199 protein-coding genes, 3 tRNA genes, 1 other RNA gene, 5 pseudogenes and 1 CRISPR repeat array (2 of these 209 only partly in view) are annotated in these 230,686 nt (G+C 43.6%); of the genes and pseudogenes, 136 read left to right on the top strand and 72 right to left on the bottom strand.

Going from position 1 to position 230,686, the window contains the following annotated elements:
- On the top strand, positions 1 to 672 hold the 3' portion of the coding sequence (gene pgaC, locus OC23_RS00250; RefSeq protein ID WP_038341953.1) for a poly-beta-1,6-N-acetyl-D-glucosamine synthase. 585 nt of this gene lie to the left of the window's left edge; only the last 672 of its 1,257 coding nucleotides appear in the window; the start codon falls outside the window, past its left edge; its stop codon occupies positions 670 to 672.
- A gap of 33 nt (positions 673 to 705) precedes the next feature.
- Positions 706 to 1,122 (top strand): poly-beta-1,6-N-acetyl-D-glucosamine biosynthesis protein PgaD, encoded by a 417-nt coding sequence (gene pgaD, locus OC23_RS00255; protein ID WP_038341955.1) that lies wholly within the window; start codon positions 706 to 708, stop codon positions 1,120 to 1,122.
- A 133-nt stretch (positions 1,123 to 1,255) separates the two neighbouring features.
- Here pgaD and OC23_RS00260 read toward each other — a convergent pair.
- Positions 1,256 to 1,341: transfer RNA gene (locus tag OC23_RS00260), tRNA-Leu, on the bottom strand.
- A 211-nt stretch (positions 1,342 to 1,552) separates the two neighbouring features.
- On the opposite strand from OC23_RS00260, the gene OC23_RS00265 reads away from it, so the two are divergent.
- A complete protein-coding gene (locus OC23_RS00265) occupies positions 1,553 to 3,313 on the top strand; it encodes an alkaline phosphatase D family protein (RefSeq protein WP_038341956.1) in 1,761 nt (586 codons plus the stop codon).
- 125 nt (positions 3,314 to 3,438) lie between these two features.
- Here OC23_RS00265 and OC23_RS00270 read toward each other — a convergent pair.
- Positions 3,439 to 3,524, bottom strand: a tRNA-Leu gene (locus OC23_RS00270).
- Between the two features lie 8 nt (positions 3,525 to 3,532).
- Positions 3,533 to 3,606 (bottom strand) — tRNA-Cys (locus tag OC23_RS00275).
- 152 nt (positions 3,607 to 3,758) lie between these two features.
- On the opposite strand from OC23_RS00275, the gene folD reads away from it, so the two are divergent.
- Positions 3,759 to 4,607, top strand: coding sequence for a bifunctional methylenetetrahydrofolate dehydrogenase/methenyltetrahydrofolate cyclohydrolase FolD (folD, locus tag OC23_RS00280; protein ID WP_038341957.1), 849 nt, complete (start codon positions 3,759 to 3,761; stop codon positions 4,605 to 4,607).
- A gap of 47 nt (positions 4,608 to 4,654) precedes the next feature.
- Positions 4,655 to 5,323 (top strand): class I SAM-dependent methyltransferase, encoded by a 669-nt coding sequence (locus tag OC23_RS00285; RefSeq protein ID WP_038341958.1) that lies wholly within the window; start codon positions 4,655 to 4,657, stop codon positions 5,321 to 5,323.
- A 79-nt stretch (positions 5,324 to 5,402) separates the two neighbouring features.
- Here OC23_RS00285 and OC23_RS00290 read toward each other — a convergent pair whose 3' ends face one another.
- A complete protein-coding gene (locus OC23_RS00290) occupies positions 5,403 to 5,825 on the bottom strand; it encodes a hypothetical protein (RefSeq protein WP_038341959.1) in 423 nt (140 codons plus the stop codon).
- A 260-nt stretch (positions 5,826 to 6,085) separates the two neighbouring features.
- Here OC23_RS00290 and glpK point away from each other — a divergent pair, with 260 nt between their 5' ends.
- From glpK to glpD, 3 genes are all read left to right on the top strand, one after another.
- Positions 6,086 to 7,600, top strand: a complete 1,515-nt coding sequence (glpK, locus tag OC23_RS00295) for a glycerol kinase GlpK (RefSeq protein WP_038341960.1) — start codon at positions 6,086 to 6,088, stop codon at positions 7,598 to 7,600.
- Positions 7,601 to 7,647: 47 nt separating this feature from the next.
- Positions 7,648 to 8,406: a DeoR family transcriptional regulator gene (locus tag OC23_RS00300; protein WP_038341961.1), complete on the top strand. Its 759-nt coding sequence runs from the start codon at positions 7,648 to 7,650 to the stop codon at positions 8,404 to 8,406.
- Positions 8,407 to 8,664: 258 nt separating this feature from the next.
- A complete protein-coding gene (glpD, locus tag OC23_RS00305; RefSeq protein WP_038341962.1) occupies positions 8,665 to 10,185 on the top strand; it encodes a glycerol-3-phosphate dehydrogenase in 1,521 nt (506 codons plus the stop codon).
- Between the two features lie 44 nt (positions 10,186 to 10,229).
- Here glpD and OC23_RS00310 read toward each other — a convergent pair whose 3' ends face one another.
- Together OC23_RS00310 and OC23_RS00315 are read right to left on the bottom strand one after the other, a co-directional pair.
- The gene (locus tag OC23_RS00310; protein ID WP_038341963.1) at positions 10,230 to 12,422 is read right to left on the bottom strand and encodes a TonB-dependent siderophore receptor; all 2,193 of its coding nucleotides are present in this window, start codon (positions 12,420 to 12,422) and stop codon (positions 10,230 to 10,232) included.
- A gap of 196 nt (positions 12,423 to 12,618) precedes the next feature.
- A complete protein-coding gene (locus OC23_RS00315; RefSeq protein ID WP_038341964.1) occupies positions 12,619 to 14,448 on the bottom strand; it encodes a phosphoenolpyruvate carboxykinase (GTP) in 1,830 nt (609 codons plus the stop codon).
- A gap of 398 nt (positions 14,449 to 14,846) precedes the next feature.
- Between OC23_RS00315 and OC23_RS00320 the strand changes: the two genes are divergently transcribed.
- The 4 genes from OC23_RS00320 (at position 14,847) to groL (ending at position 18,695) form a co-directional block, all read left to right on the top strand.
- A complete protein-coding gene (locus OC23_RS00320; RefSeq protein ID WP_038341965.1) occupies positions 14,847 to 15,785 on the top strand; it encodes a diacylglycerol/lipid kinase family protein in 939 nt (312 codons plus the stop codon).
- Entirely contained in the window at positions 15,766 to 16,533 is a 768-nt protein-coding gene (locus OC23_RS00325) for a metallophosphoesterase family protein (RefSeq protein WP_038341966.1), read from the top strand. Before OC23_RS00320 ends, OC23_RS00325 begins: the two co-directional genes overlap by 20 nt.
- A gap of 177 nt (positions 16,534 to 16,710) precedes the next feature.
- Entirely contained in the window at positions 16,711 to 17,001 is a 291-nt protein-coding gene (gene groES / locus OC23_RS00330) for a co-chaperone GroES (protein ID WP_004652030.1), read from the top strand.
- Between the two features lie 59 nt (positions 17,002 to 17,060).
- Entirely contained in the window at positions 17,061 to 18,695 is a 1,635-nt protein-coding gene (gene groL, locus OC23_RS00335; protein WP_038341967.1) for a chaperonin GroEL, read from the top strand.
- A 366-nt stretch (positions 18,696 to 19,061) separates the two neighbouring features.
- On the opposite strand, the gene OC23_RS00340 is transcribed toward groL, so the two are convergent.
- Positions 19,062 to 19,937, bottom strand: a complete 876-nt coding sequence (locus OC23_RS00340) for a LysR family transcriptional regulator (RefSeq protein ID WP_038341968.1) — start codon at positions 19,935 to 19,937, stop codon at positions 19,062 to 19,064.
- 108 nt (positions 19,938 to 20,045) lie between these two features.
- Between OC23_RS00340 and OC23_RS00345 the strand changes: the two genes are divergently transcribed.
- Both OC23_RS00345 and OC23_RS00350 read left to right on the top strand, forming a co-directional pair.
- Complete coding sequence (locus OC23_RS00345; protein ID WP_052209117.1) at positions 20,046 to 20,807, top strand: 2OG-Fe dioxygenase family protein; 762 nt, start codon at positions 20,046 to 20,048, stop codon at positions 20,805 to 20,807.
- A 5-nt stretch (positions 20,808 to 20,812) separates the two neighbouring features.
- The gene (locus OC23_RS00350; RefSeq protein ID WP_038341969.1) at positions 20,813 to 21,421 is read left to right on the top strand and encodes a LysE family translocator; all 609 of its coding nucleotides are present in this window, start codon (positions 20,813 to 20,815) and stop codon (positions 21,419 to 21,421) included.
- 198 nt (positions 21,422 to 21,619) lie between these two features.
- Here the strand turns inward: OC23_RS00350 and OC23_RS00355 are convergent, their stop codons facing one another.
- On the bottom strand, positions 21,620 to 21,994 hold the full coding sequence (locus OC23_RS00355; RefSeq protein ID WP_038341970.1) for a diacylglycerol kinase: 375 nt from the start codon (positions 21,992 to 21,994) through the stop codon (positions 21,620 to 21,622).
- A gap of 192 nt (positions 21,995 to 22,186) precedes the next feature.
- On the opposite strand from OC23_RS00355, the gene OC23_RS00360 reads away from it, so the two are divergent.
- Both OC23_RS00360 and epmA read left to right on the top strand, forming a co-directional pair.
- Positions 22,187 to 23,254, top strand: a complete 1,068-nt coding sequence (locus OC23_RS00360) for a 4-phosphoerythronate dehydrogenase (RefSeq protein WP_038341971.1) — start codon at positions 22,187 to 22,189, stop codon at positions 23,252 to 23,254.
- Complete coding sequence (epmA, locus tag OC23_RS00365) at positions 23,251 to 24,234, top strand: EF-P lysine aminoacylase EpmA (RefSeq protein WP_038341972.1); 984 nt, start codon at positions 23,251 to 23,253, stop codon at positions 24,232 to 24,234. The genes OC23_RS00360 and epmA overlap by 4 nt, the downstream gene beginning before the upstream one ends.
- Before the next feature lie 97 nt (positions 24,235 to 24,331).
- On the opposite strand, the gene OC23_RS19215 is transcribed toward epmA, so the two are convergent.
- The 4 genes from OC23_RS19215 to OC23_RS00385 form a co-directional block, all read right to left on the bottom strand.
- Positions 24,332 to 24,493 (bottom strand): hypothetical protein, encoded by a 162-nt coding sequence (locus OC23_RS19215; protein WP_038341973.1) that lies wholly within the window; start codon positions 24,491 to 24,493, stop codon positions 24,332 to 24,334.
- A 95-nt stretch (positions 24,494 to 24,588) separates the two neighbouring features.
- Positions 24,589 to 25,596 (bottom strand): SUMF1/EgtB/PvdO family nonheme iron enzyme, encoded by a 1,008-nt coding sequence (locus tag OC23_RS00375; protein WP_038341974.1) that lies wholly within the window; start codon positions 25,594 to 25,596, stop codon positions 24,589 to 24,591.
- The gene (locus OC23_RS00380; protein ID WP_038341975.1) at positions 25,593 to 27,275 is read right to left on the bottom strand and encodes an arylsulfatase; all 1,683 of its coding nucleotides are present in this window, start codon (positions 27,273 to 27,275) and stop codon (positions 25,593 to 25,595) included. The genes OC23_RS00375 and OC23_RS00380 overlap by 4 nt, the downstream gene beginning before the upstream one ends.
- A 129-nt stretch (positions 27,276 to 27,404) precedes the next feature.
- Entirely contained in the window at positions 27,405 to 28,022 is a 618-nt protein-coding gene (locus OC23_RS00385) for a rhomboid family intramembrane serine protease (protein WP_038341976.1), read from the bottom strand.
- A 153-nt stretch (positions 28,023 to 28,175) separates the two neighbouring features.
- On the opposite strand from OC23_RS00385, the gene nfuA reads away from it, so the two are divergent.
- Positions 28,176 to 28,814: a Fe-S biogenesis protein NfuA gene (nfuA, locus tag OC23_RS00390; RefSeq protein ID WP_038341977.1), complete on the top strand. Its 639-nt coding sequence runs from the start codon at positions 28,176 to 28,178 to the stop codon at positions 28,812 to 28,814.
- A 24-nt stretch (positions 28,815 to 28,838) separates the two neighbouring features.
- On the opposite strand, the gene OC23_RS00395 is transcribed toward nfuA, so the two are convergent.
- A complete protein-coding gene (locus OC23_RS00395) occupies positions 28,839 to 29,033 on the bottom strand; it encodes a hypothetical protein (protein WP_152607781.1) in 195 nt (64 codons plus the stop codon).
- A 45-nt stretch (positions 29,034 to 29,078) separates the two neighbouring features.
- On the opposite strand from OC23_RS00395, the gene OC23_RS00400 reads away from it, so the two are divergent.
- The 9 genes and pseudogenes from OC23_RS00400 to OC23_RS00445 all read left to right on the top strand — a co-directional run bounded on the left by OC23_RS00400 (position 29,079) and on the right by OC23_RS00445 (position 43,439).
- A complete protein-coding gene (locus OC23_RS00400) occupies positions 29,079 to 30,800 on the top strand; it encodes an amidohydrolase (RefSeq protein ID WP_038341980.1) in 1,722 nt (573 codons plus the stop codon).
- Between the two features lie 145 nt (positions 30,801 to 30,945).
- Positions 30,946 to 32,660: pseudogene (locus tag OC23_RS00405) on the top strand (amidohydrolase).
- Between the two features lie 173 nt (positions 32,661 to 32,833).
- Positions 32,834 to 33,589, top strand: a complete 756-nt coding sequence (locus tag OC23_RS00410; RefSeq protein ID WP_038341983.1) for a TorF family putative porin — start codon at positions 32,834 to 32,836, stop codon at positions 33,587 to 33,589.
- A 413-nt stretch (positions 33,590 to 34,002) separates the two neighbouring features.
- The gene (locus OC23_RS00420; RefSeq protein ID WP_038341988.1) at positions 34,003 to 35,265 is read left to right on the top strand and encodes a Zn-dependent hydrolase; all 1,263 of its coding nucleotides are present in this window, start codon (positions 34,003 to 34,005) and stop codon (positions 35,263 to 35,265) included.
- 72 nt (positions 35,266 to 35,337) lie between these two features.
- A complete protein-coding gene (locus OC23_RS00425; RefSeq protein WP_038341989.1) occupies positions 35,338 to 36,738 on the top strand; it encodes an aminotransferase in 1,401 nt (466 codons plus the stop codon).
- 204 nt (positions 36,739 to 36,942) lie between these two features.
- Entirely contained in the window at positions 36,943 to 38,358 is a 1,416-nt protein-coding gene (locus OC23_RS00430; RefSeq protein ID WP_038341990.1) for an aldehyde dehydrogenase family protein, read from the top strand.
- A 113-nt stretch (positions 38,359 to 38,471) separates the two neighbouring features.
- Positions 38,472 to 39,800, top strand: coding sequence for an APC family permease (locus OC23_RS00435; RefSeq protein WP_038341991.1), 1,329 nt, complete (start codon positions 38,472 to 38,474; stop codon positions 39,798 to 39,800).
- Positions 39,801 to 39,855: 55 nt separating this feature from the next.
- On the top strand, positions 39,856 to 40,941 hold the full coding sequence (aguA, locus tag OC23_RS00440) for an agmatine deiminase (RefSeq protein ID WP_038341993.1): 1,086 nt from the start codon (positions 39,856 to 39,858) through the stop codon (positions 40,939 to 40,941).
- 452 nt (positions 40,942 to 41,393) lie between these two features.
- Positions 41,394 to 43,439, top strand: coding sequence for a TonB-dependent receptor domain-containing protein (locus OC23_RS00445; protein WP_038341995.1), 2,046 nt, complete (start codon positions 41,394 to 41,396; stop codon positions 43,437 to 43,439).
- 26 nt (positions 43,440 to 43,465) lie between these two features.
- Here the strand turns inward: OC23_RS00445 and OC23_RS00450 are convergent, their stop codons facing one another.
- Both OC23_RS00450 and OC23_RS00455 read right to left on the bottom strand, forming a co-directional pair.
- On the bottom strand, positions 43,466 to 44,476 hold the full coding sequence (locus OC23_RS00450) for a hypothetical protein (RefSeq protein ID WP_038341997.1): 1,011 nt from the start codon (positions 44,474 to 44,476) through the stop codon (positions 43,466 to 43,468).
- A gap of 24 nt (positions 44,477 to 44,500) precedes the next feature.
- Complete coding sequence (locus OC23_RS00455) at positions 44,501 to 45,514, bottom strand: alpha/beta fold hydrolase (protein ID WP_038341999.1); 1,014 nt, start codon at positions 45,512 to 45,514, stop codon at positions 44,501 to 44,503.
- Between the two features lie 235 nt (positions 45,515 to 45,749).
- On the opposite strand from OC23_RS00455, the gene OC23_RS00460 reads away from it, so the two are divergent.
- Complete coding sequence (locus tag OC23_RS00460; RefSeq protein WP_038342000.1) at positions 45,750 to 46,364, top strand: carbonic anhydrase; 615 nt, start codon at positions 45,750 to 45,752, stop codon at positions 46,362 to 46,364.
- 102 nt (positions 46,365 to 46,466) lie between these two features.
- Positions 46,467 to 46,905 (top strand): annotated as a pseudogene (gene aac(6')-I, locus OC23_RS00465) (AAC(6')-Ighjkrstuvwx family aminoglycoside N-acetyltransferase).
- Positions 46,906 to 46,932: 27 nt separating this feature from the next.
- On the opposite strand, the gene OC23_RS00470 reads toward aac(6')-I, so the two are convergent.
- Positions 46,933 to 47,562 (bottom strand): arylesterase, encoded by a 630-nt coding sequence (locus OC23_RS00470; protein ID WP_038342001.1) that lies wholly within the window; start codon positions 47,560 to 47,562, stop codon positions 46,933 to 46,935.
- A 36-nt stretch (positions 47,563 to 47,598) separates the two neighbouring features.
- Here OC23_RS00470 and OC23_RS00475 point away from each other — a divergent pair, with 36 nt between their 5' ends.
- Both OC23_RS00475 and OC23_RS00480 read left to right on the top strand, forming a co-directional pair.
- Positions 47,599 to 48,303 (top strand): ABC transporter ATP-binding protein, encoded by a 705-nt coding sequence (locus OC23_RS00475; RefSeq protein ID WP_038342003.1) that lies wholly within the window; start codon positions 47,599 to 47,601, stop codon positions 48,301 to 48,303.
- Complete coding sequence (locus tag OC23_RS00480; protein ID WP_038342004.1) at positions 48,300 to 50,786, top strand: ABC transporter permease; 2,487 nt, start codon at positions 48,300 to 48,302, stop codon at positions 50,784 to 50,786. Before OC23_RS00475 ends, OC23_RS00480 begins: the two co-directional genes overlap by 4 nt.
- Here the strand turns inward: OC23_RS00480 and OC23_RS00485 are convergent.
- Positions 50,783 to 51,589 (bottom strand): rhomboid family intramembrane serine protease, encoded by an 807-nt coding sequence (locus tag OC23_RS00485; protein WP_038342005.1) that lies wholly within the window; start codon positions 51,587 to 51,589, stop codon positions 50,783 to 50,785. The genes OC23_RS00480 and OC23_RS00485 overlap by 4 nt on opposite strands.
- Positions 51,590 to 51,661: 72 nt before the next feature.
- Between OC23_RS00485 and mtgA the strand changes: the two genes are divergently transcribed.
- Together mtgA and ppk1 are read left to right on the top strand one after the other, a co-directional pair.
- Complete coding sequence (gene mtgA / locus OC23_RS00490) at positions 51,662 to 52,336, top strand: monofunctional biosynthetic peptidoglycan transglycosylase (protein WP_038342006.1); 675 nt, start codon at positions 51,662 to 51,664, stop codon at positions 52,334 to 52,336.
- Positions 52,337 to 52,449: 113 nt separating this feature from the next.
- A complete protein-coding gene (ppk1, locus tag OC23_RS00495) occupies positions 52,450 to 54,528 on the top strand; it encodes a polyphosphate kinase 1 (RefSeq protein ID WP_038342007.1) in 2,079 nt (692 codons plus the stop codon).
- 53 nt (positions 54,529 to 54,581) lie between these two features.
- Here the strand turns inward: ppk1 and OC23_RS00500 are convergent, their stop codons facing one another.
- Complete coding sequence (locus OC23_RS00500) at positions 54,582 to 55,625, bottom strand: NAD(P)H-dependent flavin oxidoreductase (protein WP_038342009.1); 1,044 nt, start codon at positions 55,623 to 55,625, stop codon at positions 54,582 to 54,584.
- Positions 55,626 to 55,743: 118 nt separating this feature from the next.
- The gene (locus OC23_RS00505; protein ID WP_038342010.1) at positions 55,744 to 56,445 is read right to left on the bottom strand and encodes a VIT family protein; all 702 of its coding nucleotides are present in this window, start codon (positions 56,443 to 56,445) and stop codon (positions 55,744 to 55,746) included.
- 231 nt (positions 56,446 to 56,676) lie between these two features.
- Between OC23_RS00505 and OC23_RS00510 the strand changes: the two genes are divergently transcribed.
- Positions 56,677 to 57,891 carry a tetratricopeptide repeat protein gene (locus OC23_RS00510; RefSeq protein WP_038342011.1) on the top strand — a complete coding sequence of 405 codons (1,215 nt, stop codon included), beginning with the start codon at positions 56,677 to 56,679 and terminating at the stop codon, positions 57,889 to 57,891.
- 10 nt (positions 57,892 to 57,901) lie between these two features.
- Here the strand turns inward: OC23_RS00510 and OC23_RS00515 are convergent, their stop codons facing one another.
- The 9 genes from OC23_RS00515 to OC23_RS00555 all read right to left on the bottom strand — a co-directional run bounded on the left by OC23_RS00515 (position 57,902) and on the right by OC23_RS00555 (position 68,550).
- On the bottom strand, positions 57,902 to 58,783 hold the full coding sequence (locus OC23_RS00515) for a hypothetical protein (RefSeq protein WP_038342013.1): 882 nt from the start codon (positions 58,781 to 58,783) through the stop codon (positions 57,902 to 57,904).
- Complete coding sequence (locus tag OC23_RS00520; protein ID WP_038342014.1) at positions 58,761 to 60,608, bottom strand: hypothetical protein; 1,848 nt, start codon at positions 60,606 to 60,608, stop codon at positions 58,761 to 58,763. Before OC23_RS00520 ends, OC23_RS00515 begins: the two co-directional genes overlap by 23 nt.
- Positions 60,609 to 61,859, bottom strand: coding sequence for a glycosyltransferase family 2 protein (locus OC23_RS00525; protein ID WP_038342015.1), 1,251 nt, complete (start codon positions 61,857 to 61,859; stop codon positions 60,609 to 60,611). It abuts the gene before it with no gap.
- Positions 61,846 to 62,751 (bottom strand): hypothetical protein, encoded by a 906-nt coding sequence (locus OC23_RS00530; RefSeq protein WP_038342019.1) that lies wholly within the window; start codon positions 62,749 to 62,751, stop codon positions 61,846 to 61,848. Before OC23_RS00530 ends, OC23_RS00525 begins: the two co-directional genes overlap by 14 nt.
- Positions 62,751 to 63,500, bottom strand: coding sequence for a hypothetical protein (locus OC23_RS00535; protein WP_038342021.1), 750 nt, complete (start codon positions 63,498 to 63,500; stop codon positions 62,751 to 62,753). The genes OC23_RS00530 and OC23_RS00535 overlap by 1 nt, the downstream gene beginning before the upstream one ends.
- A gap of 176 nt (positions 63,501 to 63,676) precedes the next feature.
- Positions 63,677 to 65,122: a cryptochrome/photolyase family protein gene (locus OC23_RS00540; protein WP_038342025.1), complete on the bottom strand. Its 1,446-nt coding sequence runs from the start codon at positions 65,120 to 65,122 to the stop codon at positions 63,677 to 63,679.
- 120 nt (positions 65,123 to 65,242) lie between these two features.
- Positions 65,243 to 65,725, bottom strand: coding sequence for an FKBP-type peptidyl-prolyl cis-trans isomerase (locus OC23_RS00545; RefSeq protein WP_038342027.1), 483 nt, complete (start codon positions 65,723 to 65,725; stop codon positions 65,243 to 65,245).
- Positions 65,726 to 65,850: 125 nt separating this feature from the next.
- Positions 65,851 to 67,137: an NAD(P)/FAD-dependent oxidoreductase gene (locus tag OC23_RS00550; protein WP_038342028.1), complete on the bottom strand. Its 1,287-nt coding sequence runs from the start codon at positions 67,135 to 67,137 to the stop codon at positions 65,851 to 65,853.
- Positions 67,138 to 67,230: 93 nt separating this feature from the next.
- Entirely contained in the window at positions 67,231 to 68,550 is a 1,320-nt protein-coding gene (locus OC23_RS00555; RefSeq protein WP_038342030.1) for a D-alanyl-D-alanine carboxypeptidase PBP6B, read from the bottom strand.
- A 170-nt stretch (positions 68,551 to 68,720) separates the two neighbouring features.
- On the opposite strand from OC23_RS00555, the gene OC23_RS00560 reads away from it, so the two are divergent.
- Positions 68,721 to 70,424, top strand: a complete 1,704-nt coding sequence (locus OC23_RS00560; protein WP_038342032.1) for a M61 family metallopeptidase — start codon at positions 68,721 to 68,723, stop codon at positions 70,422 to 70,424.
- Between the two features lie 37 nt (positions 70,425 to 70,461).
- Here OC23_RS00560 and uraH read toward each other — a convergent pair whose 3' ends face one another.
- A complete protein-coding gene (uraH, locus tag OC23_RS00565; RefSeq protein ID WP_038342559.1) occupies positions 70,462 to 70,866 on the bottom strand; it encodes a hydroxyisourate hydrolase in 405 nt (134 codons plus the stop codon).
- A gap of 635 nt (positions 70,867 to 71,501) precedes the next feature.
- On the opposite strand from uraH, the gene OC23_RS00570 reads away from it, so the two are divergent.
- Positions 71,502 to 73,733 carry an NADP-dependent isocitrate dehydrogenase gene (locus OC23_RS00570; protein WP_038342033.1) on the top strand — a complete coding sequence of 744 codons (2,232 nt, stop codon included), beginning with the start codon at positions 71,502 to 71,504 and terminating at the stop codon, positions 73,731 to 73,733.
- Between the two features lie 133 nt (positions 73,734 to 73,866).
- Here OC23_RS00570 and OC23_RS00575 read toward each other — a convergent pair whose 3' ends face one another.
- On the bottom strand, positions 73,867 to 74,670 hold the full coding sequence (locus OC23_RS00575; RefSeq protein ID WP_038342035.1) for an rRNA large subunit pseudouridine synthase E: 804 nt from the start codon (positions 74,668 to 74,670) through the stop codon (positions 73,867 to 73,869).
- Between the two features lie 193 nt (positions 74,671 to 74,863).
- Here OC23_RS00575 and icd point away from each other — a divergent pair, with 193 nt between their 5' ends.
- The 5 genes from icd to OC23_RS00595 all read left to right on the top strand — a co-directional run bounded on the left by icd (position 74,864) and on the right by OC23_RS00595 (position 80,858).
- Positions 74,864 to 76,120, top strand: a complete 1,257-nt coding sequence (gene icd, locus OC23_RS00580) for an NADP-dependent isocitrate dehydrogenase (protein ID WP_038342036.1) — start codon at positions 74,864 to 74,866, stop codon at positions 76,118 to 76,120.
- Between the two features lie 140 nt (positions 76,121 to 76,260).
- Positions 76,261 to 76,887, top strand: coding sequence for a pentapeptide repeat-containing protein (locus tag OC23_RS00585; RefSeq protein ID WP_038342037.1), 627 nt, complete (start codon positions 76,261 to 76,263; stop codon positions 76,885 to 76,887).
- A gap of 41 nt (positions 76,888 to 76,928) precedes the next feature.
- A complete protein-coding gene (locus OC23_RS19560) occupies positions 76,929 to 77,051 on the top strand; it encodes a hypothetical protein (RefSeq protein WP_264673644.1) in 123 nt (40 codons plus the stop codon).
- A gap of 75 nt (positions 77,052 to 77,126) precedes the next feature.
- Positions 77,127 to 77,945, top strand: coding sequence for a PhzF family phenazine biosynthesis protein (locus tag OC23_RS00590; protein ID WP_038342038.1), 819 nt, complete (start codon positions 77,127 to 77,129; stop codon positions 77,943 to 77,945).
- Between the two features lie 144 nt (positions 77,946 to 78,089).
- Complete coding sequence (locus OC23_RS00595; protein ID WP_038342039.1) at positions 78,090 to 80,858, top strand: M16 family metallopeptidase; 2,769 nt, start codon at positions 78,090 to 78,092, stop codon at positions 80,856 to 80,858.
- A 52-nt stretch (positions 80,859 to 80,910) separates the two neighbouring features.
- Here OC23_RS00595 and OC23_RS00600 read toward each other — a convergent pair whose 3' ends face one another.
- Entirely contained in the window at positions 80,911 to 81,294 is a 384-nt protein-coding gene (locus OC23_RS00600) for a DUF3144 domain-containing protein (protein ID WP_038342040.1), read from the bottom strand.
- Between the two features lie 105 nt (positions 81,295 to 81,399).
- Between OC23_RS00600 and OC23_RS00605 the strand changes: the two genes are divergently transcribed.
- Positions 81,400 to 82,032, top strand: coding sequence for a hypothetical protein (locus OC23_RS00605; protein WP_038342041.1), 633 nt, complete (start codon positions 81,400 to 81,402; stop codon positions 82,030 to 82,032).
- A gap of 253 nt (positions 82,033 to 82,285) precedes the next feature.
- On the opposite strand, the gene OC23_RS00610 is transcribed toward OC23_RS00605, so the two are convergent.
- A complete protein-coding gene (locus tag OC23_RS00610) occupies positions 82,286 to 83,734 on the bottom strand; it encodes a CYTH and CHAD domain-containing protein (protein ID WP_038342043.1) in 1,449 nt (482 codons plus the stop codon).
- Between the two features lie 176 nt (positions 83,735 to 83,910).
- Between OC23_RS00610 and OC23_RS00615 the strand changes: the two genes are divergently transcribed.
- From OC23_RS00615 to rapA, 12 genes are all read left to right on the top strand, one after another.
- On the top strand, positions 83,911 to 84,282 hold the full coding sequence (locus OC23_RS00615) for a DUF962 domain-containing protein (RefSeq protein ID WP_038342047.1): 372 nt from the start codon (positions 83,911 to 83,913) through the stop codon (positions 84,280 to 84,282).
- 118 nt (positions 84,283 to 84,400) lie between these two features.
- Positions 84,401 to 85,363, top strand: coding sequence for a type I-F CRISPR-associated endonuclease Cas1f (gene cas1f / locus OC23_RS00620; RefSeq protein ID WP_038342049.1), 963 nt, complete (start codon positions 84,401 to 84,403; stop codon positions 85,361 to 85,363).
- On the top strand, positions 85,360 to 88,878 hold the full coding sequence (gene cas3f / locus OC23_RS00625) for a type I-F CRISPR-associated helicase Cas3f (RefSeq protein WP_227505522.1): 3,519 nt from the start codon (positions 85,360 to 85,362) through the stop codon (positions 88,876 to 88,878). The genes cas1f and cas3f overlap by 4 nt, the downstream gene beginning before the upstream one ends.
- Positions 88,879 to 89,082: 204 nt before the next feature.
- Entirely contained in the window at positions 89,083 to 90,423 is a 1,341-nt protein-coding gene (gene csy1 / locus OC23_RS00630) for a type I-F CRISPR-associated protein Csy1 (RefSeq protein WP_038342050.1), read from the top strand.
- Complete coding sequence (csy2, locus tag OC23_RS00635; RefSeq protein WP_038342051.1) at positions 90,423 to 91,526, top strand: type I-F CRISPR-associated protein Csy2; 1,104 nt, start codon at positions 90,423 to 90,425, stop codon at positions 91,524 to 91,526. Before csy1 ends, csy2 begins: the two co-directional genes overlap by 1 nt.
- Before the next feature lie 2 nt (positions 91,527 to 91,528).
- Positions 91,529 to 92,578, top strand: coding sequence for a type I-F CRISPR-associated protein Csy3 (csy3, locus tag OC23_RS00640; protein ID WP_038342052.1), 1,050 nt, complete (start codon positions 91,529 to 91,531; stop codon positions 92,576 to 92,578).
- Positions 92,578 to 93,189 (top strand): type I-F CRISPR-associated endoribonuclease Cas6/Csy4, encoded by a 612-nt coding sequence (gene cas6f / locus OC23_RS00645; protein WP_038342561.1) that lies wholly within the window; start codon positions 92,578 to 92,580, stop codon positions 93,187 to 93,189. Before csy3 ends, cas6f begins: the two co-directional genes overlap by 1 nt.
- A 132-nt stretch (positions 93,190 to 93,321) precedes the next feature.
- Positions 93,322 to 98,802: direct repeats of the CRISPR family, unit length 28 nt; unit sequence GTTCATGGCGGCATACGCCATTTAGAAA.
- A 14-nt stretch (positions 98,803 to 98,816) separates the two neighbouring features.
- Complete coding sequence (gene thiE / locus OC23_RS00650; protein WP_038342053.1) at positions 98,817 to 99,428, top strand: thiamine phosphate synthase; 612 nt, start codon at positions 98,817 to 98,819, stop codon at positions 99,426 to 99,428.
- Positions 99,429 to 99,511: 83 nt separating this feature from the next.
- Complete coding sequence (gene hemL / locus OC23_RS00655; RefSeq protein ID WP_038342054.1) at positions 99,512 to 100,810, top strand: glutamate-1-semialdehyde 2,1-aminomutase; 1,299 nt, start codon at positions 99,512 to 99,514, stop codon at positions 100,808 to 100,810.
- Between the two features lie 360 nt (positions 100,811 to 101,170).
- Entirely contained in the window at positions 101,171 to 101,587 is a 417-nt protein-coding gene (locus OC23_RS00660) for a GlcG/HbpS family heme-binding protein (protein ID WP_038342055.1), read from the top strand.
- Positions 101,588 to 101,729: 142 nt separating this feature from the next.
- Complete coding sequence (locus OC23_RS00665; protein WP_171194715.1) at positions 101,730 to 102,374, top strand: RluA family pseudouridine synthase; 645 nt, start codon at positions 101,730 to 101,732, stop codon at positions 102,372 to 102,374.
- Positions 102,375 to 102,563: 189 nt separating this feature from the next.
- On the top strand, positions 102,564 to 105,401 hold the full coding sequence (gene rapA, locus OC23_RS00670; RefSeq protein WP_038342057.1) for an RNA polymerase-associated protein RapA: 2,838 nt from the start codon (positions 102,564 to 102,566) through the stop codon (positions 105,399 to 105,401).
- A gap of 57 nt (positions 105,402 to 105,458) precedes the next feature.
- On the opposite strand, the gene dps is transcribed toward rapA, so the two are convergent.
- The 3 genes from dps to fabR form a co-directional block, all read right to left on the bottom strand.
- On the bottom strand, positions 105,459 to 105,956 hold the full coding sequence (gene dps / locus OC23_RS00675) for a DNA starvation/stationary phase protection protein Dps (RefSeq protein WP_038342059.1): 498 nt from the start codon (positions 105,954 to 105,956) through the stop codon (positions 105,459 to 105,461).
- Positions 105,957 to 106,170: 214 nt separating this feature from the next.
- Positions 106,171 to 107,187: an AI-2E family transporter gene (locus tag OC23_RS00680; protein WP_038342061.1), complete on the bottom strand. Its 1,017-nt coding sequence runs from the start codon at positions 107,185 to 107,187 to the stop codon at positions 106,171 to 106,173.
- Positions 107,188 to 107,273: 86 nt separating this feature from the next.
- Complete coding sequence (gene fabR / locus OC23_RS00685; protein WP_038342063.1) at positions 107,274 to 107,969, bottom strand: HTH-type transcriptional repressor FabR; 696 nt, start codon at positions 107,967 to 107,969, stop codon at positions 107,274 to 107,276.
- A 140-nt stretch (positions 107,970 to 108,109) separates the two neighbouring features.
- Between fabR and OC23_RS00690 the strand changes: the two genes are divergently transcribed.
- The 3 genes from OC23_RS00690 to OC23_RS00700 all read left to right on the top strand — a co-directional run bounded on the left by OC23_RS00690 (position 108,110) and on the right by OC23_RS00700 (position 111,023).
- Positions 108,110 to 109,177: a ferredoxin reductase gene (locus OC23_RS00690; protein ID WP_038342065.1), complete on the top strand. Its 1,068-nt coding sequence runs from the start codon at positions 108,110 to 108,112 to the stop codon at positions 109,175 to 109,177.
- Positions 109,178 to 109,191: 14 nt separating this feature from the next.
- Positions 109,192 to 110,286, top strand: coding sequence for a fatty acid desaturase family protein (locus tag OC23_RS00695; RefSeq protein WP_038342066.1), 1,095 nt, complete (start codon positions 109,192 to 109,194; stop codon positions 110,284 to 110,286).
- 275 nt (positions 110,287 to 110,561) lie between these two features.
- The gene (locus tag OC23_RS00700) at positions 110,562 to 111,023 is read left to right on the top strand and encodes a GFA family protein (protein WP_038342067.1); all 462 of its coding nucleotides are present in this window, start codon (positions 110,562 to 110,564) and stop codon (positions 111,021 to 111,023) included.
- Positions 111,024 to 111,073: 50 nt separating this feature from the next.
- Here OC23_RS00700 and OC23_RS00705 read toward each other — a convergent pair whose 3' ends face one another.
- Positions 111,074 to 111,775, bottom strand: a complete 702-nt coding sequence (locus tag OC23_RS00705) for an SIMPL domain-containing protein (protein WP_038342068.1) — start codon at positions 111,773 to 111,775, stop codon at positions 111,074 to 111,076.
- A 467-nt stretch (positions 111,776 to 112,242) separates the two neighbouring features.
- Here OC23_RS00705 and OC23_RS00710 point away from each other — a divergent pair, with 467 nt between their 5' ends.
- From OC23_RS00710 to OC23_RS00720, 3 genes are all read left to right on the top strand, one after another.
- A complete protein-coding gene (locus tag OC23_RS00710; protein WP_038342069.1) occupies positions 112,243 to 113,613 on the top strand; it encodes a diaminobutyrate--2-oxoglutarate transaminase in 1,371 nt (456 codons plus the stop codon).
- 3 nt (positions 113,614 to 113,616) lie between these two features.
- A complete protein-coding gene (locus tag OC23_RS00715; RefSeq protein ID WP_038342071.1) occupies positions 113,617 to 115,149 on the top strand; it encodes a pyridoxal phosphate-dependent decarboxylase family protein in 1,533 nt (510 codons plus the stop codon).
- 298 nt (positions 115,150 to 115,447) lie between these two features.
- Positions 115,448 to 116,878, top strand: coding sequence for an aldehyde dehydrogenase family protein (locus OC23_RS00720; RefSeq protein WP_038342073.1), 1,431 nt, complete (start codon positions 115,448 to 115,450; stop codon positions 116,876 to 116,878).
- A 67-nt stretch (positions 116,879 to 116,945) separates the two neighbouring features.
- Here the strand turns inward: OC23_RS00720 and OC23_RS00725 are convergent, their stop codons facing one another.
- Positions 116,946 to 117,431, bottom strand: coding sequence for an Lrp/AsnC family transcriptional regulator (locus OC23_RS00725; protein ID WP_038342075.1), 486 nt, complete (start codon positions 117,429 to 117,431; stop codon positions 116,946 to 116,948).
- Between the two features lie 135 nt (positions 117,432 to 117,566).
- On the opposite strand from OC23_RS00725, the gene OC23_RS00730 reads away from it, so the two are divergent.
- Both OC23_RS00730 and OC23_RS00735 read left to right on the top strand, forming a co-directional pair.
- Entirely contained in the window at positions 117,567 to 119,288 is a 1,722-nt protein-coding gene (locus tag OC23_RS00730; protein ID WP_038342077.1) for an alpha-keto acid decarboxylase family protein, read from the top strand.
- A 136-nt stretch (positions 119,289 to 119,424) separates the two neighbouring features.
- Positions 119,425 to 120,807 carry an amino acid permease gene (locus tag OC23_RS00735; RefSeq protein WP_038342079.1) on the top strand — a complete coding sequence of 461 codons (1,383 nt, stop codon included), beginning with the start codon at positions 119,425 to 119,427 and terminating at the stop codon, positions 120,805 to 120,807.
- Positions 120,808 to 120,857: 50 nt separating this feature from the next.
- Here the strand turns inward: OC23_RS00735 and OC23_RS00740 are convergent, their stop codons facing one another.
- The gene (locus OC23_RS00740) at positions 120,858 to 121,307 is read right to left on the bottom strand and encodes an SRPBCC family protein (RefSeq protein ID WP_081407273.1); all 450 of its coding nucleotides are present in this window, start codon (positions 121,305 to 121,307) and stop codon (positions 120,858 to 120,860) included.
- Between the two features lie 354 nt (positions 121,308 to 121,661).
- Between OC23_RS00740 and OC23_RS00745 the strand changes: the two genes are divergently transcribed.
- The 6 genes from OC23_RS00745 to blp2 all read left to right on the top strand — a co-directional run bounded on the left by OC23_RS00745 (position 121,662) and on the right by blp2 (position 130,021).
- Entirely contained in the window at positions 121,662 to 122,693 is a 1,032-nt protein-coding gene (locus OC23_RS00745) for a substrate-binding domain-containing protein (RefSeq protein ID WP_038342085.1), read from the top strand.
- A gap of 99 nt (positions 122,694 to 122,792) precedes the next feature.
- Positions 122,793 to 124,172 carry a phosphate ABC transporter permease subunit PstC gene (gene pstC / locus OC23_RS00750; protein WP_038342087.1) on the top strand — a complete coding sequence of 460 codons (1,380 nt, stop codon included), beginning with the start codon at positions 122,793 to 122,795 and terminating at the stop codon, positions 124,170 to 124,172.
- Positions 124,169 to 125,563: a phosphate ABC transporter permease PstA gene (pstA, locus tag OC23_RS00755; protein WP_038342088.1), complete on the top strand. Its 1,395-nt coding sequence runs from the start codon at positions 124,169 to 124,171 to the stop codon at positions 125,561 to 125,563. Before pstC ends, pstA begins: the two co-directional genes overlap by 4 nt.
- A 14-nt stretch (positions 125,564 to 125,577) precedes the next feature.
- Positions 125,578 to 126,492: a phosphate ABC transporter ATP-binding protein PstB gene (gene pstB / locus OC23_RS00760; protein WP_038342090.1), complete on the top strand. Its 915-nt coding sequence runs from the start codon at positions 125,578 to 125,580 to the stop codon at positions 126,490 to 126,492.
- Between the two features lie 145 nt (positions 126,493 to 126,637).
- Entirely contained in the window at positions 126,638 to 127,600 is a 963-nt protein-coding gene (gene sohB, locus OC23_RS00765; protein WP_038342091.1) for a protease SohB, read from the top strand.
- Positions 127,601 to 127,837: 237 nt separating this feature from the next.
- Positions 127,838 to 130,021 carry an Ig-like repeat protein Blp2 gene (gene blp2 / locus OC23_RS00770; RefSeq protein WP_038342092.1) on the top strand — a complete coding sequence of 728 codons (2,184 nt, stop codon included), beginning with the start codon at positions 127,838 to 127,840 and terminating at the stop codon, positions 130,019 to 130,021.
- A 19-nt stretch (positions 130,022 to 130,040) separates the two neighbouring features.
- On the opposite strand, the gene OC23_RS00775 is transcribed toward blp2, so the two are convergent.
- Positions 130,041 to 130,679: a DUF2238 domain-containing protein gene (locus tag OC23_RS00775; protein ID WP_038342094.1), complete on the bottom strand. Its 639-nt coding sequence runs from the start codon at positions 130,677 to 130,679 to the stop codon at positions 130,041 to 130,043.
- Between the two features lie 38 nt (positions 130,680 to 130,717).
- On the bottom strand, positions 130,718 to 131,068 hold the full coding sequence (locus tag OC23_RS00780) for a hypothetical protein (protein WP_038342096.1): 351 nt from the start codon (positions 131,066 to 131,068) through the stop codon (positions 130,718 to 130,720).
- A gap of 301 nt (positions 131,069 to 131,369) precedes the next feature.
- Here OC23_RS00780 and OC23_RS00785 point away from each other — a divergent pair, with 301 nt between their 5' ends.
- Positions 131,370 to 131,753: a hypothetical protein gene (locus OC23_RS00785; protein ID WP_413772393.1), complete on the top strand. Its 384-nt coding sequence runs from the start codon at positions 131,370 to 131,372 to the stop codon at positions 131,751 to 131,753.
- Here the strand turns inward: OC23_RS00785 and rsmD are convergent.
- Complete coding sequence (gene rsmD, locus OC23_RS00790) at positions 131,750 to 132,298, bottom strand: 16S rRNA (guanine(966)-N(2))-methyltransferase RsmD (protein ID WP_038342097.1); 549 nt, start codon at positions 132,296 to 132,298, stop codon at positions 131,750 to 131,752. The genes OC23_RS00785 and rsmD overlap by 4 nt on opposite strands.
- Entirely contained in the window at positions 132,298 to 134,319 is a 2,022-nt protein-coding gene (gene mrdA, locus OC23_RS00795) for a penicillin-binding protein 2 (RefSeq protein ID WP_038342099.1), read from the bottom strand. Before mrdA ends, rsmD begins: the two co-directional genes overlap by 1 nt.
- Before the next feature lie 239 nt (positions 134,320 to 134,558).
- Between mrdA and OC23_RS00800 the strand changes: the two genes are divergently transcribed.
- The 4 genes from OC23_RS00800 (at position 134,559) to OC23_RS00815 (ending at position 137,438) form a co-directional block, all read left to right on the top strand.
- A complete protein-coding gene (locus OC23_RS00800) occupies positions 134,559 to 135,077 on the top strand; it encodes a hypothetical protein (protein ID WP_038342100.1) in 519 nt (172 codons plus the stop codon).
- Positions 135,078 to 135,139: 62 nt separating this feature from the next.
- Positions 135,140 to 136,453: a membrane protein gene (locus OC23_RS00805; protein ID WP_038342102.1), complete on the top strand. Its 1,314-nt coding sequence runs from the start codon at positions 135,140 to 135,142 to the stop codon at positions 136,451 to 136,453.
- A gap of 83 nt (positions 136,454 to 136,536) precedes the next feature.
- Positions 136,537 to 137,190, top strand: a complete 654-nt coding sequence (gene adk, locus OC23_RS00810; protein ID WP_038342104.1) for an adenylate kinase — start codon at positions 136,537 to 136,539, stop codon at positions 137,188 to 137,190.
- 62 nt (positions 137,191 to 137,252) lie between these two features.
- Positions 137,253 to 137,438, top strand: coding sequence for a hypothetical protein (locus tag OC23_RS00815; protein WP_038342106.1), 186 nt, complete (start codon positions 137,253 to 137,255; stop codon positions 137,436 to 137,438).
- On the opposite strand, the gene nth is transcribed toward OC23_RS00815, so the two are convergent.
- Together nth and OC23_RS00825 are read right to left on the bottom strand one after the other, a co-directional pair.
- Entirely contained in the window at positions 137,435 to 138,121 is a 687-nt protein-coding gene (gene nth / locus OC23_RS00820; protein WP_038342107.1) for an endonuclease III, read from the bottom strand. The two genes, OC23_RS00815 and nth, sit on opposite strands and share 4 nt — an antisense overlap.
- Complete coding sequence (locus OC23_RS00825; protein ID WP_038342109.1) at positions 138,122 to 138,919, bottom strand: RnfABCDGE type electron transport complex subunit B; 798 nt, start codon at positions 138,917 to 138,919, stop codon at positions 138,122 to 138,124.
- A gap of 388 nt (positions 138,920 to 139,307) precedes the next feature.
- On the opposite strand from OC23_RS00825, the gene gdhA reads away from it, so the two are divergent.
- Positions 139,308 to 140,654: an NADP-specific glutamate dehydrogenase gene (gdhA, locus tag OC23_RS00830; RefSeq protein WP_038342110.1), complete on the top strand. Its 1,347-nt coding sequence runs from the start codon at positions 139,308 to 139,310 to the stop codon at positions 140,652 to 140,654.
- Between the two features lie 82 nt (positions 140,655 to 140,736).
- On the opposite strand, the gene OC23_RS00835 is transcribed toward gdhA, so the two are convergent.
- From OC23_RS00835 to OC23_RS00855, 5 genes are all read right to left on the bottom strand, one after another.
- Positions 140,737 to 141,843 carry an META and DUF4377 domain-containing protein gene (locus tag OC23_RS00835; protein WP_038342111.1) on the bottom strand — a complete coding sequence of 369 codons (1,107 nt, stop codon included), beginning with the start codon at positions 141,841 to 141,843 and terminating at the stop codon, positions 140,737 to 140,739.
- 189 nt (positions 141,844 to 142,032) lie between these two features.
- Positions 142,033 to 142,806 (bottom strand): DODA-type extradiol aromatic ring-opening family dioxygenase, encoded by a 774-nt coding sequence (locus OC23_RS00840; protein WP_038342112.1) that lies wholly within the window; start codon positions 142,804 to 142,806, stop codon positions 142,033 to 142,035.
- A gap of 101 nt (positions 142,807 to 142,907) precedes the next feature.
- Positions 142,908 to 143,387, bottom strand: coding sequence for a 23S rRNA (pseudouridine(1915)-N(3))-methyltransferase RlmH (gene rlmH / locus OC23_RS00845; protein WP_004770208.1), 480 nt, complete (start codon positions 143,385 to 143,387; stop codon positions 142,908 to 142,910).
- A gap of 317 nt (positions 143,388 to 143,704) precedes the next feature.
- Positions 143,705 to 146,134 carry an endopeptidase La gene (lon, locus tag OC23_RS00850; protein WP_038342115.1) on the bottom strand — a complete coding sequence of 810 codons (2,430 nt, stop codon included), beginning with the start codon at positions 146,132 to 146,134 and terminating at the stop codon, positions 143,705 to 143,707.
- Positions 146,135 to 146,277: 143 nt separating this feature from the next.
- Complete coding sequence (locus tag OC23_RS00855; RefSeq protein ID WP_038342117.1) at positions 146,278 to 146,865, bottom strand: 5-formyltetrahydrofolate cyclo-ligase; 588 nt, start codon at positions 146,863 to 146,865, stop codon at positions 146,278 to 146,280.
- A 481-nt stretch (positions 146,866 to 147,346) separates the two neighbouring features.
- Between OC23_RS00855 and OC23_RS00860 the strand changes: the two genes are divergently transcribed.
- From OC23_RS00860 to OC23_RS00880, 5 genes are all read left to right on the top strand, one after another.
- On the top strand, positions 147,347 to 155,428 hold the full coding sequence (locus OC23_RS00860; RefSeq protein WP_038342118.1) for an ESPR-type extended signal peptide-containing protein: 8,082 nt from the start codon (positions 147,347 to 147,349) through the stop codon (positions 155,426 to 155,428).
- A gap of 57 nt (positions 155,429 to 155,485) precedes the next feature.
- Positions 155,486 to 156,277, top strand: coding sequence for a trimeric autotransporter adhesin/peptidogylcan-associated protein TpgA (gene tpgA, locus OC23_RS00865; RefSeq protein WP_038342119.1), 792 nt, complete (start codon positions 155,486 to 155,488; stop codon positions 156,275 to 156,277).
- A gap of 253 nt (positions 156,278 to 156,530) precedes the next feature.
- The gene (locus tag OC23_RS00870) at positions 156,531 to 156,731 is read left to right on the top strand and encodes a hypothetical protein (RefSeq protein WP_038342120.1); all 201 of its coding nucleotides are present in this window, start codon (positions 156,531 to 156,533) and stop codon (positions 156,729 to 156,731) included.
- Between the two features lie 278 nt (positions 156,732 to 157,009).
- A complete protein-coding gene (locus OC23_RS00875; RefSeq protein ID WP_038342121.1) occupies positions 157,010 to 158,248 on the top strand; it encodes a putative solute-binding protein in 1,239 nt (412 codons plus the stop codon).
- A gap of 88 nt (positions 158,249 to 158,336) precedes the next feature.
- The gene (locus OC23_RS00880; protein ID WP_038342122.1) at positions 158,337 to 159,095 is read left to right on the top strand and encodes an NAD-dependent epimerase/dehydratase family protein; all 759 of its coding nucleotides are present in this window, start codon (positions 158,337 to 158,339) and stop codon (positions 159,093 to 159,095) included.
- A 293-nt stretch (positions 159,096 to 159,388) separates the two neighbouring features.
- Here the strand turns inward: OC23_RS00880 and OC23_RS00885 are convergent, their stop codons facing one another.
- The 8 genes from OC23_RS00885 to OC23_RS18525 all read right to left on the bottom strand — a co-directional run bounded on the left by OC23_RS00885 (position 159,389) and on the right by OC23_RS18525 (position 163,254).
- Complete coding sequence (locus OC23_RS00885; protein WP_038342123.1) at positions 159,389 to 159,637, bottom strand: helix-turn-helix domain-containing protein; 249 nt, start codon at positions 159,635 to 159,637, stop codon at positions 159,389 to 159,391.
- On the bottom strand, positions 159,638 to 159,946 hold the full coding sequence (locus tag OC23_RS00890) for a hypothetical protein (protein ID WP_038342124.1): 309 nt from the start codon (positions 159,944 to 159,946) through the stop codon (positions 159,638 to 159,640).
- Positions 159,943 to 160,317 carry a hypothetical protein gene (locus OC23_RS00895; RefSeq protein WP_038342125.1) on the bottom strand — a complete coding sequence of 125 codons (375 nt, stop codon included), beginning with the start codon at positions 160,315 to 160,317 and terminating at the stop codon, positions 159,943 to 159,945. Before OC23_RS00895 ends, OC23_RS00890 begins: the two co-directional genes overlap by 4 nt.
- Positions 160,314 to 160,592 carry a hypothetical protein gene (locus OC23_RS00900; RefSeq protein WP_227505523.1) on the bottom strand — a complete coding sequence of 93 codons (279 nt, stop codon included), beginning with the start codon at positions 160,590 to 160,592 and terminating at the stop codon, positions 160,314 to 160,316. The genes OC23_RS00895 and OC23_RS00900 overlap by 4 nt, the downstream gene beginning before the upstream one ends.
- A gap of 301 nt (positions 160,593 to 160,893) precedes the next feature.
- Positions 160,894 to 161,589, bottom strand: a complete 696-nt coding sequence (locus tag OC23_RS00910) for an ERF family protein (protein ID WP_038342127.1) — start codon at positions 161,587 to 161,589, stop codon at positions 160,894 to 160,896.
- 12 nt (positions 161,590 to 161,601) lie between these two features.
- Positions 161,602 to 161,964 (bottom strand): hypothetical protein, encoded by a 363-nt coding sequence (locus OC23_RS00915; RefSeq protein WP_038342128.1) that lies wholly within the window; start codon positions 161,962 to 161,964, stop codon positions 161,602 to 161,604.
- A gap of 2 nt (positions 161,965 to 161,966) precedes the next feature.
- Positions 161,967 to 162,419, bottom strand: coding sequence for a hypothetical protein (locus OC23_RS00920; protein WP_038342129.1), 453 nt, complete (start codon positions 162,417 to 162,419; stop codon positions 161,967 to 161,969).
- Positions 162,420 to 162,618: 199 nt separating this feature from the next.
- On the bottom strand, positions 162,619 to 163,254 hold the full coding sequence (locus OC23_RS18525; RefSeq protein ID WP_052209119.1) for a helix-turn-helix domain-containing protein: 636 nt from the start codon (positions 163,252 to 163,254) through the stop codon (positions 162,619 to 162,621).
- A 137-nt stretch (positions 163,255 to 163,391) separates the two neighbouring features.
- On the opposite strand from OC23_RS18525, the gene OC23_RS00930 reads away from it, so the two are divergent.
- The 44 genes and pseudogenes from OC23_RS00930 (at position 163,392) to OC23_RS01145 (ending at position 204,687) form a co-directional block, all read left to right on the top strand.
- Positions 163,392 to 163,628, top strand: coding sequence for a YdaS family helix-turn-helix protein (locus OC23_RS00930; protein ID WP_038342130.1), 237 nt, complete (start codon positions 163,392 to 163,394; stop codon positions 163,626 to 163,628).
- Between the two features lie 55 nt (positions 163,629 to 163,683).
- Positions 163,684 to 164,016 carry a hypothetical protein gene (locus OC23_RS00935; RefSeq protein WP_152607782.1) on the top strand — a complete coding sequence of 111 codons (333 nt, stop codon included), beginning with the start codon at positions 163,684 to 163,686 and terminating at the stop codon, positions 164,014 to 164,016.
- A 5-nt stretch (positions 164,017 to 164,021) separates the two neighbouring features.
- A complete protein-coding gene (locus tag OC23_RS00940) occupies positions 164,022 to 165,815 on the top strand; it encodes a DNA cytosine methyltransferase (RefSeq protein WP_038342131.1) in 1,794 nt (597 codons plus the stop codon).
- Positions 165,812 to 166,705: a helix-turn-helix domain-containing protein gene (locus OC23_RS00945; protein WP_038342132.1), complete on the top strand. Its 894-nt coding sequence runs from the start codon at positions 165,812 to 165,814 to the stop codon at positions 166,703 to 166,705. The genes OC23_RS00940 and OC23_RS00945 overlap by 4 nt, the downstream gene beginning before the upstream one ends.
- A 55-nt stretch (positions 166,706 to 166,760) precedes the next feature.
- Complete coding sequence (locus tag OC23_RS00950; protein ID WP_038342133.1) at positions 166,761 to 167,096, top strand: hypothetical protein; 336 nt, start codon at positions 166,761 to 166,763, stop codon at positions 167,094 to 167,096.
- On the top strand, positions 167,093 to 167,272 hold the full coding sequence (locus tag OC23_RS00955) for a hypothetical protein (protein ID WP_038342134.1): 180 nt from the start codon (positions 167,093 to 167,095) through the stop codon (positions 167,270 to 167,272). Before OC23_RS00950 ends, OC23_RS00955 begins: the two co-directional genes overlap by 4 nt.
- Positions 167,269 to 167,517 (top strand): hypothetical protein, encoded by a 249-nt coding sequence (locus tag OC23_RS00960; RefSeq protein WP_038342135.1) that lies wholly within the window; start codon positions 167,269 to 167,271, stop codon positions 167,515 to 167,517. The genes OC23_RS00955 and OC23_RS00960 overlap by 4 nt, the downstream gene beginning before the upstream one ends.
- A complete protein-coding gene (locus tag OC23_RS00965; protein WP_038342137.1) occupies positions 167,514 to 167,930 on the top strand; it encodes a DUF1064 domain-containing protein in 417 nt (138 codons plus the stop codon). The genes OC23_RS00960 and OC23_RS00965 overlap by 4 nt, the downstream gene beginning before the upstream one ends.
- A gap of 11 nt (positions 167,931 to 167,941) precedes the next feature.
- Positions 167,942 to 168,490: a hypothetical protein gene (locus OC23_RS00970; protein ID WP_038342138.1), complete on the top strand. Its 549-nt coding sequence runs from the start codon at positions 167,942 to 167,944 to the stop codon at positions 168,488 to 168,490.
- Positions 168,491 to 168,583: 93 nt separating this feature from the next.
- Positions 168,584 to 169,273 (top strand): hypothetical protein, encoded by a 690-nt coding sequence (locus tag OC23_RS00975; RefSeq protein WP_227505524.1) that lies wholly within the window; start codon positions 168,584 to 168,586, stop codon positions 169,271 to 169,273.
- Between the two features lie 257 nt (positions 169,274 to 169,530).
- On the top strand, positions 169,531 to 169,848 hold the full coding sequence (locus OC23_RS00980; RefSeq protein ID WP_038342140.1) for a hypothetical protein: 318 nt from the start codon (positions 169,531 to 169,533) through the stop codon (positions 169,846 to 169,848).
- An 83-nt stretch (positions 169,849 to 169,931) separates the two neighbouring features.
- Positions 169,932 to 170,126 carry a hypothetical protein gene (locus OC23_RS18960; protein WP_152607783.1) on the top strand — a complete coding sequence of 65 codons (195 nt, stop codon included), beginning with the start codon at positions 169,932 to 169,934 and terminating at the stop codon, positions 170,124 to 170,126.
- Positions 170,127 to 170,141: 15 nt separating this feature from the next.
- Complete coding sequence (locus OC23_RS00985) at positions 170,142 to 170,402, top strand: hypothetical protein (RefSeq protein WP_038342142.1); 261 nt, start codon at positions 170,142 to 170,144, stop codon at positions 170,400 to 170,402.
- A gap of 1,154 nt (positions 170,403 to 171,556) precedes the next feature.
- Positions 171,557 to 171,823 carry a hypothetical protein gene (locus OC23_RS00990; RefSeq protein ID WP_152607784.1) on the top strand — a complete coding sequence of 89 codons (267 nt, stop codon included), beginning with the start codon at positions 171,557 to 171,559 and terminating at the stop codon, positions 171,821 to 171,823.
- 269 nt (positions 171,824 to 172,092) lie between these two features.
- Positions 172,093 to 172,317 (top strand): hypothetical protein, encoded by a 225-nt coding sequence (locus tag OC23_RS00995; RefSeq protein WP_038342146.1) that lies wholly within the window; start codon positions 172,093 to 172,095, stop codon positions 172,315 to 172,317.
- Positions 172,292 to 172,927, top strand: a complete 636-nt coding sequence (locus OC23_RS01000; protein WP_038342148.1) for a putative metallopeptidase — start codon at positions 172,292 to 172,294, stop codon at positions 172,925 to 172,927. Before OC23_RS00995 ends, OC23_RS01000 begins: the two co-directional genes overlap by 26 nt.
- Before the next feature lie 46 nt (positions 172,928 to 172,973).
- Complete coding sequence (locus OC23_RS01005) at positions 172,974 to 173,450, top strand: DUF2280 domain-containing protein (RefSeq protein WP_038342149.1); 477 nt, start codon at positions 172,974 to 172,976, stop codon at positions 173,448 to 173,450.
- Positions 173,440 to 174,867: a phage terminase large subunit gene (gene terL, locus OC23_RS01010; RefSeq protein WP_038342150.1), complete on the top strand. Its 1,428-nt coding sequence runs from the start codon at positions 173,440 to 173,442 to the stop codon at positions 174,865 to 174,867. The genes OC23_RS01005 and terL overlap by 11 nt, the downstream gene beginning before the upstream one ends.
- Positions 174,864 to 176,312 carry a DUF4055 domain-containing protein gene (locus OC23_RS01015; RefSeq protein WP_038342151.1) on the top strand — a complete coding sequence of 483 codons (1,449 nt, stop codon included), beginning with the start codon at positions 174,864 to 174,866 and terminating at the stop codon, positions 176,310 to 176,312. Before terL ends, OC23_RS01015 begins: the two co-directional genes overlap by 4 nt.
- Positions 176,313 to 177,407, top strand: a complete 1,095-nt coding sequence (locus tag OC23_RS01020; protein WP_038342153.1) for a minor capsid protein — start codon at positions 176,313 to 176,315, stop codon at positions 177,405 to 177,407. It begins immediately after the preceding gene.
- A gap of 74 nt (positions 177,408 to 177,481) precedes the next feature.
- Positions 177,482 to 178,255, top strand: coding sequence for a DUF6651 domain-containing protein (locus OC23_RS01025; protein ID WP_038342154.1), 774 nt, complete (start codon positions 177,482 to 177,484; stop codon positions 178,253 to 178,255).
- Positions 178,256 to 178,299: 44 nt separating this feature from the next.
- Positions 178,300 to 179,253 (top strand): major capsid protein, encoded by a 954-nt coding sequence (locus OC23_RS01030; protein ID WP_038342155.1) that lies wholly within the window; start codon positions 178,300 to 178,302, stop codon positions 179,251 to 179,253.
- Between the two features lie 57 nt (positions 179,254 to 179,310).
- Positions 179,311 to 179,907 carry a hypothetical protein gene (locus tag OC23_RS18530; RefSeq protein WP_052209120.1) on the top strand — a complete coding sequence of 199 codons (597 nt, stop codon included), beginning with the start codon at positions 179,311 to 179,313 and terminating at the stop codon, positions 179,905 to 179,907.
- A 4-nt stretch (positions 179,908 to 179,911) separates the two neighbouring features.
- Positions 179,912 to 180,301 (top strand): hypothetical protein, encoded by a 390-nt coding sequence (locus OC23_RS01045; RefSeq protein ID WP_038342156.1) that lies wholly within the window; start codon positions 179,912 to 179,914, stop codon positions 180,299 to 180,301.
- A 1-nt stretch (position 180,302) separates the two neighbouring features.
- A complete protein-coding gene (locus tag OC23_RS01050) occupies positions 180,303 to 180,671 on the top strand; it encodes a hypothetical protein (RefSeq protein ID WP_038342158.1) in 369 nt (122 codons plus the stop codon).
- A gap of 226 nt (positions 180,672 to 180,897) precedes the next feature.
- A complete protein-coding gene (locus OC23_RS01055; protein ID WP_038342160.1) occupies positions 180,898 to 181,434 on the top strand; it encodes a hypothetical protein in 537 nt (178 codons plus the stop codon).
- Between the two features lie 64 nt (positions 181,435 to 181,498).
- Positions 181,499 to 181,882 carry a hypothetical protein gene (locus OC23_RS01060; RefSeq protein ID WP_038342162.1) on the top strand — a complete coding sequence of 128 codons (384 nt, stop codon included), beginning with the start codon at positions 181,499 to 181,501 and terminating at the stop codon, positions 181,880 to 181,882.
- A 1-nt stretch (position 181,883) separates the two neighbouring features.
- On the top strand, positions 181,884 to 182,279 hold the full coding sequence (locus tag OC23_RS01065) for a phage tail terminator-like protein (protein ID WP_038342164.1): 396 nt from the start codon (positions 181,884 to 181,886) through the stop codon (positions 182,277 to 182,279).
- A 1-nt stretch (position 182,280) separates the two neighbouring features.
- Positions 182,281 to 182,502, top strand: a complete 222-nt coding sequence (locus tag OC23_RS01070) for a hypothetical protein (protein WP_038342165.1) — start codon at positions 182,281 to 182,283, stop codon at positions 182,500 to 182,502.
- A gap of 109 nt (positions 182,503 to 182,611) precedes the next feature.
- On the top strand, positions 182,612 to 183,550 hold the full coding sequence (locus OC23_RS01075; RefSeq protein ID WP_038342166.1) for a phage tail tube protein: 939 nt from the start codon (positions 182,612 to 182,614) through the stop codon (positions 183,548 to 183,550).
- A 54-nt stretch (positions 183,551 to 183,604) separates the two neighbouring features.
- Positions 183,605 to 184,138: a hypothetical protein gene (locus OC23_RS01080; protein ID WP_038342168.1), complete on the top strand. Its 534-nt coding sequence runs from the start codon at positions 183,605 to 183,607 to the stop codon at positions 184,136 to 184,138.
- 113 nt (positions 184,139 to 184,251) lie between these two features.
- A complete protein-coding gene (locus OC23_RS19220; RefSeq protein ID WP_171194716.1) occupies positions 184,252 to 184,395 on the top strand; it encodes a hypothetical protein in 144 nt (47 codons plus the stop codon).
- Between the two features lie 89 nt (positions 184,396 to 184,484).
- A complete protein-coding gene (locus OC23_RS01090) occupies positions 184,485 to 188,729 on the top strand; it encodes a tape measure protein (RefSeq protein ID WP_052209121.1) in 4,245 nt (1,414 codons plus the stop codon).
- 92 nt (positions 188,730 to 188,821) lie between these two features.
- Positions 188,822 to 189,448 carry a hypothetical protein gene (locus tag OC23_RS01095; protein WP_052209122.1) on the top strand — a complete coding sequence of 209 codons (627 nt, stop codon included), beginning with the start codon at positions 188,822 to 188,824 and terminating at the stop codon, positions 189,446 to 189,448.
- A gap of 526 nt (positions 189,449 to 189,974) precedes the next feature.
- A pseudogene (locus tag OC23_RS01100) lies at positions 189,975 to 191,687 on the top strand (alpha-keto acid decarboxylase family protein); the annotation flags it as partial.
- A gap of 184 nt (positions 191,688 to 191,871) precedes the next feature.
- Positions 191,872 to 192,216 carry a phage tail protein gene (locus tag OC23_RS01105; protein ID WP_038342172.1) on the top strand — a complete coding sequence of 115 codons (345 nt, stop codon included), beginning with the start codon at positions 191,872 to 191,874 and terminating at the stop codon, positions 192,214 to 192,216.
- 48 nt (positions 192,217 to 192,264) lie between these two features.
- Positions 192,265 to 192,984, top strand: coding sequence for a phage minor tail protein L (locus OC23_RS01110; RefSeq protein WP_038342174.1), 720 nt, complete (start codon positions 192,265 to 192,267; stop codon positions 192,982 to 192,984).
- A 5-nt stretch (positions 192,985 to 192,989) separates the two neighbouring features.
- Positions 192,990 to 193,736, top strand: coding sequence for a C40 family peptidase (locus OC23_RS01115; protein WP_038342176.1), 747 nt, complete (start codon positions 192,990 to 192,992; stop codon positions 193,734 to 193,736).
- 57 nt (positions 193,737 to 193,793) lie between these two features.
- Positions 193,794 to 193,994: a hypothetical protein gene (locus OC23_RS01120; RefSeq protein WP_038342178.1), complete on the top strand. Its 201-nt coding sequence runs from the start codon at positions 193,794 to 193,796 to the stop codon at positions 193,992 to 193,994.
- Between the two features lie 10 nt (positions 193,995 to 194,004).
- On the top strand, positions 194,005 to 194,658 hold the full coding sequence (locus OC23_RS01125; RefSeq protein ID WP_038342180.1) for a tail assembly protein: 654 nt from the start codon (positions 194,005 to 194,007) through the stop codon (positions 194,656 to 194,658).
- A 61-nt stretch (positions 194,659 to 194,719) separates the two neighbouring features.
- Complete coding sequence (locus OC23_RS19335) at positions 194,720 to 203,137, top strand: host specificity protein J (RefSeq protein ID WP_052209123.1); 8,418 nt, start codon at positions 194,720 to 194,722, stop codon at positions 203,135 to 203,137.
- On the top strand, positions 203,134 to 203,679 hold the full coding sequence (locus OC23_RS01135) for a DUF4376 domain-containing protein (protein ID WP_038342182.1): 546 nt from the start codon (positions 203,134 to 203,136) through the stop codon (positions 203,677 to 203,679). Before OC23_RS19335 ends, OC23_RS01135 begins: the two co-directional genes overlap by 4 nt.
- Before the next feature lie 81 nt (positions 203,680 to 203,760).
- Positions 203,761 to 204,057: a phage holin family protein gene (locus OC23_RS01140; protein WP_038342183.1), complete on the top strand. Its 297-nt coding sequence runs from the start codon at positions 203,761 to 203,763 to the stop codon at positions 204,055 to 204,057.
- A 63-nt stretch (positions 204,058 to 204,120) separates the two neighbouring features.
- Positions 204,121 to 204,687, top strand: coding sequence for a lysozyme (locus OC23_RS01145; protein WP_038342573.1), 567 nt, complete (start codon positions 204,121 to 204,123; stop codon positions 204,685 to 204,687).
- Between the two features lie 135 nt (positions 204,688 to 204,822).
- Here OC23_RS01145 and OC23_RS19230 read toward each other — a convergent pair whose 3' ends face one another.
- The 5 genes and pseudogenes from OC23_RS19230 to OC23_RS01160 all read right to left on the bottom strand — a co-directional run bounded on the left by OC23_RS19230 (position 204,823) and on the right by OC23_RS01160 (position 207,683).
- On the bottom strand, positions 204,823 to 204,960 hold the full coding sequence (locus tag OC23_RS19230) for a hypothetical protein (protein ID WP_171194717.1): 138 nt from the start codon (positions 204,958 to 204,960) through the stop codon (positions 204,823 to 204,825).
- 341 nt (positions 204,961 to 205,301) lie between these two features.
- Positions 205,302 to 205,553, bottom strand: coding sequence for a PAAR domain-containing protein (locus OC23_RS18615; protein WP_081407276.1), 252 nt, complete (start codon positions 205,551 to 205,553; stop codon positions 205,302 to 205,304).
- A gap of 452 nt (positions 205,554 to 206,005) precedes the next feature.
- Positions 206,006 to 206,223: pseudogene (locus tag OC23_RS01155) on the bottom strand (hypothetical protein).
- A gap of 6 nt (positions 206,224 to 206,229) precedes the next feature.
- Positions 206,230 to 206,295 carry a DUF4113 domain-containing protein gene (locus OC23_RS18965; RefSeq protein WP_227505526.1) on the bottom strand — a complete coding sequence of 22 codons (66 nt, stop codon included), beginning with the start codon at positions 206,293 to 206,295 and terminating at the stop codon, positions 206,230 to 206,232.
- 758 nt (positions 206,296 to 207,053) lie between these two features.
- Positions 207,054 to 207,683, bottom strand: a pseudogene (locus tag OC23_RS01160) (SOS response-associated peptidase).
- Positions 207,684 to 207,904: 221 nt separating this feature from the next.
- On the opposite strand from OC23_RS01160, the gene OC23_RS01165 reads away from it, so the two are divergent.
- Positions 207,905 to 208,237 (top strand): hypothetical protein, encoded by a 333-nt coding sequence (locus OC23_RS01165; protein WP_038342187.1) that lies wholly within the window; start codon positions 207,905 to 207,907, stop codon positions 208,235 to 208,237.
- 61 nt (positions 208,238 to 208,298) lie between these two features.
- Here OC23_RS01165 and OC23_RS01170 read toward each other — a convergent pair whose 3' ends face one another.
- The 4 genes from OC23_RS01170 to OC23_RS01180 all read right to left on the bottom strand — a co-directional run bounded on the left by OC23_RS01170 (position 208,299) and on the right by OC23_RS01180 (position 210,921).
- Positions 208,299 to 209,657 carry a tyrosine-type recombinase/integrase gene (locus tag OC23_RS01170; protein WP_038342188.1) on the bottom strand — a complete coding sequence of 453 codons (1,359 nt, stop codon included), beginning with the start codon at positions 209,655 to 209,657 and terminating at the stop codon, positions 208,299 to 208,301.
- A gap of 147 nt (positions 209,658 to 209,804) precedes the next feature.
- A non-coding RNA gene (gene ssrS / locus OC23_RS18620) (6S RNA) lies at positions 209,805 to 209,986 on the bottom strand.
- A gap of 90 nt (positions 209,987 to 210,076) precedes the next feature.
- Positions 210,077 to 210,364 carry a cell division protein ZapA gene (locus OC23_RS01175; RefSeq protein ID WP_038342189.1) on the bottom strand — a complete coding sequence of 96 codons (288 nt, stop codon included), beginning with the start codon at positions 210,362 to 210,364 and terminating at the stop codon, positions 210,077 to 210,079.
- Between the two features lie 2 nt (positions 210,365 to 210,366).
- Positions 210,367 to 210,921 (bottom strand): hypothetical protein, encoded by a 555-nt coding sequence (locus OC23_RS01180; protein WP_038342190.1) that lies wholly within the window; start codon positions 210,919 to 210,921, stop codon positions 210,367 to 210,369.
- Between the two features lie 66 nt (positions 210,922 to 210,987).
- Between OC23_RS01180 and OC23_RS01185 the strand changes: the two genes are divergently transcribed.
- The 5 genes from OC23_RS01185 to OC23_RS01205 all read left to right on the top strand — a co-directional run bounded on the left by OC23_RS01185 (position 210,988) and on the right by OC23_RS01205 (position 216,550).
- Positions 210,988 to 211,623 carry a UPF0149 family protein gene (locus OC23_RS01185; protein WP_038342191.1) on the top strand — a complete coding sequence of 212 codons (636 nt, stop codon included), beginning with the start codon at positions 210,988 to 210,990 and terminating at the stop codon, positions 211,621 to 211,623.
- An 83-nt stretch (positions 211,624 to 211,706) separates the two neighbouring features.
- Positions 211,707 to 213,020 carry an aminopeptidase P N-terminal domain-containing protein gene (locus OC23_RS01190; protein WP_038342192.1) on the top strand — a complete coding sequence of 438 codons (1,314 nt, stop codon included), beginning with the start codon at positions 211,707 to 211,709 and terminating at the stop codon, positions 213,018 to 213,020.
- 632 nt (positions 213,021 to 213,652) lie between these two features.
- Entirely contained in the window at positions 213,653 to 214,864 is a 1,212-nt protein-coding gene (gene ubiH / locus OC23_RS01195; RefSeq protein ID WP_038342193.1) for a 2-octaprenyl-6-methoxyphenyl hydroxylase, read from the top strand.
- Positions 214,861 to 216,093 carry an FAD-dependent monooxygenase gene (locus tag OC23_RS01200; RefSeq protein ID WP_038342194.1) on the top strand — a complete coding sequence of 411 codons (1,233 nt, stop codon included), beginning with the start codon at positions 214,861 to 214,863 and terminating at the stop codon, positions 216,091 to 216,093. Before ubiH ends, OC23_RS01200 begins: the two co-directional genes overlap by 4 nt.
- 208 nt (positions 216,094 to 216,301) lie before the next feature.
- The gene (locus OC23_RS01205) at positions 216,302 to 216,550 is read left to right on the top strand and encodes a hypothetical protein (RefSeq protein WP_038342195.1); all 249 of its coding nucleotides are present in this window, start codon (positions 216,302 to 216,304) and stop codon (positions 216,548 to 216,550) included.
- Positions 216,551 to 216,574: 24 nt separating this feature from the next.
- Here the strand turns inward: OC23_RS01205 and OC23_RS01210 are convergent, their stop codons facing one another.
- Positions 216,575 to 217,024 carry a MerR family transcriptional regulator gene (locus tag OC23_RS01210; RefSeq protein ID WP_038342196.1) on the bottom strand — a complete coding sequence of 150 codons (450 nt, stop codon included), beginning with the start codon at positions 217,022 to 217,024 and terminating at the stop codon, positions 216,575 to 216,577.
- 61 nt (positions 217,025 to 217,085) lie between these two features.
- Here OC23_RS01210 and OC23_RS01215 point away from each other — a divergent pair, with 61 nt between their 5' ends.
- The gene (locus OC23_RS01215; RefSeq protein WP_038342197.1) at positions 217,086 to 217,727 is read left to right on the top strand and encodes a cation transporter; all 642 of its coding nucleotides are present in this window, start codon (positions 217,086 to 217,088) and stop codon (positions 217,725 to 217,727) included.
- 229 nt (positions 217,728 to 217,956) lie between these two features.
- Here the strand turns inward: OC23_RS01215 and rsmI are convergent, their stop codons facing one another.
- Positions 217,957 to 218,802, bottom strand: a complete 846-nt coding sequence (gene rsmI / locus OC23_RS01220) for a 16S rRNA (cytidine(1402)-2'-O)-methyltransferase (protein WP_038342198.1) — start codon at positions 218,800 to 218,802, stop codon at positions 217,957 to 217,959.
- Between the two features lie 16 nt (positions 218,803 to 218,818).
- On the opposite strand from rsmI, the gene OC23_RS01225 reads away from it, so the two are divergent.
- The 4 genes from OC23_RS01225 (at position 218,819) to OC23_RS01240 (ending at position 221,825) form a co-directional block, all read left to right on the top strand.
- Positions 218,819 to 219,751 (top strand): penicillin-binding protein activator, encoded by a 933-nt coding sequence (locus OC23_RS01225; protein ID WP_038342199.1) that lies wholly within the window; start codon positions 218,819 to 218,821, stop codon positions 219,749 to 219,751.
- 9 nt (positions 219,752 to 219,760) lie between these two features.
- On the top strand, positions 219,761 to 220,168 hold the full coding sequence (locus tag OC23_RS01230) for a YraN family protein (RefSeq protein ID WP_038342200.1): 408 nt from the start codon (positions 219,761 to 219,763) through the stop codon (positions 220,166 to 220,168).
- A gap of 67 nt (positions 220,169 to 220,235) precedes the next feature.
- The gene (locus OC23_RS01235; protein ID WP_038342201.1) at positions 220,236 to 220,949 is read left to right on the top strand and encodes a BON domain-containing protein; all 714 of its coding nucleotides are present in this window, start codon (positions 220,236 to 220,238) and stop codon (positions 220,947 to 220,949) included.
- Between the two features lie 3 nt (positions 220,950 to 220,952).
- Complete coding sequence (locus tag OC23_RS01240) at positions 220,953 to 221,825, top strand: alpha/beta hydrolase (protein WP_038342202.1); 873 nt, start codon at positions 220,953 to 220,955, stop codon at positions 221,823 to 221,825.
- Positions 221,826 to 221,895: 70 nt separating this feature from the next.
- Here the strand turns inward: OC23_RS01240 and OC23_RS01245 are convergent, their stop codons facing one another.
- Complete coding sequence (locus OC23_RS01245) at positions 221,896 to 222,144, bottom strand: helix-turn-helix domain-containing protein (protein WP_038342203.1); 249 nt, start codon at positions 222,142 to 222,144, stop codon at positions 221,896 to 221,898.
- 206 nt (positions 222,145 to 222,350) lie between these two features.
- Here OC23_RS01245 and OC23_RS01250 point away from each other — a divergent pair, with 206 nt between their 5' ends.
- A complete protein-coding gene (locus OC23_RS01250) occupies positions 222,351 to 222,893 on the top strand; it encodes a hypothetical protein (protein WP_052209124.1) in 543 nt (180 codons plus the stop codon).
- Positions 222,894 to 222,900: 7 nt separating this feature from the next.
- On the opposite strand, the gene nudC is transcribed toward OC23_RS01250, so the two are convergent.
- The 3 genes from nudC to dnaQ all read right to left on the bottom strand — a co-directional run bounded on the left by nudC (position 222,901) and on the right by dnaQ (position 226,776).
- Positions 222,901 to 223,653 carry an NAD(+) diphosphatase gene (nudC, locus tag OC23_RS01255; RefSeq protein WP_038342204.1) on the bottom strand — a complete coding sequence of 251 codons (753 nt, stop codon included), beginning with the start codon at positions 223,651 to 223,653 and terminating at the stop codon, positions 222,901 to 222,903.
- A complete protein-coding gene (locus tag OC23_RS01260; RefSeq protein WP_038342205.1) occupies positions 223,653 to 225,299 on the bottom strand; it encodes a hypothetical protein in 1,647 nt (548 codons plus the stop codon). The genes nudC and OC23_RS01260 overlap by 1 nt, the downstream gene beginning before the upstream one ends.
- 127 nt (positions 225,300 to 225,426) lie before the next feature.
- The gene (gene dnaQ / locus OC23_RS01265) at positions 225,427 to 226,776 is read right to left on the bottom strand and encodes a DNA polymerase III subunit epsilon (RefSeq protein WP_038342576.1); all 1,350 of its coding nucleotides are present in this window, start codon (positions 226,774 to 226,776) and stop codon (positions 225,427 to 225,429) included.
- Positions 226,777 to 227,108: 332 nt separating this feature from the next.
- Here dnaQ and OC23_RS01270 point away from each other — a divergent pair, with 332 nt between their 5' ends.
- Positions 227,109 to 230,363, top strand: coding sequence for a LysM peptidoglycan-binding domain-containing protein (locus tag OC23_RS01270; RefSeq protein ID WP_038342206.1), 3,255 nt, complete (start codon positions 227,109 to 227,111; stop codon positions 230,361 to 230,363).
- Between the two features lie 6 nt (positions 230,364 to 230,369).
- Positions 230,370 to 230,686, top strand: the 5' portion of a protein-coding gene (locus OC23_RS01275; protein WP_038342207.1) for an extracellular solute-binding protein. Its footprint extends 1,525 nt past the window's final position; only the first 317 of its 1,842 coding nucleotides appear in the window; it begins with the start codon at positions 230,370 to 230,372; its stop codon lies off the right edge, out of view.

Consider the following 230,686-nt stretch of genomic DNA (forward strand, 5'->3'; position numbering starts at 1 on the left):
AAGCGTGCACAACGTACCTTTGGCCGCTTGTTTACCGTATCGGGTGTGATTACCGCATTTCGTAAAAGTGCAGTGCATCAGGTCGATTACTGGTCTCCCAATATGCTGACTGAAGATATTGACATTACCTGGAAGTTACAGCGTGCAGGCTGGGATGTACGCTTTGAACCGAATGCGCTGGTCTGGATCTTGATGCCTGAAACCCTGACCGGGTTATGGAAACAGCGTTTGCGCTGGGCTATGGGCGGTGCTCAGGTGCTGCTCAAAAATATCGATGTTTTCCTCAAGCCTAAGCTGAATTTTTTATGGCCCTTGATGTTTGAGTTGTGTCTGACACTGGTCTGGTCATATCTGATGCTGATTATGGCACTGGTCTGGTTGTTGCATTTTGTGTTTGCAATTCCGGCTCTGGCGATGGTGAGTTCGCCATTTTTACCGTATGGCAGTGGAATTTTATTGGGCGCCACCTGTTTAATTCAGTTTGCTTTAAGCAAATGGATGGATAGTCGTTATGAACCCAATCTCGGTAAAAATTATTATTGGATGATTTGGTACCCATTTGTGTTTTGGTTAATCACGATAACTGCTACAATCGTCGCCTTTCCAAAGGTCCTGTTGCGTAATGATGAGAAGCGTGCCCGTTGGATTAGCCCTGATCGTGGAATTCGTTGAATCGCAAAGATTCATTTTGCTGAGTAAAAAGCAATGAAAGCAGACAGTTTGATTATTGATGTACGTCGCCAGCTCCCATGGCATAAACGTTATTTTTCAACCACCACCACTGCCATGATGTGGGCAGTCTGGTTATTGTTGTGGCGCCCGTTTATTTTGATATGGGTTCTGGTTGAACTGCAAAAGACCCATATTGCCCAGCGCCTGATGTCAGCATTTAGCGATGGCATCGAGCATGGGGTAACGGCACTGTTTATGTGTGCAATTGCCTTGTTGCTTTGGGGATTGTTACCGGCCAAGCGTGTACATCAAAAGCATGTGGTAGAAAAGACACTTCCTGATTATGCCCGTTATTTTGAACTGCCTGAACAGCAAATTCAGGCCGGGCGTCAGCAGAAGATCAGTATTATCCATCATGATGAACAGGGTAAAATTATCCGGGTGGAATAATTGATCTTTGTTTCTATTCAATGCCTGAGCGTTTGCCTCAGGCATTTTTATTTTTGGTCTTCTTAAATTTCAGGCATAAAAAAACCAGCTTGCGCTGGATTTTTATTTGCACCAGATTTCATTTGCTGAAAAATGGTGCCCGAGGCCAGACTCGAACTGGCACGCTTTGTGGGCGGGGGATTTTAAATCCCCTGTGTCTACCGATTTCACCACTCGGGCATGTGCGCAATAATAGAGGACACTTTCAGGCTTGGCAAGAGTAAAACTCATTATTTGCTTTCTTTTCAAGCGATTCGCGGCCTTGGCTGATAAAAAGCAAACGCGACCGATTTATTTTCATGATTATTTCACCAAACTGAGATCAAAGCTTCATCTTGGTGAATTACTTTACTGATGTATTTGGCATGATAAAAGTAAAGGAAAATGTCACATGACAGTAAAAATTTCACGGCGAGAACTTATTCAAAAAAGTCTGTTCGGTTTCGGGGCCTTGTCGTTATCTGTGGGGTTTACGGGGTGTAATGACAGCTCCGATAAAGAGACAGCCACCTTGCAGGTGAGTTTTGAACATGGGGTGGCCAGTGGTGATCCGTTACAGGATCGCGTGATCTTGTGGACACGCTTGACGCCGAGTGATCGCAGTGCACGGTTACAGGTGGGGTGGGAAATCGCTTCAGATCAGCAGTTCAGGCAGGTTATTAAAAGAGATCAGGTCACTACCTCGGCAGCACAGGACTTTACCGTCAAGGTCGATGTCACCGGTTTAAAACCGGATCAGTCCTATTTCTACCGTTTTCGCTTCGGGGATAAATTTTCACCTGTCGGACAGACCAAAACCTTGCCGGTACAGGCTTCAAAGCTAAGCTTTGCAGTGTGCTCATGTTCCAACTATCCGGCGGGCTATTTTTATGTGTACCGCGAAATGGCTAGACAAAATGTCGATGTGGTGATTCATCTGGGGGACTATATATATGAATATGGTGCAGATGGTTATGCCACCGAAGAGGCTCGTCAGTTGGGGCGTACCTTAGCTGCAGATAATGATAAGGAAATTATCAGGCTGGAAGATTATCGCAAGCGTTATGCGCTGTATCGTAAAGACCCGGATTTGCAGGCAGTGCATCAACGTCATCCATTTATTGTGATCTGGGATGACCATGAACTGGCGAATGATGCCTGGCGGGAAGGGGCGGAAAACCATCAGCCCGATGAAGGGTCCTTTCTGGAGCGTAAGCTGGCGGCCTTGCAGGCTTATTTTGAATGGATGCCGATCCGTCCGGTGGATCAGCAACATACCAGAATTTACCGTCAGTTTGACTTCGGCGGGCTGGTGAATTTGATGATGCTGGATACCCGTATCATAGCGCGGGATGAACAACTGGATTATGCCAGTTATATGACTGCTACAGGGCTGGATATGGCCAGGTTTCAGGCAGATTTAACCAATCCGGCACGTACTTTGATGGGCTATAGCCAACGTGACTGGTTGCTCGGAAAATTGCAGCAATCAACAGCGACCTGGAATGTGTTAGGTCAGCAAATTCTGATGACCAAGATGCTGGTCCCTGCTGAACTGCTACTTGCTCTAGCTGAAATTACAGCAGGGAATCCGAGTACAGATACTTTAAATAAGATGAATGCACAAATTACAGAATTGGTAACTTTAAAGATTCGTCTGCAAAAAGGTGATCCAACTTTAACGGCACAAGAAAAAGCACGGGTGCTGACAGTTGCACCCTATAATCTGGATGCATGGGACGGTTATTTTGCCGAGCGTGAAATGGTGTATGCTGCTCTGGCACAACTGAATAAAAAAGTCGTGGTGCTGGCAGGCGATACCCATAATGCCTGGTCTTCTCACTTATATAGTCAGGATGGAACATTTGTCGGGGTAGAGCTGGCGACCAGTTCAGTGTCCTCACCGGGGCTGGAAAAATATCTCAATATTCCTTTGGCGCAGCTGCAGCAGTTTGAATTTGCCTTTAACACCCTGATTGATGAATTGAATTATTGCAATTTGAATCAGCGGGGATATTTGCTGGTTCAATTTGATGCAGCGCAGGTTCAGTCACAGTGGATTTACGTCGATTCGATCAAGAAACCGCAATATGCTATTGATCAAGGTCGTGGCTATCAGTTGACGCTGGATAAAAACTTAATGCCTGTGCAAACAGGACAACAAGTGGCTTGAAATTAGAAAGGCAGGGAAGGCCGGGTCATCTAGCCTGGCTTTTTTTATTGTGTTCCGGATTTCAGGCATAAAAAAACCAGCTTGCGCTGGATTTTTATTTGCACCAGATTTCATTTGCTGAAAAATGGTGCCCGAGGCCAGACTCGAACTGGCACGCTTTGTGGGCGGGGGATTTTAAATCCCCTGTGTCTACCGATTTCACCACTCGGGCTTTACCAATGGAGGCGGAGGTCGGAATCGAACCGGCGTACACGGAGTTGCAGTCCGCTGCATGACCACTCTGCCACCCCGCCATCTCTTGGTGATGCACATATTAGCAATCTTTTAAAAAAAAACAATAGTGTTTATTGCGAATATGCACATAAAAACAACATCTAAAAGAATATTGCTCAAATTATCATGTATTATTTACCCAATTCATTCATACCCACTTTGGAGATGTGCTGTGGCATTGGTTTTAGACGGTCGTGCATTGGCAAAACAAATTGAAACGGATTTGTTGGTACGTGTAGAAGCATTAAAGGCAAAATCGGGACGTACCCCAATCTTGGCAACCATCCTGGTTGGTGATGATGGTGCATCTGCAACTTACGTGCGTATGAAGGGGAATGCCTGCCGCCGTGTCGGGATGGATTCGCTTAAGGTTGAGCTTCCTAAAGAAACCACAACTGAACAGCTTTTGGCTGAAATTGAAAAATTAAATGCCAATCCGGATGTGCATGGTATCTTGTTGCAACATCCTGTGCCTGAACAAATTGATGAAAGAGCATGTTTTGATGCGATTTCGTTGGCAAAAGATGTGGACGGTGTAACCTGTTTAGGTTTTGGTCGTATGGCGATGGGCGAAGAGGCTTATGGGTCAGCGACTCCAGCGGGGATCATGACCATTTTGCAAGAAAACAAGATTGAAATCGCCGGTAAACATGCGGTTGTGGTGGGGCGTTCAGCAATTTTGGGCAAACCGATGGCGATGATGCTTTTGCAAGCCAATGCCACCGTGACCATTTGTCATTCTCGTACCCAGAACCTTCCTGAGCTAGTCAAACAGGCCGATATTATTGTGGGCGCCGTGGGTAAAGCTGAACTGATCCAGAAAGACTGGATCAAACCAGGTGCCGTTGTGGTTGATGCCGGTTTCCATCCACGTGATGGCGGTGGTGTCGGTGATATCCAGCTGGCGGGTATTGAAGAGATTGCTTCAGCTTATACCCCAGTGCCAGGCGGTGTCGGCCCGATGACGATTACCACCTTGATTCGTCAAACTGTAGAAGCCGCTGAAAAAGCATTAGGATAAGCCTTGATAACCCCTCAGCAAGAGGGGTTTTTTAGAACTAAACGAATATGAGCTGTACATTTCAATTTGCCAAGGCACCAGAGCAATTGCTAAAAGCATTGCATGAGGTCATTCCAGACACGGACTTGCTGGCACAGCAACTTCCTGATACCCCGATTTCACTGTGGCTGATTCCTCCGGTTTTCCCGACAGACCGACTGGATGATGAAGTGATCCGCAGGATCTGGAACGAAACACCGTACTGGATTTTTTGCTGGGCATCGGGACTGGCCATGGCACAATGGTTATTGGCAGAACCGCATCACGTCAAAGATAAGGTGGTGCTGGATTTTGGTGCCGGTTCGGGTGTGGTGGCGATTGCGGCCAAAATGGCTGGTGCAAAACGGGTAATTTGCTGTGATATTGATCAGGTCAGTCTGGCGGCATGCCGTGAAAATGCCTTGTTGAATGAGGTAGAGCTGGAGTATCTGGATGATTTATATCAATCCGGGCCTGTCGATGTCTTGCTGGCGGCAGATGTCCTTTATGATCAGTGCAATCGTTTCTTTCTTGATGAATTTTTGAAATTTGCACCCGAAGTGTGGGTAGCCGATAGCCGGGTCAAGAATTTTAGTCATCCGCAATACCTGAAAATTGATGAACGCAGTGCCACCACCTGGCCTGATCTGGATGAAGCCAAAGAGTTCCGGAATGTAAGCTTTTACCGCACTAAATAAAACAAAAACAGGGTAAGCTCAGGCAATAAAAAAGGAGGGATGCCGTGTCGCATACCTCCTTTTTTTATCATTAAGCCGGTTAAGAGCAGGTATAGCGCACAACCTTTAAGGTGGTTGGGCGTGTTTCCAGTGCCTGGCGGGTTGCATAACCTTCGCTATTATTTAAGTCTGGCGAGTTTGATAGGCCAAAAGTTGTACGACTGTTGCCGAGTTTGATGCCGTACTGTTCTTGCTGGGTCGGGTTCATGATTTCATTAATACTGAGTATGGAAATCTTGTAGGTTTTTTCAGCACCCAACACCTGTTTGCAGGCGTGTTGTAGCTTTTTCTCATCAATATCACGGTTGCTGTGTGCTGCAAGTGTGTAGGCGATCGTAGCCGAAGTTGTTGTTTTGTTTTCAATTTGATAGCCAGTGACACCATTGTACTGATGTGGGCTGCTTTGACAGGCTGCAATAAGAAGTGTACTGCTTACAAGCAAGAAGAAATTCGTTTTTTTCATATCAATGGTCCTGTTATTTCTGGTTTTAGTATCGCATAAAAACAGTTTTTTATTGTGAGGAATCTTTAAAACAAAGGCTATTCATCGTTTTTATGTTCAAATTTAAAGAAAGAATTTTCGTTTTTGAACAATTTTGCATATAATCTGCCAAATTTTTTATTTAATACAGAAGTCATTGCTTTTTTGCAGTATTGGAGCCCGTTTTTTAACGGGCATTTAATTTATTGCACTATACATAAGCAAGTCTGGATAGGTATGTCATGATCTCTACAGATAGTCAAAAAAAATACGTGGTTGCATTTGACCAAGGTACAACGAGTTCACGTGCAATCGTATTGGATCACGATGCAAATGTCATCAGTATTGCTCAGCGTGAATTTACGCAAATTTACCCGCAACCGGGCTGGGTTGAGCATGATCCTATGGAAATCTGGGCGACACAAAGCGCAGTGTGGGTGGAAGCTTTAGCACAGGCGAGTATCTCGAGTGATCAGATTGCAGCGATCGGGATCACCAACCAGCGTGAAACGACGGTGATCTGGGACAAGCAAACCGGTAAGCCTATCTATAATGCAATTGTATGGCAAAGTCGCCAAAGCAATGAGATTTGTAATCAGCTTCGTCAGGATGGCTGGCAAGACTATGTGCGTAAAGTGACCGGTCTGGTGGTTGACCCTTATTTTTCGGCGACCAAAATCAAGTGGATTCTTGACCGTGTTGAAGGCAGCCGTGAACGTGCAAAGCGTGGCGAGTTGCTGTTTGGTACCATTGATACCTGGTTATTGTGGAAGCTGACCAATGGTCAGGCCCATGTCACTGACTATACCAATGCATCACGCACCATGTTATTCAATATTGAAACCCTGGAATGGGATGACAAGCTGCTTGAGGCTTTAGATATTCCAAGAGCCATGTTGCCAGAAGTGCGTAGCTCTTCAGAAGTCTATGGACATACCCATACCATCAGTGGTCAGGAAATCGGCATCCCGATTGCTGGGATTGCGGGTGACCAGCAGGCTGCGCTGTTTGGTCAAATGTGTGTAGAAGCGGGGCAGGCAAAAAATACCTACGGTACGGGCTGTTTCTTGCTCATGAATACCGGTAAACGCATTGTACAGTCAGATCATGGCTTGTTGACCACAATTGCATGTGGTCCGCGTGGTGAAGTGAACTATGCACTCGAAGGTGCCGTATTTAACGGTGGTTCATGTGTACAGTGGTTACGTGATGAGTTAAAAGCCATTAATGACTCACATGATTCTGAGTATTATGCAACCAAAGTCAAAGACAGCAATGGCGTCTACGTGGTGCCTGCATTTACTGGCCTGGGCGCACCGTATTGGGATCCGACTGCACGTGGTGCAATCATGGGCATTACCCGTGGTGTGAGCATTGAACATATTATTCGCGCTACGCTTGAGTCAATTGCTTACCAGACACGTGATGTACTGGATGCCATGCAGCAAGATTCGGGTGAAAAGTTAAAAACCTTGCGTGTTGATGGCGGTGTAACAGCCAATAACTTCCTGATGCAGTTCCAGGCCGACATTATGGGCACTTCGGTAGAGCGTCCGGCCATGAAAGAAACCACCGGTATGGGGGCAGCCTTCCTTGCAGGTCTGGCAGTCGGTTTCTGGTCAGACCTGAACGAATTGAAGAGCAGAATGACCATCGAAAACACCTTTACACCAGAGTGTGGTCAGGATGTGACTGAAAAACTGTACAAAGGTTGGCTAAAAGCGGTCGGACGTACTCGTGATTGGGCGGAAGATTAAGTTAAAATAGCCCGATTAGGTTACACAACAACACAGGATGGATGAGCATGAGCTTGATACTGCGCCAACAAAAAACCCTCGAATTGGTAAGAGAGCGTGGCTATATCAGTATTGAAGAGCTTGCTCAGCATTTTGATGTGACCCCGCAAACCATCCGCCGCGATATCAATCAGTTGGCGGATGAGGGCCTGCTACGCCGTTACCACGGTGGCGCAGCGCACGATTCAAGTGTGGAAAATACCGAATACACCATGCGTGTCGGGCATATGCTGGAAGAAAAACGTAAGATTGCCGCGGCAGTTGCTGCGGCTGTTCCGGACCATGCTTCTTTATTTATCAATATTGGAACGACCACAGAGGCGATTGCGCATGCATTGTTGCATCATACCGGCTTGCGGATCATTACCAATAACCTGAATGTTGCAAAAATCCTGAGCACCAAAGAAGACTTTGAGGTCCTGATTGCCAGTGGCCGTGTACGTCCGGATGGTGGGGTAATCGGACAGGCCACTGCAGATTTCTTTAAGCAATTCAAAGCAGACTATGCACTGGTTGGGATCAGCGGAATTGAGGAAGACGGCACCTTGCTGGATTTTGACTTTCAGGAAGTCTGCGTATCACAGGAAATTGTGTCCAGTGCCCGTCAGGTTTTTCTGGCCGCAGATAGCAGTAAGTTTGGCCGTAATGCCATGATTCGTCTGGGTTCCCTCAAACAGGTCGACTGCATTTTTACCGATCAGCAACCGAATGAAGAGTTTATGAAAACCATTCGGGAGCTGGATGTCGGCTTGATTGTTGCAAAATAAATCTTCATTTTCGAAAAATTGTTACTTTTTTTGAGCCAGATCTTTTTGGCTCAGCATTCTCAACTTAAAAAACTACTGCTGTTATTCGCTTAAGCATTTTAATCATTTTCATGTTGGCGCCTGCCATTTTTTCATTTTTGACCATTTATCTAAAAATGTCTATAAATTGGCATTTTTTAGGCTGTTCTTTATTGTTTATTTTCATTTAACGTGTTTAAATGTTCGTAATTGAACAATAATGAACATTTGCGGTGATTTATGCAAACTTCTCCTCAGTCCAATGACAAAATTTATGATCTTGCCGTGATTGGTGGTGGTATCAACGGTGTTGGTATCGCAGCTGATGCATCAGGTCGTGGTTTGTCTGTGTTCTTGTGTGAAAAAGATGATCTGGCAAGCCATACATCTTCTGCAAGCAGTAAGCTGATTCATGGCGGCTTGCGCTATCTTGAACATAAAGAGTTTCGCCTGGTACGTGAAGCATTGGCCGAGCGTGAAGTACTGCTGGCAAAAGCGCCGCATATTATCCGTCCAATGCGCTTTATCATGCCGCACCGTCCGCATTTGCGTCCGGCATGGCTCATCCGTACCGGTTTGTTCTTTTATGACCATCTTGGTAAACGTGAAAAATTATTGGGTTCAAACAATGTCTACTTTAAGGAAGACAGTCCGTTAAATGCGGCCATTACCCGTGGTTTCGAGTATTCCGACTGTGCCGTGGACGACTCGCGTCTGGTGGTACTGAACGCCATGCATGCCCGTGAAAAAGGTGCCGACATCGTGACACGTACCCGCTGTTTATCGGCCCAACGTGAAGGTCAGTACTGGGTGGTTGATCTGGAAAATGAACAAGGTCAGTTCCAGATTAAAGCCAAGGCTTTAGTGAATGCTGCTGGCCCTTGGGTAGCGCAATTTATCAAGCAGGATTTACAGCTTAAATCACCATACGGTATCCGTCTGATTCAGGGTAGCCATATTATCGTGCCGAAGCTGTATGAAGGCGATAAGGCATTTATCATGCAAAATGATGACCGCCGTATTGTGTTTGCCATTCCGTATCTGGATCAGTACACCATGATCGGAACCACTGACCGTGAGTACCAAGGTGATCCGGCACAAGTGAAGATTACACAGCAAGAGATTGACTACCTGATTGAAGTGAGCAATGCACACTTTAAAAACCAGTTGACTCAAGCCGATATCGTGTCGACTTTTGCGGGCGTACGTCCATTATGTGATGATGAATCGGATAATCCATCGGCCATTACCCGTGACTATACTTTAGCTCTATCAAAAGAATCGGCCGAGCAGGCACCATTACTTTCAGTGTTTGGCGGCAAACTGACCACTTACCGCAAGCTGGCAGAGTCTGCCATGCAGCAGTTAAAACCATTCTTCCCAGACATGAAAGGAAGCTGGACAGCAACTGAGGCGTTGCCGGGCGGGGAAAATATGGAGTCGGCAGAGCAGCTGGCAAAAGAAATTCGCGCACAGATGACCGATGCTTCTGAAACTTTGGCAAAACGTTGGGCATCTGCGTACGGTTCACGCATCTGGAACATTGTTGGTGATGCTACTTCGGTTGAGCAGCTTGGCCAGCATTTTGGTCAGGGTCTATATGCCAATGAGGTTGATTACTTGTGTGCCGTGGAATGGGCGACTAGCAGTCAGGATATCTTGTGGAGACGAACCAAACTGGGTTTGAACTTTGCTGAACACGAGATTGAAAGCCTGACTGCATACTTGGCACATAAACCGAAGAAAACGGTTGCCGCTTAAGCCTTGACATAAAAAAAGCCCCCAGATTTAGGGGGGCTTTTTTATTAGTATTTAAATTTTAGTGCAACAGTATAATTGGCCGGTTCGCCGTAGAATGCCTGACCATCAGTAAAGCTGTTTAAATATTTTTTATCGGTAACATTGTCAGCATTGGCCTGAATGCTAAAGTTAGGGCTGACTTCATAACTTGCCATCAAGTTCAGCAAGGCATAATCCCCCTGTTTCAGGTAAGTCGAATACGTCGGGTCAAAGCGGCTAATCTTGCTTTGCCATTTGACGCCGGCCCCGACTTTCAGTTTTGGTAACTGGGAAGGAGAGTAGGTGGTTAACAGGTTAAAGCTTTGGGTTGGGTTATAGGTTCTGGCTGCCCCTCCATTTTTCAGGTCTTGCAGGCTAAACTGGGTGTAACCGAGCGCGATATTGACCTGGTCGGTGAGTTGACCGGCCAAGCCCACTTCGATACCTTGTGAGCGTAAGTCACTGATTTTAGAAGTACGGTTGAGCGGGTGGCTGTCAGTTGGCCGAAGTGGATAGTTATTTTCCTCAGTTCTGAACACGGCCAGTGTGCCAGTCAGCTTATTGTCTAACCAGGCGCTTTTTACCCCGATTTCGTAGCTCTTACCTTCGATTGGTTCTGCGACTTTACCGGTAGTTTCATCCACTGAGGTTTGTGGGCGGAAAATCGAGGTATAGCTCATATAACCTGTATATTCAGGGCTAAAGTTATAGGTGATACCTGCATAAGGTGAAACTTTGCTTTCATCATAATTCATCGGTGAGCTATAGCTTGAGCCTTCACTTTTGGCCTGTACATAGTTTGCACCGAGGGTCAATTTCAGGTCTTCATTTAAATGCAGACGGGTTGCTGCATAGACGGACTGATTCCGCTGGGTGTAGTCGGCTGCCTCTGTTAGCGCACTCCATGTGACATTATTGGGTGTCCAGCTTGCCCAGCCGGTTGTACATTGGGTCGGATAGAGATTGGGTGCTGTACCACGGGTACATGTCCCGATATTGCGATCGAGGATTGTGCCTGATTTCTGCTTATCTTTTTGTTCGCTTTGAGAATATGTGTAACCTACAATGGCTTCATGTTCACGTCCTAAAAGATCGAATTTGCCCTGCAGGTTAAAATCGGCAGTTTGCAATTTATTATGTTCGGTTCCGCCCCAGGCTGTAAGATCGACATCGGAACCATCAGCCTTTGGATAACCGGAGTAGTAAAGTAACTGGCTTTGACGGTCTTTTTCATTATAGTTATAGCTGAGATTGGCAGACCATGTATCCAGAAACTTCTGTTTTAACTCAATAAAGGCATTGCGGGAGGTATTGTCCCAATGGGTCCAGTCCGGATTCGGATTATAAGAGCGGTCATAACCGATCTGCTTGCCGGTAGAGTCCATCAGCGGCAAAGCCCCCCAGTTGTTGGCATTGGGTTTGTTCTTTTCCTGACTGGCACCTACTGTAAGTAGGGTAGTGTCGCTAAGATCGGCCTCTACAACCCCGGCAATCCCGTTTTTTTCAGATCTATAGCGATCCAGATACGAGTTGCCGCTTTGTTCAAAACCGGCAAGGCGACCACGAATATTGCCACTTGGTGTCAGGCTGCCAGATACATCCGCTTCGTAGCGTTGGGTATCCCAAGAGCCATAACTCAGTCCTGCATTGGCCTGTAACTCCTTGGTCGGGCGTTTGCGGATATAGTTAATGGTTGCGCTCGGGTCGCCAAAGGCATTGGTCAGTGCATCGGCACCTTTGATTACTTCAATGCGGTCATAAAAAAAGCTGTCCGGATTGGTGTCATTATAATTCCAGGCACTGGCAGGGAAGCCGACGCCATCCACCAGAATATTGGAAATTTCAAAGCCGCGCGCCATATACACAGAGCGTTCGGTTTCTCCCGAATTTACAGTCACTCCCGGAGTATTTTTTAAAATATCCCGGGAACTGGTAAGAGCAAAATCATCTATCTGCTGGCGTGTCACAACATTGATGGTCTGCGGAATTTCCTTGGCTTCAATATTCAGCTTGGTTGCACTTGAGCTGTTTTTGATGGTGTAGGCTCTGGTTTTTTCACTGCTGTCATCATCTTGGGTGGCTTGTACTTTAATGGCTGGTAGCTGTTGCGAGGCATCATCCAGTGCATAACTATAGGAGCTGATGCTGGCCAGCGTAGCGATAGCTAAAAAAAGTGGGGTACGTTTAAATTGAGGGGAGGAGCTCATACCTACAACCATGTAAATGAGAAATATTATTATTACAATTATTGTTAATATTCGTTAGTTTTGCAATTTGTTTTAACTTGCGTTTAATGGGAATAGTTAAGGCTAAGAGCAGGATTAATAGAAAATTTCGACAAGCCACAAAAAAAGGCCACCGAAGTGACCTTTTTGTTCTCTTTAAACCTTCTTTATGAAAGAAGGGGCTAGAGCATTACGCAGATTTAACTGCCGCCAACAATTCATTTTGACGGTCTTTAAGCGCTTGAGGTAAGCGGTCACCAAGCTTGGTAAATAACTCAGTGTGGCTTTCAAGTTCCTTGATCCATTGATCTTTATCTTGCGCTGTAACCGTGTCGAATTGCTCTTTCGAGAAATCAATACCGGTCCAGTTCAACTGTTCATAAGTTGGAACATAACCGATAGGTGTTTCAGTCGCTTCAGCGCGGCCTTCACAACGATCAATGATCCACTCCAGAACACGCATGTTTTGACCGAAGCCAGGCCATACGAAGTTGCCTTCAGCATCACGGCGGAACCAGTTAACGTTGAAGATTTTTGGTAATTTATTACCAGCAGCTTCAGCTTTCGCACCGACTTTTTTGCCCATTTCTAACCAGTGACCGAAGTAATCAGCCATGTTGTAGCCAGCAAATGGAAGCATTGCGAAAGGATCGCGACGCACGATACCTTGTTGGCCAACGGCAGCAGCAGTGGTTTCAGAACCCATGGTTGCCGCTTTATAAACGCCATCCACCCAGTCAAATGCTTCAGACACCAAAGGCACGGTATCTGCACGACGACCACCAAAGATGAAGGCAGAGATTGGTACGCCTGCCGGGTTTTCCCAGTCAGCATCAATTGAAGGACATTGTCCTGCTGAAACCGTGAAGCGGGCATTTGGATGCGCTGCTTTTTCACCTTCAACATGAGGCTGGCCTTTCCAGTTGGTCAGGTTGGCCGGAACTTCTTTAGAAAGACCTTCCCACCATACTTCGCCATTGTCTGTTACGGCAACGTTGGTATAGATGACATCTTTATGCAATGTTGCCATGCAGTTCGGGTTGGTTTTGGTGTTGGTACCTGGTGCCACGCCGAAGAAACCGGCTTCAGGGTTGATCGCATATAAGCGGCCATCTTCACCCGGCTTGATCCAGGCAATATCGTCACCTACGGTTTCAATCTTCCAGCCTTCATAGCCTGCTGGTGGAATCAGCATGGCAAAGTTGGTTTTACCACACGCAGAAGGGAAGGCCGCTGCGATGTAGTGTTTTTCACCTTGTGGATTGGTCACGCCTAAGATCAGCATGTGTTCAGCTAACCAGCCCTGTTCGCGGCCCATTGCTGAAGCAATACGTAATGCCAGACATTTTTTGCCAAGTAGTGCATTACCGCCGTAACCAGAACCATACGACCAGATTTCACGGGTTTCCGGATAGTGAACAATATATTTTTCGTTATTGCATGGCCATGCAACGTCTTTTTGACCTTCTTTAAGCGGTGCAGCAACTGTGTGTACACATGGGATAAACTCGCCATCTGTGCCTAACACGTCATACACTGCCTTGCCCATACGTGCCATTTTTGTCATGCTGACTGCAACGTAAGGTGAATCTGTTAATTCGATACCGATATGCGCAATGTGGCTGCCTAAAGGACCCATCGAGAAGGGAACCACATACATGGTACGGCCTTCCATTGCACCGTCAAATAATCCATTGAGTTTTGCACGCATTTCTGCAGGAGCAACCCAGTTATTGGTTGCGCCAGCGTCTTCTTGATTTTGCGAGCAGATATAAGTGCGGTCTTCAACACGAGCAACGTCAGAAGGGTCAGAATTTGCAAGATAAGAACCAGGATGTTTTTCTTGGTTAAGTTTTTGCATGGTGCCGTTCGCGATCATCAAGTCCATGAGACGTTGATATTCTTCTTCGCTTCCGTCACACCATTCGATCTTTGCTGGTTTGGTTAATTTTGCAATTTCTTCCACCCATGCAATCAGCTTAGGGTGACGAACGAATTCTGGTGCGTTCACTTGGGTCATGGTGATGCCTTTTTAAAGTGTGTACTACGTACAAGTTCTATCTACTGGATGGCAGTGAGACAGATGAAGTAAAAAAAGTGGCTGTATTAAAGCATAAAAACAGACAAAATATAAGACTAAAGAATAGGGTGATCACTTTGATGGAGATATCTTGCATGGTTTTATCTTATTGATTTTTATTTTGTTTTACATTTTATATTTTATTATTTTGTATTTTTATATATGTTATTTTTGTTTTAAATTTTATTTAAAAACAACAACTTGATTTATTTTTTGATTTTTTGAGAATTATTATTGATTCTATGAATGATGACCATCCAAAATTTACATAAACCCGCTTTTATTTGTTGATTTTGTAAACAAAAATAGGCAAATAATCTTTGTTAAGGTTGAGATTTATGGCCTCAAATGTAAAGCCTTTGTCTATTATTTATAATCAAAAATCAGGTTTTCATGCGGCACAACAAGATGAAGAATATGAGCGGCTGATGACCTTCTGGACCCAATATGGATTTGAAATTCAGGTTTTTGAGCTGAGCTCCCAAGCCAGTTTTGATGAAATGATGCGGCAGGTCTTGGCCCGACATCAGCAAAGCGGCTTACGTGGGGTTGTGGTTGCCGCAGGAGGAGACGGAACCCTGAATGCCGTTGCAAAAAAACTGATGCATACCGATATCCCGATGGGCATTATTCCTCTGGGGACATTTAATTATGTTGCACGGGTCCTGAATATTCCGCTTGACGTATTTCAGGCTGCCGAAGTCATTGCAACAGGTGCCATACAAAAAATACATATTGCCACAATCAATGACCAGATTTACCTCAATAATGCCAGTTTGGGACTGTATCCTTTATTTATCCAGAAGCGGGAACGGTATAACCGGCGTTTGGGACGGCTGCCTCTAAATGCCTATACGTCCGGGCTGGATGTACTATTGCGCGAGCATAAATCATTAAAACTTGCAATTACGGTGGATGGGCACAAGTATCCTGTGGCGACGCCCTTGATTTTCTTTGGCAATAACCAGTTGCAACTGAGTGATATGAAATTGCGAATTGCCGAGTGTGCTGCCAGCGGCAAACTGGCCGGGGTGGTGGTGGCTAAAAGTGACCGGCTCAGTTTGCTGAAAATGTTGTGGAAGCTGATACAGGGCAAAATTGATCAGGCTTCTGATGTCTATTCATTTTGTGCCGAACAGATACAGGTCGACTGTAAAAAGCCCAAATTAACGGTTGCACTGGATGGAGAGCTGGTAGAGATGCAGACACCCTTAAAATTCTCGGTTGAAAAATCGGCATTAAAAGTGATGGTTCCACATGCTGCTCCATCTGTCTGACCTGCATTTTGGAACAGAGCGTGAAGCTTGCATGCGGGCAATCCAGCAATTTTGCCAGCAACAACGCCCTGAAGCGGTGGTAGTCAGTGGTGATCTGACCCAGCGTGCACGTTTGAAGCAGTTTTATGCCTGCCGTCAATTTCTGGATACACTGTCAATTCCTTATCTGGTTGTACCGGGCAATCACGATATTCCGCTCTATCATGTCTGGAACCGTTTTTTTTCGCCCTTTGTCCGTTATCAGGCCTTTTTCGGGCGCATGGAAAGCACCTTGGAGACTGAACATTTTTATCTGGTGGGAGTAAACAGTATCCGGCGGCGCTACCATACGCGGGGACATGTTTCTCTGGAACAGATTCATGAGACCTATGAGCGCCTGCATCAGGCACCGGCAGATAAAATCAAAATGGTGGTGTTCCATCAACCTTTTTATACCTTTCCCAATGAGCATGGCGATAAGGATTGCCCGGTACTGGGGAAAATCGCTTTGGAACAGTGGGGGAAAACCGGACTATTCGGTTTATTGCATGGCCATCTGCATAAGGTCGCGGTGCATGATCTCAACCAGGTTTTTCAGCTGGGTTTTCCTCATCCGATCCTGGACATTCATGCCGGAACAGCCACCTCCAGTCGGTTACGCTTTGGATTAAGCAACAGTTTTAATGTGATTTCGGATCAGGGGCAGGTTGAGCATTACTGGTTCGATGAGTCGCTTCAGTTATTTGTGAAAGCGCAAAAAGTTGTTTAATTCAGCACAATTGCATACTTGTGTACAAAAAAGCATCTATAAATAGAATTTTTTTTCATTTTCCCCTTGAAGCCTTTTTTTTCATCCCCAAAAAAGTGGCATATCAAAATTTTATATGTGTTGCCAAGAACTGGTGACACACATTAATCAATAAGACTAAGTCTGATGGAGTTAAATATGAGCAACATTCGTCCATTACATGATCGTGTTGTGATTCGTCGCGTAGAAGAAGAAACCAAAACGGCTGGTGGCATCTTGCTTCCAGGTTCTGCTGCTGAAAAACCATCTCAGGGTGAAGTCATCGCAGTAGGTAATGGTCAGATCACTGACAATGGTGTTCGCGCTTTGGACGTTAAGGTTGGTGACAAAGTATTGTTCGGTACTTATGCAGGTACAACAGTCAAAGTGAGTGGTGAAGAACTCTTGATTATGAAAGAGTCAGATATCTTAGCTGTGCTTGAAGGCTAATCGACACATAACTCAAATTTATTATCAGATTCAGTAATTAAAAAGATTCGGAGTTTAACATGTCAGCTAAAGACGTAAAATTTGGTGATTCAGCTCGCTCAAAAATGATTGCAGGTGTAAACGTACTTGCAGATGCGGTAAAAGTGACATTGGGCCCTAAAGGCCGTAACGTTGTTATCGACCGTTCTTTCGGTGCGCCACACATCACTAAAGATGGTGTGACTGTTGCAAAAGAAATTTCTTTAAAAGACAAGTTTGAAAACATGGGTGCTCAACTTGTTCGTGAAGTTTCTTCTAAAACTAACGACATCGCGGGTGACGGTACCACAACTGCAACTGTACTTGCTCAAGCAATTTTAAATGAAGGGATCAAATCAGTAACTGCTGGTATGAACCCGATGGATTTAAAACGTGGTATCGACATTGCAGTGAAAACTGTAGTTGAAAATATCCGTACCAATGCAAAACCTGCAGATGACTTCAAGGCAATTGAACAAGTGGGTTCAATCTCTGCGAACTCTGATACCACTGTAGGTAAGCTGATCGCGCAAGCGATGGAAAAAGTGGGTAAAGAAGGTGTAATCACTGTAGAAGAAGGCTCTGGCTTCGAAGACGCGTTAGACGTTGTAGAAGGTATGCAGTTTGACCGTGGTTATATCTCTCCATACTTCGCCAACAAGCAAGACACCTTAACGGCTGAACTTGAAAATCCGTACATCCTGCTTGTTGACAAGAAAATCAGCAATATCCGTGAATTGATTACAGTATTGGAAGCGGTTGCAAAAACTGGTAAGCCTCTGCTTATCATCGCTGAAGATGTTGAAGGTGAAGCGCTTGCAACACTGGTTGTGAACAACATGCGCGGTATTATCAAAGTATGTGCGGTGAAAGCACCTGGTTTTGGTGACCGTCGTAAAGCAATGCTGCAAGACATCGCGATCCTGACTGGCGCGACTGTGATTTCTGAAGAAGTTGGTATGTCTTTAGAGCAAGCTTCTCTGCAAGATTTAGGTACTGCACACAAAATCACAGTATCTAAAGAAAACACTGTAATCGTTGATGGTGCTGGTAATGCTGAGCAAATCGCTGAGCGTGTTCAACAGATCCGTGCACAAATCGAAGAATCTACTTCTGAATACGATAAAGAAAAACTTCAAGAACGCGTTGCCAAATTGGCAGGCGGTGTTGCAGTCATCAAAATCGGTGCAGCAACTGAAGTTGAAATGAAAGAGAAGAAAGATCGTGTTGACGATGCACTTCATGCAACGCGTGCAGCAGTTGAAGAAGGTGTTGTTGCAGGAGGTGGTGTTGCATTGGTTCGTGCAGTTAATGCATTAGATGGCCTAAAAGGTGCCAATGACGACCAGACTGCCGGTATCAATATTTTACGCCGTGCAATCGAAGCGCCACTTCGTCAAATTGTTGCCAACGCAGGTGATGAGCCTTCAGTTGTGATCAATGCAGTTAAAGGCGGTGAAGGTAACTTCGGTTATAACGCTGCAACTGGCGAATATGGCGATATGCTGGAAATGGGTATCCTTGACCCGGCTAAAGTAACGCGTTCTGCACTTGAACACGCAGCTTCTGTTGCCGGTTTAATGTTGACGACTGAAGCAATGATCACGGATATTCCAGAAGACAAACCAGCTGCTCCAGATATGGGCGGTATGGGTGGTATGGGCGGCATGATGTAAGTTGCTCATATATAGTTTAAATTGTTGTAAATCAAGATGATTTAAACTAAGAGTTTTTAACTTGCTCACGATGTTACTCGCATTTGAGTTGGTTATAAAAAGGTCGCAAATTTTATTTGCGACCTTTTTTAATTTTAGAGTTCCTTATATCTATTCAAAAGAAGAAGGGGACGAGATACGTTTTAGTGATCATTTTAAAACGTTTTCGTGAAGATCAGCAGAAGAGCCAATCCATTGAATAATTGATTATAAGGACTAGAACAAATCGGTTTAAAAATAATAGTTATGCTTATGTTTAGCAGGAAAAATTAAATCTTTATACTCAACCAGATAGTTGGGTAGGCGTTAAAATTATGTCATTCAATCCTATATTTCATTCATAAGTTTGATTTGACTCTCATGCATTTCTTGTCTTAGCCAGTTTAAAAAGATGGTCTTTCTTGGGTCTGTTTCAAAAGCGGTATGTGATAATAAATAATAAGAAGTTCCGTCTTGTACCGGAGGTGATACTTTTTTTAATAAATTGCACTCTAATTCCTTCTCAATCATATAAATTGAAATAATGGTATCACCTAAGCCAGCTAAACAAGCTTCAAGACACAGATAAAAGTGTTCCAGTTCAGTTTTTGTATAGTTACTTAAAAACTCTTTTAGCCCAAAGATTTTATTCATATTTTTAAAAAAATTGGGTCTTGATGTAGAAATGAGTAGTTCTGTATTGGGAGGCGCCTTTGTTTTTTGTGTAATTACGATATATTCATCTGCAATTTTTTCACTAAAGATATGATCACCCCAATTAAAATCATTTCGCCGTATTGCAACATCAATTTTATTTGTCTCAAAGTCAACAATACCTCCTCCTGTCAGTAAAACGATATCAAAATCATGACCTAATTCTTTGAACCTGGATAATCTAGGAATTAACCATTTCATTGAAATTGTAGGTTCACAAGATAGGATCAACTGTTTTTTCTCATGATTTGTTAATTTAATCAAACATTCATCAAGTTGGCTGAAAAGGCGTTGACAATGATTAAATAAAATTTCTCCTTCCGGTGTAACGACTAAAGTTTTATTTTTTCTCACAAATAAAACAATATTTAAAGAATCCTCAAGGTTATAGATTTGTTTGCTTACTGCACTTTGGGTAACAAATAATTTTTTTGCTGCTTGAGTAACGCTTCCATACTTGGCAACGAAGTAAAAAAACTTCAAAGAATTCAGAGATATTCGTTCAATCATTCCATAAACTCATATGAGATCAGTCATTTTTCTCAATTTTTATTTTTTAATTTTTATACAAAAATAAAAACACTCTAAATCAAGATTCAAATTAAAGCTATGGAAAATATGATTAAAATTGATATATGTTCAGCTAAATTTATAGAGAACTATAGATATTCAACAGAAATTATTAACCAGGGCTATACATTTATTGATTCAAATACATTCCAAAAAATACAGGAAGAATATAATTTTTTCAACGTATGTGAGCAAGATGCAGCCGAATTTATTGCGAGTTGGAATGATCTTGAGATGGATCAATACATGTCAGACAAAAGAAAGTACAGAACAAGGAAGCATGCAACTTTTGTAATTCATAATCCTGATAGAATTATTCTAAAAAATAATTATATTCCGCATTTTCAAACTGTTGATTACAATCCTCTAAATGAAGGTATTGCTCGCTATTTCACGGAAATAGATAAAAAAACGATAGAAAACCCTATTTTTAAAAATTTACTTCAATTTGCATATTTCACTTTCTCAGAAATCAAGTCAGAAAACTGGTTTATAGAGGTTCATCAATTTCGGATCAAAGCACAGCCCAATGATTTTGGTAAGCCCACGCCCGAAGGAATTCATCGTGACGGTGTAGATTTTGTACTCATGGCCCTCATTAATAGGCAAAATATCCAAGGGGGTATGACTCGAATTTATAACTTGAATAAAATTTTAAAAACTGAATTTATGCTACAAAACTTTTTAGATATTGCTTTAGTTGATGATCATCAAGTTTACCATAGTGTTACTGAAACCAGGGTAGATGATATCGAGAGATATCAAGTTGGCCTGAGAGATGTTTTAGTCATCACGTTTAAAAAGGTATAGTTGAAATGGGGGAGTTCATTGCTGTCATTATAATTACTGTTTTAGCTGTTGTTAGCCCAGGAGCTGATTTTGCTGTTGTAACCAGAAATAGTTATTTATATGGAAGAAGCGTAGGGATTATTACTGCACTAGGAATATCAACTGGTGTTCTGATTCATGTCGCCTATACCATACTGGCTTTAGCTTTCGTTATGAAATATACACCCCAACTTCTTAATATAATTAAGTATATTGGTGCAGGCTATCTGATCTATATCGGTTATAAGACATTCACTCAAAAACCTATACTTGATACTGGATCTTTGTCCGTAATCAATTCTTTTCAGGCTTTAAAATACGGGTTTTTTACCAATGCATTAAATCCAAAAACTACATTATTTGTCGTAAGTACATATACCCAGATTATTAGTATATCTACCCCTAAAATCATACTTTTGGGGTATGGTATTTTTATGTCTTTTACTCATTTTTTTTGGTTTTCTCTTATTTCCATACTTTTTTCATCAATGCTCTTACGGCAAAAAATGTTAGCTAGACAAGTGCAAATGAATAAAATAATTGGTTTTATTTTATGTATGCTGGGAATTACACTTCTTTTTGCTAAATTCCAGTGAAATCATAAATATCAATAAAAATAGCCTTTATGGATAGGGAAGGTTGAAGCGAACATGTTTTAATTCAATCAAATAACTTGCAAGATATTTGTATTTTTAGCAGATCGGCTCGTTAATTGACACGATGTAATTACATCAATGTCTGAATAATAATCCCTGTCTATGCAGGGATTTTTTTATGTACCAAATATTGAATGTTTATTTAAATAAAATAATCACCCAGGTAAAAAAGATCATCGCTAAAGAAACAAATTGCGCAGCGCTACCCATATCTTTGGCATTTTTAGACAGCTCATGTTTTTCCAGCGAAATACGGTCAACCACGGCTTCAATGGCAGAATTAAACAGTTCCACAATAATCGCCAGTAGACACACCGCGACCATTAAGGCTTGTTCCAGCGCCGAAACGTGTACAAAAAAGCTGAGAGGAATCAGGACGACATTGAGCAAGATCACTTGTCTAAACGCAGCTTCATGACTAAACGCTGCTTTAAATCCGGCCAGTGAATAGCCCGTTGCATTTAAAATCCGTTTGAGACCATTTTTGCCTTTATAGGGAGAGTAGGGGGTCATTGCGTTTTGGAGAGATTGAGGAAAGTTTTAGTATAAATCCAAACATGTTGCAGTAAATTGGCAATATGTCGCATGCGTGTACAAATACAGACAGTTTTTTGCCATCTTATGTTGTCTCGTTTGCATTTATGAATTGTCAATTTACCTGCAGCTAAGGATAATAAGACTTGATCTATTCAGGAAAAGTGCTGCATGAAAATTATCGCAGATGAAAATTTGGCATTTACCGATTATTTCTTTGCGGAGTTTGCAGAAATACAGCATCGGGCTGGGCGTACCATGACACATCAGGATGTGCAGGAGGCAGATGCACTATTGGTTCGTTCGGTGACCAAAGTGAATCATGCATTGATTGATCAGAGCAAAATTAAATTTGTCGGCAGTGCCACGATTGGAACCGATCATCTTGATATTCAGGCTTTACAACAACACAACATTGCCTGGAGTAATGCGCCGGGCTGTAATGCACAAGCGGTTGCGGAATATGTGATTACGGCTTTACTGCATTTAAATGCCGGTTTATTAGAAAAAAATAAGGACTTCACTTTAGCGATTGTTGGTCTGGGCAATGTGGGCAGCCGTCTTGCTGTGATGGCGCAGCTATTGGGCTGGAAGGTGATTGGTTATGATCCGTATGTGCAACTTGCCGGGATTGAAAATGTTTGCTTTGAGGCGTTGTTAAAACATGCCGATGCCATTTCAATTCATGTGCCTTTAACGGTGTCTGGTGAGCATCCAACCAGGCATTTATTTGATGCGGCTGCATTTGCGGCAATGAAACCATCCGCTATCTTAATCAATAGTGCCCGTGGAGCTGTGGTTGAGCAAGCTGCATTGATGGCAGACATTGCAACGACTCAACGTCAGGTCGTGCTGGATGTATTTGAGTTTGAACCAGAAATTCCAGTACAGTTACTGGATCTGCTGGCATTGGCGACCCCGCATATTGCCGGTTATAGTCTGGAAGGTAAGGCCCGAGGCACACAGATGATTTATGAGGCGTTTTGCCAGACTTTTAGCTATGAAGCAAATAAGCGTTTTGAGAGCCAATTGCCAAAGGTACCGCAATATTTTGAACAGCAAGACGTAAAAGCGGCACTGAAGCAGCATCTGATGCAGATTTATGATATTGCTGCCGATGACCGGCAACTGCGTGCCTGTGTCCGGGATGGTAAGGTGGAACAGGCCGCATTTGATCTGCTTCGAAAAAATTATCCGTTACGCCGCGAATGGGCTGCGCATGGTGGACCAAAAGCATGAGCCAGACAATGAACAAATACCAACCCACTTGCTCAATTGAAGCATTAAAAGCACGTGCAGCGATGTACCAGAAAATTCGCCAGTTTTTTGCGGAACGTCAGGTACTTGAAGTGGAAACACCGGTCCTGTCACAGGCCGGAGTAACCGATGTACATCTGGCTTCAGTACAGGTGCAGCGCCATATTCATGGCAAATTAAATACCCAGTATTTACAGACCTCGCCTGAGTTTCCAATGAAACGCCTACTGGCCAGTGGTAGTGGCCCGATTTATCAAATCTGTAAAGTGTTTCGTGACGATGAACATGGGCGCAAGCACAACAGTGAATTTACCATGCTGGAATGGTATCGTCCGGGTCTGGATTTAAAGGCACTGATGTATGAAACGGCCGATCTGTTAGAAACCTGTTTGGCACATCGTTTTGGCGAAATTCGTCCAATCGTGCTCAGTTATAAGCATGCCTTTCAGGAGCGTCTGGCGATTAATCCGTTGCAGGCAACCTTAAAACAACTCAAGGATACCGCCAGTCGTGTTGGTCTGAATCTTGACCTGGGCGATGATCGTCTGGGATATATGGACCTGCTATTCTCACACGTTGTGGAGCCAAGTCTCGGTTTTGACGCTCCTGTGTTCTTGACCGATTTCCCGCCAGAAATGGCATCACTGGCCAAGGTAAGACCGGATGAAGACGGAGAACTGGTTGCAGCACGTTTTGAGGTCTATATTGAAGGTTTAGAGCTGGCCAATGCCTATGATGAATTGCTGGATGCAGCGGTGCTGGCTGCCCGTTTTGAGGCAGATAATGCAGCGCGTGCCCAGCAAGGTTTGGCCGTGATGCCAACCGATCAATATTTGCTGGCCGCTTTGCCGAATATGCCGGAATGTTCGGGAATTGCCTTGGGGATTGACCGTTTACTGATGGTGGTCATGAATCAGGTCAGGATTGATCAGGTGATTGCTTTCCCGGCCGAGATCGCATGATGAAGCACAGGGCAATCTGCATGGCTAGACCAGTATGCCTCAGTTAACCCAAAACGAAACCAGCCTAAACCCGGTACGGGGCTAGGCTGGTGTTCATTTAACAGCGGCCTTTCTTGGCCTGTCCTGGCGGACAAAAGTCACCATGACCATCATGATAACCTTCAGGGTCGATAACCACACTGCCATGTGGTGTATGTACTGCACAGGCCGACAGACTGAATGTAAAGAGCATACAAAGATAAACTGATATTTTTTTCATGGTTCCGTCCGGTATTTTTATTGCTTTCCTTATGACTTTAAATCGATCAGCAATTTTTTACCAGATCGGGAATAATCTTTTTTTAAATGTGTTTTCTATCTCAGTTGGGTGCGCAATACCGTCCTAAAACCGACATGGGTTGCAGCCAGGTCAAATTCCTGAGGGTAACGACTGCTATTGCGATAACGTGCACAGAAATTAGAGGCGCATAAAAAAGATCCTCCTTTGAGTACGTACTGGGTGGCAATGCTATTGTGCTGGCGCAGGTCGGCATAATTTCCCATGTGCTGATCATGGGCACCGTGATAGACCGAAGCGGTCCATTCCCAGACATTACCGATCATGTCATAGAGTTGAAAGGCGTTGGCCGTATAACAGCCGACGGGTGCAACACCTTCAAAATGATCTTCTACGGTATTATTCAGGGGAAAATCACCTTGCCAGTAATTGGCTTGCGGATGTTGATGGGCATCCTGTGGTGCTTGGTGTAAAGGTGTATCTGTTTTTGAACCGGCCTTGGCTGCGTATTCCCATTCCAGCTCGGTGGGCAAATCACGGCCTAACCAGACGGCATAGTGTTCTGCATCGTTTTTGGTGACATAGCGTACAGGTTCAGAGGGCAGAGCGGCTTGACCTTTAGGGCCATTCGGGGTCTTCCAGGTATAGTTAGCTTTCAGTTGCCACCATTGATTCGGGTGATTCAGATCAGGAGAAAACACCGCCGCCTGCTTCTGCTTTTCTGCATCGGTAACGTAGCCAGTCGCTTTGACAAAACGGGCAAACTGGGCAACTGTGACCTCGGTTTGATCTATCCAGAAACCTTCGACTTGACGCTCTCTGGCGCCAAAATTGAGTTCATCCGGATAGGCCTGATTAGAACCCAGTGGAAAGGAGCCTTTAGGAATCCAGACCATTCCCGCTGTTTGTTGATCCGGCCATGCATCTGGTAAGCCAGAATACTGCCGGCATTGTGATAAAGTGCCCAACCGTACCGCTACAGGCGCCGTTTGTTGCTGGGAAAGATCTGCGTCAGGCTTGGTTTTATCGCAGCCTGTGACCAGCGACAGGCTGCAGATTAAGATTAAAAATGGTGACCATCTCATTGAGGAAAGTATTCCTTGACACCATTTTGCCGGGTATATTGGTGATATACTTCTACCAGTTCTTGCAGCTTCGCCGGATTACTCTGGGCAAGGTTGCGGGTTTCGCCCCGATCATGTTTCAGGTTATACAGTTCCCAATTGCCTGTACCCAGTTCAGCCGTGCCTTGTAAGGCGATTTTCCAGTCGCCTTGACGTGCATATTTACTGCCATGCAATTCATCGGCAAAACTAAAGTTGGCCGGACGAATCGCCTGGGCTTTGTTTTCAAGTAGCGGTTTCCATGAATAGCCGCTCGGGGTATTCACCTGACGACCTTTATATTGGCCCTGTGGCACAGCAATATTGGCATAATCTAAAACCGTCGGGAAAACATCCAGCACCGAGGCAAATCCATGATGCGTGCTTTGTGCCTGGGTTTGATAAGGGAGTTTTACAATGGCAGGGGCAGTGGTCGCACCTTCACCTGCCGTATCTTTCCACAAATGAAATGGCGCAGCACTCACTTCTGCCCAGCGTGGTCCGACATAATGATATGAACTTGATGTACCCACATTGGCGACGCTGTTGTCAAAGCCTGATTCGGCGCCATAGTTGAAACGGACAAAACCTTCGGCACCATTATCTGAAACAAAGAAAATGAGGGTATTGTCATATAAATTATTGCGTTTGAGATATTGAATCAGTCGGCCAATATTGGCATCCAGATTTTCCACCATACCCGCGTAGATTTCCATTCTACGTGCTTCCAGTGCTTTTTGTTCAGCCGAAAGCTCGTTCCATCTACCATATTTTTGTGGGGCATTTTGCGTGGCAACCGGTTCTGCGGCAATAAAGTTGGCCGGAATCAGGCCGAGCTGTTTCTGGCGGGCAATACGTGCATCGCGAATCACATCATAGCCGACGTCATAAACACCACGATAACGGTCACGATATTCAGCAGGGGCTTGTAAAGGCCAATGTGGTGCAGTATAAGCCGCATAGGCAAAGAAGGGTTTACCTGAGTTTTTACCTGACTCCAGATAACTGATCAATTTGTCTGTGAAATAGTTGGTCGAGAAAAAATCATCTGGTAAGGATGAAATCGGTACTTCTTTGCCATCTTCGGTATAGGTGGCATTACGCTTGTAGGCAGCCGGTGCCTGTTTAAAATGCAAATCCAGTCCTTGCAGCAAGGTAAAGGAATGGTCAAAACCTTTGGCATGGGCATTGCTTTCAGGGGTTAAGCCCAGATGCCATTTTCCGCTGATATAGGTTCGATAACCATTGTCTTTGAGAACTTCGGCAATCGAAAGTGAACGTTCATTCAGATAGCCTTCATAACCGGGCTGGCCAGCTAAGTGTTTAGGTGTCAGCTCGGCCATCGCGCCAATACCCGCCAGATGGTGGTCAGTCCCCGAAATCAGTTGTGAGCGGGTAGGAGAGCAGGTCGGTGCAGTATGATAATCCGTTAAAATACGGCCCTCCTTGGTCAGGGCATCAATATTGGGGGTGTGAATTTCCCCACCAAAAGCGCCTAAGTCTGAATAGCCCAAATCATCCGCCATGATAAATAAAATATTAGGCTGTTTCCGGGTTTCAGCTACAGTCCCGGATTGTTTGGAATCTTCATTATTGCAAGCTGAAATCGAAAGGCTAAACAAAGCAATCGACAAGGTAGTGAGAAGGCTGTTACGAGGCATGCGATTCGACTTCATCTGTTAAAATCATGAAGCCGAGTTTAGAGAGATGATTTTTATGATAAAAATAATTAAAATTTGATTATTAATCTAAAAAAAAGAAAAGCCCCGCAAATGGGGCAAATATTGCATTTAAAAAGGCAGCTTGGTCAACTGGTTAAGAAAATGCGGAATGACGCGAGGTTCCAGAATAATGGTCATCACGACACCATAGGCAGCTCCCCACAGGTGGGCACTATGGTTGATATTGCTGTTACCGCGTTTGCCGGACCAGATACTATAGGCTACATATAAAATCGCAAAAATAATTGCAGGCACAGGGATAAAGAAAACAAAAATCAGGTTCCAGGGCTGGAACAGGATATAGGCAAATAACACTGCGGAAACAGCGCCGGAAGCCCCCAGACTGGCCCAGCGCGCATCATGACGATGTTTCAGGTAACTTGGCAAGATCGCAACAATTAGACCACCCAGATAAAATAGGACAAAGCCCATGTCATAGAAAAACTGGCGGTAAAAACTTTCAATGATATTGCCAAAGAAAAATAGCGTAATCATATTAAACAATAAATGCGTTCCATCGGCATGGATAAAACCATGAGTAATAAACCGGTCATATTGTCCACGCTGCATGGCTGGCGGCCAGAAAATCAGACGGTTCATCACAGCCTGATTGGAGAACGCCAATAAGGAAATTGCTACAGTAATAATAATCAGGGTCACAGTGTGACCAAAGGGTAGATGTAACATAAATAGTTTAAATTGATCAGTGTCTAGGCAATAATGCCATTAAAAACTTAATAAACAATGATCTTGCATAGAATTCCTACAAAAATGGTTGATTTTTTTTAATTACCCTCCATCTTCGGTTAATATAACGACATCAGCTTGAGGATTATTGTTATGTCGACTGAGAACACCAACACTGCTGTCGCAGAAGAAATTCCAAACCTTTTGATTACCCCCTCTGCACAAGAGTATTTAAGTGATTTATTAGCAAAGCAGAATACTCCAGGGATTGGCGTTCGTGTGTTTGTAGAAAATCCGGGTACTCCACGTGCTGAATGTTGTATGGCTTATAGTGCCCCTGAAGAAGTGGTACCAACCGACTATAAGCAGGACTATCCAGATTTTCCTGCCTATATCGATGCGCCATCTATTCCGTATCTGGTCGATGCGGTAATTGACTACAATAAAGACCGTTTTGGTGGTCAATTGACTTTCCGTGCACCAAACTCGAAAGTACCGCGTGTCGGTCCGGATGCCTCAATTGAAGAGCGCATTACTTATGTATTACAGTCTGAAATTAACCCTGGCTTGGCAAGCCATGGAGGAAACTGTAGTCTGGTTGAAGTCCAGAACGATCCGGAACACGGCATGACTGCCGTATTAAAATTCGGTGGTGGTTGCCAAGGGTGTTCTGCGATTGATGTCACCTTAAAACAAGGCGTGGAAACCACTTTAAGACAGCATGTACCAGAACTGCAACGTGTCGTAGACCAGACAGACCATACCCAGGCCGAAGGCGCATATTTTAAATAAGCTTGTGTCTGAGTGTCTGCATGATCAAAAGCCCTTTCGAGGGCTTTTTTTATTTGTACAGGCTGACTTGAGTTGCTTTGAATACAGCCAGATACGTTCTGGCTGGACTTCATCCAGTCTGGTCATGCTGCATAAATCCAGCGCAAACAAGGCCGGTTTAAGAATGGTTCCTGCTTGGGCTACCGGATTGGTTCTAGGTTTTACCAAAAAAGCAGACAAAATAAAAACCAAACACAAGCATTCCAGATCAGGATGAACAAGTAAATGAACAGCAAACTATGGATAGGACTTAGTCTGGGCATCATGAGCTTGGCAAGTTATGCACAACATCCGCAAGCCGATGTCATTGTCATTCATGCAGATGTGCGGACCTCTAATCCTGCGAAGCCCAAAGCACAAGCATTTGCCATAAAAGCAGGGAAATTTCTGGCCGTGGGAGATAACCAGTTCATTCAACAGATGGCAACACCGCAAACACAGATCATTAACGCGCAAGGACATACGGTCATTCCTGGCCTGACCGACGCACATACACATTTTGGAAGTGGAATGGAAATTGCCCAGGGTGTTGATCTGTATGGTATTGATGACCGGGCTGAATGGTTGAAACGGATTGCAGAACGTGACCGGCAGTTACCTAAAGGGCAATGGATGACGGGAGGGCGCTGGGATATCAGTTTGCTGTCAGAGCAAAGCATGCCGACACGGCAGCAGCTGGATGCCGTTGTGCCAGACCGGCCGGTGGTCTTGCTGGATATAGACTACCATACGGCATGGCTCAATACTAAAGCGATGCAGTTGCTGGGGATTGATCGTAACACAGTGGCTCCTGAGGGAGGCGAAATCGTTAAAGACCAGTACACAGGGGAGCCAACGGGATTATTTAAAGAAACTGCGGCAACACAACTGGTACGTAAAAATCCTGTTTATTTAAAAGCGGTGGTTGCTGGAACCGATGCACTGCCGGTGCTGAAAAAACTGGTTGCACATTTTAACCGGTTGGGTGTGACCTCGGTGCATGATATGTGGAGAAGTGACTGGTCGGTTTATCCTGCCATGTTACAGCAAAGCCAGCCTTTACCTATGCGGGTCTGGTTTGGCTATATGGCAGATACATCGGCAGAAAAAACCACAACAGCGCAATTTGCCGAGTATGCAGCCCAACGGGATAGGCTCAATGAGCAATTTAAACAAAAAGAACAGCAATGGTTGCAAGGTCCCCAGTTCCGTTTTGGTTATCTCAAATACTTTGTTGATGGTACTTTACTGAACTATACCGCAGCATTGAATGGGCACTATGCCGATCGCCATGATTTTAATGGTGAGCCGGTCAGTTCGCAGACCAAATTAAACGATTTGGTCAGTAAGGCGAATGCGGTGGGTTTTCCAGTTGCGATGCATGCGATTGGAGATAAAAGTGTCGACATGGCCCTAAATGCGATTGAAAGCAGTCCCCGCCATCATAAGTTTGCCAATCGCATTGAACATATTGAAGTGATGAGTGAGACTGCGATGCCTCGTTTTGCCCAGTTAGGTGTGGTGGCCTCGATGCAGCCTGACCATGCCATTTCCGGTAATTACCAAGAGTCGCGTCTGGGCGAGGCACGCATGCCATATAGCTATGCCTGGCAGTCTTTATTAAGTAGCGGGGCGGCTCTGGTACTGGGCAGTGACTGGCCGACGGCACCAGAAAACCCGATGTTACAGCTCAGCGATGCCATATTCCGCGAACACAATGGAAAAACCCGGTATAGCGATAATGCCTTGAGCCTTGATGAAGCTTTATATGCCTATACACAGGCACCTGCCAATATTGCAGGCTGGGGAAATGAAACAGGCAGTATCAGTGTAGGGAAATGGGCAGATTTTGTAATTTTGCAAGGAACTCTAAAGCCTCCACTGCCAAAAAACCTGAAAGACTGGCAGGTGGCTGAAACCTGGTTTGCTGGCCGCCAGGTTTATGCTGTGTCAAACCGAACAGAATGAAGCCAGCTGAATGGTTACTTTTATCGGTTGCCAAGCTGGTAAATGGTTCCTGCAGGTTGAGCCAAATTGGTTCTCGTTTTTCTTTGAAATGTAAAGAAAATAAAGATGCATAAAAAATAAGCATGGATAAGGAAATAAAGGATTTATGAAAAAGAAACTATTACTCGGTCTTGCAGTCGGGATTATCAGCCTTGCAGGTCATGCACAAATTCCACAGGTTGATGTCATTGTAATAAATGCCGATGTCCGGACATCCAATCCTGCAAAGCCTAAGGCTCAGGCATTTGCAGTACAAAATGGAAAGTTTCTGGCTGTGGGAGATAACCAGTTCATCCAGAAAATGGCAACCAAGCAGACACAGATCATTGATGCAAAAGGCAAGACGGTTCTGCCAGGATTAACCGATGCACATACCCATCTGCTGGGAGGTCTTGAATTATGGGAAGGGGTAGACCTTTTCGGTATCACGGACCGTCAGGAATGGTTTAAATTAATTGCCAAAAGAGATCAGGAATTACCTAAAGGGGCCTGGCTGGTAGGTGGTCGCTGGGACCTTACCAGCCTCAAAGATAAACGCATGCCAACACGTCAGGAACTGGATGCGATTGTGCCTGACCGCCCTGTGGTATTACAGGACATTGATTACCACACCGTCTGGGTCAATACCAAGGCAATGCAGTTGCTGGGCATTGACAAGCATACCAAATCCCCGGAAGGCGGTGAAATTGTAAAAGATCCAGAGACTGGCGAACCTACCGGAATTTTTAAAGAGACAGCGGGAACACAACTGATATTGGGTAGTCCGAAATACAGTAGCGCATTACTTTCTGGAAAGGCGGCTTTACCGACAGTTGAGCGTATCATTGCCCATTTTAATAGCTTGGGGATTACCTCAGTCCATGATATGTGGACCGAGCTGGCAACCGTATATCCGGCCTTGCTGGATTCAAAACAACAATTGCCGATGCGGATACGTTTTGGCTTGATGACAGGAGAAGATCATACCTCACCAGCCCAATTTAAAATCTATGCTCAACAAAGAGATGAGCTGAACCAGCGTTTTATGCAAAAAGAACGCGAATGGCAGCAGGGGCCGCAATTCCGTTTTGGCTATATCAAGTATATTATTGATGGAACCTTGATGAATTATACTGCCGCACTGAATGAACCTTATGCGGATCGTCATCATTTTAATATTGAACCGATGACTTCACAGGAAAATCTGAATAACTCAGTAAAAATGCCAATGATGCCGGTTTCCCTGTCGCAGTTCATGCGATTGGTGACAAGAGTGTCGACATGGCGCTGAATGCCATTGAAAAGAGTCCTAAACATCAACAATTTGTCAACCGGATTGAACATATTGAGGTTTTATCCAAAGATGATATTCCACGTTTTGCCCAGTTAGGTGTTGTTGCTTCGATGCAGCCTGATCACGCCATTTCCGGTAATTATCAGGAGTCACGTCTGGGCGAGGCACGCATGCTGTATAGCTATGCTTGGCAGTCTTTGCTCAGCAGTGGTGCCACAATGGTATTGGGAAGTGATTGGCCAACTGCACCGGAAAATCCAATGTTGCAGTTAAGTGATGTTGTTTTTCGCGAGTATCAGGGCAAAACCCGTTATAGCAATAATGCCTTGAGTCTGGATGAAGCACTATATGCCTATACTCAGGCACCCGCCAATATTGCAGGTTGGGGAGACCAGCTTGGAAGTATCAGCGTTGGAAAATGGGCTGATTTCGTTGTTTTGCAAGACACCTTGAAAACACCTCTGAATAAAGATATCAAGAACTGGAAAGTAGATGAAACCTGGTTTGCTGGCCGGCAGGTGTATAATAGAAAGACAACTGAAAAATAAAACAAGCGGATTAAAAAAAGAAAGCCTTCAGGCTTTCTTTTTTTTACCGAAAAAATGTTTTTAGGATAGGTAAATAAATGGCTCTTTCATTTTTTTAAAATTGGTTCTAGGTTTTAATTATGTATAAAAGATAATAAAAATTCAGAATAATCAGATATTAATGGAATAAAGGAATGACAAAGAATAAATGGATTATCAGCATTATCGCATTCATGCTTATCTCCTCTGTACATGCAGAATCATCTGCTCAAGAGGAGACCCAAGATAACTTTCTGGTCAGTGGTTCGCTTGCTTTTTTAACAGAGTATTACTGGCGAGGTACCACTCAAACGAAAGGGAAGCCTGCGGTTCAGGGTACATTAAGACTTGATCACGATTCAGGATTTTATGCGCAATTATTTGCTTCAAATATACAGCTGGATATCGGGAGCAGTTTGGAGCTAGATTATTATATTGGTTATAACTACGCAATAAATAAAGATTTAAAACTGAATTTACAATATCTGGATGTGAACTATCCGGGTGAAGACAAAACGCTTCCGCAGGTGGATTTTGAAGAGTATTCAGTGGCTTTACTCGCTTCAAACTTGCTCAAAGCCGAGGATGAGCTGAATCTGTCTTTTTACTATTCACCGGACTATACCCTGGAAACAGGAAAGACGTTACGTTATGAGGTGGGATATCGCTATCCTGTTGCTGACCAATGGCATGTTTACACTCAGGTCGCCTATAACCAGTTCGCCAGCAAGGCTGCCTATGCATTACTTTGGGGAACGGAAAAAAAACGGGATTTTTATGATTATAAACTCGGTGTAGATTATAACTATCATGATTATATATTTGATCTGTATTATGCCAATGCCAATGTTAATCAGGATTTGCCAAGTGCCGATCAAACGGTTGTTTTTAGTCTGACTAAACTGTTTTAATTTAAATAGTGTTAATTAATAAATGGATTTTGAATAATCGATATATGATTTGTATGGACTGATGTTTATACAAGAAACTGAATATAAACAGTTGAAAATTTATTTTAAAAATAATTTCGCTCCTGATATTGTTTTATATATAAAACTTTTTGACTGTTTTATGTTCGTAAAAGGAATTAAGCCGGATTTTCCAAAAAAAAATCAAAAAACAAGATCATTTTTTTATCAAATAACCAAGTGGTGGTTTATGGTTATTTGACTGAAAAATAAAAGGAAATATGTGTTTTTGAGTCCCGTTTAAATTGGTACCTGTTTTATTGGAAGAATTGGTACTCGTTTTTAATTGGATAATTTATCAAAGTATAGTGGATGAAATGATGTTTAAAATATATTGATAAATGGATGTTAAAACAATGAGAGTGAATGCAGAACGTTTGTGGCAGATGCTCATGGATATGGCAAAAATCGGTGCGACAGAAAACGGTGGAAATACACGTTTGGCACTCACAGATGAAGATATTGCTGGGCGTGCTCTGCTACTGGAGTGGGCAGAAAAAATTAATCTTTCAGTTCACTATGATGAAGTCGGTAATTTGATCTTACGCCGTTCAGGTCAAAATGAAGCTGCTTTACCGATAGTGATGGGAAGCCATCTGGATACTCAGCCCAAAGGTGGCCGTTTTGATGGTATTTACGGTGTACTGGCTGGCATGGAAGTCTTGCAACGCCTGGACGAAGAAAAAATAACCACGACACATCCGCTTGAACTTGTGGTCTGGATGAATGAAGAGGGTGCACGTTTTACTCCTGCCATGATGGGGTCGGCTGCTTTTGCTGGTGTCATCCCTAAACAGCAAATTTATGACAGTACTGATAAGCAGGGTATTTCGGTTTTTTCAGAGCTGGTGCGTACAGGACAACTGGGTAACCATCCACTGGCTCGTCCATTTCAGGCTTATTATGAAGTTCACATTGAGCAGGGACCTGTACTGGAAAAGAATGAAATTTCAATTGGTGTGGTGACTGGCGGACAGGCCATTCTCTGGTTAGATGTCGAGACCAGAGGGCGGGCTGCACATGCGGGGACTACGCCAATGCAGATGCGTAAAGATACCATGGTGGGTACGGCAGCAATGATCGTGGCGTTAGAGCAGGCCATTTTGCAGCAATTCCCTGAAGGACTGGTAACCTTTGGAGAAATGCAGGTAGCCAATTCTTCACGTAATACCATTCCTGGCAAAATCCAGTGGACGATTGATTTACGTCATCCGGAAGATGCTTCTTTAAAAGCTATGGAAAATGCAACCTATAAACTTTTGCAGACGCTCGCAGCACAAAGAAATCTGGAAGTGAGTATTTCACAACACTGGTTAAGTCCTGCGACCTATTTCGATACCGCCTGTATCGCAACGGTGCAAGATGCAGTAAACCGTTTGGGATACAGTAATCAGACCATTGTTAGCGGTGCCGGGCATGATGCAATCAATATTGCCAAACATTGTCCAACGACCATGATTTTCATCCCGTGTATTGATGGATTGAGTCACAACGAAGCAGAAGATATTTATGCCAAGGATGCGGCTCAAGGGGCAGATGTACTGCTTAATGCGATTCTGGATTATGACGCAAAATACGCAGCCCCGGCTGATCAAAAATATGTAGAAACAGTTGAATAATTAATCATTTAATGATGTGAAAAATGCATGCTTCAGGAATGGGGTAATGCAACAAGTATGGACGGATAAGTAATGAACTCTAAATTACCAGTAGAAACTGATATTCAAGATATCTGGCAAAAAGACAAGGACCATGTGATTCATCCATGGACAGATTTTTCGACTTTTAAAGACGAAGGTTCTTTAATTATGTCGAAAGGTGAAAATGTCTATGTATATGATGCACAGGGCAATAAATATCTAGATGGTATTGGTGGCCTGTGGTGCGTCAATGTCGGTTATGGACGTAAAGAGATTGCTGATGCTGTAGCAGAACAGATTATGCAGTTGCCTTACTATTCTCCTTTTGGCCATCAGACCACAGCACCAGCAGCCAAGTTGGCCGCTAAACTTGCTGAGCTGGCACCGGGTAATCTGAATCATGTGTTTTATGGCTGTGGTGGTTCAGTGGCGAACGATACGGCAGTACGTTTAATCCACCACTATTTCTATCAGATTGGCAAACCATCGAAAAAGAAACTGATTGCCCGTAAAGATGCTTATCACGGCAGTACCTATATCAGTATGACCTTGACCGGTATTGAAGCTGATCATGTTGGTTTCGAGATTCATAATGAACTGGTTCACCATGTGTCATGTCCAAATCCATATCGCAAGCCAGCATCGCAGTCGATGGAAGATTTCTGTAATGAAAAGGTGCAGGAACTGGAAGATACCATTCTGAAACTTGGTCCGGATAATGTCGCAGCTTTCTTTGCCGAGCCAATTATGGGGGCTGGTGGCGTGATTGTTCCGCCAGAAGGTTATCATGCCAAGACCTTGGCCGTATGTAAGAAATACAATGTACTGTATGTGTCTGATGAGGTGGTTACCGCATTTGGTCGCCTGGGTCATATGTTTGCTTCTGAAGAAGTGTTTGGTATTGTTCCTGACATTATTACCTGTGCAAAAGGTCTCTCTTCAGGTTACTTGCCTTTGGGTGCGACCATCATTTCTGATGAAATTTATGATGCTATCAGTAAGCCACATCATGAAGGCGGTTTGCTCACCCATGGCTTTACCTACTCAGGTCATCCGGTGAGTTGTGTTGCTGCACTTAAAAATATTGAAATTCTGGAAAAGGAAAATATCTGCGCGCATGTTCAAGACATGGGCAGTTATTTTGAGCAGCAGTTAAAGACACTGGCAGATCTGGAAATTGTTGGTGAAGTTCGCGGCAAGAAATTCATGATGTGTATTGAAAACTTGCGTAATAAAGAGACTAAAGAACTCTTTGACCGTTCGGTTGGTGTTGGAAAACGTATTGCGAACCATTGTCAAAAATTGGGCTTAATTGTGCGTCCGGTTGGTCATATGAATGTCCTGTCACCACCACTTATCTTGACTCGTGAGCAAATTGACTTTGCCGTGAAAACCTTACGTCATGCAATTCAGAACACCATTCAGGAACTGAAAGCTGAAGGTCATTTATAAGCCGTATATCTTTGTTGTCCCATGAAACATCAACTTATCCTCCGGGATGAGTTGATTCTCGTGAGTTACCGTAACTTGCGAAAGAGCACTAGATGAGCGCGATGAAATAAATGAGTGATAAAGCTGATATTGGCGAAACAAAAAAGGTTGCATCATAGAACCAAAAATTTATATCAGCTTTATAACGTGTATGAGAGCAAGCAGATGAAGAATTATATCAATGGTCAATGGAAAGAGACGACAGGAACTTCCCAGATTACGGTCATTAATCCTGGCAGTGAAGAGGAGTTAATCCGTTACACTGCAGCTTCCCCACAAGATGTAGATGCCGCCGTGTCTGCAGCAAGACAAGCTCTGGAGAGCTGGAGTCTGACTACTTCTGAACAGCGGGCAAACTGGTTAAATAAAATCGCGGATGCAATTGAAGCCGCCAAAACCAGGTTAACTGAACTTTCTCATCACAATAATGGCAAGTCTTCTGAACAAGCCCTGGTAGATGTTGATAACAGTATCAAGTGCTATCGTTATTATGCCAACTTGGTTAAAAATTTTGCTTTTAGTCAGGTCACTCAATGTGAAGATGGAACTGAACTGACGCATCAACAAAACCCGGTGGGAGTGGTGGCTTTAATTACGCCATGGAATTTTCCATTAATTACCAGTGCCTGGAAAATTGCACCGGCCCTTGCAGCAGGGTGTACTCTTGTTTTTAAACCTTCTGAATTGGTGCCATTACCAGAATATGAATTTACGCGTCTGCTCGACCAGATCCGGTTTCCACAAGGTGTATTTAACCTGATATTAGGCGATGCGGAAGCAGCGCAGCATCTGGTCAAACATGAAGATGTAAATAAAGTGTCCTTTACCGGTAGTACTGAGGTGGGGATACATGTAATGCAGGCGGCAGCCTGTTCAGTCAAGCGTGTCACATTAGAATTGGGGGGTAAATCTCCGATTATCATTCTGGAAGATGCTGATCTGGATGAGGCCGTGGACAAGGCACTCGGCGGCATGTTCTATAACAGTGGCCAAATGTGTTCGGCAACTTCACGTTTATTGGTACATCAGTCGATTGCCGAAGGTTTTTATCAAAAATTTAAAGTAGCCGTGGAGTCGATCACTTTAGGTTCGGATCTGAAAGGACCATTTAGTATGGGACCGATGACGACACAGAAGCAATTTCATAAAGTTCATGAATATTTGAACATTGCACAAGATGAACAGCTGAAATCATTGATTGATCTGGATCAAATTCACTTACCTGAAAAAGGCTTTTTCATTAAACCGCATGTGTTTGTGGATGTTTCCCCTGAAAGCCGGTTATGGAAAGAAGAAATTTTTGGACCTGTAATTTGTTGCCGTAGCTTTGAGGATGAAGATGAGGCCGTTCGCTTAGCCAATGATTCGGAGTTTGGATTGGCTGCAACCATTATCACCGGATCTTTACAACACGGTAAAAAAATTGCCAAGCGACTCCGCTCCGGGCATATCTGGATCAACTCTCATCAAATGATTCAGCCTGGTTCCTTATGGGGTGGTTTCAAAAAAAGTGGTATCGGACGTGAACTCGGGCAGTCCGGTATGCAAAGTTATTTGGAAGAAAACGTCATCACTATTTAATTTTTTCTAACAGTTTATTGAATCGGGAAAGGGACTTCTCTTTTCAATATAACGCCGGACAGGTGAGTAAGAAGCACTGAGCAAGTGTTTGCATTGATGCAGGAGAAATATGCATGGAACGCGAAAAGAATCGTAAAGGGCTTTCACTATGGCAAGTGGTCGTCATTGGTGTAGCTTATATGGCTCCCGCAACAGTATTTGATACCTTTGGGATTATTTCCAGAGTAACCGAGGGACGAGTCCCGCTGGCCTATATATTGGCCTTGTTTGCAATGCTATTGACTGCTTTTAGCTATGCACGCTTTAGCAAACTGTCTCCTAAATCCGGGTCAGCCTATACCTACACGACAGAAACCTGTGGCAAGACAGCAGGCTTTTTTGTCGGTTGGTGTTCCTTGATCGACTACCTGTTGATTCCACTGGTAAATGTTTTATTGGCTGCATTTTACCTGAATGCACTTATGCCTGATCTTTCCTATACCGCCTGGGTTATCATCATGGTGGGCATCATTACCCTGATTAATATCTTCCGGATCAATATTCTGGCGAACTTTAGTTTTATCTTTATTGCTGCCACGATTTTAATGATGTTGATCTTTATTTTTCTGGTGGTCACGGATATTGGTCATTCACAAGGCTATCAAGGCTTGATGACCGTCAAACCATTGTTCAATGGCAACCCTGAATATTTGACCTTATTAACTGGAGTTTCACTCGTCTGTTTCTCCTATCTGGGTTTTGATGCGGTATCGACATTGGCTCATGAAAGCCGTAATCCAACCAAGACCATTCCACGTGCCATCATGTTAACGACATTATTGGGTGGCCTGATTTTTATTACAGTGTCCTGGTTCGTACAGTTGTCGTTTCCAACACTGGAACAATTTAAAAATCCGGATGAAGCCTTACCTGAAATTGCACTGTTTGTTGGTGGTGTCTTTTTTCAGGCCGCATTACTCACTGTACAAATTATGAATGCATTTGCTTCGGGTTTGGCCTCTCATGCCAGTGCTTCGCGCTTACTTTACATTATGGGACGGGATGGCGTTTTCAGCCAGAAAATCTTTGGCTATGTCAATCATAGACTAGGTACGCCTTTGTATTCGATTCTGTTTGTTGGTTTGATTTCGTTACTGGCCATTATGGTCGATCTGGCAACAGTCGTAAGTCTGGTCAGTTTTGGTGCCCTGATTGCTTTTACAATGGTGAATTTCTCTGTGTTCATGAAATTCTTTGTCATCGCTAAACAGCGATCAGGCTTAAAGAACATTTTTTTCAATTTATTACTGCCTCTGGCGTCAGTGTTGTGTTTATTAGGCTTGTGGATCCATCTAGAGAAATCTGCTCTGGAGTTTGGAGGTGTCTGGTTGTTGGCTGGCATACTGCTGTTACTTTATAAGCGTATCCGCAAGCAACCCCTCTCATTTGGCGCAACTACCTGATCTTTTTAATAAATTGTTTCATTAAATAAAATTTGAAAATACGGAGATAGAGACTATGCAACACAATGCGACTACCCCAAATCAGCAAGGTTTTAGCATGCCAGGTGAATGGGCGGCTCAGGAAGCGGTCTGGATGATTTGGCCGTATCGTACAGATAACTGGCGTGGCAATGGTGCACCTGCACAGCAGGCTTTTGCTCAGGTGGCAGCTGCAATTTCACAGACAACACCAGTATTCATGGCGGTTCCTCAAGCTCAAATGGAAAAAGCACGCCAGATTATGCCAGCACAGGTCACGTTGGTTGAAATGGAAAGTGATGATGCATGGACACGTGATACCGGACCTAGCATTGTAAAAAATGCACAGGGTCAAAGAAAAGGAATTAACTGGGTATTTAATGCCTGGGGTGGGGAAAATGGCGGACTATATTTCCCTTGGGATCAGGACCAGTTGATTGCAGGCAAGATTGCGGCGCAACATGGGATTGAAACCTACTCGACACCACTGGTTCTGGAAGGTGGAGCAATTCATGTAGATGGGGAAGGAACATTATTGACCACTGCGGAGTGTTTGCTGAATCCGAACCGGAATCCGGACCTGACTCAATCCCAGATTGAAAACATTCTGAAAGAATGTCTGGGAGTAACCACTTTTATCTGGTTGCCGGAAGGGGTATTTAATGATGAAACTGATGGACATGTCGATAATATGTGCTGTTTCGTACGTCCAGGTGAAGTGGCATTGCATTGGACAGATGATGTAAATGATCCGCAATATGCTCGTTCTTATGCAGCCTTAAAGGTTCTGGAAAATACGAAAGATGCTCAAGGCCGTCAATTGAAAGTGTGGAAATTGCCATCTCCAGGCCCCCTGTATGCCAGTGGTAATGAAACGGTCGATATTGAAAAAGGAAATGCTATTGAGCGTTTTGAAGGTAACCGTCTGGCTGGTTCTTATGTGAATTACCTGATTAGTAACCAGCAGATTATTTTTCCGTTACTAGATGAACGTACTGATGGGCAGGCGAAAGCATTGTTCCAGCAGATGTATCCGGACTATCTCATTACTGGTGTCCCAGCCCGAGAAATCTTACTCGGGGGCGGCAATATTCATTGTATTACCCAGCAAATTCCGGCATAGGCAGGCGTATTGCAAGCAGGTTGAAAAAGAAAGATCCGATAAGGGTATTTTTCAGCCTGCTCAATTAAACAATCAAAGTTGAAATCTAAAATTACTGGAAAAGTGGTTTAATTTAAAATATAAAAAAATGGATATGAAATGCTTAACCAATAAGAAAAAAATATGCACTTATTTAGGATGAACCACGAGCTGTTTGAGCTATAAAACCTCTGGTCAGATCATGAATGTTTTTATAAAAAATAAATAATAGAAAACAATAGATTAAAAAATATTTTTATAAGATCGATAGGATCAATAAGATATGAATTTTACTTCTCTTGATCAAAGAGCAACAAGAAAAATGGATATATAAATAATAATAATTATCATTTGTATTGAGTTTTATTTATTTTTTGTTAGAATTCCCATAATTTTTAAGCAATTTTTAAGATATCTCTGAACCGGGTGGAAATATGTCCAACAAAATAGCGCGTCGTTCACTTCTTACAATTTCCGTGCTGGGCGGTATGATGGCGGTTGCCCACGCAGCAGAAATGGAAGCAAATAAAGAGGCTGTACAACTAGAAAAAATTGTTGTGACGGCGAGTAGCCAAGCTGTTGACGTAAAAGATGCGCCAGCAAGTATTAGTGTGATTTCCCGTGAAGATATTGAAAAACAGCCAGTAGCCAGTCTTGGTGATTTATTGAGTAAAGTACCTGGAGTTACAGGGGGGATTAGTCCAAATGGTGATGGATCAAAAATTAAATTACGTGGTTTACCAGAGAATTACACACTTATCTTAATTGATGGGAAACGTATCGGATCGTCACGCGATACTAACTATCGTCCAGATTCAGGTCGTCAGGATCTAAACTGGATTACGCCTGAAATGATTGAACGAATTGAAGTAGTACGTGGCCCTATGTCATCCCTCTATGGTTCTGATGCAATGGGTGGAGTCATTAATATTATTACTAGAAAAATTCCAAATAAATGGGGGGGCAGCCTAACTCGCAATTATACAGTTCCGACGACTTCAGGAGATCTAGGTCATACGGATCAGATGGGAATTATGGTAACGGGACCATTAACAGAAAACTTGGCTTTACGTTTAACAGCAGGCCGGACAGAGCGAGAAGCAGATCAGAATATTAAAGCCGGTCAGGGAACATCAGGCTATATTGATGAAAATTATAATGCCTTAGTTAATTACCAAATTAATGATAAACATCAGGTCGCCGTTGAAGCGGGAATCTCTACCCAAAAAAATAAGGCAGGATATGGAGAGGTTGTTGGCCGTGGTGGAGTGATTAGTGAAGGGGAGGTTGCTTGGGGGCCTGATAATTTAGAACACCATACTTATAGCATCTCACATGATGGTGATTGGAGCTTTGGTAAATCAAAATTGTCTGCCTATTATAATAATTACGATAGCAGTAATAAAAGTGGAATTGCCAAATCGAATGAAACCATTATCGAGGGCAATTTAAATATTCCATTTAATGTCTTGTTTGAACAGGCGTTGACTGTTGGTGGACAATGGAAGAAAAATGAACTTACAAATACACAAACAATAGGGACATTACCTGACGGAAGCTGGGATGGACAGAAATATTCTGATCCAACGGTTAATAATAAAACCTGGGCAATTTTTCTAGAAGATAATATCAGTCTATTAGATAATTTAAAATTGACGGTTGGTAATCGATTAGATCACGATGATAAATATGGTTCACATCATAGTCCAAGAGCTTATCTGGTTTATCATCCTTTAAATGATTTTACTATTAAAGGTGGGGTAGCAAAAGGGTTCAGAGCGCCATCATTAAAAGAAACAACGCCTGGCGCAGCAACATTTTCACGTGGGAATGGTTGTAGCTCTTTGATTCCACTTGGATATGTATCTGGTGGTTGTTATATGGCTGGTAATCCGAATTTAAAGCCAGAAGAAAGTACGAATTATGAAATTAGTTTGAATTATAATGGTTTCAACTCTGATCTTGGCGTGACTTATTTCCATACGGATTTCAAGGATAAGATTGATTATGCTCCATTGGGAGAGATCAATGGACGTTGGTATACCCGTAATGAAAATATTGGTAAAGCACGTACTCGTGGCTTGGAAGTTGTCGCAAATTTCCCGATTACAGACACTGTAAACTGGAATAATAATATGACGTACTTTTTTGAAGCAAAGAACTTGGATACGGGTAAAGAGTTAATTATTACACCTAAAATTACAGTAAACTCAGCATTAAATTGGAAACCTATGGATGCTCTGGCATTAGAGTTCAACGCTAGACATTTAGGAAAACAATATTTTGGTGAGAATGTAACAACCAGTAGTCTGCAAAAACCACATACCATTTTCGGGATTTCGGCAAATTATGATTACAATGATAACCTGACCTTTAGAACTGGTATTAATAACTTATTTGATAAGAATTTATCAAATGGGAGTGATTCATATTTAGTTGAACGCCAAAGAGCATTTATTGGCGTGACTTTAAAATATTAATTCACTGAATAGGCCGGAAAGATAGCTTACAAATCTTTCTGGCCTAGAATATTTTGTGTTTGCTCAGAATAATAAAACTTTTCTAAATAAACTCGTGCACGTTCCCGTAAATAGCCTTTAGCGATGACCTGTTGTAACACGGGAGTCAATAAGTCACTAAGTTGCTCTTCAATTAATGCCTCATCAATATTCAGGTCACGTAATAAAAGATCAAAAGTTCGTTCCTGATTACGTGCGTACCAGGCATAGATGCCATCATGTACCTGTTGTTTCAGATACGGCGTCTGACGAATGTGTTCCCAGATTTCGTGTCCCATCGCAACTGTGTGGGGAAGGTCTTGTACTTCAATATAATTCCGCAATACCGATAAGGGCATGACTTTAATTTTATGCCAGAGATTGGCCTGAAAATGATAGAGCTTGTCATCATTAAAGTGCTGATTGAGCACTCTCTCACTCATCTGGCTGATCTTTAAAATATTTTTTTGCAAATAATGGGAAATGGTCTGATTCAGGTTAGAATCGGTCACGGTTTCCAAGACCGATTTACCCATTTTCATAAAATGCCCGACCCCTGGAACGCGTTTCGACATGACTGAATTATCCAGATAATCCTGAATCGAGTGCTGGATTAACTGGCTAATCAGCGCCGAGAAAGCGGGATTATTCACTACCGTTTTAATTAAGCGCTGGCGATGACCACTTTTACTGGCCACATACTGGGCAATCGAATCTACTGTCAGCACAGGAATGACATCTTCAATCGTGGTCTGGTCATTAATCGGGTGAATCAGGGCAAAACGGATATGTTCTGCAATCTGCTCAACCAGAAAGGCACTTGCCGGTGTGGCAAGAATCTGTTTTTCAATCAGGTTAAAGATTTGCTCGAATGACCAGAGCTGTTGTAATGGCTGTAAGCGTAACCAATGATAGAACTGCTTAAACTCAAGTTGAACGGTGGCTGGCTGTGCAAATTCACGTTCTAGAAAATCAAGTTGTGCGTCGATCAGTTGTTCTATCATTGGATGTTTAGGCATAAAATCTCAAATTATTTATTCAATTTACGGTGTTGGGGCTGAGGCTGGTTTTTGTGCCTGAATCTTGCTCAGGAACGGTAGATATTGCTGAACCACCAGTTGATCTGCTTCCAGAATCGGCATATGACCGACATTGTCCAGAATAACCGGAGTCTGGGCATTTTTCAGTAATGCTTTTAGCTCAGGAACCACCTCAACATTGACGATCTTATCTTGCTTGCCCCATAAAATCAGGGTCGGTGCATCAATCGATCTGGCCAGCAAGGCAAATGAATCCGGGGTATAGAGCTTGTTCAAGGCAATCACTTGATCGACCATTTTCTGGGTTTGTTCAACCTGACCAATCATCATTTTTTCTTGTGCCTGAGCAATTTCCTTCGGAATGAAAGGCGGAGTAAACATGGCTTGTTGCATCAGGAAATTGAAATCTCCTTTCTTGCTCACAATCATGTTTTTCACCTGATTTGGATCTTTTAAATAAGGTGTGGTTGCGGCCTTATACACACCTGCGGCATCAATCAGGAAAAGACTCCTGGTTTCAAACGGATATTGACCTGCATAAAGCATGGCAATTGAACCGCCCAGTGAATGACCGGCAATATGAGCTGGTCCGGTCAGATTGGCGGCTTCCACAAAACGGCGTAATTTTTCAGTGACATTCGGCACCGAGTAGTCAAAATCTTTTGGAACCTGGGTTTCACCACTGGCAGGTAAATCCGGGATGATCACGTGATAGTTTGCCGTGAGGGCACGTGCAACACGGTTCCAGTTGTCCCGGCTGCCTGCCAGTCCGTGAATCAGGATAATGATGGGTTTGCCAGCTTGCCCACCTTCACTATATGACCAGCTAATATCACCTACTTTTAAGGTTTTGCTTTGTAAACCGGCCCAGGCTCGTTCCTGCTGCAACAGGTTTTGAAAGCTCATTTCTATTTCGGCGGCCTGCGTGCTGCTTATGGCCAGAGGACTTAAGCTACATACGAGTAAGGCAGTGCCTAGAGCCAGCCGGAAAGGCTTGGCAAGTCGGGTATTGATCATCTTTGTTCAATCCTTGATCTATTTGTAAACCAATTGATTATTGAGGAAGAGACGACGCGAGTCATTTGCATAATCTACAGATGTATGGAAATTCTTGCCAATGAAATCAGCAATTTTCCGCTATTTTCCGGTTTAAAAGATTAGCAAGTATGCGCTTGCTTTCTATTTTTGTCAGTGACTTTCAAACAGGCGCACATTAAACTGTTGGCTAGCTCAATTACACATGGATATACACATGCTCACCGCACAAGAAGCATTAGAACGTTTAAAAGCAGGTAATGCCCGTTTTGTTAAGGGAGAGGCAGTTCAACAAAAATTGTTATCTCACCAGGAACGTGCCGAGATGGCAAGTGATCAAAATCCTTTTGCAATTGTTTTAGGCTGTTCTGATTCACGTGTGCCTGCTGAAATGGTTTTTGATCAGGGATTAGGGGATCTGTTCGTGATTCGTGTCGCAGGCAATATTGTAGCACCGTCACAGGTCGGCAGTGTTGAATTCGCTGCAGAACGTTATGATTGTGCTGTGGTGGTGGTTCTGGGCCATAGCCATTGTGGCGCGATTCAGGCAACCATTGATACCCTGACCAATCCGGACCAGCCACCTTCATCCAATTTGATGTCGATTGTCAACCGGGTGCGTCCTTCGGTTGAAATCCTGATGCAAACCGAACTGAAAAATGACTTGAAGAAACTGTCTGCCCATGCGGTCCGTTCCAATGTATTTGCTTCTGTAAATCAGCTGCGTCACGGTTCGGCTGTGCTGGAAAGCCTGATTGAAAAAGGCAAAATGATTGTGGTTGGTGCAGAGTATTCTCTCGAAACCGGTGAAGTTACTTTTTTTGATTTCTAAGAGTCAGGGCGAGTTTTAACTCGCCTTCATTTCGCTGATGAAAGTATAAATCTTTTTTTTATTGAATTAGAAAAATAAGCAAAGTAAAAGGGCAGCATAGAGATGAACATCATGCCTGTCACCGGGTCACATTTGGCCGACTGGCTGCAATTAAGAATATTACTCTGGCCAGATCATGAAGATGCGCATTTACTGCAAATGCGGCAGCTACTCGAACAACCACATACGTTGCAATTATTAAGCTATAACGATCAGCAGCAAGCAATTGCGATGCTGGGCGTCGATTCGATATGAATATGTGAATGGCACGCAAAAGTCACCTGTGGCTTTTCTGGAAGGTATTTATGTGTTGCCTGAATACCGACGTACAGGTGTTGCTAGCGCTTTGGTACAGCAGGTAGAACCCTGGGCAAAGCAGTTTGCATGTACTGAATTTGCTTCGGATGCTACGCTGGACAATATGATCAGTCATGCCATGCATCGCGCGCTGGGCTTTCAGGAAACCGAGCGTGTGGTTTATTTTAAGAAAAACATCAGTTGAAATCGTCAATTTTTTTAAAGGTGCGGTTTATAACGCACCTTTGATATAAGGATAAGCCAGATTCAGCATCAGGGGTTGTGCTTTCGCATTCGGATGGATCTGGTCGTTCTGGATCAGGTGCTTCTGTCCGGCGACACCCTCGAGAAAGAACGGTAATAATTTCACTTTATATTGCTGGCTGACCAGCTTGTAATTGTTTTCAAAGGCCTTGCTATAGGAGGTGCCATAATTCGGCGGTATTTTCATCCCAAACAGTAAAACATGGGCTTTCTGTTGCTGACTCAGCTGCACCAGCTGGACAAGATTTTTTTGAATCATTTGCGGAGGCTGGCCGCGCAAGCCATCATTGCCACCCAGTTCAATCACCACCACTTCCGGTTTATAGGTCTGCAATAGTTTTGGCAGTCTGGCCAGTGCACCGCTGGTGGTTTCGCCGCTAACACTTGCATTGACCACCTTGTGCTGTTTCGGATACTGTTGGTCTAAACGTTGTTGTAATAAGTGAACCCAACCTTGTTTTGCATCTATGCCATAACCTGCGCTGAGGCTATCACCTAAAATTAAAATCGTCTTTGCTGAAACCAGTGCCGGAACAAGACAGACACTGATCACTGCAAGCGTTTTAGATACTGGCAAGATAACTTTAGCTATTTGCATTGCATTTCAAATTTGTCCTGAAGGATACGTGACATCATGCCACAACCGATTATTTCTGCCCATAAAGTTACACAAACGATTCAAATTAACCAGCAAAGCTTAACCATTTTAAAAGAGATCGATTTGGAGATTTACCCGGGTGAACAGATTGCCATTACCGGTCGCTCAGGTTCAGGAAAATCAACCTTGTTGGACATTCTGGCAACACTGGATCGTCCCGGTGCGGGAGAGTTATGGGTGTGTGGACAGGCGGTGCATAGTTTGTCTGAAGAACAGCGCGCACAGGTTCGTCTGGGCAATATCGGCTTTGTATTTCAGTCTTTTCAGCTCTTGCCGCAGCTCAGTGCACTGGAAAATGTCATGTTGCCATTGCGTTTACAGCCAGACTTCAATTACAGGCAGGCTGAGCAGAAAGCGCTGGCATGGTTGGAGCGGGTCGGGCTGGTGCGTCAGGCACAGCAAACACCGAAAGTGCTGTCGGGTGGAGAGCAGCAACGTGTGGCAATTGCCAGAGCCCTGATTACCGAGCCGAAAATTATTTTTGCCGATGAACCGACCGGTAATCTGGACGGGCAAACAGCCAAAGAAATTGAACAGCTGTTATTTGAGCTGAATCAGGAACTGGGAACTACTCTGGTGCTGGTCACACATGATCAAGGTTTGGCTGCATTATGCCAACGCCATGTCAAACTGGTAGATGGCCAGATTCAGGACATCGTCAAGCTTGGGGAACGCTTATGAGTTCAGTACTCAAGCCATTATTACAGCAAAGTTTCCGCACGGGTGGACTGTATTTATTAATTATTGCACTTTCTCTGGCAATCAGTGCAACCACCGCTCTCAAGTTTAGTAATACGCAAGTGCAAAATGCGGTGTCATTGCAGGCCGCCGAAATGCTGGCTGCAGATCTGGTACTGTATGATAAAGACCCGATACCGGCAGAATGGTTGCAACAAGCACAAAAATTGCAGTTGCGACAGGCGCCTGTAACTGTATTTAGTTCGATGGCGCATACAGCGGAGCAGTTTGTGATGGTCAATGTCAAAGCTGTTGATGAACATTTTCCATTACGGGGCAAGCTCGAGATTCAGCCCAGGTCACCAGCTCTTCAAGCCGGGCAGGTCTGGCTGAGCCCCCGTGCAGCAGATTTGTTGCATGTACAGGTGGGGGATCAGGTGGCAATTGCAGATGCCCGGTTTAAAGTGAGCGGGATCATCGAACACGATGCGAATCAGGAGCTTGGCTTTTCCGGATTTTCACCGACAGTCATGATTCATCGCGCAGATATCGCCAGAACCCATGCGGTACAAGTCGGGAGCCGGATTGAGTACCGGTTACTGATTGCAGGGCCCCCGCAACAGCTGAGAGCTTTTAAAAAGATTTTCAAACAGCAAAAACTTCACGAACAGGGACAGGATCAGCCCGATGACCAGCAATTGGGAGAGGGGGAACAGACTTCGCTGAAGCTGCGTGATGCCAGTCAATCCAATACGCGGCTCATGAAACCGATTGAAAATCTGGATACCTTTTTACAGCTGGCAAATCTATTAACCATTTTGCTGTGTGGTATAGCCATTGCATTGACCAGTCAACGTTATGTGCAACAGAATCAGGATCATATTGCCCTGATGCGCTGTCTGGGGGCGAGCAAGAGACAGATTTTACTGGCTTATCTGGCCTTGCTGGGCATTGTCAGTGTCTTGTCGATTGTGCTGGGCAGCCTGATCGGCATTGTTTTAGGCTACGGTCTGTTGCAGTTGATGTTACAGCTGATTCCCCAATTACAACTGGGCTTTGCACTGGCTGACTTGCTGTTTGCCTTACCTGTTGCCATCTTTACCAGTGTAATGGTGCTGATCGGTTTTATCCTGCCTAGTATCTGGGAGTTGCTCAGTACCCCGCCAATTCGAGTGATCCGTCAGCAGGAACGTTCACGTCAGTCGTATGTCGCCATGTTTGCAGTCGGGATTGCCAGTCTGGTGGTGTTTAGTCTGGTGCTGAGTGACAATTTACAGTTAAGTCTATGGGTTCTGGCTGCCATCCTGATGCTGTGTGCAATACTTTTTGCCGTCATCTGGTTGCTGTTAAAAGCGCTTAAACAGCTCAAGCATCCGATCTCTGCCTATGTGCGTATTCCGCATCAGACTGCGTTACAGATCACTGCTTTGGCTTTGGGGCTGAGCCTGATTACGGTCTTGAGTGTCTTGAGAACAGACTTGCTGGAACGTTGGCAGCAACAGTTGCCTGAAGGGACACCGAACCAGTTTGTTTATGGTTTACCGCCATTTGATATGCCACAGTTGCAACAGCAGCTTGAGCAAAACCGATGGCAGGGCACGCCGCTTTATCCGAATATCCGGGGCCGTCTGCTGAGCAAAAATGGTCAGCCTTTTACCGCAGAACTGGTCAGGCAAAATAATGCGTTGCGCCGCGAGCTGAATCTGACTCAGGCTGCGGTCTATCCGAAAGATAATGTGATTACGCAGGGCAATCCACATTTTACCCAGGCCGGACAGGTATCGGTAGAAGCCAAACTGGCCGCCGAACTTGACATCAAGATTGGAGACCAACTCAGTTTTAGTTTACCGGAAGGGCCATTACAGGCGACGGTCATCAATCTGCGTCGTGTTGAATGGGAAAGTTTTAGTCCGAATTTTTTCTTTATTTTTTCACCGGGAAGCATGGATGAAAATGCAGGCAGTTATTTAGGCAGTTTCTATGTGCCAGCAGCCGAGCAGCCGAAAATGGTGGCATTGATCCAGCAATTTTCCAACACGGTGTTTATTGATGTCGGGCGTATTCTGGAAGAGGTAAAACGTCTGGTCAGTGTGCTGGTACAGATCGTCACGGTTCTGGCCCTGCTGGTCGGTTTAGCGGGGGTACTGGTACTGATTGCCTGTTTAAATGTACTGATGGATGAGCGCCGTAAAGAGGTGGCCTTGCTTCGTTCTTTTGGTATCGCCAAGCATAAATTAAAACGGATGCTCAGTCTGGAGGTCGGTTTTATCGGTCTGTTGGCGGGTGTGGTGGCCTGTCTGTTTGCAGAGGTGATCAGTGCCATTGCCAGTTACAAGATGCAAATGACCATCCAGTGGCATGCGGAAATCTGGCTGGTTTTACCTTTGGCCATGCTGCTGGTATGTACGTTGATCGGGCGCTATCGCTTGAGTTACTTATGCGATATTCCGCCCTTGCAAAGTTTAAGGGAAATGAACCAGTCTTAGAACGTAAGCTGGTTCTGGCGCAGGATTTCATTCCAGAGCGGTTGAAGGCCTGTGCTGAGTTGGGTGCAATAAAAATAGAATGCACCGAGCAGCAAGGCACCAGCCATCAGTGCAATGACTTGAGCCAGTGCCGTTCTTGGGGTTTTCTGGCTGAAATACCATGCTGCTGCCAGTAATGCTCCCATGATCATGCCACCAATATGTGCAGCGTTATTAATGCCGGACACGGTAAAACCGAATATCAAGTTGATACCCATGATCATGAGTAATGATTTTTTATCCAGCCAGAAGCGTTGCTGTGGCAAAGGTGGAAATAGTGAAATCACTGTGAGTGCTGCACCGAGACCCATCACGGCACCGGAAGCGCCTGCACTGATATGTGGGAGTAATTTCGGGTCAAAATGTTGTAACAGGGCATAGCCATCCCGGATGCTCAGATAGCTGGACAAGACGCTACCCATGAGTCCCGCCAGAAAATACAGGGCCATATAGTAGCTGCGACCAAACAGTTGCTCTGCCACACTGCCAAAGATATACAGTGCCCACATATTTAACATTAAATGGATCAGGCCAAAGTGAAAAAACATACTGGTAAATAAACGTTCAGCCTGTCCAGAAAAGGTCAGCGGAGTAAAATCTGCGCCCCAGGCGATTGCATCAACAGGGGCAGGGTCGGTAATATTCACCCCTGAAACAATCTGCCAGCCAAATAATCCGACATTGACTGCGATTAATAACGCAGTAAACCACCATGTTTGTATGTGCAATTTTTGGTTGATTTGTGGTGGAGTCGTTTCAGTCATGGGTTTAGGCTAGTGATTGATATAAAAAATAGCTTAGCATGAATTTATTGCATGATGGAGTGATGCACTTTAATGAAAGCCTTTTTAGCGCGCGCAGTAATGTTGATTATTGGCGTCATTCTATTGATCCAGCTCTGGATTTTTAGCAGTCTGGTCTGGTGGCGAACCCATCCGGTCAACACCACCATGTTTATGCGTTGGGATTACTATAGTGACTTTCAACCGATCAAGCAGGAATGGCGTGACTATGACAATATCAGTGATAACTTCAAACGCGCAATTTTAGCGGGGGAAGATGCAAAATTTGTCCAGCATCATGGTTTTGACTGGGCCGGAATCCAGTTTGCGCTGGAACGCAATAGCAAGAAAGGTGAACTGGTAGCGGGTGGCTCAACGGTTTCCCAGCAGCTGGCAAAAAACCTGTTTCTTTATAATAAGCGGTCCTTTATTCGTAAAGGGCAAGAAGCGGTGGCAACCTGGATGATGGAGCGGATGTGGTCTAAGCGACGCATTCTGGAAGTGTATATGAACTCGGTTGAGTTTGGGCAGAACATCTATGGGGTTGAAGCCGCAGCCCAGTTTTATTATGGTAAAAGCTCTAAAAGCTTAACCCGGGAACAGGCCGCATTTCTGGCTGCACTGTTGCCTAACCCCAAATATTATCAGGACAATCGCAATGACCGTAAGTTGCAATACCGCAAGCGGGTGATCCTAAAATATATGAACGGTATACAACTTCCGCAATAACGTATCAAATTTTAAAAAAAGCCCGATATTTTTGGGCTTTTTTACCAAATTGACATAATTTTGCAGCATACTTAAACCCTTACTTGATGAATGATAAAGCAACAAGGTTGGGTATGAATACTGCAGTGACGACAACAACGCCAATAGAATACAGTTACAACGATCGTTATATTAATCGGGAGCTTTCAATTCTCGATTTCCATCTTCGTGTGCTGGAACAGGCTGTCGATCCACTCCATCCGCTATTAGAACGGATGAATTTCCTGCTGATTTTTTCACGTAATCTGGACGAGTTCTTTGAAATTCGTGTTGCGGGAATGATGGAACAGCTGACTTTGGGCAATGAAAGCCGCACCCCGGATGGCTTGACACCAAAGCAGGTACTGGAACAGATTTCAAAAACCACCCATGCTGCGATTGAACGCCAGTACCGCATATTAAATGAAGAAATCTTGCCAAAACTGCGTAAAGAAGATATTTGCTTCCTGCGTCGTGGTGAATTAACACCGGCACAATCGGCTTGGATCAAAAAATATTTCCATGAGCAAGTGGCACCGGTGCTGACACCCATCAGCCTGGACCCGGCCCATCCGTTCCCGCGACTGGTCAATAAAAGTCTGAACTTTATTGTCACGCTGGAAGGGAAGGATGCTTTTGGTCGTCAAATTGATCTGGCTGTTGTACCTGCGCCACGTTCATTACCGCGTGTAGTCCGTTTGCCTGATGAATTGACCGATGGTAAAGAACATCACGTCATGCTTTCGGCGATTATTCATGAACATATTTCTGATCTGTTCCCGGGCATGACCGCAACTGGCTGCTATCAGTTCCGTGTCACCCGTAATGCCGATCTGGCGTTAAACGAAGACGTTGAAGATTTGGCGAAAGCATTGAAAGGCGAGTTGAGCTCGCGCCGTTTTGGCCGTGCAGTACGGCTGGAAGTGACCCATAACTGTCCAAAACACATTTATGAATATCTGCTTGATGAATTTGACCTGAACGAAGAACAGCTTTATCGCGTTGATGGCCCTGTCAATCTGGCACGTTTGCTGTCCAACTTTAAGCGTCCACATTTACGTTATGACTCGCATACGCCTGTGATTCCAAAAGCCTTTAAAAAGTCGGAAAGTATTTTTGCGGCCATGCAAAAGCAGGACATTTTATTGCATCATCCGTTTGAATCGTTTGCACCTGTAATTCAACTATTACGTGAAGCGGCACGTGATCCGCAAGTGCTGGCAATCAAGCAGACCCTGTACCGGAGTGGGGCCGATTCGGAAATCGTGCAGGTGCTGGCCGAAGCAGCCCGTAACGGGAAGGAAGTCACCGCGGTCATTGAACTACGTGCGCGTTTTGATGAAGAATCCAATATCGAAGTGGCCAATGTATTGCAAGAAGCGGGTGCCGTGGTGGTATATGGCATCGTGGGCTATAAAACCCATGCCAAAATGATTCTGGTGGTACGTCGTGAAAATAATAAGCTGGTGCGTTATGTGCATCTGGGCACAGGAAATTACCACGCCACCAATGCCCGTATTTATACCGACTATGGCCTGATGACCACAGACAAAGACCTGTGTGAAGACGTGCACCGTATTTTTCAGGAATTGACCGGCATGGGCAAAATGGCCAAGCCGAAGAAGTTACTGCACGCGCCGTTTACCTTGCATGCGCAGCTGATTAATTATATTGATGATGAAATTGCCAATGCCAAAGAAGGCAAGCCTGCACAGATCATTATCAAGGTCAATGCCTTAACCGAAGTTCAACTGATTAATAAGCTTTATGAAGCTTCACAGGCCGGTGTACAGATCGACCTGATTATCCGTTCGATTTGCTGTTTGCGTCCGGGTTTGCCGAACCTGTCGGAAAATATCCGCGTGCGTTCAATTGTGGGACGTTTTCTGGAACATACCCGGGTTTATTATTTCAGTAACAATGGTAATCCGCGGATTTATTGCTCTAGTGCAGACTGGATGGACCGAAACCTGTTTAACCGGGTTGAAGCCTGTTTCCCGATTGAAGAACCGGCCTTGAAAAAGCGGATTTATCAACAGGGTTTACTAAACTATCTCAAAGATAACCAGCAAGCCTGGCTACTACAAGGAGATGGGGTGTGGGAGCGTGCACGCCCGGCCGAAGGTGAGGCGCCGCATAATGCACAGCAAACCTTACTGGAAGCAATCAAATAAACAGAACCAGTAAAAAAGCCGGCCCTCAGCAGCCGGCTTTTTTATGGGACAATTTATTGGGTTTTTATTTCCAGGACCAGCTGATTGACTAAATCTGCTGCTTCCAGTTCCCTGATCTGCCCCACATTGCTGCCTGCCCAAAAAGCACCATAGCTAAAGTCTTGCTGGGTGCTGGCGATGCTCATCAGCTGTTTGGCCAGATCATAGGTGTAGGGATATGCCGGAACCTCAGGGCGATCCGGAGCGTCGATCTGCATATGCCAGCTGCCAATTAAACCTCGTGCCGGGCGGCCGGAAAGGCTGGCACTGATCTGGGTAATACTTTGGCTAAATAATGCCTTGCGGTAGGCAGCATTGGCGCTAGAACTTCTACACTGCACAAAGGCCGTACCTAGCTGTACGGCTGCTGCGCCACGCTCCAGCATTGCCCGGGCCTGTTCGCCATTCATGATCCCGCCAGCGGCGACCACTGGACGGTTGCAGTGTCTGGTGATGAGCTGAACCAGATCAGCTGTCTTGATCGCAGCATCGAATGTCTGGTTGAATATGCCGCGATGCCCACCGGCCTCGATTCCTTGCGCAATAATAATATCAATCCCTGCTGCTTCAATGGCTTGAGCCTCAAGCAGGTTGGTTGCAGAAACCAGCGTGATAATGCCTGCCTGTTTTAAAGCTTGGATCTGGTGAGGATGTGGAATACCAAAATGAAAACTCACTGCTTTGGGGCGGGTTTCCAGCACTACATTCAGAAAGTCATCATTGTCCAGAAAACTTGGATAAATACAGTTCAGTCGGGTTGGGGCTTCAGCACCAAACCTGTCAAAATGCGGGCGGAGATAATCAATCCATTGCCGTGCAGTTTCAGGGTTCAGCGGTTCGGATTGATGACAAAAGAAGTTGACCTGAAACGGTTGATCGGTCAACTCTTGCGTCTTCAAGATTTGTGCTTTGGCTGTTTCAGGGGTATTGGCCCCTAAACCTAAAGAGCCGAATGCGCCCTGATTCGAGACTTGTGCGGCAAGTTCGGGTGTGGAAACGCCTGCCATCGGCGCCAGTAAAATCGGGTGTTTTATTTGTAATAATTCTAAAATCGACATGATTAATGACTCATTGTGTTTTGAATCACCTTAACGTAAAAACAAAAAGGCTTGCAAATAATAATCGCTATTTAATAATTGAATATAGGCACTATTTTTAGTATCTGGGCATGCGAGTTTAGGTCGGGGTGACATGAAACAGCGAGCCGACCCAGCTGGAAAAGGCCATAGCCAGAATTCCCCATAAGCTAATTCGCAAGCTACCCTTGAGCATTGGTGTACGGGCAAAGTAACTGGACAATGCCCCCAATAAGGCCAGTGAAAGGATACCGGTCATTAAAACGGCCGGTTTAAGCCAGGTATCTGGACTGAGCAGGATGGCCAACATTGGTAAGGCGGCGCCACAAGAAAATGAGGCGGCAGAAGAAAGGGCCGCCTGAACCGGATTGGCTGCGGTATTTTCATGGATGCCAATTTCATCCCGTGCATGCGCGCCCAGCGCATCATGAGCGGTCAGCTGGGTGGCCACTTCACGGGCCAGTTCAGGATTTAATCCCCGTGAAACATAGATTTGCGTCAGTTCTCTGAGTTCGGCATGCGGATTGTTTTCCAGTTCGTGTGCTTCAAAGCGCAGGTCTGATTTTTCAATATCTTCCTGAGACTTGACCGAGATATATTCACCTGCAGCCATGGAGGTTGCGCCGGCAATCAGGCCAGCAATACAGGTAATCAATAAGGTGTGTGAACTGGCACCGCTAGCAGCCATCCCCATAATCAGGCTGGTCACCGAAATAATGCCATCATTGGCACCTAACACTGCTGCTCGTAGCCAGCCTGAGCGTTGGATCACATGAGGTTCTGCATGTTGTGAAAAAGACATTTTCTTGCTCGCTTGGAATCATTGAAACCGTTCAGGGCTGTTGTTATAGGCGTTTAATGATCTGTAAAATTCTATTGTTGATTCATAAACTTAATCTATTATAAATTAACTTATTTTAACGATAGCATAACGATGATTTAGTTATAATATGTGAACAAATTAACATTTTAAATGCTGGTTAAGCCTTCTCGCGATAGATCCTATGGTGAGTATTTTTAGTTGAGATTTGCGATGAAAAATTCCAAAAATAAGCTGCTGAGTCAAACACTATTACTTTTAGGCTTGATTTTGCCAGTACAGCAGGGAATGAGTGCCGAACCCGATTTCGTCAAGGAAGGTGATGCTGCCTATAAACCCGGTAATCCGATTTATGACCGTTGGGACAAGTTTTATAAAATTGAACAAAGCCAGCCGCAAGAAGCTGAAAAAATCCTGATTGAACTGGGACAACTCACGCCACAAGATATTAAAGTCTGGAAAAGCCTGACCTATCTGCAAATCCGTTTAAACAAGCAAAATGAGGCCATCCAGAGTGTGCGTAAGGCCGAGCAGCTGGCACCGCAGGATGAGCAGCTGAAACTCCAGGAAGCCTACTTGCTCAACCAGCAAAAAAGAAATAAGGAAGCTTTGGTAATCTTTAAGGATTTATCGGCTTCCTCTGATCCGGAAATGGCAAGCAAGGCGCAGCAAGCAGTCCGGAATCTGAGCGCTTCAGCCGTACCATCCACGTTTAAAGATGTCTACTTTGCGCCTTCTTATGAGTCGCGTTATGACGATTTTATTTTTCCATTGAAAATGCGATATGGTAAAAATCTGGATAATGGTCGGGCGCAGGTGTATGGCTTTGTCAACCTGAACCGGGACACCAAGTCCAAAGGCGGGGTGCGTCCTGAAATTATCGACGAAAATGCAGTAACCGTGGGTGTGGGTGCCAATTACCAGCCATGGCAATCGATTCCTGTGCGTGCCTATTTAGAGGTGGGCGGGAGTTATGACCTGATTGATCGTAACCGGGATAAATTCCGTGAAAGCGTGGTTGGTGGGGTTACCGGTTATCAGGAATGGTATGCCAACCCGGCCGCTGAACAACGTAGCATCTGGAATGATTACTTTACTGACCTGTATGGGAATGTGGCGAGCTATTCACGGGAAGACTATAACGTGATTGCCGATTTAAGATTGCGCTCTGGCTTTAATCTCTACCGCGGTGAGACGGGAACGGTACAAGCCTATGGCAAGTTACATGCCTTAGCCGATTCGGAAGGGGAAAATTATAATAACCTGTTTGAATATGGTGCAGGGGTTGCATGGCAGCCATTTAACTATGTGCCGGTAAAGTTGCGTGTTGAACGTTTGTACGGGCATTATTTTAAAGATGCGTTGGCCGATGGAACCGATCGCTATAACAATACACGTACCGAACTGGTATTTTACAAGAGTTTCTGAGCGGCTTTATTCAGGAGCCATAGTTGAGCTTATACCATAATGCCACCGCATAGACCGTAATACGGTTCATATAATGCGGGCCGTCAAAAATATAGATTTTCTGTCCTTCATAGGCTTTGAGCTGGGCAATGATTTCCCATGGATAAGCCGGACGGAACTGGCCGCCTTTCACTGGACGGAAGGCTTCCAGTACAATGACTACCTTATCTTTGCCGAACTCTGCCTGCAGGTTATTCAAAATAGCCTTTGCCTGCGCGGGCGAACGGGTTCCAACCCCAACCCCATCCTGAAAAAACACATGGGTATGGGCAGGCAACCAGCTTTTCAGCCACACGTCCAGATGTTCAGGCGACTGTTCTGCACTGTAGATACTGACCCAGACCGGTTTGGGCAAAGTGTCTAGCGCATGTGCCAGAACTCCCACGCCTAGCCAGCTCGGGTCTGCCTCAACCGGAAAATAATAACCTTTTAGCGGAATCGAGCTGGTGTTCTCAATGATTTTTCTGGAACTTTCTGCCAGTTTAAACACATTGGAGCGAGCCATCCTTTCATCGTATTCGCCGGCCAGCCCCAGAATGATATTTTGCGACCACGGCTTCTGGTTGAGCCGGGTCAGGCTGAGGGTTTTGTCCCACTTTTCAAATCCCATGTCCTGATCAAACCAGGCTTTGGACTGCACCACAGACCATTGTGGTACAAAGGTGGATACGCCAAGTAAATCCCAGTTGCCCGAGGGTGGGGTGGTGGCCAGATCCGGTTGCCAGAATATACCTTCAATCTGGGGGGGCTGCACCTCCGGATCGAAGAAGTGCATGCATCCCCCTAAACTGAATAAGGCTGATAATGTAAGAACTTTGAGAAGTATAGAGTTAATCTGCCTTATTTTTAGCATTCGGTCGTTTACGCCAGTACCAGAGCAAAATTGCAAGAATCATGATAGCAGAGATTATCATGACCAAGATAAAGAATGATGATTGCTGAACCAGCGGTGCCTTTTGGTTGCCTACAATAATTTTTTGTAAAATAAAGACTTGTCCGCTTTCTGAGACCAATATTTTACTGGCATTATTGGGAATGTCGGTCTGGATTTTATCCCATAGTCTGGCAAAATTCTGCGCCCCTTCAATCGAGTCGCTAATCACGTCAAAGCGCTGATCGTGAAAACTCACCAGAAAACCGCGTGCAGTGGCTGGTGCATAAAGAATATCTTTGTACATCAGTACTTGTTGCTTATAGATATTCGGGTTGACTTGCACATTCAACAGTTCGGGGCTGGCCGGATCAAACTTGACCAGATTCAAGGGAACCGGATCGTTGGTCAGCAGCATTTTTTTGGCCACCTGACTGATGGTCATGGCCATTTCCAGACTGCCAGCGTTGCCATCAATCGCAATGGTTGGATGGGTCGCAAAACTCATGGAAAGTGACGCAACACCATTTTTGAGTTTATGCGGCAGTTTGACCGTCGATTTTTGGGTATCAATCCACAGTGAGCCTTTGGCTGTTGGCAAGCATTGCGAATTGACAATAACGGAATTTTCCAGCTTCATGCTGAAGTTGGTGTTATTGGAAATGGTTTTGGCAAAATAGTTGAATTGCCGGTTGACCGGATCAGATTCCAGTCCCGCCGTTTTTAAGCTGCCGGCCAGACCGCCATCAATCCATGTCGTAATGTTTGAGCCTTCCAGCAAACCGCTCTGAACGCGTAACGCAATTTGGCCCTGCAAAATATCGGTCGGCTGCCATACGGCCGGAAAGTTCAGGAACAGGTTCTTTTCTGCCTGATTTAAGCGGAAATCACTAATTCCCAAATCGGCAAGGGTCTTGATCTGCTTGATTTTGGCCCAGGCCGGAGCCGCCAGCTTATTGGGAAGGTAGGTGGACGAGGTATCGAGCTGCTGTAAATAATCCGGATTTAACAAGCCGTTAATGGCCGAGGCCAGCTTTTCAGGCTGGTCATATTGAATGCGTAATGTCGGTATCTCGTTATCCGCACTGATCTGAACCAGTGTACCATTTGGTAATGGTGTAGCCGATTTCTCAATTTCAATAAAAAAGTTGGCCGCTTTTTGTGCCGGTGCACTTTGTTCATACCACTGGATCGGTGTGACTGATCCCCAGGCACTGATTAAACGGCCAAGCATGGATGCTTCATTGATATTGGCCGGATTATATTTTAATACCCCGACAAAAGGTGTGGGCCGCACGACTTGCGGGTTAAACAAGGCATCAGGCAAATCTTTTAGGCGATAAATGGGCCGATGGCGCATGTAATCAATTTTTGAATTGCTGAGATAGGTCACCTGATCGACGTCTTCACTACAGAAGGTGGTACGTTCTGCTGCAGGTGAGGTTGTCGGCGAGTACTGTTGCAAGATAAAGTCGAGGCGGTGAAAGCCGCTCTTGGTTGCCGGTATATTGAAGCTCAGTGTTCCATCACCATTCAAGGTGGTGTTATAAATCAGCTTGTCATCATATTTCACTAACAAGGTGGTGAAATGTTCCGTTGAATACTCACTGCTAAACTGGATATTCTGCCATTCCGAACCTTTACCGACATAAAAGAAATGCGGTTCAATCGTGTATTTGTTAGAGGTGTTGATATTGTCAAATGTCCAGGTATTCAAGGTATCTGCAAAGCTGGATACGGGCAAGGAGATAGCAGCACTTGCGACCAGTATTTTAAAAACCTGAAGATGTAATGGATTCTTTTTCATTTATTTTTTCTCCTTGCTGCGCTCAGTTTTGTACCATTGTAGTGAATTTCCCTGTATCTTATTTTTCAGCATGTCATAGGCCGCTTTAAACACGATAAATAGAAATACCTGTGAATAGGTGACATAAGATAAAACCGAGAAGAAATAAAGTTGGGGTTTTGCTCTTTCCAGAGATAAGGTAAACCACATTTGCGCGACGTATAGACAGAACGATAAGCCCCAGAGCAGGGTAAACGGGCCAGGGACGGTAATCCCGGCAATCCCGAGCAAGCCGAGGGTTAAGGTAATGTGACTCCAGATCAGCGCCGGCACAAACAGGACATAACACATGATGTTGTTAAAAATTTCGATGCCGATTGGAAACGGCTTCCTTAATGCAATCGGTAAATATTTACTGGTGACATAAAAGTTGCCTTGAGTCCAGCGCGAGCGTTGCTTGACAAAGACACTCAAGGACGGCGGGTCTTGCTGCCAGCCGACGGCATAAGGCACCCATTTGATCCGTCTTTGACCTAAAAAAATCCGGAAACTCATTTCGGTATCGTCAACCAGTGATTTTTCGTCAAAGCCGCCCAAGGTCTCCAGTGCATCCCGCCAGATCACATAATTGGTTCCCATCAGGGTGGAAAGTTCAAAACGCTGCCAGCGCCCACCTTGGAAAATCCATTGAAAGAAAATGAATTCGATGGCAATAAACCGGGTCAGGATACTGTCACGCCAGTTACGTGTGCGCACCTTGCCGTTTACGGCGACCAGTTTTTTATCTGCCAGTAAGGTCTGTGCCAGTAAACGTACACAGTCCGGCTCCGGGGTACTGTCGGCATCATAGACTACAATTAGTTCACCTTTGGCATGCGGAAGGCCATTATTCAGGGTGCGTGATTTGCCTTTACCTCCCATGCCTTTCGGCACATTGACGATCTTGATACAGGGATAAATTGCCGCCATACGTTCGGCAATTTCCAGCGTATTGTCCTTGGAGCCATCGTTGATGAGTAACACTTCATAGGCATGTGCCGGATAATCCTGCTGGGCAATGGCATGCAAGGTATCCTCAATCACCACGCCTTCGTTGTAGGCCGGAATCAAGACACTTAATACAGGCCAGTGTTCGGGCACTGGCAGGTTTTCCAGTTCTTTGGCGGCATTCTTGGAATATTTCCAGGCCTGAAAACTGAGCCAGGCCCAAAAGGCTTGTGGAATCCAGATACCTAAAAAGCCAAACAGAAAAAGAATATCAATTGCGGGCATTTATTCTTCTCCTGCGGATAATGGAAATCACCAGAATGAGCAGCAAGCCACCGCCGAGCAGTAATGAAATCCAGGAGATCGAGCTTCCAAAGGTACTGAGCAAGCTTGGATAATGTGCAGAATAAATATAATCGAGTGGAATCACGACGGTACTCAACGCAATCAGTAGATAGCCAAATAGGTTGGTTTCAACGCCTTCAGTGGTACTGGTATAACGAATACGGTTGATTTCCCAGGAAATTCCCAGATGCGGATATTCAATATTATTGACGGGCATATCTGCAGGAGGATTAATCACCACCTGATAACCGGATGTCTGGGAAGCATCGGTAATGGCCTGATAGAAAAAATGTTGATGGTGTTGAATCTTGCGTGCCGGAATCGGTAATTCATTGATACTGTCGGTCTGGATAATATAGCTGCCTGCCGGTTGCGAGATCAGGTTTTCGTCCCAGCCATTTTCAATCAGTGCAGCAAGCGGTCTTAATCCGATCGCGGTAGAAAAAGTGGCCTTGGCGGCAAAATATTTGGAATGTTGCATTTCATAATAGGCAATCGGGATGGCGCCTTCATTGACCGCTTTTTTGATCTTGTAATATCGAATGGCGCTAAAATATTCGTTGGGCAAGATAATTCCCGGTTTTACTCCTGTTTCAATCAGGCGTTTAAAGCTTGCAGATTCTACCTGATCTGCAGTGAATACCGGCCACCAGGTCGCCGGTTGGGGAAATAGCTCGGTTATACTCTGGAATGATTTGGCCGGTGTGGTGGTGTGCTGTACCGCATGCTCAATCGAGCAGTGATAATACTGCTGGTAAAATTGTTGCAGGGTGGCATCGGGAAAGGTTGCACTGGTCACCAGTAAGCCACAAATATTCAGTAATACGGACATTAAGGCACCTCTTTGTTTTGAGGGCCTAGATATTCGGTATGCTGTTCAATCTGTAGCTTTAAGACACTGAGCTCCTGAAGCTGCCGGATAAACAAAGGGTAGGTCTGGTTTTCCTCAAGCTCCGGTTCGTGGATGACGATACTTTTAATCTGGCTGAGCTCTTCATTAATAAAATGGTAAATGACGCTGTCTCTTTCGGTCGAGAGAATGGCCATAATCTTGTTCTGGGTTTCTTTCCAGATATCTTCCCCCAGCATTTCCCGGATCAGCACGGTATTGCTGATATGGGTGCTAATGATCTTGTAATGATCTTTATGGGTGAGCTGGAGTAGCTTTTTTAGCTCTTCCTGAAAGTGGTTCAAGGCAGTCAGGGGTAAAATATCATGTTGATAATTACGGTCATAGCTCTGGATGGCACGGAAGGTTTTCAGGGCATTCTGGATATTGTGCCGGATCGCACTTAAAAAAATCGGGGTAATCGGCAACACAAACAGGAGCAGTAACTGGCGCTCTACATAGGTCTGGTTGGCCAGATCAAGTAGAAAGTAAACTGCCACGCCAATAAAGGTCAGCAGCCCCAGGATGATGGCCATGCCCACATTTAGAAATGACCCTGCAATGAGCAGGATCAACAGGAAAACCCAACTGCCCCGATAACTTGCCGGTAACCATTCATATGCAACAATGCCCATGAAAACGTGAGCTGAGATAATCCATAAGACGAGTGCTGAAGCTGGATTTTTCTGCATGATATTTTAGTTGTAATAGATGTATTTTGTGATAAACATAACACTATTTTAAAGTTGTTACGATCATTTTTCTGTTAGGGATTGTGTAAAATAATCTTATAAACAGTAACATACAGCATGGTCTATCCAGCAAGCAGTGAAAACACCTTGTATTTAAAATAAATTTTATGGCTGTGCTAGGCATGCAGACAACGCTTGAATACCTCGATGGCATGTGCCCGGCTGGCCTTTAAATCGACCATTGCTGCCGGATAATCCACAGCCTGGATATTATTGTTGGCATAAGGTTCATGAATCATTTTATCGTCAAGATGGGCCAGCTCGGGTAGCCATTTACGCAGATATTTACCGTGCGGATCAAATTTTTGTGACTGGCTGACCGGATTAAAGATACGAAAATAAGGCACTGCATCGGTACCGGTCGAAGCACACCATTGCCATCCACCATTATTTGCGGCAAGGTCTCCATCAATCAGGTGCTGCATAAACCATTGTTCACCCTTGCGCCAGTCAATCAGCAGATTCTTGCTTAAAAACATGGCACAGATCATCCGTACCCGGTTATGCATCCAGCCAGTGGCCAGCATTTGGCGCATGCCGGCATCAACGATCGGAATGCCAGTTCGGCCTTGCTGCCACTTTGCTAAAGCGACCGGATCATCACGCCACGGGATGGCCTGAGTTGACGGCTTAAAGGGAAGATGCCGGGAAACATGGGGGAAATCAAACAGGATATGCTGGTAAAACTCACGCCATAGCAGTTCGTCGAGCCAGCTTTGTTGTCCATCAGACTGGATTTCAAAATGGCCCTGTTGTGATCTGAACAGGGCCTGTACACATTGACGAATAGAAATGATACCAATATTTAAATAAGCCGAAAGCTGGCTGGTGCCCGCGCGCGCAGGAAAATCGCGGGCAAGCTGATAGTGGTCGAGCTGTTCCTTAACAAAGTGGTCCAGCTGTTGCAAGGCATAGGCTTCGCCAACCTGCCATTCGTGATTATGGGAGTGTGGGATGTGTTTTCGATAGTCAAGTTGTAGTGTCTTGATATCGGTTGATGGGATCAGTTTTAAATCGGTTATTGCTTGTTGGGGAGCTGGTGTTGGATAACATTGTGGTAGAGCCGGCTGTAAACGTTGATAACAGGTCTTTTTAAAGGCGCCAAAGACCTGATAAGGCAGATTGGACTGGTTGCGGATCGAGCCAACAGGAAACAAGGTACGATCATGAAAAAGCACCAGTTCCTTGTGTTGCTGATTTAAAAGTTTCTGTACAGCCTGATCGCGTTTTAATTCATTTACACCCAGTTCAATATTGGCATATACATGTTGAATTGGCAGTTGTTGGATGAGCGTTGCGAAATACTCAGGTACATCTTTCCAAAGCGGAATCGTGTGAACCAGCAGTGGTATATTCAGACGTGCAAGTTCTTCTTTTAAGCTTTGTAGTTGTCTGAGATAGAAATCGATTTTAATCGGGGCATCATGGTGTAATTGCCACTGTCGAGGCGACAAGATCACAAGCGCGATAGTAGGGCCGGCCTGAGTCGCATGCCAGAGCGCAGCATGATCCTGGACTCTTAGGTCCTGACGGAACCAGATCAGTTGATAAGCAGTTGACATAATTTTGTTTTTTTAAAGAAATTGCTATGACCATAAGCGATTTTTTTATTTTATAAAAGTCGTGGCAATAAAAAAGCAAAGCCGAAGCTTTGCTTTTTTTGCATTCATTCAAAAAATGAATTAGTGGTGGTGACCACCTGCACCGTGAACGTGACCGTGGTCAAGTTCTTCTTGAGAAGCATCACGGATTTCAACGATTTCAACTTCAAAAGTAAGATCCTGACCTGCAAGCGGGAAGTTTGCGTCAACAATTACATTGTCGCCTTCAACTGCTTTTACAGTAACGATTTGTACGCCGTCATCAGTTTGCGCTTGGAATTGCATACCAGGCTGGATGTTGTCCACACCTTGGAACATTTGAGCAGGAACTTCCTGAACAAGGTCTGGATTGTATTCGCCATAGCCTTCAGCAGCTGGAACGTTTACAGTGAATTTCTCACCTACAGTTTTACCTGTAAGCGCATTTTCTAAACCAGGAATGATGTTGCCCGCGCCGTGCAAATATGCAAGTGGTTCACCTTGAGATTGATCAAGTGTTTCACCCTCAGCGTTTGTTAAAGTGTAGTGGAATGAAACCACGTGGTTATTTGCAATAGCAGTCATGTTTTAAATCCATGTCATCGATAGTTTTAACTGTATATCATAAAGTGAAAAACAGGTTTTGTTGACTGTTTTCCACTTTTTGAAACGATTTAGTTAAATATTGAGACAAAATAACAAATTTCAACTCAATACAGTTTAATTTTTGGACGGACACGTCTGGTCAGGAAATCTTTCATGGTCAGCATGCCGGCCTGGGTATAGCCATGTATATTGGCCTGATGGAGGCGGTATAGGGAAACATACATGGTTTTGGCAATAAAACCTTGCACGCTGACATCGCCCAGCAATTCTCCTACCGCCTGATTGCGGCTGAGTGAAACCAGTGAACCCTTGTCATTAAAGCTAAACATCGGTTGTGGTGAGCCGGACAAACGTGCTGCCATTGCATCTACCAGAAAGGTGGCCTGCTGACTGGCGACCTGGGCGCGTGGTGCCAGTGGGGACTGACGTGCGTCAAGCTGACAGTTGGCACAATCACCAAAGGCAAAGACATTCGGGTCGGAATAGGTCTGCAAGGTGGCGTAGACCATGAGGCGGTTAATCTTGTCCCGCTTGAACTCATGCAGTGATTCCAGCACTTTCGGGGCTTTTACCCCGGCAGCCCAGACGGTAATATCGGAATGCAGGATACTGCCATCACTAAAATAGACATTGCCTTCATCTACTTTCTGAACTTTGTGCCCGGTTAGGATATCGATCCCCATTTTGCGTAACAGCTTGGCACTATGGGCTGCGGTTTTTTCATTGAGGGCCGGCAAGATCCGGTCAGAGGCTTCAATCAGGGTAATCTTGACCTGCTTGGGATTAATTTTCTTTAATCCGTAGCGATAAAAGTTCTTGGTGGTTTCAATCAACTCGGCTGCCAGTTCAACACCGGTTGCGCCTGCACCAACGATGCCAATATTCAGGGCACGTTCATTTGACTGGTTCTGTGCCTCAATATAGAGGTGAAATAAATCCTGCTGGAAAATATCGGCCTGTTGGCGGCTGTCCAGAAAGTGACAGTGTTCGCGTACGCCTTCGGTCCCAAAGTCATTGGACACAGACCCGACGGCAAGGATCAGGGTGTCATAACCGAGTGTCTGGACTTGTAGGCTATGTTCTTTGGAAAGTTGAGGGGGAGACAGGATGATTTGTTTTTGATCTTTTTTGACATCGAGCAGTGTACCGAGCACAAACTCGAAATGATGTTTTTCTGCATGTGCAAAATAATTGGTCTGTTCTTCGTGCGGATTCAGCGAGCCGGCTGCAATTTCGTGAAGGAGGGGTTTCCATATATGGGTGAGGTTCTGGTCGACCAGGGTAATTCTGGCTTTCTGCCGTTTGCCAAAACGCTCACCTAGTTGTGTCGCAAGTTCCAAACCACCTGCGCCACCGCCCACAATCACGATATGATGTAAGGTTTTGCTCATGATTAACCTGATTATTTTTGTGAAAGGATGGGGGGATTATGCCATCCTTTTTGGATAATGTATGGTCAATCTTGAGAAAATTACTCGGTTTTTTTATCCTTGATTTAATGGATAAAGTTTGGCCGTTTTGGTGTCGCTCGTTGAAAAGAATGAAAACAGGTTGGAAAACCACAGCATAATCTTCTGGAACAGATTCGCTTCCTCAATCTGTACATCATTTTCAATCTGCAGGCTACGGATCAACTGGTTGTTTTGATAAATCGAAACAGTTGCCAGATTCATGGCCTGCGTCAAAGGTGCAGTCAAATGCTGTTCATTCAATTCAATATTGATACGGGTATTGGTGGTCTGTAGCGGTTCAACCGTGGTCATTTGCTGGTTGGCATCCATCAAATGAATCCGTTGGGTGGTCAGGTCAAAATTATTTAAATCGATAGGTGCCGTCTGACCATATAAAGAGGTGGTCACGATGGTTGGCTGCTGGGTTTCAACCTTGAACATCTTCAATGTGGACTTGATCACAGGTAATTCTGCAATCAGCTTCTGTTTTGGAATCACTTCCTCATCCCGGGTGTAGGCATAAGCCAGGTTCATCAGCTTATGTGCAACTTCTGCACGCTTGACCGCACTCGGGGTACCCAGAACAACAACAATCAGGCGACGCTTATCGACATGCGGATTAAATGTCGGACGTTCTGCGGTTAGGGCCAGATTGTAACCTGCTGCCTTGGTATAACCGGTTTTGAGTCCATCTGCGGTCGGGTCCATTTTCAAGGCAAGGTTGGTGGCATGATGAAAATGCTGGTTGTAGCTAAAGCTTGGCATTTTTGAATAATACAGATATTCAGGGGTTTGCTTCACAATCGCCTTGGCCAGCAGGCTCAGGTCAGCCGCTGTTGAATAGTGATCGGCCATGGTGATACCTGCCGGATTGCTAAAATGCGTATCCTTCATGCCTAAGGCCTGTGCTTCCTGATTCATGCGGGCTACGAATTGTGGCACGCTGCCCGAAATTTTTTCAGCAAGGGTCACGGCTGCATCATTGGCAGACATCACGATCAGACCTGCCAGAAGCTGGTCTACAGAAATCTGCTCACCCGCTTTTAAGTACATTTGTGATTCATCCCACATGATGGTACTAACCACTGGGGTCGCCGTTAATATTTCTTCTTTACGCAGTTTACCTGCCTCAATATCTTTTAAGGCGATGTATGCCACCATCATTTTGGTCAGTGAGGCAGGAGCACGTTGTACATGACTGTTATGCTCGGCAATGATCTGTCCAGACTGGGCATCAATAATTGACCATGCTTCAGCCTCAACCGTTTCAGGTGCAATGTTGAGTAAGTTTGCATGTGCCAGATTGGTGCAGATGAGACTGAATAACGTAAAGAGAGAGAGGAAAAATTTCACGTGAATACCTTGTACTGCCGATCCAGTGGCCTTGAATGTGAGAGGAGAATGCTATGACTTTTTTGTTGAAGAATCCAGCAACTTTTGCCGACAATTACGACATCTGCGCATGACTTTGTAAAAAAATGCTAAGCTGTGTGAAACTGTTCCTATTTTCATGATTAGAAATTATGTTGCACTATCAAATTGAGTTCGACGATTATCGCCAGCACCTGATTCATGTCACCTTACGTTTTCTTGCCAATCCTAATCAGGAGCTGTGGTTACCGACCTGGATTCCGGGAAGCTACCTGATCAGGGAGTTTTCCAAGCATATTGAATCGGTAAAAGCTTCTGATGAAGCTGGGCGTTTACTGAATATTAAAAAAACCGAGAAAAATCGCTGGCGTTTGTTCAATACCGATCATGAACTGATTACGGTTGAATATGACGTGTATGCCTATGATCTATCGGTGCGTGGCGCCTATGTCGATCAGAGCCGTTTATACGTTAACCCGGCCTGTGTCTGTTTGGGCCTGCAAGATCAGGAACAGGCAGCTTGTGAAGTTGAAGTTTTCCTGCCGGATGAACTAAAACATTTCCAGCTTGCGACCGGTTTAACAAGCAAGAGTCTGGTCAAAGGGCGTTTTACCTTAAAAGCAGACAATTATGATCAATTGATCGATAGCCCATTTGAACTGGCAGAGCAGAGCCGTTTCAGCTTTGAGGCGAACGGGATTCCACATGAGTTTGTGATTTCCGGCAAACACACAACCAATCTGGCCCGTTTAGAGGCAGATATTCAAAAGATCTGTCAAACCGAAATCAATATGTTCGGTTCGGCACCCTTCCAGAATTATACTTTTATGACCATGGCAACCGGTAATGGTTATGGTGGTCTGGAACATTGTAATAGCACCAGTTTAATTACGCCACGCGACGATTTGCCGAAAGCGGATGAAGCCGAAGAACCATCAAAGGATTATCAACGCTTCTTGGGGCTATGTAGCCATGAGTATTTCCATTCTTGGCTGGTTAAATTTATTCGTCCGGAAAACTTTGCCCATTACGATTTGCACAAAGAAGGTTATACCAGCCTATTATGGATATTTGAGGGTTTTACCTCTTATTATGATGACCTGATCTTATTACGTAGTGGTGTAATTTCACAGCAGTCTTATCTGGAGTTGCTCAAAGCCCAGATTGATCGTTATTTGCAGAATCCGGGGCGCTTTATTCAATCGGTGTCAGAGTCGAGTTTTGATGCGTGGATCAAATTCTACCGTCAGGATGAAAATTCCAATAATGCAGGCACCAGCTATTATAACAAGGGCTGTCTGGTGGCACTTTGTCTGGATCTGGGCTTGCGTTTACGTGGTTCAAATCTGGATGCGCTAATGCGCCGCTTGTATGCAAATACCCAAAACGGAATTCAGGTCAATGAACGCAGCATTTTTGAGTTATGCCATGAGCTGACGGGTGATAACTGGATTGAGCAGATTAATCACCTGATCAATACCACCGATGAATTACCACTGGATCAGTTGTTCCCGGAGTTTGGCCTGAGTTATACGCTTAAACATGACAAGGCCTTGGCCTTTGGCCTGAAAGTAACCGACAAGCCAGAAGGCGTAGTGGTACAACAGGTACGACGTGACAGTGCTGCTGCTCGGGCTGGCCTGTCTGCCAATGATGTGATCCTTGCCATTGATGGGGTTAAGGCCTCTGAAAAGCTTCTGGCCAAGTATGCCAAGCAGCAAGGGTGTTTTAGCGTACATGCGTTCCGTCGTGATGAGCTTTTACAGCTTGAACTGCAGGCAGGTGAAAATGCGTTGACCACGGTTGAATTAAAGGTTGAAGACCAGCAAAAACTTGATCGCTGGCTGCAAGGCTAAGACTCGTTAAAAAGGACGCTTATCGCGTCCTTTTTTATTAGCTGCCACGATAAGTCGAATACCCGTAAGGGTTGAGCAGTAATGGAATGTGATAGTGCGGTAAGGTTGCATCAACTTCAAAAATAACCGGAATTTCAGGGAAGAAACTGTTTTGTTTTTGGGCCTTATACCAGTCTCCGGTTTTAAAGGTCACTTTATAAATTCCGGGCTTTAGCGGTTGTTGCGTCGGGTAAAGCGCAGTAATACGTCCATTCTGGTCTGTCTTGGCCTGATTGATTTCCACCCATTGATTCTTTTGCTGGGTTGCCAAGACCACAGTGACATCAGCAGCCGGAAGGCCATTTTGCTGGTTGAGCACATGTACACTCAACGGATTGGGCGTTGCTGCGAACAGGCTGCTCGAAGCTGATAGTGCGGCGATTGTGAATAGGTTTTTATACATGGCCATATTTTACCTTTTTTGAGGAATGTCAATGTTATTGTAAAGATTGCAGTCTGCTGCGATGAAGGCAGTGTCTTGAATAAAAGCGTAAAAAAGCCTGTCTGGACAGTGCCTTAAAGGACTGGAAACGACATCGTGTCTATTTGAACGCTTTTATCCAATGTTTAAGTGCCGGCATCTATGAATGCCTATGCTGGCTAGGGACTGATGATTGTTCATCCAATCATGCCATTCCCTCCAGGCTGTGTCGAGCTTGAAAAACGGATGATTGGTGTGCAGTCAGGTTGTCATTACCACTAAAGCATTAACCTGACTTTCATGAACTTCTGTCAAAATAGGGCGGGTTTGCGGAGAACAGGCTATTTGTTTGCTAAATGATCAGTTTGTCAGGCATTTTCAGGCCGATAAAGCTTTTATAGTTGAAAAGGCGACATTTGACCCAAAATATATGAACTCGCAGTATCTATTATATAAAATTGTAGTATTTTTTAGCGAAATGTCGTTATCACGGGATAGGGCGTTGACTAGTATGCTATGAAGACTGATACTCTCAAGTTTGTTTTAAGCAAATCGGTTCTAGGAACTGGGCCACAAGCACAGTTTTCCATAACTCAATCCAACACAAGGGGCTATATATGGCTGGTGGAAAGTCAAAAATCATTTATACACTGACTGATGAGGCGCCGTTACTGGCGACCTATTCATTGCTACCGATCATTGAGACCTTTACCAAGCCTGCTGGCATCGAGATTGTGAAAAGTGATATCTCAGTTGCGGCACGTGTACTTGCAGAATTTTCAGATTACCTTAAAGAAGATCAGAAGGTAAACAACAACCTTGCGGAGTTAGGTCGTCTTACGCAAGACCCGGATACCAACATCATTAAACTTCCAAACATCAGTGCTTCTGTGGCTCAGTTGACTGCATGTATCAAAGAGCTCCAGTCGAAGGGCTATGCGATTCCTGACTATCCGGAAAATCCGTCAACTGAAGAAGAAAAAGAGCTCAAGGCGCGTTATGGCAAATGCCTGGGTTCAGCGGTTAACCCGGTATTACGTGAAGGTAACTCGGACCGCCGTGCACCTGCTGCCGTGAAAAACTACGCGAGAAAACACCCGCACTCTATGAGCGAGTGGAAACAATGGTCACAAACTCACGTTTCTCACATGGATGAAGGCGACTTCTACCATGGTGAAAAATCAATGACTTTAGACCGTGCGCGTAACGTGAAAATGGAATTGATTACCAAATCTGGTGAAACGATTGTGCTTAAGCCAAAAGTTGAGCTACAGGAAGGTGAAATCATCGATTCAATGTTCATGAGCAAGAAAGCGCTATGCGATTTCTATGAGAAAGAACTTGAAGATTGTCGTGAAGCGGGCATCCTGTTCTCGTTACACGTTAAAGCAACCATGATGAAAGTATCACACCCGATCGTGTTCGGTCACTGTGTGAAAATCTACTACAAAGATGCGTTTGAAAAACACGGCAAGTTATTTGACGAGTTAGGCATTAACGTAAATAACGGTATGGCGGGTCTTTATGAGAAGATCGAAACCTTACCGACTTCACTTCGTGAAGAAATCATTGAAGATCTACACGCTTGTCAGGAACACCGTCCTGCTCTTGCGATGGTAGATTCTGCGAAAGGCATTACTAACTTCCATTCACCAAATGACGTGATCGTAGATGCATCTATGCCTGCAATGATCCGTGGTGGCGGTAAAATGTGGGGTGCTGATGGCAAGCCTTACGACTGTAAAGCAGTGATGCCTGAATCAACTTTCGCACGTATTTATCAGGAAATGATCAATTTCTGTAAGTGGAATGGTAATTTCGACCCACGTACCATGGGAACTGTGCCGAACGTTGGTCTGATGGCGCAAAAAGCCGAAGAATACGGTTCACACGACAAGACTTTTGAAATTTCTGAAGCGGGCATTGCCAACATTACTGATCTGGACACTGGCGAAGTGTTGATGAGCCAGAATGTAGAAGAAGGCGATATTTGGCGTATGTGTCAGGTAAAAGACGCGCCGATTCGTGACTGGGTGAAACTTGCTGTAACACGTGCACGTAACTCTGGCATGCCAGCCATCTTCTGGTTAGACCCGTACCGTCCACACGAAAATGAACTGATCAAGAAAGTTGAAAAATACCTGAAAGATCATGACACTACAGGTCTTGATATCCAGATCATGTCACAAGTGCGTGCAATGCGTTATACGCTTGAGCGTGTAGCACGTGGTCTCGATACCATTTCTGTGACGGGTAACATTTTACGTGACTACCTGACTGACTTGTTCCCGATCATGGAATTGGGTACTTCTGCAAAAATGCTGTCAATCGTGCCGTTAATGGCGGGTGGCGGCATGTACGAAACAGGTGCGGGCGGTTCAGCGCCTAAACATGTTCAGCAGCTGGTTGAAGAAAACCACTTACGTTGGGATTCTTTGGGCGAGTTCCTTGCGTTGGCTGTTTCTTTGGAAGAGCTGGGTATTAAAGAAGACAATAACCGCGCGAAACTGCTTGCCAAGACACTGGATCAGGCAACAGGTAAACTGCTTGATAATGACAAGTCTCCATCACGTCGTACTGGTGAGCTGGATAACCGTGGTAGCCATTACTACCTGGCATTGTACTGGGCTCAAGCATTGGCAGCTCAGGACGAAGATGCCGAGTTAAAAGCGAAGTTTGCTCCATTGGCGAAAGCACTTGCTGAAAATGAAGAGAAGATCGTTGCCGAGCTTGCACAGGTACAAGGTCAAGCTGCCGATATCGGCGGTTACTATGCCGTTGACCCTGCAAAAGTAAATGCGGTGATGCGTCCAAGTGCAACACTCAATGCAGCGCTTGAAACTGTATAAGTTTAACGATTACTGACAGTTTTGTTGGTGGTATAAAAAAGCCGATGCGAAAGCATCGGCTTTTTTATTGATTTAATGTCTTGGTATCCGGTACAAAAAAGCCCACTTTCGTGGGCTTTAAAACATTTAAATTCTAACGACCATTACGGCTACGACCGCGTGGCGCCTTGGTATTTGGACGGGTTGTCCCATTGGTCTTGCGACGTGGTCTTTCGTTTTCATCCATTTGCCAGATACGTTTGGTACCTGACTTTTTCTTGTTCGGATCTTTTTTATCTGCTTCTTTCTTTTTGTGGTGCATTGGCTTGCCACCAGTCCCACCCGGTTTTTTCACATAAGAGCGAGAACGATACGGTTTGTCTTCAGGAAGATCTTTAAAGTCCGGATAAAGCAATGGTTCGATTTCCGTTTGCTCGCCCGGTTGTAAGCCAAGCCGAACCAGATCAATGGCACCAATTTTGGTACGGATCAAACGTAGCGTCGGAAAGCCAACTGCAGCAGTCATACGACGCACCTGACGGTTACGCCCTTCACAAATTTGCAGTTCAATCCAGCTGGTTGGAATATTGGCACGATAACGTACAGGTGGATCACGCTCCCAGAGCCACTCAGGAGCATCAACCTTGACTGCTTTTGCCGGTAAGGTCATCCCGTCTGCCAGTTCCACACCCTTACGTAATTGTTCCAGGGCTTCTTCGGTCACCTCACCATCTACCTGGGCAAGATAGGTTTTAAACTTTTTATTGGCCGGATTGGTAATATACTGATTCAGACCGCCATGATCGGTCAGGAACATCAGTCCTTCTGAGTCAAGGTCAAGCCGGCCTGCAAGACGTAAATCCGGATCGTGAATAAAGTGGGAGAGGGTCAGATGGGCTTCATCTTCACGGAACTGTGACAAGACGTCAAAAGGTTTGTTAAATACGACTATTTTCATATAAGTATACTGCTTTGGCTATGGGCGGCATCATAACAATAAAGGTTTTTATTTAATGGGAAAATGGTGTTATTTCCCGTATAAATCTCAAAAAAACCTGTTTTGGACTAAACTGTTTCATGTAATAAAAAACGAAAGCATGCCATAGAAGGCGTCGACATTATCGCTAAATACATGAGGGAGAACCTGCAAAATGGGTTATCAGAAGATCGTGGTGCCTGCAGACGGAGACAAAATCACAGTAAATGCAGACCTGTCACTGAATGTTCCAAATCGTCCGATCATTCCTTTTATTGAAGGTGACGGTATTGGTGTGGATATTACACCAGCAATGAAAGCAGTAGTAGATGCCGCTGTGCTAAAAGCTTACGGTGGCAAACGTTCGATCGAATGGATGGAAGTCTACTGCGGCGAAAAAGCAGATAAAATTTACGGCACCTATATGCCAGAAGAAACTTTTGATGCCTTACGCGAGTTTATTATATCAATAAAAGGGCCGTTAACCACACCTGTTGGGGGTGGAATTCGTTCATTAAACGTGGCATTACGTCAGGAACTCGACTTATATGTCTGTGTGCGCCCGGTACGCTGGTTTGAAGGAGTGCCTTCACCTGTACAGCATCCGGAACTGACCGATATGGTGATTTTTCGTGAAAACTCGGAAGATATCTATGCGGGAATTGAATGGCCGGCAGATTCTCCGGAAGCTAAAAAAGTAATTAAATTCCTGCAAGAGGAAATGGGGGTCACCAAAATCCGTTTTCCCAAGGAATGCGGGATCGGGATCAAACCTGTGTCGAAAGAGGGTTCCCAGCGTCTGGTGCGTAAGGCAATCCAGTTCGCAATTGATCATGACAAGCCTTCAGTGACACTGGTGCACAAAGGCAATATCATGAAATATACCGAAGGTGCGTTTAAAGAGTGGGGCTATGAACTGGCGATGGAGCGTTTTGGTGGGCAGTTGCTGGATGGCGGGCCTTGGGTAAAAATCAAGAATCCGAAAACAGGTAAGGATATCATCATTAAAGATGTCATTGCCGATGCCTTTTTGCAGCAAATCTTGATGCGTCCTGCAGATTACTCGGTGATCGCGACCCTGAACTTAAATGGTGACTATATTTCTGATGCACTTGCCGCCGAAGTCGGGGGGATTGGCATTGCACCGGGTGCCAATATTGGTGGTGCGATTGCCATGTATGAAGCAACGCATGGTACTGCGCCAAAGTATGCCGGACAGGATAAAGTCAATCCGGGCTCAATCATTCTTTCTGCGGAGATGATGTTACGTGATATGGGCTGGACCGAGGCGGCCGATCTTATTATAAAAGGAGTCTCTGGCGCGATTTCGGCAAAAATGGTGACTTATGATTTTGAGCGTTTAATGCCAAATGCGACGCTGCTACGCTGTTCTGAATTTGGGCAGGCCATTATTGAACATATGCAAGATTGATCATTTGTTTTTTATAAAAAGAGCAGATTTTTTTCTGCTCTTTTTATTTAGGGAAGAGGCCAGGTTATAATGAAAAAATCATGTACAAAACTAAAGACATGGCATATTTTGAAAAATTCTAAAATAAAAAATTGAAGCTCATGGCCGAACGAAAATATGGTGAAGCTGCACCTGAAACAACCTCTACCATGACAGGTCTGGATTGGTATGCACAGCAGCTGCATGATCAAAAATATGAAAAGACCTTGTTTGTTGATCTGGATTTATCAGAAGCACGGTGCATAGGTATTGTTTTTAATGAATGTACCTTTCGTCGTGCACGCTTCAATGCTTCGGTTCAGCAACACAGTGCCTTTATCAATTGTACTTTTCATTTTTGCAATTTCTTCGATAGCAAATTTAGCGGTTGCAAGATGGTCGGCAGCATGTTTAGCAATTGCCAGTTCCATCATATGCAGGTTGAGGACAGTGACTGGGCTTTTGTCGGGTTGCCAGGTGCTGATCTTGAAAAAGCCTCATTTTTAAGAACCCGGCTAAGGGAAGCTGATTTGACCGGGGCGCGTTGTCATGGAAGTTCAATCCGGGACTGTGATCTATCGGGTGCATGGCTGCACCGTGCAGATTTCAGCGAATGTGATCTAAGGGGAAGTGACCTGAGCGCATTAGACCCGAGAGAAACACAAATCAGGCATGCCATTATTCATCTGGATCAAACGCTTATGATTGCCGAAAATCTTGGGTTTGAGGTCAGGGTGGAGCGTGACTAAGTGAACTGTCCTGATCAAAATATGGAGAGAGGTGAGTTATTGTGCAGGTTTATAGCCACAGCCCGGACAATAAAGACCGGTATGATGCTGATGTGGCACGTGCCTGTAGTTTTATTTTTAGTCATTTGATGTGCTGTTACGACACCGGAGATGGTGTACTGTAAATTTAGCAAAATCTGTATCTGGTATTTATCGGGCAAATGTTCAAAATAACGGAAAAATAGAACGAGTGCCGAATCATGAAAATGTACCAAGTGGATGCTTTTACCCAGGAATTATTTAAAGGCAATCCAGCAGCAGTTATCGTGGTTGATCAGTGGTTAGATGATCATTTGATGCAGAATATTGCCATGGAAAACAATCTTTCTGAAACAGCCTTTGTCAAGCCGCTCGATCAGGACAATTATGAGATTCGCTGGTTTTCTCCAACGGATGAAGTTGCATTTTGTGGACATGCAACCTTAGCCAGTGCTTTTGTACTGTTTAAGGATTTTACGCAAGCAACCACCATTCAGTTTCATGTACGTGATCTGGGGATTTTTATTGTGAGCCAAGAGACAGATGGCAAGATTAAAATGAATTTCCCGATTCGTCGGGCAGAACTGGTGACGGAATATCCCCAAGAACTACGTGAAGGACTGACCAAGCCATTTAAAGCGGTTTATCGCAATGTACAGGCCTATATTGTTGAATATGAAACGGTACAGGATGTGCTGGATGAGCAGCCTGATCTGGAAAAGCTCAAGCAACTCGGAAATATTCGTACCGCAATTACGGCTTCACAACCGGATGTTGCCATTACCGCGCGCGGAGAAGGCAAGTTTGATTGTGTATCACGCTATTTTGCGCCGGCAATCGGGATTAATGAAGATCCGGTCACCGGTTCAATTCATACTGCAATTGTGCCGCTTTGGGCCGATAAGCTGAATCAGTCACGTCTGGTTGCTTTTCAGGCTTCACAACGTGGCGGGATTCTGGACTGTGTAATTGAATCGGAGCAACGTATTGAAATTTCAGGCTATGCAAAATTATATATGCAAGCTGAACTGATGATCTGATTTTTAGCTTAAATTGTGCAAAAACAAAGATAAAAGCTGTTTAAATAAACAGCTTTTTTCAAAAGATAACTATTAAAAATGCGAATCATTCTCTACCATAGCTTGTCTGTATGATTTAAATCACCATAAATACTTGGATAAATTATGTTAATGCGCTTTAAGCAGCTTACTCTCTCTCTTTGTCTGATCGGGTTGAGTGCGACGTCTTGGTCACAGACTGTGCTCGTAAAAAGTGAAAAAAATATCGAAGAATATAAATTAGATAACGGTTTCAGGGTTATTCTTGCGCCAAATGCCAAAGAAAATAAGGTCTATGTCAATACAGTTTACTTTACAGGTTCACTGAATGACCCGAAGGGCAAAGGCGGGTTGGCCCATTTGCTGGAGCATCTGGCGTTTAAAGGCACCCAGAATGTCAAAGGGGAAGAATTCCAGCGCCGTCTGGATCAGTTCACCTTGATGACCAATGCCAGCACAGATTACTACTCGACCAAATATTTAAATATTGTCCGCCCTGAAAAAAACGCACTCAACGAAATCCTGTATCTTGAATCTGAGCGGATGGATAAACTGGTACTACAAGAAAAATTTGTGCCTTCCGAGATTGAAATTGTCAAACGGGAACGGGAAATCCGGATGGATCAGCCCTTTGCTGTGCTGATGGACCAGATGTGGAAAGCTGCCTATGGCAACCAGTATTTAGGCCGTTTGCCGATTGGCGATTTACCTGAATTAAAATCCATTCAGCTGAATGAGTTGAACCAGTTTTACCGAACCTGGTACGCACCGAATAATGCGGTCATGGTAATTTCGGGCAAATTTGATAAAAATGAAGTATTGAATAAGGTTGACCAGTATTTTAGCCCGATTCCGGCACGTGCCGTACCCGCACAGGTACAGGTGCCGGTACTGGACTCGAGCAAGATTGAACCCCGTCAATTCACGGTAAGAAAGGGCAGTGATCTAGCTAAATTCCATATCTATATGAATGGTAAAGATACCCGGTTGCAGCCTGCTTTAGCGCTGGCGCCAGCACTTTATACCATGCAGCCAAGCGGTAGCCTGTACAAGAGCATGGTCGAGACGGGCATTAGTACAGCAGTGCAATCGACGACATGGCTAGATCAGGATTTTAATCTGGTGTTTATGGGCGCCGTTTATGCACCGAATCATGATGCCAAAAAAGTCAGTGATGCGCTCACGGCGGGTGTTGAAAATAAACATGAGTTTACTGAGGCAGAGTTACAGCGGATTAAAAATATCACGCAGAATGATGCCGATACCATCATGAACGATGCAGTGGCCCTGGGTTCGCGCCTGAGCGATTATGCTGTTTCATCTCAAGGTCGGTGGGATCAGTATTTCAAGGATTTACAGGCAGTTAAAGACTTGAAGTTAAAAGATGTCAATACAACCCTTAAAGCATTTCTGGTGTCGTCACATCGTATTTCAGGCGATATCTTGCCAACACCTGAAGACCAGAAGAAGGCAATGACCTTAAAGGCTGAACAGAAGCCTAAAACGCTCGATCAAAGCCAGGAGCAGGCTGAACCGTTAAAGGATGCCAGTGTCTATAAACAGGAAGTGACCCAGTTTATGGCACAGTCTGCCCAGCAGCTGCAAAAAACCGAACAGAAAATCCAGCGCGGCCAACTAAAAAATGGCATTCGCTATGCCTTGTTCCCGACCGCAACCCGCGATGATAAAACCTATGCCACCATTAGTCTGGACTTTGGTGATGAAAAATCCTTGTTTGGTAAAGGGGTCACTCTGGATTTAACCAGTTACCTGATGTTGCGTGGTTCTGATCAGCATAGCCTGCAAGAAATTACCGATAAAGCGATTGCGGCCAGCGGCGGGGCATCGGTGAGCTCAAATGGCAATGGTTTTACCATTGTGGTACAGGCGAAAAAAGACAAGTTTGAAGACTTTTTCAATTTTATTATTGATGTGCTGAAGCAGCCAAAATTCTCGCAAACAGAATTTGATCTGGCTAAAAATCAAAGTTTATCGGTACTGGATCGTCCTTATACCGAGCCTGCTGTTGTGGCTTCGATGACCTTGTCCAAAATTCTGGAAATCTATCAACCTGGTGACCTGCGTTACCATTTTGATCCTGATTTTGCGAAAAAGCAGATCAGTGATGTGACCCAGGCCCAAGTGAAGCAATTCTATGATCAGTTCTTTGTGACTGATCATGCCCAGATTGCGGTGACGGGTGATTTTGATGCCAAGAAAATGCAAAAGACCTTACAAAAGGCATTTGGTTCCTGGAAAGCAAAACAGCCGTACACCAAAGTAACAGGTCAATATACGGTGTATAAAGCGCAGAAAGTGCATGCCTTATCTGAACAGCGTGAATTTGGCAGTTACCAAAGCGTGTTAGCACTGCCTGTTGGTTCTTATCATCCAGATGCGCCAGCTTTAATTATCCTGAGCCATATTCTGGGTAACTCGCAGCTTTCATCGCGTCTGGCACAAGAGTTACGTGAGAAAAATGCCCTGGTCTATGGTTTTGGTAGCGGTCTAGACCTGGACCCGGATATTAATGACGGTACATTAAGCATTACGGCCAACTATACTTCCGGCCGTTCGGCGCAAGTATCGCAGTCGGTGCATAAAGTCCTGAATGAGCTGTTAAGCAAAGGTGTGACCGAGCAGGAAGTTGAAGCGGCCAAAGCAGACATCATGAAAAAACGTGTCACGGCTTTAGAAGATGAACGTAACATTCATGGCATGTTGACCGGTCAGTTAGAGCGTAACAAAAACTTGCTGGACCGGGCTGAACGTGATCAGGAAATTGCCAGACTGACTAAAGAAGATATTAATGCGGCCATCAAGAAATACATCAAACTTGACCAGTTTGTTGAAGTGATGGCGGATCAGTATGGTCAGCCCCAAGACCTGAAATAAGCAAGCAAAAACAAAGCCACCGATCAGGTGGCTTTGTTTTAATCATGAGCGATTAATGATCATGTTTATGCGCATGAAAATCTTCATTCTTGCGGAAACGTAAGTAGTTTTCAAACTGCTCGCAATACTCATCAAAATTATCTTCCAGCATCATCTGGAACTGTTGTAACAGATAAGACATGACCTGTTCTTTGGCATCACGCATTTCATTGCCATCTTTAAAGTTATTGGCAGCAACCCAGGTGTTAAAACGGGCTGTTGCAAATAGCATGGCTGCGCTGACCTGACCCCGTAATTCTTCCGGTTTTGCCGGCTGGCCTTTAGGCGGACGGCAAAACTCATTGGCGAGTTTGATAAACTCGTCGGCACGCTCAAAAAATACTGCATTTAAGGCTTCTTCTTCCGTCACATCAGTAGCGTTAATTTTTTGAGACATGTGATTTTCCAGCGACAAATTAAGACACACTATTATAGACAAAGCCTTGTCGAAACTAAACCTTTGCCTTAACCTAAAATAGCCTAAGCAATCAGAATAACCATTATGCAAGATGCAATCGCGATTCAGAGTCTAAAAACAGATATTGCCTTACTGCGCCAGCATATTTATCCGCCACAGTATTTAGAGCGTGTGGAAGGCCTGCCAATTTATTATGGTTTAAAGGATGAGGTCGATGAATATTACCGGCAATGGCAGCCTTTGATTGAGAGGGCTCAGCAACTGTGTCAGCCCTTTATGGAAGATGATGTCATGGATGCGATTCATTTGCCCAGTCACCTGAACCTGCCATTATTTTTCTTTCACGTAGACCGGATCCGGATCAATAAAACCCGTGCCAAAGAATCGAAAACCTTTCGCGGTGTCGCAGCCTTACTGGAAAAGTGTGGACAGTTTGAGACCGATCAGATTTTTGCCATGCAGGAATGGCTAGGAAGTGATGATACTGCTGCTTTGGTGGCGCATCGTGAATTTGTTGATTTACGGACTTATGTATTTCAGCACGGGCAGAGTGACTATACCCGCACCCGTTTTTATATGAATGGCGTGATTTTGAGTGTAGAGCCGCATTTTAAACTGGTCGATGCGCGCGATAAGCCGCGTAAGCAGCGTAATGATAGTTATCGTGATCCGATTGCGGATAATGGTACATGGAAGATTTTTGGAAAGTATCGGTAAATGATTTAAGTGAGTATCTTACTCAGGAATATGAGTGTCGGGAGCGTCATCTACAACCTGCGTGGTATTAAAAAAGTGAATGATTTTGGTGAGTTGATAAAATGAGATGTGTGAAAGCAGAGAACAGGTTTTGTAGATGACATATGGTTTTGCCTACTTTTCCCGAAAGAAAAGTAGGTCACCGAAGGTATATCCTGAAATTGAATGAGAACTCGGCATGACTCCGCTATGAAGTTAACTTAGGAAATAAAACTTATTTCCAAAAAATATCTTTAGTCGATAAAGCCCGTAGTTTCTTTGCCGCTTTCTTTGCAACATGCGGTTGTTGAGCCTTAACCCAGCCTAAAGCAAATAAAAACTGAGGATGCTCATTAGCCTGTTGTTCAAAGAACTGTTCAGCCACAAACAGGTCATTATAGAAGCCTAAATATTCCTGAATCGGCTGTAATTTATTTAAAAATTGCTGAACCTGTTTGTCTGGATAAATCCCAGCAATAAAGTCGATGCAATAACGCAATTGTTTAACGCGCTTACGGGTACGGTGTTGCTGTTCTACCGGAAGTGTAGAGAATCGAGACGCATCTTTTAGAATTTTTTGGTACAGCTTGGTTAAGCTTTTAGCAGCTTGTTTAGAAAGTTTGGATTTTGATTGTTGATCACTATAGCTAAAGCTGAATAAGGATAGAAACAGCTGGGTGGTGTTGCTGTCACTTAATAATCCAGCAATATTGGTGTCGATATTTTCAGGGAAGGGAAACTCAAAATCACAGACGTGTTTGACTAAGGGAATGACGGAGTCCTGAATGGCATCCTGATCACGTGATTGTCCCAAAGCTCTAAAAATATCTGCCAATTGGCTTTCCCAGCTCGGATCAATCTGTGCCGACCAGTTGGAAAAATGTTTTAAAGCCGAGCGCAGGCGACGTAAGCCGACACGGGCTTGGTGAATATGATCTGCTTCGGCGACGCCATCCGCAATCGCCGCCGCATTGGGCAGAATATGATTGAGGGTATTTTCAATCACCTGTTTGATCGCCTGTTCAGCGCTGACATCTTTATTTAAATTCAGTGATTTCGCTTTGGTGGCAGGAGAGACGACTTTGCCTTGAGCCAGTAAATTGCCGCGTTCAGCTTTACTGCGGACATCCAGCCAGAGCTGGTATTGATCGACCCAGGTTTTGGCAAACTGGATCAGGTCTGCTGTTGAACCCTGTTTTAATTCAAACTCGACTTCGCAGATTTTGGCATGATCGGTTGGGGTTCGGATTTCCCCATCATCCAGACAGACTTCAATATGCGAACCTTCAAACTGAAATACATGAAATGTCCGTTGCACATCGGTCTGAAACTGTAATTGTAGTTCGGCTGGCGTTTCGCCTAAAATCTCACGTAGTACTGTTTGAACGGTCTGGTTATGTTGATAGAGGGACAGATCAAGTTCAGGTTCTTGAGCACATTTGCCTAAATAAATATCTTCTTCAATCCGTTGTAAATGATTCTTACTGGCTGCTTTAAAGGTTTGTACCCAGTGTTCGCCTTCTTGGCGTAAGCGAATAGCCACATAATTTTTTGCCAGTAAACGCTCTGCGGTATCGTAATATTTTGCCTGCAAGCGAATTTTCTGTGCTTTTTGCTTGCTTAAAGTCTGTAAAACACTTTTTTTCTTGGCTTCAGGAAGTTGAAATTTCAGCTCTATTTCCATGATGTAATGACTCCTGACCAGCAAGGATGATAACGATAAAAATAGTATAAACATTTGATCTGAAAAATTATTGTAAAGTTGTTTTAAGCCGGTCGGGCAAAAGATGCAATGACTTTATTTTGTACAGAAAATACATTAACGTGTGGAGAGTTTCGCACGATGAGGATAATCCAGAAATGAATGCGCCAGCCAATATTACTCAGCCCGTGGAATTTTCATTACCCATTAAAAACTATAATGAATTTTACCGCTTTTATTTAACTGAACATCGCAATATTGCCAGCCGCCGTCTGCATGCGGCAGGCAGCTCGATTGGTTTGTATTTCTTTAGCAAAGCCATTCGTAAGCGTCAGGTCAAATATGCGTTATATGGTTTGGTTTCGGGATATGCCTGTGCCTGGGTCGGGCATTTTATGTTTGAGAAAAATAAACCTGCGAGCTTTAAACAGCCAGTTTATAGCTTTATTTCGGATTGGCGGATGCTGTCGGATATAGCACGTGGCCGTCTGAGTCTGATCGATCGTCAGTTTGATAAAATTGAGTCTTAAATCAAGTTTTATCTAAAGAATTATAAAGCGACATTAAGTGTCGCCAAGCTGCTTCGGCAGCTTTTTTATTATTTTAAGCTTTATATAATATGTGTAAAAAATGAGGGAAAACATAAGCGTGGAACAACTAAACCCATCTGATTTAAAAGCAATCTTACATTCTAAACGTGCCAATCTTTATTATTTAGAGCATTGTCGTGTCATGCAAAAAGATGGGCGAGTGTTATATCTCACCGAAGCAAAAAATGAAAATCAATACTGGAATATTCCAATAGCCAACACGACGGTAATATTACTGGGTACAGGGACTTCCATTACACAGGCTGCGATGCGTATGTTATGTAGTGCTGGGGTGTTGGTGGGGTTTTGTGGAGGTGGGGGAACGCCGCTATTTGCAGGGAGTGAAGTGGAGTGGCTCATGCCGCAGAGTGAATACCGGCCAACAGAATACATGCAAAGCTGGATGAGCTTTTGGTTTGACGAATCTAAACGTCTAGAGGTTGCAAAGCAATTTCAGTTTGCTCGTATCGAGTTTATTCGCAAAGTTTGGGCAAAAGATAAAGAGCTTAAAGATGAGGGATTTTATCTGGATGATCTGGATATTCAACACGCCTTAAATGGTTTTGAAAAGAAAATTCCAAAGATGACGAAGGTTGGAGATTTGCTGCTTGCAGAGGCCCAGACGACCAAACAACTTTATAAAATTGCGGCGACCCGTTGCAAACTCGGTTTTGAACGTAATCCTGAACAAGGTGATCTTGCGAATGATTTTTTGAATCATGGTAATTATCTGGCTTATGGTCTGAGTGCGACAACGCTTTGGGTCTTAGGTATTAGCCATAGTTTTGCAGTCATGCATGGAAAGACCAGACGCGGGGCACTGGTCTTTGATGTTGCAGATTTAATTAAGGATGCTGTGGTTTTACCGTGGGCATTTATTTGTGCCAAAGAAGGTGCGAATGAGCAGGATTTCCGTCAACAGCTATTGCAGAAGTTCACTGAATATAAGTGCCTGGACTTTATGTTTGAACAGGTGAAATTGCAGGCTTGTAGAAGCTTTCCGAGTGTGGAGAGTGAATGATGATTGTTACTTTTATTTCCCAATGTGAAAAGAAAGCAATTCCTCGTACACGGCGTGTGCTGGATGCCTTTGCAGATCGGATTGGTGATAACACCTGGCAAACGGTGATCACCGAAGAGGGGCTGTTAGCAGTAAAAAAGCTACTGAGAAAAACCGTTACGAAGAATACGGCGGTGAGTTGCCATTGGATTCGGGGTCGCCGTAGAACTGAACTTTTATGGATTGTAGGAAATCGGAACAAGTTTAATGAACAGGGGATTGTGCCTGTGAATAGGACTGCCAAGCCTATCAAGTTAGACCATAATGATACCAGTTGGCACACAGCCCCATTGATTACTGTATTAAGTCGGATTGCTGCTTTATTCCATGACTTTGGAAAAATAAATCCTTTTTTTGCCAAGAAAATAGCCAACGCAAAATACAATAAAAAGCCGATTGCTGATCCATTTCGGCATGAATGGATTTCTTTAAGATTATTTGAAGCCTTTGTAAAATCATGTGGTCATCAAGATGAGTTCTGGATTGAAAAACTAATCAAGATCTCGCCTCAAAATGATGATTATAGATGGCTCGAAAATATGATTAAGGACCATCCTGACCAAGCACAGCATCCATCACCATTTCGAGAAATACCAGAAATTGCCAAACTGGTTGCCTGGTTAATCGTTTCACATCATCGTTTGCCTGTCCCGGATAATGTGTTGAGCAAAGATAAAAGTAAAGATGATCAGTATGCTGTAACAAAGTTTGCCACAGTCTTAGATGACCTGAATTTTAAATGGTGTTATCCACGTGAGTATGTGGGTAAAGATAAAAATCAGGAAAAAGAGATTCAGCAATGCTGGAACATAAAAGCAGCGCATGTTCCTTTTAATAGCCAAATATGGTGTAAGGAAATGAATAGCTGTGCAGCAAAGCTTATGCAACTTTATAAAGCCTATCCAGCGACCAGTTTGTCCGATCCTTATCTCAGCCATGTTTCCCGTTTGGTATTGATGTTATCTGATCACTATTATTCAAGTTGCGAGGCGACACCCAAATGGCATGATCCGAAATATTCCTGTTATGCCAATACAGATAAATTTGGTGAATTAAAACAACCTTTAGATGATCATCTGGTTGGCGTAAGCCAATCTGCTCGCAAGCTTATGGGGGCATTGACGCGTTTAGATGAGTTATTTAATCGTCTACCGAAACAACGATCTTTGGAAGGAAAAAATAGCAATTCTTATTATAAATGGCAGGATAAATCCTATCAGGAAGCTTGCAGCATTCAGAAAAATTATCCAGATCATGGATTCTTTGGTGTGAATCTAGCATCAACTGGGCGGGGGAAAACCTTAGCTAATACTAGAATCATGTATGGGTTGGCTGATCCTGAAAAGGGTACGCGGTTTAATATTGCGTTGGGCTTGAGAACTTTGACTTTACAAACAGGCAAGGCGCTGCGACAAAAATTAAATCTGGATGATACCGATTTAGCCATTATGGTTGGTGGTGGAGCGGTTAAGGAAATATTTGAACAATATAGTCAAGCTGGTTCGGAACAACTCATTCAGGATATCGAAAATCCTGACCCAACTAAAAACCCTGCCTTAGCCAAAATGATGGGATCAGAATCTTTAACAGGTTTATTTGAACCTGATGTAGAAGTTGATTTTGAAGACTTTGAGCCAGATTTTGACGGAATTTTGCCATCAGATCATTTGTTAACAAAATGGCTAAAAGGTAATCATCAAGTCAAGAAAATGCTGATGAGTCCAATCTTATGTTGCACGATTGACTATTTAATTCCTGCAACTGAAAGTACCCGCGGTGGACGGCAAATTGCCCCGATGTTACGCTTGATGTCATCCGATTTAGTCTTTGATGAACCTGATGATTTTTCACCCGATGATTATTATGCACTCGCCCGGCTGGTGTATTGGGCCGGTTTATTGGGGAGTCGGGTGTTGTTGTCTTCTGCAACATTAACACCCGCTGAAATTAATGGTTTATATCTGGCCTATAGTTCTGGGCGCAAGTTTTATAATCTTCATCGTACTCAAGCCAACCAGCCGATTATTGCAGCATGGTTTGATGAAAATGAGAAAAGTATTACCCATCAAGTTATTCCATGTGATGGTACGGTCAAAAACGCAGAAGCCAATCCCGTATTTGAAAAAGCCCATCATCAATTTACCAAGAAACGGGCGACTTATTTAAATGAACAGGCAGCTTCAACACAAAGACGTACCTTGGAATGGGTCGGTTTACCTAGACAAATCCCTGCAACTGAAACGTGGCAAAATGTATTTACCCAACATATTCTAAGCACGAGTTTAAAAGCTCATCAGTTAAATGCCATTACTGATCCAGCAACAGGTAAACAATATAGTGTGGGATTGGTCCGTTTTGCCAATATTGATCCCCTGGCAAATATTGCCCAACTGTTATTAAAACAAAAAATTGATGCAGACACTCGTATTCATTTGTGTGTATATCATTCCCGTTTTCCGTTACTGATTCGAGCCAATATTGAGAAATATCTGGATGAAATTTTAGATCGAAATAATAGTAAGCAACCCCATGATCATCATTTGGTACAGAACTGGTTGCAAAAATATCCTGAACAAAAACAGTTGATTTTGGTCTTGGCTTCGCCTGTCTGTGAAGTAGGGAGAGACCATGATTATGACTGGATGATCATTGAACCCTCTTCGATGCGTTCAATTATTCAGGCTTCGGGTCGAGCAAGACGGCATCGTATAGAACCATACTTCCATCCGAATGTCTTTATTATGGAAACCAATATCCGACATTTTAGGTATCCTCAACAAATCTGTTTTTCTCGTCCTGGTTTTGAAGCAACCGGATTTGAGTTTCAAGGGAAAGGTGTAAGGAGGCATTTTTTACGGGGAATAGATGATACAAAAAATGCAGGACTGATGGATCTTAAGCATTTTAAACAACTCGACTCAATTGCCCGATTGACCCAGCCGCCGGCAAATTACCTCAAACAATTCTATGAAAGATCAGGCTATCCACGTTTAGCTGATTTGGAACATGACCGCATGCATCATATTTTATTAGGTCATGGCATTTGTCCTGATATGCGTCCTATTGATGTATCCCCAATCAAATTTCCAGCCTATAGTTTTTGGAATACGCCTATTCATTACACTGGCATTTTACAAACACTCAGCCGGTTTCGGCAGTCACAGGCTGAATTTTTTACTGCGTTGAGGGCAGAAGAGGAAGAGCAGCCTTTAAAGCTTTATCAATATAATGAAAAAACAGGGAATTGGTTACTGGTTGAAAGTTTGGTTAGACGAATTGAATTGGCAAATAATCCTCAAATTCATTGTTGGCCAAATCAGAAGCCTGAAATCGCTTTAGAAAAATATTTAGATGCGACCACAGTTGAGCGAAGCTGGTCTGAAAATTGTTCCCGCTATTTAAGCCTAAACTTACCCATACTGGCAGAGCAAAAGAAATGGCTTTATCACGATTGGTTAGGATTTATAAGGAAGTAAACCTTATAAATCCTAAAACCTAAGCTACCTGTGCGGCAGTGAACTATAAATAACGTTCAAATATTTCTAAGCTACTTATATAAGTAGATGTGAATTTTAAACCGAGTCATATTGCATAAGCAAAGTTAACAAGGTAAGTTAAATAAGATAGATACAATTTTTTAAAATTACGATTAAATAGGATTAAAATGAAGTGGAGGATATATGACAATTGAAGCAGAAGAAATTGAAGATGCTTCACCACCAACCATTCGAGCCTTGATTGAGCAATATATTCAGGGACGTTTAAATGAAAAGTTGGAGAAGCTCAAAGAAGATGACTTTACTGAACGTGAAAAGCTGCTGGAAAAATATCAACCTGAAACATGGTTAGAAGAGGCCAGTTTAAGGATCAGCCAAATTCGCTTGGCAACGCATACGCCTAAACAGCATCACCCCAGTTCTAAAGCATCGGCCATGTTTTATGCAGAGCAGAACAAGACTCATGATTTTGTTGGATCACAAGGTTTGCAACTTGAAGCTGATGTAATTGGTAATGCTGCCGTCTTGGATGTATTTAAGTTATTACGGCAAAAGTTTAAGGGCATTTCATTACTTGATCGTTTATTAAAAGCCGATCAGGATTTTATCGCCGCACTTTCAAAACATGCTGAACAGGCACAAATCCGCTATCAACGATTTTTGGCATTTAGTGAAATTCCATCGGAGTTAAATGCAGGGCGCTTATCCAAACAGGTTTATTTTCCTGTCGATCAAGATAAGTATCATATCTTGGTAATTTTATACCCCAGTGCATTGGTACATCGGGTGTATCAGCAAATCTCACAGGATCGTTTTGGTGAGTCAAGCAAGGTGTTACGTGAAGCTCGCTTTAAGGAGCTGCATTATCCGCAGGAAAGCCGAGAGTACCCTAGTTTACTGGTTCATAATTATGGCGGATCAAAACCCCAGAATATTTCACAACTCAATAGCGACCGGCGTGGTTCGATGTGGTTATTGCCATCGTTACCACCTGTTTGGCAAGGACTGTTGGTTGAATTACCAAAATCTGGTTCAGTGTTTACAGGTTATTTAAGTAACCGTCAGGATGTAAAACCGATTTTAAAGTCTATCATTCATATGTATCGACATGAATATGATCGAAATAATGTTGCATTTCGTGATAAGCGAGATGAATTGGTCAATCAGCTTGTAGATTGTGTGATTGATATGAGCCTTGAACTTCAACAAAGTGCAACTTCAGGTTGGACACTTGATTCGCAGCGTAAATTTAATCGTGCTGAAAGTTTCTGGTTAGATCGTGGTTATCGTGAGGAGCTTTTTGATAAGGAAGATTTGGACACTTTGACAGAAGAAGAACAGGAATGGTTAAAGGGTTATCGTTGTCGGGATTGGCGTACAGAAGTGGGCAACAACTTTGGCGATTGGTTAAACAAAGTGTTAACCGTTAGAGGCAAATTAGCTGATCTGGATGATCATGAGGCTCGGGTATGGTCAATTGCTTTACGGGATAAGTTGCAATTACTCAAAGAGGAGTTTGCTTAATGCGTTATGCCTATCCTAAAGCTTTATACATTGTTCGTTTACAAGTTGAAAATGCTTCTATTATCAATAGCCATCTAACATGGGGCTTTCCCGCACCGAGTGCCTTTACAGGGTTTGCTCATGCTTTGCAGCGAAAATTGAATGAACAAGAACAGTATCACACTCTGGAGTGTTGTGGAGTTGGTATCGTATGTCACCAGTTTATCCCTCAAGTGACTAAAAGTAGCGATTACCGTTATTCGCCGTACCAACTCAATCTCGCTCGTCATCCTTTGGAATCAGATGGATCAACGCCTGCAATGGTGGAAGAAGGAAAAGGGCATTTTGAAGTCAGTTTGATCATTGGCTTAAGTGGCAATGATTTAGATCAACATTTATCTGCCAATGATGAAGATTTAAATGAGCAAACCCAATACTTGATTCAAAGACTTAACCAATCAATTTATGGAATGCGTTTGGCTGGCGGGGCAATTTTTCCTCATCGACGGGTAAAGCCTAAATTGGTGAATTGGTCATTGTCTGAGGCTATTAATAAAACCAAAAAGTTGCGTCATATGTTATTGCCAGGTTTTGTATTGCTGCATCGACATGAAGTATTACTTGCCCATCAAAAATGGTTAAGCCAACAACACGCCTATTTAGAGACGCAAGGACATCAACCTGATGTTCTGGATACTTTGCTGGATATCAGCCGCCTCAATCTTTCCAGTACGGAACAGCCGCAACTTGGTGTTGATGGAGAGCGTAAAGGTATTTGGCAGGTACGGCCTCGTCCTGAGCATTTAAAAGGCTGGTTAGTACCAATCCCAATTGGTTATGCGGCATTAACAGAACTGCAAGACAAAGGCTCCATTACCGGATTAAGGGATAATCAGTATCCAGCAACTTTTGTTGAAACTTTATTGAGTTTGGGGCAGTGGCAAAGTCCGCATCGGATTGAGGATTTAACCTATACCTTGTGGACATATAACAACGTGCCTAAAGACGGTGTTTATGAACTCATTCAACCTTTTGCGCCAAAACTTAACATCCAATTATTGTCAGATGATTTAGAGGAACAATCATTTGATGACTATACAAATTATGAAAATGAGGAATATTAATCATGGCTAAAACTCCATCTAATAATAAAATTAAAACTGCATCAGTATTATCGTTTAACCGTCATTTAGATCCATCAGATGGGCGCATGACCGTAGTTAACTGGAATGAAATTGAAAATGGTGCAGGTACTACGGTTATCCAGATCCAGGAAAAATCAGTACGAGGTACAATCTCAAACCGTCCTAAAAATACCAAAGAAATTGATCCTGTCTATATTAATGCCGCAGTTGAAAAAGCCAATTTACAAACCGTTGATATTGCTGCATTGCCACAAGGTAAAGATACCGTTGCCGTTACATTTACCTTACGTGTTTTACCGAATGTTGGACAACCATCGGCCTGTAATGATGAGAGTTTTGCTGAACGACTTAATGCAGTTGTTTCAGGGTATAAAGCGGAATCACAGTTTAAGGAACTGGCTAAACGTTATGCAGTAAATCTGGCAAATGGACGCTTCTTATGGCGAAACCGTATTGGTGCGGAAAATGTCATTGTGTCGGTTGAACGTATTGTGGATGGTAAAGCAAGTGCAAAATTGAGTTTTGATGCTCTGGCTAACCGTTTATATGAGGTTAAAGTCGATTCAGAACAGGAACAATCGTTAGCACAACTTGCTACATGGATTCAGGCAGGGTTGACGGGTAATGAACATGTATTATTAAGAGTTACTGGTTTTGCTCGTTTAGGAGAAGGGCAAGAGGTTTATCCTTCTCAAGAATTAATTCTTGATGCAGGGAATACAAAAGGTAAAAAAAGTAAAACCCTATATGCAATTAACAACAAGGAAGCAGGGATTCACTCACAAAAAATTGGCAATGCCCTACGTACTATCGATACATGGTACCCAGATGCAACCAAACCGATTGCTGTTGAACCATATGGTTCAGTGACTTCTGAAGGTAAAGCATATCGTCAGCCTAAAGAAGGACAAGATTTTTATAGTCTGTTTGATGGTTGGGTAAATACAGGCAGAGTTCCTGAAATTGAACAGCAGCATTATGTGATGTCTGTGCTGGTACGTGGTGGCGTCTTTGGTGAGAGTGATAAATGATGCAATATTATATTGAGCTTACCCTTTTGCCTGATGAAGATACTTCTGCGTATTTTCTTTGGTCAAAAGTCTATACTCAGCTCCATATTGCTTTTGTTGAACATATTGATGAAAAAGAAAAGATACCCTTTGGTGTATCTTTTCCTCAATACGGTATTAACCGGCAAAAGAATATTGGGTTTTTGGGTAAGAAAATTCGTATCTTTGCAAATACAGAAGCCGAGTTACATCAACTTAATCTGGGGAAATGGCTGGAACGATTAGTGGATTATGTCCATGTTACTCAACCGCGAGATGTCCCTCATGCTAAGGTCACTGGATTTGCCAATTATTTTCGAGTGAATCCGAAGATGAATTTGGAGGAACGTATTGCTCATCAAGCGCAGCGTCGCAATATTTCTTTGAATCAAGCGAGGCAGCATTTTAAGGAATATATTGATCACCCCATCGTTGAGCCTTATGTAAGTTTAAAAAGTCTGAGTGCCAAGCGAGAGGAAAATATAGATCGGCCATATCGTTTATATATTGGTAAATCTGTTGCCGATGAGGCAAAAGAGGGAACATTTGGAACTTATGGGTTAAGCCGCTTCTCAACCATACCAGAGTTTTGACCCAATATTTTTTCTATTCTTTAACAGTTTAATAAAATCAATAAGTTACAATAAGTGGTTTTTTGATTGGGTAAAATGCCATAATTTATATTAACTACTTGTTGTAACTTATATTTTTACTATAATTTTATAGTTCATGGCGGCATACGCCATTTAGAAAAGTAGGTTCGCCCGTCGTAGGGTCTTTTTCTTGTTCATGGCGGCATACGCCATTTAGAAAGATGTTCTCCGGCTGTATTAAGTACAATGGTAGTTCATGGCGGCATACGCCATTTAGAAAATAGCAATCAACAGAGCCGTTAGAATTGTTTGGTTCATGGCGGCATACGCCATTTAGAAAAGATCAGGAAGCCGACCAACACAACAATTAAAGTTCATGGCGGCATACGCCATTTAGAAATTAAATTCAATTAGATCAACAAGAATCTGTTTGTTCATGGCGGCATACGCCATTTAGAAAGGTTTATGATTTAACTAGGGATTAACAGAAAAGTTCATGGCGGCATACGCCATTTAGAAAAGCATACCAAGACATCATGCGTGAGCTTGGTAGTTCATGGCGGCATACGCCATTTAGAAAGTTAAAATGCTTTACTAGCTTGCCTGTTTGATGTTCATGGCGGCATACGCCATTTAGAAAGATACATGCAGATGCCCATAACATATAACCTGGTTCATGGCGGCATACGCCATTTAGAAATGTTTCTTTCTTAATCTTTGCAAAGAAAGTCAGTTCATGGCGGCATACGCCATTTAGAAATGATGTTGCAAAAAGTATTATTGCTGAGCAGAGTTCATGGCGGCATACGCCATTTAGAAAGTAGTCGTGCTGGAATTTCCGAATCAGGTAATGTTCATGGCGGCATACGCCATTTAGAAAAATACTCAGTGACTGCCCATATCCCACCACAAGTTCATGGCGGCATACGCCATTTAGAAAAACCAAAAAAATCTTTAATTGATTGCCAAAAGGTTCATGGCGGCATACGCCATTTAGAAAACTGTTTTATCGGGGGGAATGAAAAAGGAAGCGTTCATGGCGGCATACGCCATTTAGAAATCATCATAAAAAATCACTGAACCATCCGGACAGTTCATGGCGGCATACGCCATTTAGAAAACTCTGTGATGACTGAGCCTGGGCAAAATAATGTTCATGGCGGCATACGCCATTTAGAAAAGCCTGGAACATTAATCGGATTAGATGTAACCGTTCATGGCGGCATACGCCATTTAGAAAGAACTGACACATAACGATTTAAAACCTTCTCTGTTCATGGCGGCATACGCCATTTAGAAAATTCGGTTTAAGCACCCGGAAGCACTCAGCGAGTTCATGGCGGCATACGCCATTTAGAAATTGGCATCATAGCTGCAACAGATGGTCATAGAGTTCATGGCGGCATACGCCATTTAGAAATCGTTAATTTCCTTGGCAACAGTAGTTTTATCGTTCATGGCGGCATACGCCATTTAGAAATAATCATGTCTAACGTTCCAATTAAGACGATTGTTCATGGCGGCATACGCCATTTAGAAATGATGTCAAATCAGGCTAATGCTGAGCATCTATGTTCATGGCGGCATACGCCATTTAGAAATCATAAAGATGACACTCTCTGCCAGTATCCTCGTTCATGGCGGCATACGCCATTTAGAAAAGTACGCTTTGCATCATGGCTATTAATCAGGTGTTCATGGCGGCATACGCCATTTAGAAAATTCTGTCTCTGAATAACAATGACATGCTCACGTTCATGGCGGCATACGCCATTTAGAAAAAAAAGGCCAGCAAAGAGAACAGCAAAAAGTAGTTCATGGCGGCATACGCCATTTAGAAATAATGTAAAAATCATTTGGCAACGCCCCACACGTTCATGGCGGCATACGCCATTTAGAAAACTGTTAGAAGCTGCGCCTTGATAGCCACTGTGTTCATGGCGGCATACGCCATTTAGAAATCTTGGTTTTCCAGGGTTGAAAATCAATAAGAGTTCATGGCGGCATACGCCATTTAGAAAATAATCACCACTGTTAGAAGCTGCGCCATAATGTTCATGGCGGCATACGCCATTTAGAAATAGCTAAAGCTGTTGAGGTTTCACGCCTCAGCGTTCATGGCGGCATACGCCATTTAGAAAACTACATTGTGTCCGGCCTTCCGCGCAGCGCCGTTCATGGCGGCATACGCCATTTAGAAATTTCACCGGGCGCGCGTGAGTTCTTACAAGTAGTTCATGGCGGCATACGCCATTTAGAAAAACATGAGTTAATGATGATGCAATTAGAGTTTGTTCATGGCGGCATACGCCATTTAGAAAAAAGCATGGATGTGTACTCAACGGGGCCAATCGTTCATGGCGGCATACGCCATTTAGAAATTAAAGACCTCATATGCATCGTTAGCGGTAGTGTTCATGGCGGCATACGCCATTTAGAAACGATCAACATCACTTAAACGGGTACGCACTAAGTTCATGGCGGCATACGCCATTTAGAAACATCTGCCGTAGTGCGCTTTACGGCGATCATCGTTCATGGCGGCATACGCCATTTAGAAATTGCCAACGTAGGTGAGCCATTTTTTGAAATGGTTCATGGCGGCATACGCCATTTAGAAAGAATAAGGAAATTGCCAAGTTTGCCTTAGGTTGTTCATGGCGGCATACGCCATTTAGAAAACACGAAAGCCGATGAAATTCCGAATAAGGAAGTTCATGGCGGCATACGCCATTTAGAAAGTCTGATTACACTGATATGGCTGTTAAGTTCTTGTTCATGGCGGCATACGCCATTTAGAAAAGGACAAATATATTCACGAAAAACTCGGAGACGTTCATGGCGGCATACGCCATTTAGAAAGCCGGGATCGCGCCTCGTTGGCACATACGATAGTTCATGGCGGCATACGCCATTTAGAAACACAGCACGTGTGATCTATAACAATGAATCAAGTTCATGGCGGCATACGCCATTTAGAAATATTGCCTGACGAACATTAGATTGTAATTCCTGTTCATGGCGGCATACGCCATTTAGAAATTGATGAGCCTTGATGGATTTTGAATTATGGCGTTCATGGCGGCATACGCCATTTAGAAAATATTTTGACTTGTGGTGTTTTTTGATTAAACGTTCATGGCGGCATACGCCATTTAGAAAAAAAGAAAGTGATGCACTTTCTTTACGTCAGTGTTCATGGCGGCATACGCCATTTAGAAAAGAAGAAATAGACCCTGCTCTGCAAGCTCTATGTTCATGGCGGCATACGCCATTTAGAAAACTGACGCTACCAATGGGTAAAACCTTGCACTGTTCATGGCGGCATACGCCATTTAGAAAAAACTGAGCAAGGATGATTATGACGGTGCGTTGTTCATGGCGGCATACGCCATTTAGAAATGCCAGTTCCAAGTCGCTTTGAAAGATTCCCAGTTCATGGCGGCATACGCCATTTAGAAATTACTGTAAATACAAACTCTTAACCTCATTAAGTTCATGGCGGCATACGCCATTTAGAAATGATGGACAACGTAAGCCATTCGGGTTGTAGCGTTCATGGCGGCATACGCCATTTAGAAATAGCAACGGTCAGTGAGGCTTCAAAATCTAGTAGTTCATGGCGGCATACGCCATTTAGAAATATATCAATGGTATTAACCTAAAGAAATACATGTTCATGGCGGCATACGCCATTTAGAAAAGACATCAACAGGCCGCAGATATGGTACTACTGTTCATGGCGGCATACGCCATTTAGAAAGGATAAATCCCGGTATTTTTGGAATTGTTTTGGTTCATGGCGGCATACGCCATTTAGAAAAATGTGTTGCGCCACGGCCTGCCTGATATGGAGTTCATGGCGGCATACGCCATTTAGAAAGTTCGACTGGAGAGATTTGCCCAATGGCTGTGGTTCATGGCGGCATACGCCATTTAGAAAAGACCGAAGCAACCCGTTATTATCCTCGCACCGTTCATGGCGGCATACGCCATTTAGAAAAGTTCAACACAATGCCCACCGGGCAAAATTTGGTTCATGGCGGCATACGCCATTTAGAAATCATCCAGTTAATCAAATCTGCCTTGATAAATGTTCATGGCGGCATACGCCATTTAGAAAAAACATAAGCGGTGCAACAATAACGCCAAACAGTTCATGGCGGCATACGCCATTTAGAAAATAATTAAGTTGGATGCGACTGATTTTCCACGGTTCATGGCGGCATACGCCATTTAGAAATGATGGACAACGTAAGCCATTCGGGTTGTAGCGTTCATGGCGGCATACGCCATTTAGAAAGATAAGAGTATCACTGGCAATGAAACGATTTAGTTCATGGCGGCATACGCCATTTAGAAAGTTGTTGTCCGGCATGCTCTGGGCACACGTATGTTCATGGCGGCATACGCCATTTAGAAATACGCGAGGAACGCGCTCAAGTCCTGTCTGATGTTCATGGCGGCATACGCCATTTAGAAACATTGCTTGAGCGCTGTTTTGGTCTTGCTTATGTTCATGGCGGCATACGCCATTTAGAAAACGCAGCCTTTAAGCTTTTCTGATGCATGGTCGTTCATGGCGGCATACGCCATTTAGAAAAATTAGATATAACACCGGCGAGTATAGCTATGGTTCATGGCGGCATACGCCATTTAGAAATGAGGGTGAACTCTATAACGAAGACCATGATCGTTCATGGCGGCATACGCCATTTAGAAAATTTAGAACCGAAGCCGGGCTATCAGCTGTTTGTTCATGGCGGCATACGCCATTTAGAAAATTACCTTTTTGTGAATATTTCATAGTTAAATGTTCATGGCGGCATACGCCATTTAGAAAAGACATTTCAGTCTGAGCCTGCGCGACTAAATGTTCATGGCGGCATACGCCATTTAGAAAATCAGAACCGGTAAAACGCTTTTTGTTCTCAAGTTCATGGCGGCATACGCCATTTAGAAAGTTATCAATAAGTTTGTATTGACAGTAACCTGGTTCATGGCGGCATACGCCATTTAGAAATTTATGTAGTTCGAGAGCAGTAAGGAGAATCTGTTCATGGCGGCATACGCCATTTAGAAAGCACAGGCAAGACGCTCTATACAATGAAACTCGTTCATGGCGGCATACGCCATTTAGAAATGAGTAATCATGATACAAAACAGAATGAAAGCGTTCATGGCGGCATACGCCATTTAGAAATCTAGATAATCAAACTGTGGATTGGGTAGGACGTTCATGGCGGCATACGCCATTTAGAAACTGCATTGTTTTTTTTAAACATAACTTTCAAAGTTCATGGCGGCATACGCCATTTAGAAAGAAATTTCAGTAACATCTTCATTCTTTAAGTCGTTCATGGTGGCATACGCCATTTAGAAAGTCCCCACATGCGCGCTCAGGATGATGCACGGGTTCATGGCGGCAGACGCCATTTAGAAAGCTCAGTTATTTAAACCTTATATAAAATCTGGGTTCATGACGGTGTACGCTATTTAGAAATTACCTTAATATTACTGAGATTAGTTCATGACGGCATACGCCATTTAGAAATACGAGTGATTTAAGAGTGGAAAATAAAGCGATTGATGATGGCATACGTCATTTAGAAATTAACAATACCCCCATGCGCGGTCTTTACCTCATTACCAATGATGATCCAATCCAGCTGTTACTTGAAAAACTAGATGTCGCATTAGCAACTGGAAAAGTTGCGATTTTGCAATACCGCCGTAAAAAGGTAGCAAAGGCAGAGCAGCCAGTCGAAGTGGAGCAGATCAAGCAACTCTGTGAAAAGCATCAGGTGCCATTTGTGATTAATGATGATCTGGCCTTGGCAGAACAGTTTGGTTTAGGGGTTCATCTGGGACAGTCCGATGGTGAAATAAGTGATGCCGCGGCACGTTTACCACAAGGTGTCATTATTGGGCGGACTTGCCTCAACTCACTGGAGCTTGCTGAAAAGGCAATTGCCGATGGGGCGACTTATATCGCCTTTGGTGCAGTTTATGCCACCTCAACCAAACCTGAAGCGGGTAATGTCGGCATTGAAGTCATCAAGCAGGCTAAACAAAAATTTTCGGTGCCAATTTGTGCGATCGGGGGGCTGACCGTGGAAAATTCTCAAGTGGTGATTGAGGCGGGAGCAAGCCTTTGTGCAGTAATTAGTGATATATTAGGACGATCAACAGCCGAAATTCCTGCTCGTGTAAATGCATGGGCAACGTTATTTGACTAATTATAGGCATCCGTTTGTACGGGGCTTTCATTGTTTCTCGGAACGATCAGGTTCCTTGTTCTCGATTCCAGGTTGAGTGTTTTATGAGTTTATCTCCAAAGCAAGAACAGTTATTTAAACAGGCAAATAAACATATCCCGGGTGGCGTCAACTCACCTGTACGTGCATTTAATGGTGTTGGCGGTACACCGGTCTTTATCGAAAAGGCAAAAGGCGCATATCTGTGGGATGTTGATGGCAAGCGTTATGTGGACTATGTCGGTTCATGGGGCCCAATGATTTTGGGGCATGCACATCCTGATATTATTCAGGCGGTACAGACTGCGGCTGAAGATGGTTTAAGCTTTGGTGCACCAACCGTGCATGAAACCACTTTGGCCGATACCATTTGCGAGATCATGCCATCCATTGAGCTGGTGCGTATGACCAGTTCAGGTACAGAAGCGACCATGACGGCGATACGTCTGGCACGTGGTTATACCGGTCGTGACAAGATTGTAAAATTTGAAGGCTGTTATCATGGCCATTCAGATTCGTTATTGGTCAAGGCGGGTTCCGGTTTGCTTACGCTCGGAGAGGGGGAACCTACCTCAAAAGGCGTACCTGTTGATTTTGCCAAGCATACCTTGACGCTGCCATATAACAATATTGAAGCCTTAAAAGAATGCTTTAGCAAGTTTGGTCATGAGATTGCCGGCGTCATTATTGAGCCTGTGGCAGGCAATATGAATCTGGTAACCCCAATCGACGGTTTCTTGCAAGCCATTCGTGATGTCTGTGATGAATACAAATCGGTGTTTATCATTGATGAAGTGATGACCGGTTTCCGTGTTGCGTTGGGCGGTGCACAATCGGTATATAACGTTAAACCTGACCTGACGACGTTGGGTAAAATCATCGGTGCCGGTTTGCCGGTCGGTGCTTTTGGGGGGAAACGTGAAATCATGGAGTGCATTGCACCTTTAGGTGGGGTGTATCAGGCCGGTACACTATCAGGCAATCCGCTGGCCATGCGTGCCGGTATTGCGATGTTCAAGCATCTTCGTGAACCGGGTTTTTATGACAAGCTTGCGGCACAGTTAGCCAAATTGCTTGCCGGTTTACAGGCCGCAGCAGATGAAGCCGGTATCCCGTTTAAGACCCAGCAAGTGGGTGGCATGTTTGGTTTGTATTTCACCGATCAGGATGACATTACCAGCTTTGATTCAATGCTGGCCTGTGATGTTGAAGCATTCAAGAAATTCTTCCATGGCATGTTAAAGCGTGGCGTTTATCTTGCGCCGTCTGCATTTGAAGCCGGATTTATTTCATCAATGCATTCAGATCAGGATATTGCCGATACCATTCAGGCTGCAAAAGAAACCTTTGCAGAAATGAAATAATCCTGTAATGCGTCATTAAGCCCGATTCGTTCGGGCTTTTTTTTTAATGGATATGTCTTTAATTTTAGCTCAATAGGAAGCTTAACCAATTATAAGAACTAAGCTCTGATCTTAATACAACTGTAGCGGATTGCTCACTATGTGCATGCTAAATCTTGGCCACGAACAGCAAAGGTAAACAATCTTTACTGTACCGCCAGTTAAAATAATGCTTGAATAATAAACTATATTTGCGTTGGTCTGAGGCTACAGCAAAAGCATCAGCAGTTTGGCTGGTGCAGGCTGTGGCGACAGGAAACGCTTTTATCAATCATAATTTGAACAAGCTTTTAATAAGAAACTCATGGGAATGAAGTAACAATGAAAACCAAACATTATTTAACTGCGGCGGATGTAGAAACTCTGGTTAATGCAGCAGCACAATATGCCACAGCACATGATTTTAATGTCAGCATTGCTGTTGTAGATGACAGTGGTACTTTGTTAATGATGAAGCGCATGGATGGAGCATCAGTATTGTCGACACAGATTTGCCAAGAAAAAGCCTATTCTGCTGCGGTCAGCCGCAGAGCAACCAAGGCATCTGAAGATATGATCCGTGACGGCAAAATCGGCTTTTTAACCATCAATGCGGCAAAAGGCATGCTGGAGGGGGGAGAACCGATTGTCTATCAAGAACAGGTTGTGGGAGCAGTTGGTATTTCGGGGGTACAATCTTTCCAGGACGCAGAAATTGCCCGTCATGCAATCCAGTACTTTCTAGAGCAATCGACCTAAACCAAAACTTATATTCGATTCTGGATGAAATATGGCAATAAACACGAAAAAAATGAGTAAAAATACGTGTCATGCATTGTAATTCAGCGCCAAGCTTTTTATGATTGCCCGCTTGTTTTCATCCAGTCGTTGGAAGGCTACCTTGAGTGATTTTCTAAGTGAACATTTGATTCATCGTGATGAAGATTTTATGGTCATCCATAAACCGGCAGGCTTGCTCACCGTACCGGGGAAGACACCCGATTTACAAGATTGCCTGATCAATCGATTATTAGAACTAGAACCCAAAACCTTACTGATTCACCGGCTGGATCGTGATACTTCCGGTATTTTGGTCTTTGGCTTATCCAGAGCTGGCCAGAGCAATATTTCACGCCAGTTTCAGGACCGTCAAACCTCAAAAATCTATCAGGCTCTGGTGGCAGGCCATTTAGAGGGCCAGGGCACCGTCGATATTCCGGTGATTTATGACCCAAGCCGCCCGCCATTACATATTGTTGATGCCTCTCACCACAAGCCTGCGTTAACCGAATGGCAGGCAATCGAACATCTGGAAATTCAGGGACAGGCTGTCACCCGGGTGAAACTGATTCCGGTTACAGGTCGTTCACATCAGCTTCGTGTGCATATGCAATATTTAGGTCATCCGATTCTGGGCGATACCTTATATGCCACACCGGAACAGCAACAGCTTTATACGCGCCTGTGCTTACACGCAACGCAGTTAAGCTTTGCCCATCCTGAAACAGGTGCAGCGCTGACATTTGACTGTGCTGTGCCATTTTAGGGACAAAACTTTTTTATGAAACACGATGTGATGCACGCTATTTGATCGTGCTTTATGTCAGAATATTAGAGGCTTATTCATACTTCAATTGATGAGGTCTGAATAATACCCACGACTGAAAACTACATAAAATGCCTTAACTTTTATTTGTATCAGGGCATAAAATATGTAGGCTAACTTGAGATAAAGGTGGAAAAATTGCAGCAGTTTGCTATTGGTCAACGTTGGTTATCAGATACTGAAACTGAGCTCGGTTTAGGAGTTCTGATTGATGTAGATGAACGTTCTATCAGCATTTTATTCCCTAAAAGTGATGAAACGCGTGTCTATGCACGCAACAATGCGCCTTTATCTCGTATCATCTTCAATGTAAATGATGAAGTGCAGGATCAGGAAGGGATCAAGTGGACGGTCGAGTCGGTTGAGGACCGTCATGGTGTGCTTCGTTATGATGTAGTGCGCACATTAGATAATGGTGAACAAGAACGCAAGTCACTGAACGAGACCCGTATCGGGGCGCAAATCCAGTTATCCAAACCGCTAGAACGTCTGCTTGCCAGTCAGGTCGATTATAAAGAGTGGTATGACCTGCGTATTGAAGCGATGCTGTTGCAGGCACAAATGCAGACCAGTCCTTTGCGTGGCTTTCTCGGTGCGCGTGTTGGCCTGATTCCGCACCAGCTTTATATTGCACATGAAGTTGGCAAGCGTTTTGCCCCGCGTGTTTTACTGGCCGATGAAGTTGGCTTGGGTAAAACCATTGAAGCAGGCCTGATCATTCACCAGCAACTGAAAACAGGCCGTTCCGAGCGTATCCTGATTTTGGTGCCTGATTCACTGCAATATCAGTGGATGATTGAAATGCGTCGCCGTTTCAATTTGCAATTCTCCCTGTTTGATTTAACCCGTACAGCGTCGATCAAGGAACATGATCCAGACCTGAATCCGTTCCTGACTGAACAATGCATTATTGCCAGCGTTGACCTGATGGTTGACCATGATGACTTGCGCGAGCAGGCAATCGAAGCCGGCTTTGATTTGCTGGTGGTCGATGAAGCACACCACTTGATGTGGAGTGAGGAAGAGGGCGGGAATGATCGCTATGATCTGGTTGAAGAACTGGCTGAACAGACTGCGGGCGTTTTACTGCTCACGGCAACGCCTGAACAGCTCGGTGTAGAAAGCCATTTTGCCCGTCTTCGCCTGCTTGATCCGCAACGTTTTAGCAGTCTTGACCGCTTCCTTGATGAAGAAGAACAATATCAGCACACTGCAAAAATCGCAGAAGTACTGATGTCGGATGAAGCGTTAACCGAAGAGCATCTGGTGGCACTGGAAGGCTTGCTGGGTCACCGGATTGATGACCAGCCAGAACAGCGTATGCGAGCCATTCATGAGTTGCTGGACCGTCATGGTACAGGCCGAATCCTGTTCCGTAATACCCGTGAAGCGATTCAGGGCTTCCCGGGACGTGACTGCCAGCCGGCACCTTTGCCAGCACCAGAAAGCTGGTCAATGGATGGCAAGATGCGTGAACAGATGTGGCCGGAAGAAGGTCAGCTTGATGGCGCATGGATGGAAAGCGATCCGCGTGTGCCTTGGTTGATGGAAGTGCTGCGTAAAGAGTTAAAGCACAAAAAAGTGTTGTTGATTGCGCGTAGCGGGCCTGTGGTTGAAGCACTGGAAAATGTATTGCGCTTACATGCCGGTATCCGTACTGCAATGTTCCATGAGGGCATGAGCCTGTTAGAGCGTGATCAGGCGGCAGCTTACTTCGCCGAAGACAGTTATGGTGCACAAATTTTGCTGTGTTCCGAGATTGGTTCGGAAGGACGTAATTTCCAGTTTGCCAGTGACCTGATTTTGTTTGATTTGCCGGCAAACCCGGATGTACTGGAACAGCGTATTGGTCGTCTGGACCGTATTGGCCAGGAAAACCGCATCCAGATTCATGTGCCATATCTGGTGGGGACGGCACAGGAACGTATGTTCCGCTGGTACAACGAAGCATTGAATATTTTCAGCAATATTTCGCCAACCGCACAAACGCTACAAGAGAATTTTATTGTTGAGCTGAAAGATTGCTTACTTGCAGATCAGGGCCAGACTTTTGAAGACCTGCTTGAAGAAGTCAATGTCCAGCGTCAGGCACTGGAAGCCGAGTTACAGGCAGGTCGTGACCGTTTGCTCGAGTATAACTCTTGCCGTCCTGTGGTTGCCCAAGGCATTGTACAGGCGCTTGAAGATTATGATGACAACACCACTTTACCCATGTTTGTGAAGCGTTTTATGTCATCAACCAATATCGATTTTGATGAGCAAAGCAACGGTACCGTGATCATCAAGCCGACCGATCAGATGCAGGTGCAAGGTCTGACCTTGGATGAAGAAGGCATGACGGCGACGTTCTATCGTGATCAGGCTCAGATCCGTGAAGATGCACAATACTTGACGCTGGAACATCCATTTATTGAAAGTGTGATGGAAATGATCCGCACCCAGTCATTTGGTAGTACCAATGTGGCTTTGTTGAAATCGAATGCCTTGAAACAGGGTTCGGTATTACTTGAAGTGTGGTTCAAGGTTGATGTGGTGGCACCAAAAGCCTTGAACTTGCCATCAAGTTTACCGAAACAATTAATTCGCGTATTACTCAGTGAAAATGGACAGGACCTGTCTGCCAAGATCGACCCTAGCATTTTACGTCCATACCTGCATCATCTAGATGGCAATAGTTGCCGTCAGGTCGTAAAGGCGCGCCGTGAAGTGATCGAGACCCGTTATGCGCAAGCTTTAGAGATTGCGAAGGGATCATTGCCAGAGTTGATGCAACAGGCCAAAGAACATTATAGTGCGAAGTGGCAATATGAAATTGACCGTTTAAGCTACCTCAAGCAATTTAATCCAAGTATTCGTCAAGATGAAATCGAGCGTTTACAGAAATTCCAGAAAGAAGGTTTAGGCCTGTTAGATGGTCTGTCTGTGACGCCGGAAGCGATTCAGGTACTGGTTGTAGTGAAGCCGTAATTAACATAGAAACCAAAAAAGAGGACCCAAGTCCTCTTTTTTATGCGGGGTATTTGCTTATTTTTGCTCAATATTGGCTTCCAGGAACCATAAATATTGATCCAGATCTTCTAGGGCAGCGTGAATAATATCCTCAGAGATCGGGTCCTGAATCTCATCAATGGTATCACGCAAATGGTTGGCGACCACGCCATAACGGTCTGCCAGCTCTTTTAAGTGATCCTGCACCGCATGGATAGCAACCGGATAAGCTTTCAGGTGTGAACTTTCAGCGACGGACTGGGTTGTCCCCAGGGCTGTTCCACCAATCTGTACTGCACGCTCCGCCACATTGTCCAGATGAGTGATCAGTGAAGTACGGAACATATCCAGCATTTCATGGACTGCAATGAAGTTACTGCCGCGCATGTTCCAGTGCGCCTGTTTGGTCAATAAGGAAAGATCGATCAGGTTGGCAAGAATCTGGTTTAATATTTTTACTGTAGATTCTTTGATGGCATCATCTAGATTATTACGTGTATAAACTTTTAAAGCTTTCGCTGCTGAAGAACTCATAGTTACCTCATTCAATTATAATGTGATGAAATAGAGTGAATAAAAACTGTTACTTCATCTCTAGCTTACGCCTTGAACTGGCACCTGAGTGTTTTCGTTTTCTAACCTTTTGTAAGTTTACTTATCACTATTTTTCTTTTTATAACAACAGTTTTAAGCCTGATGAAATAAAGTCTTTTCCTGTTAAGCAAGGTCTTTAGAATGTAACTCCTGCCTAGATCAGCCCGGCATCCTTACATTCGAGCTTGATATAGGCATAAAAAACAGGTGCAATAATCAAGCCGCTTAAGCCAAAAACAGCTTCAAAAATCAGCATGGCCAGCAAGACTTCCCAGGCACTGGCATTAATTTTTGTACCAATGATCTTGGCATTTACGAAATATTCCAGTTTATGAATAATCACCAGATAGGCCAGAGCAATGGCGGCAACTGACAGGGAAATGGTCAAGCCCGACATGATAATCAGGGTATTGGAAATCAGATTGCCAATAATCGGTAGCAGGCCAAAAATAAAAGTCAGGATGGTCAGGGTTTTGGCAAACGGTAAATGGATATCGAACAGCGGTAAAACAATGAACACGAAAATCATGAACAAGACGGTATTGATCAGGGAAATTTTCACCTGTGCAAAGACCACATTTTTAAACGAGATCGAAAGCTTCTGAATACGATGCAACACGGCGGCCTTAAAAGCCGGTTGTGGTGCATGCTGCTTAAAGTTCTGGATAGAGACCAGAATACCCACAATTAGCCCGATCACCATGGTGGCCAGATTATGCAATATATCTGTCCCTGTATTTTTGACAATCGAGATATTGTTTTTGATAAACGACAAAATCTGGTTCTTGATATCGGCCACGCTATGCGGCAGGTAACCCGGCAGATAATGGCTCATCTCAGCCTGAAACTTGATCAGGGTCTGATCAATCTTAATATTGAACGAGTTTAGGCCTGTGCCTTTAAGGTCATAAATCACAAAACTGATCAGGCTGGTAATAAAAAATCCAATCAGAACTGTGGCAAGAATACCGAGAATAATACTGATAAAAATGCGGGCACGTTGTCCATCAATATGTTTTTCAACAATCGTACTCAAGCTGTTGATAATCTCAAAGACCAGAAAACCTGCAAAAAAACTGGGTAGCAAGTGCAGGGGAATAACCATCATTAAAAACACAAACATCAGGATAAAACTGGCGATGATGCTTTGACGGTCATTAAGAAGGTTCATGGTCTGTATGCCTGATGAAAAGTTGTTGTTATAGGACTAGACAATATATGAGTTTCAACATATCTATCGTAGGGGGTGACAAAGAATTAATCAATTTCCGTTTCATTCAGATGACGGGCGCCTTCCAAAATCATGCGGATCATGACCATGGTCTGTTCAGCAACTTCGGTACGTTGTTCTGCGGGCAGGTCAAGCACCTTGGCACCCATATTAAATACCAGCTGGGTAATGGCCTTGGCAGCCAGATCGGCATGACTGATTTTACTGTTATTCAGACGTTCCAGACGGATCAGGTCTTCTTGCAGCTCTTGCTGGAAAAAATTGAGCTGACGGTCAACTGCTGCTTTGTAGGAGGTCGAACCGGTATAACCTTCGCGTAATAACAGGCTCAGGTTACCTTCATCGGTATTCAGTTGCTGGATAAATACCTCAACCGAACTACGGATAATGCTTTGCTGTTTGGAGGCCTGTAAACGTGCTTCACGAATAATGCGGCGGAGGACCAGACCGGACTGGTCAATCAGGGCAATGGCCAGTTCATCAATATCTTTAAAATGACGATAGAAACTATTGGGCGCAATGCCGGCTTCACGCGCAATTTCACGCAAGCTGAGCGAGGCGATACTTTTTTGCGGGCCAATCAGGTTGAGCGTGGCCTGAAACAGCTCCTCTTTGGTAATGGTTGCTTTCCTACCCACCGAACGTACAGGAGATTTCATGGGAATGACATCTTGTTCAGTAACGGTGTCATGGCCGAGCGGTAAAAAAGAAGAATGAACCATTGTTTTCAATATATAAGTAAGCTACTCGGGATTATAGCGATTGTCGCTGCAGTTGTGAAATGTAAATTCTTATACGAGTGTATATACAAATATATATACATATGTATAATAATTAGCAAACAACCAGAGTAAAACTGCTCATGCAAGCAATTGAAAAGAGAAATTCTCTATTTAATTCGTTGGCTCAAAGTGTAATGAACAGCCATGATGCCAATTTTTGGTTACAGAAAATCAATCCATTGTGGTCGGTCAATCAGCCGCTTGCCAGAATCGTAAAAAAACAGAATGTGGCAAAAGATACGGTGAGTCTTATTTTGCAATGTAACCGTCACGTTGTACGTGGTGTCGCAGGGCAGCATCATCCGGTAACAGTCGAGATCGCCGGGCGTCACTATGAACGTACCTATAGCCTGATGCAGGTCGATACCGATCACCTGTGTTTAACTGTGAAGAAGGTTGCACAGGGACTGGTGAGTTCATGGCTGGTCGAGCATAGCCAGACTGGCGATATTTTACGGCTGGGACAACCTTATGGCGAGATGCAACAGACGATCTCAACATCGAATCTGGCCCTGCTTGCTGCGGGGAGTGGTATCACTCCGATGCTGAGCCTGATTGAAGCGCTATGTCAGTCAAAGCAACTAGATACTACATCGGTCAAGTTGATGTACTGGGTCAAAACCCAGGCCGATGCAGCCTATGCCGAATACCTTAAGGAAGTCGCGGACAACTTTAGCAATTTTAGTTATCAGATTTTTTATACCCGGGAACAGGACCCGCGTTTAAACCAGAGCCATGCTGATCAGTTTGCTGCATTAGCTGACACCACCGTGTATGCCTGCGGGCCCTCAGGCTTTGCCACATTGGCAGAAAGCCTGTTTAAACAGGCTGCGGTATTGCATACAGAAGCATTCAGTTTGAGCCAGTTTGCTGAAGATCACACTGAGACCGGTTTTGTTAATGTGACCTTGACGCACTCCAATAAGACGCTTGTAATTCCAAAAGGCCAGTCGATTCTGGCAAGTTTGGAGCAGCAAGGGATTAAGCCGAATCATGGTTGCCGGATGGGTATCTGTAATAAATGTGCCTGCAACAAGGCGCAAGGGGCGACCAAAAATCTATTGAATGGTGCGGCCAATCATGAACCGGCCCAGCTATTAAAAATCTGTGTCAATTCAGCCCAGTCTGATCTTGTGATTGATCTATAAGCGAGTAACTGATTATGAACATGCCTGTTAAAATTGAATTTTTTAAAAATCCAAAAAATCGTGACTTAACTGCTGCAGAATTAGATGCGTTTGCCCGCGAACTGGACCAGATCAAGCAGGAAGTACTGGATGATTTGGGCGAGAAAGATGCGAAATATATCCGCCGAATCTATTCGACCATCCGTTATAGCAGCATGGCTGGACGTGCCTGCCTGTTTCTGGGCTGGTTTCCTCCGGCATGGTTATTAGGTACAGGCTTGCTGGGTTTTGCCAAAATCATGGAAAACATGGAACTGGGCCACAACGTCATGCATGGCCAGTATGACTGGATGAATGATCCTAAATTCAATGGCCAGAACTATGAATGGGACACGGTAGGCACTTCAGATAACTGGCGCCAGACCCATAACTACAAACATCATACCTATACCAATGTAAAAGGTATGGATGATGATGTGGGCTACGGTGTCTTCCGTTTGTTCCCGGAACAGCGCTGGTCAAAATTTACTTTGATTCAGCCGATCTACATCGTGCCATTTAGCCTGCTCTTCCAGTGGGGCGTCGCGATCCAGAATCTGGAGCTGGGCAAGGTCTTCTACAAGCGCAAAAGCATAGCGCAGTTCAAACGTGAATGGCAGCCTGCACAAAAGAAAATCCTGAAGCAGATGTTTAAGGATTACGTGTTCTTTCCGCTGATTGCCGGCCCGGCGGCGATTCCTGTATTTACTGGTAATCTGGTGGCAAACGGGATTCGTAATGTCTGGACCTTCAGTATTATTTTCTGTGGCCACTTTACCAAAGATGTTGAAGTGTTTCCGAAGGCGGTATTGGAAAATGAAAGTCGCGGCCACTGGTATATGCGCCAGATCCGCGGTTCATCGAACCTGACCGGTTCAGAAGCCTTCCATATTTTAACCGGACATTTGAGCCACCAGATCGAGCATCATTTATTCCCGGATATTCCGGCACGCCGTTACCGTCAGGTTGCACCAAAAGTACAGGCTGTCTGTGAAAAATATGGATTGCATTATAACAATGCCAGCTTTGTGAAGCAGTTTGGTGAAGTGATCGGGCGTATATTTAAATATGCATTGCCTTTTAAAAAATAAGTGATTCAATTAAACAAAAGCCCTGAACCGATGTCAGGGCTTTTTTTACTTGTGCCGATCATTATCACGTTGTCTTTTTCAACGTTTTTGATTTCAGTTCTATCCAAAGTATTCATATGACAAAATTTCCAGATATGGATGGGTTAAAGGCATTAAAAAATCTGTTGTCAGTGGATTGCGGGTTTAGATGGATGAATCGTTTTAAAATGTTTGGAAATTCTTACAAGATTGAGTAAAAGATTGACTGGGTCGAACGTTCGGCAGGTTAAAAATAAATGACATCATTCAATGCAAATAAAAGATTTACAGGCAGTTGTTTATGTGGCGCAGTGAGTTTTCAGTTTGCTGTGACCCACATCAAAATGATCTACCGCTGTTATTGTAGTCTGTGCCGTAAGCAAAGCGGGGCAGCATCTAATGCGGCTACCTTTGTCCAGACGCAATCCTTTCAATGGCAGCAGGGTGAACAATGGATTCAGACTTATATCAAGGAGACCGGCTTTACCAGTTGCTTTTGCAAACAGTGTGGTTCTCCTGTCCCGAATGCCTTAGGCAGTAAGCCAGAGATTATGTGGATTCCTTTAGGATTGGTGCTGGAACAGTTCATACCTGAACTTGAGTTAAATTTTTGTATGAATTCTCAAGCGAGTTGGGCAAAAGCACATGAAACCCTTCAAGTATTTGATGAGCTCCCCGAGTTGATTGAACTGGAAAAGTATTTTGATATGAATAAGTAAAAGCAGAAGTTATTTAACTTCTGCTTTTATTGATACGCTTATAAAGTAAGTTATTTAAACTGGATCGAACCATTGGCACTGACGGTAATCTTGGATTCGCCTGCTGCCATGTCCTGTGCAGGGGCTGCTTCAGCTACGGCAAATTTTGCCATGCCGCCACGCATCATGGGTTGCGGGAAATAGTTGCTGGTATTCAGGTTCAGGCTGACCAGATTATATTGAGCCTTATTCCACGCCTGGGTAATGGCTTGGGCACGTTGCTGGAAGTTTTTCGATGCTTCAATCATTAGCTCATTTTCAACTTTTTTACGCTGTTCATCGGATACGGTAAAGTTGATTGACTGGGTCTGGAAGCTTTGCTGTAACTCGCTAATCAGCTGGCTTGCGGCCTTGAAGTCTTTACTTTCAAGCTGGATCTCGGCACGGGCACGCCATTCTTTGAGCTTGTTACTGTCATTGTCATAAACCGGATAGGTGCTCTGGGTACCGGTTTCAACCTTGACCTGACTGTATTTACGCGCGATGGCCTGCGCCTGATTCATGAGCTGGTTGATCTGGCTGGAAAGTTCCGCCGGTTGCTTGTTGCTTTTTTCAATATAGAGCACGGCACGCATTTCATCATTTGCAACCTGACGTGATGCATCTGCCTGGATATTTACAACGTTATAATTCAAGTTTTCTGTCTCATGGGCAAAAAGTTTCGGGCTGAGGGCTGCCCCGATCATCAAGGTGGCAAGTGCTAAAGTACGCATAGGATTTTCCTTGGAATTGGGTATTGAAGATTTATTTTTGAACGCTTTTGATATTAAAAACAACTCGTGTTGAACTTCGGCATATTTTGTGGTGACTTTGTAAGGGAATGAGGCTGTTTTGCAACAGAAGAATAAAATAAAAAATATTAAAAATGAATAGATTATAGGGATTGATTTGACCATTCATCTAAAAACGCTTGGAGCATTTAAAAAAGCTTACTTTCTTTCGCTTGTCACATAGTATGATCATAATTCATCATAGTTATTGGAATGATACATTTTTTCAATAAGATTAGATGCGTGTCAGGCATAAAAAGTGTTTATTTTCTTGCAAAATTAGGTATCATCTCGCTCCTAGTTGAAAGATATAAAATTTGTGTCTCACTAGATTCTAAAAAGCACCGAGTCAAACGACCGCAAGTCACCAGACTTATTTCTTTCACCCATATCAGAGATGGTAATTCGATATGAGCGTTACTTCCGTAAATCCTGCCGCTAATGCAACCAACGAATATTATCTGACTCGCCAAAGTCAGATGGAATCAAATGTTCGTAGTTATCCACGTAAATTACCGTTAGCGATAGCGAAAGCACAAGGCTGCTGGGTTACTGATGTTGAAGGTACACAGTACCTTGATTGTTTAGCTGGGGCAGGAACATTGGCTCTGGGCCATAATCATCCTGCGGTGATCCAAAGTATTCAAGACACATTGGCAAGCGGTTTGCCATTACATACTTTAGATTTAACGACTCCTTTAAAAGATGCGTTTACTGAAGCGCTGCTGGCTTATTTGCCAGGCGGTAAAGAAGAGTATTGCTTACAGTTCTGTGGCCCGACAGGTGCAGATGGTACAGAAGCAGCAATCAAACTTGCAAAAACATATACTGGCCGTAGTTCAGTCATTAGTTTCTCTGGTGGCTACCATGGCATGACGCACGGCGCGCTTTCAATGACAGGTAACCTGAACGCAAAAAATGCGGTCAATGGTTTAATGCCAGGCGTACAGTTCATGCCATACCCGCATGAATATCGTTGCCCACTTGGTTTAGGTGGTGAAGCGGGTGTTGATGCCCTGACTTACTACTTTGAAAACTTCATTGAAGATGTTGAGAGCGGTGTAACCAAACCTGCAGCAGTCATCCTTGAAGCGATTCAGGGTGAAGGCGGTGTGGTAACTGCACCGGTCAAATGGCTGAAAAAAATCCGTGAAGTGACTGAAAAGCACAACATCGTTTTAATTCTGGACGAAGTCCAGGCTGGTTTTGCACGTTCAGGCAAAATGTTTGCTTTTGAACATGCAGGTATCGAGCCTGATGTTGTGGTCATGTCAAAAGCGGTTGGTGGTAGCTTGCCATTGGCAGTGTTAGGCATTAAGCGCAAGTTTGATGCATGGCAGCCAGGTACCCACTCAGGTACTTTCCGTGGTAACCAGCTGGCGATGGGTACCGGTCTGGCATCACTGCAAGTGATCAAAGAACAGAACCTGGCTCAAAATGCACAAGAGCGTGGTGACTTCCTGCAAGCCGAGTTGAAAAAACTGATGCAGGAATTCCCGTGTATCGGTAATGTGCGTGGCCGTGGCCTGATGATCGGTATCGAGATCATTGACGAGCGCAAGCCTGCTGACCGTATGGGCTCTCATCCTGCTGATGCCCAGTTGGCCGCAGCGATTCAGGCTGCATGTTTCAACAATAAATTATTGCTTGAAAAAGGTGGTCGTAACGGTACAGTCATTCGTTTACTTTGCCCGTTAATTATCAACCAGGACGAATGTGTTGAAGTGATTGCACGCTTCAAGAAAGCAGTTGCTGAAGCATTAAAAGCGGTACGAGGCTAATTCATGGTTGATTTTGCAGAACATCGTAAAGCGTTACTCTGCAATGATGCTCAATCCATTGCTGACTATGAGTCAGCAATGGGCGAGGCGGTCAAAGCCGTTTCAGCATGGTTGCAAAATGACAAAATGTACACCGGTGGCAGCATTAAAGATTTGCGCGCAGCAATTTCTTTTAATCCATCGAAACAGGGGCTAGGCGTACAGCAGTCTTTACAGCGTATGGTTGAGCTTTTCCTCAACAAAAGCCTGAAAGTCCATCATCCGCATTCACTGGCACATTTACACTGTCCAACCATGGTGATGAGCCAGATCGCAGAAGTGCTGATCAATGCGACCAACCAGTCAATGGATTCATGGGATCAAAGCCCGGCAGGTTCATTGATGGAAGTCCAGCTGATTGACTGGTTACGCCAGAAAGTCGGCTATGGTGCAGGTCAGGCAGGGGTGTTCACTTCTGGTGGTACGCAATCCAACCTGATGGGTGTATTGCTGGCACGTGACTGGTGTATCTCGAAAAACTGGAAAGACGAACATGGCAAGCCATGGTCGGTTCAGCGTGACGGTATTCCGGCAGATGCCATGAAAAACGTCAAAGTCATCTGTTCTGAAAATGCGCACTTCTCTGTGCAGAAGAACATGGCAATGATGGGTATGGGCTTCCAGTCAGTTGTGACTGTACCTGTAAACGAAAATGCCCAAATGGATGTCGATGCACTGGAAAAAACCATGGCGCATCTTCAGTCTGAAGGCAAAATCGTTGCGTGTGTGGTTGCAACTGCAGGGACTACAGATGCCGGTGCGATTGATCCACTCAAGAAAATCCGTGAGATTACCACCAAGTATGGTTCGTGGATGCATATTGATGCCGCCTGGGGTGGTGCACTGATTCTTTCAAATGACCATCGTGCCATGCTCGACGGGATTGAATTGTCAGACTCCATCACGCTTGATTTCCATAAGCATTATTTCCAAAGCATTAGCTGTGGCGCATTCTTGTTAAAAGATGAAGCCAACTATCGCTTTATGCATTATGAAGCAGAATATCTGAACTCTGCTTATGATGAAGAGCACGGTGTACCAAACCTGGTATCTAAATCATTGCAAACAACCCGTCGTTTTGATGCGTTGAAATTGTGGATGACGGTTGAGGCATTGGGTGAAGAACTATATGGTTCAATGATTGATCATGGCGTCAAACTTACCCGTGAAGTTGCTGACTATATCAAGGCAACAGCAGGTCTGGAGTTGCTGGTTGAACCACAATTCGCTTCAGTGCTGTTCCGGGTGGTACCGGAAGGATATCCTGCCGAATTTATCGATAGCCTGAACCAGAACGTTGCAGATGAACTGTTTGCACGTGGTGAAGCGAATATCGGTGTAACCAAAGTGGGCAATGTTCAATCCTTGAAAATGACCACCTTGAGTCCGGTTGCAACGCTTGAAAACGTACAGAACCTGCTTGCACTGGTGCTTGCAGAGGCTGACCGCATTAAGGATGCAATTGCTGCGGGAACTTATGTTCCAGCGATTGACTAATTGCTTGTCCAATGCATAAAAAAGGCACCCTAGGTGCCTTTTTTATGTTCTGCGTTTTTCTTTTATGCATTTCGTGTGTTGCTTTTGCAACATTTATGCACAATCTGTGCATTTTGAATCTAAATCAGAAATAATTACGCATAAAGTACAGTCACTAAATTTTCTATTGTATTTATGGATTCTCCAATTTTCTGTCCCGCGTCTCATTGCATCTTTACCATTTGAAGCTTCTGGTTTCAAGAAATGAGCAAGGTCAAAAATGGGAAACTGTAATAACAAGACAGTGAAGGAACAAGATATGCAACACATAAACATGCTGAATGAATTTAAATTAATTATTAACGGTCAATCTTGCCTCGGTGAAGCAGGTGAACTTGATATTATTAACCCGGCCACAGCAACGCTTGCTGCACGTTGTGCCAAAGCCTCGATTGCACAGGTCGATCAGGCGGTGACAGCAGCCAAGGCAGCGTTTAAGGGATGGCAGCGCTGTTCTCATGAAGAACGTAAAAGCATACTTCACAAGATTGCTGACGGCATTGAGAAACATGCTGAAACCTTGGCAGAGCTGATTGTACTGGAACAGGGCAAGCCTTTGGCTCTGGCACAAATGGAGGTGCAGGGAGCAATTGGCTGGACCCGCTATACTGCTGGTCTGGATCTGCCGGTTGAAATTATTGAAGACAGTGAGCAAAAGCGGATTGAGCGTCATTATCAGCCACTGGGAGTGGTGGCTTCAATTACGCCATGGAACTGGCCGCTGATGATTGCAGTGTGGCACATCATGCCGGCCTTGCGTGCAGGCAATGTAGTAATTAATAAACCTTCCGAATTTACACCTCTGGCCACATTAAAACTGTGTGAAATCATTCAGCAGGAAGTTCCGGCCGGGGTGATCTCGATTGTGGTGGGAGATGGTGAGGTGGGCGAGGCTTTATCATCGCATCCGGATGTACAAAAGGTAGTGTTCACAGGTTCCACCAGAACCGGGCAACATATTATGTCCGGTGCAGTGAAGACCTTGAAGCATTTGACTTTGGAACTGGGCGGAAATGATGCCGGCATCGTGCTACCGGATGCCGATCTGGATCAGATTGCCAATCGTATTTTTGATATGGCTTTTTTAAATGGTGGACAAACCTGCGCCGCTTTAAAACGTTTGTATGTCCATGAAAGCCAATATGATGCTTTAGCGCAAAAGCTTGCTGATATTGCCAACGCACAGGTGGTGGGGGATGGCATGGCCGCAGAGACCACGTTCGGGCCGGTACAGAACAAGCTGCAATACGATAAGGTCAAGGCCCTGATTGCCGATGCTATTGCCCAGGGAGCGAAGGCATTATCCGGTAACCAGATGCTGCCTGAGCAGGGATATTTTATTGCGCCTACCATTTTAACCGGACTGGATGATGCTTGCCGGGTGGTACAGGAAGAACAGTTTGGCCCGGTTTTACCTATTCTTAAATACCAGAGTATCGATGATGCCATTGCACGTGCCAATGCCAGCGAGTTTGGCCTGGGTGGTTCGATCTGGTCACAGGATTTAAAAGCCGCACAATTCTATGCCGCACAATTGCAATGTGGCACAGTCTGGATTAATACCCATGCAGAAGTGGTGCCGCATGCGGCATTTGGTGGCTGGAAAATGTCGGGGATCGGTGCCGAATTTGGTCTGGAAGGATTACTGGAAAATACCATTGGCCAGACGCTGCATATTAACAAGAATTAAAGATTGGGACTTATCGGGGCGGATTTTAAATCCGCCTTTTTATTGTCGGTCTGGGCGGGGATCTGGCCTAGCTTGCCGGATGAAAGCCGTGGCTTTTCGCCTTACTCAGGAAATGATTCTGTTCCTTGATTTTTTTCAGAACAATGTAAGATTTTATATGACCAATGAAATGATACGAAAGCAAACGTTCGGTCACAAACTGCGACAGCTGCTCGAGATTTTCAGCGACCACCTTCAGGATGAAGTCAGCATCGCCACTGATTGAGAAGGCATCCTGAATATGGTCTTCAGCCTCAATCAATTCCTGAAAGGCCTGTTGAGATTTGGCTTCATGTATACGCAAGTTGATATGGATCATCGCCGTAACTTCCAGTCCCAGCGCCTGTTGATGAATTCGTGCAGCATAGCCCAGAATGACACCTTTTTGCTCGAGCAGTTGCCTTCGTCTGGAACATTGTGAAGCCGATAAGCCAATCAGGTCACCGATTTCCTGATTGGTGAGCCGTCCATTCTTTTGTAATGCCTGAATGATTTGCCAGTCGAACTTATCCATTGCATAAAATCCTTTTATGATACACAAATATTGTATTTTTATTAAAATCCGTTTTCATTATGCACGAAATCCGGAACGGAGATGAAATATTATTTTTGTATGGAATAAAAAATCGACTTGAAAGGATGTAGTGCAATGTTTATCGAAATTGGTGACTTTTTAAATCTTCGCCTGAAACAGATGGGTATCCAGCATCTTTTTGGCGTACCCGGTGATTTTAACCTGTCTTATCTGGAGCAGGTTGAAGCTGATGCCCAGCTTGAATTTGTTGGCAACTGTAATGAGCTAAATGCCGCTTATGCAGCCGATGGTTATGCCCGGATGAACGGTTTTGCCGCCCTGACCACCACCTATGGGGTTGGAGACCTGAGTGCCATCAACGGGATTGCCGGTGCCTATGCAGAAAATGTACCTGTGGTTCATATTTCCGGTATTCCGCCATTGCATGTGGTGCAGAAAGGGACACTGGTTCATCACACACTGATTGATGGTAACTACGACAATATCATGAACTGCATGAAAGAGTTTACCGTCGCACAAACCCGTTTAACACCAGCCAATGCAGCCTTTGAAATTGACCGTGTATTACGTCAGTGTTTCCTGGAACGCCGTCCGGTTCATCTCCAGCTGCCTTCAGACATTACCCACGTTAAAATTGAGGTTACGGAACAGGCACTGGATTTGTCCTATCCGGCGGTTGAACCCGAGCTTTTAAACAGTGCAGTTCAACGGTTATGTGAAGTGCTTGCCCTGGCTAAAAAACCGGCCCTGTTAATTGACAATGAAGCATCCGTGTTTGGGGTCACCTCACTCTTGCATGATTTATCCCGAAAATGCTCGATTCCCTTTGCCAGCATGCTGACTGCAAAAAATATCATGGATGAAGCTTCTGCACATTATGTTGGAACTTATGTCGGGGCAGCGAGCCAGCCACATGTGCGGCATACTATTGAACAATCGGATTGCCTGATCGGGGTGGGAGTACGTTTTAGTGATGTGGGAACAGGGGTGTTTACCCATCAGATTGCAACTGAAAACTATGTTGAACTGAAACCTTACGGGCTGACGATTTTTGGGCAGGACTATCCGGGTATCGAGATCGGGCAGCTTTTGGTTGAACTGAACAAGAAAATTGCGGCCCGTAAAGTGGCCAAGCCTGTTTTGGAAAAGCCGCAGGCTCCGGTGCTGGATGTTGCTGAACAGCAGCCACTCAGTCAGGACATACTCTGGAATGCCATCAGTCATTTTCTGCAAGAAGATGATGTGATTATTGGTGAAGTGGGCACCTCGAACTCGGCCCTGTGCGGCTTAACCTTGCCAGCTACAGCAAAATATATTGCCCAGCCACTGTGGGGCTCAATCGGTTATACCTTGCCTGCCTTACTGGGCAGTTTACTGGCTGCACCTGAGCGCCGTCAGATTTTGTTTATTGGAGATGGTTCGTTCCAGTTAACGGTACAGGAACTTTCAACCATTCTTCGTCATGACCTCAAGCCGATTATCTTCTTACTGAATAATGGCGGTTATACCATCGAACGTTTGATCATGGGTGAAAATGCGGCATATAACGATATCCAGAACTGGCGCTATGCCGAAATCCCGGCAATTTTTAATAGTAATAATCAATATAGAGGCTGTGTGGTTGAAACCGCAGGCCAGCTTAAACAGGTGCTAGACAACCTGACCCAGCCTGATGGCCTGACTTTTATAGAGCTAAAGCTTCCGGCCATGGATGCGCCATTAAGCCTGAAAAAATTTGCTTCGGTGATTGCCCGTTTTGATTATGGTGATCGGGGCTATGAAATCCTGAAGCAACGTTCTCGGGCCGTGACCTATAAAAAAGCCATTTCCTTCTAGTTTGCAGGAAAGCGGACAATCTTCAAATTTATAAAGTAATAAGAGAGCGCTTTGAAGCTGGAGTCCGCTAAGGGGCTTCAGATGGAGCGCTGCATAAAGGTGTACAGGATGTGACACAAACATTGGAGATAAAGTAATGGATGAAAACAAGACACATACATTAAAACAGGGCTTGTCCAACCGGCATATACAGCTGATTGCGCTCGGTGGTGCAATTGGCACCGGGCTTTTTCTGGGCCTTTCCCAAACCATCAAGCTGGCAGGGCCTTCGATTTTATTGGGCTATGCCATTGCAGGCATGATTGCTTTTCTGATCATGCGACATTTGGGCGAGATGGTGGTAGAAGAGCCGGTAAGTGGTTCGTTTAGTTATTTTGCCAACAAGTACTGGGGGCGAATGGCGGGTTTTATGTCGGGCTGGAATTACTGGGTACTGTATGTATTGGTCAGTATGGCAGAACTAAGTGCAATCGGAACCTTTATCCAGTTCTGGTGGCCACAGATTCCGACATGGCTGACGGCTCTGGTGTTCTTTCTCCTGATCAACGGGATTAATCTGGTCAATGTCAGGTTTTTCGGTGAGTCGGAGTTCCTGTTTTCCTGTATCAAGATCATTGCAATTTTAAGCATGATTGGATTTGGCGCCTATTTATTGCTGTCCGGTTCTGCTGGCCCACAGGCCGGCATTGCCAATTTATGGCAGCATGGTGGCTTTTTCCCGCATGGAACCCATGGCTTTATCATGGCACTGGCAGTCATTATGTTTGCATTTGGCGGACTAGAACTGATCGGGATCGCTGCCGCTGAAACCCGCAACCCGGAAACCACCATACCTAAAGCCATCAACCAGATCGTCTACCGTATCTTGATTTTCTATATCGGTGCCATTGGCATCCTGCTTTGTCTTTATCCGTGGAATATGGTGGCAGAAGGGGGAAGTCCCTTTGTTCTGATTTTCCAGTCATTAAACAGTAATGGTGTGGCCAATGTCCTGAACTTCGTGGTGTTGATTGCTGCAGTGTCTGTTTACAACAGCTGTATTTATTGTAATAGCCGGATGTTACATGGTCTGGCAGAGCAGGGGAATGCACCGGCAATATTGAAAAAGGTCAATGCACGGGGGATTCCGGTACCTGCGGCAATTGTCTCGGCGTCCATCACGGCAGTCTGTGTGGTGGTGAATTATTTGATTCCGGGTGAGGCTTTCCAGTTGTTCATGATGCTGGTTGTGGCTGCACTGGTCATTAACTGGTTAATGATTTCGGTGACCCATCTCAAATTTAGCAAGGCCATGCTGCGCAAGCATCACCAGACCAGATTTAAAAGTATTCTGAGCCCATGGAGTAATTACCTGACCATCAGTTTTGTCTGCTTTATCCTGATCATTATGGCCATGACCCCGGATATGCGTCTGGCAGTCATTTTAGGGCCGGTCTGGCTGGCCATTCTGGCTGGCATGTATTTCTTCAAGTATCGTAAGAAAATGCTGGCCTTGCCCGAAGCACAGTCCAATCTTTAAAAAACAAAAGGCACAGCAAGGTGCCTTTTTTATCGGGTGTGAAAGCTACTTTAAAAAGGCGGATACTTGTCGTGAACCAGATTGAGTTGTATTCCATGCTCGAGATAAGCCTTGAGACTGTCCAGCACCGTTGTAAAACCGCCAGTACTGTCTATGACAAAGGCCAGCAATTCATCTCCCTGTAAGGGAATATTATAATTCTGGATCTTGAGATAGGTCTGGGTATCATTGAGCGCTTCAAAGATAAAATCGACCGTGGTAGAGGGTTCTCCCCACTGAATCCGGATCAGCTGATCAGGAATGATACTGGTGACGCTGACTTTGGCTGAAACCTGGTATTTATCCCAGCTCCAGATCACGGTTGCATCCTGCTGTAGCTTTCCTGTAGATGAACTGAACCAGAATCTGGTGGTTATTTCAGGGTCAATAAAGGCATTAAAAACCTGCCTGACTGGCTGGCGGATCATCATTTGTGTTTCAATTATGACAGGATGTGGCACGATGACAGCCCTCTTTTTTATGTTGTCTGTCATAAAAACTATATGGATTCTCTTTCAGGCCCAAGATCATTTTTGTTAAGCACCATTATTGTTGGCTTGATTAACTTTATTAAATCAAAGGTTTATTCTTTTTAAATGGCTGCTGATGACTTGTTTATGACAGGAATGCAAATTGAGATAGCCGGGAGCCGCCATCGTTTGCCAAACCGTGACCATAAAAAAATGACCATCATAAAAGCGTCATAAAGTTGTCACTTAATTGTCATATTATCTGCTCAAAATGCAGTTAACCAAAGTACAACACTTAACTTGAAAAGAGTTGTCAACCAAATTGCATCAATGAGAGAAAACAGAATGCGCTTAAATCCACGTCACATCGCAATTGCATTAGCTGTATCTGGGGTAGCTGTAGCAACGACTGCAAATGCAGCTCGTGATACGATTCAAATAGCCGGTTCATCTACTGTATTACCATTTGCAAGTATTGTTGCTGAAGAATTTGGCAATACTTTTCCTCAATTTAAAGCCCCGGTTGTTGGTTCAGGCGGTACGGGCGGCGGTTTGAAACAATTCTGTCAGGGTGTTGGCGATAACACGATTGATATCGCAAATGCTTCGCGTCAGATTAAAGCACCGGAACTGGAATCATGTAAAAAAGCCGGTGTTAATCAGGTACAGGAAATCAAAGTCGGTTATGACGGTATTGTATTTGCCTCAAATGTAAAAAAAGCGGCATATAAACTCAAGCCGGTTCATGTTTTCATGGCCTTGTCTGCCCAATTACCTTCCAATGGTAAACTGGTTGCAAACCCGTATACCACCTGGAACCAGATTGATAAAACCTTACCGAATGAACCGATTACTCTGGTGATTCCGGCGTCTAACCACGGTACACGTGAAGTGTTCCAGGAAAAAATGGTCGATGCAGGTTGTGAAGCATTTGATTACTACAAGGCTTTAAGCAAAGATGACCAGAAGAAAGCCTGTTCAACTTTCCGTAAGGATGGCCGCGTGATTGAAATTGCGGGTGACTATACGGAAACCTTAGCGCGCCTGAAAACTTCTCCAAATGCAGTGGGTGTATTCGGTCTGGGCTTCTATGATTCAAACCGTGACAAACTGCGTGTAGCAACAGTTAATGGTGTAACGCCGTCAGAGAAAACCGTACTGGATGGCAGCTACCTGGTTTCTCGTCCATTGTACTTCTATGTAAAAGGCGAACACTTAAAATCAATCAAAGGTTTACCACAATATACCGAGTTCTTCCTGAACAAGAAAATTTCAGGTAAAGGTTCTAAGTTAGAAAAAGCGGGCCTGATTCCTTTAAGTGATAAAGAACGTGCAAAAATCCTGGCTGACTTTAAAGCGGGTAAAGCGGTTAAGTAATATTGTTAAAACGAAGGCTGGTGAGACTCGGGTTCATCAGCCTTTTTGTCTAGCTAAGTTTTTTCAAATCATGAAAATTGGGAAAACAGTGGAGATTACATGAATCTGCTACTTATCGGTGTGTTATTGGCCCTGGTGGCAATTGCATATCAAATCGGGCTGAGCAAGAGCCGTAACCTAGCAGGTAAGGGAAATAACTCGGCAACACTACATTCACGTCCAGGTTACTATGGGGCACTGGTAGCACTGTGGTGTGGTGTTCCTGCTTTTTTAATTTTGATTATTTGGAATCTGGTTGAACCAAGCGTTTTACAACATATTATCTTTAATAATATTCCTGCCTCGGTCAGCGCCAGCCTGGATGCTGCCGGACGTGATGTATTGACTAGCCGTGTACAGGCAATTGCTTCCGGTTTTGGTGTGACCGACCAGCCAGCGGCTTATGAAATTGCAGCAGCACAACAACTTTCAAAATTCCAGACCATCGGTTCTTTTGCCAAACTCGCTGTAGTGATCAGTGCAGGTCTGGCAGGTCTGGTCTGGGCAAAGCGTCATGTCAGCCAGCAATTCCGTGCACGTAACCAGGTTGAAAAAGCCATTAATGTAGGACTGATCCTATGTTCTGGTGTTGCGATTCTGACAACCATCGGTATTGTCCTGTCGATGTTGAGAGAGGCATTGCACTTTTTCCAGTTTGTCAGTCCTGTTGATTTCTTTTTCGGAACCGAGTGGAACCCGGGCTTTAGCACCTCGGGCAATGCCGAAGGCAGCTATGGCATCTTGCCGCTGATCTGGGGCACCTTGATGGTCAGTGGTATTGCACTGATTGTTGCTGTACCGATCGGTTTATTGATTGCCATTTATCTGGCGGAGTACGCCTCTCCACGTTTACGTTCCTGGGCAAAGCCGGCCATTGAAGTATTGGCTGGTATCCCGACCATTGTTTACGGGGTATTTGCCCTGATGATCATTGGCCCTTTCTTCAAAATGGTCGGTGAGAGCGTCGGAATTGATATCAATGCAACCAGCGCCTTAACTGCCGGTTTCGTGATGGGGATCATGATTATCCCGTTCGTTTCATCTTTATCTGACGACATTATTACCCAGGTGCCACGTTCATTACGTGATGGTTCTCTGGGCCTCGGCGCAACCAAATCGGAAACCATCCGTCAGGTCGTATTACCTGCTGCCTTGCCGGGGATTACCGGTGCATTCTTGCTGGCTGTATCGCGTGCGGTGGGTGAAACCATGATTGTGGTTCTTGCCGCAGGGAACAGTCCGCTATTACATGCCAATCCATTTGAAGCGGTTTCTACGGTTACGGTCACGATCGTGAAGCAGTTAACTGGCGATACCGATTTTGCCAGCCCGCAGGCGCTGGTGGCATTTGCCCTGGGCTTAACACTCTTTGTGATTACTTTGGGTCTAAACATTATTGCACTGTACATCGTGCGTAAATATCGCGAGCAATACGAATGAGTTCAACACATACCTCTCCTCTGGATCAGAACGTATTGGATCCACAAGTAGCTGCTGAACAACGTGAACAGCGCAAGAGAAAAATCCAGAGTTCCTTGGCAAAACGCCATCGTAAAGAAAAAACCTTCCGTTTTGCCGGTTTCTCTGCTGTGGTGATCGGTCTGGCTTTTGTTGCCTTGCTATTTGGCAGTATCCTGATCAAAGGTCTTCCTGCGTTCTGGCAAAGCAGCATCACCGTTCCGGTATATTTTGATCCGGCAATTATCAATGTGGGTGCAAAACCGAAACCTGCGGCGGGGGAAACCCCTGCACACTTTGAAGAGCGTATGGTTGCCTGGCAAACCGAGATGGGCATGGTGGACTGGGATGCCCTGATCGTTAATGGCATTATTTCCAAAGACAAGACACTTGAACAACAGCGCGATTATTTGAGTGGTTTATACACCAGTTCTGAAGCCTATCGTCTACGTGACATGGTACTCAAGAACCCGGCACTGATTGGTAGCCAACAGGAGATTAAATTTCTGGCCGATGCCAATGTGGATGTCTGGTTGGCGGGCAATATTGACCGTTCATTGCCGGATGATCAACAGCAGCTTGAGCCGGAAGTACGCCAGCTTGCAGATAAGCTAAAAGCGGAAGGGATTATTGCCAGCACGTTCAATAGCAACCTGTTTGTCAGCCCGGACTCGCGTAGTTCACCTGCCACCAGTGGTCTGGCCGGCGCATTCATGGGTTCATTATTCATGATGCTGATCGTGATTGTTATCTCGATTCCTATTGGGGTGGCCAGTGCCATTTATCTTGAAGAATTCGCACCGAAAAACATGATGACCGACATTATTGAAGTCAATATCAACAACCTTGCTGCTGTGCCTTCGATCGTGTTCGGTTTACTGGGTGCCGCCATTTTTATTGGCTGGATGCAACTACCGTTATCTGCGCCTTTAGTCGGTGGTCTGGTGCTGAGCCTGATGACTTTGCCGACCGTTATTATTACTACACGGGCATCGTTAAAAGCTGTTCCGCCTTCGATCCGCCAGGCTGCTTTAGGTCTGGGCGCTTCCAAAGTTCAAACCGTTTTTCACCATGTCCTGCCTTTGGCTTTGCCGGGGATCATGACAGGCTCGATCATCGGGGTAGCACATGCACTGGGGGAAACCGCACCATTGCTGTTAATCGGGATGAGTGCCTTCGTGGCAAGCGTACCGGCCACACCGCTCGATCAGGCCACCGCATTACCTGTACAAGTATATTTGTGGCAGGGCAATGAATTACGCAACTTCTTTGAAGGGCGTACCGCAGCAGCAATTATTGTATTGCTTGCATTAATGATCAGCCTAAACAGCCTTGCCATCTGGCTCCGTAAGAAATTTGAAGTGCGTTGGTAATTGAGGAGAGTACAATGAATACACTTGATATTATGAACGCCGTAGAAAAGGACAAATCAGTGAATCCACAGCAAACAGAATTTACCTCATCTGAAGCACAGGTTAAGCAATCAAATACTGCATTTGTCTCTCAGTTTGAAACGGCAGCTGCACATAAAAAACCGCAGGACAGCGAGGTAAAAATCAGTACCCGGGACGTTCACGTCTATTATGGTGAAACAGAAGCAATTAAGGGAATTGATCTGGATATTTACCAGAATGAAGTGATTGCCTTCATTGGCCCGTCAGGTTGCGGTAAATCGACATTCTTGCGGACATTAAACCGTATGAATGACACGATTGACAGCTGCCGCGTAACCGGCAAGGTGACTCTGGACCAGCAGGATATCTATGATCCGAACCTGGATGTGGTGTTGCTGCGTGCTCAGGTCGGGATGGTTTTCCAGAAACCGAACCCGTTCCCGAAATCAATTTTTGACAATGTCGCCTATGGCCCGAAACTTCATGGTCTGGCGCGTGATAAATACGATCTGGAAGAAATCGTTGAAAACAGTTTGCGTAAAGCCGGTTTGTGGGATGAAGTCAAAGATCGTTTGAGCCAGCCGGGAACGGGCTTGTCAGGTGGTCAGCAACAACGTTTATGTATTGCCCGTACCATTGCCGTAAGTCCGGAAGTGATCTTGATGGATGAGCCATGCTCAGCGCTTGACCCGATTGCTACAGCAAAAATTGAAGAACTGATCTCCGAGCTTTCAGAGCAATATACCATTGCCATTGTTACGCACTCGATGCAACAGGCGGCGCGTGTTTCGGACCGTACTGCCTATTTCCATCTGGGGGATCTGATTGAAGTGAACTCGACTGAAAAAGTGTTTACCCAGCCAGATCATCAGTTGACTGAAGCTTATATTACGGGGCGTTTCGGTTAACAAAAAACAGATCGGACAAAGAGCCTGCGGGCTCTTTTGTTTTATATAAATGAAAATAAATCTATTTTTCAAATTCACTATTGAATTTTTATTCAGCAGGCCACATCTTAGATAGATAAAGCCGAAATTATAGAGCACTTACTGTATGTTATTCCATTTACCTAAATTTCCTGCTGAAATCCGTATTAGTCATTTAAATGCGCGTGTAAATGAACAAAGAAAAAAAATTGCGCAAACCACAGCATCTCGTCTGGAATTACTGCAACTGGTTCAACAACTGGCCAAAGAAGCAAAGCTTCGCAGAAAGAGCGATCAGAAAGTTTATGTGCTCGATTTTAAAGGTGACGTACAGGCATCGGCTGTAGATACAATCCGTGAAGAAATTACCCTGATTCTGGCGACTGCCAAAGCAGGGCGTGACCGCGTTGTGGTTCGTCTTGAAAGTCCGGGTGGCATGGTGCATGGCTATGGTCTGGCAGCAGCGCAACTGGTTCGTTTACGTGATGCCGGTTTCCATGTCACGATTTGTGTGGACAAAGTCGCGGCCAGTGGCGGATATATGATGGCATGTATTGCCAACGAAATTATCTCGGCTCCTTTTGCTGTTGTGGGTTCAATTGGTGTGGTTGCTCAGGTGCCTAACTTTAATCGCTTGCTGAAACAGCACAATGTCGATTTTGAACTGTATACCGCTGGTGAGTACAAGCGTACCGTTACCATGTTTGGTGAAAACACACCGGAAGGTAAGGCGAAGTTTGAAGAAGAACTCCAGCAAACCCATGCTTTGTTTAAGCACTTTGTTGAAAAATACCGCCCACAACTGGATATTGCAAAAGTTGCAACCGGCGAGCACTGGTATGGTGAAGATGCCCGTGAACTCAATCTGGTTGATACCCTGCAAACTTCAGATGAATATCTGCTGAGCTTATTGCCTAAGCATGATGTGTATGTGATTAATACCCGCAAGCGTCCGACTTTGGGGGAAAAGATCGGTTTACAGGCAGCCCAAGTGGCTGATAGCCTGATTCCGGCGGTGATGGGCAAAATTACCGATGCACTTGCTCAGGCAAACAGCAGCCTTGTACAAATGCGTGATCCAAAACTGTGATTGCGTTGCAGTCAGAAAAACCAGCCAAGCGGCTGGTTTTTTTATGTTTTGACCATGAAGGCAACAGACCAGATCATCTGGATTTTGAACGCATGGTCAACTTAAATTAAGCCAAACAAAATGAATGTGAAAGATTGTTGTTCTGCTCATGTTTTGTTATTTTAGGTGCAGATGAATTACTTAACTATTCATTAATCGACAAATAGATAAAAATATAATTGATAAGTGAGCATAAAAATGACAAGAGTTGTCGTTTCTTCGAAGAAAAATTCGAATATTTTACAGGACGGACAAATGAAAGCTGTCATTTTAGACCAGCCTTCAATTGTACAGATCGGTGTAAATCAGGACGATATTAAGTCAATAACGAAACAGGGTAATGATCTTGTCATTACACTTAAAAATGGTGAAAAAATTATTATCAGTGACTTCTATACAGATGCAAACGTCACTGAACACACGCTGGCTTTTCCTAAAGAAGATGGTAGCTATAGTATTGCCCAGTTTGATGATTCAGGACAGTTTGTCCGTTATGTCCCTGATACCCAGCTGACCCAGTTTGCCTATACACAGGCACCTTCGACGGTTACGGCTTCAGAGGGTGCCGAGGATCTGGGGATTACCAAGTCTCAGCTGCTTAAAGCCGGGCTGGTTGCGCTGGCCGCTGAAGGCGTCTATCTTCTGGCTGTCAAAGATGATGATGATGACAAAAACAAGAATAATAAAAAACCTGTCGATCTAACTCCTCCAGAAACCCCGACTGCTACTTTGGCAGCCGATACCCAGACCATTACCGGAAAAGCAGAAGCAAAAGCCAAAATCGAGATCAAGAATGTCGATGGAAAAGTGATTGCAACTGGTCAGGCAGATGCAGAAGGCAATTATACGATTAAGCTGGATCAGCCTTTGGTCAATGGCAGTAAGGTCGGCGTGACTGCAATTGACAGTGCCGGGAATGCTTCAAAAATGGCGGTGGTAACGGGGAATAAAGATACCATTGCGCCGGATACGCCCACCGCCCAACTCAATGCTGACGGTAGTATTGTAACCGGTAAGGCTGAGGCAAATGCCAAAGTCTCGATTTATGATGCGGAAGGTAAATTACTGGGTAGTGTGACTGCCAATAAAGAAGGTCTCTATTCAATTAAGGTTTCTCCTCCTTTAACCAGTGAACAGGGCGGAACTGTTGTAGCTGAAGATGCAGCGGGAAATAAATCATCACCATCAAAAGTTTTTGCTGGCAAGGACACCGTCGCTCCAGACCAGCCTAAAGTTGAAGTCAATAAAGAAGGAACCTTGATTCAGGGGCGTGCTGAGGCCAACAGCAAGGTTCAGGTCAAAGATGCTGATGGCAAGGTGATTGGCAGTGGCACCACGGATGCTCAAGGCAAGTTTGAGATCACGCTGAGTCCTGCCTTAGCTGCTGATAAAAAGGGCACGGTGGTCTTGGAGGATGCGGCTGGCAATGTCTCGAAACCACTGGAGATCACTGCCGGTAAAGATAGCATTGCACCAGACAAAGCTGCTGCCCAGATCAATGCAGCGGGGGATACCGTGACCGGTACTGCAGAAGCCAACAGTAAAATTGAAATTAAAAGTGCCGATGGTAAAACGGTCTATGGTTCAGGTACTGCCGGAGCGGACGGGAAGTTTAGCATTACTTTAACACCTGCTTTGACAGATAAAAACATCGGTAAGGTCTATGTGGTCGATGCAGCTGGTAACCGTTCAGAAGCAAGCGATGTCATGGGAACAAAAGATACCATTGCGCCGGGTAAGCCTGTCTTGCAAACCGTGACGGATGATATTGGCCCGGTCAAAGGCACTGTTAAAGCCGGTAGCGATACCGATGATGCGCGTCCAAAACTGGAAGGGCTGGGAGAAGCTAAAGCAGTATTGACCATTTATGATAATGGTCAGCCTGTCGGGACTGTAACGGTGGGGGATAATGGAAAATGGAGTTTTGATTTTACTCATGACCTCAGTCTGGGGGCACATAAAATTACGCTAACCCAGACAGATGCCGCCGGCAATATCAGTGAAATGAGTGACGGGTTCAGCTTTAATGTTATTGCACCGGCAACGACAGCCTCCTTGTTCAGTGAAGGTGCTGAGGCTATGACCCAGGCTGCTTTGGTTGACGCGATTGATCTGGAAGCGTTACAGGCCAAACCGGCAACAGTTGCCCCTTTCTCTGCAGCAGAAAAGCCCGATTTAAATGAATTGCTATCGGCAACCGACCAGCCTGTCAACCCGGTAGATGAGGTGTTGCAGCAGATAGTTTCCAGCCAAACGCTTTCTGATCCGGCAAATCCACAGACGAGTCCAGTTAGCCATCCGGTGGAAAATTTTGACTATTCCCCAGGCATAACACCTGACCCGCTGGATCAACTGCAAGTATTACAGCATTCGATCATTTAGATGGCAGTTCAAAAAACGCTTATCTTTGGATAAGCGTTTTTTGTTTATAAAGCTGAATCATGCCTGTTACCATCGCGCCAATGGTGGCAAGAAGCATATCTTTATGTGCATCCCACACATCTCCTTGCTGACCATTATAATTTTCTGCATCTTCTGGCGACAGGCCAATTGAAAGTCCCCATTCCAGTAACTCATACAAGACGCTGGATGCCATCACCAACTGGATAACCAAAAGAAAAAGTGAAAACGGTTTTGCCGATGGAAACCAGACCTGAAAACAACGGTAAAAAAACGGGTAGAGCAGCAGACCATAAGCAAAATGCACCAGCCGATCATACATATTGCGAGACCAGCCCATACTCTGGTCCAAATCGAAATTAAAAAAATAGATGATCCATTGATTATAAGGCACATAAGAATATAAATAGTGTGCCCCAATCATGTGGATCAATAGAAACACCAGATATAAACAGAAACTGTAATAATCAAGGCCTATTTTCTTAAAGGCCAGCAGCAGGGCAATCAGCATCAGGACGGTACCTGTCTGGTGTAACAGGTATGAGCCAAATTCAAGTGGATGAATGCTTGCGATGGCCATGAACAGCAAGGTCATGGCAAGTACAAGATAATGTTTTAAGGTAAGTTGTTTTTCTATCATGCTATCTCCTAAACCGATCAGGAAAAGCGTTTTCGTCCTTATTCTGTAGAAGTGACAGTAACAGGCCCTTTTGTTGTTGATACCCCACCTAATGCCTGACACGCTTGTTTATATAATTGATACTTTTGTTGTACAACTTCATCCAGGGGAATGTCAAAGAGATCTTCACCATTTTTATATTGTTCAATATAAGCCGCCGCTTTTTCTTTATTGGCCGCGAGAGACTGTTGATAGAAGTTGGAAATTGATGAGCTAGCCAGTTCACTGGACTCAATATTATGACACTGAAAATTTTGTAAGACTTTCTCGGCGCGTTTAACCTCGCTTGATTTTCCAAAGATGCAACCGGTTAGGCTCAAGGTGGCAATGAGCAAGTACAAAAGCTTCATGATAGAGCACATAAAATTTTAAAGACGGTATTATTCTATAAAAATTTAATTTTATGAATGAAATATTCATGTCTGACAGAATAAAAATTAACTCATCTCTCTTGCGGGTAAAAAGAAGCAGCGGATTGATATCACAAAATTGGCCATGGCATTTGAGTAGAGTTAATGCTTCTGGGGTTGCATGACGGCCAGAATATGATTAATTAAGGATTTAATTGGTTGATATGAAATAACTTTTTACGTTATCCTTCATCATCATGGTTGTGAGTAAGTGATGATGAAGCAGCTTAGACGTATTTTTATGGTCTGTATGCTGGCTTGTCTGTGTTGCTGGTCACATGCCGGACAATACGATTTTTTTGAACCGCTTCATGATGATCGGGAAGAACTGTTTGATCTGGCTTATCCGCAGATGAAAACAGATTACTCGGTTTTGCAGAACCTGTTTTTTCGCAATGAGCGCTGGCGTATCTATAACCATACGGCTTATCAGACCAATCAGTTCAATCATAAGATGTTAACGGGCGATACCTCCAGCCTGACGCTGGATGATTTTTCGATTTCAGTCGGCTATGGCATCGCCTATCAGCTAAATTTCCGAAACAGGATTGGCTATGAATACCTGTCCAGTTTTCCTTTTGACCGGGGACAAATGATCCGGTTTTTCTGGCTGAGTATCTTTTAAGATATTTTTTGAAATAAGCCTGCTCTGACCAGTCCTGCTTTGGTTTGCTTCAGCTGCTGCCAGCTCTGTGGAAGTTTGAGCTGGGACAGGTCGCGGTCTGCTTCAACATAAATATAGGCATTTGGCTTAATCAGCGGATCGGCCTGTTCAGCCAGCTCTTGCCACAAGTCCAGACTATATGGGGGGTCGAGAAAGACCACATCAAAGCTGTCTGTTAGTTTGTTTAAGGCCTGTTGGGCGGTTATGTTCAGTAACTGGCAGTTTTCAGCTTTTAGCAGTTGAATATTGTCTTTTAGAAAACGTGCCTGCGCCGGGTTCGGCTCGATCATGATGACATGAGCAGCACCACGTGAAAGAGCCTCAAAGCCCAGCGCACCAGAACCACTACATAAGTCCAGAACCTGTGCATTCTGGATATCCCACATCAACCAGTTAAACAAGGTTTCACGCACACGGTCAGGGGTCGGCCGTAAACCGTCAATACTGGCAAAGGGGAGCGTACGCCGTTTCCATTCGCCACCAATAATACGTAGCTGATTTTTCATTATTCAGTCACTCCATCATCTGCCGGTTGAGCTGCTGGCGTTGTAGGCGCAGGGGAAGTGGCGACCGGGCTTGAAGCCGGTGCTGCATTTTGTGCTGCTGCCGAGTTGGCCATCGAGAGTTCACCCGGTTTGATCCCGGCAGTCATCAGGCCGCCACTGACCTGATGATTGGCTGGGCGTATTGGATTCTTTTTACGGGTCACCAGCCAGTAATCAAAAACCGGTCGTGCAATTTGGGCTGCCGAACCGCCATGACGACCATTTTCCCACACCACGGCAATCGCGATTTCCGGGTTATCTGCCGGCGCAAAGCCGATAAACAGACCATGGTCCCACTGTCGCGATGACAGGGCTGCTTCATTATAACGCTTACCTTGAGCAATACTCTTGACCTGTGCCGTACCGGTTTTACCAGCAATCGAATATTGCAAACCGCCCTTGATGCCGCGACCGGTACCGGACTGGATCACGTCAACCATGGCATCATGCATATTGATCCAGTCCTGTTCTGTGCCGTTAAACTGGATTTTGCCATCTGGTGCATTATGTACGGTAAATTTTTTGGCGCCCTTGCTTTCCCTTAAAACATGAGGTGTTACATGAGAACCTTTATTTGCTGTAATGGCCGTGGCCATGGCAAGCTGTAAGGGCGTTGCGGTAAAGGCACCTTGCCCGATACTGACTGAAATGGTTTCACCTTTGAGCCACTTGGTTTTACGGGTACGCATTTTCCATTCAGGGCTTGGATACAGGCCTGAACTTTCACTTGGCAAATCGACACCGGTTTTTTCACCAAAGCCAAACTGACGCATCCAGTCATTCATTTTCTCAATGCCCATACGGTAAGACAGGACATAAAAATAGGTATCGCATGACACAATCTGGGCTTTGTGCATATTGACTGAACCATGCCCGCTTTTCTTATGGTCACGGAAGCGGTGGCTGTCACCGGGCAGGGAAAAATATCCCGGGTCAGAAATGGCTGTGCCCCAATCGACCAGACCATAATGGATACCGCCTAAACCAAACATGGGCTTAATGGTTGAACCTGGCGGATAGGCACCTTGCACGGCACGGTTATAGAGAGGCTGGTCGAGGTTGTCACGCAGTCCGCTATAGTCTTTTGAGCTAATCCCGGTAACGAACAGGTTCGGATTGAAACTTGGGCTGGAAACCAGTGCCAGTATTTCACCGGTACGTGGGTCCATGGCAACAATTGCCCCGCGACGATCGGCCAGTTGTTGGGCCGCGATGGTCTGTAGGCCATAATCAAGAGACAAATACAGGTCATTGCCGCGGGCCGGGTTCTGGCGGCCGAGGTTACGCAGGACATTGCCGTGTGCGTCGGCCTCAACCGACTCATAGCCTGGCGTACCGTGTAACAGGTCTTCATAACTTTTTTCCACCCCGATTTTACCAATCAGGTTGGTACCGGCATACAGATCCTTATCAATGGATTTAAGTTCTTTATCATTAATGCGTCCGACATAACCGATTACATGGGCAAACAGCTCACCATGCGGATAGTAGCGGGTCATTTGCGTTTCGATCTTAACCCCGGGAAAGGCATACTTGACTTCACTGAACTTGGCGATATCGGCTTCGGTCAAATTAAGCTTGATGGCCAGCCGCTCGGTCTTGCGTGCGGTTTTGACGCGGCTTTTAAAGCGGTCGACATCGTCCTGGCTCAGGTTCAGGATCGGTATCAAACGCTGAATGGTATCATCAATATCGCTAACATCGGCACGGCTCAGGGTTGCCGTAAAAACAGGATAGTTGTCTGCAAGCAGTACCCCGTTACGGTCATAGATATAACCGCGTGCAGGTGCTAGCGGTTGCAAGCGAATCCGGTTCTTATCTGAGGCCGTTGTAAAATCATCGTAATGAACAATCTGTAAATATGCATAACGACAGATCAGTAAAAGTAGGAAGAAACCGACCAGAAAAATGGCAAAGAAGATTCGACCCTTATAAATGCGCTTCTCTTGTTGCATGTTTTTTAAAGGAAAGTGCTGTTTCATAGGGTGCCGACTTGGTTGCAGGGTGGAGAGAAGATAAAGACGCGATATTTTAGCGTAAGTTGCAGGATCATACTGTAGAATTTTCAACAATTCATGCAAATGAAGACGCGACAGTTTTTGACTTTGCAGACATGAAAATTGTACGGTCTTGTATATTAGAAGCAAAATAATTCTGTTAAAGTCACAAACTATTCGAAATAGGATTTTCCAATACAGACATAGGGAAAATGGAGAAAATAATGAGAAAAATTTGCCTTTTATTATCGGTTTTAACACTTGCAGGCTTAACTCATGCGGATGAAAATCCGTTCAGGCCCGAACCTAAATTAAAAGACGCAAACCTTTCGACATGGAATGTAGGGGCAGGTTTTACCAAAAAATTATTACATGCCAATCTGGAATGGGTAAATCCCTACGGAATTGCCTATGCAAAAGCAGGTGCATTTTTAAATGATGACAATGAAGTTGGTGGACAGGTCGGCTTTCGCTATCCTTATTACCTGACGGGTACCGACAAAAATGGTTATTATGTCGGGGTTTATGCAGGGCATGTAGACAGTAGAAACTATGGCGGCAAGCAGAAAGCAAACCTTGGGGTAGGTGCCGATCTGGCTTATGTCTGGTTGAACAGTGAACGGATTAGTACATTCAGTGTTGGTGCAGGGATACGTGAAAAATTAGAAGATGGGGACGGCAACACTGTCAAGAAAGCACAACCTGTGCTGCAGTTTTCTTACACCTTAAGTTTTGGTTTATAAGAGGAGAAGCAAGATTTATCCGGTTATAGACCATCATGTATCAATAATTCTGAGAGTCATGCATGTTTGATTACGTCAATGAATTGTGGCAGGTTTTCTTAAATCGACCAGACCATCTGGCAGTCTTGAGTATCATTCCGGTGACTGCCTTTGTAACATGGGCGCACGTGTGGATGGCACTGAAAATGGTGTTTTACCCGATTAATTTCTGGGGATTCCATTTAGGACCACTACCTGTGGGTTGGCAAGGGATCGTGCCACGTAAAGCCGGACGTATTTCAGGCATTATTACCGATAATACCTTATCCAAGTTGGGTTCCTTGCGCGAGTTTTTAGAAGCCATGGACCCCGAAGATATGGCCATGATTATTGGTGAGCAGGTGGGGTTTGAGCTTGAGCACCTGATTGATGAAGTCATGATTGACCGCAATGCCGTACTTTGGGAAAACCTGCCTTATTCGATTAAACGCCGGATCTATGCACAGGCACATAAACAGCTACCCAATACGCTTAAGGAACTTGTGACCGAGCTGACCATGAATGTCGAGTCACTGGTCGATATGCGTGAAATGGTGGTGAGCCAGATGGAAGGCGACCGCCGTCTAATGGTGCGCATGTTCCTTAAAGTCGGCCAGAAAGAGATCAACTTTATCTGGCATATCAGTGCCTTGATCGGTATGTTCTTCGGTATTTTCCAGATGATTGTCTGGTTCGTGGTACCGTGGCACTGGACAGTACCGTTCTGGGCTGCAATCTGGGGCTTTTTAACCAACTGGATTGCGATCTGGATGGTCTTTAATCCGATTGAACCGCACTATATCCGTTATCCGCAGATTTTCCGTTTGACCAAAGACCGTAAATTCCCGTGGATTGTACCTGTCTTGAAGATTGGAACCTACAATGTCCAGGGGGCATTTATGAAGCGTCAGGAAGAAGTGTCGGATGTGTTTGCCAGTGTGGTGACAGAGGATCTGATTACCTTGAAGTCGATTATGACGGAGATGATGTATGGTAGCCGTAAAGACAAAACACGCCGTATTGTCAAGCGCCATATCAATGAAATCATGGAAACCCCATTGGTACGGACATCATTGCAGCTTTCATTGGGCCCAAGAGAGTATGCTAGACTCAAGACTGACTTGATTGATCGCTCAATTGAAATTACCATGGGACCTGTATGTGACCCAGCTTTGAATGCAAGTCGCGCGCAGAAAATCTTTCAAATGTTTAGAGACCGCATCCGTGAACTGACACCGAAAGAGTTCCAGAACTTATTGCGTCCTGCATTCCAAGAAGATGAGTGGATTTTGATTGTACTGGGTGGGGTAACTGGTTTCTTTGCCGGTTTAATTCACTTATTTGTTGCTTTCTTATAATTAATTTGATGTTGGTTGAGTGATAAGTCTGTATGATATTGCTCAATTTAAGATTTATTGTTTTTAAATGAGGATGTTCTTTTATGCGCATTATTTTACTCGGACCACCTGGGGCAGGCAAAGGTACTCAAGCTCAGTTGATCTGTAAGCGCTACAATATCCCACAAATTTCAACCGGTGATATGCTCCGTGCTGCAATTCGTGAAGGTACTGAACTTGGCTTAAAAGCAAAAAGCGTGATGGAGTCAGGCGGTTTGGTTTCTGATGAACTGATCATTGGTCTGGTGAAAGAACGTATTGCTCAGCCTGACTGTGAAAATGGTTGTATCTTTGATGGCTTCCCACGCACGATTCCACAGGCTGAAGCATTAGAGTCAGCTGGTATCACCATTGATCATGTGATCGAAATCGATGTACCGGATGAAGAGATTGTGCAACGTCTTTCTGGCCGCCGTCAGCATCCGGCTTCTGGTCGTGTTTATCACACCGTATACAATCCACCAAAAGTGGAAGGTAAAGATGACGAAACAGGCGAAGACCTTGTGCAACGTCCAGATGACCAGGAAGAAACCATTCGTAAGCGTCTTGCATCTTACCATAGCGAAACAGAGCAGCTGGTAGGCTTCTATCAAGGCCGTGCTGCTTCAGGCGAAAATGCACCGACTTATGACAAGCTGGATGGTTTACGTGCAATCGAAAACGTTCAAGCCGATTTATTTGCAATTTTAGATAAATAATCTGGATTGCAGAAGATAAAAGAGCTCTGAATATAGGGCTCTTTTTATTTTGGAGACCCACCATGCTACTAAAAGTGTTTCTGATTTTAGTTGTAATTTGCAGCCTGATTTTGCTGTTGTTTTTATTGTACCAAAGTCAGAAAATGTTGCGGCATGTGCAAAAGCAGCAAGCTCTGGAAAACAAGCTGAATGGTAAAGCCCGCCGGCTACATCCCAAGCTTCAGCAGCATAAAAAACCTCAGGATTAACTGAGGTTTTTGACTGCAATGGCTTTATGGGCGCCAAATTCAAAGCGATCTGGCCAGTTACAGACATCGGCAACCACACATTCACCACACTTCGGTTTCCGCGCGATACAACAATAACGACCGTGCAGAATCAGCCAGTGATGTGCATCAATAATAAATTCTTTTGGAATCACTTTAATCAGGCGATCTTCAACCTCCAGCACATTTTTACCCACTGCCAGACCGGTACGATTACCTACACGGAAAATATGGGTGTCCACAGCCATGGTGGGCTGGCCAAAAGCCGTATTCAGTACCACATTCGCCGTTTTACGGCCTACACCGGGTAAGGCTTCCAGTTCTTTACGGGTTTGTGGTATCTGGCCCTGGTATTGCTCTACCAGGATACGACAGGTTTTAATCACATTCTCGGCTTTGGAGTTATATAAACCAATGGTCTTGATATATTCTTTTAACCCCTCTACACCCAGATCCAGAATCGCCTGAGCGGTATTGGCAACCGGATAAAGCTTATCGGTGGCCTTGTTCACGCTGACATCGGTTGCCTGAGCAGACAGCAGTACAGCAATCAGCAATTCAAAGGGTGAAGAATAGTTCAGTTCAGTCTGTGGGTGAGGTCTTTGTTCACGCAAACGCTCGAAAAATGTCTGAATCTGCTTTTTGGTCATATTTTTTACGGGCATTTAACTGTCCTGCAAATCATTTAAACGTTGTTGTAAGTCTTGGAGTTGTGCCTGCTTTTGCTGATCCGGACGTACACTTAGCTGTTTTTCCAGTTTCTTGATCTGTGTGCGTATTTTGGCAAGTTCAATGGTGGTTTTAGCATCCATTGCAGGTGTTTCTTTGGGAGTGTCCACACGCGTAATGACCGGAACATTGTTGAGGGCTTGTGAAAACTGCGCAAAAAACTCTACATCGATCTCTGCACGTACCACCGGCCCTTTACGACTGAGACGGCGCTTTTCTTCACGTTGAATGTGGGCATAGTAGCGATGTCTTAAATCATCCTGTTCAAGCTTGCGTTGTGCTGTAGTCGGCAAGGCTTTGTGATCTGCCACCAGATCGATACAGTCTACCGGACATGGCGGGATACAGAGTTCACAGCCAGTACACAGGTCGGTCAAGATACTGTGCATCAGTTTGCCACTGCCGATGATCGCATCTACTGGACAGGCACTGATACACTTGGTACAGCCTATACATTCATCTTCACGGATGACGGCTTTCATGCGTTGTGGCCGTCCGTCCTGCTGGATTTCCCAGACGCTTGGCTCGGCAGGAAGAGAAGGGCGTTGTAACAATTCAGCCAGTGCATCGGCAACAGGTTGTCCACCCGGAACACATTTATTTGCCTCTTCACCTTCTGCAATGGATTTGGCATAAGGTAAACATCCATCACGATGACCACATAAACCGCATTGTGTTTGTGGCAATAACTGATCTATTTGGACGATAAGAGAATGTTGCGCAGATGGTGACATGGAAGCGGATGAAGCAAAAAAACAGGGAGCTTAGTATAGCAAAAAATGCTCTGGCACGGCGTGATCAGGGGCTAAAATTATGCCGGTAGGGTTAAGTTTTAATGCATAAAAATAGTGCGGCTGTCGAATTTTTTTAGTGCGAACTGATCAGGATCAGGTAGCAGATAGAGCGCAGTGCTAACCCGTAATGCAGCATTTCTAATAGATTTTTTCTGATATTTATTTTGAAAATAACGAACATTTATTGAGTTAAGTTTTTGATTTTATACATTTAAAAAACTGTCCTGAAAAATAATAGTGTGATGCAATAGTAATCTGTATTAAATATATGCGATATTCTATTTTGGTGCATTTTTCGCACCAATATAAATCATGGACTTGGGGGTGAATGTTGAAGTACAGCAGCTTAAATGACTTTCTGGATTATGTTAAAGCGAGAGATCCTGATCAACCTGAATTTTTACAAGCTGTCGAAGAAGTCATGACCAGTTTGTGGCCATTCATTGAGAAAAATCCGAAATATGCTCAATATGGTCTGCTCGAGCGTCTGGTCGAACCTGAGCGTGCCATCCAGTTCCGTGTATCGTGGATGGATGATCAGGGGCAAACGCATGTAAACCGTGCTTTCCGTGTTCAGTACAACTCGGCCATTGGTCCTTATAAAGGTGGCATGCGTTTTCACCCTTCCGTTAATCTGTCCATCTTGAAGTTTTTAGGCTTTGAACAAACCTTTAAAAATGCCTTGACGACACTACCGATGGGAGGCGGAAAAGGCGGTTCTGATTTTGACCCGAAAGGTAAATCAGACGCCGAAATTATGCGCTTTTGTCAGGCATTAATGCTGGAACTGTATCGTCATCTTGGTTCCAATACCGATATTCCGGCAGGTGATATTGGTGTCGGTGGCCGGGAAGTCGGCTATATGACCGGCATGATGAAAAAACTGAGCAATGATACTTCTTGTGTATTTACCGGTAAGGGAATTTCATTTGGCGGTTCATTGGCCCGTCCCGAAGCAACGGGATATGGAACGGTCTATTTTGCCGAGGAAATGCTGAAAACCCGTGGTGAAAGCTTTGCAGGCAAAACCGTGTCGATTTCAGGTTCTGGCAATGTGGCACAATACGCCGCAGAAAAAGCCATGTTCCTTGGTGCAAAAGTGGTGACCTTGTCCGATTCAAACGGAACGGTCTATTTAAAAAATGGGTTCAGCAAAGCCTTGCTTGATGAAGTCATGCAACTGAAAAATGAAAAACGGGGCCGTATTTCCGAGTTTGCTTCCAAACATGGTTTTGAATATTTTGAAGGGCAAACTCCGTGGCATATCGCGGTTGATATTGCCTTACCATGTGCGACACAAAATGAATTAACAGCTGAAGACGCTGCAACCTTACTGGCAAACGGTGTGATCTGTGTAGCGGAAGGGGCAAATATGCCTTCAACCCTGGAGGCTGTTGAAAAGTTTGTTGAAGCCAAGATTTTATATGCCCCGGGTAAGGCCTCCAATGCCGGTGGAGTTGCGACATCAGGCCTTGAGATGTCCCAAAATGCGAATCGTCTTGGCTGGTCTTTCGAGCAGGTTGACGAGCGTTTGCATGCCATTATGAAAGAGATTCACCGTAACTGTGTTAAATACGGTACTCAGGAAGATGGTACGGTCAATTATGTCGATGGTGCCAATATTGCCGGTTTTGTCAAAGTTGCAGATGCAATTCTGGCGCAAGGGATTTATTAAAACGCTTGCTTTAATTGAGCGGGACAACCCATAAAAAAAATCCGATGTCTTAACATCGGATTTTTTTATTTACAGATATAAATTATGGTTTTTTAACCATCTCTTGTTCAACAACCATATCTAATACGTCTGCAATGCTTGATTGATCGGCAGCAGGGTTTGGAACATCAAAACGTTTTACACGTACAATTACACGTTGTTGAGGATTGTGTTCAAAGCCTTCAATTTGACCGTAGTATAATGACCAGTTTTTGTCCGCGTATGTTTTTACACCTTTGTCATCATATTTGACTTCACGAACCTGCATGCAAGTCTGTGGTGCAACACCCGTGCAAGATTTGGTTTCTGGTGAAATTTCAAGGAAAACCGTTTTACCTTCAGACTGGTATTTTACTTCAGGTGTCATTTTGCCAACGAAAGTGTATTTTTGGCCTTTTGCATCTGCAATGGTTAAAGTTGGCTGTTCTGGGCTGCTTGCATTGACTTCAAACGCAATCTGGCGTTTTTGCAGCAACTCGCCGGCAAACTGTTCCTGTTTCATCAATGCCGGGTCACAAGCCATCATGGTTGAAGCCAGTTCGCCTGTAACAATCGCACCATTTTCGACTTTCCATGAGGTATTTTGACGGTTACAGCCGGTATCTACTGATAGACGGTCATTTGCCAGGAAGCTTAATACGATCGGGCGTTTGGTATCGGCCGGTTGATATGACCAGCTATAGTTTGTCAATACGTTGTTATTTGTCACTTTAGCCCCTGTAAATACATGTTTCTGACCTTTGCCATCAGTTACTGTCAAGATTGCCTGACCATTTACTGTGCTGATTTCAAATGGAACTTTTTTCTCGCTGAAAATATCCATAGAGAGCTGTTCTTGCTGCATTAAATCATCAGCACAAGCCATCATGGTCGATACCAGTGGTGAAGTTACAATGCTATTGCCAGCAATTTTCCAGGTACCACCCTGAGTGTTACAACCGGTTTGGATTGAAAGTTTCTGGTCTGCGTTAAAATTTAACACCAGCGGTTTAGATGCTTTTGAACCCTGATAAGTCCAGTTATATTCAGCCAGGTTTTTTGCTGCAGTTGTATTGATTTGTGAAATTACGTTGTCAGTCACATTTTGAACAGTTTGACAAGCCATTAAAGAGAGGGGAAGTAAAGCAAGAGCTAAATATTTAATTTTCATACTCAAAACAACGGGAAATAAATAACAGTGATAAGCTTAAAGTATTCTTAAAAAAAGAACATGTGGTCCGTTTAGGCATTAAGTTCATTAAATGTTTCTATTTGTAAAATTTAAAAAATAGAATGGATTTATAGGCTTGCTAATATTATATGCAAGCCTATTTTGTTTTTATGTGATTTGGTTGGTTATTTAGTCAAAACGGTAAATATCCATGCCGAGAGAGCCCATGGAGAAACTGCTATGGACGATATTGAAACGGTGTCCGGTACCCATTGCAAAGAAAAGTGGCGCAAAATGCTCAAGAGAAGGGTGATTTCTTTGAACATAAGGTAAGGAAGGCCAGTCCAGCACGGCCTCATAATCCTGATGGGTGAGTTTATTAACCACCGCATTACGGAAGGTACTGGCCCAGACCGGCACATCGGCATCTGCTTGCCAGGAAAGTTCAGCCAGGTTATGGGTGATACTGCCTGAGCCAATCAATAAAATCTGTTGCTCTCGTAAAGGTGAAAGTACTTGGCCTATCCGGTAAATTTCATCGGCGTTCATTTGCATGGGCAAAGAAATCTCGATAACCGGAATATCTGCATCCGGATACATATGTAATAGCGGCATCCAGACACCATGATCACGTGGTCGGGTACTGTTGGCATGAGCAGCCAAACCTGATTCGGCCAAACGCTGCAAAATTTCTTCTGCCAGTTGCGGGGCACCTGCAGCCGGATAACGAATCTCGTAGAGTGCCGGTGGAAAGCCACGGAAGTCATGCCAGGTCTGTGGGCGGGTCGAGGTACTGACTTCAAGTGCCTGGCTTTCCCAATGTGCAGACATCACCACGATAGCCTGTGGGCGGGGCAGGTTGCTACTCAGGCGATGCAGTGCAGGCCCAACCTGTTCAGGATCAAGTGCAAGCATAGGTGAACCATGTGAAATAAATAGTCCGGGTAAGGTCTGGAAATTCATATGTATGCACCTGATGAAAACGACAGGGTTATGGTGACAAAAAAGATTGGGTAATGACAGCCCTTAAAGCTCAACATATTGTTGCAAAATCAGAACAGCTTTTAAGCCCGATGATAAGGATGGTTATGATTAATGCTCATGGCCCTGTACAATTGCTCGATCAGCAGGATACGGACCATGGGGTGAGGCATGGTCAGTTTGGACAATGACCAGTGCCATGCTGCTGCCTTGCGTACAGCTTCCGAATGTCCATCTGGTCCGCCAATGGCGAGCGCAATATCATTTCCTTCCAGCATCCATTGCTTCATGGTATCGGCGAGTTTTTCCGTACTGAGTTCACGTCCACCCACTTCTAAAGCAATCAGGGTTTCATTGGGCTTGAGCGCATTTAAAATACTTTCACCTTCAATCTGGCAATATTTTAAAATATCCGCTTCAGAGTCATTTTTCCCCCGTTTTGCCATAGGCAGTTCAATCACTTGCGTTTGTACGAAGGGCTGAATACGTTTGAAGTAGTCTTCAAATCCGGTCAGTACCCAGGCCGGCATTTTTTGACCAATGGTCAGGATGCGAATTTTCATAACAACGGTTTATTTGGCAAATTAGGCTTATTATAAGGGTTACACATAACTGTAGGGGCAGATATATGATTTATCTTGTCATAAAAAATACAAAAAACTGATTTATATTGGCCATAAAAAACGCAGCTCAAAATGCGTATGAGCTGCGATCAAAGAGCCATCTGTCTGGAGTTCAGATGACACTAAAATGAGTTCATTGAGCCAAGTTGATCTTTGTTTTTTCGACTCTATTTCATTATGCAAGATACTGGTTATTTTTCAACCATAATGTGTAACAAAAAAAGAGAGCCGAAGCTCTCTTTTTTATTAATCGCGATTTAGTGACGGGCAGCTTTTGCTTCTTCCACCGGTTTTACAATCGGTGTTTTAGGTAAAGGCTTTGGTGTATCCGTTAACGCCAAAGGCAAGATTTCATCAATGCTTTTCACTGCCTTGATTTCTAACCCTTCTTTTACGTTTTCTGGAATCTCTGCCAAGTCGCGAACGTTATCTTGCGGAATAAAGACCAGCTTGATTCCACCGCGGTGTGCTGCAAGAAGTTTTTCTTTCAGACCACCAATACGCATTGCACGACCACCGAGACTGGTTTCACCGGTCATGGCGATATCCGGACGAATCGGAATCCCTGTAAATGCCGATACAAGGGCAGTGGTAAGCGCCAAACCGGCAGATGGGCCATCTTTTGGCGTTGCACCTTCTGGTAAGTGGACATGCACATCAGTTTCTTCAAAACGTGATGCTTCAATGCCCAACTCATCCGCACGGGTACGTACCACGGTCATGGCTGCGGTAATCGACTCTTTCATAACATCACCGAGTGAACCGGTTGTAATGAATTTACCTTTACCTTTGACAGCAGCAACTTCGATGGTCAGCAATTCACCACCAACAGAGGTCCAGGCCAGACCGTTGACACGACCTACCTGTGCTTCATCTTCTGCGATACCAAAGTCAAACTTGTGTGGACCCAAGTATTCAGGAAGATTGGCAGAAGTCACGTCAATCTGTAAGTTTTTAGACTTCTTGCTGACCGCTTCTTTGACCACTTTACGGGCAATTTTAGAAACTTCACGCTCTAAATTACGGACACCTGCCTCACGGGTATAACGTTGTACGATGTCACGGATTGCCTCTTCGTGAACTGTCAGTTCCTTGGCACGTAGACCATTGTTCTTGATTGCTTTCGGAACAAGGTAACGTTCGGCAATATTCACTTTTTCGTCTTCGGTATATCCCGGTAGGCGAATCACCTCCATACGGTCCAGCAAGGCTTCAGGAATATTCATGCTGTTTGCAGTACAGATGAACATCACTTCTGAAAGGTCAAGATCAAGGTCAAGATAATGATCGTTGAACTTGCTGTTTTGCGATGGATCAAGGACTTCCAGCAAGGCTGATGCCGGGTCGCCACGGTAGTCTTGAGCCATCTTGTCAATTTCGTCGAGTAAGAACAACGGATTCTTCACGCCAACCTTGGTTAAAGACTGCACGATCTTGCCTGGCATCGCACCGATATAGGTACGACGGTGACCACGAATTTCAGCTTCATCACGTACACCACCAAGTGCCATACGGACAAATTCACGACCAGTTGCCTTGGCTACCGACTCACCTAACGAGGTTTTACCTACACCCGGAGGTCCTACTAAACACAGGATCGGACCGCGGAGCTTTTTCACCCGAGACTGGACAGCCAGATACTCTACAATGCGATCTTTGACATCATCCAGACCGTAATGATCTGCATCAAGGATATCCTGGGCTTTATTCAGGTTAATGCTGACTTTGCTGGCTTTGTTCCATGGTGTATCCAGAATTACTTCCAGATAGTTGCGGACCACAGCAGCTTCACTTGAAGCAGGTTGCATTGCCTTGAGCTTGCGGAACTCGGCCTCTGCTTTTTTGCGTACATGTTCCGGTAAATCGGCTTCAGCCAGACGCTTTTCAATTTCAGCCACGTCATCTTCGGCGCCGCCGTTCATATCGGAAAGCTCACGTTGAATGACTTTCATTTTTTCATTTAGAAAGTATTCACGCTGGTTTTTTTCCATCTGACGTTTGACGCTGTCATGCAGGGTTTGCTCAATTTGCTGTTCGGCAGACTGATTCATCAAATAATTCATCAACTCTTGCAAATGAGCTTCAAACTCGTCGTGTTCCAGAAACTTCTGTTTCACTTCAATATTTAAAGGCACACGGGTCGCCACGAAGAACATCAGCTGTAATAAGTCTTCGATTTTATTTGCGGCTGCAACGAGTTCACGTGCATTACGCAATTTTGCTTCAGCATACTGAGCAAACAGGGTGCGCAATTCATTTAAGCGGGTTTCTTGGGTCTCTTGATCCAGAGATAAGGTCATCGGGCTTAAATGATGTTCAGCCGTTAAGTATTCCTCTCCATCAATAATGCGTTCTAGCTTGGAACGATATAGACCTTCAATCAGTACCTTGATGCAGTTTTCATCATTTTCATGATTGACGACTTGTACGATTTTGGCCACGGTTCCATATTGATAGAGATTGTCATGATCAATTTCTTCTGTAAGCGAATCTTTTTGCGCAACTACAAATACTAAATTGTCACTGTTACGAGCCACATCCACTGCATTGATCGATTTTTCACGACCCACAAATAGCGCAATTTGCATGTGCGGATAGACCACAACATCACGCAACGCTAATAGTGGTAATACACTTGGAACCTGTGGCTCTAAGCTTGTTTCATTATTCAAAATATATTCAGACATGGGCACTCCTAATGAGTGACAACGGTGTTGCCATGTTTTTTATAGTGATGTGCATTTTAAAAATTACAAGGGTTTTTACTTATAAAATATAAAAAAAAGACTAAATTACTCAAGTTTTATGACTTTAATAAGAAAATAAGGAGCTAACGTTTGAAATAATAACGTTTTTTAGGCGTAATCAATTCATCTAATGGCTGATCCCATTTTTGTCTGTCTAAACGGGTTTCTATATATTGAAAGTTGTGCGCCAGGCCGAGCCGGTAAGGATACTGTTGAGCAGTGGACAGGGTCCGGTCATAAAAACCGCCGCCCATACCAATACGGGTCCCCAGATAATCACATGCCAGCAAGGGCATGATCAGCAAATCCAGTCGGGAAACTGGCTGGCCACGACTTGCCATAGGCTCTTTCATGCCTAAAGGATGATGCGAAAAGCGGCGATTGAAATACTGTTTGGCATACACCCTGACCCAGACCAGCCGTTGATTCATATTACAAATCATTGGCAAATACACCTTTTTGTTTTGTTGAAAGCACAGTTCCAGCATCTTTTGTGTATGAATTTCTCCAAAAGCATGCAAATAAAGGCCAATTTTGGTTGCAGTTTTAAAACGCACCGAGGTTCTGAGCTGAATTAAAACCTGTTGTTCAGCTTTTCTGTGTTCATGGCAAGACAATTGCCTTCTCTTTTGGCGAAGCTGTTTTCGGATTGATTTTAAATCTTGGCCCATAGGCTTGAAAAAGTGGTTTTGGTAAGCGGCATCATACTCGATTTATTCCATAATATCTAAGCTCTAGTTTCCTGATTTATTAAGTTAAATTTTATATTTTTTGTATGATTTTTTATTTTGGCTAATCAATTTATATTTAGTATTAATTTCAATAATTAATGGAATTTTATGGGATTGATTATTTTTTTATATTGATTTATTGAGTTTTTACTCTACCGCTTCATAATTTTAATAAAAGTTAACACAAATCATACATAAAAATATATTTTGTTGTTTTTCTAATTATATCAATGCTTTGAATTGTTTTATTTTTTAGTGATTTTGAGAATTGCGTCTCATATTTAACAAAAAATGTTCACTGTATCTTTACCAATTTACTCGGGTTTATTAGCATCCGCGTCTCTTTTTTAGCGCTGACACTAAAAATGCTCATTTGCATTTTTAGACCATCCATAACTGTAGTAAACGTCTGAGAATTTTTATGAACAAAGTATATAAAGTGGTTTGGAATGCATCTATCGGAGCATGGGTCGCAACTTCTGAACTGGCAAAAAGTAGAACCAAGACTAAATCTAAAATTTCAAATCTAACCGCTGCAGTATTGGTTGGTGCAATTAGTTTTTCTCCTGCAGCATTTGCGGCACAAGGTATTGAAAATGGAAAAGGGCCGGGAACAGGTATTTCATCTGCTCAATGTGTAGAAACTCAAGCAAGTGCTGGTAATCGTTCTGATATTGCAATTGGTTGTGGTTCTAAAACAACCGCTTTAGGGCGTGGTTCATTAATTGCAGACCGTAATAATCCATATAACAACACTACGGGTGCATTCGCTGATGGGGGCAATAAAGAGGGTGGATCAATTGCCTTTGGTACAGGAGCAAATGTTGAGAAAGGCTTGGGTACTGCAATTGGTTCTTATGCATCAGTAAAAGAAATTGCAGGTGTTGCCATTGGTACAGGAGCACTGTCTGCCGGTAATACTGCACTTGCGATTGGTCGTCAGTCAGCAGCAATTGGAGATTTCTCTCAGGCTATTGGTAACGTGGCTGCTGCGACAGGGAAAGGTTCATTAGCGATTGGTCACTCTGCAACAGCAGAAGGTTACCGTTCAATTGCAATTGGTTCACCTGATATTGAAAATGCCGGTTCTGTCGCAGGTCAGGCAGGTGCTTCATATCAGCCAAACATGGCGACCAAGGCAACTGGTAAAGATTCGATTGCCTTTGGTGGTGGTGCGGTTGCGACCCAGGAAAACTCTTTGGCAATTGGTGCATTTTCATCTTCTACAGGTAAAAAATCAGTTGCGATTGGTACCGGTGCCAAGGCAAATAAAGACGATGCAGTTGTTATCGGTGACCAGGCAGAAGCTTCTTTTGATGGTGGTGTCGCTGTTGGTAAAGGTGCGCGTTCAGAAGCAGAAAACAGTATTGCACTAGGAAAAGATTCAAAAGCAACTCAGGCGACAGGTGAAAGTTTCCTGACCAAGCAAGCTGCTCCAACAGGCGTTTTGTCTATTGGTGATGTGGGTGCTGAACGTCGTATCCAGAATGTTGCAGATGGTGCTGCTGACTCTGATGCTGCTACTGTTCGTCAGTTAAAAGCGGCACGTACCCATTATGTCAGCGTAAATGATAATGGTGTACAAGGCGGTAACTATGAGAATGATGGCGCAAAAGGTCTTAATTCGATTGCTGTTGGTGTAAACGCAAGTTCAACCGGACGTGAAGCGATGGCAATGGGAAGTGGTGCCCAGGCTGTAGGTTCAGGTTCTGTTGCGATGGGTGCAAGTGCCAATACGGTTGGTCGTGGTGATGTAGCGATTGGTCGTGGCTCATCGACCAAAGGTGCAGAAGGGGTAAATAGTAACCAGTCTATTGCAATCGGTGACCAGACTAAGGCGATTGGTGACCAGTCTGTGGCAATTGGTGCAGATGTTATTGCACGCGGTAACTCATCCGTTGCCATTGGTGGTGATGATGTTGATAAAATTGCACGAGATACTGAGTTAAGTCAAAAATATACTGACATTACAGGTGGTGTATTAAAAGCGGGTAGTTATCCAACCACTGAGGCGAATCATGGTTCAACAGCAGTTGGTACTCAGGCTTTAGGTACAGGTGCATTTTCGTCTGCATTTGGTATGACCTCTAAAGCAACAGGTGATGCATCAGCTGCATTTGGTGTGATGTCAAATGCATCAGGTAAAGGTGCTGCTGCATTTGGTGCGGTAGCTCAGGCAACGGGTGATGGCGCATCAGCAATGGGGATTAACTCGTTTGCTTCCGGCACAAACTCGACAGCAATCGGTTCAGGTAATAAACCTGGTGAAGGTGCGACAGCAACAGGTAATGGCGCTGCTGCCATTGGTAGCAATGCCAAAGCGACGGGTGACAGTGCTGCTGCAGTTGGTAAAGGTGCAGAAGCAAGTAATGAAAATGCTGCTGCCATCGGTGGTGGTGCTAAAGCAACTGGTAAAAATGCTGCTGCGATTGGTGCCGGTGCCATTGCTGACCAGGAAAATGCAGTTGCGGTAGGCCAGGGTGCGCAATCTATGGTTGCTGGTGGTGTAGCTCTGGGCGCACGTAGCCGGGTAGAAGCAGAAAACAGTGTGGCATTAGGACAAGATGCAGTTGCTACAGAAGCAACAGGTAATTCTTTCCTGACCAATCGTGATGCATCTATGTCAAATGGTGTCGTTTCTGTTGGTTCTGCTGGAAAAGAGCGCCGTATTACCAATGTTGAAGACGGTTCTGCCGATTCAGATGCCGTGACTGTGCGTCAGCTTAAGCATGTTGACGGTCGTGTGAATGAGAATGCACAAAACATTACCAATCTGGATCAGAAAATTGATAACACCAAAAATGATTTGGGCAATCAAATTGCAGATACCAATAAAAATCTGAATGATGCCAAAACAGATTTAGGTAACCAGATCAACAATACCAAGACCGAGCTAAACAGCAAGATTGACAACACCAAGACCGAGCTGGAAAACAAGGGCTTGAACTTTGCCGGTAATGCCGGTGCAGACGTTCATCGTAAGCTGGGTGACAAGTTAAACATCGTGGGTGGTGCTGATGCTGCAACAGCAGAAGACAAGACCAGCGGTGAAAATGTCATTACCCGTACGACTGCAGATGGCATCAAGATTGAATTGTTGAAAGATGCGAAGTTCGACAGCATTACCACTGGCGACAGCGTATTGAACAACAATGGTTTGACCATCAAAGATGGCCCAAGCATCACCAAAGATGGCATCAATGCAGGTAATAAAGTCATTACTAATGTTGCTGATGGTGTAAACGGTAAAGATGCGGTCAATGTTGACCAGTTAACCAAAACCAAAGATGGTCTGGATAGCAAGATTACCGATACCAACAACAAGCTGGACGACGCTAAAAAAGACTTGGGTAACCAGATCACGGATACTAATAACAAGTTAAATGATACTAAAGATCAGTTAACCAATCAGATTACTGATACCAAGACTGAGCTAAACAGCAAGATTGACAACACCAAGACCGAGCTGGAAAACAAGGGCTTGAACTTTGCCGGTAATGCCGGTGCAGACGTTCACCGTAAGCTGGGTGACAAGTTAAACATCGTGGGTGGTGCTGATGCTGCAACAGCAGAAGACAAGACCAGCGGTGAAAATGTTATTACCCGTACGACTGCAGATGGCATCAAGATCGAATTGTTGAAAGATGCGAAGTTCGACAGCATTACTACTGGCGACAGCGTATTGAACAACAATGGCCTGACCATTAAAGATGGCCCAAGCATCACCAAAGATGGCATCAATGCGGGTAATAAAGTCATTACTAACGTTGCTGATGGCGTAAACGGTAAAGATGCGGTCAATGTTGACCAGTTAACCAAAACCAAAGATGGTCTGGATAGCAAGATTACCGATACCAACAACAAGCTGGACGATGCTAAAAAAGACTTGGGTAACCGTATCACGGATACCAATAACAAGTTAAATGATACTAAAGATCAGTTAACCAATCAGATTACTGATACCAAGACTGAGCTAAACAGCAAGATTGACAACACCAAGACCGAGCTGGAAAACAAGGGCTTGAATTTTGCTGGTAATGCCGGTGCAGACGTTCATCGTAAGCTGGGTGACAAGTTAAACATCGTGGGTGGTGCTGATGCTGCAACAGCAGAAGACAAGACCAGCGGTGAGAACGTAATCACACGTACCACTGAAGATGGCATCAAGATTGAATTATTGAAAGATGCGAAGTTCGACAGCATTACCACTGGCGACAGCGTATTAAACAACAATGGCCTGACCATCAAAGATGGCCCAAGCATCACTAAAGATGGCATCAATGCAGGTAATAAAGTCATTAGCAATGTTGCTGACGGTTCAATTGCTCAAGGTTCTAAAGATGCGGTGAATGGTGGTCAGATCAAGCATATTTCTGACAGCATCAAGAACAGCATCGGCGGTAACACCACGGTAAATCCGGACGGTAGCATTACCACCAATAACATTGGCGGTACAGGCAAGAACAACATCAATGATGCAATCAGCAATGTAAAAGACGCTGCAACCAAAGCGAAAACTACAGTGACTGAAGGCGACAACATTGTTGTCAAGGAAACCATCAATAAAGATGGCAGTACTAACTACGAAGTTGCGACCAAGAAAGACCTGACTTTAGACAGCGTCACTACTGGCGACAGCGTATTGAACAACAATGGCTTAACCATTAAAGATGGCCCAAGCATCACCAAAGATGGCATCAATGCAGGTAACAAGGTCATTAGCAATGTTGCTGACGGTTCAATTGCTCAAGGTTCTAAAGATGCGGTGAATGGTGGTCAGATCAAGCATATTTCTGACAGCATCAAGAACAGCATCGGCGGTAACACCACGGTGAATCTGGACGGTAGCATTACCACCAACAACATTGGCGGTACAGGTAAAAACAACATCAATGATGCAATCAGCAATGTAAAAGACGCTGCAACCAAAGCGAAGACTACAGTGACTGAAGGCGATAACATTGTTGTCAAGGAAACCATCAATAAAGATGGCAGTACTAACTACGAAGTTGCGACCAAGAAAGACCTGACTTTAGACAGCGTCACCACGGGCGACAGCGTATTGAACAACAATGGCTTAACCATTAAAGATGGTCCAAGCATCACTAAAGACGGCATCAATGCAGGTAATAAAGTCATTAGCAATGTTGCTGACGGTTCAATTGCCAAGGGTTCTAAAGATGCGGTAAATGGTGGTCAGATCAAGAATATCTCTGACAGCATCAAGAACAGCATTGGTGGTAACACCACGGTGAATCCGGACGGTAGCATCACCACCAATAATATTGGCGGTACAGGCAAGAACAACATCAATGATGCGATCAAGTCAGTTGATGACAAGGTAACCAATGGTGTAAATGACCTGACCAACAAAGGTCTGAACTTTGCTGGTAATGCCGGTAAAGATGTACACCGTAAGCTGGGTGACAAGTTAAACATCGTGGGTGGTGCTGATGCTGCAACAGCAGAAGACAAGACCAGCGGTGAAAATGTCATTACCCGTACGACTGCAGATGGCATCAAGATCGAATTGTTGAAAGATGCGAAGTTCGACAGTATTACTACTGGCGACAGCGTATTGAACAACAATGGCTTAACCATCAAAGATGGCCCAAGCATCACCAAAGATGGCATCAATGCAGGTAATAAAGTCATTAGCAATGTTGCAGATGGTTCAATTGCCCAAGGTTCTAAAGATGCGGTGAATGGTGGTCAGATCAAGCATATTTCTGACAGCATCAAGAACAGCATCGGCGGTAACACCACGGTGAATCCGGACGGTAGCATCACCACCAACAACATTGGCGGTACAGGCAAAAACAACATCAATGATGCAATCAGCAATGTAAAAGACGCTGCAACCAAAGCGAAGACTACAGTGACTGAAGGCGACAACATTGTTGTGAAGGAAACCACCAATAAAGATGGCAGTACTAACTACGAAGTTGCGACCAAGAAAGACCTGATTTTAGACAGCGTCACGACTGGCGACAGCGTATTGAACAACAATGGCTTAACCATTAAAGATGGCCCAAGCATCACTAAAGACGGCATCAATGCAGGTAATAAAGTCATTAGCAATGTTGCTGACGGTTCAATTGCCAAGGGTTCTAAAGATGCGGTGAATGGTGGTCAGATCAAGAATATCTCTGACAGCATCAAGAACAGCATCGGCGGTAACACCACGGTGAATCCGGACGGTAGCATCACCACCAACAACATTGGCGGTACAGGCAAGAACAACATCAATGATGCGATCAAGTCAGTTGATGACAAGGTGACCAATGGTGTGAATGACCTGACTAACAAAGGTCTAAACTTTGCTGGTAATGCCGGTAAAGATGTACACCGTAAGCTGGGTGACAAGTTAAACATCGTGGGTGGTGCTGATGCTGCAACAGCAGAAGACAAGACCAGCGGTGAAAATGTTATTACCCGTACCACTGAAGATGGCATCAAGATCGAATTGTTGAAAGATGCGAAGTTCGACAGCATTACCACTGGCGACAGCGTATTGAACAACAATGGTCTAACCATCAAAGATGGCCCAAGCATCACTAAAGACGGCATCAATGCAGGTAATAAAGTCATTAGCAATGTTGCTGATGGTTCAATTGCTCAAGGTTCTAAAGATGCGGTAAATGGTGGTCAGATCAAGCATATTTCTAACAGCATCAAGAACAGCATTGGTGGTAACACCACGGTAAATCCGGACGGTAGCATCACCACCAACAACATTGGCGGTACAGGCAAGAACAACATCAATGATGCAATCAGCAATGTAAAAGACGCTGCAACCAAAGCGAAAACTACAGTGACTGAAGGCGACAACATTGTTGTGAAGGAAACCACCAATAAAGATGGCAGTACTAACTACGAAGTATCGACCAAGAAAGACCTGACTTTAGACAGCGTCACGACTGGCGACAGCGTATTGAACAACAATGGCCTGACCATTAAAGATGGCCCAAGCATCACTAAAGACGGCATCAATGCAGGTAATAAAGTCATTACCAATGTTGCTGACGGTTCAATTGCCAAGGGTTCTAAAGATGCGGTAAATGGTGGTCAGATCAAGCATATTTCTGACAGCGTCAAGAACAGCATTGGTGGCAACACCACGGTGAATCCGGACGGTAGCATTACCACCAACAATATTGGCGGTACAGGCAAGAACAACATCAATGATGCGATCAAGTCAGTTGATGACAAGGTGACCAATGGTGTGAATGACCTGACCAACAAAGGTCTGAATTTTGCTGGTAATGCCGGTAAAGATGTACACCGTAAGCTGGGTGACAAGTTAAACATCGTGGGTGGTGCTGATGCTGCAACAGCAGAAGACAAGACCAGCGGTGAAAATGTCATTACCCGTACCACTGAAGATGGCATCAAGATTGAATTGTTGAAAGATGCGAAGTTCGACAGCATTACCACGGGCAATACAGTATTGAACAACAATGGCTTGGTCATTAAAGGTGGCCCAAGTATCACCATTAACGGTATTGATGCAGGTGGTAAGAAAATTACCAATGTTGCTGATGGTGTTGATGCGAAAGATGCTGTGAATAAAGGTCAGCTCGACAAGCAAATCAATGATGTTAAAGATAAAATCGGTAAAGAGATCGGTGATTTATCTGACAATGCTGTGAAGTACGACAAAGACAAAGATGGCAATGTTGATAAAAACTCAGTGACTTTGGGTGGTGGCGATAAAGGTACCAACCTGAAAAATGTTGCTGATGGTAAGGTTGAACAAGGTTCTAAAGATGCGGTGAATGGCGGTCAATTGTGGGATGTCAAACAGAATGTTGACAAAAACACCAATGATATCCAGAACATCCAGAACAATATCAACAACATCAACAATGGTAAGTCTGGTCTTGTTCAGCAGCAGGATCCGAAGGGCGAAATTACTGTAGGTAAAGATACTGGCGGTAAGAGTGTCAATATGGCAGGTAAAGATGGCGACCGTGTTATTCAAGGTGTAGCTGATGGAACCATTGCCAAAGGTTCTAAAGATGCGGTGAATGGTGGTCAGATCCATAATATCTCTGACAGCATCAAGAACAGCATCGGTGGTAACACTACGGTAAATCCGGATGGAACCATCAAAACCAAGAACGTTGGTGGCACAGGTAAAGACACGATTCATGACGCGATCGGGGCGCTGAACCAGTCAAATCAGGAATTGGGTAACCGTATTACCAACCTCGGTGACCAGTTACAACAAGCGTTCTATGACACGAACCAACGTATTGACAGTGTTGAGAAAAAAGCCAATGCAGGTATTGCTGCTGCAATGGCACTTGAAGCAGCTCCATTTGTTGCTGGTAAATACACTTATGCTGCCGGTGCTGCTTACCATGGCGGTGAAAATGCGGTCGGTGTCACTTTGCGTAAAACATCTGATAATGGCCGTTGGTCAATTACCGGTGGTGTTGCTGCAGCATCTCAAGGTGATCCAAGCGTACGTATTGGTATCAGTGGCGTAATTAACTAAGAAACTGGCGGGGAGAGCAAACGCTCTCCTTACTTGGACTATAAAGAGAGTAATGAAATGAAAAAAACGATTCAATGCTTGGCAGTAGCCGCTCTTGCCGGTTTCTCGGTAGCGACTTATGCAGAGGAAGAGACAACGCCAGTACAGCAGGAAGAAATCAAGTTTCCAGCTGTTGAAAAAAGTTATTTGAAACAGGTAAAGCGTTATGAATATAACGATGTTGCCCGTTTGGATACAGGTTTGACCAAAGACCAGATCCGTCATTTATTGGGTAATCCTCAATTTAGCGAAGGCGTATTCTTGGTAAAAACCTGGAACTATGTTTTAGATATTCGCCAGCCGAATAGCCAAGAGTATTTGCGTTGCCAACTCCGCATCGATTTTGACAAAAAATACCTGTCAGAAAGATTGTCATGGAAAGGTGAAGCGTGTGAAGGCTTAATGGCTTGGGGTGCAAATAACCAGGTTCCTGCCGATGCAGCCCTCGCTACTGCACGTTCTGGCAGCGTATTTTTTGCTTTCGACCGTTTTAATGCCAATGCAATTGAACAAGGTCCGGCCTCAGTTGCAGCGATTGCACAACGCATCAAACAAACAGGTTCAACAGGTCCAATTCTGGTGGCTGGTTTTGCTGATCCATTGGGTAAATTTGCGTATAACCACCAGTTATCAGCACAACGTGCCAATACAGTCGCGAAGTTGCTGGTAAATGAAGGTATTGATGCTAACCGTATTCAAATTCAGGCAAATAGCCAGACTGACCTATATCAGCAATGTGCAGGTAACAAAGCCAATACACAACTGGTGGGCTGCTTGGCGCCAAATAGACGTGTTAACGTAAGCTGGTAATTCTGCTTAGGGTAAAATGGCTGCTTTTAAAGCGGCCATTTTTTTATTTCTGCATGACAGCAAGTTGCTCAACTACACCAAAACTTTCAATCAGCACTCATAACTATTGTGTCAATACCTGCAAAAAATATCATTTTTTGTGAACTGTTAGACAAAATATGCAGTTATGCTGGATGAATGATCTAATATGCACGGCTGTGAAATAGCGGTCTGGGTAAATATTTCACAGGGTATGGCGTTGTAGGGGAAAACGATGTTTGAATCAAAAAAACTGATTGTTCTAGAGCAAATGCTTGTCTTAAAAAAAGAAGGTGAAATTGATCTGGTCTATAAAAATGACACCTTGCTCAAGGTTAAAATGATTTCAAACCAGCATCTCATTGTAGAAGATGATGAGCAGACCAGTTTTCTGTTAAAACGCCAGGATGAAAATGTGGTCTGGTCATTTATTTAATTTAAACGTACTGAATATGCTACAGGTGGGCTAAACAGCAGCTGATTTAACGTATTTCAGCTAAATCTGCTGTTTTATAAAACTATCCGATAAACGCGCCATTCCTGTTCCAGGGTCACAGCCTTGCATTGCCAATGCATCTGCGAGTACCTGAATTTAATCACCTGTTTTGGTTGGCTTAATTGACATTTGCTAGCCAAATACAGTCAATTCTATTTTTATCTTTTCTCCTTAACTTGAATAAAACTGTTGGGAAATAGCTAAAAATGGATTGGCTTATGCAAAATAATAAATTGATCAGATTCACAAAGTCTTTTTTGATTCATTGTACTTTGGCGAGTTCAATTGTGCTGATGAATACCGCTTATGCAGCACCTGAAGGCAAACTGGACTTGACACTTTCGACCCATTCGCAGAATAAGATCAAACAGTTGCTCAATGATCCCAAAACCTGGCAGCAGATTCCCAAGCAAGTCACTTTATGTGTGTTTTCCCCCAATGGCGAGCATAGTGAAGCGTTTGAGCAGGCCACCAGTTATATTACCGAAATCCCGCGAATGGTTCGTGTTGCAAAACAGTTCGGCGTCAATATGAATGTGACCCGGCCTTCGCATTTACAATTTAAACTGGATTTTGATTATCCCAAATTAAAAAAACAGGCCTCAACGTTAGTCAATCTCAAGGTCTATACCAATGAAGCAGTTTTGACTGAAGATTTTCGTAGCAAGCGCTGTGATGGAGCCGGAATCAGTAACCTTCGTGCCAAACAGTTTAATAAATTTGTGGGGAGCATTGATGCCATCGGTGCATTACAGACCTATAAGCAGCTCAGTTCCGTGATACAGGTTTTGGCCAATCCGAAATTTGATGAAAAGATGGTCAATAAAGACTATGAAGTGGTGGGAATCGTACCATTAGGTGCCGCCTATATCATGGTAACCGATCGTAATATTAATACTTTGGCAAAAGCTGCAGGTAAAAAGGTCGCGGTATTCCAGTTTGATGAAACGCAAAAGAAACTGGTACAGAATGTCGGTGCACAACCGGTTTCTGTCGATCTGGTGACGGTGGGCGGAAAGTTTAATAATAAAGAAGTCGATATCATGGCCGGGCCAGCGATTTTATTTGAGCCATTGGAATTACAAAAAGGCATGACCGATAAATCAGGTAAAGCCGTTGGCGGTATTATTAAATTTCCTGTGATACAGGTAACAGGAACCCTGATTATGCAGCGGAATAAGTTTCCAGCAGGGATGGGATCGATTGCGCGTGAAGTGATTTCCAAACAGTTAAATCCGGCCTTTGAATTTGTCGATAAAATCGAAGCCAAGATACCAGACAAGTTCTGGTTAAAGCTGAATGAAAGTGATAAGCCTGGCTATGTACGCTTGATGCGTGAAGCCCGGATTCAAATGACCAAAGAAGGCTTTTACGATAAGGATATGATGAAGCTGTTGAAGCAGGTGCGTTGTTCACAAGAGCCAAGCAATTATGAATGTGCTTTGAAGGATGAATAATTAAACCTGATTGAGAAAACCAGAGTCTAGAATAGTGTCGAAAATATCGGCACTATTTTATTATTCCTTTGACTAAGAAACTTTTTAAATGAAAAATCATCATCCAGATAGACCTGTTGTCTTTATTGCTGGAGCAACAGGTGCCATTGGCTATAAGCTTTGCCTGATTCTCCGGCAAAAAGGTTTTACGGTATATGGTATGACCCGTTCTATAGATAAGGCCAGGTTTTTACAGGCTATCGGTGTGCATTCCTTAATTGCGGATATTTTCGATGCGGAAAGGATTAAAGAAATAATAAGTGAAGTTGCGCCAGATGTGGTGATTCATCAACTCACCGATTTACCTTATGGTTTACAGCCAGATTTAATGCAACAAGCCCGCATTAGAAATGCAAAAATCAGAAAGGAGGGAACTTACAATCTTGTTCAGGCTCTTACAAATACGTCCTGTAAGCTAATAGTGCAAAGCATCGCGTTTGCTTATCTGCCTGACCAGCCTTGCTACAATGAACAAACAGCATTGGATTTAAATTCAGTAAACCCTATCTTGAAACTGAATGCTGAAGGGATAAATGAGCTAGAAAAGCAGGTACAAAATAGCGGACTGAATCACGTGATTCTACGCTATGGAAAATTATATGGAGAGGCGACAGGCTGTGTGGCTGCAGAGTCTTGCAAAATCCATGTCGATGCGGCCGCACACGCTGCTTATCTGGCTATTGAAAAGGGAAATGGTATTTATCAGATTGTGGAAGATGAACAGCAATATATGAATATAAAAGCAAAGACAGAATTGGGATTTGAGCCGGATTATCGTTTTTATATGGGCCAAGTGTTGAATATTTAAAATAATGCTCCAGAGGTGCCGCTGCATGGTCGTTACCCTGAACCCGATGAGTTCTCGGGAAAAGTATCAATTTCAGCAATACGAAACGATATCAAAGCATATTAAACAGCATAGAAAAGTAATTTAAGTTTTTGTATTTTATTAAGAATGCCTGAAACAATATTAAAGCGCACAACATAATACGATAATATACTTTATTTGCCTACTATGTGCCTATTTCTCTAAATTTTGCCTATTTTTATTGGTTTTTAGCCTACTGTTTGCCTACTAAATTTTTTCAATAAAAAAGGCGGTTAAACCGCCATTTGTGATGTTGATTGGATGCGCTGACTTTCTATGTAAGCTAACACATCTGATTTTTTATACATTATTTTTCTATAATGTACTTTTGAAAATGGGATACCCCCACCTACACAGCGTTTTTTCTGCAACCATGATAGGGAGACACCAAGTACAGCTGCGATTGATTCGGGTGAAAATGAGGCATCATTATCAGCTGTATTAAATCTCTCAATTTCGGCTTGAATTTCATCATTATTCATTCAGTTATCCTCCGCATCCGCTTTTGCTTCAACAAACTTTTCAACTAACTCTGCATAGAAATATTCGGCTTGTGATAAGTTGTCACCAATGTCTTTTTGGCAAAGTAGCCATAATGTAATTTCTTTGATGGGGCTTTTAGGGATCAGGATATAATCCTCTGGCATCGCCTGGACTTTGGCTGCCTTCCAGCCGCACCAACGATCATTATGAATGTGGCTTGCCGGCACTCCATCCCACCACGTTACATGCTCTCCATATTCTGACTCATGCCAGTTTGAGAAAACCTCTCTTTCTTTTTCAATGTTCATACAACCCCCGTCAAAAATGTCTGATCCCGCATATGAGGCGGCAGGCGAGCAAACCCTTGCTGGGTGAGGTCCTCAATAAATTTCTTACCGCCTTTTAAATATAGTTCAGTAAACATTTTGAACCGATTTATACAATGTTCGTTCATCTCGTAAAAGTCTGCGCGTACGCTCCAGGAACCTTTAATTTTCCCGGTATATTTTCCTTTTTTAAAAGAAACGCCATCTTTTGCCGGGCTAATAGAGTATCCGCCATTTTGCATAAAAACCGAAAATGGAAAGACAAGGGGATCTGGAATGCGCTTCACGGGCTGAGGAACTTCAGGCTTGATCTTGCAATAATTAATCGCTGCATCTTCAATAATTACGTTCATGATTGAATACCCGTGTACTTAATAAACTTCTCTTTGCGTGCCTGATCTTGATTTTTAAGCAATTTAACAGAAATTGAATTGATCATTAAATTTGACTGCTTAACCACGATTTGTGCTTCGTACCCGTTGGGCGCTTCGACACGCCCCTTAACTTTGCCCAGACCACGTACCGTGGTTGCTTCATACGACCAGATATAAGTTTTTATAGTGGGCTTCTGGTGATCCATCTGGCTGTGTTGGTTAGGAATGTCAGAGACTTGAAACAAGCAAGACATAAAATTTACCTCATATCCTTTCGTACAGCCCTGAATGAAAGGCTGTGAATGCAATCTGCACAATTCGTTCGCTTTGATTTTTGATGTTTAAAGTTTTAAGCCGGCAATGCTGTGTTCAACTTTTCAAAAGCCTGTTTCCGGGCAGCCTTTTGATTGGTTAACAAGGAGACTGAGACATCCTTGATCAACTCATTGCCTAACATTACCTGGCGTTTTGCCTGGAGAGCTGTCGTAGCTTCTACACGTCCTCGTAAGCTGCCTTTGCCGTGAAGCTTGGCCACATACTTAAAGATGTAGGTTTTTACGCACTCCAACCCTCCATGTCCTTTTTTGCTTTGCAGGCCTTCACAATCTGAGGTTCGTAGCGGGTGCCTTTAAACTGCTTGTAGATCACGCCCAGATCGGCTTCCTTATCTGCATGATGAATTGCATTTAAGGCCTGCTGAAATTCCTGAGTCAATTGCTGTGCAGCATTGGCCGGAGCCATCTGGTTTTGCTGCTGGGACTGCTGTTGCTGTGCCGGTGGCTGGTTCTGGCTACGCTGCTGATTTTGAACAAGAGCATTCTGCTGGTTATTTTGCGCCGGTGCATTGGTCTGTTGATGGAAAGCATCCGTATCGGCATCCTGAGTGTCATCAATCAGGAATAGGCCATTCAATGCGTATTTACGCGCATAAGAGCTGGATGCACCAAAAGTCTGGGCCACATCCATTCCTTTTTTATCGAGTTCTACACCGGCATGTGCGGTAGTCACAGTTTGTTTACCCTGATCATCGGTAAAGACAGCTTTAGCCGTGACCACAACAACCGGCCCGATCTGTTGCACTTCATCAGTCACCACAAGGGTAGCGCCGTATTTCTGTAAGAGTGGTTTTACCCCTTCCAAGATATCTTCCAGACTACGGTAATGAAATTTACCAAATTTGTTGAATTTGCTCTTTGGTGCTTTAAGTTCGGTTTGAATAACGCGTAACGCATCAATATTTGTATTTGACATAGCTTCGCTCCCTTATCGACCGTTCTTATAAGCAATACGCTGATTTGCGCTATAACGTGATATTTGGCTGTTACGGGCCGAGCGCTCTAATGTACGCTGGTAATTAACGATTCGTTTGAATGCGGGCTTAAACCAATCTCTGGAAAGCTCCTCGGTTGTTACCGGGCGAAAGTCCGAATGCGGATTATCTTGAACACGGACTGAATACCAGTTAAATGGCAGTTCTTGAGCGCCGCCCGCGAAATCATTATCAAAATCGGGGGTGAAATTAAGGCTTAGTTTTGCTGAGTAAATCTTGCTGCCCAGACGAACCAAATAAGATCCGTCATGTTTGCCCATGTATGCGCTGAAAGAATTATTTGCTGATTTGCTCATGATCACACCTCAGCCATATGGTTTGCATATACGTGTGCGGTAATGATTGAAATCATATTTCTATGATCATCAAAAGTTGTGTTATCGCGTACTTCTTTGCCGTGGCGATCTATAACACGAATCTCTTTTAATTCTTTGATATCGATTGCTGTGGTGTCACCACCCAGCACACCGTTGTAATCTGGTACACGGTCAAAATCAAAAGTGACATATACACGTTGGCCATTCAGATTGATGATGGCATTACCCGCATCAGTTGAAGTGATTTTTACGTCGATAAGTGCATAAGCAGACTGAGAATTGCCATAAAGCTCAGCAGGGGGATTTAATAGATACTCATTATCTAAAATCGATAGTGCAGTTACACTTACTGCCAAAGTTGAAATGGCTACAATTGAGCCTAATGCTTTTTTGAAGTTAAAGACCGGGTTGTCTAAAGCTGGATTCTGTTCCATAATTGCCTCGTTGTTTGTAAGAAGCCCCGTCGATCCGCCAAGATTCCGGGGCTTTTTTTATGCTATATTTCAAGCTACAACTATAAGTTACAACTAAAGGTTACAAAAATCAAGGCTCAATTTTAAAATATTACAACTTTAAGTTGTAGGTGTTCAAAAAAAAAGAACGCATAAAGCGTTCTTAAAAGTTGTAACTGAATTAAACTGACATATATAACCCTTTAACCACACCGATAAAATTCTCAGCCGTTACCTCATACTCACTTTTAGGCAAGTTTTTATTTGTAGAGATAGCAATCTTTTTATCCCCATCTATAACTAACTTACGAATAATGCATTTATCGTTAACATTAAGGACTATTAAAGAGTCATGTTTAACATCATTAAGTTCAATGTCTCTTTTTACATAGGCAATTGTGTTGTCTAATAAATTCATCCAGTCACCGTCTTCAATTACTGCACAGACAATATCTCCATCCAAGTTATCTTGAATTAAGGCGATATTATCTAACACTAAATTCCTATTTCTAATCTCATCAATAGTGAGACCAATGTGACGCCATTCTACAAGTAAACCATACTTTAATGCAGACGGGTCTGTATGGGTGACGTCAATTTGTGTCGCACTATCGCCAACTAAAAGATAGGTTTTTGAAGTATTTAGCACTTTCGCTAAAGCTTCGAGGGTTGCTCCTCTCGCGTTACCGCCTTTTTCGATTTTCTGGATAGTTTGGGGCTGTTTACCAATTCTGCGTGCTAATTCTGATTGACTAATCTCCATCTTGTTACGTAGTAAAGCAACTCGATCCCCTAATTTATTTTGTTCGTTTGACATTTTAATTGCCTGTACGCTGAAATTTGTAATTTCCTTATTATTACAACTTTTGGTTTCAACTGCACTGCAAATTTAAGTTGAAAAAAAATAGATATGGTTGTAACTTATAGTTGTAGTTTAAATTGTAGGTTACAGATATGAGTCAATTAAAACCTTGTGAAGCAGCTGCCCTTGCAATAGATGCAGCGGGCGGGGCTTCTTTAGTCTCAAGAAAAATTACTGCTAATAACCCTGAAAAGCCTCTTACCCCTCAGGCGGTACAGAAATGGAAAAAATTTAGATGCCCAGCAGAGAGGGTACTTGACCTTGAATCACTTCAGAAGCTTATTTCTCGATTTCAACTTCGACCAGACTTGTATAAAAAAAAGCCTTAGTTGCTGGAACAACTAAAGCTTTTATTTCATTCATTAATCAGCGAGATCATTGAACATGTCAAATATATCAAATCATTACGGCTCAAACAATCGTGATTTTGTTGCTTCGAGAGAAGCAGCAATTGTTCGTTTTAAAGCTTACATCTCATCAATGCATACCCCCGGTCTAAATGCTTTAGGCCGATTGATTCTAGTCCGTGAAAATAATTTAAGAAAAGTCAACGGTGATGTTAAGAATGCTGCTGTCATGAATAGTGAATTAATTGAAGCATTGGTATCTGATCACCGAATGTCTATTCAAGCAGCTGGTGAGTTGATTGCGAGCTTAAATCGATCTGGAAAAATTTTCTGTTTTGGAAGATTTATTAAATTCCCGGAAGAGGTTTAAGCAAGATGTCAAGTTTTGTAGATTGCTCAACTCGGTTTAAAACGCAATATGCGCTGAATTTCAAACAGAAAATTATTGTTGACTTCTTTGCAGGCGGTGGTGGAGCGTCAACCGGATTAGAGATGGGATTAAATCGCAGTGTCTTTGCAGCTGTAAACCACAATCCGAAAGCCCTATCAATGCATGAAGCAAATCACCCTCATGCTAAACATTACATCAATGATGTATTTGCTGTTGATCCAGTGGAAATCTGTGCTGGTTATCCGGTTGGCTGGTTTCATGCAAGCCCAGACTGTACACATCACTCACAAGCTGCAGGTGGTCAACCACGGAAGAAGGAGATCCGAGATCTTTCCTGGGTTGTTCTTAAAGTGGCCGGTAAAGTTCGCCCGGATGTGATCAGTCTTGAAAACGTAAAGCAAATCTTAAATTGGTGCCCACTGGTCGCAAAGAAGGACAAGGCAACCGGTCGAGTTATCACGCTCGATAGAATTGAAGTGAATGGTAAGAAACAGTACCGCGTTGCAGAGCCTGGTGAACGTGTGCCTAGACACAATCAGTTCTTGGTACCAAATTTAAAGAAAAAGGGAAAATCTTGGCGCCATTTTGTTAGAAGTTTGGAAAATCTTGGCTATGTAGTTGAATGGAAAGTTATATGTGCCGCTGATTATGGTGCACCGACAACACGCGAACGTTTGTTTGTAGTTGCTCGTTGTGATGGTAATCCAATTATCTGGCCAGAACCGACCCATGTAAAAAAATCCAAAGTTACCAAGGCCACAAAGAAAAATCCGACATGGCGTGCCGCTGCAGAGGTAATTGATTTTTCTGATTTAGGAAAGTCTATTTTTGATCGCCCAAAACCATTGGCAGATGCGACATTGAAACGAATAGCCCGTGGTCTAAAAAAGTTTGTTATTGATTCTGATAATCCATTTTTGGTGAATTCTGCAGCGTCATATATTGGTCGAGATTTCCGTACAAGCTTTGGCCATGACATTAGAGAGCCATTGGCTACAACTACGGCGGGCTACGGTGGTCATAGTTCGTTGGTAAGCCCTATTTTAGCGCCGTATTTAACCGAGTTTGCAAATGCTTCACAGCAAAGGAATTGGTCAGTAGATCAGCCTCTAACAACGATCTGCGCACAAGTGAAGGGCGGTCATCATGCTGTAGTTTCTCCATATTTAATTCATGCCGGACATGGTGAAGGTACTCCAGAGAACCCACGTTGGAGCGCTGGCTGTGATGATATCCTTAATCCGCTTGGAACAATTACAGCCTCAGGTTCAAGTCGAAATCTTGTTTCAGCTTATATGATGCAGGCGAACGGTGGTTTTAATACAACTGATGGCCGTGATCTATTGGACCCACTTTCAACAATTACCAATACTGGTAGTCAACAACAACTTATCACTGCTCAACTAAGTCAGGAAAACCTTGAGGGAGCATTAAAAGTAGCAGCCTTTTTTGTCAATTTTTATGGCAATGGAGATGCCCGGGATATTGCTGCACCACTGGACACTATTACCACAAAAGACCGGCTTGCACTGGTGACGGTCTGGATTAAGGGAGAACCATGGGTAATTGTCGATATTTGCATTCGCATGTTAAAGCCGCGTGAGCTTTATAGAGGGCAAGGTTTCCCAGATTCTTACATCATTGAATATGGGCATGATGGAAAGTTATTGACCAAAACAGATCAAGTCCACATGTGCGGTAACAGCGTTTCACCATATCCAATGGCCGCAATTGCTCGTGCTAATAACCCATTTATTTACGAAGGGGCGGCTGCATGAGTATTGACGCAACTATTTGGGCATGGAAGGCAAATGTGGATTCTTCAATGCAGAGATTGGTTCTATTGGCATTAGCTGACCGAGCAGGAGAAGACCATACATGTTTTCCAAGCCAAAAACGTATGGCTAAAGATACGCATGCAAATGTTAAAACAATAGGCAAAGTACTTGATGAGTTAGAGGGAAAATCTCTTATTAAGTGGACAGGTAAAATTAAAGGAAATGGGGTAAAGGTTTATCAACTTATTGGAGTAATGGGAAGGGAAGATGAAGCGTTAACCTCACCCAAAAACGGTGGGGCTACTCCACCCAAAAACGGTATAGGTACCAAAAACGGTATAGGTACTTCACCCAAAATTGGGGGGGCGACCTCCCCCAATTTTGGGGTACAGAACCTATCAAGGAATCTCCCAATAGAATCTATAAATAAAAACCATTGGCTTTGTTCAAAAAAATTGAGTTTGGAAATTGCTCAAGCAAATCCTGAGATTGATACGAATGAAATCATCTCATCAACTTGGTTCAACCGTGAGCTAAGAGCGTTTGAATTGTTCAATGCTGAAAAGAGCATGTGTGATGAACTCATGATTTATCACTTTGCAAACTGGTTACTTGAAGCAAAAGTAAAACAGGATCGTCTGAAAAACTCATCTCAAACGTTCCAGAAGCAACCGGCTAAATCCAAGGGGACGTTGACAGACAAACAAATTCGATTCTTTGCAAGCAAGTTATCCAGGTTACCGGAGTTCGCTAAATATTCCGTAGGTAACGAAAGTTATGAGCAATTAGCCAAGCGATTAGAGCCAATGCTTAAAGAACCTGAGAATCTTAAAGAGTGGGCTGAATACCTGATAAACATTAGTAATGAACACGGGAGTAGCGCTGCATGAGCCGTAGAGCCCCAAGAGAGCAGCGTCCAGTGGCAAATCTTGACGGAGAAGGGCGATGAAAATTATTTACAAAGGTGACGCGCTTCAATTGATAAAAGATCATGGCCTAACTGAACAGTTGGTAAGTACCCCAGGGGGGCACTCGGTGGCATTACTTTACCCAGACGAAACAGGCCCAAAAGGGATGGGAATAGGATTTTTTAAATTCTGCCTTGATTCCAGATTAATGCTCCAACTAATTGATTCAAAGTGGGAGAAGGTGCCTTTTACTAATGCCTATGACATCGCTGCATACATAGAAAAGAAAATCGGAAAAGATTTAGTGATACCAGCTTATACAGAGGATTTGAAGGCTCTCTTAATGTTAGAGAATGAGGAGCAAAGCCAATGAACGCAAATCGCAAAAGTGCAAAGAACTGCGGTGCAACTCACATAGATGAAGATGATGATTACTGGATCATAACACCTGCCAATTGCTTCATTTGGAACAGTAGTAGAGAAACTTGGGACGACTATGCCAATTTCGACGAAGTTGATATGAGTAAGTTGCAGGAGATTAGCCAATGAATACAAACCATATTTCTGAAAAATTCGATTTAGAAAAAGGTGATTATTTCGTTCTAAATGAGCGCTTCTGGATAGACAAATTATTTCAAGTATTTTCGATTCAAAAGAATAGTGCCGGTGCAATTTTGTATGAAGTACACGGCGGTTTTCGTTGGCCAGAATATTGCGTTCGCCCAGCCGAACCGGACGAGATTGAATTTGGCCATAGAAAGAAAGATTTTAAAAAGGGCGGTGTTTTTAAATGACCTCAATGTCACTTCATGAATACCGGCAGCGCTATCCTGGTCGACTCAAAGAAAAAGCGAGTTCAAACAAGTTCAATGCCCAGAAAATTGAATTAGATGGAATGACGTTCGACTCCAAAAAAGAGTTGAAGTGGTATATCGAGCTTAAAGCCCGGCAGCAGCGTGGAGAGATTGCGGATCTGAAGCATCACACGAAGTTTGAGCTGGCGCCGAAGGTCAAGATTGCCGGGGAGAAAAGAGCGAAACCGGCGCTAAGATATTTTGCGGATTTTACTTATTTTGAAATAACACCAGATAAAGCTGATTACGTGGTTGAGGATGTGAAATCGTTGGCCACCAGAAAGCTGGTCAGTTACCGCAATAAGAAACACTTAATGAAAACCGTTTTTGATATTGATGTTAAGGAAGTATGAGGTAGTTATATATGGGCTCTATCACAACACAATTCCCTATTTTTGAGTGGTTCAAGCAAGATTTAACCGTTAAATCTCCTTCTTATGATGCCGCTAATGTCCGGGGCACTAGTCTGGAAAAGCCCATTGATGTGCAAGACAGGTTGGGTGTTGTCGGTGTGATGGATTCATTGTTTTCAAAATCCTTGGCCAGTTTGATTATTTTTGATGGTAACTCGGAAGCGGATTACATTTGTGTGAGGGAACATCTGGCCAATCTTTTTGTAGAAGGGGCCCTCAAAGACAAGAAGAAGGAGCCGCAAAAAATTGCGATGTACCATCTAGCCTGGTTGGTTTCACGTATGGTTTTAGATTTTGCGATAGATCCAGAGTTAGAGAAAAACTTTACAGAGCGGGGCCGATTATATTATGCCGGTATCAGTTCAAATCAAATTGGTTCAGATGCTTATCGAGTCACATGGAAAAAGTATGAAAAGTTAATTGAACGCACTTTAATAAATGAGGTCGCTGAAATTTCGAAGATTATGAGTCGGTATAAAAAGAGCACACTTAGAGCGTAAATATTGGGTCAGAGAGAAGTTGTTGACTGAGCAACCGTAGTTGCATTTGAGCAACTGCAGTCTTAATAGTAAGATCCTTAACCTTAAGAATTTATGATGGGGCTTATTTTGAAAAAAATAATCGTTTTATCTTGTTTTATAGGTTTGATTGGCTGTACTTCATCAAAATCGACTTATGTTGCAATTCCTAAAGTTATTAGTAAGCCTCCTATTGGTGAAACAGCGAAAGCGCATATCGGAGATAAATTACTTACACAAGCTATTTATGTAGATCGAGAAGCCTTATATGTTCGTTCACCTTTCAAATTTTTTAATGGTTACACGTTAACGAAGGGTTATTATTTAAAAACTGGGAAAGACAGAAGAGGGCAATACTTCCAAGTTGAAAATATTATTCCAAATGGTGGGCAGGTACAAAAGGATGAATTTTCTGAACCTTTCACTTCAGTCATGCTCGATAAGCATAATAGACTATGTGTTGAATCCGGTCTTAACGTAAAAGCATGTTCATCTGAGCATGATGCAATCATCGAAACAATAAGTATGGCAATAGACAATAAGCTTGAACAAGCTTTAATTTATAGTGGAAAAGTTGGAAATAAGATCAATATCAGCTATAGAAAAACTTTAGACAATATGGCAAGAATCGCATTTGAAAGGGGTATTGAATACGATCTAAGTCAGTCTCAAAGAATTGGATATGGGGGAGCATTATTAGAGGTTATCGATGCAACCACTCCAGAAATCACTTACAGAGTGATCCAAAACTTCAATGAAGAATAGCAGTCGAAAGGCTGCTTTTTTTATATCTTACATGCGACTAACAGGAATTTTTATTCTTTTTTTAGCATTATTTATAAATCTTATGCCTATATAAATTAAGTTGATAATGTGTGCAACAAAAGTTACTTAAAGGCACAAAGACTTATAAAGTATCAACACAATTTTTAAGTTTGTTAAGGATGTAAGAGTGTTAGATTATAAAAATACAATATATGTGTATGTGTATTGGTTTTTAATTTTTTGCACGGAAATTTTTTATGAATAAAATGCATGTAACTCTTGCAGTGATCGTTAGCCTAATTATTGGCGGTTTGATTGGTTCTTTTGGGTATTCTAAAACAGCTGCAAAATATGACGCAATTTCAACTGCTTGTGTGATTGCAAATGAGGCAGTAGATAAAGAATTGTTAACTGTTGAACAAGTTAGAGAATTAGGAGCATTGGCTGGTACTAAGATGAAGAAAGATATGTCATCTGTTGCATCAAGATTCGCAGTATCGCCGGATATCCTAAAAGATGCATCTAAAGAATCGAACTGCAGTCAATTTTTAGTCGGTTTTAATAGCGTCAAATAATTGAATTAGCTATTGTGGAAGCCCTATTAAGTTACTTATTAATAGGGCTTTTTATTAATTTTAATATTATGGATGGCTGAATTATGAAGTTACTACCTCTAGTTTTCTTTTTTTGTTTTTCCCTAGGCTGTGCTGCAGTGGAGGGCTCAACAAAAGAGCGCACCACAAATGAATGTTTACGTTTTAGAAGTATGCTTCCACTAGCTGATGAATTAGAACCTTCTATAACATATGAACAACAGGCTGCTTGTATAAAGTCTAAAACTAAACAAAAATAATTCTGGAGCCCCTCTGTGTTTAATAATTTTAATGCTGAACAAGCACGTAAGAATGTTGAAAGCAACCAATATACTTATGAAAGAATGTTAAGAGAGATTCTTACCAACACTGAATCAGCCTCAAGGATGAGATTCCGAATGAGTTCATCAAGTTATGAGGATACAGCCGAGAATCAAGAGATTCTTTCTCAAGTCGTAAAAGAATTAAAGAACAGAGGGTTTGGGGTAGTGTTAAACCAAGTTGGTGAGCGAATATTTGTAGAAGTTAGCTTTTGAGTTAGCTTTAAAAAATTAAATATCTTAAAGTAAAATCTCTTTTTAGGAGATTTTTTTATTGCCTCTGTAGGCCGGAGATAGCTTATTATGATTTTAAAGAAATTTAGATTATATTTAAAAAAAATAACCAAAATTACGTGAAGCCTCATATATTATTAAGTAAGATACACACATGTATAAATATTAGTATTTTAGAAATAAAACATTTACGAAGACACCACTAAAAAGCCCGACTTTTGATAGTTTTTTTTGTTTTTGTTACTTAATTGTCATTGTTGTCCTGAATCTGTAATTAATTAGGTTAAAATGTTATCTTATAAAAAATTAAACTTTAAGGTAAATTTAGATGACAATTACTGATAAAAAATATTATTTTATGTTTACGGCAATTTATAAAGATCGGTCCCAAGGTGATTTAATAAAAACTTATTCTGAACATTAGCCTATTCTTTTAAAAATATTACAAAAAAAATTCTTGAGGATATTGAAAAGCAAACACTCGAAGAACTTAAGTTAAGTAATTCGAATTATGACATATATGACTATAACATAGTGTCATTAGGATATATTGGCGAAATGACTCCAGCTGAATTTAACCTATAAAATTTAAAATTAAGATGCTATTTATTTAGTTAAGCTTCAATAGGCCCAAGGTATTTAAGCATGCTTGTTTTGCCCGGGACTTTGTGTGGTATGTGTTGTAATTTTCAAGCACAGAGTTGAGCACGTTGCATGAGTTTGATAACTTCAAACCATTGTTCAGCTCATCACTCTCAGACGATCAGCAATAGGTTTAATTGTTTTTTATGCGCTAAAAATAAGTTGAACCTAAGGCCCACCATTCATTTATGGCGGGCCTTTTAATTTTTACAAGTTCCATATATTGTACTTATTGCTTTATTATCTTTGTAGAATAAAAGTTAAAAACAAATAATACCTAAGTTAATAGTGATGTGCTTTGTTAAATGAAATTCTGTAAGTTTAAAACGAGTTATAAACGTATCTTAAAATTCTATAAATATTTTCGAAAAACCCGGCTGAATTTAAGCTTTTCTAAAGGTAGGCTTTTTACTATTGCAGAAGAGGTTAAGATAGATAAGTGTGTATACGTACTATCAATTTGTTTTTTATTATTTTTTAATTTTTAGGTTCTAATGATGGCAGGTATTTTTGATAGCAAACAAGCTCAAGCTAATTTAATTAAAGAGATGTCAGATGCTCAAGCAATGTATGAAGAAATACTTAAGGAGATTGAGTTTAAATCAAAAAGAGGGGTAAATCCGGTCTATTTGAACTTTTTACGGAAATCTATAACACAAAAAAATATTACTGAGATAGCCGCTAAACTGAATAAGTTGGGCTTTAATGTGAAGATAAGCGAATCCTCATCTATAAGCTTAGCTGTAAAAGTTAGTTTTTAAAGACAAAGAATTAGTTTTCAAAATTCTGAAATTTAGGGTATAGTTTTATTAGTATGGTCATACTATAGATTGATTACATACGGGAACAAAGGCTCATCAATTTGATGGGCTTTTTTTATGCCCAAAAGAAAACCCCGGGTGATGTTTCAAGTAGGTAAAAAACGGGTGGTGAGTTGATCATCATGAATTATTGAGTTGGACAATTTTTCATTTAGGTGCAAAACCTCGCTAAATATTGGCGGGGTTTTTCTTTTTGAATAGGTGAGTTAGTGCAAGAGCGAAAAGAAAACTTCTGGGATCTGGATAAACAGATCATTGAAGCAAAACAACAAGTGGACCACTGGGGAACAGTGATCACACAAGGCAAAACAGATGAAGAAATTGCTCACATTGATGAGCAATTTTTTTTGGCCAATAAAAACTTAAAAGAGCTGAAACAACGCCGTGCAGATCTAGCGAGTAAATGGAATGCAAAAACGCCCTTATCCACCTGAGAACATTTTAGGGCTTGAGCCTGAATTTGATGGTTATGAGTTTGAACCGGCCCCGGAAGTGAAAAAGTGGATCTGGGAAACATTCATTGAGCCGGAAGGTGCACTCTATAACGAAGATCATGATCATATTAGTGCGTTTGAAGGCTCATTTTTCGAGGTTCTTTGGGCCTCTGGTGGATTCGTTAAAGGCGAAAGCTTGGTGTTGGGCCAATGTGAAAAAGTAATGTTTCGGGCCGGTGGCTGGCAAAAGGCCAGACAAGAGCTGCAAATGCGTAACTGGTTTGGCCATGTCCCTGAATATCTCATAACGCTGGATGCCCAGCATTGTGCTGATTGCACAGACGCGGAGTTTTGCGCTCTGGTTGAGCATGAACTTTATCACATCGGCGTTAAGTGTGATGAAGATGGAAATATGCTGGTAAGCCGTCAAACTGGTGAACCAAAGCATTATTTACGTGGGCATGATGTTGAAGAGTTTCACGGAATTGTTCAGCGGTACGGTGCGAATGAAGCGGTACAAAAAATGGTTGAGTTGGCAAAAGAGGGGCCAACTATTTCAAAAGTATCAATTGCCCAGGCATGTGGTACTTGTCGACTAAAACTGGCTTAAATTTTTTTGCCCGTTTACGTTGACGTACGTTGACGGATTTAAATTTATGGCAGCACTAAAAAAAGAGGTAAAACTTTATATTGTACGGTCACTTGCGATGCATAACACCCCCCAAGAAACGGTTGAGCTTGTCAACGCAATTTTTTCTCAGAAAATCACAAGACAGCAATGTGAGCGTTATGACCCAACGAAGCGTGCAGGACAAGATTTGAGCCAAGAATTTAAGGACGAGTTTTTTGCTACAAGAAAAGAGTTTCTGGAGAAGCCTCAAAATATTCCAATTGCGAATCAGACAGTACGCCTAAGCATTTATCAGAAGCTATTAGAGAAAAATTTAAGAAATACTGTCAATTCACTCAAGATACTTGAGCAGATTGCGAAGGAGCTAGGTGGGGCATATACGAACCGTAAAGAGGTTACAGGTGCAAATGGTGGCCCTGTAGAAACGGTTCAAACTGCGGTACAGGCAATTAGTACCGAGGAATACTTGAAAGCACGTCAAGAGGTGCTGGATGAGTACTGATGCCTCACGGGAGCAAGCGATCCAGATCGAGGCGCGGGAAGATCTATATTTCTTCACCCGCTATATGTTCAAAGAGCGCCGTGGATATAAGTGGAAGCATAACTGGCACCATCGTGAAATATGTGATGCTTTGATGAAAGTCTACAACGGTGAAATAAAGCGGTTGATTATTAACGTCCCGCCTCGTTACTCCAAGACTGAAATCGCTGTGATTAATTTTATGGCGTGGTGCTTTGGCAAAAAGCCGGATTGTGAGTTTATTCACATCAGTTATTCAGCAATGCTTGCGGCCAACAATGCATTTCAGACCCGTAACTTGGTTCAGGAGAAAGCATATTTAAAAGTCTTTCCAGATCTAAAACTACGTGAAGATAGTAAAGCGAAGGACTTCTGGCGTACAGCTGACGGCGGTGTTTGCTATGCAACTGGTACCGGGGGAACGATCACCGGTTTTGGTGCAGGGAAGATGCGTGAAGGCTTTGGTGGGTGCATCATCATCGATGACCCGCATAAAGCCGATGAGGCCAAATCAAAGACTATCCGTGAGGGGGTAATTGACTGGTTCCAGAATACACTGGAGTCGCGTACCAACTCACCTGATACACCGATTATCGTCATTATGCAGCGTTTGCATGAAGAGGATCTGGCCGGGTGGCTTTCGGGTAAGCGTGAGAATGGTGAACCAGCAGAAGGTGGCAACGGTGAAGTATGGGACCTTGTATGTTTTCCTGCTATTCAGGATGACGGTTCAGCTTTATGGCCGGCCAAGCACAATATTAAAAAGCTCAGGCTCATGGAGAAGGCAGCGCCGTATGTTTTCTCTGGTCAATACTTACAAAGACCTTCACCTCCTGCCGGAGGTTTTTTTAAGCCTGACAATATAGAAATTGTCGATGCGTTACCTGCGAGCATTATCAAACAGGTTAGGGCTTGGGACTTCGGCGCTACTGAGGGAGAGGGTGACTTTACCGCCGGTGTTAAATCTGCCTTAGGCGCAGACGGATATACATACATTGTTGACGTTACAAAAGGCCAACTTGGGCCAGACAACGTAAATAAACGCCTGAAGCAGACAACCCAGCTTGACGGCAAAGGTGTAACGGTTCGCATCCCGCAAGATCCGGGACAAGCCGGTAAGGCTCAAGCACAGTCTTTTATCAAGCTGTTGGCCGGGTACAACGTATTAGCCCAGACAGTATCGGGTGACAAGCTCACCCGGGCACAGCCTTTTGCTGCTCAAGTGAATAGCGGGAACGTGCGAATGCTTAAAGGAGATTGGAACAAGGAATTTATTGAAGAGCTGCGTAACTTTCCGAATGGTGCACATGATGACCAGGTTGATGCCGGCTCGGATTCTTTTAATGAATTACACGGAGGCTTTCAAGCCTTCTTTACAGATATGGGATTTGCTCAATGAGTGATGTAACTTTTAAACATGCTGAATATGTTAAAAACGAATTGCTATGGCAAACTGCTGATGATGTATGCGATGGCGAAGATGCGGTAAAAGCCAAGAAAACAAAATATTTACCAATGCCGAATGCTCACGATAAAAGTACAAAAAACAAGCTTGCGTATGATGCGTACTTAACGAGAGCAGTTTTCTATGGCGCAACTGCAGTTACTTTAAATAGCCTTGTCGGGGCTTCTTTCTCTACTGATCCGAGCTTCAAGTTTCCTGATGAGCTTTCATATCTGGAGCGTAATGCAAACGGCGCTGGAATGAGTGCTTATCAACTTTCGCAAACTGGTATTCGTCTTTTATTGAAGAATTATCGCTGTGCTTTATACGTTGATTTCCCGGATCTGCCAGAAACTAAAAACAAATCTGAATATGACAAGTTAAACGCATATTCAATGATTCACTTGTTGAAAGCAGTTGATGTTGTGAACTGGGACACCGTGATGGTGAACAACCAAAAAAAATTAAACTTGGTTGTAATCCGCGAAATGGTTTCAAAAAGGGGGGAAGATGGTTTCAGTACTGAACAAACAGAACAATACCGGGTTTTGCGTCTGGAGCCGATAGATTCTGGGCAGTTTGTGTACTCTGTCCAAGTTTACACCAAAGGTGATCAAGGCACATGGGTGGGTGGTACTACCAAATACCCAAGAGATTTTAACGGTGAGCTCTGGTCATATATCCCGTTCACATTTGTGGGGGCAATTGATAACTCAACGGATATTCATAATCCGCCGTTGCTAGAACTTGCAAAAATTAATTTGGCGCATTACAGGGACAGTGCAGACTTCCAAGAATCGGTGTTTTATATGGGGCAGCCACAATATTATGCCAGTGGTGTTGATTGGGCTTGGTTTGAGGAGGCAAAGAAGCACGGAGTATATATCGGTGCACGGGTGATGCTGCCGCTACCGGGTGAAGGAAAACTCGGGATAGTCCAAGTCCAGCCAAATACTTTAGCCCGGGAAGGCATGAAGGATAAATGGGGATATATGAAAGAGCTGGGTGCACGTATGGTCGAGAAAGGATCAGCGGCTAAAACAGCAACAGAAGCAAATAACGATGATGCTATTCAGCATTCAGTGCTCTCCTTATGCGTTTCAAACATGAATGAAGCGATATCGATGGCATTACGTTGGGCAGCGAAATACATGGTAGCTGATGTCGATAGACTGACTAAAAACGAGCTTTTATATGAAATTAGTCAGGAGTTCTCTAAACAAGGATATCTTGCAGAGCTGTCACGTCAGTTATATGAAGCGGCAATGCAGGGCAAGAGCTCATTTAAGACATGGTGGGAATATAATCAGACAGGCACGTTCTCCAAGCAAACTTATGAACAAGAGTTGTTGAATATTGAGGCTGAGAATGAAGGCACTTTAAATCAAAGTGAGGTGTAAATGGCCAGAGAGTTAATTGACGCTTTAACCCAGCATCAGGCTTATCTTTATCGCACCTCATCTCATGTAGTAAATGAGCTATTTCGACTGCTCAATGATGAAACTGAAGCCCTACTAAATAGGCTTAGGGATTTGCTGGAAGAACTGAGCGAATCAGAGCGGGTCGCATTAACAGGTGGGAAATATACTACCCAGAACTTGAAGGAAATCTGGGAAGCCCTACAAGAATGGTCATCCACGCTTGGGACAATTCTTCCAGCAGCGTTTTCTACTTCTGCAGCAGCGCTGGCCGGTTACGAAGCAACCTATATCGCTAAAGTGATTGGCAGTGAAATTAAAAAGGTGCGAGGTGAAAAGATCTTTGCCAAGGCTAAAAAGGTTCCGCTTACGGGCGGGGCTTTGGTAGATCAGGTTTTTGATCGGATTGTGGAGAATGCCAGGCTCAAGGTTGAGTATGCGATCCGGGATGGAATCAACACGGGCAAAACAAATCAGCAAATAGTCCAGCGCATTCGTGGTACCAAAGCCAGACAATATGAAGATGGGTTTCTGAGTGGGACTAAATCAGACATAGACCGCACTGTAAGGACGGTCAGAAGCCATATTGCGAACCAAGCATATCTTCATACTTATCAAGAGCTGGGCTATGAATATGTAAAGCTGGTGGCCACGCTGGATGGCAGAACCTCAAAGCTTTGTGCTTCTTTGGATGGCGTTGTCTGGAAAATTGATGATCCAGCGAAACGTGTCCCTCCCTTACACCCGCACTGCAGGTCAATTCTTGTCGCGGTTAACAAGGACGGTAAACTCATCGGATCAAGGCCATTTGTGGCTGACGATAGGAAGGTAAAGGACATACCCAAAGATGAGCGTGACGGCGTTATAGGGCAGGTTAATGCAAACACAAAATTCAAATCGTGGTTTGCAGAGCAGAGTGCTGATTTTCAGCGTGAATGGCTTGGCCCTAAAAGATTCAAGCTTTACAAAAAGGGGGATTATCCAATTGAAAAATTCCTAGATCCGGAAGGGCGAATGTACACACTTAAAGAGTTGGAGAGGCTTGATAAGCAAACATTCAAAGAACTCGGACTATAAAAGTCTGGAAAAGTTAAAACGGCACCTACAGGTGCTTTTTTTATATCTGTTATATCTGAAAGAAGGTGATTTTAATGAAACTTAAAACAGTAGAGAAAGACGGCAAACAATACGCTGAATTAGATGCAAATGGCCTACCTGTTTATATTCATAGTGATGGCAAAGAAGTGGGTTTTGACGCGGCCAGCGCCGTGCAAAAGATCGCAACTTTGGGTACAGAAGCAAATAACAACCGCATTGATAAAGAAAAGGCTGAAAACGCACTTAGATCTTTTGAAGGCATCACAGATCCAGCAGCTGCAAAAAAAGCTTTAGAAACAGTACGAAATCTTGATGATAAAAAACTTATTGATGCTGGTGAAGTTGAGCAAATCAAAGCAGAAGCTATCCGTGCGGTAGAAGAAAAGTACGCTCCATTGGTTCAAGAACGTGATGGCTTACAAAAGCAATTACATGATGAGCTTATCGGTGGCGGTTTCGTCCGTTCGGAATACATCAAAAAGAATTTGTCCGTGCCAGCAGATATGGTTCAGGCAACGTTCGGCCAGAACTTCAAAATCGAAAATGGTGAAGTTGTGGCGTATGACCAGGCTGGCCAGAAATTATATTCACGAACTCGACCAGGTGAGCCTGCAAATGTTGATGAGGCATTGGAATTACTGGTCGGTGGTTACGCGCATAAGGATCTCATCCTGAAAGGTGGCCAAGGTACCGGCGGCGGATTCCAAGGTGGTGGCAATAGCGGCGGTGCGCCTGCAGGCATGAAGCGTAGCAGCATGTCGATGTCACAAAAAGCTGATTACATCAAAGAATATGGCAACGAAGCCTTCTTAAAACTCCCTCAATAAATTTCTTTCTAATTTATTCCTTTAATTCTTTCGGAGACAGTTAAATGACTATTAATTCAGACATGATCATCTATAACCAATTGGCTCAAACTGCATATTTAGAGCGTCTACAAGATAATTTAAACGTGTTTAACCAAGCTTCACAGGGTGCAATTCTATATCGTAATGAAATCGTTGAAGGTGATTTTAGTAAAGAGGCTTTCTACCGCATTGGTGGAAGTATTGAGCACCGTGATGTTAATTCACGCGCAAAAGTCAAACATGAGAAAATCGGTGCCGGTGAAGCCGTAGGTGTAAAAATTCCGTATAAATATGGCCCTTATACTTCAACTGAAGAAGCATTCAAACGCCGTGCACGTTCAATTGATGAATTTGCAATGCTTGTTGGCTATGACTTGGCTGATGCTTTAGTCGCCGGCCGATTGAAATACAGTTTGACATCATTGCAAGCAGCTATCTCAAGCAACCCTTCAATGGTTGCATCAGGTAGTATTGTTAAAGATGGCCGTAAAGCTTTAACAAAAGGTATGCGTACCTTCGGTGATAAATTTGGCCGTATTTCGTTATGGGTAATGAACTCACAAACTTACTTTGACATTGTTGATGAAGCCCTTACAAAACAGATTTATGGTGAGTCTGAAATTGTAGTTTATGGCGGATTACCAGGAACAATGGGTAAGCCTGTTTTAGTAACGGATATGGTTGAAGATGATCAAGCTTTTGGTCTACAACACGGCGCAGTGACTGTTACTGAGTCACAAGTTCCGGGCTTTCGCGCATACAATATTGATGATGAAGAAAACCTTGCAGTCGGTATCCGAGCTGAAGGTACTTTCAACTTAGATCTTCTAGGTTATAGCTGGGATACAACCAAAGGTGAAAACCCAGACTTATCATTACTTGCCTCAGCTGCAAACTGGAAAAAACACGCGACCAGCAACAAAATGACAGCTGGTACTTTATTAGATTTGTCTGGTAATCCACTTACCAAAGAATAACTTTTTATTACCACAAAGGGGACCTTATGGTCCTCTTTTTATTTGTGAGCGCAAAATATGAAACTTATCTATGCACGAAATATTAAGGGCATTCATGAAGTCGGTACATTCGCGAACCCCACTTATTATGGTTCTCCAAACGTAATGGCCGATCAAGTAATTATTTACGGTGACTATCCTCAAATTAAGGCAGATTACGAAGCCTTAGATATCCCTGTAGAGGTGCGTAATATCCCGGTCAATAAGCTTAAATCTATGACAGCTCAATTATCTGTTGGTGTTACGCCTGAGATACAAGCTGCACTTGATGACGCTAAGGAACAGTGTGCAAAAGCCAATAATGCATTGCTGTTGGCTGAGCAACAGGCGTCAGATGCAAAGGCGGAATTTGAAGCCTTTAAAAACGATCCTGAAGCATTAAAAGCACGTTTGCATGAGCTTGAAGGTGCAATTTCTGAAACGTCCAATAATGAGGAGACCACTCAAGAAGAGAACCTGAAACAGGTTGAAGCTACTCAAGATGTGAAGGCACTTCAAAAGCCGGACGAGAACTCAAGAGTAGATGAAATTAAAGCGTACTTAGAGGCGCATGAAATCGGTTTCAAATCGAATACGTCAAAACCCGATCTTTTAAAACTTATTCCAAAGGATTAATAACATGAGCTTTATCACTGTCGAAACTGCAGAAGAAAAACTGGGAAAGAGCTTTGCACCGGATGGTGATAAGGCTCGTTTAGTTTTATTGGCCAATACTTGGATGAAAAAGGAAATTGGTTTCATTCCTAAAGAAATAGATGAAGTACTACAAGTCGCAGCTTGTGAAATTATACAAGGGATCATGGCCAAGGCCATTTATAACGGCAAAGAACAGCAACTGAAACGTAAAAGGATTAAAGGGGATACCGTAGAGTCTGAAAAAGAATACCAGGATGGCTCTGTTGCGATATCCAAGTTTGAGCAAATTGCAAAGGATCTTATTGATTCGCTTGATTTGGAAAATCCTAGCGGTGGATTTGGTGGTTTTGGAATTGAACTAATGCGGGTGTGATATGGGGCTACGTGAAGAACTCCAAGCGGATCTGGCAGAGGCTTTTGATGAAGATCTGGCTGATGCTGTCCACGAATTTACGTGTGAGAGAATCATTAAAAAGAACTTTGATCCAGTACATGAAACCTATGATGAAGAAAAGATTTCTTATTCTGGCCGGGGGATTCTTTTTGGACGGTATAAGTCGTATGAAATTGCGAATTTAGGAATACCGGCGATAGATAACAAGGCAACTGTGCTGCAAAATGAAGTATCAGCAACTCCTGCTATTAATGACATATGGATTGTTAATGGATATTCGTATCGAGTGGTGAATATTTCTAAAGATCCAGTTAATACAATTTGGATATGTCAAATTTGCAAAATTTAACATATTAATTTATTTGTTTGCTATTTGTATTTAGACTGATTGAGGAGTTGTTTGTAAATATATACTAAGTTGTACATTTAATTATAATTAAATTACAGAGGGTATTTATGGCTTATATTGATAAAAAAACTGTTTCTCACATTCAGTTGAAAGTTCCTTTAAAAAAGGGACAAAAATAGGGGCCTATAGTTCTCTTGAGCATGAGGTACTTATTAGATACAACAACATGAATGTATTAGGTTTGGATGGTTTTTTTAATGGTTATAAAATGGTTGGTTTTGATTCTATAAGTGAAATTAATTTATTTTCTCAAGATTTAAAATGCGAGAAAATTGATAAAGAGGCTGGAATATTAATCCGTGAAAAAATTCAGGAAAATCTTTATAAAATTTATCTAACTTGTGTAAAAGTGTTAAATAAAGCAATTTCTTTTAGTCATTTTAGAGAGCTAATGCATGTCGCGAGTATAAAAGGTGTTTGGGACTATAAAGGGCTTACTCTTAATTATGTTCCATTTATACTTTTAACATTCTCTGACCAGCTTAGTAATTATTTCCCTAACAACAAGGGCTTTATTAAGTATAAAATAGTATTTCAACCAGATATTACAGCATATGATCAACTATGGAATACCCCATATTTGGAGAAAAATATTTTGAAAGTTAATAAAAATAATGGTGAGATTCTAGAGATTATCCCAATTCCTCAAGATCCCTTTAAAGATATTGAACCTGAATATTTTTCAAGGATTAAAGTTAAATAATTCATAACTAAACTAGAATAAGAACCGCCTAAAGCTTCATGGCGGTTTTTTATGAGGGTATAAAATGTCTTGGAAAGGCAAAAAGCCGTCTGATTTTGCAGTCCAGGTTAAGCTGGACGGTGAGAAGTTAATCAAAGATATGGGGATGGATCTGATTCAGGGGGTGATTGTTGGCACCCCGGTAGATACCGGCACCGCACGCGGCAACTGGAGGGCTTCAAATACCCCGGATTATAAATATGATCTAAAAGACCAGGATGCCTCTGGGCAAGGCACAATCAATAAAGTCTATGTGTTCTTTTCCCAGAATGCCAAACTTGGATCTCTTATCTACCTGCAGAATAATTTGCCCTATATTGAGCGTCTTGAAAATGGCTGGTCAGATCAGGCACCCCAAGGCATGGTCTCTACAACGATGAATATGATCAAACAGAAATATGGTGGTTAGAATGGCAATGACATTAGAGGATACACGTATAGCCATTACTGAGCGTATGCGCTCGTTTAAGGGTATTTCGTCTGAGCGCATAGGTTATCCTAATTTAACGTTTAATCCGCCAGATACGGGCCTGTGGTGCCGTTTAAATATCATTTTTGGTAAAAGCCTTATAGCCGGATTGGCTGAAAAGCCAATAACCCGCCGTACCGGTACCATCAATATCCAATGTTTTGCCCGGCCCAATACCGGCACAAAAGAAATGAGCATTTTAAATACGGCGCTCCTCGAGCATTTTGAATATTTTTCTGTTGGCCACCTTGAGTTTTCTGAAGGTGAAGCAGTTCATGCCGGGACCAGTAACGATTTCGATATGTATAATGTGATAGTCGGGTTCAGGGTAAATTGACATGAATGAATACACAAAACTACTCCATGAAATTGAAAGTAATAAACAAGCTTTAGAAGCAGAGCTTGCTCAGGTCATTGGTGAGACAGTGGCCAAATGGCAGGCTAAACATCAACTGGCCGTTAAGAGCCTCTATGTTGATTTAGCTGATACGCAAAGTCTCGGTGCACCGAAAAGCTATACGGTTACTGGAGTGAGTGTCGATCTCGACTATCAGCCTTGATTAACTGAAAAGTCCCTATGACTAAGCCCGCATTACGCGGGCTTAGTCATTTCTGAATACCACCTTTCTGAGGTGGTTTTTTTATGCCTGAAGAAAAGGAGGAAACCACATGTCTAGTGGTGCTCGTCAAATTACCCATATTGCCAAAGAAGCAACCGTAGGGGTAACACCTGCAGTCTTTGCCAGAACAGTTTTTGAATTTACAGAAAACGGTCTTGATGCAACTGTAACGAAAGAAGAGTCAAAATCAATTACCAGTGGCCGCATTGCCCGCGCATCCATGATCACCGGCGCCGAATATGCCGGGGATTTGGGTTGTGAAGCGAAATATAGCCCATTGGTTCAGGATCTGATGGCCGCAGCCGCGTTTAACGACTGGACTAATGACGTGCTCGTATTCGGTGGTACCAAGCGACAAACCTTCTCTGTCTTGCGTGGTTTTGAAGATGTTAATGATTACCATACTTTCCGGGGATGCCATGTAAATACATTTAGTATTGATATCCCTGAATCCGGTCTTATCAAGATGACATTTGGCCTTATGGCCTTAGGCCGCATCAATACCGCGAAAGCTCCAGCAGGCACAGTGACTGAAGCCGACTCAAACCCTAAGATGTCTAATGTGTCGGTCGGAGAAATCCTTCTGGACGGTGTTTCACAAGCGGGGGTATCTTGCCTGACCGCATTTTCATATAAATGGGATAACACGATGCAGCTACAACGCTGCCTCGGTAACGGCGCAGATCCAAAGGCTATTTTGGAAATGGGCGCTCTGGCCACCGGTAGTTTTACCGCAGCCTGGTCTCGCAATACTTCAGACATGTACGAAAAGCAGTTTAAAAATAAAACCATTTCTTTGAAGGTTCCAATCGAAGATACAGCCGGTAATAAATACGAAATCTTCATTCCTAAAGCTGAAATTAAGGCGCCATTGCCAAGCGGCGGGAAAGGAGACATTTTGAATACATCATTTGAATATTCAGCAGTTGAGCAGGCGCCAACGATTACCCGTATTCCAGCTCCTGTAGCCCCGGCGCCTAAGGCATAAAGATTAAATTAATTCAATGGCAGTCCTAAGGGCTGCTTTTTTTTGGAGATAAACATGACATTGAAAGTAAGCATTCAAAACAATAAGACAGTTAGCTTGTGGTGTTCTTATAAAGATGAAGATGGCAATGTTTTAGCAGAATTCAAGATTCGTGGCAGTGGTTACAAGCCCTACAAAGTTGCCTTGGAGCGGGCAAACAATCAAATCTCATCTAAAGGATTTGATGTGGTGACGGCAAGGGCAACCGATAAGCTATTTCCAGAATTGTTACTTGAATGTGTTGCATGCCACCTGATCGAAGACTGGAAGGGGATCGTGTTTCATGAAGAAAATCAGGATGGGGAGCTTGTTGAGGTCGAACCAGAATGTTCTCCGGAAAATGCGATTAAGCTTCTTAATCAAAGTGACATTGGCCCTGTGATCTGGGCATTTGTGAATTCCGAATCGGAACGCATTCAAAAAGAAGCCGATTTATACCGGGATGAAGTCGTGGGAAAGTCATCAAGCTCTACCAATGGTGCAAGTTCGGATCAGAAGAAGAAGCGAACGACTACAGCAAAAAACAAGCTGCCATCGCAAGTGCGTTAAATCTGAAAAATACAAATGCGGTAGAGAAGCCAGAGTATTCAGTTACGGCTTATGAGATTTTAAATGCCTATAACGTGATTTCACGTTCAAGACGTTATGAGCAAGGAATCCCAATGGCTTTAGATATCTCGGCCATTTCTGCATATTGTGATCATTATGAATTACCCGTGGATCGGCAAATTTTTAATGATTGTATTTTTGAAATGGATAACCTCTTTTTAGATGAATCTCACCAAAAACACCTGAAGAAAACATAAGCCGGTTAGAAATTTAATCCCGGCTGTTTCGGTTCTTTATACCCCGAGTCTCACGACTTGGGGTTTTTTATTGCTTAAAGGAAAGTTAAATGACCCAAGAAGCCCGCCTAGTCGTTGTAATTGATTCAAAAAATGCGGAACGAAATGCAAAAGCATTAGCCGAAGAAATGTCCAGAGTTACCACCAGTGGTGATGAGGTGGGAAAGCAAATTACAGTTACCAACAATATTATCCAGAATTTTAATACGACTGTTAATAACAGCAATTCAACAATAAACAAAACCACTGAAGTTACAAGAAAAGCAACTCAACAAAACCAGCAGCTTTCACAGTCTTTTAAAAACACGACCCAAGAAATCGATAAACAAGAAAAGCGCCTTAACACTTATAACACCTCGATCAAGGCTCTGGCCGGGCATGTGATTGGCCTCATGACTGTACATGCGGCCATTAACGATATGGACATGTATACAGGATTGCAAAACCGCCTGAAGCTGATCACCAACTCCCAAGATGAATTAAAGCAAGCGATGGAAGATACATTCCGGATTGCTCAAAATACCCGAACCCACTGGGAGTCTACAATTCAGGTTTATCAACGTTTTGGGGATAACGCAAAAACACTGGGAATTGATTTAAACAAAGTTGCCGAGCTTACCGAAACGGTCGGGAAAGCTGTCGCGATCAGTGGTGCATCGACACAGGCAGCAGATGCTGCTTTGGTTCAGTTCGGGCAGGCACTTGCAAGTGGTACTTTACGCGGGGAAGAGCTGAACTCTGTCATGGAGCAAACACCAGGTCTTGCAAAAGCTATTGCCAGCGGGATGGGGATCACTGTTGGTGAATTAAGAAGCGTTGCGGCCCAGGGAAAAATTACATCTGAAGAGCTGGTCAAGGCATTAACAAATGCAAAGTCTGAGGTTGATGAGCTGTTTGCCAAAACTGACGTGACTATTCAGCAATCCGGGCAGATGCTGAAGAACGAGATTACTAAATTTATTGGTGAAACCGGGCAAGCCAGTGGTGCCGCCAGTGTTTTAGCGAGCTCAATTCAAACACTGGCCCAGAATTTAAGTCTTATTGCTGATGTAGCACTGCTTGGGGGAGTTGCATATTTAACAAAAGCCATCGTTACTAAGACTATTGCGGTTCGCGGTGATGTAGTCGCAACAATGGCAAGTCGTCAAGCATCGGTGGCCAAGGCACAAGCTGAGTTTGCAGAAGCTACGGCCACTTTAAATGCTGCAAAAGCTCACCTTGCCAATGTAAGAGCGACGAATGCTGAGACCCAGGCGAAGTACGGCGCTACGGCAGCCGCTTTACGCTATTCACAGGCCCAAGCGGCGGTAACTGCTGCCACCAATGCTCAAACTGCAGCACAGGTGCGATTAACCACTGTAACGGCCGCTTTTGGCCGAGTTGCAAGTGGTGCATTTGCATTGATTGGCGGGCCTATTGGTGCGATCTCTTTGGGGGTAGCCGGACTTGCCGCCGTGTATATGTACCTTCAGAACCGTACTGAAGAGGCGAACAAGAAACTGGAAGAACAAGGAAAAGTTGCCGATAAGACAAGTGAAGAGCTATCGAAATTACAGGGTGTTGAGCGTAAGGCCGCAGTGGATGATTTGAAGGATGCTTTTGAGGCCCAGAATAAAGCATTAGAGAAATCCAGACTGACAGTTGGCGCCGCATTGATTGATATTCAAAATTATGAAAAGGGCAACTGGAAAGTTGTCGAGGTAATTAATCAGGCGAACAAGGGCACTATTAGCTACAGTGAAGCTGTTAAACAGCTGAACGATATGAAAATCTCACCAGATTTATATAAGGCATTAAAGCAGCAGGTAGAGCAATACAATCAAAATTATGAAAAGGCCAATAAGTCTGCCACTGCCCTAAAGATTTTTGGGGTAGAGGTTAAATTAGCTGGAAATAAAGCACAGAATGCCGCATTACAGCACAAGCAGCAGAATGAGGCTCTTAATGGTACTGAAGAAGCTGCTAATAAAGCATCACAAGCACTTAAAGAATATCAGCAAACTTTAACTGACCGTAAAAACTATGCCCAGTTTAAATATAACCTGATGGCACACTTTGGCTTCAGTCAGGAGGCCGCTGAAGAGCTGGCAAAGGCACAAGAGAAAGCTGGCGGTTTTACTAAACGCATGAGCAAAGAAACGGTACAAGATATTTTAAAAACTTTAGATGTTGAAAAAAAATATAAAGATCTTGTTGAAGAAACCAATGAAAAGCAGAAGGAACGTACCAAGGAGTTAGAAAAACAATTAGAACTGGGCAAAATGGTTGGTGCCAGTGCTTTAGGTGGATTAAGGATCAAATCAGCCGAATCGATTGGAGGTGGACAAGTACGCGGGTATACGGCTGAATTTGCCCAGCTTACCCAAAACTTGCTCGGAAACAAACTTACCCGGTTTACCGCATTTAACGACCGGTATCACAAAGGGACTAAAAGTAAACATGCAACGGGTAATGCATTTGATTTTACCGTACGTAATGCAAAAGAAGCCGAGGAGGCAATTGCCAGCCTAAATGAAATGGCCAAGAAATATGGTTTTACCATTAAGACGATCAACGAATATGCAAATCCATCTAAACGTGCAACCGGTGGCCATGTGCATGTATCTGTACTTGGTTATAACGGGAATGTCGACCGGATTAAAGATGCAAAAGCAGAAGCGAAAATTAATGAAGATTCACAAAAATTAAGTGATCAGGCTGCAGCTGCACGAATTCAATTAGAGCGTGAGGTTGCAGACAAAATTTCGCAGATCCGTAGCAATCTGGCGGATAAATTCAAGGAAATTGATAAAGCCGGGTACAGCGATGGCGAAGCAACGAAACTCAAAGCAAAGTATCAGGCACGGGCCGATAATGAAATTGCGGTTGAACAGCAAGCATTAAAAACAAAGCTTGATGAGTATAGCAATTATTTAAAGTCAGAAGAGGACTTGCTGAAGGAAAGTTTTGCACGTCGTCAGTTTGATGCAGCGCATGACTTGGATTTAACAAAAACTGAACGTAAGGCAGTTGTCACTCTATTGGCACAGCAATTAAAGCAGGAACAAGCATTACTTGAGCTGGCCAAAGAGCAGCGCTTATTTCAGGCAAGACAAGCATTTATGTCGGAAACGGATATGATTCATGAACGTTACCGTTTAGAAAGAGAGGAGATTTTAAAAAATACCAAAATCAAAGACGATGAAAGAAAGCAGTTAATCCGATATTCAAAGATGAGTCAGGAAAAAGAACTTAATGATCGTTTAAAAGACTCAACTTTGGAAATGGCCAGAATTAAAGCTGAAATGACAGGAACCGGGCCATTATTTGAAATTAACCAAACAAAAGCATCACGCTATCATGAAAATGAAAAGTGGTACGACTCAAAAACAGCCGTAATTGATCATAATGAAGGTAATCAGTTAGAGGTGTTACAAAGCCAGTTCGATGCACAATTAATTTCACAGCAGGAATTTGAAGACCAGAAAACCGCAATCATTCAATCTGCTCATGAACAGCGCGAAGCCATTTATAAGGAGTTTAAACAAAACGAAGCAGATATCGATATAGCTGCTGGTCAAGCACAACTTGATTTCTATATGCAGAAAGCTCAAGCAACAGTAGGGACATTTCAAGGAATGTTCGGGGCAATCCTAGGCGAGCAGTCTACTGCCTATAGAACAATGTTTGCAGTTAATCAGGCATTCGCCTTGGCTGAGGCTGGTAGAAACCTTTGGAAGTCTGCATCTGATGCTTATGCTGCTGAGTCAGGCGCCGTATGGCAAAAAGCCGGGGCTGCGGCCAAAGCTGTAATTGACCAGGGGACATTCATTGCAATGATCCAAGCCGCCACACCGAAAGGTTTTTTTGATGGTGGTTATACTGGCCACGGTGGTAAATATGATGAGGCCGGTATTGTGCACAAAGGCGAAGTAGTCTGGTCACAAGATGATATCAAACGCTGGGGTGGTGTAAGTGTTGTTGAGGCAATGCGGAAAAATAGCCCTAAGGGTTATTCAGATGGTGGTGTGGTATCTAATTTTGACAGCCGCCAAGCGGTTCTGCGAGAGTCCCGTCAACATGACTCAATCCAGCAATCCAGAACCTTGAATCTAATAGCGCCGAAGGTAACTATCATTAATCAGACAACTAAAGAGCTGGATGCCACAACTGAGTGGGATGGTGAAGAGCTCAAAATTAAGCTTGAGGAGTTTAAAAAACAAAATGAGGCTATGGTAGATAGAAAGATTTCACAATCTTGGAGAGATGCTGAAAGACAAGGTGGAGCCTTGGATCGTATAAAACGCAGTAAATAATTTATACAGATTTAGTGGGGGACGCCCCACTAATTTGAATTTATATATTTTTTTTTGCTAAAGTGACTGCATTTATTTACAGGAATTATCAAGTGAAAAAGATTTTACTTTTGAGTCTGATTTTTGGGATGGTTGGGTGCAGTAAAAATAATGCCATACATGCAGATAGTGATGCACCAGATAAGAATAATGCAACAGTTATTAGTGGAGCACAATCTAAGACTAAAGCGCCAGAATCAAAGCCTATAGACCTGGACACGAACTGGTTGTATGGGGAAAAAAAGGATGAGATGAGAGGAAAAACTACTAAGTTTGCATCGCTACTATCTGATAATCAGGTTAACTTTGATTTCCCCTATGATGGTGGTTCACATCTAATTATAACCTTAAAAAAGAAAAACGCCGAACCAACTGATGTACTCTTTTCAGTTACTAAAGGGCAATATTCATGTAATACGATCTCAGATTATTGCTATGCGAGTGTTAAATTTGATAATCAGAAAATAATAAATATAGCGTTATCTGAGCCAGAACAACATTCAAGTGATGTCTTATTCATTGAAGATCAAGTCGATGCTGATAATTTTATTAATTCAATACTGAAGTCCAAAAGTGTGATAATTGAATTGCCATTTTACCGAGAAGGTAGACAGCAATTTAAATTTACCCTTTACGGTTTGAAATGGGATGCTGCTCAAAATTCTCAGGCGAAGAGCTAATCGACTTTCACATGTATAAAAACCGAGTTTCCATTTAAACGGAAATTGGGGTATAGTTTTAATAGTGTGGTCGTACTTTAGTTTGATCATGTAAGTATTAAAGCTCATCAATTTGGTGAGCTTTTTTTGTGCCTGAGAGTAATTAAGTAATAAAAATAGATTTTTTATTCTAAAAAAATGGTGTTTTTATAAATTTATAACAATGTGTTTACAATAAATTTGTTCACCAAATAAATCAATTTCAGTGTAACCCATTTATTTTATATATATTTTTTACCATATATTAGAGGTGGTTCTTTGCTTAGTTTACATTTTATTTTCTAAATCAAATTTTATACAAAATTATTGCAGCATAACTATGTTTTTAAAACAGTAGATTATAAGAATTTTTATTGTTTCATAGTTACTTTTGTAGTTTGAGCTAAAGGTTTTCTTCTGTTACTTTTAACGGATCAACTCAAGCAATTAAAGTTTAAGTTTTACAGCCTTTGAGTTGATTAAATAATATTTAAAAAGGAAAGCTAATATGTTTATAGAAATTGGAAAATACTTAAATCAACGCTTATTAGAACTGGGTGTCCAGCATATATTCGGCATGCCTGGAGATTATAACCTTTCTTATTTAGAGCAAGTTGAGAAGAATGAAAAGTTAAATTTTATTGGAAACTGCAATGAATTAAATGCTGCTTATGCTGCAGATGGTTATGCACGTAGTAATGGATTTTCTGCTTTAGTTACTGCTTATGGTGTTGGGGATTTAAGTGCAATAAATGGGATTGCAGGGGCATATGCCCATAATGTACCGATTGTTCATCTATCGGGTATTCCTCCCTTACATATCGTCAATAAAAGAATCATAAGTCATCACACTCTATTGGATGGGAATTATGAAAATGTTATGAACTGTATGAAGGAATTTACAGTTGCTCAAACTCGTTTAACACCAGCCAATGCTGCGCTTGAGATTGATCGTGTTTTACGACAATGCATTATTGAAAGACGACCTGTATATATACAAATACCTTCTGATATAACTCATATTAAAATTAGAGTAAATCCAGAACCATTAAACCTAAACTTACCTTTAAGTGATCCAGAGCTATTAGATATTGCAACAGAACAGATATGTAAAGCTCTGTCAAAAGCAAATCGACCAGCTTTTTTAATTGATGAAGCTGCGAAAATTTTTGGGGTGAGTCCAATTTTAACGCAGATAGCTATACATCATAATATTCCGTATGCTTGTTTATGTTCAGCAAAGAATGTGATGGATGAATCGCTACCTCAATATGCAGGTACCTATATGGGGCACCTTAGTCAGCCTGAAACTCGAAAAATTATTGAGCAATCAGATTGTCTAATTGGTGTTGGTGTGCGCCTTAGTGATGCCAGTACATGTTTATTTACCCACCAACTTCCTAAAGAAAACTTTATTGAAATATCTCAACATGATCTAAGTATAGAAAATCGCAATTTTCCAGGCGTGGGAATGACACAGCTCTTTGAAAAACTTCAACATCGTTTAAAGCTATCTCCCACTGCACCATTCAAATTGGAAAAGTCGAAGGCAAAGTTTGAGAAGATCATTGAAGATGAGAGTTTGTCTCAAGCTGTTCTATGGAAATATATAGAACGTTTTTTTAAGCCTCATGATGTCATTATTGCTGAAATAGGAACTTCAAGTTCAGCTTTGGCAGCAATGCAATTACCAGCAACAGCTGATTTTATTTCGCAGACCCAATGGGGGGCGATAGGTTTTACACTACCGGCTATGTTGGGAAGCCTTCTGGCCCAACCAGAACGACGTCATATTTTATTTATTGGCGATGGCGCAATTCAGCTCACTGTTCAAGAGCTTTCTACAATTATCCGTCATAAGCTTAAACCTATAATTTTTGTAGTAAATAATGGAGGTTATACCATTGAGCGGCTAATTTTAGGTGAGAACTCATCTTATAATAATATCCAAAATTGGAAATATACCGAAATTGTGCCAGTGTTTAATGAAGGCGAGCAATATCGTAGCGTTGTCGTGGAAACAGAAGGGCAATTAAGCGAAGCATTAAATATGGCGGCTGATACAAATAGCCTGACCTTGATTGAGTTAAAACTCCCCATGATGGATGCTTCGGTTAACTTACGCAAATTTGGTGATATGACTGCTCAACATGATTTTGGTGATTTCGGTTATAAAAAACTGCAGTCAAATCAGGGGAGCAAAAAAGATCTGTGTAATTTTGCCCAGCCGTTTAATTATTCCAGTCTGGTTGAGATGAAAGAACGTCAGTTGCATTCTAAAAAACCGAGTTTTCATTTTCCTGAAAACTAAGGTATAGTTTTATTAGTGTGGTCGTACTTTAGTTTGATCATGTAAGTATTAAAGCTCATCAATTTGGTGAGCTTTTTTTGTGCCTGAGAAAAATATGAGTAATTTGGTTTTCAACTGGGAGTGTGACTTAAACGGTAATTCTCAAACCCAGAATTTTAAAGTTTTAAACACATCCTTTGGTGATGGTTATGAGCAGAATACCTCAGTCGGCATCAACAACATCAAGGGTGAATGGAAGTACCAGCGGACGGCTTATAAAAGCGAAATTTTAGCGATTAAGGCGTTCTTTGATAAGCACCGTGGTAGTGAGTCATTTTTATGGAACTCACCCCTTGATGGGCAAGTGCGCGTGAAAACGGATGTCAATTATAACCATATGCAACTGGGCGGTGATGTGTGGCAAATCTCAACAACTTTTAAGCAGGTTTTCCACCCTTAATCATTATTTCATTTAAGCCCTGGATGGGGCTTTTTTTGTGAGTAAAGAATGGCATTAACAAGTGATTTTCAAAAACTGGAGGTTGATGGATTAATCTCTTTATTCGAGCTGGATGCTTCACATTTTGGTATTGGAGTTTTGCGTTTTCATGGCCTAATGGCTCAGCGCAATGGCGAAGAATGGAGACCTAACATAATTTGGCAAGGTCAAGTATATGAACCGATTTCAATTGAAGCAAAAGGGATGGAAATGCGCTCTGATGGACGTGCTTCAGCGCCTATATTAACCATTGCAAATAATATCAATGGAATCCAAGGTGCTATTTCAGCCTACTGTCTGCAATATGGTGATTTTGCTGGAGCAAAGCTCAAAGTCATTACAACGCTTGCTAAATATCTGGACGCTGCAAACTTTCCGGACGGCAATCCCACAGCTTCAAATGAATCAAAAGAGCAGCATTGGTATATCGAGCAAAAGATTTCTGAAAACCCGATGCAAGTCGTTTTTGAATTATCAAACCCGATAGATTTTGAAGGTTTGCGTATTCCAGCGCGTCAGATTACCTCACTTTGTGATGAAGCCTGTAAAGGCCGTTATCGTGGTGAAGTTTGCGGATACATCGGTACAAAATTTTATACGGATAAAGATGAGCCTACTACAGATCCTGCTTTGGATCGTTGCTCTGGGCGTTTAAAAGCTTGTCGCCTTCGTTTCGGTGAAAATTCACCTTTACCTTTCTGCGGTTTCCCTGCATCTAACTTAATGTGATGAATATGAGACTGACTTTAAAAATTAAGAAAGCAATTGCATTACATGCGAAGGATAGTTACCCGTCAGAGTGCTGCGGCGTTATTGTTAATCGAGAATACATTCCTTGTCGCAACATTGCTAAATCTAATGATCAATTTGAGATTGATCCAGTGGATCTGGCCGCAGCCGAAGACAAAGGCGAGATTACAGCTTACGTGCACAGCCACCCTGATGGTACCACGACTGCATCGGAGCTAGATTTAAAGCAAATTGAATTGCATGAAAAGCCGTGGGTCATTTGCTCATATCCTGATTTAGATTTTGAAGTGTACAAACCCTATGGATATCGCGCCCCTTTATTGGGGCGTAATTATTTTCATGGATGGCAAGATTGTTACTCACTTATTCAGGATTTTTACGAACGTGAGCTTGGAATCAACTTGATTGATTTTGAGCGTGCGGACGCGTGGTGGGAAGATCCAGAGCACGCATCACTTTATCTTGAAAACTATCAAAAAGCAGGCTTTTACGAAGTCGATAGTCCACAGTATGGCGACATGATTATTTGCCGTGTTGGACGAACTGAACACCCGAATCACGCTGTACTTTGGCTGGGTGATCATTGGGATTTGAAATCTGAAGAAACCGATCCGTGCTTTGGCAATTCATTGATTCTGCATCACCCGTATGGCCGTAAATCCGTGCGCGAAATCTATGGCAAACAATGGCTCGATAGAACCGTCAAAATTTTAAGACATCGCGATATTTAAACGATTCATCAATCCGATGAAAAAACCGCCGCAAGGCATAACTTTGGAGTAAATAGTATGACAAATTCAGTCCCTAAAAGCGTATCAATCACCGAAGCAAATCTCATCAACTGGTTTGATGGTCAGTTGAAATCTTTAAGATTTAACGACAATCTCGACGTGGAAAAGCTATCTTTAACTTTTGATAAAAAAACAGGTTATTCAATTCTTTTAGAAACTGCCCCTATTCAGGAATTACCTGCGCCTGACGAAGCTTAAGGAGAAGGGAATGCTCAAAACAATCAAATTATACGGTGTACTGGGAAAGAAATTCGGTAAAGTCTTTAAGCTTGACGTTTCAAGCACTAAAGAAGCGGTACGTGCCCTATGTGTCCAGGTGCCGGGTTTTGAGCATTTCATGATGAACGCTCATCACCAAGGTATGGAATTTGCCATTTTCTTAGATGGTAAAGATCTTGGTATCGCAAAAAGGGGCAAAAAAAAATCATCATTTTATGATCCGGATACCAAGCGGACAATCAATGGAAATAATATCGGCATTGAACAAGTCGAAATGCATACAGAATCAAAAGTAATTCATATCGTTCCAAGAATTATAGGTGCAGGTGGTGGTGGCGTATTCCAGACAATCTTAGGCGTGGTGCTTGTTGTAGTTGGCGCGGTCGCTATGGCTTACGGACAAGCTTGGGGGGCAAGCTTAGTTGGTACAGGTATAGGGATGATCGTTGGAGGTGTCGCGCAAATGCTGATGCCTAAAATCGACAATGAAAATCAAAACCAAGACGGGAACCGGGCCAATAAAGGCTTCGGTGGGGCCGTGACTACGGTTGCTCAGGGTAACCCGGTTCCGGTTCTCTACGGCCAGCGTGAGATCGGCGGATTTATTGTAAGTGCAGGACAGTTCCCTGAAGACCAGATGTAAAACAATTAGTTGTAATGAACCGGCTTTAAGCCGGTTTTTTTGTGCGAGAGATTTATTTTATATGACCATCATTAAAGGCGAGAAGAAAGGAAGCAAACAAGCTCGCAAGCCTAAAATTGCCCGGGACTCGGCCCAGTCTAAAACCTACATTAAAATTTTATACGGTCTGTCTGAAGGTGAGATTGCGGGGCTGGCCAACGGAAATCAATCCATCTATCTTGAAGGTACACCGCTTTTAGATGCCAACAATAAAGAGAACTTTAGTGACATCAAAGTCGATTACCGGCCGGGTACCAATGACCAGACATATATCGAAGGCTTTCCTGCCGTTGAAAGTGAAACCGCTATCGATGTTGAGCTCACTGATAAAACCCCATGGGTTAAAGCATTCAAGAATCTGGAGCTTGATGCTGTACGTGTAAGACTTAAATGGGGGCCATTGTTTAACCAGAACATGAGCAATGGTGATGTAGACGGATACACCATTGAATATGCCTTGGATGTGCAAGTTGATGGTGGAGCATGGACAGAAGTCTTAAAAACAAAAATTTCAGATAAAACATCTGCGAACTATGAGCGTGCACACCGTGTAGATCTCCCTAGAGCTGATAAAGGGTGGCAGGTACGGGTAAGAAGAATTACACCGAACCGCAATGCTGATGATGTCAGCGACAAAATGTATGTATCCGCAATTACCGAAGTTATCGATGTAAAGCTCCGCTATCCGAATACAGCATTATTGGGCCTTCAGTATGATGCCGAGACCTTTAGCAATGTTGCCAAGTTTTCGGCTGATACCAAGGGGCGCATCATTAAAGTCCCTTCAAATTACAACGCGGTATCCCGTAAGTATAACGGGATCTGGGACGGAACCTTCATTGAAGCATATACCAATAACCCGGCATGGATTTATTACGATATCTGTTTGAATGACCGTTATGGTTTAGGCGACCGCTTAACCCCATTCATGATTGACAAGTGGTCTATCTATCGTTTGGCCCAGTACTGTGATCAGCTCGTTTCTGATGGCCAGGGTGGTGAGGAGCCGCGTTTTACGTGTAATGTGTATTTGCAGAATGCTGAAGATGCCTATTCGATTTTAAGCAAATTAGCCGGTGTATTCAGAGCTATTTCGTACTGGGACGGGAATAGTATCGTGTGTGACGCTGACATTCCACAAGACACGTATTTTGCTTATAGCCGTGCCAATGTCATCGATGGGGTTTTTGAGTATACGGGCACCCGCGCACGTGACCGGCACAATGTCGTGAAGGTTGCATGGGATAACCCGGCCAATCATTATAAAACTGAATATGAATATGTCCGGGATGAAAATGCGATTGCGGAAATGGGGCAGGTACGCATTCTGGATCTTGATGCATGGGGCTGTACTTCACGTGGACAGGCGCAACGGGCGGGGCTTTGGGCTTTAAAATCAGAGCAGGTAGAAACCCGCACTGTCACTTTTAAAGTCGGTTTAGATGGTCATCTACCGGCACCTGGGCGCATCATCGAAATTTCGGATGAGCTCTTCGCCGGCCGGGCAAACGGTGGACGTGTCGCTGCAGTTTCAAAAGACCAAAAAAGCGTGACGCTTGATCGAGACAAGGTGGTTGTAAAAGCCGGCGACAAGCTGGTTGTAAATGGTGAAGACGGGAAAGCACAGACGCGTATTGTCCAGTCCGCGAAAGGCCGTTTGATTACCGTTACGGAAGCCTTTAAAAATATTGCTGCACAAAATGTCTGGGTTCTGGATGCCAAGGATCTGGCCACCATGAAGTTCCGGGTCATTTCAATTTCTCCGGAAGAAAAGCACCAATTTACGATTACTGCGCTACAACACAGCCCGACCAAATTTCAAGAGATCGATAACGGCACTTACTTTGAAGATATTCCCAATTCCATCATTAACCCGACCACTCAAGAACCGGTTGCCAATGTAGAGATCAGCCAGCTCAACCGGGTTGAACAAGGTTTAACTGTGACCACCATGGTGATTGCATGGCCACAAGCCAAAGGTGCGGTGAAATATCAAATCGAGTGGCGTAAAAATGATGGTTCGTGGCTCAAGTTGCCGAACACTGGTAATAACTCTGTAGAGGTTCCTGGTGTATATGCGGGTAACTATCAGGCGCGGGTAACCGCAATCTCCGCTTTTGAGGTTCCGTCACTCCCAGTGTATTCAGTTTTGACGGAATTGAATGGCAAACAGGGATTACCACCGAAGCTTGCAACCATTAAAGCCACTGGCATCTTGTTCGGTATGCAGCTTGATTGGTCATTTCCGAAAACTGGTGCGCTTGATACAGCGTATACAGAAATCGAAGTTTCACCAGATGGGAAAAGCAATATTACTCAACTGGGCTTATTTGCCTACCCAACGTCTACAACCACAATTCAGGGACTGCAAGGTAACTTAACTCAACATTACCGTGGCCGCTTAATTGACCGGATCGGTAATATTGGTGCGTGGTCGCAATGGGTGGAAGGAACAACCTCGGCAGATCCGGAAGAGATTTTAAAAATTATTGAGGGAGAAATTGGCGAGGGCGTATTTGATCCGAAGACCAAAGAGCAATTAGAACAGATTAATAAAAATGCCCAATCAATTGCTGCAGAATCAAAAGCACGTGCAGAAGCTGACGCTGCAGAGTCGAAAGCCCGTGCAGATGCCATTGCCGCCGAAGTACAAAGAAATACCAAGGCATTGACAGAAGCTGCCCAGAAAGAAGCCATTGCACGCGAAAAGGCAATTAACAGCAAAGCAGATGAAATTAATAAATCCATTTCGTCTGTATCCAAGGCCGTTACACAAGAGGTAAATGACCGGAGAATTGCAGTCAAGGCTGAAAGTGATGCCCGGATCAGCGCAGTTTCAAAGCTGGAAGACGGTTTAACGGTCGAAAGAAGCGAGCGTAAAAATGAAGATGCGTCTTTATTAAAAAATATTGAGACTTATAAAGCCAGTACCAACAATACACTTGCGTCAGTACAAAACCAGATTACAGTCAATGCCAATAATATCAGTGCTCAAGCCTCAAAAACCACGGCGCTGGATGGCCGGGTTTCGGCTACTGAAAAGGGGATGGCCAAAAAGCTGGATGCCTCGGTAATTGAAAAATATTCGACCACGGTTGAAACAGACAATGCGATTGCTGAGCGTATCAATGCATATAACGCATCGTTAAGCCTGGGCGGTACCAATATGGCTTATGGTACGGATTCTGATGTATTCATCCCATACATTGCCACTGGTGCTGACTCTACAATTCGTTATTTTGATGCATATCCGACACGTTTGGCCCGTGTAGATTTTAAATCATTGCCGATCATGGGGCTGATTACCCCACGTGAGTTACGTCAAACGCAATTGATCACCGGCAAAACCTATACATTGTCATTCCTTGGCCAGGGTACGATGCCGCTGTTGAACTATAACTATATCATTGTAGAGGGCGGCACCAACTTTCGATTACCGAATATCCCTTTAGGCGCGGGTAATAACAATCTCAGAAGTTTAACATTTACATGGACTGAGCCTACTACTTCGACTACGGGTATTTTGCTGGCAGCCTCAGGTAAAGCCGGTGACTGGTTTAATGTTCGTGGAATCATGCTTGAGGAGGCCACAAAACCCTCATCCTGGAGTCCAAACCCAAAAGAGATCCAATCTTCTTTAGACGCCAATGCTTCAGCAATCCAAAGCACTCAAAGTGAGGTTAAAAAGCTGGAAGGCCGGGTAACGTCCAACTCAAGCTCTATTATCGGTTTAAAGAATGACATGTCTGTAGTAAAAAATGATGTGTCTAAAAAGGCCGATAGTTCAGCTGTTTCAGCGATTAAATCAACCGTAGAGCAACATGACAAGACTTTAACAAGCCACGGTAGCTCACTGAATGAGTTAAAAAACTCTATTGATACACTGCAGCGTGACAACTTACTGGTTGAAAACAAAGACCAGGTGGTCACCGGTGCGGTATATCAACAAGCTATCGTTGCAACCAAAGGGCCGTTAAATCTAAAGCAGGGCGATTCAATCACCGTTCGCGGAAAACTGTCTTTTGAGCATCCCAATGAATTGGCCGCTAATCAGGGCTTAGCCCTATATCTGGATGCCTCTCAACGTCTCGGCACGCCATTATTATTTAAGCAAGGAAATGACCAGACTTTTGAAGTCACCACAAGAATGCCGAATGATAAAACATTCAGTTCGTTCCGGCTTTACTTCTTGCAAAACGGTACAGCCGTAGCATCAACAAAAACAACACTGCACTGGGTTGAGTTGTATCGAGGCGAGTCCTTGATTGGTACCAAAGCCGATAGCACAGCATTTAACGGCCTAAAAAACGAAGTTAAGGAAATCGATGGCAAGGTCTCAACCAATAGTTCCGCTATTATCCGTGTAGAGGGAAAAATCACGGAAGTTGACACCAAAGCAGGCACAGCCCTTAAAAATGCAGCTTCAGCACAAACCACAGCGAATTCGGCGGTTGATCAGGCCAATGCCAATGCAAGCAACATTACCAAACTTCAAGGCTCGATTGCCGACAAACCAAATAACGTGATTAAAACTTCAATTTTTGAAGAGGGTGAGCGGAAATCATGGCAAGGAACTCAAATCCGGGTAATTGATATTACGACACACCCAACATACAAGAAGGGTATCACTGGCCGTCCTGGTACTTATAATTGGGAGGAAAATATCCAGCCGGCACAAGCAGGAGATGTATTCGATTTAAAAGCCTTCTGTGACTTTACCGGAACAACTGTTACGTCTGGACGTGTAGGTATTGTAGGACTTCGGTTCTGGAATAAAGACATGACATCACTAGGATTTAACGGTATCAGCTTCCTGTTTAGTGATGGGACTGGCTATAAAACTGCTACAGTCACTGCACCGGTCAATACCGCATTTATTCAGCCGTTTTTTTATCACGATGGTGCCGGCTCAACGACAGCATTTACTGACCTGACGATTACCAAGCGAACCGCGATTGAAGAGGCAAATGCCGCTGGTATTTCTGCGATTACAATCCGTGTTTCAAAAACTGAAGATAAGCTTGAATCTCAGTCAACAAGCATGATCAAGCTTCAAAATGATCTTGAAGTCACCAAGAACAACGTCACTAAAAAAGTAGATAGCTCGGCGCATAATGCCCTTGATAGTAAGGTGAATAGTGTTGATGGCCGGGTGTCGGCAAATACCAGCGCGATTACGAATCTAGGGGGCCGTTTAAGTACGACTGAAAAAGGACTGGATAAGAAGCTGGATGCCTCGGTAATTGACAAATATTCGACCACGGTTGAAACAGACAATGCGATTGCTGAACGTATTAACGCTTATGATGTCAATCTTAAACTCGGTGGTACCAATTTACTCTATGGAACCGACAACCGGGGTTTAATCGCTTATACCTCGGCAGCGGCAAATGCCCGGTTATCTTGGTCTGATGCAGATCCGACAGAAATGGTACGGGTTGATTACAATGGCCAGAACACGATGGGCGTTATTACCTCACGTGAATTGCGTAAAACCACGCTGATCAAAGGCCGAAAGTATATCTTGTCCTTCCTTGGCCAAGGCACCATGCCTGTCTTGAACTATAACTACATCATCATTGAAGGTGATGCCAATGTCCGTCTGGATACCTTGCCGTTAGGCCCGGGCGGATCTACCCAGCGGACAATTGCGTTTGAGTGGACTGGTGAAACGACAACTGCTGCAGGTGTGCTGTTAGGATTTGGCGGAGCCAAGGCCGGTGACTGGTTTTCAGTGCGTAGCCTGATGCTTGAAGAAGCAACAAAAGCCTCATCCACGTGGTCACCCAATCCGGTTGAAGTCAAATCCTCTTTAGATGCCAATGCCAAGGCGATTACAGACACGCGGGCCAGCGTAACTGCAGTCGAAGATCGCGTTGATTCGGTGAGTAGTAACGTAACCCGGCTTGAGAATCGCGTAGGCAAGAGTGAGGAGGCGCTATCAACAAAAGCTGATAGCTCAGCCATGAATTCTCTCAAAAATCAGGTGGTGCAACAGGGTAAAGATATTCAGCTCAACGGTAACTCGATTACCGATCTTAAAGCAAAACTGGATCAGGGATTAAATACCAAAGCCGATAGCTCCGCACACAATGCCCTAAAAAATGAAGTCACTCTGATTGATGGGCGGGTTAAGACCAATAGTTCCGCGATAACTGAAGTCAAGGGACAGGTAGCATCGGTTGAGGGCCAAGTGGCACAGAAAGCGGATGCTGCAGCATTAAACCAATATTCAACCAAGACCGAGACCAATAAAGCAATTGCCGAAGGGATTACGTCTTTCAAGGCAAGTCTGAATATTGGTGGTACTAACTTGATTTATGGGTCAAATAATAGAGGGTTAATTGCATTTGTAAGTGCCAATGCAAATGCGCGCTTAAGTTGGATCTCTGAAGATCCAACAGATATGGTGCGCGTTGATTACAATGGCCAAAATACCATGGGTATCATGACGCCGGTTCAATTGCAATTGACCAAGTTAACCAAAGGCAAAACCTATACCTTATCTTTCCTTGGCCAAGGCACTATGCCGGTACTGAACTACAACTATATTGTGGATCAAAAGAATGGCAATGTGCGTCTGCCAAGTATGACTTTTGGTGCGGGTGGTTCTATTCAACGAACGATTACCTTTACCTGGGAGTCCGAGACAACGAATAGTGCTGGCATTCTGTTAGGGTTTGGTGGTGCTAAGGCTGGTGACTGGTTCTCAGTGCGTAGCTTAATGCTTGAGGAAGCGACTATTGCTTCTGCATGGAGTCCAAATCCACAGGAAGTAAAAGAAGCTGTTGAAGCGAATGCTGCAGCGAATCAGGCAACCCAGGCTGAAGTAAAAAAAGTCGACGGAAAGCTGACAGCACAAGCTACACAGATCAATAACCTTCAGGCGCAAATGGGGGCAACGAATGCCAATATTGCGAACAACTATTACACCAAGGCAGAAGCCAATTCGGCCATTGCCTCTGCTTCTACAACTTTAGAATCTAAAGTTAATAAAACGACAGATGAGAAGATTGAGCAGGCACAAGGCAAAACAATCATTCTAGATCTAACCAAACTCGATAATGAAACATATTATCCTGTAACCACCTGGCTGCCGCCGGCGGGGAATAAACGGCATAGATTCACGCTTATTCGCTACTTAACAGAGTTTGAAGGCGTCAACCCTGTTTATTGGTCAACTCATGCAAGTAAAACTTTCTCTGTTGAACTGACATGGGAGGTCGCAGCAGATGGCTGGGGTGCCAATAATACAGACCGGAAGATTTTTTCATCTCAATATGCATGGACTGGTTGGTCGCCGGTACTTGGTCCAGAGCAGATGGTTAGAAGCTCTGAAGAAGTCATTTACTTACGGGGCGGTGCACTTTACAGATTTATCTGTGACCCAAAACTTACCCCTACAGTGAGAACAGAGCCTTATACCGTTGAAGGGATGACGGTTAAGCCTATTAAATATAATGCTGAGATGGTTCCGGACTCTGATGTAGGCAAGCTCAGTGTAAGAATCAATGAACAATCCACAGTGATTGACGGTGTTAAAGCGGTTAAATCAGTTACCGTGGACAATAATGGCATGGTTTCCGGCTGGGGAATGGTCTCTGAGCTAAAGGACGGCAAGGTTAACTCAATGATTGGATTTAAGGCTGATCAGATCTATTTTGAATCACCAGACGATGGAAGAAAGCCTTTTATTATTTTGACTGAACCGCGTGAAATTAACGGAACTTTATATCCAGCTGGTACGTGGATTGATGCGGCATATATTGCTCAGGCCACAATCAAGAATGCACATATTCAAGATGGCGCTATTACTAACGCAAAGATCCAGGACGCAGCAATCGATAATGCAAAAATCGGCGATTTGCAAGTAGACACGATCAAGATTAAAGATAATGCAGTGACGGTACCAGTCGGAGTTAACTTCGCCAATAAAGTTTGTCCTAATGGCCCACTTTGGCCAAAAAACACGGATTACTGGGATCAGTTCAATGAGTGGGTGGATTTCTTCGGGGAACTGGGAAGCATTAAGTTTAATAAATCAGGCGGCAAGGTAAGGCTTGATGCAAGTTTTATCTTTAAAGAAAACGTTGGATCAAGCCTTTGGGCACTGGAAGGGAATAACAGTGCTCTGCCTGCAGCTGAGCGCTATAACATGCGTATGATTGTCGCAATTTATAAGGATGGTGTACTGATTGGCCATACAAATATTGCGCCGGTCAACACGGTGGGAGATGGGCCGGTATTGTTTTCTGGGGGCGTGTCTCTGGTTTCAATTATCGATAGTACCGGCGATGTGGGTGAAGTTACCTACAGTCTTAGATTTGGTTTTGGTTATCTGGGCAGTCGGAAAAAAGGAGGGAAAGTGGCATTAACCAGCCAGAATGCTGCATTTGAATTAAATGATATTCGCATGAGTCTAATGGAGCTGAAAAAATGACAGCAATTATTAACGAGGTTGGCCAGATCATTCAGATTATTCATGCCAATGAAGAAACGGTGCAATTGAATACACCAGCCGGCTGCCGGGCCGTAGCAGATCCACCACACTTGAATTTGAACATGTATTACAAGGATGGATGGGTGGAACTGCCAGAGCGGCCCACTTCTTATCATACGTTTGATTACGCACAGCATGATTGGGTAGATACAAGATCACTCAGCAATGTGAAGGCGCAGAAATGGGAGGAAATAAAGCGGGAAAGGGATTCAGTAGAATATGGCGGGTTCACCTATAACGGCCATATTTATGATTCAGACATTCAATCCCAGACCCGCATTACAGTCGCAAGCAATAGCGATCTGGATGTGGAATGGACGACACAAAGCGATGAGGTGGTATTGCTCTCACCAGAACAGTTTCAAGAGCTCTTAAAGGCAATGACGGCCCATATTTCAGAGTGCCATGAACGGGGGCGCATTGCACGTCAAAAAGTGAATGAAGCTATGACGATTGAGGAGGTTGAAGCGGTAGTTTTTTAACACCACGATTTATGAACATTTATTTTAACTGTAATAGACAGACACCCATAGGGGTGTTTTTTTTCGTCTCTAGGAAAGGGTATGGATAACTTTTTGGATAATTTTACTTTGTTTTTAACTGAGTACGGCGAAACCCTTATTGGCTTCATCCTGGCATTTTTAATGGCTCTGTTCCGGACTGCCCAGAAGAATGGTAAAGCGGATCTAGCTGAAGCATTCATGTGTAGTGGATTAACCCTGGGAGCCTCTTCAATTCTTGGATGGCTACAGCTCCCCCAAAGCTTTGCTGTAGGTTTAGGGGCTTTTATCGGTTATATGGGTACCAACTATGTAAGAGAGGAGATCGTCAAAAGATTTAGTAAAGACAACCAGAAATAAACAATGAAACAGAAATTACGTCACCGCCGCAAGGCGGTTTTTTATTATCAAAAGGAAATCAAAATGGATAGAACACCATTTTTTATCGAAGCACGTGCCTTACTGGGTGGTAAATTGACCCAGCATCAAGTTGACAGATTTAATGAACTCCTTGATGAGTTCCAAGGCCAAAGCCCGGGCAATAAGAGCATGACAACCAGCCCAGTGGGCATCAATTTGATTACCAGTTTTGAAGACTTAAAATTAACAGCGTATCTCTGCCCAGCAAACGTTTGGACGATTGGTTTTGGTACCACCGTTTACCCGACCGGCACCCGGGTTAAACAAGGGGATAAATGTACTGAAGCCCAGGCCAAAGCGTACTTTACTCATGATTTAAAACGCTTCGAGCGGGCAGTTAATGGATCTGTTGGTGTACCGCTTACACAAAATCAATTTGATGCGCTGGTGAGTCTGACTTACAACATCGGTGAAGGAAATTTTACATCTTCAACACTTTTGAAAATGCTTAATGCCGGGAATTACCGGGGTGCTGCGGATCAGTTTCTGGTATGGAATAAATCAAAAGGACAGGTCTTAAATGGTCTCGTTCGCAGACGTAAAGTGGAGCGTGAGCTATTTTTAAAATAATCATTTTATCAATGTCATGCGCGGGGATTATAACCGGGTGCACGGCGCATACGATCAATAATAATATTCAGGTGGGAATATGTGTAAAAGCCCTCTGATGAGGGCTTTTACAGGCTGTGATGAGGTTGTTTAATATTAACGCGGTCCGCAACCTACAAAGCCACAACCATGGCCTCCAATGAAGCCTGTTTCAGATTTAGGTGTAAAATCAGCTGCCATAGCACCAGTAGAAACTGCTAATAGAGTTGCAACCGTTAAAAGTACTTTTTTCATGCGTAAACCCTCAAATTAATTGGTTTTAAAGTCGTAATTTTATGATTAGTAGAATAATGGGATTCATTCTTAATCACGTAAATAATAATTAATTGAATAGAATGTTTACATTGTAATTTATAGATGTTCTTTTATATGTTTTATGTATACAGGGTTGTCTGTATATAAAGAAATCCTTATTTTTATAAAAAAAAAGACCACTCGAGCAGTGGTCCTCACAATAACGTGAAAAAGTGATTAATGGGGTTCAAATTAATCACGTGTTGAATGATGGATAATATAGACAATTTACATTGTTATTTTTTCGTTCTTTTAATTACATTACATGTTTCACTTTATAGTTAAGCTTCTTCTGTTTGTAATAACTTACAACCGCATGAGAGTGAATCACCGACGCGCGCAATAGGGCTGCCGCCAATATGATAGGTTGGGTCGCCAGTAGAAATAGATGCTATTGTATTATGAAGGGGGCATGTTGCTTCGTCCCCAATGCAAGCGATAGGTTTTCCTTTGATTAAAAAGTTTCTATTACCCGTCATGACTTTTCCGCCACCTGTTGTAGGGCAGCCTACAACAATATATCGTTCTGGCATAATGAATTACGATGGTATGAAGTTCATGGGGCATATTATCAAATAAATGCAGACAGGTCTGTATATTAACCATAAAGTCTATAATAACCATAAGCCACTTAATTGGCATTTTCTTCCAAGTAATTTTTTTGGCCACAAGATCTGCAGCTGAGATCCTGGTGAACGGTCGACAACCTAAGTTGTTGAAAAATATGTAAACCATAAAAAATGCCAATTTTTAGGGATTGGCATTTTATTACATTGAAAGAGATTCTAGTTTAACCAGTAGGACTGGACAGGCAAAGTATCGTATAGAGCATAGGATTAGCAACCTCCCATTTATACTTGGCGTTTGACAATGCTTCAGCTTTACAGGATGCTAAAAATATCCCACTTTTAAAAACCTCTAAATTCTGATCATCACTATAAAAACAAACTTGATATCTTTCCATTTCCAGATCCCTCTTAAGTCGTTAATCTACAGTTCCCACAATTGGTATTAGTTGGGGGCCAGCCAATCTAGCCTTTCCAATTATTTCAACCAGCTCATCATAAGTTAATTCAAACTTTCTTCACTATCAAAAACATATACCATGTTTTTGCCTTCAAATTCTGGCGGCTTCTCAGGCACAAATCGTTTTGGAATAAGTATCTGTGCAAGCTGTTCGTTTGTTAATTTAAATAAAGGCATGTGGGTTTATCCTACTCTAAAGAGTTCTGACCAGTTTGTTAAATAAGAGGGGGAGCGGCGGTTCTGGTTCATCTACCAGATGTGACCTATTGCGCATTTGGTCGGAAAATGCTCATCATGAAATTATTGGCTTACAGTGTAAACAAGCTGAATTAATCTTAAAAATTAGGCCATTTTATGTTTTATTTATTAAAAATCTGTACCAAGATATTTCTAAGTTATCAATATTATACTTATCCACAGAGTTAACTATAAGCCTTTTATAACGGCTTTGTTATGCTATGTCCTTGTCAATTCAACAGTTAATACATGAAAAAAAAATTAGTAGAATGTCAAGGATTGATCTACTTAACAAAATACCTTACTGTACTGAATATCAAGTAAAAATTATTTGATACCTAGGGTATATAAAGATATTTATAAATCTTAGAAGAAGGCTGCCACTTACTTTCGAAATTTTGGTCAAGGACGAAAGCAAGTGGCGTTGTATAAAACTGCGAAGCTAGACGAAGTCTAACGAAGCTAAGTTTCCAACTTTTAAACGTAAGTTTTAAGCGGTAATTTCTACCGTACAAACTAACGACGAAGTTTAAAAGCGGAAAATAAGCTGAGCTTTATAACTTATGGTTTTAATGTACCAAAAGAAGACGACGTTTAGCAACGCTTATTTAACGGAGTATTGGTACGATGACTATTTTAGTCATGTTATTGCGACTGATCGGCATACTTGCTGATATGTTGCAAATAGCCGATTTCATTATACGCTGACCATAACTAGCGTACGTTAATACAATCGAAAATCGCTTGTTCCGACAGGCGATTTTTTTGTTTCACCTTTGACTTATTTCTTCCTTAGGCTTTGCGGTGTATTCGTTTAGCGGCATATCAACTAAAAAATCCAGTGCTTGATCATGGCTACATGTAAGCCAGTCTTTACGTCGACCTTTCGGAATAACGACAATTGAGCGCTTTTCATCGTCAGGCGCATGGAATTGCTTCATGAATGGATGCATGTCTGCATTGATCGTTAACATGCTCATCGATACGACTGGTTCGCCGTTTACAGTGGCGTACTCATAAATACCAGCAACAGTAAAGGGCATATCATCCTGACGATAGATACCGTACTAATTTGCCTTACCATCGATATACTTTGGCTCAAAAATAGTTTCAACTGGTATTAAGCAAAATTGATTCTTTGCCCAAGCGTGGCGAAAGCTTGGCTTTGATGCAACGGTTTTAGAACGGGCATTATGAGTATTGCGTATTTTTTTAATATCGTCCGCCCAGTTTGGTACCAGACCGAATCTGGCTGGTCTCCATTCAATGCCGTGCTCGGTCGAGATAAGAATAGGGCCGCCGTAGCCGGGATATAGATCCGCTTTGTAATCGAAAGTAGGTTCAAGCAGATTAAGTAGCTGTGCTCGACTTCGAGCTATAGGTTCGTAGTTAGCGCACATTTTATTTCCATATTTAATAATTTTATTTTTTATTATCCATCAATTTATAATAAAAATTTGTAAAGATTATTTAAATATTGGTTTTAGAAAACATTTATACTAATAGTATAAATGATTGAAATAATGAAAAATTATTTTTATTTGACTTGAAATAATGAAATTGATTCCAAATTAAGATAGAGCTTTTAAATGGTTTAAAAGCAACTTAAAAGGTTTTTATTATGTCAAGTCACGATTTTTTACTAACTTATTCAGTATCTCCTGCAGAACCTGCAACAGATAGAAGAAAAAAATTAGCTGATAATGTGCGAGATAAAATCGCCGAAATCGATGTGCCAAACTGGTTTAAATTAAAAAATGTAGAAACTACATTTGCAGGGGAAATTGATGTTACTGGTATAACAGATAAAAATAAATGGGATAATGCTGCTAATGAGGTAAAGCGTGTTATTGCACAAGCCTATCGAGATTGTGATGCATCAACGAATGATGTGGTTGTGAATTATGCAATGTTACTCAGTAAGGCGGGTGAAGCATTTACTTTTAAACAGTAATATATAAGGCTTAAAAGTCATCTTATTTATAAGATGACTTTTAAGTTTTTATTACTAATACTTAGCTATTTACTGCATTTTTTAAAATATTATTATTGTGCTCAATCCACTTTTCTTGGATATTCCGTACTGATTTATTTTTTTCAAAATAAATTCTATTTTTAATTAAGGCTTTGGAAATATCAGATAGCACAACATTTTCAATCATATTCATAGCTTTGCGCAGATCTTCAAAAGTTACCTGAACATATCCATCTGTGACATCATTATCATCATCTTCGGTGGTATGGTTGATAAGTTTCTTGATTGTATAGCTGCCAATTGCCAGACTGTTTGCGATTGTGCCGAAGGTTCTTCGCAAGTCGTGAAATGTAAATTGAATACCCGTAGTTTCTGTTATTGTATGTCGAGCTTCACGCTTATCAACGATATGTGAATCAGGTGTATCCCCAGCAAAAACATATTTATTCTTGCCTGCAAACTTCTTCCTTTCCTTCATGATGTACCAGAGCATATCACCCATTGGAAGAAGTAGATCTTCATGGTTTTTAGGATCTTGAATCTTTATAGTTCCATACTTCAAATCAACATTTGGCCATTCCAGTGTTTCGCCTTCTTCTCTACGAAATCCGGTTAAAATCAAGAGAAGTAAGAAATCCTGATTTGTATAACCTCTATGATTTGCATTTTGGTTGCCAGCCCACCAGGTGGTACATACAGCTAGAGACCAGTCATGTATCTGATCTGAACGGATATAGCCCTTACGGCGTTTTATCTTATTCCATTTCTTCTCTTTATAAAGCACCCCAACCGGGCTTTTTTCTGTAATAATTTTTTCGTCATTATCGTTATAAAGAATAGAGGCATTAAAGTTGTAGACTGCAGATAAAAATTTCATTGCCAGATTAGCCTGGGCTAAACTTCGCTCTGATAGATCCATATGCTTATTTAACGCCATCTTCTGCGTAATTTCGGTAATCTTGATGTCTTTCCAATCACTAAAATAATCATTGGCGCAGCGATCATAGGCATCAATCGTACTATCACTTAGCTTTTTTTTGCTTTTATAGACTTCATAGGCTTTCCCAAGTGTTGGGATTAATTCATTAGATTCTTTTTCATTTTTAAAATCTGTTTTTAATTGGCGTTTCTGGGCAACTGGATCAATACCCTGATGCATCATTAACAATATTTTTTTCGCTTCAGTACGGGCCTGTTCAAGAGTGTATACGCCGTGTTTACCAATAGACTTACGTTTATTGCGCCCATCTGGCATTCTCGTTTCAACAAAATAGGTTTTAGATTTGGTTGCAATTAAACCAAAGCCGATTGTTACTGAGTCGCGATAAAATTTGCTTCCAGATTCTTCAAGAGGGATGCTGTCGATAAAGGTTTTGGTGAGTTTATATCTTTGGCTCATGATGATTAAAAAGTACGAAACGATACACGGCAATATAGCACAATATTTTTGAAGCCTACTATAAGCCTATTTTTGATGAAATTAAGTTGGTGTAGAAAGGTTTTAAAATGGATTTATGTTTATAAGTTATTGTTTTTATATTAAAAATAATGCTCCAGAGGTGCCGCTGCATGGTCGTTACCCTGAACCCGATGAGTTCAAGGTGGAGGTGACGTATACTTACTGGGTTTCCTACTCGAGGCAGGCATACACTCAAAATATACAGAACACATCCATAAATTTAAGTATCGGCAGGGGACTAGACGTACTGGCGAACACCCTAGAGACAGTTTTAGTATAACCGATCTTTACACGATGACAATCCTTGCAAGGCAGTTATCTGTAAAGATACTTACTAATTGATGGGGCTTTGTGCAATTTTACTCAACAGTTTGTTCAACATCTTCCAGAATGGCCTGAAGCAAGCGTTCACAATGCGCATATTCCTGTAATGACTTGTTCAGGCTGAAGACTTCCTGCGCCATTTGCAAGGCCACCATGATCACCAGTTTATTATGTTCAACCCGTGGTGCACTGCGTCGCATATCATGAAATTTCTGGTTTAATAATTCAGCCGCACGTTCCAGTTCTTCACGTTTATCTACAGTGGTATTTAAGCGGAAAGTCTGTTCAATCAAGCGAAGTTCGACAACAATAGATTCACTCATGATCAGGTCTCCTCGTGAGTTTCAGCATTTGGATGGGCCAGTTGCTGAATTTCTTGTGCATGTTGATCTTGTGCAGTGCCTAAAATGGCAAGACGCTGAATGATGGCTTCTACTTTAGATTTTGCCAGCTCGTTTTTTTGCAATAAACGATCACGATCCTGTTGTAAATCCTGTATTTCTTGCTGACTGTGACGCTGCTGGGCCTGTAATTTTTCTTTATTGACCCGCAAATCATTCCGCTCGGCCAGAATTTCCTGAAAACGATTTTTTAAATCAGTGGTGCTCTTCTCCAGACGGCTATAACGTTCCGCTAAAGTTGTTGCATCCTGATTCAGTTGTTTAAATTGATCTTGTAACTGGGTCAGTTGTTCAGTTAAGTTATCAACTTCTTCCTGTTTTTGCGTGATGATGCTATTTTTCTGCACAATTTGTGCATGATGGTCAGTTTCAGCTAATTGTTTAGCCTCGGTGAGCGACGCGTTTTCTCGCTCTAAATGATGTAAGCGTGTTTTTAAAACACCAATATGCGCTTGTAGACGCTGTAATTGTTCTAACATAACGAAGGTCGCACAGAGTTGCAATCAAAGGTAATATATACAGCAGTATAGAGATTGGATAAACGAATGCAAGACGATATTTCAGGTTGGACCGAATGGAATGCCCATTTTGATGGGATTGAGGAAATTTCAAGTCCAAGTGAGTTACACGGTTTACTAACAGGTATAGTTTGTGTGACACAAGCGCCAACCGCAGATGAATGGTCACAAATCTTAAACACCCTGAATGTGCCTGCTTTACAGCCAGAAGCGCTCGAAAGCCTGACAGATGAAGCTGAGGATGTTGCCCATGCTTTATCTGATGATGAATTAGACTACTTACCTATGCTGCCAGATGATAGCCATTTACTGGGCGATCGTGTTCAGGCACTGGCAGACTGGTGTGCCGGGGTGGTACTTGGTTTTGGTCTGGCTTCGGGTCATATTCGTGGCGAGGAGCAAGAGCTGATTGAACATTTACAAGATGTTGCAGCGGTTGAGTTTGAAGACTCGGACAATGATGAAGAAGGTGAAGAAAGCTATCAGGAGCTGTATGAGTTTGTGCGCCTGATTCCTGTCAGCCTGTCAATTGGCCGTAAAAAGATTGCTGTCGCTGAAAGTTCGCTATTACAGAATTTTCATGCCAAAAGCAGAAATCAGGACGGGCAGGCAACTGATCCACAAACCGTGGTAGAAATGTTTACCCCGCATCGTCCAAGTTAATGCGGTTTTAAATTTCCTTTACGGAACTTTAGTCATTCCTCACCCTCTTTAATCAAAGAGGGACTTTCTCACTGTAGGATAATATGAAATTAAGTCAGACCGATTTTAAACAACGTCGTGATCTTCTCGCCAGACATATCGGTCGCAATAGCATTGCAATTATTGCGACGCGGGCAGAAATGTATCGTAATCGTGATGCGGATTATAAATACCGTGCCGACAGTAGTTTTTATTATCTGACCGGATTTGCAGAGCCAGAAGCGGTGGCCGTGATCGAAACCTTTGAAGAGGGTGAGGAATATAGCTATAGCTTGTTCTGCCGTGAACGTAACCGTGAAATGGAAATCTGGAATGGCTATCGTGCCGGGATCGATGGCGCAATTGAAATTTATGATGCTGATGAAGCTTATGCAATTGATCTGCTTGATGAAGAAATCATCGACAAGTTATTAAGTAAACAGCGTCTTTACTATCGTATCGGACACAATGCCGAATTTGATGCACGTGTAAGCCAGTGGATTCAAAAGGCGGATGCACATCGTGGGGGAACTGCGCCAGCAGAAGTGCTACAGCTTGACCGTATTGTTGATGAAATGCGGTTAAAAAAATCGGCACAAGAAATTGAGCTGATGCAGATTGCAGCCAATATCAGTGCCGAAGCGCATACCCGTGCCATGCAAACGGTTAAACCTGAGATGATGGAATACGCACTCGAAGCGGAACTGAATTATATCTTTGGTCAAAATGGCTGTGTGCCGGCGTATAACAGTATTGTTGGTGGCGGTGAAAACGCCTGTATCTTGCATTATGTTGAGAATAACAAGCCGTTAAAAGAGGGTGATCTGGTACTGATCGATGCGGCCTGTGAATATGAGTTCTATGCATCGGATATTACCCGTACATTTCCGGTAAATGGTAAATTTAGCCCTGAACAAAAAGCGTTATATAACGTGGTACTTGAAGCACAGCTGGCTGCGATTGATGCAACCCGTATCGGCAATCACTATAAATATCCGCATGAAGTGGCCGTAAAGATTTTAACCCAAGGATTGGTTGGTCTTGGGTTACTGCACGGTAATGTGGATGAGCTGGTCGAAAATGAAGCCTTCCGTCAATTCTATATGCATGGTACAGGGCATTGGCTCGGTATGGATGTGCATGATGTCGGCGCTTATAAGAATGGCGAAGACTGGCGTGCTTATGAAGCCGGTATGGTGGTGACCGTTGAGCCAGGTTTGTATGTTGCACCAGATGATGAAACCGTTGATGCAAAATGGCGTGGTATCGGGATTCGTATCGAGGACGATATTGTCGTGACAGAAAATGGTCCATTGGTTCTGACCAAAAATGTAGTGAAAACGGTTGAAGAGATTGAAAGCTTGATGGCGAGTCGCTAATCAGTCGAGTTGCAAAACCGAAGCCTTAGTTTTAATGAATGCCTCTTCATCATGTATGAAGAGGCAAACAAAAAATTATAATAATATTTAGAAAAATAAGAGGCTTATATGAAATTGTCGAGCTGTGTTTATCGAATAGTCGCTGATATTTATTTGATTTCATTCATTTATGTATATTGAAAGGTTCTTCATTATTACTTTGATCTGACACGGTGGGAGTGGCATGAAGATCGACAGATACTTTCCCTGCTGTTTATTTCTTTTATATTTTTTGTCAGTGTAACGGCATTATTTATCTATACTATTTTTTATAACGTTGGGAAATATCGATCTATTGAGTGGGCTTTGTATTTTATTTATTTTTGTTTGATGAGTTCAGTTTGTATCGTCTATCTTCCAAGAAAATATATTTAAGCTAGTGACTTCTATCTTCTTTCCTGCGGAAAGACCTACTCAGGTGAAAAGGCTGATTAAGATAGATGAGCGTGTTTCTTTCCTATTGATGCTCAAAACAACTTTTGAAGATATTTTAAAAACATAGACCAAACAAAGTACAAATTCCCTTCCTGATTTAAGTTAGAGTAAGATAGTCCCGAAACTCAAGTCATGAAAAACTGATAAGGAATAATATTATGCAGCAACAAGTCATCATTGTCGGTGGAGGTATGGTTGGACTCAGCCTTGCTTTAATGTTGGCAAAATCTAATATCGCGGTAAAGCTATTAGAAGCTGTGAAATATCCGAATTATGACGATGAAAATGTTGCCCCTTATCATTCCAGTTTTGATGCGCGTAATACCGCATTGTCACGTCGTAGTGTACAGATTTACCAAAAATTAGGTTTATGGGAAGCTTTACAGCAACATGCGACCCCGATCTTACAAGTGCATATTACCGAGCAGGGCAGTTTTGGTAAGGCACGCCTTGTTGCTGAACAGGAAAAAGTAGAAAGCTTTGGACAAGTGATCGAGAATGCATGGCTAGGCCGTGTATTACTGACCCAAGTACGTCAGCAGCCATTGATTGAGCTGATTGACGGGGTGCAGGTGACCTCACTCACACAAAATGAAGATGAGGTTCACATCGAAGCGATGCGCAATGGGGAGTATATTCATTCCTTAAAATCCAGATTGGTGATTGCTGCCGATGGTCGTGATTCTTTCTGCCGACAAGCCATCGGTGTCGGTGTGGATGAACATGACTATGATCAGGTCGCGATTGTCACGACCGTACAAACCTCTAAACCGCATCAGCAGGTTGGTTTTGAACGTTTTAGCGCATTAGGGCCATTGGCACTGTTGCCTTTACCGGGGGAATACCGTCGTTCAGTGGTATGGCCGGTGAAGAAAGGTACAGAAGCAGAATGGTTAGGTGAGGAAAATGATCAGCACTTCCTCGATGCGTTGCAGCAAACCTATGGTGATCGTGCGGGTAAATTTGAAAAAACCGGCAAGCGTTTTAGTTATCCATTGTCACAAGTTCTGGCGCATAAGCAGGCCGTTGGACGTGTGGTACTGATGGGGAATGCCGCACATACCATTCACCCCGTTGCAGGGCAAGGGTTTAACCTGTGCTTGCGTGATGCAGATGTACTGGTGCGCTTCCTGATGGAGCAACTGGCCAAGTCCGATGATATTGGTGCGCCTGAAAATTTACTGGCCTATGAGCAATCCCGTTTAAAGGATCAGCAACGTGTGATCAAGTTCTGTGATTCGGTGGTGCGTGGTTTTAGTAATCAGAATCCGGTCCTTAAATTATTGCGCAATACCGGCCTGATTGCATTTGATGTGATTCCGGGGGTTAAGCCGTTGGTTGCCAATTATGCGATGGGGCTAAAAGCATGAGTGAACTGTTAGATGTGGTCATCGTCGGTGGTGGTCTGGTAGGCGGACTAACGGCCTTATTATTGGCTCAAGGTGGGGTACAGGCTACAGTGCTGGATGCTGCGCCTGTACTTGATCAGGACAAAACGCTAGCGGTGATGAACCCGCGTGTATTGGCACTCAGCCAAGCCACCATTCACTTACTCAAAACGGTTGATGTCTGGAATGATCTGGCACGGCAAATGCCTTATTCGGGCATGCAGGTCTGGAATAAAAATGGCTATGGCGAAATCAATTTTGGCCATGCTTCGGAGCAGCCTCCCCATGCAGATCAGGCCTTAGGTTCGATGGTTGAGCCGAGTGTGCTGAATGTTGCCATTCAACAGAAAATGTTGCAGCAGCTTAAAGACTACCGTACTCAGGTCAAAGTCATCCGGATTGAACAGATTCCACAAGGCTGGTCGATTCAACTGGCAGATGGCACAACATTAAAAACGAAGTTGCTCATCGGTGCAGATGGTGCCAACTCTTTTGTCCGTGAGCAAGCCTATATCGATCTGGATGTACTGGATTACAAACAGGCTGCCATCAGTTGTGCGATTAAAACCACACAACCGAATCAGTATGTGGCTCGCCAGATTTTCTTGCCGACCGGCCCGTTGGCCTATTTACCGATGGCCAGTCTGGAGGCAGAGGAAAATGGTTACTGGCAGTCGATTGTCTGGACTTTGCCTGATGATTATACCGATGAATATTCGGCATTAAGTGATCAAGAGTTTATGCAATTGCTGACTCAGGAAAGTTTGCAAATGCTGGGACAAGTGGTGGAGGTGCGTTCCAGAGCGCAATTCCTGCTAAAAGCACGTGCAGCGCAGCGTTATATTAAACCGGGACTGGCATTGATTGGTGATGCAGCCCATGTGATTCATCCGCTGGCAGGGCAAGGCGTGAATATCGGCTGTCTGGATGCCGCAGTACTTTGTGATGTCTTACTACATGACTTAAAACGTGGTGCATGGGCCAACGAGCAGACTTTGTTGCGTTACGAGCACCAGCGTAAAGGGCAGAATGATGCCATGATGCACAGCATGTCGGCGATTGGCTGGCTGGAAAGTTCGGAGCTGTTTCCGTTGGTCTGGGCCCGAAATTTTGGCTTGAAACAGGTTGAACAATTCGACGGGTTTAAAGATCGTTTCATGCAGCAGGCCAATGGACTGGGAGCACTGAAACACACCCGCTACGCTTGCTAAAAAAGAGTAGATATTTTTTAAACAATCATTTATAAATCGGAGTGAATTTGGTCGCAAAAAATACGATTTTAGCAATATTGTACTTTGCGAAATGAGAAGAGCTTGCTAAATTTCTTCAAGTTCTGATGACCAAATAGCGATGATGAGAGTGAGGGCTTGCTGGCATGATCTCAATGCTGACAGCCCCTGATCTTGTGGGGAGATTAATATGACGGATATGAATGATTACGACGAAAACACAGAAGATTCTGCTGTAGATGACGAAGAGGCGAAAGCGGCAGAAAATGGAGCAGATAGCGAAGAATCAAGCGCTAATGATGCTGATCTGGCTGAAGCAGAAACCTTGACGGTGACCGCCAAGCAGAAACAGCGTCAGGCACTGGAAGATGAAGTCGCTGCATTTCTGGCACGTGGTGGGCGTATTACCGAAGTGCCACCCGGTGAACATCAGGACTAAGCTGAATCAGCTCATAAAAAGGCATCACGGTTGTGGTGCTTTTTTATGTTGATGGGATTCATGCGCACAGTCGAGTGGCTGATGCAGTTCTTTTAAAATTCCACATTGTTCAATAGTGCGGTGCTGGGAGCATTGCTGTTTTAAATGGGTTAAATCCTGTTTGAGATGTTCCAGATTTTTAATCTTCTGGGAAACCTCGGCCAGATACTGATCAATCAGATGATCGACCTGCATACAGGTCTGCTTTGGATTTGCGGCCAGCTGCTTAAGCCTTTGAATGTCCTGCAAGGTAATGCCCAGTTCGCGGCAATGCTTGAGAAATAAAAGCTCGGACAGCATCTGTTCAGAATAATGCCGATAATTGCCCGCCGTGCGACCGGCTTTCTCAAGCAGTCCAATTTTTTCATAATAACGAATGGTATCGACAGATACGCCGGTCTTTTTAGCCAGTTGTCCAATCGTAAAATTCATCATGCTTGACTCTGGAGTTACTCTAGGGTTTTAAATCACTATAAAAGATTATGTGAGAAAAGTCATGGCTGGATGTGGTTGCAATACAAGCTGTTCCCCAACACAAAAGATAAGTCCCAAGTTTAGAAAAGCGCTATGGTTTGCGCTGATCCTGAATGCGCTGATGTTCTTTGTCGAGATCATCGGCGGGTCGCAGGCACGCTCGGTTTCACTGTGGGCAGATGCCCTCGATTTTGCTGGCGATGCTGCCAATTACGCGATTTCGTTGGCGGTACTCTCCATGACCCTGTACTGGCGGGCAACGGCCGCCTTGCTCAAAGGCATCACGATGGCTGCATTTGGAGTTTTTGTAATTGTAAAAGTGTTCTGGTCATGGTGGCTGGGAATCACACCAGAGCCAATGCTGATGGGAATGATCGGAGTGCTGGCCTTGACGGTGAATGTGGTTTGCGCATTGATGCTCTATGCTTTCCGTGACGGCGATGCCAATATGCGTTCGGTGTGGTTATGTAGCCGGAATGATGCGATTGCCAATATTGCAATTATCATTGCCGCGGTTGGGGTTTTTGGCACAGAAACCATGTTTCCCGATTTATTGGTGGCTTTTGTAATTGCATACCTGGGGGTGTCTTCAGGACTGAGTGTGATTAAACAGGCGAGAGCTGAACGTAAGCAAGATAAAACCGGGACGTTGAGTTCTGTTTAAATGGTTGAAAAGTTTTAGGCTGAGCGGGCATCTCGATACGCTTTCGTGGGGCGGCATGAATGCCGCCGTTCGCCTGTCTTGCGCTGCTTCAAAGTGTTATTTTGAAATTGTTCAGGATGTGTCATCAGCCTAAAAAAGGTTTCTGCTTACTTTTTTTAAGTAACCGGCCAAAGGCATTTCCTGAAATCTGGACAAGAACCCAGCAAGACTTCGTAGTTAAAACGTTTTTCTACGATTGATTATTTTGAGTCAACTCCAAAGCACGCTGATAAGCCACTTTCTTTTTAATACCCGTCAAATCAGCAGCCAGTTGCGATGCCGCTTTTACCGATAAATCCTGTAATAAGCGCTTTAATAACTCATCCAGTTTATCCTGTTCCATATCTTTTTCGGCAGCGGCGCCACCCACCACAACCACGATTTCTCCTTTTTCCTGATTGTGATCATTTTCAATAAAAGTCACCAGTTCCTTTAAGGTCATTTTACGGATGGTTTCAAAGGTCTTGGTAATTTCACGGGCAAAGCCTACCGGGCGATCTTCACCGAACACCTGAACCATATCCTGGATACAGGCCAGAATACGGTGTGGCGCTTCATAGAAAATCAGGGTCTGGGTTTCATCTTTGAGCTTTTCCAGCTGGCTAATCCGTTGAGACGCTTTCGAGGGTAAGAATCCTTCAAAACTGAAACGATCACTCGGTAGGCCTACCGCACTCAAGGCAGCAATGGCTGCACAGGCACCCGGTACCGGAATCACGCGAATGCCGTGTTCCTGTGCTGCCCGCACCAGTTTAAATCCCGGATCACTAATCAGTGGTGTTCCGGCATCACTAATTAAGGCAACATTCTCACCATTTAGCATTTTTTGGAGAAGTTGATCAATTTTGTTACTTTCGTTGTGATCGTGGCACGCTGTCAGCGGAGTTGAGATATTATAGTGCTTGAATAACTGAGCAGATTGACGAGTGTCTTCTGCGGCAACTACCGATACGGACTTCAAAATATCAATTGCACGAAAGGTCATGTCATCTAAGTGCCCAATCGGGGTTGCTACAACAAATAATTGAGCACTCATAAAAGGTAACTCCCTCATGTATTACAAAAAATATTGGCTGCTACTCAGTTTGGCAGCAATCGTAAGCCCGGTTTATGCGGACGTACTGGTGATTCTACCTGAATCTGGTACGATGGCGCGAGCTGGTCAGAGCATAAAACGCGGTTTCTTGAGCGCTTATACAGCATCTGGCAGTAAAGAAAAAATCATTTTTGTCGATTCGGCCAAAAACAGTATCGATACTATTTTTAAAAAGCGGGTCAATAACAAGACCAGCCTGATTGTTGGGCCATTGGCCAGACCCGAGATCGAAAGTGTCATGCAGCGCCAGCCTGCGATTCCCGTGTTGGCATTGAATGATGTAAATACCCAGACCACCAATGTCTGGCAGTTCAGTCTGGCCAAGCAACATGATGCAGTCGCCTTAAACCAGTTGCTGAAAAAAGACAAGGTGAAAAAGTTGCTGGTGCTGCGTCAGCCGGGAACAGAGTCTGCAACAGAGTTGTTTATGATGGCCCTCATGTCCGAATTTGGTCCCGATATTCATGTGATAAGTGACATTCCGAAGAAACTGGCTCGCAAAGAAGGCTTGTTATTGCTTGGTGATTATCAATGGGTGGCACAATTGGGGTCACTGCCGGAAAAGAATATTTATGCGACCGCATTAAGTATTGAACAGGATAAACCGATTCCGGCAGGTTTGAGTTTCTGCGATACGCCTGCCTTATATAACGGGCAATGGGCCGATGTGATCAAGGCCTATAAAGAGCAGCCTGAAAATATGGCATTTCAGCGCTTACTGGCTTTTGGTGGCGATGCCTGGACGATCAGCCAGCAGTTTTTAACCAGTCCGGAGCGTAAGTTTAATTTTGAAGGGCGTACCGGCGCCATTAATGTCAGGGATGGTAAAATTGACCGGCAGCCTTATTGCTATCAGCAACAGAAAAATGGCCTGCAGGTATTGAAATAAGGTCTGGCCATGCAAGCACAAGTTCAGGATTTGGGGCAATGGGCTGAGCAGACGGCGCTGGCCCTTTTACAATCACATCAATATGAATGTGTTGAGCGGAATTACCATTCTCGTTATGGTGAAATTGACCTGATTGTAGAGCGACAGCATGAGCTGGTGTTTGTCGAGGTTAAAGCCAGATCGGCTGGAAGTTATGCCGGGGCGAGTGAAGTGCTTTCTTCTGCCCAGCAGCGGAAAATTATTAAAACCGCACAGCTATTTTTACAGAAATATCCTAAATATTATGACTTTGACTGCCGTTTTGATGTGATTTGTTTTGATTTTCCACAGAAATTTGCAAAAACAGTACAACCAGATTTTTCAAAATTGCAGTATGATCAGCAGTGGATTGAACATGCCTTTACTTTAGATGAGTGAATGGATAAGGTCTGAAACTGAATATTGCAATTGAACACATGTGTTTGTAGTTAGGGAGTCTTGCCAAGTGTTAAAACGTTTAACGATTACGTTACTTTGCGCTGCAAGTTTATCGGGATGTGCGAGTTTTATTTCTGGTGGTACCGGAACTTCACCAGTCGGAACAGAGAGTGGTGAACGTAGTCTAGGGCAGATCTTTATTGATTCATCAATCAAACGTACTGCAAATATCAATTTATATAAGCTGGATCATCGCTTCAAGCAGTCCCGTATTAATATCGAAAGCTTTCATAGTAATGTTTTATTGACCGGGCAAGTACCAGATCCTTATTTGAAACAGCTGGCAGAAGACAATTTGCGTTCAATGTCGGATGTTAAGGCTGTACACAACTATATTACCGTTGGCGACAAGGTGGGCTATAACACCATTATGCAGGATGCAACCGTGACTGCAAATACGCGTGGCCTGTTAATGAAAGCACCGGTGGTTTCGGACAGTAAAGTGCTGGTCCATACCGAAAATGGTGTGTTGTATGTGATGGGGCGTTTAAACACAGCTGAATCAAGAGATCTGGATGATGTTTTACAAAAAGTCGGTAATGTGACTAAAATTGTGACACTCATTGACAATACGGATCAGCCTACAGGGACTGTAGCAAGCTCAACTGCAGCAGCAACGCCGATGGTCGGAACAGCAACCACACAACCTTTAGTTGAGACACCGGTTGCAATTGATCCTGATCAGGCGGACCCTGCGACCATTACCCCAACCAATCCTTAATCTATGAAGCAGCTCATCCAGCAAGTACAAGAAAATGTCAGCAAGGCGAAAACGTTTTATCAGGAGTTTCGCCTTTATGATTTTGCCAGTTATTCGCTTAACTATTTGACGCCTAAAGATAGCTTTGAAAAAGAAGAGCATCTGGCCTATGGACTCAAGGCAAGACAGCGTCTGGATTTGTATCGTACCAAAACGCCGAAAAAGCAAAGACCGCTGATTGTTTTTGTACACGGCGGTTCCTGGCAGCATGGCAATAAACGTGACTATTTGTTTGTTGGAGAAAGCTTTGCCAAAGAAGGGTATGATGTTGCGGTCATCAATTACCATCTTGCACCTGCGTATATCTTTCCGACTTTTATTGATGACCTTGCACTGGCAATTCATTACCTCAACCAGAATCAGGAAAAACTGCATATCTCTACAGAGAATATCATTCTGATGGGGCATTCTGCCGGTGCATTCAATGTCATGTCTGTCGTGTATTCAGCCTATTCGCATAACTTCAGGTACAAGGACAAGATTCGTGCCATTGTTGGTATGGCGGGACCTTATCATTTTGATTATAAAGGTGATCCACTGGCAGAGCATGCTTTTGACCAGAAGGTTTCGTATCAGCAGGTGATGCCTTATTACTTTATTGAGCCGAACCGGATTAAGCATTATTTGCTGATGGCTGAACAGGATCAGCTGGTGGGTAAAGAAAACAGTTTTGATCTGGATAAAGCTTTAAGAGAAAAGGGCAATCATAGTCATATCGCCGTGATACCCAAAACAGGGCATATTACCATTGTGGCGACGCTGGCAAGCCTGATGAGTCATTATTTCAAGACAAAACGTACCATCCTGCATTTTCTTGATGAGGCATTGGAATCCTGAGGTCCTTTTAATATAGACAGAGCTCGCTGAGCAGATGAGGCAGATTGTCGGAATACGGCAGTCTGCCTTTTTAATTGGACTGCAGGGCATCTATCACCAGATGAATACCGGTGTGTGGATCAATGCTTAATGCATCGCAATACCATACATATTCAACGACATCCAGACGGCGTTCGCCTTGCTCGACTTTTTGTACATACGAATGTGGCTTAGCCATGCGCGATGCCAGTTCACGCATGGTCAGTTTTTGAATTTTGCGCTGCTGCTTAAGCCATTGGCACAAAATGTTCATTTCATCGGTATGGATGCTACTTGTCATTGTACCTATTTATGATACATTGGCTTAATTACCCAAAATAGGTACAAAAAACTGTTTTGGAACATCGTGTAAATAAAGCTTTGTTGATTGTTAACTCGATAACAAGAAAAGATGCAGGAACACGGTAATGTTGTGTGATCAGGTTAAACAGACCTTGGCTGTATTTGTCTTAAGGTCAGCAGGCAACTAAAAACAGGAGAAACCAAATGGAGGAAAAAAATTTCAATCGTGATATCAAGCATTGGACTCAAGCCTTGATCAAGAAAAATAACGCTGTTCCCGACATTTTATCTTTACAGGTCCATTTGCTTGATCAGGATGTCTTGTTTCCAGATGTCGTCGCTGCCACATTGGCAAATCTTTTTCATTATTTGATACGCCATGAAAATGGACAATGTGAGCCGAACCTTTCTGCCCAGATTCAACAATTATTCCAATATTATCCTGTTACACAGCAAAAACTGGTGCAACATATACTTGATTCAGGCTCCACACTGACTGTGGAGCATATTGCTGCACAACTCTGCAATATTACTCATTTTCTTGATCAACCTGGCCGTTACTGGTTAATCCGGCAGTCGCTCAGAATCATGTTTTATCGGCAGTGGCCGGATGAGCAGGTCAGGGAGATACTTGATCATTTCTTTGGCGCCTTACAGCTGGATGCAAATCAGGTGCTGCAAGCTGTTTGGGGGGCACCAGACGAAACAGGGCAGTTGATCCGGCCTGTTACCGGGTCAACTGAATAAACCGGCTTCAGGCAGTTTTTTGCTTTCCGGTCATCTGCATGATCATGTTATGCGCAATACTGCCTTTGAAGGGAATTTCTGGCAGCTGGTCAAATTTAAAGAATTGAGCATCACTAATTTCTTCAAGCTGTAGCCGGATATCTCCCGACTCGTATTCGGCATGAAAGGCAATCATCAGATTGCTTGGAAAAGGCCAGGGCTGGCTCGACATGTAACGGATATTTTTCAGTTTTAGGCCGACTTCTTCAAAAGCCTCTCGTTGCACGGCTTCTTCCAGTGTTTCCCCAACTTCAACAAACCCTGCAATGAGACCATACATATTGCTTTTGTTATGTGCTGACTTGGCCAGCAGCACTTCATCATCACCTTTGGTAATAATCGTGATAATACATGGCTGAACACGCGGATATTGGTGATAGCCACAAGCCGGGCAGACCATGGCATACTCTTTGGCATGTACCTCGGTTGCATGGCCGCAATGGCTACAGAATTTATGGTTACGTCGCCATTCTAGCAGCTGTACGGCTCGGCTGGCTTGCAAGAAGTCGCTACCTGACCAGCGCTGGATCAGTTCCCGTATAGGAACCAGTTGGTAGCCTTCGGGAATGGCTTCATGCTCGAGAAGATCACGTGCAATGACGTGATCATCTTGATGGACAGGCAGGTCACTTGCCAGTTTTTCAACTTTCGGTAGTTGAAAGTTTTCGTCTACTAAAAGCTTTTGATGTTGAAAAATATAGGCAAGTGAGAGCTGGGTCATTATGCGGCTTTGGTTTGTAATTGCTGACTGTTTGATAATGCCACATCAAACATAGATTGCAAGACCGGTTGCTTGTTCTTCAGGTTGTCGACCAGCAAATCCAGCCCTGCCACAACATTTAAAATACAGTTAATTTCGTCTGCTGAAAAAGCCTGATGCTGCGCCAGACGATTTTGAGCGAATTGTGCTGTACCCAATAATGCATTTTGCTGGGCTGAACTGCCGAGGAACAGGGCAGCTCCGGCAAGTTCTTTGAGGTAGTCCGGTAAGGCATCCAGACTATGGGCTGCCGGGTCCTGCGTATACAGGCTGACAGTCTGTGTCAATGTGTCTACCAGAGTTTTGGTTTCAGTCAATAAGGCCTGATGTGCTTCGTCGAGACGATCCAGCGAGATTTGCATGTTATTGACGCGTAACTGTAGGCGGCTTGAGGTGTAGTTGCGCTCCAGGATACCAATCGAGTTCATCGATGCCAGAATGCTGTTCATGAGCTGCTGAACTGAGGTGGCATCGGTTAAAGTGTTAGGCAAGCTCAGTTTTTCAGCCTGCTGGGTTAACTCGCGTGCAGCCTCATTAAGATTGAGTACCTTGAAAACATTGCACAGCTGGGTTAACTTTTGCTGAATTTCCCGGGTTTTTTCCGGAGACATATTTTGATGGTTATATTCAATCTCATTACGGATTTGTGCCATCTCTTCAGTCATCAACTGACTAACAGTATGTACGGTTTCATAGTCAGGGCCATATAAATGGCGGCTTAATACTTGAAGCTGGGTATCACTGAGTAACTCATCACCGATATTCAGCTGTTCACGGATATGCTCAGAAATTTCATCTTCCTGACTGATACAGATACACAAGATGTCGGCAAGGTCGGCGATGCTATTTTTGAATGTTGCCGGTTGTGCCAGAAACTTGCCCAGATTGGTTTCAATTTGAATCAGGGTGCGTAAGCGTGCTTCAGTAATTGAAAGTTCATCAATATGGCTTAAACCGACATTGACCAGTTGCCAGTATTGCTGGCTCGGCTGATGCTGGGCCAAACCGGCCGCATAGACGCCAACCAGCTTGATACCCTGCAAATCAAGTGGCGTTTCTAGCTGTTTGATCAGCTTGTTTAAACACAGTTTATAAAGTTGATGGATGTATTGTGATTTTTCCAGATTTGGGGCCTGAGGCAAATTAAAGCTTGGTGTAATCAGTTCAAGCAAGGGCTGAACGGTCTGACCTTCTTTGGTGAGCGGTTTGCCTAAAGCCTTCTCTAAACGGTTCAGGGTATCGAGCAGGAACTGGGGAACTTTAACTTCGCGTAAGCAGATAAATTCAATATAACGCTTCAGCATGGTGGTGCCTTCACTGAGGGCAACCACATCACTGGTCTGGATGTGCTGGGGATGCGCCATGATTTTACGCATCAGCTCGGCAGAGTATTGGGTAATCTGTGACAAATGAGGCATATCAATCAATGCAAGCACCTGCGTACATTGTTCAAACTGGTTAAGTGCGTCATCAATTCCGAATGGTAAGGCTTGTTCTTCGGCAAGGGTATTGACTGCTGTTTCTACCAATTTAATCGAGTTATCGATCTCATTTTTTATTATTAATAGTGCTGTTGGGTCGAAGTGAATCGAGGTTTGGTAAGACATATGACCTACACCTTTCCTGAGTTGTTATATCCATGGGTCTTCTTTTTCAGAAGACCTAAATCTTTAATAGTTAATATAACGTAAGTTTTTAAACTTGAAATACAAAAAATTACATTGAGCGGTAAATTTATTTTGCGAAAAGGCAAGGCTCTCCATGTTTTTGCTCAAATTGTTTGACCCAGGTCTCATGTTGGTTAAGTTCATGTTCTGAAGGTTCAATGACGGGTAGTTCAACCTCGATACGTTGACGGGTGGTTTTATTCTGTTTCTGTTCAGCCTGGGAAAGGGCATCCATATCAAATGAAACCTGTCCACCGGTCATGGCCAGATAAACATCTGCCAGAATTTCCGCATCGAGTAATGCGCCGTGGAAAGTACGATCCCGTGCCGGAATTTCATAACGGCGTACCAGCGCATCCAGTGAGTTTTTTTGTCCCGGATGTTTATTTTTGGCCAGTGCCAGCGTATCGGTAACTTCACAGACTTCCGACAGCTGAGGCAAGCCGACCCGCTGGAACTCCATGTCCAGGAAGTTCATATCGAAGGTTGCGTTATGCGCAATGATTTCTGCGCCTTTCAAGTAGGCAAACAGGGTATCGGCAATTTCTGCGTATTTGGGTTTGTCCTGTAAAAACTCATCGGTAATACCGTGGACATTGACCGAGTCACCTACAGGTTTTTCAGGATTGATATAGATATGGATGGAGCTGCCGGTCAGTTTGCGGTTGATCATCTCGATGGCGCCAACTTCAATAATCCGGTCACCATCCTGATAGTAAAAGCCTGTCGTTTCGGTATCCAGAATGAGCTGACGCGGGCCTTGCAGTTTTAATTTTGCCTCGGTCATCACGATCTGCGGGTGCTGATTGCTAATGACCGGTTGTACTGTTTCCTGCACCGTTTCGGTTTCTTCTGGTGCATCAGCTTCTATTTCTTCCATTATTTCAGCATCATCCACATCTGTATCCAGGTCCAGGCCGAAAGGATCATTCAAGAGCCAGTCAGCTTCAGGCTTTTTTATATCAGCGTTAGCCTGAGATGGTTTTTTTAATTGCTGGGCAGTTTGTTCGGCGCCTAAATTTGCCAACTGATCTGCCATTTCATTACCTTCGTGGCCGGCATGGCCCTTAATCCAGTTCCACTCAATCTTGCGGTTGGCACAGACGGCATCCAGCTTTTGCCACAAGTCCGGATTTTTAACATCTTTCCAGTTTTTCTTTTTCCAGCCATGAATCCATTCAGTAATGCCTTGTTTTACGTAATTGGAGTCAGTCCAGATAATGAGCTGGGCATCTACCGGGCAAAAAGAAATACCTTCGATGGCGGCCTGAAGTTCCATCCGGTTATTGGTTGTTTCCGGCTCTCCGCCACAAAGTTTGTGTTCACCCTGTTCGGTAATGACATACGCACCCCAACCACCGAGACCCGGGTTTCCCTTGCATGCGCCATCAACGTAAAGCGTGATTGTTTGTGACATATCTGAACCTGAACAATAAATAATAAACAGCGTGAAAATATATGTATTTGCAATCTGCAACAGATTGCCAATAATTCAATTGAGCCTTAACTCATTTAACCGGAACCGGGGCGTTTTGCCGGGTTCTGGTCAAGCGGGAATTTTAGCATCCTCATGCGCTCAGGTGTATTGTAAAGCCAAATTCTGTTTTTGAACGTTACAAAACTCATCTTTTTTAATTTCTTGTAACATTTCCATGCAAATCACGTTAAATTATTACCTTGTCTAAGCGACATGCTTTAATACAATGGCAAATCTAAAGTAAAACTAGCGTGAGTTGACTGGAAGTTTTTATGTATAAATCGGGCACATTGGTGTGGCAAGCATCTGCAACATCATTATTCAAAATTACTGTACTCACTTCTGCTCTCGCCGCGTTGGGAATTACCACGGGTTGTTCATCAACACCTCAATCAAGCAAGGCTTCATCTTCTAAACAGGTGGGTTCTGGCTATCTGGATGCCAGCAGTCTGGATTCTCTGGAAGACCTGCTGTCTGCAACCGATATGCGTGCAGTGGAAGGAGACCGTTTGCTGGTTTTAAAACATGGTGACGTGTGGAAACGTATGACAGTCGGTTTCAAGATGGACCTGAACCACTGGGATTCGCGTATTGAAGCGCAACGTAGCTGGTTTATTTCACGTCAACCTTATCTGGACCGTTTAAGTGCCCGTGCCAGTCGTTATTTATATCACACCGTAAAAGAAGCAGAACGTCGCGGTATGCCGACCGAGCTGGCTTTACTTCCGATTATTGAAAGTTCGTATGACCCGGCAGCCACCAGTAGTGCAGCTGCTGCGGGTTTGTGGCAGTTTATCCCGAGTACGGGCCGTATTTATGGTTTACAGCAAACCAGCCTGTATGATGGTCGCCGTGATGTGGTTGAGTCAACCCGTGCCGCCTACGAGTTTTTTGGCAGCCTGTATAACCAGTTTGGTTCTTGGGAGCTTGCACTTGCTGCTTATAACGCAGGCCCGGGGCGTATCCAGCAGGCGATCAACCGTAACCGCGCTGCTGGTTTGCCAACCGATTACTGGTCATTAAAGCTTCCGCAAGAAACCATGAACTATGTACCGCGTTTCTTGGCTGTGGCGCAGATTATTAAAAATCCGGGTGCCTATGGGGTGAGTTTACCGCCAATTGCAAACCGTCCGCACTTCCGTGAAGTCAGCCTGTCTGCACCACTCGAGTTAAACCAGATTGCTGCCATTACCGGTTTAAGCCGCGCAGAACTGTATGCCTTGAACCCGGGATATCGTGGGGAAATGGTCGATCCAATGAGCCCGATGCGGATTTTGATTCCGGCCGATCTGAGCCCTTCAATTGATGCCAAGTTGCGTTCGGGTAAAGCAAGCTCTGGTGGGTTCTGGGCAAGCAGTAAAACGCCACCACCAATGGCCACCAATCCTTTGAGTAGCTCAACGACCATTCGTACCACAACCAGTAGTGGACAGACAACCCGTCCTTCTACCAGTACGCCACCGAACCTGACGGCAAGTAATACCACGCGGGTAACAGGTTCAGCTACGACCACCTCCAAGATCAATACGCCCCGCGGTTCTGATGCCCTGGCTTCTTTCGCGGCAGCAGCAGATGTTCCAAGTGCACCCCGAATTCCGGTCGCGATTACACCTGCGGCAAATATCAAGCCTGTAAAAACAGAACCGCCAATTTCAATGAAAGAGCGTGAGCAAATCACTGCTGCCATCAAGGAAGAAGGCAAAAAGGAAACTGTTGCCCAAGTGCTGGAACCACAGGCTACCCAGGCTGAGCGGGATCAGGTTGTCGCAGAAATCAAGGCCATTGCGCCGAAAGGAACCGAAATTATTGATCCGTTTGATGGCAAGATCAAACTGACTGCCATTCAAACCAGTCAGTCGGTTGCAGACGAGAAAGGGCAGGAAGTCAGTAAAGGATTTGCTTATCCGAAGAATCTGGTGGAAGACTCGGCAACTGCCAACAGTGAAGAGGCCAAGCGCAATCAGGGCAAACCGTATATCAAGACAGATACTGATGTGGTCGTCACTGCACCTAAAGGCAAACGTAGTACCTATGTGGTGCAGCCAGGTGATACGCTGGCCATCATTGCCCAGAAAAATGGTGTGAACTGGCGTGATATCGCGCAGTGGAACCAGATTGATCCGAATGGAACCCTGTTTGTGGGGGCAAGCCTATATTTATATGATGCCAAGCCTCAGCCCGAGGCACCAAAAGCTGCTGAAAAACCTGACAGCTATGTGGTGCAATCGGGGGATAGCCTGACTAATCTGGCTGCACGTTTTGACTTAAGCCTGAAACAGCTTGCCGATTATAACAACCTGTCTGTCACGGACGGTTTGTTTGTTGGGCAAAAACTAACCTTGATCGAGCCTAAAAATAGTTCACGTGCGCCGGCGCAAACAAGCCGTAACAATGACACCAAAGCGCCTGTAACCGCCAAGGTTGCGACAAAATCCTATACGGTTAAACGCGGTGAATATCTGAAACTGATTGCTGACCGTTATGCATTGTCGAATCAGGAACTGGCTGCTTTGACTTCGGGGTTAACTGCGGGCAGCAGTCTGTTTGTCGGGCAAAAAATCAATGTACCGTTGCATGAGGTTTCTCAGACCGAAGAAGCTGCTGAGCCTGCTAAAAATACGGTTAAATATGAAAATGTCAGTGCTTCGACCAGTTATAAAACCGAAAACTATACTGTGCAACGTGGCGATACCTTATCAAGCATTGCGACCAAGTCAAAAATTACGTTAAGTGAACTGGCTGAGCTGAATAACCTAAAGACAAATAGTGGCGTGCGTTTGGGACAAAGCCTGAAAATCCCGGCTGGTGCAACCGTGCCGGATCAGTATGTGGTTCAGTCGGGAGATAGCCTGAATGCGATTGCAGCCAAGTATAACCTGCAGTTGAGCTATCTGGCAGACCTGAATGGTTTGGAGCGCACGGCAGGTGTCCGTGTCGGCCAGCGTTTAAAACTTACAGGTGATGTACCTGCCAAAACCGCTGTCAGCAATAATGCCAAACCAAAAGAAAATACTACCCCGGATGTATATACCGTAAAGTCGGGTGATTCTTTGGGAAATATCGCAAACCGTTATAATTTACAGCTGGACTATATCGCCGCTTTAAATGGTCTGACCCGCACCAGTAATGTCCGTATTGGTCAAAAGCTGAAACTGACCGGAGAGCTGCCAAAAGCAGAGACCGCAAGTACCGATACAGCCAAGCCGACACCTAAGGCTGCGGGCAGAAATACGGAAAAATATACGGTCAAGGCAGGTGAATCACTGAATAGTCTTGCCAGCCGTTTTAATATGTCTGGCCGTGAACTGGCAGATTTGAATAATCTGAAAGCCAATACCAGTTTACAACGTGGACAGAGTATTCTGGTTCCTAAAACCATTGCCCAATACACGGTGAAACGTGGTGATACCCTGATTGGACTGGCAAGTCGTTATGGCATGGAAACCAACGCTTTGGCAGAAATGAATGACTTGACACCGAGTACCCAGTTACGTATTGGTGATGTGATTAAAGTTCCTAATCTGTAATTCGGCATGCATGCATTGCTTTGTACAAAAAGGCTTAGTCTGTTTTATGGACTAAGCCTTTTTGCTCCGGTTTCTTTTGCAGCCATGCAAACCACAGCGTATTTGGCCATGCATGTGCAGCCTAAATACGCCCAGTTCAAGGCCATGCCGTATGCCAATCCTAATGCACCAAAAGGCGGGATGTTGAGCCAGTCCAGTCTGGGCACCTTTGATAATTTAAACAGCATGAATGGCAAGGGCAGTTCGACTGAAGGTGTCAACTACCTGTTTGACAGCCTGATGGATCGTTCGCTTGATGAGCCACGGGTCATGTACCCCTTGCT

The sequence above is a fragment of the Acinetobacter sp. A47 genome (assembly GCF_000805455.1).
Taxonomy (GTDB): domain Bacteria; phylum Pseudomonadota; class Gammaproteobacteria; order Pseudomonadales; family Moraxellaceae; genus Acinetobacter.

Bases quoted from the DNA above. Each gene is read 5' to 3' on its own strand.
- OC23_RS00460 (WP_038342000.1), top strand. From the start codon at position 45,750: ATGCTCACCGCACAAGAAGCATTAGAACGTTTAAAAGCAGGTAATGCC.
- OC23_RS00595 (WP_038342039.1), top strand. From the start codon at position 78,090: ATGTTAATGCGCTTTAAGCAGCTTACTCTCTCTCTTTGTCTGATCGGG.
- OC23_RS00705 (WP_038342068.1), bottom strand. From the start codon at position 111,775: ATGCGTACTTTAGCACTTGCCACCTTGATGATCGGGGCAGCCCTCAGC.
- uraH (WP_038342559.1), bottom strand. From the start codon at position 70,866: ATGTATAAAAACCTATTCACAATCGCCGCACTATCAGCTTCGAGCAGC.
- OC23_RS19230 (WP_171194717.1), bottom strand. From the start codon at position 204,960: ATGAAAAAAGTACTTTTAACGGTTGCAACTCTATTAGCAGTTTCTACT.
- OC23_RS01175 (WP_038342189.1), bottom strand. From the start codon at position 210,364: ATGAGTGAATCTATTGTTGTCGAACTTCGCTTGATTGAACAGACTTTC.
- rsmI (WP_038342198.1), bottom strand. From the start codon at position 218,802: ATGAGTGCTCAATTATTTGTTGTAGCAACCCCGATTGGGCACTTAGAT.
- OC23_RS00945 (WP_038342132.1), top strand. From the start codon at position 165,812: ATGAGTATTGACGCAACTATTTGGGCATGGAAGGCAAATGTGGATTCT.
- mtgA (WP_038342006.1), top strand. From the start codon at position 51,662: ATGAAAGCCTTTTTAGCGCGCGCAGTAATGTTGATTATTGGCGTCATT.
- OC23_RS00930 (WP_038342130.1), top strand. From the start codon at position 163,392: ATGAGTCAATTAAAACCTTGTGAAGCAGCTGCCCTTGCAATAGATGCA.
- OC23_RS00890 (WP_038342124.1), bottom strand. From the start codon at position 159,946: ATGAACATTGAAAAAGAAAGAGAGGTTTTCTCAAACTGGCATGAGTCA.
- OC23_RS00980 (WP_038342140.1), top strand. From the start codon at position 169,531: ATGAATAAAATGCATGTAACTCTTGCAGTGATCGTTAGCCTAATTATT.
- OC23_RS00310 (WP_038341963.1), bottom strand. From the start codon at position 12,422: ATGGTTGTAGGTATGAGCTCCTCCCCTCAATTTAAACGTACCCCACTT.
- OC23_RS00425 (WP_038341989.1), top strand. From the start codon at position 35,338: ATGAACTCTAAATTACCAGTAGAAACTGATATTCAAGATATCTGGCAA.
- OC23_RS01140 (WP_038342183.1), top strand. From the start codon at position 203,761: ATGGATAACTTTTTGGATAATTTTACTTTGTTTTTAACTGAGTACGGC.
- OC23_RS00510 (WP_038342011.1), top strand. From the start codon at position 56,677: ATGAAAAATTCCAAAAATAAGCTGCTGAGTCAAACACTATTACTTTTA.
- OC23_RS00975 (WP_227505524.1), top strand. From the start codon at position 168,584: ATGATGGGGCTTATTTTGAAAAAAATAATCGTTTTATCTTGTTTTATA.
- OC23_RS00380 (WP_038341975.1), bottom strand. From the start codon at position 27,275: ATGCCTCGTAACAGCCTTCTCACTACCTTGTCGATTGCTTTGTTTAGC.
- OC23_RS00990 (WP_152607784.1), top strand. From the start codon at position 171,557: ATGATGGCAGGTATTTTTGATAGCAAACAAGCTCAAGCTAATTTAATT.
- OC23_RS01230 (WP_038342200.1), top strand. From the start codon at position 219,761: ATGCAAGCACAAGTTCAGGATTTGGGGCAATGGGCTGAGCAGACGGCG.
- OC23_RS00785 (WP_413772393.1), top strand. From the start codon at position 131,370: ATGGTCTGTATGCTGGCTTGTCTGTGTTGCTGGTCACATGCCGGACAA.
- OC23_RS00590 (WP_038342038.1), top strand. From the start codon at position 77,127: ATGAAAATGTACCAAGTGGATGCTTTTACCCAGGAATTATTTAAAGGC.
- fabR (WP_038342063.1), bottom strand. From the start codon at position 107,969: ATGGTTCATTCTTCTTTTTTACCGCTCGGCCATGACACCGTTACTGAA.
- OC23_RS01250 (WP_052209124.1), top strand. From the start codon at position 222,351: ATGGAGGAAAAAAATTTCAATCGTGATATCAAGCATTGGACTCAAGCC.
- OC23_RS01060 (WP_038342162.1), top strand. From the start codon at position 181,499: ATGTCTTGGAAAGGCAAAAAGCCGTCTGATTTTGCAGTCCAGGTTAAG.
- OC23_RS01210 (WP_038342196.1), bottom strand. From the start codon at position 217,024: ATGATGAATTTTACGATTGGACAACTGGCTAAAAAGACCGGCGTATCT.
- OC23_RS01205 (WP_038342195.1), top strand. From the start codon at position 216,302: ATGACGGATATGAATGATTACGACGAAAACACAGAAGATTCTGCTGTA.
- OC23_RS00780 (WP_038342096.1), bottom strand. From the start codon at position 131,068: ATGAAGCTTTTGTACTTGCTCATTGCCACCTTGAGCCTAACCGGTTGC.
- OC23_RS00575 (WP_038342035.1), bottom strand. From the start codon at position 74,670: ATGAAAATAGTCGTATTTAACAAACCTTTTGACGTCTTGTCACAGTTC.
- OC23_RS00550 (WP_038342028.1), bottom strand. From the start codon at position 67,137: ATGAGCAAAACCTTACATCATATCGTGATTGTGGGCGGTGGCGCAGGT.
- OC23_RS00320 (WP_038341965.1), top strand. From the start codon at position 14,847: ATGGCCTCAAATGTAAAGCCTTTGTCTATTATTTATAATCAAAAATCA.
- glpK (WP_038341960.1), top strand. From the start codon at position 6,086: ATGATCTCTACAGATAGTCAAAAAAAATACGTGGTTGCATTTGACCAA.
- epmA (WP_038341972.1), top strand. From the start codon at position 23,251: ATGAGCCAGACAATGAACAAATACCAACCCACTTGCTCAATTGAAGCA.
- OC23_RS01090 (WP_052209121.1), top strand. From the start codon at position 184,485: ATGACCCAAGAAGCCCGCCTAGTCGTTGTAATTGATTCAAAAAATGCG.
- mrdA (WP_038342099.1), bottom strand. From the start codon at position 134,319: ATGAAACAGCACTTTCCTTTAAAAAACATGCAACAAGAGAAGCGCATT.
- OC23_RS01105 (WP_038342172.1), top strand. From the start codon at position 191,872: ATGAGTAATTTGGTTTTCAACTGGGAGTGTGACTTAAACGGTAATTCT.
- OC23_RS01240 (WP_038342202.1), top strand. From the start codon at position 220,953: ATGAAGCAGCTCATCCAGCAAGTACAAGAAAATGTCAGCAAGGCGAAA.
- OC23_RS00500 (WP_038342009.1), bottom strand. From the start codon at position 55,625: ATGTCGATTTTAGAATTATTACAAATAAAACACCCGATTTTACTGGCG.
- OC23_RS00455 (WP_038341999.1), bottom strand. From the start codon at position 45,514: ATGATCAATACCCGACTTGCCAAGCCTTTCCGGCTGGCTCTAGGCACT.
- OC23_RS00730 (WP_038342077.1), top strand. From the start codon at position 117,567: ATGTTTATCGAAATTGGTGACTTTTTAAATCTTCGCCTGAAACAGATG.
- ubiH (WP_038342193.1), top strand. From the start codon at position 213,653: ATGCAGCAACAAGTCATCATTGTCGGTGGAGGTATGGTTGGACTCAGC.
- OC23_RS00480 (WP_038342004.1), top strand. From the start codon at position 48,300: ATGAGTTCAGTACTCAAGCCATTATTACAGCAAAGTTTCCGCACGGGT.
- OC23_RS18960 (WP_152607783.1), top strand. From the start codon at position 169,932: ATGAAGTTACTACCTCTAGTTTTCTTTTTTTGTTTTTCCCTAGGCTGT.
- adk (WP_038342104.1), top strand. From the start codon at position 136,537: ATGCGCATTATTTTACTCGGACCACCTGGGGCAGGCAAAGGTACTCAA.
- OC23_RS00445 (WP_038341995.1), top strand. From the start codon at position 41,394: ATGTCCAACAAAATAGCGCGTCGTTCACTTCTTACAATTTCCGTGCTG.
- OC23_RS00600 (WP_038342040.1), bottom strand. From the start codon at position 81,294: ATGTCTCAAAAAATTAACGCTACTGATGTGACGGAAGAAGAAGCCTTA.
- OC23_RS18530 (WP_052209120.1), top strand. From the start codon at position 179,311: ATGAAACTTATCTATGCACGAAATATTAAGGGCATTCATGAAGTCGGT.
- nth (WP_038342107.1), bottom strand. From the start codon at position 138,121: ATGCCCGTAAAAAATATGACCAAAAAGCAGATTCAGACATTTTTCGAG.
- OC23_RS01025 (WP_038342154.1), top strand. From the start codon at position 177,482: ATGAAACTTAAAACAGTAGAGAAAGACGGCAAACAATACGCTGAATTA.
- icd (WP_038342036.1), top strand. From the start codon at position 74,864: ATGGGTTATCAGAAGATCGTGGTGCCTGCAGACGGAGACAAAATCACA.
- OC23_RS00920 (WP_038342129.1), bottom strand. From the start codon at position 162,419: ATGGAACAGAATCCAGCTTTAGACAACCCGGTCTTTAACTTCAAAAAA.
- OC23_RS01045 (WP_038342156.1), top strand. From the start codon at position 179,912: ATGAGCTTTATCACTGTCGAAACTGCAGAAGAAAAACTGGGAAAGAGC.
- OC23_RS00840 (WP_038342112.1), bottom strand. From the start codon at position 142,806: ATGAATTTCCAGACCTTACCCGGACTATTTATTTCACATGGTTCACCT.
- OC23_RS01225 (WP_038342199.1), top strand. From the start codon at position 218,819: ATGTATTACAAAAAATATTGGCTGCTACTCAGTTTGGCAGCAATCGTA.
- OC23_RS18615 (WP_081407276.1), bottom strand. From the start codon at position 205,553: ATGCCAGAACGATATATTGTTGTAGGCTGCCCTACAACAGGTGGCGGA.
- OC23_RS01185 (WP_038342191.1), top strand. From the start codon at position 210,988: ATGCAAGACGATATTTCAGGTTGGACCGAATGGAATGCCCATTTTGAT.
- rsmD (WP_038342097.1), bottom strand. From the start codon at position 132,298: ATGAAAAATCAGCTACGTATTATTGGTGGCGAATGGAAACGGCGTACG.
- OC23_RS00525 (WP_038342015.1), bottom strand. From the start codon at position 61,859: ATGCCCGCAATTGATATTCTTTTTCTGTTTGGCTTTTTAGGTATCTGG.
- OC23_RS01165 (WP_038342187.1), top strand. From the start codon at position 207,905: ATGTCAAGTCACGATTTTTTACTAACTTATTCAGTATCTCCTGCAGAA.
- OC23_RS01145 (WP_038342573.1), top strand. From the start codon at position 204,121: ATGGATAGAACACCATTTTTTATCGAAGCACGTGCCTTACTGGGTGGT.
- OC23_RS00300 (WP_038341961.1), top strand. From the start codon at position 7,648: ATGAGCTTGATACTGCGCCAACAAAAAACCCTCGAATTGGTAAGAGAG.
- OC23_RS00815 (WP_038342106.1), top strand. From the start codon at position 137,253: ATGCTACTAAAAGTGTTTCTGATTTTAGTTGTAATTTGCAGCCTGATT.
- blp2 (WP_038342092.1), top strand. From the start codon at position 127,838: ATGACAAGAGTTGTCGTTTCTTCGAAGAAAAATTCGAATATTTTACAG.
- OC23_RS19215 (WP_038341973.1), bottom strand. From the start codon at position 24,493: ATGAAAAAAATATCAGTTTATCTTTGTATGCTCTTTACATTCAGTCTG.
- OC23_RS00875 (WP_038342121.1), top strand. From the start codon at position 157,010: ATGCAAAATAATAAATTGATCAGATTCACAAAGTCTTTTTTGATTCAT.
- hemL (WP_038342054.1), top strand. From the start codon at position 99,512: ATGAGTTTATCTCCAAAGCAAGAACAGTTATTTAAACAGGCAAATAAA.
- OC23_RS00605 (WP_038342041.1), top strand. From the start codon at position 81,400: ATGCAAGATGCAATCGCGATTCAGAGTCTAAAAACAGATATTGCCTTA.
- OC23_RS00535 (WP_038342021.1), bottom strand. From the start codon at position 63,500: ATGCAGAAAAATCCAGCTTCAGCACTCGTCTTATGGATTATCTCAGCT.
- ppk1 (WP_038342007.1), top strand. From the start codon at position 52,450: ATGAATACTGCAGTGACGACAACAACGCCAATAGAATACAGTTACAAC.
- OC23_RS00960 (WP_038342135.1), top strand. From the start codon at position 167,269: ATGAATACAAACCATATTTCTGAAAAATTCGATTTAGAAAAAGGTGAT.
- OC23_RS01030 (WP_038342155.1), top strand. From the start codon at position 178,300: ATGACTATTAATTCAGACATGATCATCTATAACCAATTGGCTCAAACT.
- OC23_RS00285 (WP_038341958.1), top strand. From the start codon at position 4,655: ATGAGCTGTACATTTCAATTTGCCAAGGCACCAGAGCAATTGCTAAAA.
- OC23_RS00680 (WP_038342061.1), bottom strand. From the start codon at position 107,187: ATGAACCTTCTTAATGACCGTCAAAGCATCATCGCCAGTTTTATCCTG.
- glpD (WP_038341962.1), top strand. From the start codon at position 8,665: ATGCAAACTTCTCCTCAGTCCAATGACAAAATTTATGATCTTGCCGTG.
- OC23_RS01190 (WP_038342192.1), top strand. From the start codon at position 211,707: ATGAAATTAAGTCAGACCGATTTTAAACAACGTCGTGATCTTCTCGCC.
- OC23_RS00375 (WP_038341974.1), bottom strand. From the start codon at position 25,596: ATGAGATGGTCACCATTTTTAATCTTAATCTGCAGCCTGTCGCTGGTC.
- OC23_RS00615 (WP_038342047.1), top strand. From the start codon at position 83,911: ATGAATGCGCCAGCCAATATTACTCAGCCCGTGGAATTTTCATTACCC.
- csy1 (WP_038342050.1), top strand. From the start codon at position 89,083: ATGACAATTGAAGCAGAAGAAATTGAAGATGCTTCACCACCAACCATT.
- OC23_RS00935 (WP_152607782.1), top strand. From the start codon at position 163,684: ATGTCAAATATATCAAATCATTACGGCTCAAACAATCGTGATTTTGTT.
- OC23_RS00725 (WP_038342075.1), bottom strand. From the start codon at position 117,431: ATGGATAAGTTCGACTGGCAAATCATTCAGGCATTACAAAAGAATGGA.
- pgaD (WP_038341955.1), top strand. From the start codon at position 706: ATGAAAGCAGACAGTTTGATTATTGATGTACGTCGCCAGCTCCCATGG.
- OC23_RS01245 (WP_038342203.1), bottom strand. From the start codon at position 222,144: ATGACAAGTAGCATCCATACCGATGAAATGAACATTTTGTGCCAATGG.
- OC23_RS01135 (WP_038342182.1), top strand. From the start codon at position 203,134: ATGACAGCAATTATTAACGAGGTTGGCCAGATCATTCAGATTATTCAT.
- OC23_RS01080 (WP_038342168.1), top strand. From the start codon at position 183,605: ATGACATTGAAAGTAAGCATTCAAAACAATAAGACAGTTAGCTTGTGG.
- dps (WP_038342059.1), bottom strand. From the start codon at position 105,956: ATGAGTTCTTCAGCAGCGAAAGCTTTAAAAGTTTATACACGTAATAAT.
- OC23_RS00970 (WP_038342138.1), top strand. From the start codon at position 167,942: ATGGGCTCTATCACAACACAATTCCCTATTTTTGAGTGGTTCAAGCAA.
- OC23_RS00385 (WP_038341976.1), bottom strand. From the start codon at position 28,022: ATGTTACATCTACCCTTTGGTCACACTGTGACCCTGATTATTATTACT.
- OC23_RS00485 (WP_038342005.1), bottom strand. From the start codon at position 51,589: ATGACTGAAACGACTCCACCACAAATCAACCAAAAATTGCACATACAA.
- OC23_RS00855 (WP_038342117.1), bottom strand. From the start codon at position 146,865: ATGGGCCAAGATTTAAAATCAATCCGAAAACAGCTTCGCCAAAAGAGA.
- tpgA (WP_038342119.1), top strand. From the start codon at position 155,486: ATGAAAAAAACGATTCAATGCTTGGCAGTAGCCGCTCTTGCCGGTTTC.
- OC23_RS00400 (WP_038341980.1), top strand. From the start codon at position 29,079: ATGAACAGCAAACTATGGATAGGACTTAGTCTGGGCATCATGAGCTTG.
- OC23_RS00435 (WP_038341991.1), top strand. From the start codon at position 38,472: ATGGAACGCGAAAAGAATCGTAAAGGGCTTTCACTATGGCAAGTGGTC.
- OC23_RS00695 (WP_038342066.1), top strand. From the start codon at position 109,192: ATGAACATGCCTGTTAAAATTGAATTTTTTAAAAATCCAAAAAATCGT.
- OC23_RS00955 (WP_038342134.1), top strand. From the start codon at position 167,093: ATGAACGCAAATCGCAAAAGTGCAAAGAACTGCGGTGCAACTCACATA.
- OC23_RS19335 (WP_052209123.1), top strand. From the start codon at position 194,720: ATGACCATCATTAAAGGCGAGAAGAAAGGAAGCAAACAAGCTCGCAAG.
- OC23_RS00345 (WP_052209117.1), top strand. From the start codon at position 20,046: ATGATTAAAATTGATATATGTTCAGCTAAATTTATAGAGAACTATAGA.
- OC23_RS00360 (WP_038341971.1), top strand. From the start codon at position 22,187: ATGAAAATTATCGCAGATGAAAATTTGGCATTTACCGATTATTTCTTT.
- OC23_RS01005 (WP_038342149.1), top strand. From the start codon at position 172,974: ATGGCAGCACTAAAAAAAGAGGTAAAACTTTATATTGTACGGTCACTT.
- groL (WP_038341967.1), top strand. From the start codon at position 17,061: ATGTCAGCTAAAGACGTAAAATTTGGTGATTCAGCTCGCTCAAAAATG.
- OC23_RS00430 (WP_038341990.1), top strand. From the start codon at position 36,943: ATGAAGAATTATATCAATGGTCAATGGAAAGAGACGACAGGAACTTCC.
- OC23_RS00870 (WP_038342120.1), top strand. From the start codon at position 156,531: ATGTTTGAATCAAAAAAACTGATTGTTCTAGAGCAAATGCTTGTCTTA.
- cas6f (WP_038342561.1), top strand. From the start codon at position 92,578: ATGCAATATTATATTGAGCTTACCCTTTTGCCTGATGAAGATACTTCT.
- OC23_RS00715 (WP_038342071.1), top strand. From the start codon at position 113,617: ATGGTTGATTTTGCAGAACATCGTAAAGCGTTACTCTGCAATGATGCT.
- nfuA (WP_038341977.1), top strand. From the start codon at position 28,176: ATGTCGACTGAGAACACCAACACTGCTGTCGCAGAAGAAATTCCAAAC.
- terL (WP_038342150.1), top strand. From the start codon at position 173,440: ATGAGTACTGATGCCTCACGGGAGCAAGCGATCCAGATCGAGGCGCGG.
- OC23_RS00410 (WP_038341983.1), top strand. From the start codon at position 32,834: ATGACAAAGAATAAATGGATTATCAGCATTATCGCATTCATGCTTATC.
- OC23_RS01065 (WP_038342164.1), top strand. From the start codon at position 181,884: ATGGCAATGACATTAGAGGATACACGTATAGCCATTACTGAGCGTATG.
- OC23_RS00910 (WP_038342127.1), bottom strand. From the start codon at position 161,589: ATGTCAAATACAAATATTGATGCGTTACGCGTTATTCAAACCGAACTT.
- OC23_RS00420 (WP_038341988.1), top strand. From the start codon at position 34,003: ATGAGAGTGAATGCAGAACGTTTGTGGCAGATGCTCATGGATATGGCA.
- OC23_RS01020 (WP_038342153.1), top strand. From the start codon at position 176,313: ATGGCCAGAGAGTTAATTGACGCTTTAACCCAGCATCAGGCTTATCTT.
- nudC (WP_038342204.1), bottom strand. From the start codon at position 223,653: ATGACCCAGCTCTCACTTGCCTATATTTTTCAACATCAAAAGCTTTTA.
- OC23_RS01260 (WP_038342205.1), bottom strand. From the start codon at position 225,299: ATGTCTTACCAAACCTCGATTCACTTCGACCCAACAGCACTATTAATA.
- OC23_RS00965 (WP_038342137.1), top strand. From the start codon at position 167,514: ATGACCTCAATGTCACTTCATGAATACCGGCAGCGCTATCCTGGTCGA.
- OC23_RS01215 (WP_038342197.1), top strand. From the start codon at position 217,086: ATGGCTGGATGTGGTTGCAATACAAGCTGTTCCCCAACACAAAAGATA.
- rlmH (WP_004770208.1), bottom strand. From the start codon at position 143,387: ATGAAAATTCGCATCCTGACCATTGGTCAAAAAATGCCGGCCTGGGTA.
- OC23_RS00610 (WP_038342043.1), bottom strand. From the start codon at position 83,734: ATGGAAATAGAGCTGAAATTTCAACTTCCTGAAGCCAAGAAAAAAAGT.
- pstB (WP_038342090.1), top strand. From the start codon at position 125,578: ATGAATACACTTGATATTATGAACGCCGTAGAAAAGGACAAATCAGTG.
- OC23_RS00835 (WP_038342111.1), bottom strand. From the start codon at position 141,843: ATGAAAATTAAATATTTAGCTCTTGCTTTACTTCCCCTCTCTTTAATG.
- OC23_RS00860 (WP_038342118.1), top strand. From the start codon at position 147,347: ATGAACAAAGTATATAAAGTGGTTTGGAATGCATCTATCGGAGCATGG.
- OC23_RS01110 (WP_038342174.1), top strand. From the start codon at position 192,265: ATGGCATTAACAAGTGATTTTCAAAAACTGGAGGTTGATGGATTAATC.
- OC23_RS00340 (WP_038341968.1), bottom strand. From the start codon at position 19,937: ATGATTGAACGAATATCTCTGAATTCTTTGAAGTTTTTTTACTTCGTT.
- thiE (WP_038342053.1), top strand. From the start codon at position 98,817: ATGCGCGGTCTTTACCTCATTACCAATGATGATCCAATCCAGCTGTTA.
- pstA (WP_038342088.1), top strand. From the start codon at position 124,169: ATGAGTTCAACACATACCTCTCCTCTGGATCAGAACGTATTGGATCCA.
- sohB (WP_038342091.1), top strand. From the start codon at position 126,638: ATGTTATTCCATTTACCTAAATTTCCTGCTGAAATCCGTATTAGTCAT.
- OC23_RS01270 (WP_038342206.1), top strand. From the start codon at position 227,109: ATGTATAAATCGGGCACATTGGTGTGGCAAGCATCTGCAACATCATTA.
- OC23_RS00265 (WP_038341956.1), top strand. From the start codon at position 1,553: ATGACAGTAAAAATTTCACGGCGAGAACTTATTCAAAAAAGTCTGTTC.
- groES (WP_004652030.1), top strand. From the start codon at position 16,711: ATGAGCAACATTCGTCCATTACATGATCGTGTTGTGATTCGTCGCGTA.
- OC23_RS00895 (WP_038342125.1), bottom strand. From the start codon at position 160,317: ATGAACGTAATTATTGAAGATGCAGCGATTAATTATTGCAAGATCAAG.
- OC23_RS01200 (WP_038342194.1), top strand. From the start codon at position 214,861: ATGAGTGAACTGTTAGATGTGGTCATCGTCGGTGGTGGTCTGGTAGGC.
- OC23_RS18525 (WP_052209119.1), bottom strand. From the start codon at position 163,254: ATGTCAAACGAACAAAATAAATTAGGGGATCGAGTTGCTTTACTACGT.
- OC23_RS00720 (WP_038342073.1), top strand. From the start codon at position 115,448: ATGCAACACATAAACATGCTGAATGAATTTAAATTAATTATTAACGGT.
- OC23_RS00505 (WP_038342010.1), bottom strand. From the start codon at position 56,445: ATGTCTTTTTCACAACATGCAGAACCTCATGTGATCCAACGCTCAGGC.
- OC23_RS00940 (WP_038342131.1), top strand. From the start codon at position 164,022: ATGTCAAGTTTTGTAGATTGCTCAACTCGGTTTAAAACGCAATATGCG.
- OC23_RS00520 (WP_038342014.1), bottom strand. From the start codon at position 60,608: ATGAAAAAGAATCCATTACATCTTCAGGTTTTTAAAATACTGGTCGCA.
- OC23_RS00800 (WP_038342100.1), top strand. From the start codon at position 134,559: ATGAGAAAAATTTGCCTTTTATTATCGGTTTTAACACTTGCAGGCTTA.
- OC23_RS01000 (WP_038342148.1), top strand. From the start codon at position 172,292: ATGCAAAAACGCCCTTATCCACCTGAGAACATTTTAGGGCTTGAGCCT.
- OC23_RS00690 (WP_038342065.1), top strand. From the start codon at position 108,110: ATGCAAGCAATTGAAAAGAGAAATTCTCTATTTAATTCGTTGGCTCAA.
- OC23_RS00515 (WP_038342013.1), bottom strand. From the start codon at position 58,783: ATGCTAAAAATAAGGCAGATTAACTCTATACTTCTCAAAGTTCTTACA.
- OC23_RS00350 (WP_038341969.1), top strand. From the start codon at position 20,813: ATGGGGGAGTTCATTGCTGTCATTATAATTACTGTTTTAGCTGTTGTT.
- OC23_RS00530 (WP_038342019.1), bottom strand. From the start codon at position 62,751: ATGTCCGTATTACTGAATATTTGTGGCTTACTGGTGACCAGTGCAACC.
- OC23_RS00585 (WP_038342037.1), top strand. From the start codon at position 76,261: ATGGCCGAACGAAAATATGGTGAAGCTGCACCTGAAACAACCTCTACC.
- OC23_RS01170 (WP_038342188.1), bottom strand. From the start codon at position 209,657: ATGAGCCAAAGATATAAACTCACCAAAACCTTTATCGACAGCATCCCT.
- OC23_RS00560 (WP_038342032.1), top strand. From the start codon at position 68,721: ATGTTGCACTATCAAATTGAGTTCGACGATTATCGCCAGCACCTGATT.
- OC23_RS00545 (WP_038342027.1), bottom strand. From the start codon at position 65,725: ATGACTGCTATTGCAAATAACCACGTGGTTTCATTCCACTACACTTTA.
- OC23_RS00315 (WP_038341964.1), bottom strand. From the start codon at position 14,448: ATGACCCAAGTGAACGCACCAGAATTCGTTCGTCACCCTAAGCTGATT.
- OC23_RS00475 (WP_038342003.1), top strand. From the start codon at position 47,599: ATGCCACAACCGATTATTTCTGCCCATAAAGTTACACAAACGATTCAA.
- OC23_RS00450 (WP_038341997.1), bottom strand. From the start codon at position 44,476: ATGCCTAAACATCCAATGATAGAACAACTGATCGACGCACAACTTGAT.
- OC23_RS01055 (WP_038342160.1), top strand. From the start codon at position 180,898: ATGAATGTATTAGGTTTGGATGGTTTTTTTAATGGTTATAAAATGGTT.
- OC23_RS00735 (WP_038342079.1), top strand. From the start codon at position 119,425: ATGGATGAAAACAAGACACATACATTAAAACAGGGCTTGTCCAACCGG.
- OC23_RS00700 (WP_038342067.1), top strand. From the start codon at position 110,562: ATGACATCATTCAATGCAAATAAAAGATTTACAGGCAGTTGTTTATGT.
- OC23_RS01120 (WP_038342178.1), top strand. From the start codon at position 193,794: ATGACAAATTCAGTCCCTAAAAGCGTATCAATCACCGAAGCAAATCTC.
- OC23_RS19220 (WP_171194716.1), top strand. From the start codon at position 184,252: ATGGCTTTAGATATCTCGGCCATTTCTGCATATTGTGATCATTATGAA.
- gdhA (WP_038342110.1), top strand. From the start codon at position 139,308: ATGTTGAAGTACAGCAGCTTAAATGACTTTCTGGATTATGTTAAAGCG.
- OC23_RS00710 (WP_038342069.1), top strand. From the start codon at position 112,243: ATGAGCGTTACTTCCGTAAATCCTGCCGCTAATGCAACCAACGAATAT.
- pstC (WP_038342087.1), top strand. From the start codon at position 122,793: ATGAATCTGCTACTTATCGGTGTGTTATTGGCCCTGGTGGCAATTGCA.
- OC23_RS00570 (WP_038342033.1), top strand. From the start codon at position 71,502: ATGGCTGGTGGAAAGTCAAAAATCATTTATACACTGACTGATGAGGCG.
- OC23_RS01075 (WP_038342166.1), top strand. From the start codon at position 182,612: ATGTCTAGTGGTGCTCGTCAAATTACCCATATTGCCAAAGAAGCAACC.
- OC23_RS01180 (WP_038342190.1), bottom strand. From the start codon at position 210,921: ATGTTAGAACAATTACAGCGTCTACAAGCGCATATTGGTGTTTTAAAA.
- OC23_RS01050 (WP_038342158.1), top strand. From the start codon at position 180,303: ATGGGGCTACGTGAAGAACTCCAAGCGGATCTGGCAGAGGCTTTTGAT.
- OC23_RS00915 (WP_038342128.1), bottom strand. From the start codon at position 161,964: ATGAGCAAATCAGCAAATAATTCTTTCAGCGCATACATGGGCAAACAT.
- OC23_RS00355 (WP_038341970.1), bottom strand. From the start codon at position 21,994: ATGACCCCCTACTCTCCCTATAAAGGCAAAAATGGTCTCAAACGGATT.
- OC23_RS00540 (WP_038342025.1), bottom strand. From the start codon at position 65,122: ATGTCAACTGCTTATCAACTGATCTGGTTCCGTCAGGACCTAAGAGTC.
- OC23_RS00950 (WP_038342133.1), top strand. From the start codon at position 166,761: ATGAAAATTATTTACAAAGGTGACGCGCTTCAATTGATAAAAGATCAT.
- OC23_RS01015 (WP_038342151.1), top strand. From the start codon at position 174,864: ATGAGTGATGTAACTTTTAAACATGCTGAATATGTTAAAAACGAATTG.
- OC23_RS00745 (WP_038342085.1), top strand. From the start codon at position 121,662: ATGCGCTTAAATCCACGTCACATCGCAATTGCATTAGCTGTATCTGGG.
- OC23_RS01125 (WP_038342180.1), top strand. From the start codon at position 194,005: ATGCTCAAAACAATCAAATTATACGGTGTACTGGGAAAGAAATTCGGT.
- OC23_RS00880 (WP_038342122.1), top strand. From the start codon at position 158,337: ATGAAAAATCATCATCCAGATAGACCTGTTGTCTTTATTGCTGGAGCA.
- OC23_RS00805 (WP_038342102.1), top strand. From the start codon at position 135,140: ATGTTTGATTACGTCAATGAATTGTGGCAGGTTTTCTTAAATCGACCA.
- dnaQ (WP_038342576.1), bottom strand. From the start codon at position 226,776: ATGTCACAAACAATCACGCTTTACGTTGATGGCGCATGCAAGGGAAAC.
- OC23_RS00660 (WP_038342055.1), top strand. From the start codon at position 101,171: ATGAAAACCAAACATTATTTAACTGCGGCGGATGTAGAAACTCTGGTT.
- OC23_RS00775 (WP_038342094.1), bottom strand. From the start codon at position 130,679: ATGATAGAAAAACAACTTACCTTAAAACATTATCTTGTACTTGCCATG.
- OC23_RS01070 (WP_038342165.1), top strand. From the start codon at position 182,281: ATGAATGAATACACAAAACTACTCCATGAAATTGAAAGTAATAAACAA.
- OC23_RS00885 (WP_038342123.1), bottom strand. From the start codon at position 159,637: ATGAATAATGATGAAATTCAAGCCGAAATTGAGAGATTTAATACAGCT.
- OC23_RS00825 (WP_038342109.1), bottom strand. From the start codon at position 138,919: ATGTCACCATCTGCGCAACATTCTCTTATCGTCCAAATAGATCAGTTA.
- csy2 (WP_038342051.1), top strand. From the start codon at position 90,423: ATGCGTTATGCCTATCCTAAAGCTTTATACATTGTTCGTTTACAAGTT.
- cas3f (WP_227505522.1), top strand. From the start codon at position 85,360: ATGATGATTGTTACTTTTATTTCCCAATGTGAAAAGAAAGCAATTCCT.
- OC23_RS00290 (WP_038341959.1), bottom strand. From the start codon at position 5,825: ATGAAAAAAACGAATTTCTTCTTGCTTGTAAGCAGTACACTTCTTATT.
- OC23_RS00470 (WP_038342001.1), bottom strand. From the start codon at position 47,562: ATGCAAATAGCTAAAGTTATCTTGCCAGTATCTAAAACGCTTGCAGTG.
- OC23_RS00900 (WP_227505523.1), bottom strand. From the start codon at position 160,592: ATGTCTTGCTTGTTTCAAGTCTCTGACATTCCTAACCAACACAGCCAG.
- OC23_RS01115 (WP_038342176.1), top strand. From the start codon at position 192,990: ATGAGACTGACTTTAAAAATTAAGAAAGCAATTGCATTACATGCGAAG.
- aguA (WP_038341993.1), top strand. From the start codon at position 39,856: ATGCAACACAATGCGACTACCCCAAATCAGCAAGGTTTTAGCATGCCA.
- OC23_RS00325 (WP_038341966.1), top strand. From the start codon at position 15,766: ATGCTGCTCCATCTGTCTGACCTGCATTTTGGAACAGAGCGTGAAGCT.
- lon (WP_038342115.1), bottom strand. From the start codon at position 146,134: ATGTCTGAATATATTTTGAATAATGAAACAAGCTTAGAGCCACAGGTT.
- csy3 (WP_038342052.1), top strand. From the start codon at position 91,529: ATGGCTAAAACTCCATCTAATAATAAAATTAAAACTGCATCAGTATTA.